General features: G+C 75.1%; 228 protein-coding genes, 6 tRNA genes, 1 other RNA gene and 5 pseudogenes (2 of these 240 only partly in view). 101 read left to right on the plus strand and 139 right to left on the minus strand.

All coding sequences use genetic code 11. The features are described 5' to 3' along the window. The 11 genes from JD79_RS03975 to JD79_RS04025 all read left to right on the plus strand — a co-directional run. Nucleotides 1-614, plus strand: the final stretch of a protein-coding gene (locus JD79_RS03975; RefSeq protein WP_110004476.1) for a putative cobaltochelatase. It extends 1,471 nt beyond the left edge of the window; only the last 614 of its 2,085 coding nucleotides appear in the window; its start codon lies beyond the left edge, outside the window; the stop codon is at nt 612-614. 2 nt (nt 615-616) lie between these two features. Further along, the gene (gene cobO / locus JD79_RS03980; protein ID WP_110004477.1) at nt 617-1,231 is read left to right on the plus strand and encodes a cob(I)yrinic acid a,c-diamide adenosyltransferase; all 615 of its coding nucleotides are present in this window, start codon (nt 617-619) and stop codon (nt 1,229-1,231) included. Between the two features lie 103 nt (nt 1,232-1,334). Continuing rightward, entirely contained in the window at nt 1,335-2,723 is a 1,389-nt protein-coding gene (locus JD79_RS03985) for a cobyrinic acid a,c-diamide synthase CobB (RefSeq protein WP_211307855.1), read from the plus strand. Then, nucleotides 2,710-3,396 (plus strand): energy-coupling factor ABC transporter permease, encoded by a 687-nt coding sequence (locus tag JD79_RS03990; protein ID WP_110004479.1) that lies wholly within the window; start codon nt 2,710-2,712, stop codon nt 3,394-3,396. The genes JD79_RS03985 and JD79_RS03990 overlap by 14 nt, the downstream gene beginning before the upstream one ends. Beyond that, a complete protein-coding gene (locus JD79_RS03995; protein WP_110004480.1) occupies nt 3,393-3,707 on the plus strand; it encodes an energy-coupling factor ABC transporter substrate-binding protein in 315 nt (104 codons plus the stop codon). Before JD79_RS03990 ends, JD79_RS03995 begins: the two co-directional genes overlap by 4 nt. Then, nucleotides 3,704-4,441 carry a cobalt ECF transporter T component CbiQ gene (gene cbiQ / locus JD79_RS04000; protein ID WP_110004481.1) on the plus strand — a complete coding sequence of 246 codons (738 nt, stop codon included), beginning with the start codon at nt 3,704-3,706 and terminating at the stop codon, nt 4,439-4,441. Before JD79_RS03995 ends, cbiQ begins: the two co-directional genes overlap by 4 nt. After that, complete coding sequence (locus JD79_RS04005) at nt 4,438-5,289, plus strand: energy-coupling factor ABC transporter ATP-binding protein (protein WP_110004482.1); 852 nt, start codon at nt 4,438-4,440, stop codon at nt 5,287-5,289. Before cbiQ ends, JD79_RS04005 begins: the two co-directional genes overlap by 4 nt. Next, a complete protein-coding gene (locus tag JD79_RS04010) occupies nt 5,280-5,627 on the plus strand; it encodes a cobalamin biosynthesis protein (RefSeq protein ID WP_245899649.1) in 348 nt (115 codons plus the stop codon). The genes JD79_RS04005 and JD79_RS04010 overlap by 10 nt, the downstream gene beginning before the upstream one ends. After that, the gene (cobC, locus tag JD79_RS04015; RefSeq protein ID WP_110004483.1) at nt 5,624-6,697 is read left to right on the plus strand and encodes an Rv2231c family histidinol phosphate aminotransferase CobC; all 1,074 of its coding nucleotides are present in this window, start codon (nt 5,624-5,626) and stop codon (nt 6,695-6,697) included. Before JD79_RS04010 ends, cobC begins: the two co-directional genes overlap by 4 nt. A gap of 47 nt (nt 6,698-6,744) precedes the next feature. Next, entirely contained in the window at nt 6,745-7,947 is a 1,203-nt protein-coding gene (cobA, locus tag JD79_RS04020) for a uroporphyrinogen-III C-methyltransferase (protein ID WP_281270340.1), read from the plus strand. Further along, complete coding sequence (locus JD79_RS04025) at nt 7,944-8,651, plus strand: SGNH/GDSL hydrolase family protein (protein ID WP_110004484.1); 708 nt, start codon at nt 7,944-7,946, stop codon at nt 8,649-8,651. The genes cobA and JD79_RS04025 overlap by 4 nt, the downstream gene beginning before the upstream one ends. 101 nt (nt 8,652-8,752) lie before the next feature. On the opposite strand, the gene JD79_RS04030 is transcribed toward JD79_RS04025, so the two are convergent. The 4 genes from JD79_RS04030 to soxR all read right to left on the minus strand — a co-directional run bounded on the left by JD79_RS04030 (nt 8,753) and on the right by soxR (nt 11,850). Beyond that, the gene (locus tag JD79_RS04030) at nt 8,753-9,433 is read right to left on the minus strand and encodes a class F sortase (RefSeq protein ID WP_110004485.1); all 681 of its coding nucleotides are present in this window, start codon (nt 9,431-9,433) and stop codon (nt 8,753-8,755) included. Continuing rightward, entirely contained in the window at nt 9,417-10,202 is a 786-nt protein-coding gene (locus tag JD79_RS04035; RefSeq protein WP_110004486.1) for a hypothetical protein, read from the minus strand. The genes JD79_RS04030 and JD79_RS04035 overlap by 17 nt, the downstream gene beginning before the upstream one ends. Nucleotides 10,203-10,455: 253 nt before the next feature. After that, nucleotides 10,456-11,307 (minus strand): 4,5-DOPA-extradiol-dioxygenase, encoded by an 852-nt coding sequence (gene ygiD / locus JD79_RS04040; protein ID WP_211307856.1) that lies wholly within the window; start codon nt 11,305-11,307, stop codon nt 10,456-10,458. A 75-nt stretch (nt 11,308-11,382) separates the two neighbouring features. Beyond that, the gene (gene soxR / locus JD79_RS04045; RefSeq protein ID WP_110004487.1) at nt 11,383-11,850 is read right to left on the minus strand and encodes a redox-sensitive transcriptional activator SoxR; all 468 of its coding nucleotides are present in this window, start codon (nt 11,848-11,850) and stop codon (nt 11,383-11,385) included. Nucleotides 11,851-11,896: 46 nt separating this feature from the next. Here soxR and JD79_RS04050 point away from each other — a divergent pair, with 46 nt between their 5' ends. The 3 genes from JD79_RS04050 (at nt 11,897) to hflX (ending at nt 14,865) form a co-directional block, all read left to right on the plus strand. Next, nucleotides 11,897-12,586, plus strand: a complete 690-nt coding sequence (locus JD79_RS04050; RefSeq protein ID WP_110004488.1) for an SDR family NAD(P)-dependent oxidoreductase — start codon at nt 11,897-11,899, stop codon at nt 12,584-12,586. Then, on the plus strand, nt 12,583-13,617 hold the full coding sequence (locus JD79_RS04055; protein ID WP_245899653.1) for an S-adenosylmethionine:tRNA ribosyltransferase-isomerase: 1,035 nt from the start codon (nt 12,583-12,585) through the stop codon (nt 13,615-13,617). Before JD79_RS04050 ends, JD79_RS04055 begins: the two co-directional genes overlap by 4 nt. Before the next feature lie 93 nt (nt 13,618-13,710). Next, nucleotides 13,711-14,865 carry a GTPase HflX gene (hflX, locus tag JD79_RS04060; protein WP_110004490.1) on the plus strand — a complete coding sequence of 385 codons (1,155 nt, stop codon included), beginning with the start codon at nt 13,711-13,713 and terminating at the stop codon, nt 14,863-14,865. Nucleotide 14,866: 1 nt separating this feature from the next. On the opposite strand, the gene JD79_RS04065 is transcribed toward hflX, so the two are convergent. Next, on the minus strand, nt 14,867-15,574 hold the full coding sequence (locus JD79_RS04065; RefSeq protein ID WP_110004491.1) for a (2Fe-2S)-binding protein: 708 nt from the start codon (nt 15,572-15,574) through the stop codon (nt 14,867-14,869). Between the two features lie 121 nt (nt 15,575-15,695). Here JD79_RS04065 and acs point away from each other — a divergent pair, with 121 nt between their 5' ends. From acs to JD79_RS04080, 3 genes are all read left to right on the plus strand, one after another. Beyond that, nucleotides 15,696-17,648: an acetate--CoA ligase gene (gene acs / locus JD79_RS04070; protein WP_245899655.1), complete on the plus strand. Its 1,953-nt coding sequence runs from the start codon at nt 15,696-15,698 to the stop codon at nt 17,646-17,648. Nucleotides 17,649-17,778: 130 nt separating this feature from the next. After that, nucleotides 17,779-18,282 carry a phage holin family protein gene (locus JD79_RS04075; RefSeq protein WP_110004493.1) on the plus strand — a complete coding sequence of 168 codons (504 nt, stop codon included), beginning with the start codon at nt 17,779-17,781 and terminating at the stop codon, nt 18,280-18,282. 146 nt (nt 18,283-18,428) lie between these two features. Beyond that, nucleotides 18,429-19,223: an alpha/beta fold hydrolase gene (locus JD79_RS04080; RefSeq protein ID WP_281270341.1), complete on the plus strand. Its 795-nt coding sequence runs from the start codon at nt 18,429-18,431 to the stop codon at nt 19,221-19,223. 91 nt (nt 19,224-19,314) lie between these two features. On the opposite strand, the gene JD79_RS04085 is transcribed toward JD79_RS04080, so the two are convergent. From JD79_RS04085 to nth, 5 genes are read right to left on the minus strand one after another with little or no spacing between them, the layout of a single operon-like run. After that, on the minus strand, nt 19,315-20,496 hold the full coding sequence (locus JD79_RS04085) for a MarP family serine protease (protein ID WP_110004494.1): 1,182 nt from the start codon (nt 20,494-20,496) through the stop codon (nt 19,315-19,317). Between the two features lie 3 nt (nt 20,497-20,499). Further along, a complete protein-coding gene (locus tag JD79_RS04090) occupies nt 20,500-20,955 on the minus strand; it encodes a cupredoxin domain-containing protein (protein WP_110004495.1) in 456 nt (151 codons plus the stop codon). After that, complete coding sequence (locus JD79_RS04095; protein WP_245899657.1) at nt 20,952-21,722, minus strand: NUDIX hydrolase; 771 nt, start codon at nt 21,720-21,722, stop codon at nt 20,952-20,954. Before JD79_RS04095 ends, JD79_RS04090 begins: the two co-directional genes overlap by 4 nt. Continuing rightward, complete coding sequence (locus JD79_RS04100; RefSeq protein WP_110004496.1) at nt 21,719-22,300, minus strand: TlpA family protein disulfide reductase; 582 nt, start codon at nt 22,298-22,300, stop codon at nt 21,719-21,721. The genes JD79_RS04095 and JD79_RS04100 overlap by 4 nt, the downstream gene beginning before the upstream one ends. Then, complete coding sequence (nth, locus tag JD79_RS04105) at nt 22,297-23,076, minus strand: endonuclease III (RefSeq protein WP_245899659.1); 780 nt, start codon at nt 23,074-23,076, stop codon at nt 22,297-22,299. Before nth ends, JD79_RS04100 begins: the two co-directional genes overlap by 4 nt. 92 nt (nt 23,077-23,168) lie before the next feature. Between nth and JD79_RS04110 the strand changes: the two genes are divergently transcribed. After that, a complete protein-coding gene (locus JD79_RS04110; RefSeq protein WP_110007410.1) occupies nt 23,169-23,408 on the plus strand; it encodes a hypothetical protein in 240 nt (79 codons plus the stop codon). Nucleotides 23,409-23,582: 174 nt separating this feature from the next. After that, the gene (locus JD79_RS04115; RefSeq protein ID WP_110004498.1) at nt 23,583-24,257 is read left to right on the plus strand and encodes a Crp/Fnr family transcriptional regulator; all 675 of its coding nucleotides are present in this window, start codon (nt 23,583-23,585) and stop codon (nt 24,255-24,257) included. Between the two features lie 244 nt (nt 24,258-24,501). Here the strand turns inward: JD79_RS04115 and JD79_RS04120 are convergent, their stop codons facing one another. The 3 genes from JD79_RS04120 to sp36 all read right to left on the minus strand — a co-directional run bounded on the left by JD79_RS04120 (nt 24,502) and on the right by sp36 (nt 26,087). Continuing rightward, nucleotides 24,502-25,296 (minus strand): NUDIX hydrolase, encoded by a 795-nt coding sequence (locus JD79_RS04120; protein ID WP_110004499.1) that lies wholly within the window; start codon nt 25,294-25,296, stop codon nt 24,502-24,504. Between the two features lie 130 nt (nt 25,297-25,426). Further along, nucleotides 25,427-25,903 (minus strand): RidA family protein, encoded by a 477-nt coding sequence (locus tag JD79_RS04125; RefSeq protein WP_110004500.1) that lies wholly within the window; start codon nt 25,901-25,903, stop codon nt 25,427-25,429. Between the two features lie 10 nt (nt 25,904-25,913). Further along, nucleotides 25,914-26,087 (minus strand): Sp36 family protein, encoded by a 174-nt coding sequence (sp36, locus tag JD79_RS04130; protein ID WP_093577674.1) that lies wholly within the window; start codon nt 26,085-26,087, stop codon nt 25,914-25,916. A gap of 108 nt (nt 26,088-26,195) precedes the next feature. Here sp36 and bagA point away from each other — a divergent pair, with 108 nt between their 5' ends. From bagA to JD79_RS04145, 3 genes are read left to right on the plus strand one after another with little or no spacing between them, the layout of a single operon-like run. Then, entirely contained in the window at nt 26,196-27,185 is a 990-nt protein-coding gene (bagA, locus tag JD79_RS04135) for an ATPase BagA (RefSeq protein WP_110004501.1), read from the plus strand. After that, entirely contained in the window at nt 27,182-28,438 is a 1,257-nt protein-coding gene (gene bagB, locus JD79_RS04140) for an ATPase BagB (protein WP_245899661.1), read from the plus strand. The genes bagA and bagB overlap by 4 nt, the downstream gene beginning before the upstream one ends. A gap of 42 nt (nt 28,439-28,480) precedes the next feature. Next, nucleotides 28,481-30,679, plus strand: a complete 2,199-nt coding sequence (locus tag JD79_RS04145) for a transglycosylase domain-containing protein (protein ID WP_110004502.1) — start codon at nt 28,481-28,483, stop codon at nt 30,677-30,679. Nucleotides 30,680-30,750: 71 nt separating this feature from the next. On the opposite strand, the gene JD79_RS04150 is transcribed toward JD79_RS04145, so the two are convergent. Beyond that, nucleotides 30,751-31,203, minus strand: a complete 453-nt coding sequence (locus JD79_RS04150) for a GatB/YqeY domain-containing protein (protein WP_110007412.1) — start codon at nt 31,201-31,203, stop codon at nt 30,751-30,753. Between the two features lie 70 nt (nt 31,204-31,273). On the opposite strand from JD79_RS04150, the gene JD79_RS04155 reads away from it, so the two are divergent. The 5 genes from JD79_RS04155 (at nt 31,274) to JD79_RS23360 (ending at nt 36,684) form a co-directional block, all read left to right on the plus strand. Further along, nucleotides 31,274-32,185: a metallophosphoesterase gene (locus JD79_RS04155; RefSeq protein WP_211307857.1), complete on the plus strand. Its 912-nt coding sequence runs from the start codon at nt 31,274-31,276 to the stop codon at nt 32,183-32,185. 73 nt (nt 32,186-32,258) lie between these two features. Then, nucleotides 32,259-32,332: transfer RNA gene (locus JD79_RS04160), tRNA-Pro, on the plus strand. 102 nt (nt 32,333-32,434) lie between these two features. Further along, nucleotides 32,435-33,781 (plus strand): hemolysin family protein, encoded by a 1,347-nt coding sequence (locus JD79_RS04165; RefSeq protein ID WP_110004503.1) that lies wholly within the window; start codon nt 32,435-32,437, stop codon nt 33,779-33,781. Continuing rightward, nucleotides 33,778-34,899 carry a hemolysin family protein gene (locus JD79_RS04170; protein WP_110004504.1) on the plus strand — a complete coding sequence of 374 codons (1,122 nt, stop codon included), beginning with the start codon at nt 33,778-33,780 and terminating at the stop codon, nt 34,897-34,899. Before JD79_RS04165 ends, JD79_RS04170 begins: the two co-directional genes overlap by 4 nt. Nucleotides 34,900-36,018: 1,119 nt before the next feature. After that, nucleotides 36,019-36,684 (plus strand): prolyl oligopeptidase family serine peptidase, encoded by a 666-nt coding sequence (locus JD79_RS23360; RefSeq protein WP_245899663.1) that lies wholly within the window; start codon nt 36,019-36,021, stop codon nt 36,682-36,684. Here JD79_RS23360 and JD79_RS04180 read toward each other — a convergent pair. Genes JD79_RS04180 through JD79_RS04190 form a run of 3 tightly spaced genes read right to left on the minus strand, consistent with a single transcriptional unit; the run spans nt 36,617 to nt 40,208 of the window. Next, nucleotides 36,617-37,876 carry a glycosyltransferase 87 family protein gene (locus tag JD79_RS04180; RefSeq protein WP_211307858.1) on the minus strand — a complete coding sequence of 420 codons (1,260 nt, stop codon included), beginning with the start codon at nt 37,874-37,876 and terminating at the stop codon, nt 36,617-36,619. The genes JD79_RS23360 and JD79_RS04180 overlap by 68 nt on opposite strands. Nucleotides 37,877-37,881: 5 nt before the next feature. Continuing rightward, complete coding sequence (locus tag JD79_RS04185) at nt 37,882-38,943, minus strand: aspartate-semialdehyde dehydrogenase (RefSeq protein WP_110004506.1); 1,062 nt, start codon at nt 38,941-38,943, stop codon at nt 37,882-37,884. Next, on the minus strand, nt 38,940-40,208 hold the full coding sequence (locus JD79_RS04190) for an aspartate kinase (RefSeq protein WP_110007414.1): 1,269 nt from the start codon (nt 40,206-40,208) through the stop codon (nt 38,940-38,942). The genes JD79_RS04185 and JD79_RS04190 overlap by 4 nt, the downstream gene beginning before the upstream one ends. 94 nt (nt 40,209-40,302) lie before the next feature. Between JD79_RS04190 and JD79_RS23365 the strand changes: the two genes are divergently transcribed. From JD79_RS23365 to leuA, 4 genes are all read left to right on the plus strand, one after another. Further along, a complete protein-coding gene (locus tag JD79_RS23365) occupies nt 40,303-41,181 on the plus strand; it encodes a phospholipase D-like domain-containing protein (RefSeq protein WP_245899664.1) in 879 nt (292 codons plus the stop codon). Next, a complete protein-coding gene (locus JD79_RS23370; RefSeq protein ID WP_245899666.1) occupies nt 41,136-41,894 on the plus strand; it encodes a phospholipase D-like domain-containing protein in 759 nt (252 codons plus the stop codon). Before JD79_RS23365 ends, JD79_RS23370 begins: the two co-directional genes overlap by 46 nt. 210 nt (nt 41,895-42,104) lie before the next feature. Continuing rightward, nucleotides 42,105-42,761: a helix-turn-helix domain-containing protein gene (locus JD79_RS04200; protein WP_110004507.1), complete on the plus strand. Its 657-nt coding sequence runs from the start codon at nt 42,105-42,107 to the stop codon at nt 42,759-42,761. 174 nt (nt 42,762-42,935) lie between these two features. Continuing rightward, nucleotides 42,936-44,672 (plus strand): 2-isopropylmalate synthase, encoded by a 1,737-nt coding sequence (gene leuA / locus JD79_RS04205; RefSeq protein WP_245899668.1) that lies wholly within the window; start codon nt 42,936-42,938, stop codon nt 44,670-44,672. Nucleotides 44,673-44,720: 48 nt separating this feature from the next. On the opposite strand, the gene mnhG is transcribed toward leuA, so the two are convergent. The 8 genes from mnhG to JD79_RS04245 form a co-directional block, all read right to left on the minus strand. Next, nucleotides 44,721-45,128: a monovalent cation/H(+) antiporter subunit G gene (gene mnhG, locus JD79_RS04210; protein WP_110004508.1), complete on the minus strand. Its 408-nt coding sequence runs from the start codon at nt 45,126-45,128 to the stop codon at nt 44,721-44,723. Beyond that, nucleotides 45,125-45,454, minus strand: a complete 330-nt coding sequence (locus tag JD79_RS04215) for an MrpF/PhaF family protein (protein WP_110004509.1) — start codon at nt 45,452-45,454, stop codon at nt 45,125-45,127. The genes mnhG and JD79_RS04215 overlap by 4 nt, the downstream gene beginning before the upstream one ends. Then, nucleotides 45,451-46,014, minus strand: a complete 564-nt coding sequence (locus JD79_RS04220) for a Na+/H+ antiporter subunit E (protein ID WP_110004510.1) — start codon at nt 46,012-46,014, stop codon at nt 45,451-45,453. Before JD79_RS04220 ends, JD79_RS04215 begins: the two co-directional genes overlap by 4 nt. Further along, the gene (locus JD79_RS04225; protein WP_211307859.1) at nt 46,011-47,705 is read right to left on the minus strand and encodes a Na+/H+ antiporter subunit D; all 1,695 of its coding nucleotides are present in this window, start codon (nt 47,703-47,705) and stop codon (nt 46,011-46,013) included. The genes JD79_RS04220 and JD79_RS04225 overlap by 4 nt, the downstream gene beginning before the upstream one ends. After that, complete coding sequence (locus tag JD79_RS04230) at nt 47,702-48,193, minus strand: Na(+)/H(+) antiporter subunit C (RefSeq protein ID WP_110004511.1); 492 nt, start codon at nt 48,191-48,193, stop codon at nt 47,702-47,704. The genes JD79_RS04225 and JD79_RS04230 overlap by 4 nt, the downstream gene beginning before the upstream one ends. Continuing rightward, nucleotides 48,190-51,066, minus strand: a complete 2,877-nt coding sequence (locus JD79_RS04235; protein ID WP_110004512.1) for a Na+/H+ antiporter subunit A — start codon at nt 51,064-51,066, stop codon at nt 48,190-48,192. Before JD79_RS04235 ends, JD79_RS04230 begins: the two co-directional genes overlap by 4 nt. A gap of 75 nt (nt 51,067-51,141) precedes the next feature. Further along, nucleotides 51,142-51,801: a response regulator gene (locus tag JD79_RS04240; protein ID WP_110004513.1), complete on the minus strand. Its 660-nt coding sequence runs from the start codon at nt 51,799-51,801 to the stop codon at nt 51,142-51,144. Further along, the gene (locus JD79_RS04245; protein ID WP_146220382.1) at nt 51,798-52,970 is read right to left on the minus strand and encodes a sensor histidine kinase; all 1,173 of its coding nucleotides are present in this window, start codon (nt 52,968-52,970) and stop codon (nt 51,798-51,800) included. The genes JD79_RS04240 and JD79_RS04245 overlap by 4 nt, the downstream gene beginning before the upstream one ends. A 186-nt stretch (nt 52,971-53,156) precedes the next feature. Between JD79_RS04245 and JD79_RS04250 the strand changes: the two genes are divergently transcribed. After that, entirely contained in the window at nt 53,157-53,861 is a 705-nt protein-coding gene (locus JD79_RS04250; RefSeq protein ID WP_110004515.1) for a hypothetical protein, read from the plus strand. Nucleotides 53,862-53,944: 83 nt separating this feature from the next. Here the strand turns inward: JD79_RS04250 and JD79_RS04255 are convergent, their stop codons facing one another. Continuing rightward, nucleotides 53,945-55,759 (minus strand): ABC-F family ATP-binding cassette domain-containing protein, encoded by a 1,815-nt coding sequence (locus JD79_RS04255; protein WP_110004516.1) that lies wholly within the window; start codon nt 55,757-55,759, stop codon nt 53,945-53,947. Nucleotides 55,760-56,221: 462 nt separating this feature from the next. On the opposite strand from JD79_RS04255, the gene JD79_RS04260 reads away from it, so the two are divergent. The 6 genes and pseudogenes from JD79_RS04260 (at nt 56,222) to JD79_RS04280 (ending at nt 60,788) form a co-directional block, all read left to right on the plus strand. Then, on the plus strand, nt 56,222-56,701 hold the full coding sequence (locus JD79_RS04260; protein WP_110004517.1) for a hypothetical protein: 480 nt from the start codon (nt 56,222-56,224) through the stop codon (nt 56,699-56,701). 208 nt (nt 56,702-56,909) lie between these two features. After that, nucleotides 56,910-57,638 (plus strand): annotated as a pseudogene (locus tag JD79_RS23375) (Mur ligase family protein); the annotation flags it as partial. Nucleotides 57,639-57,808: 170 nt separating this feature from the next. After that, nucleotides 57,809-58,291 carry a glutamate ligase domain-containing protein gene (locus tag JD79_RS23380; RefSeq protein WP_245899670.1) on the plus strand — a complete coding sequence of 161 codons (483 nt, stop codon included), beginning with the start codon at nt 57,809-57,811 and terminating at the stop codon, nt 58,289-58,291. Between the two features lie 99 nt (nt 58,292-58,390). Beyond that, nucleotides 58,391-59,389, plus strand: coding sequence for a pirin family protein (locus JD79_RS04270; protein ID WP_110004518.1), 999 nt, complete (start codon nt 58,391-58,393; stop codon nt 59,387-59,389). A gap of 128 nt (nt 59,390-59,517) precedes the next feature. Continuing rightward, a complete protein-coding gene (locus tag JD79_RS04275) occupies nt 59,518-60,369 on the plus strand; it encodes a pirin family protein (RefSeq protein ID WP_245899672.1) in 852 nt (283 codons plus the stop codon). Then, nucleotides 60,366-60,788: a PPOX class F420-dependent oxidoreductase gene (locus tag JD79_RS04280; protein ID WP_110004519.1), complete on the plus strand. Its 423-nt coding sequence runs from the start codon at nt 60,366-60,368 to the stop codon at nt 60,786-60,788. Before JD79_RS04275 ends, JD79_RS04280 begins: the two co-directional genes overlap by 4 nt. A 22-nt stretch (nt 60,789-60,810) precedes the next feature. Here JD79_RS04280 and JD79_RS04285 read toward each other — a convergent pair whose 3' ends face one another. Then, entirely contained in the window at nt 60,811-61,572 is a 762-nt protein-coding gene (locus JD79_RS04285; RefSeq protein ID WP_110004520.1) for a VOC family protein, read from the minus strand. A gap of 74 nt (nt 61,573-61,646) precedes the next feature. Continuing rightward, nucleotides 61,647-63,764, minus strand: coding sequence for a TPM domain-containing protein (locus JD79_RS04290; RefSeq protein ID WP_211307860.1), 2,118 nt, complete (start codon nt 63,762-63,764; stop codon nt 61,647-61,649). A 99-nt stretch (nt 63,765-63,863) separates the two neighbouring features. Between JD79_RS04290 and JD79_RS04295 the strand changes: the two genes are divergently transcribed. Next, entirely contained in the window at nt 63,864-64,223 is a 360-nt protein-coding gene (locus JD79_RS04295) for a Rieske (2Fe-2S) protein (protein ID WP_110004521.1), read from the plus strand. A 98-nt stretch (nt 64,224-64,321) separates the two neighbouring features. Here JD79_RS04295 and JD79_RS04300 read toward each other — a convergent pair whose 3' ends face one another. The 11 genes from JD79_RS04300 to ffs all read right to left on the minus strand — a co-directional run bounded on the left by JD79_RS04300 (nt 64,322) and on the right by ffs (nt 74,466). Then, nucleotides 64,322-66,031: a dipeptide ABC transporter ATP-binding protein gene (locus JD79_RS04300; RefSeq protein ID WP_245899674.1), complete on the minus strand. Its 1,710-nt coding sequence runs from the start codon at nt 66,029-66,031 to the stop codon at nt 64,322-64,324. Further along, complete coding sequence (locus JD79_RS04305; RefSeq protein ID WP_110004522.1) at nt 66,028-67,077, minus strand: ABC transporter permease; 1,050 nt, start codon at nt 67,075-67,077, stop codon at nt 66,028-66,030. The genes JD79_RS04300 and JD79_RS04305 overlap by 4 nt, the downstream gene beginning before the upstream one ends. Next, on the minus strand, nt 67,077-68,048 hold the full coding sequence (locus JD79_RS04310) for an ABC transporter permease (protein ID WP_211307861.1): 972 nt from the start codon (nt 68,046-68,048) through the stop codon (nt 67,077-67,079). Before JD79_RS04310 ends, JD79_RS04305 begins: the two co-directional genes overlap by 1 nt. An 11-nt stretch (nt 68,049-68,059) precedes the next feature. Beyond that, nucleotides 68,060-68,182 carry a hypothetical protein gene (locus JD79_RS24150; protein WP_281270268.1) on the minus strand — a complete coding sequence of 41 codons (123 nt, stop codon included), beginning with the start codon at nt 68,180-68,182 and terminating at the stop codon, nt 68,060-68,062. A 143-nt stretch (nt 68,183-68,325) separates the two neighbouring features. Further along, nucleotides 68,326-69,972 carry an ABC transporter substrate-binding protein gene (locus JD79_RS04315; RefSeq protein WP_110004523.1) on the minus strand — a complete coding sequence of 549 codons (1,647 nt, stop codon included), beginning with the start codon at nt 69,970-69,972 and terminating at the stop codon, nt 68,326-68,328. A gap of 209 nt (nt 69,973-70,181) precedes the next feature. Next, a complete protein-coding gene (gene recR / locus JD79_RS04320; protein ID WP_110004524.1) occupies nt 70,182-70,781 on the minus strand; it encodes a recombination mediator RecR in 600 nt (199 codons plus the stop codon). 35 nt (nt 70,782-70,816) lie between these two features. Further along, nucleotides 70,817-71,158: a YbaB/EbfC family nucleoid-associated protein gene (locus JD79_RS04325; RefSeq protein WP_110007421.1), complete on the minus strand. Its 342-nt coding sequence runs from the start codon at nt 71,156-71,158 to the stop codon at nt 70,817-70,819. Between the two features lie 59 nt (nt 71,159-71,217). Continuing rightward, nucleotides 71,218-71,724, minus strand: a complete 507-nt coding sequence (locus JD79_RS23385; RefSeq protein WP_146220383.1) for a hypothetical protein — start codon at nt 71,722-71,724, stop codon at nt 71,218-71,220. Then, entirely contained in the window at nt 71,676-73,544 is a 1,869-nt protein-coding gene (locus tag JD79_RS04330; protein WP_110004525.1) for a DNA polymerase III subunit gamma and tau, read from the minus strand. Before JD79_RS04330 ends, JD79_RS23385 begins: the two co-directional genes overlap by 49 nt. A 56-nt stretch (nt 73,545-73,600) precedes the next feature. Further along, nucleotides 73,601-74,275 carry a YceI family protein gene (locus JD79_RS04335; protein ID WP_110004526.1) on the minus strand — a complete coding sequence of 225 codons (675 nt, stop codon included), beginning with the start codon at nt 74,273-74,275 and terminating at the stop codon, nt 73,601-73,603. A 95-nt stretch (nt 74,276-74,370) separates the two neighbouring features. Continuing rightward, nucleotides 74,371-74,466, minus strand: an RNA gene (ffs, locus tag JD79_RS04340) — signal recognition particle sRNA small type. Between the two features lie 188 nt (nt 74,467-74,654). Here ffs and JD79_RS04345 point away from each other — a divergent pair. Next, a complete protein-coding gene (locus JD79_RS04345; protein WP_110004527.1) occupies nt 74,655-75,581 on the plus strand; it encodes a DMT family transporter in 927 nt (308 codons plus the stop codon). A 48-nt stretch (nt 75,582-75,629) separates the two neighbouring features. On the opposite strand, the gene JD79_RS04350 is transcribed toward JD79_RS04345, so the two are convergent. After that, nucleotides 75,630-75,714 (minus strand) — tRNA-Ser (locus JD79_RS04350). A gap of 169 nt (nt 75,715-75,883) precedes the next feature. On the opposite strand from JD79_RS04350, the gene JD79_RS04355 reads away from it, so the two are divergent. Together JD79_RS04355 and JD79_RS22945 are read left to right on the plus strand one after the other, a co-directional pair. Then, nucleotides 75,884-76,231, plus strand: coding sequence for a hypothetical protein (locus tag JD79_RS04355; protein ID WP_110004528.1), 348 nt, complete (start codon nt 75,884-75,886; stop codon nt 76,229-76,231). Between the two features lie 43 nt (nt 76,232-76,274). Beyond that, the gene (locus JD79_RS22945; protein ID WP_211307862.1) at nt 76,275-78,005 is read left to right on the plus strand and encodes a serine/threonine-protein kinase; all 1,731 of its coding nucleotides are present in this window, start codon (nt 76,275-76,277) and stop codon (nt 78,003-78,005) included. A 103-nt stretch (nt 78,006-78,108) separates the two neighbouring features. Here the strand turns inward: JD79_RS22945 and JD79_RS24395 are convergent, their stop codons facing one another. Next, entirely contained in the window at nt 78,109-78,618 is a 510-nt protein-coding gene (locus JD79_RS24395) for an Ada metal-binding domain-containing protein (protein WP_342767647.1), read from the minus strand. 160 nt (nt 78,619-78,778) lie between these two features. Between JD79_RS24395 and JD79_RS04370 the strand changes: the two genes are divergently transcribed. From JD79_RS04370 to JD79_RS24155, 5 genes are all read left to right on the plus strand, one after another. After that, entirely contained in the window at nt 78,779-79,942 is a 1,164-nt protein-coding gene (locus JD79_RS04370) for a hypothetical protein (protein WP_110004530.1), read from the plus strand. 34 nt (nt 79,943-79,976) lie between these two features. Beyond that, nucleotides 79,977-80,123, plus strand: a complete 147-nt coding sequence (locus JD79_RS22420) for a hypothetical protein (RefSeq protein ID WP_170149103.1) — start codon at nt 79,977-79,979, stop codon at nt 80,121-80,123. Nucleotides 80,124-80,250: 127 nt separating this feature from the next. Next, the gene (locus JD79_RS04375) at nt 80,251-80,814 is read left to right on the plus strand and encodes an 8-oxoguanine DNA glycosylase OGG fold protein (protein ID WP_342767673.1); all 564 of its coding nucleotides are present in this window, start codon (nt 80,251-80,253) and stop codon (nt 80,812-80,814) included. Nucleotides 80,815-80,842: 28 nt separating this feature from the next. Continuing rightward, entirely contained in the window at nt 80,843-81,235 is a 393-nt protein-coding gene (locus tag JD79_RS04380) for a hypothetical protein (protein WP_110004532.1), read from the plus strand. 110 nt (nt 81,236-81,345) lie between these two features. Then, nucleotides 81,346-81,471, plus strand: a complete 126-nt coding sequence (locus tag JD79_RS24155; protein ID WP_281270269.1) for a hypothetical protein — start codon at nt 81,346-81,348, stop codon at nt 81,469-81,471. 32 nt (nt 81,472-81,503) lie between these two features. On the opposite strand, the gene JD79_RS04385 is transcribed toward JD79_RS24155, so the two are convergent. Next, the gene (locus tag JD79_RS04385) at nt 81,504-81,773 is read right to left on the minus strand and encodes a hypothetical protein (protein ID WP_110004533.1); all 270 of its coding nucleotides are present in this window, start codon (nt 81,771-81,773) and stop codon (nt 81,504-81,506) included. A 144-nt stretch (nt 81,774-81,917) separates the two neighbouring features. Here JD79_RS04385 and JD79_RS04390 point away from each other — a divergent pair, with 144 nt between their 5' ends. After that, nucleotides 81,918-82,679: a hypothetical protein gene (locus tag JD79_RS04390; RefSeq protein WP_110004534.1), complete on the plus strand. Its 762-nt coding sequence runs from the start codon at nt 81,918-81,920 to the stop codon at nt 82,677-82,679. 156 nt (nt 82,680-82,835) lie between these two features. Here JD79_RS04390 and JD79_RS04395 read toward each other — a convergent pair. The 5 genes from JD79_RS04395 to JD79_RS04415 all read right to left on the minus strand — a co-directional run bounded on the left by JD79_RS04395 (nt 82,836) and on the right by JD79_RS04415 (nt 85,219). Beyond that, nucleotides 82,836-82,923, minus strand: a tRNA-Ser gene (locus JD79_RS04395). Between the two features lie 10 nt (nt 82,924-82,933). After that, nucleotides 82,934-83,407, minus strand: a complete 474-nt coding sequence (gene tadA, locus JD79_RS04400) for a tRNA adenosine(34) deaminase TadA (protein WP_245899675.1) — start codon at nt 83,405-83,407, stop codon at nt 82,934-82,936. Beyond that, nucleotides 83,404-84,060: an HAD-IA family hydrolase gene (locus JD79_RS04405; protein ID WP_110004535.1), complete on the minus strand. Its 657-nt coding sequence runs from the start codon at nt 84,058-84,060 to the stop codon at nt 83,404-83,406. The genes tadA and JD79_RS04405 overlap by 4 nt, the downstream gene beginning before the upstream one ends. Then, nucleotides 84,057-84,560, minus strand: a complete 504-nt coding sequence (locus tag JD79_RS04410) for a tRNA adenosine deaminase-associated protein (protein WP_110004536.1) — start codon at nt 84,558-84,560, stop codon at nt 84,057-84,059. The genes JD79_RS04405 and JD79_RS04410 overlap by 4 nt, the downstream gene beginning before the upstream one ends. Then, nucleotides 84,557-85,219 carry an O-methyltransferase gene (locus tag JD79_RS04415; protein WP_110004537.1) on the minus strand — a complete coding sequence of 221 codons (663 nt, stop codon included), beginning with the start codon at nt 85,217-85,219 and terminating at the stop codon, nt 84,557-84,559. Before JD79_RS04415 ends, JD79_RS04410 begins: the two co-directional genes overlap by 4 nt. A 94-nt stretch (nt 85,220-85,313) precedes the next feature. On the opposite strand from JD79_RS04415, the gene JD79_RS04420 reads away from it, so the two are divergent. Genes JD79_RS04420 through JD79_RS04430 form a run of 3 tightly spaced genes read left to right on the plus strand, consistent with a single transcriptional unit; the run spans nt 85,314 to nt 86,947 of the window. After that, entirely contained in the window at nt 85,314-85,754 is a 441-nt protein-coding gene (locus JD79_RS04420; protein ID WP_110004538.1) for a PaaI family thioesterase, read from the plus strand. Then, a complete protein-coding gene (locus tag JD79_RS04425; RefSeq protein ID WP_110007423.1) occupies nt 85,751-86,677 on the plus strand; it encodes a prephenate dehydrogenase/arogenate dehydrogenase family protein in 927 nt (308 codons plus the stop codon). The genes JD79_RS04420 and JD79_RS04425 overlap by 4 nt, the downstream gene beginning before the upstream one ends. A 36-nt stretch (nt 86,678-86,713) precedes the next feature. Continuing rightward, on the plus strand, nt 86,714-86,947 hold the full coding sequence (locus tag JD79_RS04430) for a DUF2630 family protein (RefSeq protein WP_110004539.1): 234 nt from the start codon (nt 86,714-86,716) through the stop codon (nt 86,945-86,947). 92 nt (nt 86,948-87,039) lie between these two features. Here the strand turns inward: JD79_RS04430 and JD79_RS04435 are convergent, their stop codons facing one another. Then, nucleotides 87,040-88,275: a PucR family transcriptional regulator gene (locus JD79_RS04435; protein WP_245899677.1), complete on the minus strand. Its 1,236-nt coding sequence runs from the start codon at nt 88,273-88,275 to the stop codon at nt 87,040-87,042. 257 nt (nt 88,276-88,532) lie between these two features. On the opposite strand from JD79_RS04435, the gene JD79_RS04440 reads away from it, so the two are divergent. The 8 genes from JD79_RS04440 (at nt 88,533) to JD79_RS23395 (ending at nt 96,668) form a co-directional block, all read left to right on the plus strand. Next, nucleotides 88,533-89,333 (plus strand): ABC transporter ATP-binding protein, encoded by an 801-nt coding sequence (locus JD79_RS04440; protein ID WP_110007424.1) that lies wholly within the window; start codon nt 88,533-88,535, stop codon nt 89,331-89,333. After that, complete coding sequence (locus JD79_RS04445; RefSeq protein WP_245899679.1) at nt 89,326-90,156, plus strand: ABC transporter ATP-binding protein; 831 nt, start codon at nt 89,326-89,328, stop codon at nt 90,154-90,156. The genes JD79_RS04440 and JD79_RS04445 overlap by 8 nt, the downstream gene beginning before the upstream one ends. Before the next feature lie 42 nt (nt 90,157-90,198). Then, nucleotides 90,199-91,080 carry a branched-chain amino acid ABC transporter permease gene (locus tag JD79_RS04450; RefSeq protein ID WP_110004541.1) on the plus strand — a complete coding sequence of 294 codons (882 nt, stop codon included), beginning with the start codon at nt 90,199-90,201 and terminating at the stop codon, nt 91,078-91,080. A 4-nt stretch (nt 91,081-91,084) separates the two neighbouring features. Beyond that, nucleotides 91,085-92,248 (plus strand): branched-chain amino acid ABC transporter permease, encoded by a 1,164-nt coding sequence (locus JD79_RS04455; protein ID WP_110004542.1) that lies wholly within the window; start codon nt 91,085-91,087, stop codon nt 92,246-92,248. Nucleotides 92,249-92,363: 115 nt separating this feature from the next. After that, nucleotides 92,364-93,707, plus strand: a complete 1,344-nt coding sequence (locus JD79_RS04460) for an ABC transporter substrate-binding protein (protein WP_245899681.1) — start codon at nt 92,364-92,366, stop codon at nt 93,705-93,707. 220 nt (nt 93,708-93,927) lie between these two features. Continuing rightward, on the plus strand, nt 93,928-94,905 hold the full coding sequence (locus tag JD79_RS04465; protein ID WP_110004544.1) for a UDP-glucuronic acid decarboxylase family protein: 978 nt from the start codon (nt 93,928-93,930) through the stop codon (nt 94,903-94,905). Nucleotides 94,906-95,028: 123 nt separating this feature from the next. Beyond that, nucleotides 95,029-96,024 carry a hypothetical protein gene (locus JD79_RS23390; protein ID WP_245899683.1) on the plus strand — a complete coding sequence of 332 codons (996 nt, stop codon included), beginning with the start codon at nt 95,029-95,031 and terminating at the stop codon, nt 96,022-96,024. Further along, nucleotides 95,997-96,668: a VWA domain-containing protein gene (locus tag JD79_RS23395; RefSeq protein WP_245899685.1), complete on the plus strand. Its 672-nt coding sequence runs from the start codon at nt 95,997-95,999 to the stop codon at nt 96,666-96,668. Before JD79_RS23390 ends, JD79_RS23395 begins: the two co-directional genes overlap by 28 nt. Here the strand turns inward: JD79_RS23395 and JD79_RS04475 are convergent. From JD79_RS04475 to JD79_RS04515, 9 genes are all read right to left on the minus strand, one after another. Further along, entirely contained in the window at nt 96,665-97,576 is a 912-nt protein-coding gene (locus tag JD79_RS04475) for a glycosyltransferase family 9 protein (RefSeq protein ID WP_110004545.1), read from the minus strand. The two genes, JD79_RS23395 and JD79_RS04475, sit on opposite strands and share 4 nt — an antisense overlap. A 41-nt stretch (nt 97,577-97,617) precedes the next feature. Then, nucleotides 97,618-99,006, minus strand: coding sequence for a D-glycero-beta-D-manno-heptose 1-phosphate adenylyltransferase (gene rfaE2 / locus JD79_RS04480; RefSeq protein WP_110004546.1), 1,389 nt, complete (start codon nt 99,004-99,006; stop codon nt 97,618-97,620). Then, entirely contained in the window at nt 99,003-99,683 is a 681-nt protein-coding gene (locus tag JD79_RS04485) for a D-sedoheptulose-7-phosphate isomerase (RefSeq protein ID WP_110004547.1), read from the minus strand. The genes rfaE2 and JD79_RS04485 overlap by 4 nt, the downstream gene beginning before the upstream one ends. A gap of 20 nt (nt 99,684-99,703) precedes the next feature. Further along, nucleotides 99,704-100,948 (minus strand): glycosyltransferase, encoded by a 1,245-nt coding sequence (locus JD79_RS04490; RefSeq protein WP_110004548.1) that lies wholly within the window; start codon nt 100,946-100,948, stop codon nt 99,704-99,706. Continuing rightward, nucleotides 100,945-101,925, minus strand: a complete 981-nt coding sequence (locus tag JD79_RS04495) for a glycosyltransferase (protein WP_110004549.1) — start codon at nt 101,923-101,925, stop codon at nt 100,945-100,947. Before JD79_RS04495 ends, JD79_RS04490 begins: the two co-directional genes overlap by 4 nt. Next, a complete protein-coding gene (locus tag JD79_RS04500; RefSeq protein ID WP_110007426.1) occupies nt 101,922-102,944 on the minus strand; it encodes a glycosyltransferase family 9 protein in 1,023 nt (340 codons plus the stop codon). The genes JD79_RS04495 and JD79_RS04500 overlap by 4 nt, the downstream gene beginning before the upstream one ends. Then, a complete protein-coding gene (locus JD79_RS24160; protein ID WP_110007427.1) occupies nt 102,941-104,431 on the minus strand; it encodes an HAD-IIIA family hydrolase in 1,491 nt (496 codons plus the stop codon). Before JD79_RS24160 ends, JD79_RS04500 begins: the two co-directional genes overlap by 4 nt. A 126-nt stretch (nt 104,432-104,557) precedes the next feature. Further along, nucleotides 104,558-105,055, minus strand: coding sequence for a MarR family winged helix-turn-helix transcriptional regulator (locus tag JD79_RS04510; RefSeq protein ID WP_110004550.1), 498 nt, complete (start codon nt 105,053-105,055; stop codon nt 104,558-104,560). A 25-nt stretch (nt 105,056-105,080) separates the two neighbouring features. Next, entirely contained in the window at nt 105,081-105,989 is a 909-nt protein-coding gene (locus JD79_RS04515; protein WP_146220384.1) for a hypothetical protein, read from the minus strand. Between the two features lie 285 nt (nt 105,990-106,274). Here JD79_RS04515 and JD79_RS04520 point away from each other — a divergent pair, with 285 nt between their 5' ends. The 3 genes from JD79_RS04520 (at nt 106,275) to JD79_RS04530 (ending at nt 109,945) form a co-directional block, all read left to right on the plus strand. Continuing rightward, complete coding sequence (locus JD79_RS04520) at nt 106,275-107,591, plus strand: alpha-hydroxy-acid oxidizing protein (RefSeq protein WP_110004552.1); 1,317 nt, start codon at nt 106,275-106,277, stop codon at nt 107,589-107,591. Between the two features lie 87 nt (nt 107,592-107,678). Next, on the plus strand, nt 107,679-109,103 hold the full coding sequence (locus JD79_RS04525; RefSeq protein WP_110004553.1) for an amino acid permease: 1,425 nt from the start codon (nt 107,679-107,681) through the stop codon (nt 109,101-109,103). Then, nucleotides 109,100-109,945, plus strand: a complete 846-nt coding sequence (locus JD79_RS04530) for a universal stress protein (RefSeq protein WP_170149106.1) — start codon at nt 109,100-109,102, stop codon at nt 109,943-109,945. The genes JD79_RS04525 and JD79_RS04530 overlap by 4 nt, the downstream gene beginning before the upstream one ends. Nucleotides 109,946-110,119: 174 nt before the next feature. On the opposite strand, the gene JD79_RS04535 is transcribed toward JD79_RS04530, so the two are convergent. Then, nucleotides 110,120-110,824 (minus strand): MerR family transcriptional regulator, encoded by a 705-nt coding sequence (locus JD79_RS04535; protein WP_110004554.1) that lies wholly within the window; start codon nt 110,822-110,824, stop codon nt 110,120-110,122. 36 nt (nt 110,825-110,860) lie between these two features. Here JD79_RS04535 and JD79_RS23410 point away from each other — a divergent pair. Continuing rightward, nucleotides 110,861-111,354 (plus strand): annotated as a pseudogene (locus JD79_RS23410) (DUF6194 family protein). A gap of 61 nt (nt 111,355-111,415) precedes the next feature. Here the strand turns inward: JD79_RS23410 and JD79_RS04545 are convergent. The 5 genes from JD79_RS04545 to JD79_RS23425 all read right to left on the minus strand — a co-directional run bounded on the left by JD79_RS04545 (nt 111,416) and on the right by JD79_RS23425 (nt 112,851). Then, nucleotides 111,416-111,488 (minus strand) — tRNA-Arg (locus JD79_RS04545). Between the two features lie 21 nt (nt 111,489-111,509). Beyond that, a tRNA-Ser gene (locus tag JD79_RS04550) sits at nt 111,510-111,598 on the minus strand. A 94-nt stretch (nt 111,599-111,692) separates the two neighbouring features. Beyond that, nucleotides 111,693-111,995, minus strand: coding sequence for a hypothetical protein (locus JD79_RS23415; protein ID WP_245899686.1), 303 nt, complete (start codon nt 111,993-111,995; stop codon nt 111,693-111,695). Nucleotides 111,996-112,015: 20 nt separating this feature from the next. Then, the gene (locus JD79_RS23420) at nt 112,016-112,246 is read right to left on the minus strand and encodes a hypothetical protein (RefSeq protein WP_245899688.1); all 231 of its coding nucleotides are present in this window, start codon (nt 112,244-112,246) and stop codon (nt 112,016-112,018) included. After that, a complete protein-coding gene (locus JD79_RS23425; RefSeq protein WP_245899690.1) occupies nt 112,237-112,851 on the minus strand; it encodes an MFS transporter in 615 nt (204 codons plus the stop codon). The genes JD79_RS23420 and JD79_RS23425 overlap by 10 nt, the downstream gene beginning before the upstream one ends. Nucleotides 112,852-112,988: 137 nt before the next feature. On the opposite strand from JD79_RS23425, the gene JD79_RS04560 reads away from it, so the two are divergent. From JD79_RS04560 to JD79_RS04575, 4 genes are all read left to right on the plus strand, one after another. Further along, nucleotides 112,989-113,522: a CGNR zinc finger domain-containing protein gene (locus JD79_RS04560; protein WP_110004555.1), complete on the plus strand. Its 534-nt coding sequence runs from the start codon at nt 112,989-112,991 to the stop codon at nt 113,520-113,522. Nucleotides 113,523-113,597: 75 nt separating this feature from the next. Next, a complete protein-coding gene (locus JD79_RS04565) occupies nt 113,598-115,040 on the plus strand; it encodes a bifunctional phosphatase PAP2/diacylglycerol kinase family protein (protein ID WP_211307866.1) in 1,443 nt (480 codons plus the stop codon). A 141-nt stretch (nt 115,041-115,181) separates the two neighbouring features. Further along, complete coding sequence (locus JD79_RS04570) at nt 115,182-115,790, plus strand: DUF6318 family protein (RefSeq protein ID WP_146220385.1); 609 nt, start codon at nt 115,182-115,184, stop codon at nt 115,788-115,790. A 316-nt stretch (nt 115,791-116,106) separates the two neighbouring features. Continuing rightward, on the plus strand, nt 116,107-116,691 hold the full coding sequence (locus tag JD79_RS04575; protein WP_245899693.1) for a hypothetical protein: 585 nt from the start codon (nt 116,107-116,109) through the stop codon (nt 116,689-116,691). Here the strand turns inward: JD79_RS04575 and JD79_RS04580 are convergent. Then, nucleotides 116,672-117,313, minus strand: coding sequence for a hypothetical protein (locus JD79_RS04580; protein WP_110004558.1), 642 nt, complete (start codon nt 117,311-117,313; stop codon nt 116,672-116,674). The genes JD79_RS04575 and JD79_RS04580 overlap by 20 nt on opposite strands. A gap of 143 nt (nt 117,314-117,456) precedes the next feature. On the opposite strand from JD79_RS04580, the gene JD79_RS04585 reads away from it, so the two are divergent. Both JD79_RS04585 and JD79_RS04590 read left to right on the plus strand, forming a co-directional pair. Beyond that, nucleotides 117,457-118,002: a DoxX family protein gene (locus tag JD79_RS04585; RefSeq protein WP_110004559.1), complete on the plus strand. Its 546-nt coding sequence runs from the start codon at nt 117,457-117,459 to the stop codon at nt 118,000-118,002. Between the two features lie 8 nt (nt 118,003-118,010). After that, nucleotides 118,011-119,051 (plus strand): PHP domain-containing protein, encoded by a 1,041-nt coding sequence (locus tag JD79_RS04590; RefSeq protein ID WP_110007430.1) that lies wholly within the window; start codon nt 118,011-118,013, stop codon nt 119,049-119,051. A 64-nt stretch (nt 119,052-119,115) separates the two neighbouring features. Here JD79_RS04590 and JD79_RS04595 read toward each other — a convergent pair whose 3' ends face one another. Together JD79_RS04595 and JD79_RS04600 are read right to left on the minus strand one after the other, a co-directional pair. After that, the gene (locus tag JD79_RS04595) at nt 119,116-121,638 is read right to left on the minus strand and encodes an alpha/beta fold hydrolase (RefSeq protein WP_170149107.1); all 2,523 of its coding nucleotides are present in this window, start codon (nt 121,636-121,638) and stop codon (nt 119,116-119,118) included. A gap of 381 nt (nt 121,639-122,019) precedes the next feature. Further along, nucleotides 122,020-123,066, minus strand: coding sequence for an alpha-hydroxy acid oxidase (locus JD79_RS04600; protein WP_245899694.1), 1,047 nt, complete (start codon nt 123,064-123,066; stop codon nt 122,020-122,022). Between the two features lie 347 nt (nt 123,067-123,413). Here JD79_RS04600 and JD79_RS04605 point away from each other — a divergent pair, with 347 nt between their 5' ends. After that, nucleotides 123,414-124,229: an alpha/beta hydrolase family protein gene (locus JD79_RS04605; RefSeq protein ID WP_170149108.1), complete on the plus strand. Its 816-nt coding sequence runs from the start codon at nt 123,414-123,416 to the stop codon at nt 124,227-124,229. A gap of 68 nt (nt 124,230-124,297) precedes the next feature. On the opposite strand, the gene JD79_RS04610 is transcribed toward JD79_RS04605, so the two are convergent. Both JD79_RS04610 and JD79_RS04615 read right to left on the minus strand, forming a co-directional pair. Then, entirely contained in the window at nt 124,298-126,919 is a 2,622-nt protein-coding gene (locus JD79_RS04610) for an alpha/beta fold hydrolase (protein WP_110004562.1), read from the minus strand. 198 nt (nt 126,920-127,117) lie between these two features. Continuing rightward, the gene (locus tag JD79_RS04615) at nt 127,118-128,413 is read right to left on the minus strand and encodes a glycosyltransferase (RefSeq protein WP_170149109.1); all 1,296 of its coding nucleotides are present in this window, start codon (nt 128,411-128,413) and stop codon (nt 127,118-127,120) included. A gap of 189 nt (nt 128,414-128,602) precedes the next feature. Between JD79_RS04615 and JD79_RS04620 the strand changes: the two genes are divergently transcribed. Continuing rightward, nucleotides 128,603-129,733 carry a glycosyltransferase family 4 protein gene (locus JD79_RS04620; protein ID WP_110004564.1) on the plus strand — a complete coding sequence of 377 codons (1,131 nt, stop codon included), beginning with the start codon at nt 128,603-128,605 and terminating at the stop codon, nt 129,731-129,733. 1 nt (nt 129,734) lies between these two features. Here the strand turns inward: JD79_RS04620 and JD79_RS04625 are convergent, their stop codons facing one another. Further along, the gene (locus JD79_RS04625) at nt 129,735-131,270 is read right to left on the minus strand and encodes a lipopolysaccharide biosynthesis protein (protein WP_110004565.1); all 1,536 of its coding nucleotides are present in this window, start codon (nt 131,268-131,270) and stop codon (nt 129,735-129,737) included. A gap of 437 nt (nt 131,271-131,707) precedes the next feature. Between JD79_RS04625 and JD79_RS04630 the strand changes: the two genes are divergently transcribed. Beyond that, nucleotides 131,708-132,571 carry a glycosyltransferase family 2 protein gene (locus JD79_RS04630; protein WP_110004566.1) on the plus strand — a complete coding sequence of 288 codons (864 nt, stop codon included), beginning with the start codon at nt 131,708-131,710 and terminating at the stop codon, nt 132,569-132,571. 12 nt (nt 132,572-132,583) lie between these two features. Here JD79_RS04630 and JD79_RS04635 read toward each other — a convergent pair whose 3' ends face one another. The 12 genes and pseudogenes from JD79_RS04635 to JD79_RS24470 all read right to left on the minus strand — a co-directional run bounded on the left by JD79_RS04635 (nt 132,584) and on the right by JD79_RS24470 (nt 143,126). Beyond that, nucleotides 132,584-133,348: a hypothetical protein gene (locus JD79_RS04635; RefSeq protein WP_110004567.1), complete on the minus strand. Its 765-nt coding sequence runs from the start codon at nt 133,346-133,348 to the stop codon at nt 132,584-132,586. Between the two features lie 120 nt (nt 133,349-133,468). Then, a complete protein-coding gene (locus JD79_RS04640) occupies nt 133,469-134,605 on the minus strand; it encodes a GNAT family N-acetyltransferase (protein WP_110004568.1) in 1,137 nt (378 codons plus the stop codon). 198 nt (nt 134,606-134,803) lie between these two features. Then, on the minus strand, nt 134,804-135,988 hold the full coding sequence (locus JD79_RS04645; RefSeq protein ID WP_245899698.1) for a glycosyltransferase family 2 protein: 1,185 nt from the start codon (nt 135,986-135,988) through the stop codon (nt 134,804-134,806). Further along, on the minus strand, nt 135,985-136,887 hold the full coding sequence (locus JD79_RS23430) for a beta-1,6-N-acetylglucosaminyltransferase (RefSeq protein WP_110004570.1): 903 nt from the start codon (nt 136,885-136,887) through the stop codon (nt 135,985-135,987). Before JD79_RS23430 ends, JD79_RS04645 begins: the two co-directional genes overlap by 4 nt. After that, the gene (locus tag JD79_RS04655; RefSeq protein ID WP_146220386.1) at nt 136,871-138,892 is read right to left on the minus strand and encodes a hypothetical protein; all 2,022 of its coding nucleotides are present in this window, start codon (nt 138,890-138,892) and stop codon (nt 136,871-136,873) included. The genes JD79_RS23430 and JD79_RS04655 overlap by 17 nt, the downstream gene beginning before the upstream one ends. A gap of 302 nt (nt 138,893-139,194) precedes the next feature. Continuing rightward, nucleotides 139,195-140,007 (minus strand): glycoside hydrolase family 16 protein, encoded by an 813-nt coding sequence (locus JD79_RS04660; RefSeq protein ID WP_170149110.1) that lies wholly within the window; start codon nt 140,005-140,007, stop codon nt 139,195-139,197. Nucleotides 140,008-140,148: 141 nt separating this feature from the next. Beyond that, nucleotides 140,149-140,505 (minus strand): GNAT family N-acetyltransferase, encoded by a 357-nt coding sequence (locus tag JD79_RS04665; protein WP_110004573.1) that lies wholly within the window; start codon nt 140,503-140,505, stop codon nt 140,149-140,151. Continuing rightward, nucleotides 140,505-140,963, minus strand: coding sequence for a hypothetical protein (locus tag JD79_RS04670; RefSeq protein ID WP_110004574.1), 459 nt, complete (start codon nt 140,961-140,963; stop codon nt 140,505-140,507). The genes JD79_RS04665 and JD79_RS04670 overlap by 1 nt, the downstream gene beginning before the upstream one ends. Further along, the gene (locus tag JD79_RS24165; RefSeq protein WP_425454184.1) at nt 140,960-141,526 is read right to left on the minus strand and encodes a discoidin domain-containing protein; all 567 of its coding nucleotides are present in this window, start codon (nt 141,524-141,526) and stop codon (nt 140,960-140,962) included. The genes JD79_RS04670 and JD79_RS24165 overlap by 4 nt, the downstream gene beginning before the upstream one ends. A gap of 8 nt (nt 141,527-141,534) precedes the next feature. Then, nucleotides 141,535-141,702: pseudogene (locus tag JD79_RS24460) on the minus strand (DUF7402 domain-containing protein); the annotation flags it as partial. Then, nucleotides 141,645-142,075, minus strand: a pseudogene (locus tag JD79_RS24465) (DUF7402 domain-containing protein); the annotation flags it as partial. The pseudogenes JD79_RS24465 and JD79_RS24460, both read right to left, overlap by 58 nt. Then, the gene (locus tag JD79_RS24470) at nt 142,035-143,126 is read right to left on the minus strand and encodes a PIG-L family deacetylase (protein WP_110004576.1); all 1,092 of its coding nucleotides are present in this window, start codon (nt 143,124-143,126) and stop codon (nt 142,035-142,037) included. The pseudogene JD79_RS24465 and the gene JD79_RS24470, both read right to left, overlap by 41 nt. A 693-nt stretch (nt 143,127-143,819) precedes the next feature. On the opposite strand from JD79_RS24470, the gene JD79_RS04685 reads away from it, so the two are divergent. The 3 genes from JD79_RS04685 (at nt 143,820) to JD79_RS04695 (ending at nt 147,024) form a co-directional block, all read left to right on the plus strand. Continuing rightward, the gene (locus JD79_RS04685) at nt 143,820-144,701 is read left to right on the plus strand and encodes a glycosyltransferase family 2 protein (protein ID WP_110004577.1); all 882 of its coding nucleotides are present in this window, start codon (nt 143,820-143,822) and stop codon (nt 144,699-144,701) included. Between the two features lie 47 nt (nt 144,702-144,748). Next, the gene (locus JD79_RS04690) at nt 144,749-145,264 is read left to right on the plus strand and encodes a metal-dependent hydrolase (protein ID WP_211307868.1); all 516 of its coding nucleotides are present in this window, start codon (nt 144,749-144,751) and stop codon (nt 145,262-145,264) included. Nucleotides 145,265-146,010: 746 nt separating this feature from the next. Next, nucleotides 146,011-147,024, plus strand: coding sequence for a glycosyltransferase family 2 protein (locus JD79_RS04695; protein WP_110004579.1), 1,014 nt, complete (start codon nt 146,011-146,013; stop codon nt 147,022-147,024). Between the two features lie 232 nt (nt 147,025-147,256). Here the strand turns inward: JD79_RS04695 and JD79_RS22430 are convergent, their stop codons facing one another. Then, nucleotides 147,257-147,670: a hypothetical protein gene (locus JD79_RS22430; RefSeq protein ID WP_170149052.1), complete on the minus strand. Its 414-nt coding sequence runs from the start codon at nt 147,668-147,670 to the stop codon at nt 147,257-147,259. Between the two features lie 19 nt (nt 147,671-147,689). Between JD79_RS22430 and JD79_RS04705 the strand changes: the two genes are divergently transcribed. After that, a complete protein-coding gene (locus JD79_RS04705; RefSeq protein ID WP_170149113.1) occupies nt 147,690-148,307 on the plus strand; it encodes a glycoside hydrolase family 16 protein in 618 nt (205 codons plus the stop codon). Between the two features lie 16 nt (nt 148,308-148,323). Here JD79_RS04705 and JD79_RS04710 read toward each other — a convergent pair whose 3' ends face one another. Both JD79_RS04710 and JD79_RS04715 read right to left on the minus strand, forming a co-directional pair. Beyond that, entirely contained in the window at nt 148,324-149,052 is a 729-nt protein-coding gene (locus JD79_RS04710; protein ID WP_170149114.1) for a glycosyltransferase family 2 protein, read from the minus strand. Between the two features lie 265 nt (nt 149,053-149,317). Continuing rightward, nucleotides 149,318-150,439, minus strand: a complete 1,122-nt coding sequence (locus tag JD79_RS04715) for a hypothetical protein (protein ID WP_146220390.1) — start codon at nt 150,437-150,439, stop codon at nt 149,318-149,320. A 942-nt stretch (nt 150,440-151,381) separates the two neighbouring features. Here JD79_RS04715 and JD79_RS22435 point away from each other — a divergent pair. Further along, nucleotides 151,382-151,558 carry a hypothetical protein gene (locus JD79_RS22435; protein WP_170149115.1) on the plus strand — a complete coding sequence of 59 codons (177 nt, stop codon included), beginning with the start codon at nt 151,382-151,384 and terminating at the stop codon, nt 151,556-151,558. Nucleotides 151,559-151,575: 17 nt separating this feature from the next. On the opposite strand, the gene JD79_RS04725 is transcribed toward JD79_RS22435, so the two are convergent. After that, nucleotides 151,576-152,442, minus strand: a complete 867-nt coding sequence (locus JD79_RS04725) for a hypothetical protein (protein WP_110007432.1) — start codon at nt 152,440-152,442, stop codon at nt 151,576-151,578. 419 nt (nt 152,443-152,861) lie between these two features. Next, nucleotides 152,862-154,181 carry a UDP-glucose dehydrogenase family protein gene (locus tag JD79_RS04730; RefSeq protein WP_110004584.1) on the minus strand — a complete coding sequence of 440 codons (1,320 nt, stop codon included), beginning with the start codon at nt 154,179-154,181 and terminating at the stop codon, nt 152,862-152,864. A gap of 127 nt (nt 154,182-154,308) precedes the next feature. On the opposite strand from JD79_RS04730, the gene cysC reads away from it, so the two are divergent. After that, the gene (cysC, locus tag JD79_RS04735) at nt 154,309-155,343 is read left to right on the plus strand and encodes an adenylyl-sulfate kinase (RefSeq protein WP_211307869.1); all 1,035 of its coding nucleotides are present in this window, start codon (nt 154,309-154,311) and stop codon (nt 155,341-155,343) included. On the opposite strand, the gene JD79_RS04740 is transcribed toward cysC, so the two are convergent. Together JD79_RS04740 and rfbB are read right to left on the minus strand one after the other, a co-directional pair. After that, nucleotides 155,327-156,169 carry an SDR family oxidoreductase gene (locus tag JD79_RS04740; RefSeq protein ID WP_170149116.1) on the minus strand — a complete coding sequence of 281 codons (843 nt, stop codon included), beginning with the start codon at nt 156,167-156,169 and terminating at the stop codon, nt 155,327-155,329. The two genes, cysC and JD79_RS04740, sit on opposite strands and share 17 nt — an antisense overlap. Beyond that, nucleotides 156,166-157,173 (minus strand): dTDP-glucose 4,6-dehydratase, encoded by a 1,008-nt coding sequence (gene rfbB / locus JD79_RS04745; protein ID WP_245899706.1) that lies wholly within the window; start codon nt 157,171-157,173, stop codon nt 156,166-156,168. Before rfbB ends, JD79_RS04740 begins: the two co-directional genes overlap by 4 nt. A gap of 126 nt (nt 157,174-157,299) precedes the next feature. Between rfbB and JD79_RS04750 the strand changes: the two genes are divergently transcribed. Further along, a complete protein-coding gene (locus JD79_RS04750; protein WP_110004586.1) occupies nt 157,300-158,400 on the plus strand; it encodes an LCP family protein in 1,101 nt (366 codons plus the stop codon). A 67-nt stretch (nt 158,401-158,467) separates the two neighbouring features. On the opposite strand, the gene JD79_RS04755 is transcribed toward JD79_RS04750, so the two are convergent. Continuing rightward, the gene (locus tag JD79_RS04755; protein WP_110004587.1) at nt 158,468-159,439 is read right to left on the minus strand and encodes a GDP-L-fucose synthase family protein; all 972 of its coding nucleotides are present in this window, start codon (nt 159,437-159,439) and stop codon (nt 158,468-158,470) included. A gap of 92 nt (nt 159,440-159,531) precedes the next feature. On the opposite strand from JD79_RS04755, the gene gmd reads away from it, so the two are divergent. From gmd to JD79_RS24175, 3 genes are all read left to right on the plus strand, one after another. After that, nucleotides 159,532-160,545, plus strand: a complete 1,014-nt coding sequence (gmd, locus tag JD79_RS04760) for a GDP-mannose 4,6-dehydratase (protein ID WP_110004588.1) — start codon at nt 159,532-159,534, stop codon at nt 160,543-160,545. A 138-nt stretch (nt 160,546-160,683) separates the two neighbouring features. Further along, complete coding sequence (locus JD79_RS24170) at nt 160,684-160,818, plus strand: hypothetical protein (protein WP_281270271.1); 135 nt, start codon at nt 160,684-160,686, stop codon at nt 160,816-160,818. Nucleotides 160,819-160,843: 25 nt separating this feature from the next. Further along, nucleotides 160,844-160,969, plus strand: a complete 126-nt coding sequence (locus JD79_RS24175; RefSeq protein WP_281270272.1) for a hypothetical protein — start codon at nt 160,844-160,846, stop codon at nt 160,967-160,969. A gap of 3 nt (nt 160,970-160,972) precedes the next feature. Here JD79_RS24175 and JD79_RS04765 read toward each other — a convergent pair whose 3' ends face one another. The 4 genes from JD79_RS04765 to JD79_RS04780 form a co-directional block, all read right to left on the minus strand. Further along, a complete protein-coding gene (locus JD79_RS04765; protein WP_110004589.1) occupies nt 160,973-161,185 on the minus strand; it encodes a hypothetical protein in 213 nt (70 codons plus the stop codon). Between the two features lie 8 nt (nt 161,186-161,193). Further along, nucleotides 161,194-162,582, minus strand: a complete 1,389-nt coding sequence (locus JD79_RS04770) for a sugar transferase (protein ID WP_245899708.1) — start codon at nt 162,580-162,582, stop codon at nt 161,194-161,196. A 274-nt stretch (nt 162,583-162,856) separates the two neighbouring features. Then, a complete protein-coding gene (locus JD79_RS04775; RefSeq protein WP_281270273.1) occupies nt 162,857-164,368 on the minus strand; it encodes a sugar transferase in 1,512 nt (503 codons plus the stop codon). Between the two features lie 322 nt (nt 164,369-164,690). Beyond that, a complete protein-coding gene (locus tag JD79_RS04780; protein ID WP_211307870.1) occupies nt 164,691-165,362 on the minus strand; it encodes an arsenate reductase/protein-tyrosine-phosphatase family protein in 672 nt (223 codons plus the stop codon). A 294-nt stretch (nt 165,363-165,656) separates the two neighbouring features. Here JD79_RS04780 and JD79_RS04785 point away from each other — a divergent pair, with 294 nt between their 5' ends. From JD79_RS04785 to JD79_RS04795, 3 genes are all read left to right on the plus strand, one after another. Beyond that, a complete protein-coding gene (locus JD79_RS04785) occupies nt 165,657-167,240 on the plus strand; it encodes a NosD domain-containing protein (protein WP_110004591.1) in 1,584 nt (527 codons plus the stop codon). 315 nt (nt 167,241-167,555) lie between these two features. After that, nucleotides 167,556-168,551: a glycosyltransferase family 4 protein gene (locus tag JD79_RS04790; RefSeq protein WP_170149117.1), complete on the plus strand. Its 996-nt coding sequence runs from the start codon at nt 167,556-167,558 to the stop codon at nt 168,549-168,551. Continuing rightward, nucleotides 168,548-169,867, plus strand: a complete 1,320-nt coding sequence (locus JD79_RS04795; protein ID WP_110004593.1) for a hypothetical protein — start codon at nt 168,548-168,550, stop codon at nt 169,865-169,867. Before JD79_RS04790 ends, JD79_RS04795 begins: the two co-directional genes overlap by 4 nt. Here JD79_RS04795 and JD79_RS04800 read toward each other — a convergent pair. From JD79_RS04800 to JD79_RS04815, 4 genes are all read right to left on the minus strand, one after another. After that, the gene (locus JD79_RS04800; RefSeq protein WP_110007437.1) at nt 169,842-170,990 is read right to left on the minus strand and encodes a glycosyltransferase family 4 protein; all 1,149 of its coding nucleotides are present in this window, start codon (nt 170,988-170,990) and stop codon (nt 169,842-169,844) included. The two genes, JD79_RS04795 and JD79_RS04800, sit on opposite strands and share 26 nt — an antisense overlap. 48 nt (nt 170,991-171,038) lie before the next feature. Further along, complete coding sequence (locus JD79_RS04805; RefSeq protein WP_281270274.1) at nt 171,039-172,517, minus strand: tyrosine-protein kinase domain-containing protein; 1,479 nt, start codon at nt 172,515-172,517, stop codon at nt 171,039-171,041. A gap of 81 nt (nt 172,518-172,598) precedes the next feature. Continuing rightward, the gene (locus tag JD79_RS04810; protein ID WP_110004595.1) at nt 172,599-173,666 is read right to left on the minus strand and encodes a hypothetical protein; all 1,068 of its coding nucleotides are present in this window, start codon (nt 173,664-173,666) and stop codon (nt 172,599-172,601) included. Between the two features lie 148 nt (nt 173,667-173,814). Beyond that, on the minus strand, nt 173,815-174,528 hold the full coding sequence (locus tag JD79_RS04815) for a TVP38/TMEM64 family protein (RefSeq protein WP_110004596.1): 714 nt from the start codon (nt 174,526-174,528) through the stop codon (nt 173,815-173,817). Between the two features lie 92 nt (nt 174,529-174,620). Between JD79_RS04815 and JD79_RS04820 the strand changes: the two genes are divergently transcribed. From JD79_RS04820 to JD79_RS04830, 3 genes are all read left to right on the plus strand, one after another. After that, complete coding sequence (locus JD79_RS04820) at nt 174,621-175,823, plus strand: glycoside hydrolase family 3 N-terminal domain-containing protein (protein WP_110004597.1); 1,203 nt, start codon at nt 174,621-174,623, stop codon at nt 175,821-175,823. Between the two features lie 76 nt (nt 175,824-175,899). Then, nucleotides 175,900-176,469, plus strand: coding sequence for a hypothetical protein (locus JD79_RS04825; RefSeq protein WP_146220392.1), 570 nt, complete (start codon nt 175,900-175,902; stop codon nt 176,467-176,469). A 97-nt stretch (nt 176,470-176,566) separates the two neighbouring features. After that, a complete protein-coding gene (locus tag JD79_RS04830) occupies nt 176,567-177,487 on the plus strand; it encodes a hypothetical protein (protein WP_110004599.1) in 921 nt (306 codons plus the stop codon). Between the two features lie 21 nt (nt 177,488-177,508). Here the strand turns inward: JD79_RS04830 and JD79_RS22440 are convergent, their stop codons facing one another. Then, on the minus strand, nt 177,509-177,664 hold the full coding sequence (locus JD79_RS22440) for a hypothetical protein (protein ID WP_170149119.1): 156 nt from the start codon (nt 177,662-177,664) through the stop codon (nt 177,509-177,511). 106 nt (nt 177,665-177,770) lie between these two features. Next, nucleotides 177,771-177,938: a hypothetical protein gene (locus JD79_RS22445; protein ID WP_170149120.1), complete on the minus strand. Its 168-nt coding sequence runs from the start codon at nt 177,936-177,938 to the stop codon at nt 177,771-177,773. 200 nt (nt 177,939-178,138) lie between these two features. Between JD79_RS22445 and JD79_RS24180 the strand changes: the two genes are divergently transcribed. Next, on the plus strand, nt 178,139-180,256 hold the full coding sequence (locus JD79_RS24180; RefSeq protein ID WP_281270275.1) for a SpoIIE family protein phosphatase: 2,118 nt from the start codon (nt 178,139-178,141) through the stop codon (nt 180,254-180,256). Nucleotides 180,257-180,276: 20 nt separating this feature from the next. Then, nucleotides 180,277-181,113 carry an SDR family oxidoreductase gene (locus JD79_RS04845; RefSeq protein WP_110004601.1) on the plus strand — a complete coding sequence of 279 codons (837 nt, stop codon included), beginning with the start codon at nt 180,277-180,279 and terminating at the stop codon, nt 181,111-181,113. Nucleotides 181,114-181,131: 18 nt separating this feature from the next. Here the strand turns inward: JD79_RS04845 and nrfD are convergent, their stop codons facing one another. The 7 genes from nrfD to JD79_RS04880 form a co-directional block, all read right to left on the minus strand. Continuing rightward, nucleotides 181,132-182,184, minus strand: coding sequence for an NrfD/PsrC family molybdoenzyme membrane anchor subunit (gene nrfD / locus JD79_RS04850; protein WP_110004602.1), 1,053 nt, complete (start codon nt 182,182-182,184; stop codon nt 181,132-181,134). Further along, complete coding sequence (locus JD79_RS04855) at nt 182,181-183,248, minus strand: 4Fe-4S dicluster domain-containing protein (protein ID WP_110004603.1); 1,068 nt, start codon at nt 183,246-183,248, stop codon at nt 182,181-182,183. The genes nrfD and JD79_RS04855 overlap by 4 nt, the downstream gene beginning before the upstream one ends. Nucleotides 183,249-183,258: 10 nt before the next feature. Then, nucleotides 183,259-185,976, minus strand: coding sequence for a formate dehydrogenase (fdh, locus tag JD79_RS04860; RefSeq protein WP_110004604.1), 2,718 nt, complete (start codon nt 185,974-185,976; stop codon nt 183,259-183,261). 12 nt (nt 185,977-185,988) lie between these two features. Continuing rightward, entirely contained in the window at nt 185,989-186,549 is a 561-nt protein-coding gene (locus JD79_RS24625) for a dehydrogenase (RefSeq protein WP_110004605.1), read from the minus strand. A 99-nt stretch (nt 186,550-186,648) separates the two neighbouring features. Continuing rightward, nucleotides 186,649-187,152 carry a hypothetical protein gene (locus JD79_RS04870; protein WP_110004606.1) on the minus strand — a complete coding sequence of 168 codons (504 nt, stop codon included), beginning with the start codon at nt 187,150-187,152 and terminating at the stop codon, nt 186,649-186,651. A gap of 124 nt (nt 187,153-187,276) precedes the next feature. Then, complete coding sequence (locus JD79_RS04875) at nt 187,277-187,681, minus strand: MmcQ/YjbR family DNA-binding protein (RefSeq protein ID WP_110004607.1); 405 nt, start codon at nt 187,679-187,681, stop codon at nt 187,277-187,279. A 22-nt stretch (nt 187,682-187,703) separates the two neighbouring features. After that, complete coding sequence (locus JD79_RS04880; RefSeq protein WP_110004608.1) at nt 187,704-187,970, minus strand: hypothetical protein; 267 nt, start codon at nt 187,968-187,970, stop codon at nt 187,704-187,706. 118 nt (nt 187,971-188,088) lie between these two features. On the opposite strand from JD79_RS04880, the gene JD79_RS04885 reads away from it, so the two are divergent. From JD79_RS04885 to JD79_RS04900, 4 genes are all read left to right on the plus strand, one after another. Beyond that, the gene (locus tag JD79_RS04885; protein ID WP_110004609.1) at nt 188,089-188,898 is read left to right on the plus strand and encodes an MBL fold metallo-hydrolase; all 810 of its coding nucleotides are present in this window, start codon (nt 188,089-188,091) and stop codon (nt 188,896-188,898) included. Then, on the plus strand, nt 188,895-189,542 hold the full coding sequence (locus JD79_RS04890; protein WP_110004610.1) for a DedA family protein: 648 nt from the start codon (nt 188,895-188,897) through the stop codon (nt 189,540-189,542). Before JD79_RS04885 ends, JD79_RS04890 begins: the two co-directional genes overlap by 4 nt. Further along, on the plus strand, nt 189,539-191,689 hold the full coding sequence (locus tag JD79_RS04895; RefSeq protein WP_110007439.1) for a phage holin family protein: 2,151 nt from the start codon (nt 189,539-189,541) through the stop codon (nt 191,687-191,689). Before JD79_RS04890 ends, JD79_RS04895 begins: the two co-directional genes overlap by 4 nt. A 74-nt stretch (nt 191,690-191,763) precedes the next feature. Next, on the plus strand, nt 191,764-192,732 hold the full coding sequence (locus JD79_RS04900) for a glucosyl-3-phosphoglycerate synthase (protein WP_110004611.1): 969 nt from the start codon (nt 191,764-191,766) through the stop codon (nt 192,730-192,732). A 95-nt stretch (nt 192,733-192,827) separates the two neighbouring features. Here JD79_RS04900 and JD79_RS04905 read toward each other — a convergent pair whose 3' ends face one another. Both JD79_RS04905 and JD79_RS04910 read right to left on the minus strand, forming a co-directional pair. Next, nucleotides 192,828-193,493 (minus strand): HAD family hydrolase, encoded by a 666-nt coding sequence (locus JD79_RS04905; RefSeq protein ID WP_110004612.1) that lies wholly within the window; start codon nt 193,491-193,493, stop codon nt 192,828-192,830. Between the two features lie 36 nt (nt 193,494-193,529). Beyond that, on the minus strand, nt 193,530-194,642 hold the full coding sequence (locus JD79_RS04910; protein ID WP_110004613.1) for an NDMA-dependent alcohol dehydrogenase: 1,113 nt from the start codon (nt 194,640-194,642) through the stop codon (nt 193,530-193,532). 234 nt (nt 194,643-194,876) lie between these two features. Between JD79_RS04910 and JD79_RS23460 the strand changes: the two genes are divergently transcribed. Beyond that, nucleotides 194,877-195,563 carry a TetR/AcrR family transcriptional regulator gene (locus JD79_RS23460; RefSeq protein WP_170149121.1) on the plus strand — a complete coding sequence of 229 codons (687 nt, stop codon included), beginning with the start codon at nt 194,877-194,879 and terminating at the stop codon, nt 195,561-195,563. Between the two features lie 13 nt (nt 195,564-195,576). Here JD79_RS23460 and JD79_RS04920 read toward each other — a convergent pair whose 3' ends face one another. The 4 genes from JD79_RS04920 to JD79_RS04935 form a co-directional block, all read right to left on the minus strand. Next, a complete protein-coding gene (locus JD79_RS04920; protein WP_110004614.1) occupies nt 195,577-196,173 on the minus strand; it encodes a TetR-like C-terminal domain-containing protein in 597 nt (198 codons plus the stop codon). Between the two features lie 115 nt (nt 196,174-196,288). Next, nucleotides 196,289-196,621 (minus strand): hypothetical protein, encoded by a 333-nt coding sequence (locus JD79_RS04925; protein WP_110004615.1) that lies wholly within the window; start codon nt 196,619-196,621, stop codon nt 196,289-196,291. 13 nt (nt 196,622-196,634) lie between these two features. After that, nucleotides 196,635-197,522: a 1,4-dihydroxy-2-naphthoyl-CoA synthase gene (locus JD79_RS04930; protein WP_110004616.1), complete on the minus strand. Its 888-nt coding sequence runs from the start codon at nt 197,520-197,522 to the stop codon at nt 196,635-196,637. A gap of 34 nt (nt 197,523-197,556) precedes the next feature. After that, on the minus strand, nt 197,557-198,318 hold the full coding sequence (locus JD79_RS04935; RefSeq protein ID WP_146220394.1) for a hypothetical protein: 762 nt from the start codon (nt 198,316-198,318) through the stop codon (nt 197,557-197,559). A gap of 173 nt (nt 198,319-198,491) precedes the next feature. On the opposite strand from JD79_RS04935, the gene JD79_RS04940 reads away from it, so the two are divergent. Then, a complete protein-coding gene (locus JD79_RS04940) occupies nt 198,492-199,298 on the plus strand; it encodes an endonuclease/exonuclease/phosphatase family protein (protein WP_245899714.1) in 807 nt (268 codons plus the stop codon). Here JD79_RS04940 and JD79_RS04945 read toward each other — a convergent pair. Then, entirely contained in the window at nt 199,295-199,783 is a 489-nt protein-coding gene (locus JD79_RS04945; protein ID WP_245899716.1) for an NUDIX domain-containing protein, read from the minus strand. The two genes, JD79_RS04940 and JD79_RS04945, sit on opposite strands and share 4 nt — an antisense overlap. A gap of 78 nt (nt 199,784-199,861) precedes the next feature. Here JD79_RS04945 and JD79_RS04950 point away from each other — a divergent pair, with 78 nt between their 5' ends. From JD79_RS04950 to JD79_RS04960, 3 genes are all read left to right on the plus strand, one after another. Beyond that, nucleotides 199,862-200,320 (plus strand): MaoC family dehydratase, encoded by a 459-nt coding sequence (locus tag JD79_RS04950; RefSeq protein ID WP_110004618.1) that lies wholly within the window; start codon nt 199,862-199,864, stop codon nt 200,318-200,320. 29 nt (nt 200,321-200,349) lie between these two features. After that, on the plus strand, nt 200,350-200,919 hold the full coding sequence (locus JD79_RS04955) for an LOG family protein (protein ID WP_110004619.1): 570 nt from the start codon (nt 200,350-200,352) through the stop codon (nt 200,917-200,919). Nucleotides 200,920-201,060: 141 nt separating this feature from the next. Then, entirely contained in the window at nt 201,061-202,278 is a 1,218-nt protein-coding gene (locus JD79_RS04960; RefSeq protein ID WP_342767649.1) for an NAD(P)/FAD-dependent oxidoreductase, read from the plus strand. A 22-nt stretch (nt 202,279-202,300) separates the two neighbouring features. Here JD79_RS04960 and JD79_RS04965 read toward each other — a convergent pair whose 3' ends face one another. The 3 genes from JD79_RS04965 to JD79_RS04975 form a co-directional block, all read right to left on the minus strand. Beyond that, nucleotides 202,301-203,278 (minus strand): GGDEF domain-containing protein, encoded by a 978-nt coding sequence (locus JD79_RS04965; protein WP_110007443.1) that lies wholly within the window; start codon nt 203,276-203,278, stop codon nt 202,301-202,303. Between the two features lie 66 nt (nt 203,279-203,344). Then, entirely contained in the window at nt 203,345-203,845 is a 501-nt protein-coding gene (locus JD79_RS04970) for an arsenate reductase ArsC (RefSeq protein WP_110004621.1), read from the minus strand. Beyond that, entirely contained in the window at nt 203,842-204,183 is a 342-nt protein-coding gene (locus JD79_RS04975; protein WP_245899718.1) for an ArsR/SmtB family transcription factor, read from the minus strand. Before JD79_RS04975 ends, JD79_RS04970 begins: the two co-directional genes overlap by 4 nt. Before the next feature lie 115 nt (nt 204,184-204,298). Between JD79_RS04975 and JD79_RS04980 the strand changes: the two genes are divergently transcribed. Next, nucleotides 204,299-204,700: an ArsI/CadI family heavy metal resistance metalloenzyme gene (locus JD79_RS04980; RefSeq protein WP_110004623.1), complete on the plus strand. Its 402-nt coding sequence runs from the start codon at nt 204,299-204,301 to the stop codon at nt 204,698-204,700. Between the two features lie 59 nt (nt 204,701-204,759). Here JD79_RS04980 and JD79_RS04985 read toward each other — a convergent pair whose 3' ends face one another. The 6 genes from JD79_RS04985 to JD79_RS05010 all read right to left on the minus strand — a co-directional run bounded on the left by JD79_RS04985 (nt 204,760) and on the right by JD79_RS05010 (nt 208,794). Further along, the gene (locus JD79_RS04985) at nt 204,760-205,173 is read right to left on the minus strand and encodes a GlcG/HbpS family heme-binding protein (protein WP_110004624.1); all 414 of its coding nucleotides are present in this window, start codon (nt 205,171-205,173) and stop codon (nt 204,760-204,762) included. 9 nt (nt 205,174-205,182) lie between these two features. After that, on the minus strand, nt 205,183-206,178 hold the full coding sequence (dhaK, locus tag JD79_RS04990; RefSeq protein ID WP_110004625.1) for a dihydroxyacetone kinase subunit DhaK: 996 nt from the start codon (nt 206,176-206,178) through the stop codon (nt 205,183-205,185). Further along, nucleotides 206,175-206,822 carry a dihydroxyacetone kinase subunit DhaL gene (dhaL, locus tag JD79_RS04995; protein WP_110004626.1) on the minus strand — a complete coding sequence of 216 codons (648 nt, stop codon included), beginning with the start codon at nt 206,820-206,822 and terminating at the stop codon, nt 206,175-206,177. Before dhaL ends, dhaK begins: the two co-directional genes overlap by 4 nt. Before the next feature lie 3 nt (nt 206,823-206,825). Further along, on the minus strand, nt 206,826-207,686 hold the full coding sequence (locus JD79_RS05000) for an HAD-IA family hydrolase (protein ID WP_110004627.1): 861 nt from the start codon (nt 207,684-207,686) through the stop codon (nt 206,826-206,828). Further along, the gene (locus JD79_RS05005) at nt 207,683-208,543 is read right to left on the minus strand and encodes a class II fructose-bisphosphate aldolase (RefSeq protein WP_110004628.1); all 861 of its coding nucleotides are present in this window, start codon (nt 208,541-208,543) and stop codon (nt 207,683-207,685) included. Before JD79_RS05005 ends, JD79_RS05000 begins: the two co-directional genes overlap by 4 nt. A 164-nt stretch (nt 208,544-208,707) precedes the next feature. Further along, nucleotides 208,708-208,794, minus strand: a tRNA-Ser gene (locus JD79_RS05010). Nucleotides 208,795-209,006: 212 nt separating this feature from the next. Here JD79_RS05010 and JD79_RS05015 point away from each other — a divergent pair. Next, nucleotides 209,007-210,773, plus strand: coding sequence for a helicase-related protein (locus JD79_RS05015; RefSeq protein WP_245899720.1), 1,767 nt, complete (start codon nt 209,007-209,009; stop codon nt 210,771-210,773). 104 nt (nt 210,774-210,877) lie between these two features. Here JD79_RS05015 and JD79_RS05020 read toward each other — a convergent pair whose 3' ends face one another. The 17 genes and pseudogenes from JD79_RS05020 to JD79_RS05100 all read right to left on the minus strand — a co-directional run. Beyond that, nucleotides 210,878-211,966 carry an ABC transporter ATP-binding protein gene (locus JD79_RS05020; protein WP_245899722.1) on the minus strand — a complete coding sequence of 363 codons (1,089 nt, stop codon included), beginning with the start codon at nt 211,964-211,966 and terminating at the stop codon, nt 210,878-210,880. After that, nucleotides 211,963-213,009 carry an ABC transporter ATP-binding protein gene (locus tag JD79_RS05025; protein WP_211307873.1) on the minus strand — a complete coding sequence of 349 codons (1,047 nt, stop codon included), beginning with the start codon at nt 213,007-213,009 and terminating at the stop codon, nt 211,963-211,965. The genes JD79_RS05020 and JD79_RS05025 overlap by 4 nt, the downstream gene beginning before the upstream one ends. Beyond that, complete coding sequence (locus tag JD79_RS05030) at nt 213,006-213,944, minus strand: ABC transporter permease (RefSeq protein WP_110004630.1); 939 nt, start codon at nt 213,942-213,944, stop codon at nt 213,006-213,008. The genes JD79_RS05025 and JD79_RS05030 overlap by 4 nt, the downstream gene beginning before the upstream one ends. Beyond that, on the minus strand, nt 213,941-214,885 hold the full coding sequence (locus JD79_RS05035) for an ABC transporter permease (protein WP_110007446.1): 945 nt from the start codon (nt 214,883-214,885) through the stop codon (nt 213,941-213,943). The genes JD79_RS05030 and JD79_RS05035 overlap by 4 nt, the downstream gene beginning before the upstream one ends. Further along, complete coding sequence (locus tag JD79_RS05040) at nt 214,882-216,408, minus strand: ABC transporter substrate-binding protein (protein ID WP_110004631.1); 1,527 nt, start codon at nt 216,406-216,408, stop codon at nt 214,882-214,884. Before JD79_RS05040 ends, JD79_RS05035 begins: the two co-directional genes overlap by 4 nt. Nucleotides 216,409-216,513: 105 nt before the next feature. Then, nucleotides 216,514-218,289: a glycoside hydrolase family 2 protein gene (locus JD79_RS05045; protein ID WP_110004632.1), complete on the minus strand. Its 1,776-nt coding sequence runs from the start codon at nt 218,287-218,289 to the stop codon at nt 216,514-216,516. 191 nt (nt 218,290-218,480) lie between these two features. Beyond that, nucleotides 218,481-219,191 carry a hypothetical protein gene (locus JD79_RS05050; RefSeq protein WP_110004633.1) on the minus strand — a complete coding sequence of 237 codons (711 nt, stop codon included), beginning with the start codon at nt 219,189-219,191 and terminating at the stop codon, nt 218,481-218,483. After that, complete coding sequence (locus JD79_RS23465) at nt 219,184-219,882, minus strand: CpsD/CapB family tyrosine-protein kinase (RefSeq protein ID WP_110004634.1); 699 nt, start codon at nt 219,880-219,882, stop codon at nt 219,184-219,186. The genes JD79_RS05050 and JD79_RS23465 overlap by 8 nt, the downstream gene beginning before the upstream one ends. Before the next feature lie 136 nt (nt 219,883-220,018). Beyond that, nucleotides 220,019-220,624 (minus strand): annotated as a pseudogene (locus JD79_RS23470) (YveK family protein); the annotation flags it as partial. Continuing rightward, a complete protein-coding gene (locus JD79_RS05065) occupies nt 220,621-221,199 on the minus strand; it encodes a hypothetical protein (RefSeq protein WP_110004636.1) in 579 nt (192 codons plus the stop codon). The gene JD79_RS05065 and the pseudogene JD79_RS23470, both read right to left, overlap by 4 nt. After that, a complete protein-coding gene (locus tag JD79_RS05070; protein ID WP_110004637.1) occupies nt 221,181-222,065 on the minus strand; it encodes a hypothetical protein in 885 nt (294 codons plus the stop codon). The genes JD79_RS05065 and JD79_RS05070 overlap by 19 nt, the downstream gene beginning before the upstream one ends. Next, the gene (locus JD79_RS22450) at nt 222,062-223,309 is read right to left on the minus strand and encodes an MATE family efflux transporter (protein WP_211307874.1); all 1,248 of its coding nucleotides are present in this window, start codon (nt 223,307-223,309) and stop codon (nt 222,062-222,064) included. Before JD79_RS22450 ends, JD79_RS05070 begins: the two co-directional genes overlap by 4 nt. Further along, the gene (locus JD79_RS05080) at nt 223,306-223,983 is read right to left on the minus strand and encodes an acyltransferase (RefSeq protein WP_110004638.1); all 678 of its coding nucleotides are present in this window, start codon (nt 223,981-223,983) and stop codon (nt 223,306-223,308) included. Before JD79_RS05080 ends, JD79_RS22450 begins: the two co-directional genes overlap by 4 nt. Further along, nucleotides 223,980-224,753: a methyltransferase domain-containing protein gene (locus JD79_RS05085; protein ID WP_146220395.1), complete on the minus strand. Its 774-nt coding sequence runs from the start codon at nt 224,751-224,753 to the stop codon at nt 223,980-223,982. The genes JD79_RS05080 and JD79_RS05085 overlap by 4 nt, the downstream gene beginning before the upstream one ends. Then, nucleotides 224,753-225,910, minus strand: a complete 1,158-nt coding sequence (locus JD79_RS05090) for a glycosyltransferase family 4 protein (protein ID WP_110004640.1) — start codon at nt 225,908-225,910, stop codon at nt 224,753-224,755. The genes JD79_RS05085 and JD79_RS05090 overlap by 1 nt, the downstream gene beginning before the upstream one ends. Then, complete coding sequence (locus JD79_RS05095; protein ID WP_110004641.1) at nt 225,907-227,184, minus strand: glycosyltransferase family 4 protein; 1,278 nt, start codon at nt 227,182-227,184, stop codon at nt 225,907-225,909. Before JD79_RS05095 ends, JD79_RS05090 begins: the two co-directional genes overlap by 4 nt. Nucleotides 227,185-227,367: 183 nt before the next feature. Continuing rightward, nucleotides 227,368-227,846: the 3' portion of a MaoC family dehydratase gene (locus JD79_RS05100; protein WP_245899726.1), read on the minus strand. It continues 370 nt past the right edge of the window; 479 of the gene's 849 nt are visible here — the last part of the coding sequence; its start codon lies off the right edge, out of view; it ends in the stop codon at nt 227,368-227,370.

A 227,846-nucleotide genomic window follows, 5' to 3' on the forward strand; every position in this document is an offset into this window, starting at 1 on the left:
GGCTGCGGATCGCCCGCGAGGACCTGCGCCAGGCCATCCTCGAGGGCCGCGAGGGCAACCTCGTGCTCTTCGTCGTCGACGCCAGCGGCTCGATGGGCTCGCGGGCGCGGATGGGCGCGGTCAAGGGCGCGGTGCTGTCGCTGCTGCTCGACGCCTACCAGCGCCGCGACAAGGTCGGCCTGGTCACCTTCCGCGGCGGCGACGCCGAGTTGGCGCTGCCGCCCACCTGGTCGGTGGAGGCCGCCGCCGCCCGGCTGCGCGAGCTGCCCACCGGCGGCCGCACCCCCCTGGCCGCGGGACTGCTGCGGGCCGCGGAGACCCTGCGCGTGGAGCGGGTGCGCGATCCGCAGCGCCGGCCGCTGCTCGTCGTCGTCACCGACGGCCGGGCCACCGGCGCGCGCGGCTCCGACGCCCTGGGCGCGGCCCACGCGGCCGCCCGGCGGCTGGCGGCCGCGGGGACGGCGGCCGTCGTCGTCGACTGCGAGTCCGGGCCGGTGCGCCTCGGGCTGGCCGGCGTCCTCGGCACCGCGCTCGGGGCCACGACGCTCCGGCTCGAGGACCTGGCGGCGGAGTCGCTCGCCGCGACCGTGCGCAGCGTGCGAGAGGCGGCCTGACGATGCCCCAGGGACAGGTCGCCGTCGTCCCGCAGGACGGGCTGACGACGCGGCAGCGGCGCAACCGGCCGCTGCTCGTCGTGCACACCGGCGAGATGAAGGGCAAGTCCACCGCCGCGTTCGGCATGGCGATGCGCGCGTGGAACCAGGGCTGGTCCGTCGCGGTGTACCAGTTCGTCAAGAGCGCGAAGTGGAGGGTCGGCGAGGAGAGCGCGCTGACCGCGCTGGGCCGGCTGCACGCCGAGACCGGCGAGGGCGGCCCGGTGGTCTGGCACAAGATGGGCTCGGGCTGGAGCTGGTCGCGCCGCCAGGGCACCGAGGTCGACCACGCCGCCGACGCCGCCGAGGGCTGGGCCCAGATCAAGCGCGACCTCGCCGCCGAGGCGCACCGCTTCTACGTCCTCGACGAGTTCACCTACCCGCTGAAGTGGGGCTGGGTGGACGTCGACGACGTCGTCGAGACGCTGACGGACCGGCCGGGCACCCAGCACGTCGTCGTCACCGGCCGCGACGCCCCGCAGGCGCTGGTCGACGCCGCCGACCTGGTCGTGGAGATGACCAAGGTCAAGCACCCGATGGACGCCGGTCAGAAGGGCCAGCGGGGGATCGAGTGGTGAGCGTGCCGTCGGTCGTCCGCCCGGCGAGATCGGCGGTCTCGCACGCCTGCGCGCCTCGGACCGTGCGAGACCGCCGATCTCGCCGCGGTGGGGACCAGGCGTCGTGAGCACCGCCGTCCCGCGCGTGGTGGTCGCCGCCCCGTCGAGCAACGCGGGCAAGACGTCGCTCACCACCGGGCTGGTCGCGGCGCTCACCGCCCGCGGCCTGGCCGTCTCCCCGCACAAGGTCGGCCCCGACTACATCGACCCGGGCTACGCGGGCCTGGCCGCCGGGCGGCCGGGCCGCAACCTCGACCCCTGGCTGGCCGGCGAGGAGCGCATCGCGCCGCTGTTCCTGCACGGCGCGCGCGGGGCCGACGTCGCCGTCGTCGAGGGGGTCATGGGCCTGTTCGACGGCGCCACGCACCCCGAGGTCGAGCCCGGCTTCGCCTCGACGGCGCACGTCGCGCGGCTGCTGCGCGCGCCGGTCGTGCTGGTCGTCGACGCCTCCTCGCAGGCGCGCAGCGTCGCGGCGCTGGTGCACGGGTTCGCCACCTTCGACCCGTCGGTGCGGCTCGGCGGCGTGGTGCTCAACCGGGTCGGCAGCGACCGGCACGAGGCGATCCTGCGCGAGGCGCTCGACGCCGCCGGTGTGCCGGTGCTCGGGGCGGTCCGGCGGCTGGCCGAGCTGGGGACGCCCTCGCGGCACCTGGGGCTGGTGCCGGCCGCGGAGCGCTCCGCCGAGGCGGTGGCCACCGTGCGCCGGCTGGGCGAGGTGGTCGCCGGCGGCGTCGACCTCGACGCCGTGCTGCGGCTGGCCCGCACCGCACCCGACCTGGCTGCCGCGCCGTGGGACCCCGCCGCCGAGGTGACCCCCACGCCCGGGCGGCCGCGCGTCGCCGTCGCCGGCGGGCCGGCCTTCACCTTCGGCTACGCCGAGCACGCCGAGCTGCTCGCGGCCGCCGGCGCCGAGGTGGTGACCGTCGACCCGCTGCGGGACGAGGCGCTGCCCGAGGGCACCGCGGGCCTGGTCGTCGGCGGCGGCTTCCCCGAGGTCTACGCCGACCAGCTCTCGGCCAACACGACGCTGCGTGCCGACATCGCGGCACTGGCCGCCCGCGGCGCCCCGGTCGCCGCCGAGTGCGCCGGGCTGCTGTACCTGTCCCGCGAGCTGGACGGCTCGCCGATGTGCGGGGTCCTCGACGTCGCGACGGCGATGACGCCGCGGCTGACCCTCGGCTACCGCTCGGCGGTGGCGCTCACCGACAGCGTGCTGGCCCGCGCGGGCACCCGCGTGCGGGGCCACGAGTTCCACCGCACGCACGCCCTCCCCGCCGCCGGCCCCACCCCCGCCTGGCAGTGGTCGGCGTCGGCTCCGGAGGGCTTCGTGTCCGGCTCCGTGCACGCCTCCTACCTGCACCTGCACTGGGCCGGCTCCCCGGCACTGGCCGAACGGTTCGTGGCCGCCTGCGCGGCGGCCGTCCCGGAGGGAGCGCGCCATGCACATCGCTGAGGGCCTGCTGCCGGCACCGCACGCGCTCGGCTGGACCCTCGCCGCCGCCCCGTTCGTCGTGCACGGCGCCCGCGCCGTGGTCCGCGAGGTGCGCGAGCACCCGGAGTCGACGCTGCTGCTCGGCGCGGCCGGGGCGTTCACCTTCGTCCTGAGCGCGGTCAAGCTGCCCTCGGTCACCGGCAGCTCCAGCCACCCGACCGGCACCGGCGCGGGGGCGGTGCTGTTCCGCCCGCCGGTGATGGCGCTGCTCGGCACGGTCGTCCTGCTGTTCCAGGCGCTGCTGCTGGCCCACGGCGGGCTGACCACGCTCGGCGCCAACGCGTTCTCCATGGCGGTCGCCGGGCCGTGGGTCGGCTACGGCGCCTACCGGCTCACCCGGGCCCTGGGCGGCGGGCTGATGCCCGGCGTCTTCGTCGCGCTCGCGCTGGCCGACCTGGCCACCTACGTCACGACGGCGCTGCAGCTGGCCCTGGCCTTCCCCGACGCCGACGGCGGCTTCCCCGCCGCGGCCGGGAAGTTCCTCGGCATCTTCGCCGTCACCCAGGTGCCGCTGGCGATCGGCGAGGGACTGCTCGGCGTGCTGCTGTTCCGGGTGCTGGTGGTCAACGCCCGGCCCGAGCTCGAGCGCCTCGGCGTGCTGCGCCCCGCGGCCACCCCGGAGGAGGCCCGGTGACCCGCCGCCGCCTGGTCACCGCGCTGCTCGTGCTGGCGGTGGTGGCGCTGTTCGCCCTCCCGCTGGCGCTGGACGGCGGCGCCGCCGAGTACGCGGGCACCGACAGCCAGGCGGCCGAGGCCGTCGAGGACTCCGGCCACACGCCCTGGTTCGAGTCGGTGTTCAGCCCGTCGTCGAGCGAGGTGGAGTCGGGGCTGTTCGCAGTGCAGGCCGCGCTCGGCGGCGGGGTGCTCGGCTACGTGCTCGGCCGGCTGCGCGGACGCCGGCAGACCCCGCGGCAGGCCGAGCGGGCCGAGGACGCCGGACCGTGACCGGGCTGGCGGTCGACGACGCCGCCTGGGCCAGTGCCTGGCGCACCCGCTCACCACTGGACAAGCTGCTGCTCAGCGCGGGCCTGGTCGTCTGCGCGCTCGTCCTGCCGGTGTGGCCGGCCGGCGTCCTGGTCGGGCTCGCCGCCGTGGTGCTCGCCCTCGGGCCGGCCCGGGTGCCGGCGCGCACCTTCGGCCGCGCGGTGCGCTGGCCGCTGGCCTTCGTCGCCGTCGGCGCGCTGACCGCCGTCGTGTCGGTCGGCGACGGCGGGGTCGGCTGGGCGCCGGACGCCGCGGCCCGGGCCGGCGCGCTGGTCGGCCACTCCCTCGCCGGCGGCGCCGCGGTGCTGCTGCTGGCCACCACCACCCCGGTGACCGACCTGCTGGCCGCGCTGCGCCGGCTGGGCGTCCCCGCCGCCGTCGTCGAGGTGGCCGGGGTGACCTACCGGCTGCTGTTCGTCCTGCTGCAGAGCCTGACCACCATCCGCGAGGCGCAGACCGCCCGCGTGGGCCACTCCACCTGGCGCCGCTCCTACCGGTCGTCGGGGGCGCTGGCCGCGGCGGTGTTCACCCGGTCCTTCGACCGCGCCCGCCGCCTGCAGGAGGGCCTCGCCGGCCGCGGGATGGAGACCGGCCTGCGGGTGCTGCCCGAGTCCCTGCCCTCCTCCCGGGGTTTCCTCGCCGCCACCGCGGCCGGGCTGGCGGCCCTGGTCGCCGTCGGGGTGCTCGCCGCGTGAGCCACCGCAGCCTCACCGCCGAGGGCCTGGTCGTCGGCTACGAGCGCGGCCGCCGCGTCCTCGACGGCGCCTCGCTGACCGTCCCCGCCGGGCGCCGGCTGGCGCTGCTGGGCGCCAACGGCTCGGGCAAGACGACGCTGCTGCGCTGCCTGTCCGGCGCGCTGCGGCCCGACGCCGGCGGGGTCGCCGTCGACGGCGAGCTGCTGCACCACACCCGCCGGGGCCTGCGCGCGCACCGCCAGGAGGTCCAGCTGGTGCTGCAGGACCCCGACGACCAGCTGTTCAGCGCCTCGGTGGCCCAGGACGTCTCCTTCGGCCCGCTCAACCTCGGCCTGCCCGAGGAGGAGGTCCGCACGCGGGTGGCCGAGGCGCTCGCGCTGCTCGCCGTCGACGGGCTCGCCTCCCGCCCCACCCACCAGCTCTCCTACGGCGAGCGCAAGCGGGTGGCGATCGCCGGCGCGGTGGCGATGCGCCCCTGCGTCCTGCTGCTCGACGAGCCCACCGCCGGCCTCGACCCCTCCGCCGTCACCGAGGCGCTGGCCGCGCTCGACCGGCTGCAGCTGTCGGGCTCCACGGTGGTCATGAGCACCCACGACGTCGACCTGGCGCTGCGCTGGGCCGACGAGGTGGCCGTCGTCGTGGACCGGCGGGTGGTCCAGGGGGCTCCCGAGGACCTCCTCGCCGACGACGGCCTGCTCGCCCGTGCCCGCCTCGACCGGCCCTGGGCGCTGACCGTGGGCGCCCGGCTGCGCGACCTCGGCCTGCTGCCCGGCGGTCCCCTCCCCCGCGACGCCGCCGCGCTGCTGGCCGCCCTCCCCGACCGGCCCGGCGTCACCCCGTGGACGTGACGGTCGGCGTCGGCGCGGGAGCCGGGGTCTCGCCCGAGGAGGTGCTGGCCGCGGTCGACGCCGTCCTGCCCGCCGGGGCCCGGGTGACCGCGCTGGCCACCCTCGACGTGCGCGCCACCGAGCCGGGGCTGGCCGGTGCGGCGGCGGCGCGCGGCTGGCCGCTGACCGGCCACCCGGCCGGGGCCCTGGCCGCGGTCGCGGTGCCCTCGCCGTCGGCGCGGGTGGCCGCGGCCGTGGGGACGGCGTCGGTGGCCGAGGCCGCCGCGCTGCTCGGCGGCGGGCGGCTGGTGGTGGGCAAGACGGTGCACGGGCGCGTGACGGTGGCGGTCGCCGCGTGAACCCCCTGCACCACCACGGCGACGACGACCTCGCCACGGGGCTGACCGACCTCGCCGTCAACGTCCGCGCGGGGACGCCGCCACCGTGGCTGCGCGCCGTCCTGCGGACGGCGCTGGACGACGTCGCCGCCTATCCCGACGCCGGCCCGGCCCGCGCCGCGGTCGCCGCGGCGCACGGCCGCGACCCCGCCGAGGTGCTGCTCACCGCGGGCGCGGCGGAGGCGTTCGTGCTGGTCGCCCGCGCGCTCACCCCCCGGCGGGCCGTGGTCGTGCACCCCTCGTTCACCGAGCCGGAGGCGGCACTGCGCGCGGCCGGGCACCGGGTGGAGCGGCTGCTGCTCGAGCCCCCGCACTACCGCCTGCGGGAGGTGCCCGACGACGCCGACCTGGTGGTGCTGGGCAACCCGACCAACCCGACGTCGGTGCTGCACCCGCACCGCCACGTCGCCGCGCTGGCCCGCCCCGGCCGCGTGCTGCTGGTCGACGAGGCCTTCGCCGACACCGTGCCCGGGGAGCCCGCGTCGCTGGCCGGCCGCACCGACCTGCCCGGCCTGCTCGTGGTGCGCAGCCTGACCAAGACGTGGGGGCTGGCCGGCCTGCGCGTGGGCTACGCGCTCGGCCCGGCCGACCTGGTGGCCGCGCTGGCGGCCGCGCAGCCGCACTGGCCGCTGTCCACGCCGGCGCTGGCCGCCGCCGTCGCCTGCACGACCGCGGCCGCCCGCGCCGAGGCCGACGCCGCCGCACGCGAGCTGGCCGGGCACCGCGCCGCGCTGCTGGCCGCCCTGCCGCCCGGCGTCGCCGTCGTCGGGCAGCCGGCCTCGTCGTTCGTGCTGCTGCGGGTGCCCGGTGGCGCGCGGGTGCGCGCGGCGCTGCGCGACCGCGGGTGGGCGGTGCGCCGCGGCGACACCTTCCCCGGGCTGTCCGCCGACCACCTGCGGGTGGCCGTCCGGGATCCCGGCACCTCCCGTGCGTTCGCCGCGGACCTCGCTGCGATCCTGGGGACCGAGATCCCCGGTCCGGTGCCGACGACGACGTCGCAGCCGGCCGCCGTCCCGGAGGAGCACCGCTGAACGCCACGCCCGTCGACCCCGGATCCGGCGTCGTCTACCCCGTCGGCCTGCGCCTGCTCGACCGCCGCGTCGTCGTGGTCGGCGGCGGCCAGGTCGCCCACCGCCGCGTGGCCGGGCTGCTCGAGGCCCGCGCGCGGGTCACCGTGGTCAGCCCGGAGGTGACGCCGGCCCTGGAGGCACTGGTCGCCCCGGGCTCCCTCACGTGGGTGCGCCGCGGCTACCAGGACGGCGACCTCGACGGCGCCTGGTACGCCGTCGCCGCCACCGACGACCCCGCCGTCAACGCGGCCGTGGCCGGGGAGGCCGAGCGGCTGCGGGTCTTCTGCGCCCGCGCCGACGACCGGTCGGCCTCCAGCGTCTGGACGCCCGCCGTCGGCCGGCAGGGCGACCTCGTGGTCGGCGTGCACGGCGGCGGCGACCCGCAGCGGGCGGTCGGCGTGCGCGACGCCGTCGTCGCCGGGCTGTCCGACGGCAGCATCCGCGACCGCGCCGCCCGCGAGCCCTCGGGCGGCCGGGCCGGGAGCGTGGTCCTCGTCGGCGGCGGGCCGGGCGACCCCGGGCTGATCACCGTGCGCGGGCAGCAGGCGGTCGCGCAGGCCGACGTCGTGCTGGCCGACCACCTGGCGCCGCAGTCGCTGCTGGCCTCGCTGCCGCCGGAGGTCGAGGTCATCGACGCCTCGAAGCTGCCGCGCGGGCGGTCGATGGCGCAGGAGCAGATCAACGCGCTGCTGGTGGAGCACGCGCTGGCCGGCAGGCGGGTGGTGCGGCTCAAGGGCGGCGACCCGTTCGTCTTCGGCCGCGGCATGGAGGAACTCGAGGCGTGCGTCGCCGCGGGCGTGCCGGTCGAGGTGGTCCCGGGCGTGACCAGCGCGATCGCCGTCCCCGCGCTGGCCGGCATCCCCGTCACCCACCGCGGGCTGACCCACGAGTTCGTCGTCGTCTCCGGGCACGTGCCGCCGGGACACCCGCAGTCGCTGGTCGACTGGGCGGCCCTGGGGCGGCTGCGCGGCACCGTGGTGGTGCTCATGGGCGTGGACACCGCCGGGGCGATCGCCGCGGCGCTGGTCGAGCACGGGCGGGCGCCGGAGACGCCGGTCGCCGTCGTCGCCGACGGGTCGACGGCCACCCAGCGCGCCGTCCGGACGACGCTCGCGGGCCTGGCGCGGACGCTGACCGAGGAGGGCATCCGCCCGCCCGCGGTGTGGGTGGTCGGCGAGGTCGTCGCGCTGGGGGCGCGGAACGAGCCGTGAGCCCGCTGGCCCTCGCCCTGGCGCCGGTCCTGCTGGTGCAGGGCGCCGGGGTGCGCCGCCGCACGCCCGTGCTGCCGGAGGCCGCGGGCCCGCGCAGCGGCGTCGTCCCCGGGGGCGCACCGCCGCTGACCGTCGCGGTGCTCGGGGAGTCACCCGCCGCCGGGGTCGGGGTGGCCACCCAGGAGGACGCGCTGGCCGCCCGGTTCGCCGCCGCGCTGGCCGGCCGCGGCGGCCGGGAGGTGCGCTGGCGGCTGTCCGCCCGCACCGGGACGACGGCCGCGCAGGCCCTCGTGCGCCTGGTCCCCGGGCTGGCCGGCCCGCCCGCCGACGTCGTCCTCGTGGTCCTCGGCGTCAACGACACGCTGCGGCTGCGCGGCCGGGCCGCCTGGCGCCGCGACGTCCGCGCGCTGCTGGACGCGCTGGCCCCGCTCACCGCGGCGGGCGGCGTCGTGGTGCTCGCCGGGCTGCCGGACGTGGCCCGCTTCCCGACCCTGCCGCAGCCGCTGCGCGGGGTGCTCGGCCGGCAGGCCCGCGCCCTCGACGGCGAGCTGGAGCGCCTGGTCCGCCCGGGCGTCCGGCACGCGCCCGCTCCGCCGATGGACGGGCCGGGGCTGTTCGCCGACGACGGCTTCCACCCGAGCGCCGCCGCCTGCCGGGCCTGGGCCACCGCCCTGGCGGACACGGCACTTCCGATGTCGACGTAGCAGTCCTGCTGTCACGGCGTCCACCCTTCCCCGTGCACCGGATCGGCCCGGGCCTGCGGTCGGCCTTCCTGCCCGACGCTGAGCCGCAGCCGGAGCCCCCGTCAGACGACGCGGGCGAAGACGACCGTGTTGTCCTCGCTGGCCCCGGCCGCCTCGTCGAACTCCCCGCCGCAGGTGACCAGCGCGAGGTCGGCGTCCGCGGGGTGCCGGTTGAGCGTGTCGGCCAGCGCGGAGGTGGCCTTGTCCAATCCGGTCACCGGCTCGCCGAGGACCGCCAGCCGCAGGTAGGCGCCGCCGGCGTCGACCAGGAGCACCTCGTCGCCCGGGGAGAGCTCGGACAGCCGGTCGAACACCGCACCGCCGTCGGCCCCGGCGTGACCGAGCACGACCGCCATCTGCCCGGAGCCCGGGGCCGGCCCGTCGGACCACCAGGAGGTCGTGCGCATGGACCGCGGCACGTCGTAGCCGTCGACGGTCCGCCCGGTGAACGGGTTCTCGTACTGCACCGTGCCGCGCGACTCGACCGCGGTGTCGACGCCGATCGCGGGGACCACGATCCGCCCGGGCACGACCGGCCCGTCGGCCGGCGTCCCGGCGGCGGGGAGGGCGGGCACCTCCCCGGTCGCCGGCACCGCTCCCAGCGAGGTCGCGGGGGTCGGCGCGGCGGTGTCGGCCGCCGGGCGGGCGGTCCACACGAAGACGCCGGCCCCCGCGAGGAGGACGACGAGGAAGACCAGCAGCGGCAGCCGCTGGCCCGAGAGCTCCCTAGCGACCGACCGCACGGGACCGCGCCCGGGAGACGGCGGCACCGGTGCCGCCGGCGACCAGCAGACCCCCCAGGACGGCCAGCGGGACGGCGGTGCCGGGACCGTCTGTCTCGACGCCCTCGCCGCCGCCGGTGGGGGCGTAGCCGAGGTAGTGGGCCGGCTGCTCGGCGACCGGCGCGGCCACGGGCACCGCCTGCGGGACCTCGGGCGAGGGCTGCGGTGCGGGCGCGGGGGTCTCCGGCGCCGCGGGCAGCGCGGGGAGGCACGCCTGGAAGGCCGCGAGCAGCGCCTCCACGTCCGCGGCGACGTCGGCGGCGCCGGTCCCGAGGACGGCGGGGTCCAGCGCCGGCGGCTGACCGGAGGCGAGCCCGGTCAGGGCGCCCTCGAGGCCGCCGACGAGGTCGCCGAGCGCGACCTGCGGGTCCTGCGACAGGATCCCGTCCAGCAGGTCCTCGACCCCGTCGGCCACGCCCTGGACGCAGGTCTCCGGCACGCCCAGCGGGGTCAGCAGCGACTGCAGCGCCCCCAGCAGCTCCGGCGGAGCGGGCGGCAGCGGCCCCTCCTCGGCCGCCGTGGCCGGGGCGCCCTCCGGAGCCGGCGGCTGCGGGGCGCCGGGCACCGGGACGGGCGGGGAGGGGACCTCGCCCCCACCCTCGCCCCCGCCCTCGCCCCCGCCCCCGGTCGCCTGACCGAGCACGCTCCCCAGGGCCTCCTCCAGCGCGGCCCCCGGAGCGGGCTCCTCGGCCGAGGCGACACCGGGGCCGGCGACCACCGCGGCGAGCACGCCGGTGACGACGAGCGCCCGTCGGCCGCGCGGCCCGCGGGTCGGGGAACGGTGCGAGGACGGCGACAAGGGGACCCCCCGGGGATGTCAGGACTGGAGCGGCGTACCTGCCGGGGGGAACGACCGTGACATCGATCGGTGACGGACTCCCCCGTCCTGGCGGCTCGCCGTCACGCTCCGGAGTGAACGGACCACCGGCCCGCCGGGAGGACCCGCCGCACGCCTGCGGGCGGTGGGGCAGCGGAGCCCTGGCTCAGATGTTGGCGCCGTCCGGCGGAGGGCCGTCCGGGAGGGGCGCGGCCACGCCGCTGCCGGCGGCGTCGGGCGCCGGCATGCCGACCGTGTACGACGTCATCGACAGCGACCCGTAGGCGTAACCGTCGACGAGCACCTCCGCCGTCGTGCCCGTGGCGCCGGCCATGCCCGCCACGTAGAGCAGCGGCAGGAAGTGGTCGGGCGTGGGGACGGCGAGGTCGAAGTCGCGGTGGCCGTCGAGACGCCCGATCGCGCTCGGGTCGGTGAGCATGAGCTCCCGCGCGGCGGAGTCGAAGCGCTGCGCCCAGTCGAACCCGGCGTCGGGCAGGGCCCGGCTGACCCCGCCGAGGTTGTGCACCACGTTGCCGCTGCCGACCACCAGGACGCCGTCCTCCCGCAGCGGAGCGAGCGCGGCACCCATCTGCAGGTGGTAGTCGACCCCCTTGAGCGCGTTGATCGAGAGCTGGACGACCGGGATGTCGGCCTCGGGGAAGGCGTGCAGCAGGACCGACCACGCGCCGTGGTCGATCCCCCAGCTGTCGCGGTCGGCGCCCACCCAGGTCGGCGAGACGACGTCGGCGACCTGCTCGTGCAGCTCGGGGAGGCCCGGCGCGTCGTAGGAGACGTCGAAGAGCTCGGCGGGGAAGCCGAAGAAGTCGTGGATGGTGCGCGGGCGCGGCATCGCCGTCACCGCGGTGGCGTGCACGTACCAGTGCGCCGAGACGACGAGGATCGCCCGCGGCCGGGGCACCGCACGGCCGAAGGCCCGCCAGGCCTCGGTGTAGCGGTTGCGCTCGAGGGCGTTCATCGGGTTGCCGTGCCCGATGAAGGCGGCGGGCATGAGGGTCATGCGGCTCTCCTCCCGCGACGGCGATCCGGTCCCGTCCGGATCATGCCCGCCCCGCGGGGGCTCCGCGAGGTGCGCTCAGCCCGCGCGCCCGGCCGGGGGCAGTCGTCGCAGCTGCGGGGACAGCCGCCGCGCGCCGGGTCCCTCGGCGGCCGCGGCGTCGCCCGGGTTGGACAGCGCGCAGGCCGTCAGCGACAGGCAGCCGCAGCCGATGCACGAGGACAGGCCGTCGCGGAGCTGCTCGAGCGCGGCGATCTGCGCGTCGAGCCGGTCCCGCCACCCGGCCGACAGCCGCGCCCAGTCGCGGGCCGACGGCGTGCGCCCGTCGGGGAGCGTGGCCAGCGCCTGGCGGATCTCGGGCAGCGACAGGCCGACGTTCTGCGCGGCGCGCACGAACGCCAGCCGGCGCAGCACCGAGCGGGGGAAGCGCCGGGCGCCGCCGGGCGTGCGGCTGGCGGTGATGAGCCCCTCGGCCTCGTAGTGCCGCAGGGCCGACGGCGCCAGCCCCGACCGCGCGGCCACCTCCCCGATCGGCAGCAGCTCCACGGCGCCCCCTTGACCTCAAGTCGACTCGAGGTCCCACGGTAACCGCATGACCTCCACCGCAGTGATCACCGGGGCCTCGCGCGGCCTCGGTCTCGCCCTCGCCACCGAGCTGTCGCAGCGCGGCTGGCGGCTCGTCCTCGACGCCCGCGACCCCGCCCGGCTCGCCACCGCCGTCGCCGGGCTCCCCCGCCCCGACCTCGTCACCGCCCTCGCGGGCGACGTCGCCGACCCGGCCCACCGCGCCGTCCTGGCCGCCGCGGCCGGGGACTCGCTCGACCTGCTGGTCAACAACGCCTCGACCCTCGGCCCCACCCCGCTGCCGCGGCTGGCCGACCTCCCGCCGGCGGCGCTGGAGGACGTGCTGCGCACCAACACCGTCGCCCCGATGGCGCTGCTGCAGGCGGTGCTCCCCGCCCTCGAGCGCGCCGGCGGGACGGTGGTCTCGGTCAGCAGCGACGCCGCGGTCGAGCCCTACGCCGGCTGGGGCGGCTACGGCGCGAGCAAGGCCGCGCTGGACCTGCTGACCGCGGTGCTGGCCGTCGAGCACCCGGCGCTGCGCGTGGTCGCCGTCGACCCCGGCGACATGGCCACCGACCTGCACGCCGCCGCCGACCCGGGCGCCGACCCGGCCGACCTGGCCGCGCCCGCGGACGTCGCCCGCGCGCTCCTGCACGCACTCGACGGCGACCTGCCCGGCCCCCGCGTCCGCGTCGCGGACCTCGAGGGCGCGCGGTGACCGCCACCACGTCGCGGGGAGCCGTCCCCATGGGCGCGGAGGCCACCGAGCCGCCGGAGCGCCGCGGCACGACCCGCGACGGCGTCCGGCTGATGGCCGTCCGCCCGGGCAGCCTCACCCACGCCCGCTTCTCCGACCTGCCCGGCCTGCTCGATCCCGGTGACCTCGTCGTCGTCAACACCTCGGCGACGCTGCCGGCCCGCCTGACCGCCCGCCGGGCCGACGGCACGACCACGCCGGTGCACCTGTCGACGACGCTGGACGACGGCACCTGGGTGGTCGAGGTCCGCCGCCCGGGCGACGACGGCCCCGAGACCGGCCTGGAGCCCGGCGCCGCGCTCACCCTGCCCGGCGGCGTGCGGCTGGTGCTGCGTGCCGGCTTCCCGGACCCGGCCCGCCCGGGCCGGCTGTGGCGGGCGGCCGCGACCCCGGCCGTCGCCGTCCCCGCGTACCTGGCGCGGCACGGTGCGCCGGTCCGCTACCGCCACCTGCGCGGGCCGCTCGCCCTCGACGACGTCCAGAACGTCTACGCCACCGAGCCGGGCAGCGCCGAGAACGCCAGCGCCGGCCGGCCCTTCACCGACCGGCTGCTGGTCCGGCTCGTGGCCCGCGGCATCCCGGTGGTGCCCCTGGTCCTGCACGCGGGGGTGTCCAGCCCCGAGCTGCACGAGCCGCCGGCGCCCGAGCGCTACCGCGTCCCGGAGGTCACCGCCCGGCTGGTCACCGCCACACGGGCGGCCGGGCGGCGGGTGGTCGCCGTCGGCACCACGGTGACCCGGGCGCTGGAGACGGTCACCGGCACCGACGGCGTCACGCGGCCCGGTGAGGGCTGGACCGACCTGGTGCTCGGCCCCGGCCGGCCGGTGCGGGCGGTGACCGGGCTGGTCACCGGCCTGCACGAGCCCGAGGCCAGTCACCTGCTGCTGCTCGAGGCGGTCGCCGGGCGGGACCCGGTCGAGCGCGCCTACGCGGCCGCGGCCGGCACCTACCTGTGGCACGAGTTCGGCGACTCGATGCTCTTCCTGCCCTGACCGGTGGCGCCCGGCTCCCGTGGCGGCGACGCTGGAGGAGCCGGGACCGGGCAGGACGTCCCCCTCCCCCGGCGACGACGGCCGGAGGCCGGGATGCCAGGCGCGTGGCTGCTCGGAGCGGACCAGGACGGAACGGCGGGCGGGGACGGCGGGGACCCGCCCCGGGCGGTGCTGCTGGGGCTGCGCCCCGACACCGCGGCCGACGACGCGGCCGACCCGCTCGACGAGCTCGAGCGGCTGGCCGACACCGACGGCGTGACCGTCGTCGGGCGGATGGTGCAGCCCCGCGCGCACCCGGACCCCGCCACCTACCTCGGCTCGGGCAAGGTCGGGGAGCTGACCGAGCTGGTCCGCGACCGCGGTGCCGGGCTGGTCATCGCCGACGGCGACCTCTCCCCGGCGCAGGTGCGCAACCTCGAGGAGCGCGTGGGCGCGCGGGTGGTGGACCGCACGGCGCTGATCCTCGACGTCTTCGCCCAGCACGCGCGCAGCAGTGAGGGCCGCGCGCAGGTGGAGCTCGCCCAGCTGGCCTACCAGCTCCCGCGGCTGCGCGGGCAGGGGACCGAGCTGTCGCGGATCGGCGGCGGCCGCAGCGCGGGCGGCGCGGGCACCGGGGTGCGCGGACCGGGCGAGCAGCGGCTGGAGACCGAGCGCCGGCACCTGCGCCGGCGGATGACGCTGCTGCGGCGTCAGGTGCAGCAGACCGCCGCCCGCCGGCAGCGGACCCGCACCCGGCGCCGCGGCAACCGGGTGCCCTCGGTCGCGCTGACCGGCTACACCAACGCGGGCAAGTCCGCGCTGCTCAACCGGCTCACCGGCGCCGACGTCCTCGTGCAGGACGCGCTGTTCGCCACCCTCGACCCGACCGTCCGCCGGGCCCGCACCCCCGACGGCCGGCCCTTCACGCTCACCGACACCGTGGGCTTCGTGCGCCACCTGCCCCACCAGCTGGTGGACGCCTTCGGTGCCACGCTCGAGGAGGTGGTCGACGCCGACCTGGTGCTGCACGTCGTGGACGCCTCCGCCCCGGACGCCATGGGCCAGGTGACGGCGGTCCGCGGTGTCCTCTACGAGATCGGCGCGCGTGACCACCCCGAGCTGCTCGCGCTCAACAAGGCCGACGTCACCCCGCCGGAGTGGATGGCGGGACTGTGCGCCGCCTACCCCGGCGCGGTGCCGGTCTCGGCGGTGACCGGGGAGGGCGTGGAGGACCTGCGCGCCGCCGTCGCCCGGGCCCTGGCGCGGTGACTCACCAGAGGCCGGCGGCGTCCTCCAGGAGCACCTGCCGGTGCGCCGGAGGCCGGGCGGGGCAGGCGGTGCACGCGGCCTCGCCGGGCAGCCGGACCAGCAGGCAGCAGGAGACGCGGCGGACGAACCGGACGCCGCCGACGTCGGTGTAGCGCGGCGCGGGCATCGGGTCGCCGACGGCCGCGGCCACCGCCGCGGCCAGCGCGGTCACCGCGCCGACGTCGCCCAGCGCCCGGCCGACGGCGAGCAGCCGGCCGGCCAGCGAGTCGGTGGCCACCGCCCACAGCGGTCGCCGCCGCACCCCGCCGGCCGCGGCCACCGCCGCGATCGCCGAGCCGAGGGCCTCGCGCAGCTCCCCCGCCGGGTCCGGCCCGGCCGGCGCCCGGGAGACACCGGCCAGCACGGTGCCGCCGGCGATCTCGTACAGGGTGGTGTCGGCCAGCCGCGCCGACAGCGGCCGGCCGGTGGCCAGCCCGGCGGCGACCGGCGTGAGCAGCACCGCCGAGGCCGAGTACCACCACACCGTCGCGAGCACCCGCCGGTCGGCGCTGCGGTAGCGGCGGCCCAGCGCCGCCACCCGGTCCGCCGTCCACTCCGGGTCGGCCAGCAGCGCGGCGGGGAACGGGCGGGCCGACGGCGGCGCGAGCAGGCCGAGGCCGGCGGCGCCGGGCACCCGCGCCGCCACGACCGCCTGGGGCCCGCCGTCCACCGGGTCAGTGTGCTGCACCCCCGTCGCGGGCGGCTGCCCTCTGCCCGCACGGGCCCTACGGTGTGGGATGGGACACGCGGCCTGCGGCGGTCCGCGGGCCACCAGACGGAGGGAGCACCACGTGAGCGAGTCGACCGGGTCGGAGGGCCGCCGGTTCCCGGCGCCGGAGCAGCTGGCCGCGTCCGCGAACGTGGGCCCCGACGTGTACGCGCAGGCCGAGGCCGACCGGCTGGCGTTCTGGGAGACCGCCGCGCGCCGGCTCACCTGGTCGCAGGAGTGGGACGAGGTCCTCGACTGGAACGACCCGCCCTTCGCCAAGTGGTTCGTCGGCGGGAAGCTCAACGTCGCCTACAACTGCCTGGACCGGCACGTGGAGGCCGGCCACGGCGACCAGGTCGCCTACCACTGGGAGGGCGAGCCGGGCGACACCCGCACCATCACCTACGCCCAGCTCACCGAGGACGTCTGCCGCGCCGCCAACGCGCTGCTCGAGCTCGGCATCACCGCCGGCGACCGGGTGGCCGTCTACATGCCGATGATCCCCGAGACGATCGTCGCGATGCTCGCCTGCGCCCGCATCGGCGCGGTCCACATGGTCGTCTTCGGCGGCTTCTCCGCCGACGCCCTGGCCTCCCGCATCACCGACGCCGGCGCCGTCCTGGTGATCACCTCCGACGGCGGCTACCGCCGCGGCGCCCCGAGCGCGCTCAAGCCGGCCGTCGACGACGCCCTGACCCGCACCGAGGGCGTCCGCAACGTGCTGGTGGTCAAGCGGACCGAGCAGGAGGTCGAGTGGACCGAGGGCCGCGACCTGTGGTGGCACGACGTCGTGGACCGGCAGTCGCCGCAGCACACGCCCGAGGCCTTCGACGCCGAGCACCCGCTCTACATCATGTACACGTCGGGCACGACGGCGAAGCCGAAGGGCATCCTGCACACCTCCGGCGGCTACCTCACCCAGGTCGCGTACACGCACTGGGCGACGTTCGACCTCAAGCCCGACTCCGACGTCTACTGGACCGCCGCCGACGTCGGCTGGGTCACCGGCCACAGCTACATCGTCTACGGGCCGCTGGCCAACCGGACGACGTCGGTGGTGTACGAGGGCACGCCGGAGACGCCGCACCGCGGCCGCTGGTTCGAGCTGATCGAGAAGTACCGCGTCTCGATCCTCTACACCGCGCCCACGGTCATCCGGACGTTCATGAAGTGGGGCGAGGACATCCCGGCCGGCTTCGACCTCACCTCGCTGCGGGTGCTGGGGTCGGTGGGCGAGCCGATCAACCCCGAGGCCTGGCTCTGGTACCACCGCAACATCGGCGGCGAGCGCTGCCCGATCGTCGACACCTGGTGGCAGACGGAGACCGGCGCGCACATGATCACCCCGCTGCCGGGCGTGACCTCGCTGAAGCCGGGCTCGGCGCAGACGCCGTTCCCCGGCATCTCGGCCAAGGTCGTCGACGACGAGGGCAACGAGCTCGGCGACGACACCACCGGCCTGCTGGTGCTCACCACCCCGTGGCCGGCGATGCTCCGCACCATCTGGGGCGACGACGACCGCTACGTCGACACCTACTGGTCGCGCTTCGGCCGGGAGGTCTACTTCGCCGGCGACGGCGCCAAGAAGGACGCCGACGGCGACATCTGGCTGCTCGGCCGGGTCGACGACGTCATGAACGTCTCGGGGCACCGGATCTCCACCACCGAGGTGGAGTCCTCGCTGGTCGCCCACCCCGCCGTCGCCGAGGCCGCCGTCGTCGGGGCGTCCGACCCCACCACCGGCCAGGGCATCGTCGCCTTCGTCATCCTCCGCGGCTCGGCCACCGACTCCGGCGACGACCTGGTGCAGCAGCTGCGCACCCACGTCTCCAAGGACATCGGCCCGATCGCCAAGCCCCGGCAGATCATGGTCGTCCAGGAGCTGCCCAAGACCCGCTCGGGCAAGATCATGCGGCGGCTGCTGCGCGACGTCGCCGAGAACCGCGACCTGGGCGACGTCACCACGCTCACCGACTCCTCGGTGATGAACCTGATCAAGGACAAGCTCCCCGCGTCGTCCTCCTCGGAGGACTGAGCAGCCGGCCGCGCGTCCCGGCTCCTCGCGCACGACAGGGGGAGCCGGGACGCGCGCGCGGCGATCATGGGGGACGATCCTCGGCAGGCCGTCCGCGGCCGTCCGACTGTCCGACCAGGGAGGAGCCCCCGTGGCCCACAGCGCGTCGTCCACCCAGCCCGCCGCGCGGCATGCCGCCGACGCCGACCCCTCCGTGGGCGCGCTGGTGCAGAGCGCCATGGCCGACGTCTCCACGCTGATCCGCGCGGAGATCGAGCTCGCCAAGGCCGAGGTCAGCCGCTCGGCGAAGAAGGCCGGCATCAGCGTCGCGCTGTTCGCCGTCGCGGGGGTGCTGCTGGCCTTCGCCGGCATCTACCTGTTCGTCACGCTCGCCGAGTTCTTCACCTGGCTCGGCCTGGCCCGCTGGGTCTCCTACCTGATCGTCACCGTCGGCCTGCTGCTGGTCGCCGCGGTCGCGGGGTTCATCGGCCTGCGGATGCTCAAGAAGATCGACAAGCCGGAGCGGACCATGGAGTCGCTGCGCGAGCTGCCCGACGTCATGCACCGCGAGGAGCCGGGCCAGCGCCGCCGGGCGCTGCCCACGGTGAGCAACGGGCGCGTCGAGCGGCGCTCCCCCGACAGCTACCTGGTCTGAGCGCCGGCACGCCCGGGGGCGCCCCCGCGGACGAGCGGCCCGACGCCACCAGCGTCCTGCTGCCCGGGCCCTGGATCCACCGCGACGCCTCGGCCAACGGTGTCCGGCTGCACCTGGCCGAGGCCGGGGAGGGCCCGCTGGTCCTCCTGCTGCACGGGTTCCCGCAGTTCTGGTGGACCTGGCGGGCACAGCTGCCCGTCCTCGCCGCGGCCGGGTTCCGGGCGGTCGCGCCCGACCTGCGCGGCTACGGCGCCAGCGACAAGCCGCCGCGCGGCTACGACCTGCCGACGGCGGCCAGCGACGTCGCCGCGCTCGTCCGCGCCCTCGGCGAGCGCGACGCCGTCGTGGTCGGGCACGACTGGGGCGGGCTGGTCGCCTGGACGATGGCCGCGCTGCACCCGCGGGTCGTGCGCCGGCTGGTCGTCGTCTCGATGGCCCACCCGCGCCTGCTCCGGGGCGGCCTGCGCGACGCCGCGCAGCGCAGGGCGCTGCGCCACGTCCTGGGCTTCCAGGTGCCCCGGCTGCCCGAGCGGCGGCTGACCCGCACCGACGACGACCCGGTGGCCGAGTTCCTGCGCAACTGGGCCGGGCCGGCCTGGACGCAGACCGCCGACTTCGCCGAGGCGGTCGAGCGCTACCGGTCGGCCGCGCGGATCCCCCAGGCGGCCTACGGGTCGATGGAGTACTTCCGCTGGGCCGGGCGCTCGCAGCTGCGGCCCGACGGGCTGCGCTACGCCCGCCGGATGGCCGCCCCGGTCACCGCACCGACCCTCCAGCTGCACGGCGGCGCCGACCCGCTGGTGCTGCCGCGCACCGCCCGGGGCTCGGGCCGCTACGTGGCCGGCGCCTACGAGTGGCGCGAGCTCCCCGGCATCGGCCACTTCCCGCCCGAGGAGGCCGCGGCCGAGCTCGGCGCCGCCATCGCCGACATGGCCCGCTGAGAGGAGGCCCCCGCAGGGGTCCGGTGGCGGTGTGGCCACCCTTCAGGGGCCCGCGCCGAGCGTGCGAGGTGCGGGGGGAAGGGTGGTCCTTTCACTCGCAGGGGCCGGTGTCGACCTCGGCGGTCGCGGTGGCGCCGGCGCGGGCGGCCGGGGCGACCTGCTGGGCGGTGAGCGCGTAGCCGGTGGACGGGTCGTCGATCGCCGAGGCGAAGACCACGCCGAGGACCTGGCCGGCCGGGTCGAACAGCGGCCCGCCGGAGTTGCCGGCGCGCACCTCGCCGAACAGCGCGTAGACGTCGCGCTGCACCGTGCGGGTGTCGCGGAAGTCCGGTCCGCTGATCGGGCCCTGGTCGCGGACGCGGGCCGGGCCGATGAACAGCGCCCCGCCCCCGGGGTAGCCCATGATGATCGCGTCGTCGCCGGTGTCGGAGACCTCCGGGGCGAAGGCCAGCGCCACCTGCGGCAGGCCGGGCACCGCGAGCACCGCGATGTCGACCTCCTCGTCGACGTAGACCGTCGTCGCCTCGTACTCCCCGCCCTCGGCCTCGACCACGGGGTCGTCGACCCCGGCGAGGACGTGCGCGTTGGTCATCACCCGGCCGGGCGCGTAGACGAAGCCGGACCCGTCGATCTGCCGCGAGCACGACGGCGCGATGCCGCTGATCTTGACCACCGAGCCCTGCACCTGACCGACGACGGGGCTGCCCGCCAGCGCCGCGTCCGGTGCCTCGACCTCGCGGGCCTGGGTGGGGGTCAGCGGATCGAGGACGTCGGGCAGCCCGCGCCGGTCGATCGCCTCGCGCAGGGAGTCGTAGACCGCGCGGACGCTGTCGGGCACGGCCCGGTCGACCGCCTGCACCAGCGCCGACTTGCGCACCTGACCGGCCAGCCCGGGGAACGGGGCGCTGGCCAGCGGGGTGGCCACCATCCACGCCACCAGCAGCACCGCCACCGCCGACACCACCGCGCCGGCCACCGAGTCGAGCACCTCGGCCGGCTCCCAGGTGACCCGCCGGCGCACCGCCCGCCCGATCGCGCCGGCCAGCACCTGGCCGAGCAGCGCCCCCGCCAGGACGACGACGAGCGCGGCGAACACGCGGGTCACCGGCGACCCGTCGAGCCGGTCGGCGACCGGCCCGGACAGCTGGGCCCCGAGGACGGCGCCGCCGAGGAAGCCGAGGAAGGAGGTGGCCGACACCACCAGACCCTGGCGGAAGCCGGAGAAGGCGAAGCCGAGGGCGAGGGCGATGAGGGCGAGGTCGACCAGTGACATGGGTCAGCCGCGCACCGTCATGACGCCGGTCTGGCCGAGCTGGACGTGGAAGCTGCACTCGAAGGGGTGCTCGCCCGGCGCGGTGACCTCGAACTCGATGGTCTCGGTGTCCCCCGCAGCGAGCAGCGGGATCTCCTCGGGGATCTCCTCGACGCCGGCGCCGGGCGTGAAGCGGAAGTTGTGCGTGGCCTGCGTGGCGGTGCTCTGCACGGTCAGCCGCACCCGGCCGGGCGCCACGGTGAAGGTGTCGGGCACGAACACGTAGTCGTCCGGGGTCTGGATGGTGACCTCCTGGACGCCGTCCTCCCCCGTGGTCACCGTGCCCAGCGACGCGTCACTGCTGGACGGGGCCGCCCCCGGGTCGGCGCCGTCGCCGGAGCCGCAGCCGGCCAGCACACCGGCGGCCAGCACCGCACCGGCCAGCGCCGCCGGGAGGCGGCGCGTCCAGATTCCGCTCATCGGCGCGGAACCGTACGCGCCGCGGGGTCCCCGGGCCCGCCGTCGGCCACCGTCGGCGCGGCGGCGTCCTCCGCGCCGCCCTCCCCGAGCGACCCGGGCGCGGTCGCGGGGCGGCCGCCCGCCGCCTCCAGCGGGCGGACGTCGCGCTCGTCCCACGGCCGCGCCAGGCCGGCGGCCTCGAGGACCGCGTCGAGCAGGCCCGCGGTGAAGCCCCACACGACCATCCCGGCGACGCCGAAGGCCGGCCCGACGTAGCCCATCGGGTGGCGCACCCGGAACCGGTTCGCCGGGTCGGCGAGCTCGTCCAGCGGCACGCGAGCCACCCGGGCCACCTCCAGCGGGTCGCCGACGGCGACGTCGCGCGGGTCCTCCCACCAGGCGACGACCGGGACGACGAGGTTGTCCGAGGGTCCGAGGAACAGCTCCGGCAGCGTGGCGAGCGCCCGGACGCCGTCGGGGTCGACGCCGGCCTCCTCCTGGGCCTCCCGGAGCGCGGTGCCCACGGGGTAGTCCTCACCCGGGTCGGCGCCGCCGCCGGGGAAGGCCGGCTGCCCGGCGTGCGTGCGCAACCGCGCGGACTTCTCGATGAGCAGGACGTCGGCCCCGCGCGGGCCCTCGCCGAACAGGATGAGCACCGCCGACCGGCGCGCGGTGTCGGTGGCGCCCTGCATGCGGTGGCGCAGCGGCAGGTCCCCCGCCGCGGCCACCAGCCGCTGCAGGTAACCCGGCAGTCCGGTGGGGTCGACCCCGGGCAGCAGGCCGGTCACAGCTGCACGCCCAGGTGCTCGGCGACCAGGCCGCGCAGCTCGTCGAGGGACTCGACCGCCCCGGTGCGCACGAAGGCCACCGAGCCGTCGGCGGCGAGGAACACCGTGTGCGGCAGGCCGCGCAGCCCCAGCGCCGCGGCGACGTCGCCCCGCCCGTCGAAGGCGCCGGGGAGGGTGACGCCGGCGTCGTCGGCGAAGGAGGCCGCCTGCGGGACGCCGTCCTGGCTGATCACACCCACCACCCGGACACGGTCGCCGGCGAGGTCGGCGAGCTGCTGCACCAGCGGGAGCTCCTCCCGGCACGGGCCGCACCAGCTGGCCCAGAGGTTCAGCACGGTGGGCGCCCCGGGCGCGCGGCCGAGGTCGAGCGTCCCGCCGGTGAAGCACTCGATCGGCGCGACGCCCGACAGCTCGCCGGCCGCCGGTTCCTCGGGCTGCTCCGGGCAGGCCGTCAGCTCCGTCTGCGTGGCGGCGACGGTGGCGCGCCGCGGGGTCCCGGGCTCGTCGGCCTCGGCCGTGCAGGCCGACAGCGCCAGACCCAGGCCGAGCAGGAGCGCGGCGGTGCGGCGGGCGCTCACTCGGTGTCCGACGCCGCGGGCGTCTTCACCAGCTTCAGCGCCGCCTCGGGGTCGGTGGGACCGATGCCGTACGAGGGGCACCAGCGGGCCAGCCCGCACGCGCCGCAGGCGGCCTTCTTGGCGTGGCACACCCGCCGGCCGTGGAAGATCACGCGGTGGCTGAACATCGTCCAGTCGCGCTTCGGGACGAGCTCGGCGACCTCCGCCTCGACCTTGACCGGGTCCTCCTCGGCGGTCCAGCCGAAGCGGCGGACGAGCCGGCCGAAGTGGGTGTCGACGGTGAGCCCGGGGACGTCGAAGGCGTTGCCGAGGACGACGTTCGCCGTCTTGCGGCCCACACCGGGCAGCGTGACCAGGTCGGCCATCCGCCCGGGGACCTCGCCGTCGAACCGCTCCACCAGCGCCTGGGCGAGCCCGAGGACCGAGTTGGCCTTGGCGCGGAAGAAGCCGGTGGGCTTGAGGATCTCCTCGAGGTCGCCCCGGTCCGCGCCCGCCAGCGTCACCGGGTCCGGGTACTCCGCGAACAGCGCGGGCGTCACCCGGTTGACCGTCTTGTCCGTGGTCTGCGCGGACAGGACGGTGGCCACCAGCAGCTCGAAGGCGTTGGTGAAGTCGAGCTCGCAGTGGGCATCGGGGTGGATCACCGCCAGCTCGCGGGCCATCCGGCGGGCGCGGCGGGTGCGGGCCAGCGGCGTCTCGTCCGGGTCGAACGGCACGTCGGCCGGGCGGGCGGGTGCGCGGCGCGCTGCGGGGCGCGCGTAGGCCGGCGTGGACACGCGGTCGAGGGTATGCGTCATCGGCGACGGTCCCGGGCCCGTGTCATCATCGCCTCACAGGCCTGCTCCCAGCGACCGGACAGGAGGTGGACGTGGTCGCGCTCATCGTGATCCTCTTCCCGCCCATGGTCATCGCCTTCCTCCTGGTGATGGAACGGGTCGAGGAGCCGCTGCGCCGGCCGACGTCGCCGCGCGAGGTGGCCGAGTTCCTCGGCTCCGCGACGCAGGGCGAGGTCGACACCCTGGCCGCCTCGGGCATCCGCCGGGCGATGGCGCGCTGGCGCCGCCGCCGCCGCTCCCGGGTCCGCCAGAGCTCCGACTCGCTGGTCTGACCCGCCGGCCCGGACCGCGCACGGCGCGTCGCCGGCGGGTCCGTGCTCACCCCGCCGGGTCACCCGCGTGTCTCCGAACGGGTGACGGTGGGCACAGCCGCCTAGACTCCCCCTGGACGCGGGCGCTGCCGCCCCGCACGTCGAGCGAGAACGGTGGGGTGGAGAGGACACGTGGTGGACGAGGTGCTGGCCCAGTCGGGGCTCTTCCAGGGGCTCTCGGAGGAGGCCGTCGACCCGGTCGCCAGTCGTCTGGAGACGATCACCCTGCCGCGGGGCCGGGTCGTGTTCAACGAGGGCGAACCCGGCGACAGCCTCTACATCGTGCTGAGCGGCAAGATCAAGCTGTCCCGCCGCTCGCCCGACGGCCGCGAGAACGTGCTCGCCGTCATGGGTCCCTCCGACCAGTTCGGTGAGCTGTCGGTCTTCGACCCCGGCCCGCGCACCGCGACGGCCACCGCGGTGACCGACGTGAAGCTGGCCAAGATGCCGCAGTCGGTGCTCCGGCCGTGGATCGAGGCGCACCCCGAGGTCGGCGAGCGGCTGCTGCACGTGCTCGCCCGGCGGCTGCGGCGCACGAACGACTCGGTGGCCGACCTGATCTTCACCGACGTCCCCGGCCGCGTGGCCAAGGCGCTGCTGCAGATGGCCGACCGCTTCGGCAGCCGCGAGTCCGACGGCCTGCGGGTCAAGCACGACCTCACGCAGGAGGAGCTGGCCCAGCTGGTCGGCGCCTCCCGCGAGACGGTCAACAAGGCGCTGGCCGACTTCGTGCACCGCGGCTGGATCCAGCTGCAGGGCAAGTCGGTCGTCGTCCTCGACGAGGACCGACTCCGCCGCCGCGCGCGGTGACGTCGCGGTCCTCCCGGACCGCCCCGCGGCCAGGTGCCGTCCCGACCCGGACCGAGCCGTCCCCGCGCCCCTGCCGGGAGGCCCTCCGGCCCCCGTGACCGGTCCACACGCGTCAGAGGCCCGGAACCGACCCGGTTCCGGGCCTCTCGCGTGCGGTGCCCCCACCGGGCACCGCCCTGCGAGGTCGCGGGAGCGGCTCAGCGCCCCCGGGGGACGGCCGCTGGCCGCGGTGTGACCCGGAGGGTCACGAGGGGAGCGGCACCACGAGGCCGATCCGGGTGCCGTCGGGGAGCTCGGCGAAGCGCCCCTCGGGCGTGGTCCTCAGCTCCGGCATGATCGGGTGCAGGGGCTCCGGCGGGGAGCCGGCCAGCGCGGCGGCGACGTCCGCGAAGCCCGCCAGCTGGCTCAGCGTGTGGATGGTCGGCGGCAGCATCGGCCGGGTGCCCGCCCGCATCTGCGCCAGCGCGGCCTCCGGCGTCAGCCAGCTGGCCTCGTCGGCCTCACCGGAGACGTCGCGGGCCTCCTGGCCGACCGGCAGCGCGGCGGCGAAGAACCGGGTGTCGTAGCGCCGGGTCTCCTGCGGCGGCGTGATCCAGTGCGCGAACGGCCGGAGCAGGTCCGCGCGCAGCGCCAGCCCGCGGCTGGCCAGCAGCTCGGCCAGCGACAGCTCGCGGGTGAGCAGCGCCTGGCGCTGGGCCTCCCAGTCGTCCCCGGACACGTCCGGCACGACGTCGCTGCCGTCGGGCGACCCGGCCAGCAGCACGCCGGCCTCCTCGAACGTCTCCCGGACGGCGGCGCACACCAGCTCGCGCGCGGTCCGCGCGTCGCAGCCCAGCGCCTGCGCCCACTCGGCCGGTGCCGGGCCGGCCCAGGCGACGTCGGTGTCGCCGTCGCGCCGGTCCACCCCGCCGCCCGGGTAGGCGGTCATCCCGCCGGCGAACGGCATGCCGCGCGTGCGGCGCAGCAGGTGGACCTCCAGGCCCTCGGCGCCGTCGCGGAGCAGCAGGACCGTCGCCGCCGGGCGGATCTCGGTCGTCATCGCGCGCCGACGCAGGAGGCGGTGGAGCGGTCGCGGAGGGCCGGAGGACCTCCCGGCCGGGGCACGGGGAGCGGCTCCGCGCCCCAGGGGGACGGCACCGGGTCGCGGTGCCGTCCGGAGGACGGCGACGTCATCGCAGTTCGACGGTCAGCTCGATCTCCACCGGCGCGCCCAGCGGGAGCTCGGCGACGCCGACCGCGCTGCGGGCGTGGTGGCCGGCCTCGCCGAAGACCTTGCCCAGCAGCTCGCTGGCCCCGTTGACCACCCGGGGCTGGCCGCTGAAGCCCTCGGCGCTGGCCACGTAGCCGACGACGCGCACGATGCGCGCCACCGAGTCCAGGCCGACGAGGTCGTCGACGGCGGCCAGCGCGTTCAGGGCGCACAGCTTGGCGTCGGCGGCGGCGTCCTCCGGGTCGACCGAGCCGCCCACCTTGCCGGTGCGCCGCAGCCCGCCGTCGACGAAGGGCAGCTGGCCGGAGGTGAACACCAGCTGCCCGGAGCGCACCGCCGGCACGTACGAGGCGACCGGCGCGGCCACCGGTGGCAGCCGGATGCCCAGCTCGGCCAGGCGGGCGCGCCAGCTCGGCGCCTGCGTCCCCTGCGTCATCGCCGCCGCCTCAGGACAGCGGGCGCTTGAGGTAGGCGACCGGCTGCTCGGGGCCGGTCGGACCCGGCAGCACCGTCACCAGCTCCCAGCCGTCGACGCCCCACGAGTCGAGGATCGCCTTGGTGTTGTGGATCAGCAGCGGGATGGTGGCGTACTCCCACCTGCGGCGGGCCGGTTCGCTCATGGTGGACGACGCTAGCGCAGGCCACGGCACCGCTCAGCGGCCCCGCTGCAGGGGCCCGCGCCGAGCTCGCGAGGCGTGGGGGGCAGCGGGGTCCTTACCCTGGTCCGGGTGAGCCCCGACTTCCCCGTGCGCTGCCACGTCGTGACCGGCAAGGGCGGGACGGGCAAGACCACGGTCGCCGCCGCCCTGGCCCTGGCCCTGGCCTCCGAGGGCCGCACGGTCCTGCTGGTCGAGTGCGAGGGGCGGCAGGGCATCGCCCAGCTCTTCGACACCCCGCCGCTGCCCTACGAGGAGCGCCGGGTGGCGGTCACCCGGGGCGGGGGCGAGGTGCGGGCCCTGGCGATCGACGTCGAGGAGGCCCTGCTCGAGTACCTCGAGATGTTCTACAACCTCCGCCGGGCCGGCCGGGCGCTGCGCAAGATGGGCGCGGTCGACTTCGCCACGACGATCGCCCCGGGCCTGCGCGACGTGCTGATCACCGGGAAGGTCAAGGAGGCCGTCACCCGCCGCGAGGACGGCCGGCGGGTCTACGACGCGGTCGTGGTCGACGCGCCCCCGACCGGGCGGATCACCAAGTTCCTCAACGTCACCGGGGAGATGTCGGAGCTGACCCGCTCCGGCCCGATCAAGACCCAGAGCGACGGCGTCATGGCGGTGCTGCGCTCGCCGCAGACCGCGGTGCACCTGGTCACGCTGCTCGAGGACATGCCCGTGCAGGAGACCGCCGACGCCATCGCCGAGCTCACCGAGGCCCGCCTCCCCGTGGGGTCGGTGATCGTCAACATGGCCAGCGAGCCGGTGCTCCCGGAGGACGCCCTGGCCCGGGCCGTCGAGGGCGCCGTCACCGGCACCGACCTGGCGCCCGGCCTGGCCGCGGCCGGCCTGCCCGCCGATGCCGACCTCGCCGACGCGCTGGCCGCCGAGGCGGTCGAGCACGCGCAGCGGTGGGCCGCCCAGGACGCGCTGCGCGCCCGGGTGGAGTCGATGGGCCGCCCGCTGGCGGAACTGCCGCTGCTGCCCGGCCCGATGGACCTCGGGTGCCTGTTCGAGCTGGCCGGCCGGCTCGAGGACCACCTCGGTGCGGAGGTCGCCGCGTGAGCGCCGCCGAGGAGGCGGCGCCCCGCCCGGCCCGCACCGCCGCCCGCCCGGCGGCCGACCGGCAGGCGCCGCCCATGGACCTCGCCGCGCTCATCGAGGACGCCGACACCCGGATCGTCGTGTGCTGCGGCTCGGGCGGCGTCGGCAAGACCACGACGTCGGCCGCGCTGGCCCTGGCCGCCGCCGAGGCCGGCCGCCGGGTCGTCGTCCTCACCATCGACCCGGCCCGCCGGCTGGCGCAGTCGCTGGGCCTGGAGGAGCTGGACAACGAGCCGCGGCGGGTCGACGTCCCGGGGGCCACGGGCGAGCTGCACGCGATGATGCTGGACATGAAGCGGACGTTCGATGACATCGTCGTCGCGCACTCGACGCCCGAGCGGGCCGAGCAGATCCTGGCCAACCCCTTCTACCAGACCCTGTCGTCCTCGTTCTCCGGGACGCAGGAGTACATGGCGATGGAGAAGCTCGGCCAGTTGCGCGCGGCCGACACCTGGGACCTGATCATCGTCGACACGCCGCCGTCCCGGTCGGCGCTGGACTTCCTCGACGCGCCCAACCGGATGAGCCGCTTCCTCGACGGCACGATGATCCGGCTGCTCACCGCCCCCGCCCGGGCCGGCGGGCGGGCCGGGTTCAAGTTCGCCAGCGCCGGTTTCATGATCTTCACGCGGATCATCAGCAAGGTCCTCGGCGGCCAACTGCTGCGCGACATCTCCGCGTTCGTCAGCGCCCTCGACACGATGTTCGGCGGCTTCCGCGAGCGGGCCACCGCCACCTACGAGCTGCTGCGCCGGCCGGGGACGTGGTTCGTCGTCGTGGCGACGCCGGAGCCCGACGCCCTCCGCGAGGCCTCCTACTTCGTCGACCGGCTCTCCTCCGAGGGCATGCCCCTGGCCGGGCTGGTGCTCAACCGCACCCACCCGCCGGCGAGCACGCGGCTGTCGGCCACCCGGGCCGAGACCGCCGCCGAGACCGCCGCCGAGGCCGGGGACGACGACCCCGCCGCGGCCCTGGCCGCCGGCGCCCTGCGGGTGCACGCCGAGCGGATGCTCCTGGCCGCCCGCGAGCAGCGGCTGGCCGACCGGTTCACCAGCGCCCACCCCGAGGTGGGCATGCGGACCGTCCCGGCGGCCGCCGGGGACGTGCACGACCTCGACGGGCTGCGCACCATGGCCGAGGCACTCACCGGGCCCGACGGCGACACGCCGACGGGCGTCCCGCGGACCCGGGTGCTGCCCGCGCGCCGCGTCTGATCCCGGCCGGCCGCGTCGTCGCGCCCCGTACCCTTTCGGGTGATGTCTGCTGTCTCCCGCGCCCGGGTCCTGGGCAAGCTCGCCGCGTTCGTCGTGGTGGCCGGCGCACTCGTCGCCGGGATGCTGTTCCCCCTCGTCGGTGGCACCGGGCTGGCGGCACGCAACTCCGCGTCGCTGCTCGACGCGCTGCCGGTGGAGCTCACCGACGCCACCCCCGCGGGCAACTCCCGCGTGCTGGCCGCGGACGGTTCGCTGATCACGAACTTCTACGCGCACAACCGCACGGTGGTGGCCGCCGACCAGATCGCCGACGTCATGAAGCAGGCGCTGGTCGACATCGAGGACTCGCGTTTCTACGAGCACAACGGTCTCGACGTGCAGGGCACGCTGCGCGCCGCGGTGACCAACGTGGCCGCGGGCTCCGTGCAGGAGGGTGGCTCGACGATCACCCAGCAGCTGGTCAAGCAGACCCTGCTGGAGACCGCCGACAGCGCCGAGGAGCGGCAGGAGGCCATCGAGCAGGACGGCGTCGAGGGCCTGTCGCGCAAGCTGCGCGAGGCCCGGCTGGCCCTGGCGCTCGAGGAGACCTATCCCAAGGACGAGATCCTCACGCGGTACCTGAACATCGTGTACTTCGGGCAGGGCGCCTACGGCATCCAGGCCGCCGCCCAGCAGTACTTCAGCGTCAACGCCGCCGACCTGACCCTCCCCCAGGCCGCGATGCTGGCCGGGCTGGTGCAGAGCCCGACCAACGACGACCCGATCACCAACCCGGAGAACGGGCAGACCCGCCGCAACCAGGTGCTGCAGCGGATGTACGACCTCGGGCACCTCGAGGGCACGACCCCCGAGCAGCTCGCCGCCCTCATGGCCGAGCCGGTGCAGGTGGCGCCGGGCGTCAGCCCGCCCAACGGCTGCATCGACGCCGCCATCGGCGGCTTCTTCTGCGCCTTCATGCAGCAGTACCTGACCCAGACGCTCGGCATCAGCCAGGAGCTGCTGGACAACGGCGGCCTGACCATCCAGACGACCCTCGACCCGCAGCTGCAGACCCTCGGCGACCAGGCGGTGCTCAACACCCTGCCGATGGGCGACCAGCTCGCCGGCGTGTTCACCGCCCTCAAGCCGGGCACCGGCGACGTGCTGGCGATGAGCGTCAACCGGCGCTTCGGCTGCTCGGACCCCGAGTGCGAGTCCGTCGTCCTGCACACCGCGGCGAGCAAGGGCGCGGGCTCCACCTACAAGACGTTCACCGCCGCGGCGGCCCTCGAGGCCGGGATCCGCGCCAACACCGTGATCACCACCCCGGGCGACCGGTACACCTCCCGGGTGTTCCGGGGGCCGGCGTGCGGCGGCGACCGCGAGCAGTCCGACGGCATGTACTGCGTGGAGAACGTCGGCGACTACCCCGACACCCTCGACATGGTCGGGGCGCTGGTCCGCTCGTCGAACACCTACTTCGTCGCGCTGGAGGACCGCCTCGGCGGCGTGGAGGGCCCGGTGCGCATGGCCGAGCGGATGGGCCTGACCTTCGACCAGCCCACGCAGCACTCCGCCGAGGAGATCATCGACGGGAACTTCGGGTCGTTCACCCTCGGCGCCGAGGCCACCGCCCCGATGGACCTGGCCAACGCCTACGCCACCCTGGGCGCCCAGGGCACCCGGTGCACGCCGACCCCGGTCGTGCAGGTCCTCGACCGCAACGGCCAGCCCCTCACCGGCGACGACGGCCAGCCGCTGGTCCGGGACGACAACTGCACCCCGGAGTCCATCCCGGCGAACGTCGCCAACACGCTGGCCAACATCCTCGTCGGCGACACCGCCAGCAACGTGGGCACCGGCCAGCGGGCCAACATCCCCGGCCACGCCATCGCGGGCAAGACCGGCACCGCCCAGGGCCGCGACTCGGTCGCCTTCGTCGGCGTCATGCCCGAGTACGCCGCGAGCGTCATGGTGTTCAACCCGAAGGAGCAGCAGGACGTCGGCGGCTACGGCGGCAACATGCCCGCGACCATCTTCGCGGACACGTTCGCGCCCTACCTCGCCGACAAGCCGACCTCGGCCTTCCCGCCGGCCGACCCGGTGCTGATGGGCCAGGGCTCCCCGGCTCCGCAGCCGACGCAACCGACGCAGGGTGCGGAGCAGCCGGACCAGGGCCCGGCCGACCAGCCCGCCCCCGACCAGGGCACCGCGAACGGCTGGCCCGGCAACGGCGGCGGCTGGGGCGGTTTCGGCAACTAGCCGGTCGGTGGACGGCCGCCGACCACCGACGGGCCGGCGGCAGAGGTGGCCGTCCCTGCCGCCGGGGGTGCTCAGGCGAGCTGGCGGCGGACCTCCGCGGCCACCCGGGAGCCCTCGGCGCGGCCGGCGACCACCGCGTTGGCCGCGCCCATCACGCGGCCCATGTCCTTCATCCCGCTCGCGCCGGTGCGGGTGACCGCGTCGGCGACGATCGCGGCGAGGTCGGCGTCGTCGAGCTGGGCGGGCAGGTAGCCGGCGACCACCTCGCCCTCCGCCCGCTCCCGCGCGGACTGCTCCGTGCGGCCGGCGGACTCGAACGCCTCGGCGGCCTCGCGACGGCGCTTGGCCTCCCGGCGCAGCACGCCGAGCACCTCGTCGTCGGACAGCTCGCGGGCCTCCTTGCCGGCGACCTCCTCCGCGCTGACCGCCGCGAGCACCATCCGCAGCGTGGCGGTGCGCAGCTCGTCGCGGGACTTCATGGCGGTGGTCAGGTCGGCGCGCAGCTGGTCCTTGAGGTCAGGCACGTCTCCAGCCTGGCACGACGTCCCTGCCGGGCACCCGTCGGCGTCCGGCCCTCCCCGTAGGCTCCGGCCCGTGCGCTGGTACACCGCCCTCCCCACGGCCACCGTCGCGGCGAGCGCCTCCACGGCCGCCTACGCGTCGCTGGTCGAGCGCAACCGCTGGACGCTGCGCCGCTTCGACGTCCCCGTGCTCGCCCCCGGCTCCGCGCCGCTGACCGTGCTGCACCTGTCGGACCTGCACATGACCGCCGGACAGCGCTCCAAGCGGGACTGGGTGGCCGCCCTCGACGGCCTCGAGCCCGACCTCGTCGTCGACACCGGGGACAACCTGGCCGGGACGGACGCCGTCCCGACGGTGCTGCAGGCGCTGGACCCGCTGCTCGACCGGCCCGGCGCCTTCGTCACCTCGTCCAACGACTACTACGCGCCGCGGCCGAAGAACCCCCTCAGCTACCTCACGGAGCCCGACAAGCGTGTCCACGGCATCGACCTGCCGTGGCACGACCTGCGCGACGGGCTGACCGGCCGCGGCTGGCTGGACCTCACCAACGCCCGCGGCGAGCTTCCCGTCGACGGCCGCCGGATCGTGTTCGCCGGGTGCGACGACCCGCACATCGGGCGGGACCGCTACGACCTGGTCGAGGGCCCGGCCGACCCGACGGCGGACCTGCGCATCGGCGTCGTGCACTCCCCCGAGCCGCGGGTGCTCGACCGATTCGCCGCCGACGGCTACGACCTGCTGCTGTGCGGGCACACCCACGGGGGCCAGCTGCGGGTCCCGTTCTACGGCGCGCTGGTGACCAACTGCGGCATCGACCGGGAGCGGGTCCGCTGGCTGCACCGGTGGGCCGAGCCCGCGCCGGGGCGGCCGAACGGCACCTGGCTGCACGTCTCCGCGGGCCTGGGGACCAGCCCCTACGCGCCCGCCCGGTTCGCCTGCCCGCCCGAGGCGACACTGCTCACGCTGACCGCGCGCCCCGCCTGAGGAACGGCCCGACGACCGGCCCGACCCGCCGCCGGGCCGGTCGCGCGGCTCGGCTACAGTGGTCGAGGAACGCCGGGGTGTGGCGCAGCTTGGTAGCGCGCGTCGTTCGGGACGACGAGGCCGCAGGTTCAAATCCTGTCACCCCGACTCCAGCCGAGGGGCCGCCGGAAGGCGGCCCCTCGGCCGTTCCTGGTGTGTTCCGGGTCCGTTCCGGTTGAGCCGGGCGCGCAGCGGGCACCGTCGGACCTGATGACCGAGTGGCTGCTCCTCCTCGCCGCCGTGGTGCTCACGGCACTCACCGGCTTCTTCGTCGCCGCCGAGTTCTCCCTCACGACCGTCGACCGCGGCCGTGTCGAGGAGGCCGCCCGCGCGGGTGACGCGGGCGCAGGCGGTGTCGTGACGGCGCTGAAGTCGCTGTCCACCCAGCTCTCGGCGGCCCAGCTGGGCATCACGCTGACCACCCTGGTCGTCGGCTACCTCGCCGAGCCCGCGATCGGGCAGCTCCTGCACGGCCCGCTCGAGGCGCTGGGACTCTCCCAGGGAGCGGCCACCGGTGTCTCCTACGGCCTGGCGCTGGCACTGGCGACGACGCTGCAGATGCTGCTCGGCGAGCTCGGGCCCAAGAACCTCGCGATCGCCAACCCGCTCGGGGTCGCCCGCTGGGTCGCGCCGGGCATGCGGGCGTTCACCGCGGTCGCGGGCGTCGTCGTCAACGCGCTCCAGCGGCTGGCCAACGCGATCGTGCGCCGGCTCGGCTTCGAGCCGCGCGAGGAGCTCGACTCCGCCCGCGGCGCCGACGAACTGGCCGCGGTGGCCCGCCGGTCGGCCCAGGAGGGTGACCTCTCCCCCGTGGCCGCCCGGCTGCTCGAGCGCTCACTGGGCCTGCGCGCCAAGTACGCCACCGACGTCATGACACCGCGCACCCGGCTGTGGACGCTGCGCGCGAGCGCCACCGCCTCCGACGTCATCGCCGCGGCCACCGAGTCGGGCAACTCGCGCTTCCCGGTCTACGGCTCCGACCTCGACGAGGTCACCGGCGTGGTGCACGTCAAGCGCGCGGTCGCCGTCCCCGAGGCGGAGCGCTCCCGTCGCACCGCCGGTGAGCTGGCCGACCCGGTGCTCGCCGTGCCGTCGTCGCTGAAGCTGGAGCGGCTGCTCGACCTGCTGCGCGAGCAGGGCCTGCAGATCGCGCTCGTCGTCGACGAGTGGGGCGCCACGCACGGCGTCGTGACACTGGAGGACATCGTGGAGGAGCTGGTCGGCGAGATCACCGACGAGACCGACCGGCCGCTGCGGACCGCGCGCCGCGTCGACGACGTCCGGTGGGTGCTCTCCGGGCTGCTGCGCCCCGACGAGGTGCTCGACCGCACCGGGATCGCCGTCCCCGAGGGCCGCTACGAGACCCTGGCCGGCTTCCTCGCCGAGCGGCTGCAGAAGCTGCCCGACGTCGGCGACACCGTCGAGCTCGACGGCGCGCGGCTCACCGTGGAGACCCTCGACGGCCGCCGGATCGCGCGGGTCCGGGCCGAGCGCACGGTGGTGCTCCCACCCGGCGCCACGGCGTCGCGGGTGCGCGCGGAGCGGACGGCGGCATGAGCGACGTCGTCAGCCTGCTGATCCTCGTCGCCCTGCTGCTGGGCAACGCGTTCTTCGTGGCGGCCGAGTTCGCCCTGGTGTCCGCGCGCGTGGACCAGATCGAGCCACGGGCCGAGGCCGGCTCGGCGCGGGCGGCGAAGACGCTGGCCGCGATGCGCAACGTGTCGCAGATGATGGCCGGCGCGCAGCTGGGCATCACCCTGTGCTCGCTGGGCCTGGGCGCCGTCGGCGAGCCCGCCGTCGCCCACCTCATCGAGGCCCCGCTGCACGCCCTCGGCGTCCCGGAGGCGCTGCTGCACCCGATCGCGCTGGTCATCGCGCTGTCGATCGTCACCGTGCTGCACATGGTGCTCGGCGAGATGGTGCCGAAGAACATCACCATCGCCGGGCCCGACCGCGCCGCCATCGCGCTCGGGCCGCCGCTGGCCGCCTTCTCCCGCCTGCTCAAGCCGGTGATCTGGACGTTCAACACCACGGCCAACGCCTTCGTGCGGCTGTTCGGCGCCACGCCCACCGACGAGATCGCCGCCAGCTTCGACGAGACCGAGATCCGGTCGATGATCACCCAGTCGCGGCGCGAGGGGCTGCTGGGCAGCAAGGTCAGCGAGCTGGCCGCCGGCGCGCTCACCTTCGAGCAGCACGCCGTCGAGGACGTGGTGCTGCCGATGGACACCGTCGTCACGGTGCCGCGCTCGACCACTCCCCGGCAGCTGGAGGCCGTCGTCGCCGAGCACGGCTTCAGCCGCTACCCCGTGCAGGCCGACGACGGGTCGCTGGTCGGCTTCGTGCACGTCAAGGACGTGCTCGGGGTCGAGGCCGCCGACCGCGACCGGCCGATCCCCGAGGAGCTGGTCAACCGGCTGGTGCCGATCGCCCCCGGCACGGGGCTGCCCGAGGTGCTGTCGGAGATGCGGGCGCAGGGCGCCCACCTCGGCGGCGTGGTGGACGCCACCGGCGGGGCGCGGCGGACCGTGGGCCTGGTGGCCCTGGAGGACGTGCTGGAGCTGCTCATCGGCGACGTCCGCGACGCCGCGGCCACGCAGGAGCGGGTCATCGCCGACCGCGCCGCCCGCGGCCGGGCCGCCCGACCGGCCGGTGCGGGCGCCGGGGGAAGATGACCGGGTGAGCGCCCCCGTCCTGTCCCCGGAGGTCACCGCCCGCTGGCAGGCGCGCTTCCGCGCGCCCCGCGTCAGCCTGCCCGACTGGGCGCTGCACGCACCGCAGCGGTGCCTGTACGCCTCCGACGTCAGCGGCGTCGTCGAGCAGTACGCGTGGGACCGCACCACCGACGCGCACCGCCAGGCCACCGACCGGCCCAACGGCACCCTGATCGGCACGCTGTCCCCCGACGGCGAGACGATCTGGTGGTTCGCCGACACCGACGGCGACGAGTTCGGCGTCTGGATGGTGCAGCCCTTCGCCGGCGGGGAGGACCGGGTCGCCGTCCCCGAGGTGGGGCCCGCCTACCCCGCGGGCCTGGAGATCGGCGGCTCACTGGTCGCGATCGGCCGGTCCACCGACGACGGCAGCGAGCTGTGGGTGGCCCCGGTCGGCGGGACGCCGCGGGTGGTCTACCGGCACGAGGACCCCGCCTCGGTCGACGCCCTCACCCTCGACGACGACCTGCTGGTCGTCTCGCACTCCGAGCACGGCGACCCGCGCTACCCGGCGCTGCGCGTGCTGCGCACGGACGACGACTCGGTCGTCGCGGAGAAGTGGGACGGCGAGGGGCGCGGCCTGCACGCGCTGGAGTTCGCGCCCCTGCCCGGCGACCGGCGGCTGCTGGTGGGCCACGAGCGGCGCGGCCGCGAGGAGCTGCTGGTCTGGGACGTCGCGGCCGACAGCGAGGTCGAGATCGTGCTCGACCTCCCCGGCGACGTGACCGCCGGCTGGTACCCCGACGGGTCGGCGCTGCTGGTCGGGCACGACCACGCCGCCCGCAGCGAGCTCTACCGCTACGACCTCGGCAGCGGGGCGCTGGAGCGGCTGGACACCCCGCCCGGCGTCGTCCGGGGGCCACCGCCCGCCCCGACGGCACGGTGGAGCTGGCCTGGTCCTCCTCGGCCCTCCCGCCCGTCATCCGCCGCGCCGACGGCCCCGTGGTGCTGGCCGCTCCCGGCGAGGCGCCGCCCGCGGCCCACCCGGTCGAGGACCGCTGGGTGCCCGGCCCCGGCGGGGACGTGCACGCCCTCGTCGTCCGGCCGGCCGGGGAGGCGCCGTACGCGACGGCGTTCCTGGTGCACGGCGGCCCCGAGGCCGCCGACGACGACTCCTACCGCGCCCGCCGGGCCGCCTACGTCGACGCCGGCTACGCGGTCGTGCACGTCAACTACCGCGGCTCCACCGGCTACGGCAGCGCCTGGCGCGACGCGCTGACCGGCCGGCCGGGTCCCACCGAGCTCGAGGACGTCGCCGCCGTCTACGACGCGCTGGTCGCCGAGGGCTTCCTCGACCCGGCGCGGGCGGTGCTGACCGGGGGCTCGTGGGGTGGCTTCCTCACCCTGCTGGGCCTGGGCACCCAGCCCGAGCGGTGGGCCGCGGGCATCGCCGAGGTCCCGGTGGCCGACTACCTGGCCGCCTACGAGGACGAGATGGAGGGCCTGCGGGCCTACGACCGGGCGCTGTTCGGCGGCTCCCCCGAGGAGGTGCGGGAGCGCTACGTGCGGTCCTCGCCGATCACCCACGTCGAGCAGGTGCGCGCGCCGGTGCTCGTCGTCGCCGGCGCCAACGACCCGCGCTGCCCGATCCGCCAGATCGAGAACTACCTCGCCGAGCTCGACCGGCTCGGCAAGCCGCACGAGGTGTACCGCTTCGACGCCGGCCACGGCTCGCTGGTCACCGAGGAGACGATCCGGCAGGTCGAGACGGCGCTGTCGTTCGCGCTGCGGCACGTGCGGCCGTGAGCCGGCCGGGGAGCAGCGCGACGACGGCGAGGGTCGTCAGCAGGTAGAGGTCCTCGACCACGACCCCGAGCACGCCGGCGTCACGGTGGTGGCCGGGGTCGGCCTCGGCGAACCAGATCGAGGACGACGCCAGGACCAGCGCGGCGACGGCGGCCAGCGCCCCGGCGGACCGGCGGGACCGCGCCCAGGGCGTCGTCCCCGGGACCACCGGGCTCCCCGCGGCCACGTCGACGAGCACGACCAGCGCCGGTACCAGCCAGACCAGGTGGTGCGACCAGGTGATCGGGCTGACGAGGCACGCGGCCAGCCCGGTGAGCGTGACGCCGGCCAGGTCGTCGCCGGCCCGGGCGGCGCGCACGGCGCGGACCAGCACCAGCGCCAGCGCGGCGACGGCGAGGACCAGCCACACCGGCCGGGGCGGCTGCGCCGGGTCGGTGAGCCGCGCCAGCGCGCCCAGCAGCGACTGGTTGGAGGTCTTGTCCAGCCGGCCGACCCGGTCGGTCTGCCAGAGCGTGGCCGTGAAGAAGCGCCAGGAGGTGTCCGGGGCGACGGCGAACGCCAGGCCGGTCGCGACGGCCCCGGTGCCGGCCGCGACGCCCGCGGCCCGCCAGCGCCGCGTCAGCAGCAGGTACACCACGAACAGACCCGGCGTGATCTTCAAAGCCGCGGCCAGCCCGATGCCGACGCCGGCCCACCGCGACCCGCGGCGCAGCGCGGCGACGTCGGCCAGCACCAGCGCCAGCAGCACCAGGTTGACCTGGCCGAACCCGATCGTCTCCCGCACCGGCTCGAGGACGAAGAGCACCGGGACCGCGGCGGCGCAGGCGAACCCGACCGGCCGGCCGTGCCGGCGTGCCAGCGGGGCGACCAGCCACCAGGTGACGCCGGCGAGGACGAGCAGGTTGACCGTGGCGTGCACGGCCGCCACCGCCTCGATCGGCAGCAGCGTCATCGGCAGCATGAGCAGCGCCGCGAACGGCGGATAGGTGAAGCCGTACTGCGTGCGGCCGTAGGTGTAGTCGTAGAGCGGGCGGCCCGAGCGCCACCACTCGGCCGCGCCGTCGTAGACCCGCAGGTCGAACCAGTTGTGCCAGGGGTCGTTCGGCACCAGAACGGAGACCAGCGCGGCCACCGCCGCCAGCGCGAGGACCGCGGCGGCCTGCGCCGCGGCCCGCCGGCCGACGGGGGCCACCCCGGTCAGCGCCGGAGCAGCAGTTCGGCGATCTGCACGGTGTTGAGCGCCGCGCCCTTGCGCAGGTTGTCGTTGCTGACGAACAGCACCAGCCCGCGGTCGCCGTCAACGCTCTGGTCCTGCCGGATGCGTCCGACGTAGCTGGGGTCCTGCCCGGCGGCCTGCAGCGGCGTCGGGACGTCGGTGAGCTGCACGCCCGGCGCGTCGGCGAGCAGCTCGGTGGCCCGCGCGACGGTCAGCGGGCGGGCGAACTCGACGTTGAGCGACAGCGAGTGCCCGGTGAAGACCGGCACCCGCACGCAGGTGCCCGAGACGCGCAGGTCGGGGATGCCGAGGATCTTGCGGCTCTCGTTGCGGAGCTTCTGCTCCTCGTCGGTCTCGAACGAGCCGTCGTCGACCAGCGAGCCGGCCATCGGCAGCACGTTGAAGGCGATCGGGCGCACGTACTTCCGCGGCTCGGGGAAGGCCACCGCGGCGCCGTCGTGGGTCAGCTCGGTGGCCTTGTCCACGACCGCCCTGACCTGCCCGTCGAGCTCCTCGACGCCGGCCACGCCGCTGCCGGACACCGCCTGGTAGGTGCTGGCGACCAGCCGGACGAGCTGCGCCTCGTCGTGCAGCGGCCGCAGCACCGGCATCGCGGCCATGGTGGTGCAGTTCGGGTTGGCGACGATGCCCTTGGGGATGTCGGCCAGCGCGTGCGGGTTGACCTCGGCGACCACGAGCGGCACGTCGGGGTCGCGGCGGAACGCGGAGCTGTTGTCGACGACGGTCACGCCGGCCTCGGCGAACCGCGGCGCCTGCACCCGCGAGGTGCTCGCGCCCGCGGAGAACAGCGCGACGTCGAGACCGGTGGGGTCGGCGGTGGCGGCGTCCTCGACGGTGATCTCGCCGTCCCCCCACGGCAGCGTGCTGCCGGCGCTGCGGGCGCTGGCGAAGAAGCGCAGCTCGCTGACCGGGAAGCGGCGCTCGGCGAGGATCTGGCGCATGACGGCGCCGACCTGGCCGGTGGCGCCGACGATCCCGACCCGCAGGCCGTCGGTGCTGGAGCTGGTCCCCTGCGGTGTCATCGTCCGGTCCCTCCGTAGACGACGGCCTCGGCCTCGTCGGTGCCGAGGTCGAAGGCGTCGTGCACCGCGCGGACGGCGAGGTCGACGTCGGTGTCGCGGCAGACCACGGAGATGCGGATCTCCGAGGTGCTGATGAGCTCGAGGTTCACGCCGGCGTCGGCCAGGGCGCCGAAGAAGCGGGCCGAGACGCCGGGGTGGCTGCGCATGCCGGCGCCGACCAGGCTGACCTTGCCGATGTGCTGGTCGAAGCGGACGTCGCTGTAGCCGACGGTGTGCTTCACCTTCTCCAGCGCGGCGAGCGCGGCCGGGCCGTCGCTCTTGGGCAGCGTGAAGGAGATGTCGGCGAGCTTGCTGGCCTCGGCCGACACGTTCTGCACGATCATGTCGATGTTGATCTCGGCGTCGGCCAGCACGCGGAAGAGCTGCGCGGCCTCGCCCGGGCGGTCGGGGACGCCGTAGACGGTGATCTTGCCCTCGCTGCGGTCGTGCGCGACGCCGGTGATGATCGCCTGTTCCACGCTGAGGTCCTCCATCGAGCCGGCCACCACGGTGCCGGGGAGCTGTGAGTAGGAGCTGCGGACGTGCACCGGGATGCCGTAGCGGCGGGCGTACTCGACGCACCGGAGCATGAGCACCTTGGCGCCGGAGGCCGCGAGCTCGAGCATCTCCTCGTAGGTGACGGTCTCGAGCCGCCGGGCGTTCGGGACGATCCGCGGGTCGGCGGTGAAGACGCCGTCGACGTCGGTGTAGATCTCGCAGACGTCGGCCCGCAGCGCCGCGGCGACGGCGACCGCGGTGGTGTCCGAGCCGCCGCGGCCGAGCGTGGTGATGTCCTTGGTGTCCTGGCTGACGCCCTGGAACCCGGCGACGATGACGATCGAGCCCTCGTCGAGCGCGGAGCGCAGCCGGCCGGGCGTGACGTCGATGATCCGCGCCTTGCCGTGGCTGGAGGTCGTGATCACCCCGGCCTGCGAGCCGGTGAACGAGCGGGCCTCGTAGCCGTGCGTGTTGATCGCGATGGCCAGCAGCGCCATGGAGATGCGCTCGCCCGCGGTGAGCAGCATGTCCAGCTCGCGGCCGGGCGGGTCGTCGGTGATCTGCGCGGCCTGGTCGAGCAGTTCGTCGGTGGTGTCACCCATCGCCGAGACCACGACGACGACGTCGTTGCCGGCCGTCTTCTCCGCGACGATGCGCTCCGCGACACGCTTGATGTGGGCGGCGGAGGCCACGGAGGAGCCACCGTACTTCTGCACGACGAGGGCCACGGGTCCACAGGCTACCGATGCCCGCACCCGATCCCGGGATCCAGCCCGGCACCGTCCCATTGCGCCCCCCTGCGGCGCGCGATGTGATCACCGGGTGACCGCTCCCGAGGACTGGCTGCTCAGCGCCGAGGAACGGGGCAACGCGGCCACGGACCTGCCCGCCTGGACCGAGGGCAACCTCGCGGTGCCCCTGGTGCACGGCTCGGCGTACTTCGACGCGCTGGTCGACTGCGTCGAGGCGCTCGACGAGGACGACCACCTCTTCTTCACCGACTGGCGCGGCGACCCCGACGAGGAGCTGCGCCCCGGCGGGCCGACCGTCGCGCAGCTGTTCACCGAGGCGGTGCAGCGCGGCGTGACGGTGCGTGGGCTGGTGTGGCGGTCGCACGTCGACTGGCTGTCGTTCAGCTCCCGCGAGAACCGGGCCCTGGACCGGGAGGTGGAGGACGGCGGCGGGCTGGTCGTGCTCGACCAGCGGGTGCGCCGCGGCGGCAGCCACCACCAGAAGCTGGTCGTCTGCCGGCACGACCAGGACGCCACGGAGGACGCCGCGTTCGTGGGCGGCATCGACCTGTGCCACAGCCGCCGCGACGACGCCGACCACCGCGGCGACCCGCAGTCGCTGCCGATGGCGGCGGCCTACGGCCCGACGCCGCCGTGGCACGACGTGCAGCTCATGATCCGGGGGCCGGCGGTCGCGGCGCTGGACACGGTGTTCCGGGAGCGCTGGGACGACCCGATGGACCCCGACGAGGGCAACCCCATCGCCCACGTCGTCGACCGGCTGAGCAAGAGCCGGATGTTCGCCGACCGGCTGGCCCCGCAGCTGCCCCCTCCCCCGCCCATGGGGCCGCACCTGGTGCAGAACCTGCGCACCTATCCGGCGCTGCGGCGGGGTACCGGTTCGCCCCCGACGGCGAGCGCTCCGTGGCCCGCGGCTACTCCAAGGCCATCCGCCGCGCCCGCCGGCTGATCTACCTCGAGGACCAGTACATGTGGTCGGCCGAGGTGGCGCAGCTGTTCGCCGACGCGCTGCGCGAGAACCCCGAGCTCCACCTGGTCGTCGTCGTCCCGCGCGTCCCCGACCAGGACGGCGCGATCGCCAGGACCCCGCAGTACGTGGGCCGCTGGCAGGCGCTGCAGATGGTCCGGCGCGCCGGCCGCGACCGGGTGCACGTGTTCGACGTCGAGAACCACGAGGGGACGCCGGTCTACGTGCACGCCAAGGTGTGCGTGGTCGACGACGTGTGGGCCAGCGTCGGCAGCGACAACTTCAACCGCCGCTCGTGGACGCACGACAGCGAGCTGTCCAGCGCCGTCCTCGACACGACGCTCGACCCCCGTGAGCCGCGCGACCCCGCCGGGACCGGGGACGGCGCGCGCACCTTCGCCCGGGACCTGCGGCTGGTCCTGGCCCGCGAGCACACCGACCGCGCCGCCGACGGCAGCGAGGACGCCGACCTGCTCGACCCCGACGCCTTCGTGACCACGCTGGAGACCCAGGCCGACGAGCTCGACGCCTGGCACGCCGGCGGCCGCCGCGGCCTCCGCCCCCGCGGCCGGCTGCGCCACCACCGGCCCGAGCAGCTCTCGTTCCCCACCCGGCTCTGGGCCACGCCGCTGTACCGGCTCCTCGACGACCCCGACGGCCGCCCGCTCCGCCTCCGCCGCCGCGGCGAGTTCTGACCCCGGCGCGCCCGAGCGCCGCCCCACGGACCGACCTCTCCCGAGCCGACTCGTGCTCTGCCCCCTCCCGCGAGGCAGAGCTCGAAGGGACGGCGTCATCGCTACACCACGGGAGCTCGTGCTCTGCCCCGTGCCTGTGGGCAGAGCACGAGCTTCCACAGGAGGACGGTCGTGCCCTGTCCGGGACGGTGATCGGCCCACGCTCAGCGCATGGCGGACTTCGATCTCGCGGGTGTCGTGCGACGCGTCCGCAGGGCGGCTGACCTGTCCCAGCGCGAGCTCGCCGGAGCGGCCGGACTGTCCAAGTCGACCATCGCGGCCATCGAAGGGGGGCACCGTGGGCTGGACGCCCGGGCGCTGGCCCGGCTGGCCGCCGTCGCCGGGCTGCGGCTGGCGCTGCTGGACGCGCGGGGCGAGGAGGTGGCGCCCATGGACGGCGCCGCGGTCCGGGACGGGGGCGGCCGGTTCTTCCCCGCCCACCTCGACACCCGGCACGGCGACGACGGCTGGTGGCCCGGGCCGCACCGCCGCGACCGCACGCCCGTCACGTACACGTTCACGCGCGACCGGCCCTGGCGCGACCGGCTCCGGCAGGCGCGCGGCGGCACCCCGGACGACCACCAGCTCCCGCGCGCCGGCGACTCGCTCGCCCAGCGGGCCGCGACCCGGCGGGCGGCCGCGTGGAGGGCGCGCGCGGAGCAACGCGCCCGGCACCTGGAGGAGCGGCGGGAACAGCCGACGGACGACGGCTTCCGCTGCGAGTGCCCGCCGGCCTGCGACGACCTGCTGCTCGACGAGCGCCCGCCCACGCCGGGCCGTTCCGGACCGCACGCGCCCGACTGCGTGTGTCACTGCGACCTGAGCTGACCCGCTGCTACCGTGGGCGCGTGCGCGGCAGCCTCCTGCTTACCCGCCGCGGCGAGGCCCTCTCCTAGGTCGGCTCCCTCGCCGCGGGGATCCTGCCGTGGTCGAAGACGTCCCGGCGCCCGCTGACCGCCCCCGGAGCGACAGTCCAGCCCGCGCCAGAGGAGTCAGACCACCGTGAGCAGCCCGCAGCACCCGCACGCCCGCAACCCGCAGCGTCCCTCGGGGATGCCGATCTCCCGCTACGCCCCGTTCCAGCAGGTCGACCTGCCCGACCGCACCTGGCCCGACCGCGTCACCACCGTGGCGCCGCGCTGGTGCGCCGTCGACCTGCGCGACGGCAACCAGGCCCTGATCGACCCCATGTCCCCCGACCGCAAGCGCCGCATGTTCGAGCTGCTGGTGCGGATGGGCTACAAGGAGATCGAGGTCGGCTTCCCGGCGGCCAGCCAGACCGACTACGACTTCATCCGCCAGCTCGTCGAGGACGACCTGGTACCCGACGACGTCACGATCCAGGTCCTCACCCAGGCCCGTGACGAGCTGATCGAGCGCACCTTCGAGTCCCTGCGCGGCGCCCGGCAGGCGATCGTGCACCTCTACAACTCGACCAGCACCCTGCAGCGCCGCGTCGTCTTCAACAGCGACCGCGCCGGCATCGTCGACATCGCCGTCCACGGTGCCCAGCTGGTCCGCAAGCTGGCCGAGCAGGCCGGGGACACCGAGATCCGCTTCCAGTACAGCCCCGAGTCCTTCACCGGAACCGAGCTGGACTTCGCCGTCGAGATCTGCAACGCCGTCACCGACGTGTGGGAGCCGACCCCCGACCGGCCGACGATCCTCAACCTGCCGGCGACCGTCGAGATGGCCGAGCCGACCGTCTACGCCGACCAGGTCGAGTGGATGCACCGCAACCTCGGCCGCCGCGACGCCGTCGTCCTGAGCCTGCACCCGCACAACGACCGCGGCACCGCCGTCGCCGCGGCCGAGCTGGGCTACCGCGCCGGCGCCGACCGCATCGAGGGCTGCCTGTTCGGCAACGGCGAGCGCACCGGCAACGTCGACCTGGTCACCCTCGGCCTCAACCTGTTCAGCCAGGGCATCGACCCGCAGATCGACTTCTCCGACATCGACGACATCCGCCGCACCGTCGAGTACTGCAACCAGCTGGGCGTGCACGAGCGGCACCCCTACGGCGGCGACCTGGTCTACACCGCCTTCTCCGGCTCCCACCAGGACGCGATCAACAAGGGCTTCCGGGCGCTGGAGGCCGACGCGGCCGAGGCCGGCACGCCCGTCGACGAGATGCCGTGGGCGGTTCCGTACCTGCCCATCGACCCCAAGGACGTCGGCCGCAGCTACGAGGCGGTCATCCGGGTCAACAGCCAGTCGGGCAAGGGCGGCGTCGCCTACGTCATGAAGACCGAGAACCACCTCGACCTGCCGCGCCGGCTGCAGATCGAGTTCAGCGCGGTCGTGCAGCGGCACACCGACGACGAGGGCGGCGAGGTCACCGCCCAGCAGATGTGGGCCGCCTTCAGCAGCGAGTACCTGCCCGACCCCGACGCCCCGTGGGGCCGCTTCGCCCTCACCGGGCACCGGCACACCGCCCACGGTGACCAGCTCGACGAGATGGTCGTGGAGCTGACCGCCGACGGCGTCCCGGTCACCGTGGAGGGCCGCGGCAACGGCCCGATCGCCGCGTTCGTCGAGGCGCTGCGCACCCTCGACGTCGACGTCCGCGTCCTGGACTACGCCGAGCACGCGCTCAGCGCCGGTGGCGACGCCCGCGCCGCCGCCTACGTCGAGTGCGCCGTCGGCGAGCGGGTGCTGTGGGGCGTGGGCATCGACCCCAACATCGTCAGCGCCTCGCTGCGCGCCGTCGTCTCGGCGGTCAACCGCGCCCTGCGGTGAGGCGTCCCGGCCGGGACGGCGGGACACCCCGCCGCCCCGGCCGGGTCCTCAGCCGGCCGGCTGCGCCCCCGGACGCTCGGGCGGGGCGTCGCCGGGCTCGTCGCCCCGGTGGACGTCGTCCTGGTGACCGGTGCTGCCGAGCTCGTCGACGAGCAGCAGGTCGCGCCGGACGTGCCGGCGGCGGTAGGCCACCCGGCTGATCAGGTGCGCGCTCACCGGTGCGGTCAGCAGCTGGAACGCGGCCACGAGCAGCAGCATCCAGGCGTTGGCCCAGCCGTCGAGCCGGATCGCGGCCCCGACCATGACGAGCAGGACACCGAGCACCTGGGGTTTGGTGCCGGCGTGCATCCGGGACAGCACGTCCGGGAAGCGCACCAGCCCCAGGCCCGCGGTGAGGCAGAGGACGGCACCGGCGACCAGGCAGGTGGAGGCCACGACGTCGGCGAGCGGCGTCACGACCGTCCCTCCCTCTCCTCGGCGGCCACCGGCAGGCCGACGTCCCGGCCGTCCCCGGTGCGGGAGCGCAGGAGCATCCCGCCGACGTAGCGGGCGACCGAGACCGAGCCGACGAAGGCCAGCAGCGACACCACGACCAGGACGGGCACGAGCGTGGGGTCGCGCACCAGCGCGGCGTGCACCGCGAGGCCGGCCGAGATGATCACCAGCAGGGTGTCGGTGGCGACCACGCGGTCGAGCAGGGACGGGCCGCGCACGAGCCGGACGAGGGCGAGCAGCGCCCCGCCGCCGATCAGCGCGTACAGCACCGCGCCCACGACCGTCACGCTGCCGCCACCTCCTCGCGGTCGCGCTCCAGGGCGGCGACGTCCTCGGCCGAGCCGAACGCCCGGACCAGGCGCTCCTCGACCACCAGGACGTTGGCCCGCTTGCGCTCGACGTCGTCGCGGTCGCGGATGGGCAGCAGGTGCAGGGTCATCACCCGGTGCTCCCGGTCGAGGTCGAGCACCAGGGAGCCGGGGACCAGCGAGATCGCCTCGGCGACCATCGTCAGCAGCAGGTCGGAGTCGACGCGCAGCTGCACCTGGACGATCGCCGTGCGCCGCACCCCCTGCGGCCGCACGGTCTGCCAGGCCACCTCGGCCCCGGACACGAACAGGTCGGCGACGAAGTGTCCGAGGAACGCCAGCAGGGCGGCGGGGCGCACGCGCACGCCGCCGACCACGTGCGGCAGCGGCAGCAGGACCAGCACGGCCAGCGCGACGAGGAGGCCGGAGAGCAGGTTCGCCCACGACCAGCTGCCCCACAGCAGCATCCAGACCAGCACCAGCCACCCGGCGAGCGGGACCTGGTGGCGCAGCCGGGTGGCGGCGGGCTCGACGCTCACGGCCCCTCCTCCCCCAACACCGAGGAGACGTAGGGCGCCCGGTCGACCAGGTCCGTCGCGGCGCGGTCCGCGAGGCCGTACAGCGGCCCGGCCAGCCCGGTGAGGCCGACCGTGAGCGCCGCCAGCGCCGCGGTCGCCCCCACCATCGTCCGGGGCAGCGGGCGCAGCGCCCGGACCGCCCCGGCGGCGGGCGGCATCTCCGCCTCGGTCGCCGTCGCCACCGCGGTGTGCCGGCGCCAGGCGTCCTGCAGCGCGGTGCGCGGCCGGTCACCGGGCGGGCCGTCGGAGGACGCGGTGTCCTCCTCCAGGGGGCGCCGCCGCCCGCCGGCGTCGGCGGCCGCGGCCGCGGCGGTGTCCTCGGAGGGCGCCTGGTTCGGGGACCGCCAGAAGGCCCGGGTCCACACGCGGGCGACCGCGAGCAGCGTGAGCAGGCTGGTGACCACGCCGCCGGCGACCAGCGTGTAGGCCGCGGCGCTGCCCTGGGCGACGCCGGCCTCGAGCAGCCCGAGCTTGCCGATGAAGCCCGACAGCGGCGGGATCCCGGCCAGGTTCATGGCCGGCACGAAGAACAGCACCGCCAGCAGCGGGGAGCGCCGGGCCAGCCCCCCGAGCCGGTCGACGGCCGTCGTCCCGCCCTGGCGCTCGACCAGGCCGGCGACCAGGAACAGCGTGGTCTGGATGGCGATGTGGTGGGCGACGTAGAAGACCGCACCGGCCAGGCCCGCCGCCGTGCCGAGGGCGATGCCGAACACCATGTAGCCGATGTGGCTCACCAGCGTGAACGACAGCATCCGCCGCAGGTCGCTCTGCGCCACCGCGCCGAGGATGCCGATCAGCATGGTCGCCAGCGCCGCCCACATGAGCACGTCGTCGAGCGCACCGCCGGGGAACAGCAGCGTCTGGGTGCGGATGATCGCGTAGACGCCGACCTTGGTGAGCAGGCCGGCGAAGACGGCGGTGACCGGGGCGGGGGCGGTCGGGTAGCTGTCGGGCAGCCAGGCCGACAGCGGGAAGACCGCGGCCTTGATGCCGAACGCGATGAGCAGCACGGACTGCAGCAGGACCTGCGTGCCCTCGGGCAGCTCCCCGAGCCGCACCGCCAGCTGGGCCATGTTCACCGTGCCGGTCGCGGCGTAGACCAGCCCGATCGCGGCGAGGAACACCAGCGAGCTGGTCAGGCTCACCACGATGTAGGTGATGCCGCCGCGGATGCGCGCCGCCGTCCCGCCGAGGGTCAGCAGCACGTAGGACGCCATCAGCAGGATCTCGAAGCCGACGTAGAGGTTGAACAGGTCGCCGGCGAGGAAGGCGTTGCTCACGCCCGCGACCAGCACGAGGAACGTCGGGTGGAAGATCGACAGCGGCGTCTCCTCCGACCCGTCGGCCGCGCCCTGCCCGACGGCGAAGACGAGGACCCCCAGCGCGACGGTCGAGGCGACGACCAGCATCAGCGCCGACAGCCGGTCGACCACCAGGACGATGCCCAGCGGGACCGGCCACCCCCCGACGGAGACCGCGCCGGCCCCCTCGGCGTCCGCGACGAGCAGCAGGACCACCGACACGGCGAGCACCGCCGTGAGCACGACGGTGCTGAGGGTGCGCTGGAACGTCGGGTGCCGGGCGACCAGCAGCGCGCCGGCCGCCCCGAGCAGCGGGAGCAGCACCGGCAGCGGCGCGAGGACCTCGATCACGGGGCACCGCGCCCGGCCGGGAGGTCGACGTCGTCGGCGAGCTCCTCGAGGTCCGCGGGCAGCGAGTCGGCGTGCATGGCCGCGCGGTCCTCGGGAGCGAGGTCGTCGGGGTCGAGCTCGTCGGCGTCGGTGGCCCGGCGGGCGGCGACGCGGCGGTCCTCCTCGTCGGTGCCGACGACCTCGTTGCGGGCCAGCCGCCAGGAGCGGTGGATGATCGCCAGCAGGAACGCCGAGATGCCGAACGTGATCACGATGGCGGTCAGGACCAGCGCCTGCGGCAGCGGGTCGTTGATCTCCTCGGCGTCGGAGTAGCCGAGGATCGGCGCCAGTCCGGACGGGCCGCCGGTGGACAGCAGCAGCAGGTTGGTCGCGTTGCCCAGCAGCAGGAAGCCCAGCAGCACCCGGGTGAGACTGCGGTCGAGCAGCAGGTACACGCCGGCCGCGTACAGGCCGCCGATCATCACCGGCAGCACGATCGTGGGCGTCATCGCAGCACCACCTCCCCGGGGCTGAGCTCGATCGGGTCCTCCTGGTCCTCCTGGCGGTCGAGCTCGGCGCCGAGGCTGCGCAGCACGTCGAGGACCAGCCCGACGACGATCAGGTAGACACCGCAGTCGAAGAACAGCGAGGTCACGAGCTTGACGTCGCCGAGCACCGGCAGCGTCGTCTCGACGATCGCCGTCTGCAGGACCCCGCCGCCGAGCAGCGGGCCGGCGACGCCGGTGACGCCGGCGAACAGCAGCCCGCTGCCCAGCAAGAGGCCCGGGGCGACCGGTGCCGCCTCGCCGAGCTCGTAGCGCCCGCCGGCCAGGTAGCGCAGCACCAGCGCCAGGCCCGCGACGAGGCCGCCGGCGAACCCGCCGCCGGGCTCGTTGTGCCCGCTGAACAGCAGGTACAGCGAGAACACGGTGATGGTGTGGAACAGCAGCCGGGTGACGACCTCGAGGACGACCGAGCGCCGCGCCGGGTCGAGCGTCGCGGTGGCGGCCAGCCAGTGGTCCCGCGGCGCCCGGCGGCTGCGCTGCCTCGACCGGGACAGCTCCGCCCGGGTCACCCGGTCCACCCCGCCGGTGCGCCCGCGGAGGAACACCAGGCTGGCCACGCCGGTGGCGGCGACGACGAGCAGGGAGACCTCGCCGAGGGTGTCCCAGGCGCGGATGTCGACCAGCGTCACGTTGACGACGTTCTTGCCGCCGCCGAACTCGTAGGCCGGTCCGGGCCAGTCCGCCGACACCGGCGTCGCCGTGCGGGCGGACAGCGCCACCGCGCCCGCGGCCGCCATGAACGCGCCCACCGCGACGGCGATGACCCCGCGGACGGCGCGCTCCCGCGGCCGGTGCCGCTCGGAGATGTCCTTGGGCAGCTTGCGCAGCACCAGCACGAAGACGACGAGGGTGAGCGTCTCGACGAGGAACTGGGTGAGCGCGAGGTCGGGTGCCCCCTGCAGCGCGAAGACGACGGCGATGCCGTAGCCGGTGACGCCGACGACGAGCACCGCGGACAGCCGCTGGCGGATCCGCAGGGTGAGCGCGGCGGCGGTGACGACGACGACGCCGACGACCGCCTGCACCGGGGTGTCCCAGGCCCGCCACTCGCCGGGCCACGGCGCCCGCGTGAGCAGCAGCGTGCCCGGCAGCGCGAGGACGACGACGAGGATGGTGCCGAGGTAGGCCGGCAGCGAGCCGCGCTGGGTGGTGCCGGTGACCAGGACCGACAGCCGGTCGACGCCCTGGACGACGTTCCAGTAGCCCTCGTCGGCCGAGGCGCCGACGGCCACCCGGCCCTGCAGGCGCTGCACGGGCCCGCGGACGGCGAAGAGCACGGCACCGCCGAGCACGGTGAGCGCCGACAGCGCCAGCGCCGGCTGCCAGCCGTGCCACAGCGCGAGGTGCTCGGCCTCGGGCGCGTACCGGGGCAGCGTCTCGGCGTGGGCGGCGACCAGCGGGTCCAGCAGCGGGCTGGCCGGGCCGAGCACCAGCCCGGTGAGCGCGAGGACGGCGGGCGCGGCGAGGAAGAGCGCCTCCGGCGGGTGCACGAGCCCGGTGTCGTCGACGCCGGGCTTGCGGGCGAAGGCACCCCACACGAAGCGGGCGGTGTAGGCGGCGGTGAGCACCGACCCCGTGACCAGCCCGACGAGGACGACGAGGGCGGCGGTCCGGTCGGGCAGGCCGCCGTCGAGCAGGGCGGTGAACGCCGCCTCCTTGCCGACGAAGCCCAGCAGCGGCGGCAGCCCGGCCATGGAGGCCGCGGCGGCGGCGCCGATGGCGGCGAGGACCGGCAGCCGCCGCCCGAGTCCGGACAGCCGGCGCAGGTCGCGGGTGCCGGTCGCGTGGTCGACGACGCCGACGGTGAGGAAGAGCGTGGACTTGAACAGCCCGTGTGCCAGGGTCATGGCCAGCCCGGCCGCGGCGAGCTCGGCGCTGCCGGCACCCACCAGCGCCACGAGGAAGCCCAGCTGGCTGACGGTGCCGAAGGCCAGCAGCAGCTTGAGGTCCCTCTGCCGCAGCGCCCGGTAGCCGCCCACGAGCATCGTGGCCACGCCCAGGCCCAGCACGGCCGGCCGCCACCCCGGGACGTCGGCCAGGCCGGGAGCGAGCCGCGCGACGAGGTACACGCCGGCCTTCACCATGGCGGCGGCGTGCAGGTAGGCACTGACCGGCGTCGGCGCCTCCATGGCCGCGGGCAGCCAGAAGTGGAACGGCACCAGCGCCGACTTCGTGACCGCACCGGCGAGCACCAGGGCCGCCCCGACGGTCATCGCGGTGCCGCTGCCGGGGTCGGCCACGACCTCCGACAGCAGGCGGGAGCCGCTCGCCTGGCCGACGAGGATGACCCCGACCAGCATCGCCAGGCCGCCGGCGGTGGTCAGGACGAGTGCCTGCGACGCCGCCCGCCGCGCCGCCAGCCGCCGTCCCGAGCCGCCGATCAGCAGGAACGAGAAGACGGTGGTGAGCTCCCAGAAGACGTAGAGCAGGAGCATGTCGTCGGCGAGGACCAGGCCGAGCATCGAGCCGGCGAAGGCGGTGAGGCACCCGGCGAAGCGGCCGGTGCCCTCCTCGCCCGGGGAGAAGTAGCGCGCGCAGTAGACGAGCACCAGCGCCCCCACGCCGGTGACCAGCGCGGCGAAGGTGAGCGCCAGGGCGTCCAGACGCAGCGCGACGTCGAGGTCGAGGGCGGGGATCCACGTCACCGCCTCCCGCTGCTCCTCGCCGGCCAGGACCGGGCCCAGCCGGGACAGCACCCAGCCGAAGGCCGCGGCGGGCACCAGCGCCAGGGCGAGGAAGGCCTGCCGCCCCCACCACCGCACGAGTGCGGGCGCCAGCAGGCCGGCGAACAGGTGGAGGAGCAGGAGTACGAGCACGTGTCTCCGGGAGTCGATGGGCGGCTCGGGGACACCAGGATCGTCGGTCGGACGACGGCCGGCGGTGCCCCCAGCCTACCCGCCGGGCCGGACCAGCCCGCTCTCGTAGGCGAAGGCGACCGCCTGCACCCGGTCGCGCAGGCCGAGCTTGAGCAGCACCCGGCTGACGTGCGTCTTGACCGTCGCCTCACCGACGTACAGCCGGGCGGCGATCTCGGCGTTGGACAGCCCGGCCGCCACCAGGGCGAGGACGTCGGTCTCCCGCTCGGTCAGCTGCGCCAGCTCCGCGGCGCGGCCGGGGTCGGCCGCGGGGGCGGCGGCGAAGGACCGGATCACCCGCAGGGTGACGGCCGGGTCGAGCAGTCCCTGTCCGGCGGCCACGGTGCGCACCGCGGCGACCAGGTCCTCCGGCGGGGCCACCTTGAGCAGGAAGCCGCTGACCCCGGCCCGGAGCGCTGCGGTGACGTACTCGTCCTCGTCGAAGGTGGTGAGGACGACGACGCGGGTGGGCAGGCCGGCGTCGACGATCCGCCGCGCCGCCTCCAGGCCGTCCATCCCGGGCATCCGGACGTCGAGCAGCACCACGTCGGGCGCGAGCCCGGTGACCACGCGGAGCCCGCTCGCGCCGTCGCCGGCCTCGCCGACCACCTCGATGTCGGGCTCGGCGGCCAGGACCATCCGCAGGCCGGTGCGGATCATCGACTGGTCGTCGACCAGCACCACCCGGATGCTCACGCCCCCACCACCGCGGGCGCGCTGACCGGCGCCGGCACCGGGAAGCCGGCACGGACCCGGTAGCCGCCGCCGCGGACCGGCCCGACGCTCAGGTCTCCCCCGGCGACGGCGACCCGCTCGCGCATGTGCAGCTGCCCGTGCCCGCCGGGCGCCGCGGGTGGCTGGGGAACGCGGGAGCGGCCGTCGTCGGTGACGGTCACCGTCACCCGGCGCGGCGTCCAGGCGACCTCCACGCGGGTGGCCGCGGCGCCGGCGTGGCGGACGACGTTGCACAGCGCCTCCTGCACCACGCGCACGGCCGAGACGTCGACCAGCGGCGGCAGCTCCGCGGGCTCCCCGGTGACGACCAGCTCCACCGGCATCCCGCCGGCGCGCAGCTCGGCGACGACGGCGTCCAGGCGGGACAGCGACGGTGGCGGGGCGGTGTCGCCGTCGGCGCGGTCGCGGAGGATGCCGACCACGCGGCGCATCTCGTCGACCGACTCGCGGCCCAGGCGCTCGAGCCCGAGCAGCACCTCCTGCGCCTCGGGGTGGTCGGGCAGCAGCCGCCGCAGGCCGCCCATCTGCAGCACCATCACGCTCACCGCGTGCGCCACGGAGTCGTGCACCTCGCGGGCGATGCGCGCCCGCTCGGCCACCACCGCCGCCCCGGCCACCGCCTCCTGCTGCCCGGCCAGCCGGGCGGCCAGCGACTGCAGCTCCAGGGAGCGCTGGTGGGACTGCCGGACCAGCGCCCCGACGGCCCAGGCGGTGGCGGTGACGACGAGGTAGAAGACGCCCTCCCAGGTCGAGGGGCCGAACGCGATCCCGGCGGCCACCACGACCAGCGTGGCGACGGCGGCGGCACGCAGCCCGCGCCGAACCGGCAGCACCGCCGCGGCGTGTCCGACGAGCACCGCCATGCCGATCAGCTGGGCGCCGCCGGGACCGGGGGTGCCCAGCGCGTAGTTGCCCAGCACGCTCAGCGCGCCGGCGAGCGCGGCCGCCCCGGGCGCTCGCGTGCACAGCGCCACGACCGCCCCGACCGCGACGCCGGGCAGCGCCGTGACCAGCGGGAAGCGGAACGTCTCGTCGATCGCCGTCTCCACGACCGCGAGCACGGCCAGCAGCAGCCCGAGGGCCGGCCAGACGAGCCGGCGCGCGGACGGGGAGGAGGTCCAGCGGGGCACGGCGAGCACGGTAGGGGCCGCGGGGCCCCCCGGGGATCCCCCGCGCGGCCGATGGACGGGCGTCCCCGCCTCCTCCCCACGGCGGAGGACGGTCGGTCCGCCGGGACGGACGTGCGGGGTGCCCCACGGGCCCGAGAGTCCTCGCCGACGCACCGACCGATGCGGTGCCCGACCCGACGAGGACCGATGACCACCTCCCTGTCCCCCGCCCCTCCCGCTCCCGCCGCGACGCGGCCGGTCCGCAGCGCCGGCTCGCTGATGCTGCCGCTCGCCGGCGGTGCGCTGGTCGCGGGCTCCCTGCTCTACGTGGCCGGGCTGGCCACCTCCCCGCCGACGGAGTCGCTGGCCGACGCCGACTACATCGCCTCGCTCGCCGCGGACGAGGGGCAGACGGCGCTCTCGGCGCTGCTGCTGCACTACGGCAACATGGCGCTGGGCCTGGCCTGGCTGGCCGCCCCGGCGCTGGTCCGCGGCCGCCGCGGGCGCATCCCGACGATCGTCGGCGCGCTGCTGTCGGCGATCGGCCTGGTCACCGTGACCGGTCTGGTGCTCTACGACTTCTGGACCGGCGGCATCGGCCGCGAGCTGCCCGCCGACACGGCGCTGGCGCTGTTCGGGTCGGTGCAGGGCTCGGCCGGGGTGGCGGTCGTCGGCACCGTGACGCTGCTCGGGCTGCTGGGCCCGCTGGTCGGCTACGCGGGGCTGGCGCGGGCCGGCGTCATCAGCTGGTGGCTGCTGGTCCCGGCGGTCGCCTGCCTGGTCGCCTCGGCGGCGCTGACGTTCAGCCCGCTGCTCTACGCCGGCTTCGCACTGCTCGGGGCCGCGCCGGCCGTCGTCGTCGGGGTGCGGATGCTGCAGCGCTCCCGTGCCGAGGCGACCGTCGCCGGGTGAGGACGATCAGGCCACCTGATCGTGCCGCGTCCTGGCTCACCTCCGGCGGTGAGCCAGGACGCTCCGCCGTGAGCCAGGACCGGTCAGGCCTCCGCGAGCTCCGCGGCGGCCAGCCAGTCGGTCTCCACCCGGTCCTTCTCGGCCAGCAGGGTGCGCAGCCGGCCGTCGAGCTCCATGACCCGCGCGTGGTCGGTGGCCGCGGCCGCGAGCTCGGCGTGCAGCCGCTCCTCCTCGGCGGTGAGCTTCTCCAGCCGCCGCTCGAGCCGGGCGGCCTCCTTGCGGGCCGCGCGCACCTCCGCCGCCGACGGCCCGGCGGCGGCAGGCGCCGCCCCGGGGGCCGGGGCGGGAGCCGACGCCGCCGAGGACAGCGCGGCACCGCCGCCGGCGCGGATGGCCAGGTACTCCTCCACCCCGCCGGGCAGCGCGGCGATCGAGCCGTCGCCCATCAGCGCCACGACCGAGTCGCACACCCGGTCGACGAAGTACCGGTCGTGGCTCACCACCAGCACGGTGCCGGGGAAGGAGTCGAGCAGGTCCTCGAGCTGGTTGAGCGTGTCGATGTCGAGGTCGTTGGTCGGCTCGTCGAGCAGCAGCACGTTGGGCTCGGCCATGAGCAGGCGCAGCAGCTGCAGGCGCCGGCGCTCGCCGCCGGAGAGGTCGCCGACCGGCGTCCACTGCCGCGACGGCGGGAAGCCGAAGCGCTCGGCCAGCGACGACGCCGAGATGTCCTGCCCGCCGATGCGGGCGATGCGGGCCACCTCCTGCACCGCCTCGAGCACGCGCAGCTTCGCGGGCAGCTCGGTGACGTGCTGGGACAGGTACGCCGGCGCCACGGTCTGCCCGCGCACCACCGTTCCGCGGTCGGGCTCGGTCTCGCCCACCAGCAGCCGCAGCAGCGAGGTCTTGCCCGCCCCGTTCACCCCGACGACGCCGACCCGGTCGCCCGGCCCCACGTGCCAGGTCAGGTCGCGGAACAGGGGCCGCGGGCCGTCGTCGGAGGGGACGGAGTAGTCGACGTCCTCGACGTCGTAGACGGTCCTGCCGAGCCGGCGCGCGGCGAAGCCCTTGAGGGCCATCGTCTCGCGGGGCGGCGGCTCGTCGGCGATGAGCGCCTCGGCCGCCTCGATCCGGAACCGCGGCTTGCTGGTGCGCGCGGGCGGGCCGCGGCGGAGCCAGGCCAGCTCCTTGCGCACCAGGTTCAGCCGCCGCTCCTCGCTCACCGCGGCGATGCGGGCGCGCTCGGCGCGGGCCAGCGTGTAGGCGGCGTAGCCGCCCTCGTAGGCGTGCACCGAGCCGTCGGAGACCTCCCAGGTCTGCGTGCAGACCTCGTCGAGGAACCACCGGTCGTGGGTGACGACGACGAGCGCGCCCACCCGGTCCTTCACGAAGTCGGCGAGCCACGCGACGCCCTCGACGTCGAGGTGGTTGGTCGGCTCGTCGAGCACCAGCAGGTCCAACGGCCGGATCAGCTGCGCGGCCAGCGCCACCCGGCGCCGCTCCCCGCCGGACATCGGCGCCACCGGGCTGTCCAGACCCAGCCGGTCGAGCTCCAGGCCCGAGAGCACGCTGCGCACGGCCGGGTCGGCGGCCCACTCGTGCTCGGCGGCGAACAGCGAGGACGGGAGGACGACGTCGCGGACGGTCGCCCCCGGCGGCAGCGTCCCGGACTGGTCGAGGACGCCGACGGCGAGGTCGCCGCGGCGGGTGACCCGCCCCGAGTCGACGTCCTCCCGGCCGGTGAGGACGCCGAGCAGCGTGGACTTCCCGCTGCCGTTGCGCCCGACCACGCCGATCCGCTCGCCCGCCGCGACGCCGAGGGAGACGTCGTCGAGCAGCACGGTCGTGCCGTGGGCCTTCGACACCCGCTCGAGGTTGAGCAGGTTCAGCGGCGCGCTCACCGCGGGATCCGGGTCATGGGGTCCCCAGTATCCCCGGGACCCCGGGTGCTCCGGCAGGGCGGGCGCGGGGCGGGGGCCGCTTGCGGCGTCGCTAGTGGACCCCAAGGCACCCGCAAGCGACGTCCGGAGAGTCAGCGGCAGCACACCCCGGTCCCCCGGGGCGGACGAGCGGAGGAACTCCATGAGCATGACCGCAGCGGCCCACGACGCGGCGATCCCGGCCCCGGCGACCCCCCACCTGCGGGCGGTGCCCCCGCTGCCGGAGCCCGCTCCGGAGACGACGGCGCTGTGGTGGGCGCGGTTGCTGCGCCGCGGCCCCGGCCCGGTCGAGTACTCGCTCGTGGCCGTCAACTCCGACCGCTTCGCCGACGGCACCCCGGTCGACATGACCGCCGTCGACGCCCGGGCCGCCGGCCGGCCGGCTGGCAGGTCGACGTCCGCCACCGCGCCACCGACGGCCGGGTGGTCCGGATCGACGTCGCCGAGGAGCTGTCGGACACCTGCCCGCGGATGTGGTTCGCCGAGGTCACCCACGCCACCAGCGCGGTGCCCGCGGCCTCCCTGCTCGCCTTCCGCGGCACCGCCTTCCGGCCCGGCGCGGTCGTCCGCCCGCACGAGGTCGCCGCGGCCGGCGTGCGGATGACCGACCGGATCGCCGAGGTCCGCTGGTGGATCCGCTCGGGCCTGGTCGACACCGTCACCGTGGAGCCCGTCTACCGCGGCCGCGGGGTGGCCCGCACCCTGGTCACCGCCGCCGAGGGCCTGCGCTTCCTGCGCGGGTGGGCGCCGCTGCGCTCCGACGGCCGGCTCACCGACGCCGGTGCGGCGTGGCTGGAGTCCGCGCCCGCGGCGTGGCAGCCCCGGCTGGCCGCGCGCAGCGAGGTGCTCCCCGACGCCGACGCCGAGGAGGAGCTGACCGGCGTGGCCCGGCTGCTGCGCTGACCCCTCCGTCCCCGCCCTGCAGAAAGGTCGTGCCCCGCCTATCGTCCGAGTGGTGCCCCTGCCCCTGGTGACCTGGTCGGACGTCGAGCACCGGGCGGGAACCGTCCCGGGGGGCCCGGCCACCCGGCTCGGAGGCGACGACGACCTCACCGTGCGGGGCCTGGTCACCGACTCGCGACGGGTGGGCCCCGGGTCGCTGTTCGCCTGCGTGCGCGGTGCCGCGAGCGACGGGCACCGCTTCGCCGCGGTCGCCGCGCGCGCCGGGGCCGCGGCGCTGCTGGTCGACCGCCCGCTCGACGTCGACCTGCCGCAGCTGCGCGTCTCCTCGGTGCGCGCGCAGCTCGGCCCGCTCGGCGCGCTGCTGGCCGGCGACCCCGCCCGGCGGCTGCGCCTCGTCGGGGTCACCGGAAGCAACGGGAAGACGACGACCAGCACGCTGCTGCGCGGGGTGCTCGACGCGGCGGGCACCCGCGCCGGCGTCGTCGGCACGCTCGGCGCCCAGGTCGGGACCCGCTCGCGGGCGACGTCGCTGACCACGCCTGAGGCCCCGGAGCTGCACGAGCTCCTGGCCTGGATGGTCGAGGCCGGGGCGCAGCGGGCCGTGGTCGAGGCATCCTCGATCGCCCTCGACATGGGCCGCATCGACGGCCTGACCTTCGACGTCGCGGTGTTCACCGGCTTCGAGGAGGACCACCTCGACCACCACGGGACCATCGAGCACTACTGGGCCAGCAAGGCGCGGCTGTTCGAACGGGACCGGGCGGCGGCCGGCGTCGTCGTCGTCGACGACCCGTGGGGCCGGCGGCTGGCCGACCAGGCTCCGGTGCCGGTGACGCGGGTGGGCTCGGCCGAGGACGCCGACGTCCGGGTGCTCGGCTGGCGCACCGGCGCGGGCGGCACCGAGCTGCTGCTGTCCGACGACACCGGCGGGCACCGCGTGCACAGCCCGCTCGTGGGCCGGGTGCACGTCACCAACCTCGCCGCGGCGTGGGCGACCGGCCGGGTGCTCGGGATCCCGGCGGCGCGGATCGCCGACGGCCTGGCCACGGCCGCGCCCCGCGGGGCCGCAACACGGTCCTCGGGGGGGACGGGCGGCCGGTCGTCGTCGTGGACTATGCGCACACCCCGCGCGCGCTGGCCGCGGCCGTCACCACCGCGCACGACCTGTGCGGGCCCGGCGGGCGGGTGCACCTCGTCCTGGGCGCCCGCGGCCGGCGGGACCGCTACAAGCGGCAGGGCCTGGGCGAGGCCGCGCGCGCGGCCGACGTCGTCTGGCTGACCAACGAGGGCAGCCACGGCGAGGACCCGGCGGCGATCATGGCGGAGCTGCGGGTGGGCCTGATGGGAGCGGCCGCGGCGGTGCGCACGGTGCCCGACCGCCGGGCGGCGATCCTGGCCGCGGTGCGCGCCGCCGGCCCCGCCGACGTCGTCCTGCTGGTCGGCCGCGGCCACGAGACCCGGATGCTCGACACCACCGACCCGCTCGACGCCGTCCACCTCGACGACGCCGAGGTGGCCAACACCGCCCTCATCGCCGAGCACGGCCCGCCCGTCCCGGCCGTCGACGACCTGGCCGAGCGCGCCTCCTGACCCCGGGCGGCTCCGGCCGCCGGGCGCGAGAGGGAACAGGACGGGCCTCCGCAGTGCTACCGTCCCCACTGGTTGAGAGCTCAACAAGGGAGGCCGGCCATGCCCGCCGTCACCGTCGAGGACACCACCGCCCTGGCCCGCGTGCCGCTGCCGGCGCCCGGGACCGTCCGCCGCCGCACCCGCTCGGTCACCACCGCGCCGTCGGGCTTCGAGGGCGAGGGCTTCCCCGTCCGCCGCGCCTTCGCGGGCGTCGACCTGCGCGACCTCGACCCGTTCCTGCACATGGACCAGATGGGCGAGGTCGAGTACGCGCCCGGTGAGCCCCGGGGCACCTCGTGGCACCCGCACCGCGGCTTCGAGACCGTCACCTACATCATCGACGGCACCTTCGAGCACGCCGACTCCCACGGTGGCGGCGGCACCATCAGCGACGGCGACACGCAGTGGATGACCGCCGGCGGCGGCGTGCTGCACATCGAGCGGCCGCCGGAGCACCTGGTGGTCAGCGGCGGGCTCTTCCACGGCCTGCAGTTGTGGGTCAACCTGCCGCAGGCGCAGAAGTGGGTGCCGCCGCGCTACCAGGACCTGCGCGCCGACCGCTCGGTGCTGCTGGCCAGCCCCGACGCCGGGGCGTTCCTCCGGGTGATCGCCGGCGACGTCGCCGGGCACCGCGGGCCGGGGGCGACCCACACGCCGATGGCGATGGTGCACGCCACCGTCTCCCCCGGCGCGACGCTCGACCTGCCGTGGGACCCGTCGTTCAACGCGCTGGTCTACGTCCTCTCCGGCGCCGGCGCGGTGGGCATCGACGGGGCGCCGGTGCGCACCGGGCAACTGGCGGTGCTCGGCCCCGGTGACACCGTGACCGTGCGGGGCGCGGTGCGGCAGGAGTCGCGGACGCCGGCGCTCGACGTCGTCGTCCTCGGCGGCCGCCCGATCCGCGAGCCGATCGCCATGTACGGGCCGTTCGTCATGAACACCCGCCAGGAGGTGCTCGACGCCTTCACCGACTTCCAGGCCGGGCGGCTGGGCCGCATCCCCGCCGCGTACGGCGACACCCCGCACGGCGCGGTGCACGGTGAGACCGGACAGGAGTAGGAAGCCGGTCATGAGCGATCCCTCGCCCCGCCCGGCCGCCCGGGAGACGGGCGGTCTCGACGGCACGGCCGCCGGCCCGCCCTGGACCTGCTGCCCGCCAAGGAGGTCGTGCTCGGCGAGGGACGCCGGTGCGGCGACTGCTGCCGACGCTGGGCCGCCGGATGGTCGGCGCCTGGGCGTTCGTGGACCACTACGGTCCCGACGACGTCGCCGCGACGTCCGGGATGCAGGTCACGCCGCACCCGCACACCGGGCTGCAGACGGTCTCCTGGCTGCTGCAGGGCAGCGTGCACCACCGCGACTCCCTCGGCAGCGACGTCACCTTCGGCCCCGGCCAGCTCGCGCTGATGACCGCCGGCCACGGGATCTCCCACTCGGAGCAGTCGCCGGTGCCGCACCCGCGGTTCCTGCACGGCGCCCAGCTGTGGGTGGCCCTGCCCGACGCCGCCCGCGACACCGCACCCGCCTTCGAGCACCACACGACCCTGCCCGGCTTCACCTCCGACGGGCTGACCGCGACGGTGCTGATGGGCGGCTTCGGCGGCGCCGTCTCGCCGGGCACGGCGCACACCCCGATCGTCGGCGTCGACCTCGACCTGGCCGCCGGCGCGGACGTCGAGGTGCCGCTGGAGCCGGCCTTCGAGCACGCGCTGCTCGGCGCCTCCGGCGGGGCCGACGTCGAGGGCGCGCCGCTGGCCCACGGGGCGATGGTCTACCTGGGCACCGGCCGCCGGTCAGTGCGGATCCGGACCGAGGCGCCCGCCAAGCTGCTGCTCCTCGGCGGCGAGCCGTTCGAGGAGCGGCTGGTCATGTGGTGGAACTTCGTGGGCCGCTCCGGCGAGGAGGTCACCGAGTACGCCGAGCGGTGGAACGACGGCGACGCGCGCTTCGGCGTCGTCGCGGGGTTCTCCGAGGACCAGCGGCAGCTCGCGCCGCCGCTGCCGCCGGTGCCGCTCAAGGCGCGCGGGAGGGTCCGGTGAACGACCGCCACCTCGCCTTCCTGGCCGAGCGCCGCTGGGGCGTGCTGACCACCCTCAAGCGCGACGGCCGGCCGCAGCTGTCCAACGTCGGCTACGCCTACGACCCGCAGCAGCGGCTGTTCCGGATCTCGGTCACCGCCGACCGGGCCAAGACCCGCAACCTGCAGCGGGACCCGCGGGTCACCCTCCACGTGTCGTCGGACGACTTCTGGTCGTGGGTGGCCGTCGAGGGCACCGCCGAGCTGACCCCGGTCGCCGCCGACCCGCAGGACGCCACGGTCGAGGAGCTCGTGACCTACTACCGGGGCGTCTCCGGCGAGCACGAGGACTGGGACGACTACCGCAGGGCGATGGTGGCCGACCGGCGGCTGGTGGTCCGGTTCAGCCCCGAGCACACCTACGGCGAGGTCCGCGGCTGACCGGAGCAGCCCCGGCGCACCCTCAGTCCTCGGGCAGCTCCTGCATCACCGAGAACGAGGCTCCCCACGGGTCGGACACCACGGCGAAGCGGCCGAAGTCGGTGTCCTCCGGCGCCATCGTGACCTTGCCGCCCGCCGCCTCGACCGCGGCCACCGCGTCGTCGGTGGAGGTGACGGAGAAGCAGGTCGCCCAGCCCCTCGGGGCACCGGGGACGGCCCCGCCGAGGCCGCCGAGGGGACGCTCGGCGGTGGCGAAGGTGGCGTAGCCGCCCATGCCGTCGACCTCGTCGAACCGGAAGCCGAACACCGCGGCGTAGAACGCCTGCGCGGCGGCGGGGTCGTCGACGGCGGCCTCGTTCCAGGTCAGCGACCCCGGCTCGTTGAACACCTCGACGCCGGTGTGCGTGCCGGCCTGCCACAGGCCGAACGGGTTCCCCTGCGGGTCCCGGGCGATGACCATCGTGCCCATCGGCCCGACCTCCATCGGCTCGACGACGACGGTGCCGCCGGCCTCGCGGATGCGGTCACAGGTGGCCGCGGCGTCGCCGGTGGCGAAGTACGTCGTCCAGGCGGGCGAGTCGCCCGGGTCCGTCAGCGGGCCGAGCCCGGCGGCCTGCCGCCCGTCCTTGAGCGCGTTGACGTAGCCGCCGTACTCCGGGGAGTCCTCCGTCCACTCCCAGCCCAGCAGCGAGCCGTAGAACGACTTGGCCGCCTGCGGGTCCGCGGCGCCGTAGTCGATCCAGCAGGGCGTGCCGTCGGGCCAGGGGGTGTTCCGGATGGGCATGGCTCCTCCTCGGTGTCGGGGAGGACACCCTCCCACCGCGGGCCGACGGTTCCCGGCCCGCTCAGCGGCACGGGTCAGAAGCGGCCGCCACCCGAGCGGCCGCGGCTGCGCGAGCCCCCGAAGCTGCCACCGCGCGGCCGCCCGCCACCGCCGCCGCCGCCACCGAACCCACCGCCGAAGCCGCCGCCGAGCCCGCCGCCCCCGAGCCCGCCGCCGCCGTACCCGGCGCCGCGGCCGCCCCCGAAGCCGCCGGCCAGGATGCCGCCGAGCACCAGGCTGCCCAGGTCCACGCCCCCGCGCCCGCCCCCGTAGCCGCCGCCGTAGCCCGGACCGTAGCCCGGCCCGTAGCCGCCGCCGTGTCCCCCGCCGCCGTACCCCCCGCCGTAGCCGGACGACCACGTCGCGACGTCGGACTGCGCGAGCTGCAGCGCCGACTGGGCGAGCTGGTCGGCCAGCTGGGCCTCGCGCAGCGCGCCCTCCGGGTCGGTGCGCCCGGCACCGACCGCGGTGTCGAGGTGGCGCTGCGCCTCGGCGAGCCGGGTGCGCGCCTCCGGGCCGACCGCGCCGCGGCGGGTGGCGACGAAGTCGGCCGCGGCGGCGACCGCGGACCGGGCGCGCAGCAGCGTCTGGTCCAGCGCCGAGGCCGCCCGGCGGGCCCGGGTCTGCGCGTCCCGGGCGACGGCGAGCGCCTGCTCGAGCGCCAGGTCGGCCTCCTCCAGCCGGCGCAGCGCGGTGAGCGGGTCGGGCAGCGCACCGCCCTGCGGGGTCATCGCCTCGTCGGCGGCGCGCAGGCCGGCCTCGGCCCGGGCGATCTGCGGTCGCAGGCCCGCGGAGTCGCCGGAGGCGACCAGCGCCCGGGCCTCGGCGAGGTCCTCCTCGGTCTCGGCGCGGACGCCGGGGACCCGGGCGGTGGCCTCCTCGAGGTCGCGCTCCAGCCGGCCGACGGCGTCGAGCAGCGTGCCGACCTGCGCGACCGCGTCCTCGGCGGCGCGCAGGTCGCCCACCGCCTCGCCGGAGCGGCCGCCCTCGAGCGCGGCGCGCGCCTCGGCGGCCTCCTGCTCGGCGGCGGCCAGGCGCGCGCGGGCCTGCTCGAGGTTGTCGGCCACCGGCGTCAGCGCGGACGCCGCGTAGCGCCGCTGCAGCCGGGCCAGCCGCTCCTCGTCCTGCGGCAACCGGCCGTGCAGCGCGGTGATCCGCGGACCGAGCGCCTCCAGCACCTGCGGCGCGGTGCGCTCGAGGTCGCGCAGCTGGTCGAACGCCTGCGCCTGCTCGTCGAGCCGCGCGTCGGCCGTCGAGGTCAGCTGCAGCATCTCGGCCAGCACCGCCCGTCTGGTGGGCTCGTCCTCCGGCACCTCGTCGTCGAGCTGCTGGCGCAGCGTGAACGCGCGGGTGAGCTCCTGCCGCGACTGCGCCAGGGCCTCGGTGAACCCGGCGACGGCGGCCTCGCCGTACTGCAGCCGGGCGAAGTCCAGGTCGAGCTGCGAGGTCTTCACCGCCTCGTCGAGCTCCAGCAGCGCGGCGCTGGCCCGGCCCTGCAGCTCCTCGGTGGGGACGCCGGCGTTCGGGTCGGGCCGCTCGATCCGCGTCGTCGCCGGCCCGTCCGGCTGCCGGCGGCGCCGCGAGCGGGTCACCAGGTAGGCGCCACCCCCGACGACGGCGATCCCGCCGACCACCGCCGCGGTGAGCGCGCCCGACCCGGAGCCCGACCCGGAGCCCGACCCGGAGCCGGACCCCGCCCCGTCGCCGACCCCGCCGGCGAAGGCCACCGCCGCACCGGCCCAGTCGTCGCCGGCCAGCTCCGGCTCGACGTCCCGGGCGAGGAAGTCCTCGATCTCGGCGTCGGTCTGGGGGAACGCCTCGTCCACCCAGTAGCCGAAGCGCCGGTCACCGACGGCGACGGCGAACAGCACGTCGGTGCCGCCCAGCCCGGAGGCCTCCGCGGTGGCCTGCGCCCACGGGCCCTGCGCGACGCCGTCGAAGGAGTCGACGAAGACGACGAACACCTGGGTGCCGTCGTCGGCCTGCCGGTCGTCGACGGCCTGCTGCACCTCGGCCAGACCCCCGGAGCCGAGGACACCGGCGCGGTCGGTGACCTCGTCGGGGACGTCGAACGGCGGCTCGGCCAGCGCCGGACCGCCGCCTGCGAGCAGGACCGCTGCCGCGACCGCGAGGACCCCCATCAGCCGGCGCACGCGACCGACCCTAGGCGGACCGCCACGGACCGGCCGGGTAGGACGGGCGCAACCGGGTAGGGCCCCGTCAGCCCAGATCCGGCCCGAGGAGGACCACACGTGAGCGAGACCGACCGCATCCCCGCCGCCCAGCTCCCCCCCGGGACGGTGGGCCGGGCCGGGAGGTGGACCGTCGGCAACCGCGACGGCGAGTACTTCGCCGTCTCCCGTCGCTGCCGCCACCAGCTGGCCGACCTCTCCGAGGGCAGCCTCGACGCCGACGGCTGCCTGGTCTGCCCGTGGCACCAGGCCCGCTACGACGTCCGCACCGGTGACATGGTCGAGGGCCCGCGCGGCTTCCTCGGCTACCACGGGCCGACCCCGGGCTACACCCAGTTCGTCCGCGGCTACGCCCGGGTGCTGCGGCTGCGGGTCAGGCGCGCCCTGCGCCGTGGGGACGACGTCGTCGTGGAGGCATAGGAGGCTCTCCCCACGTCCCGGCGCCCGGGACGTGGGCGGCCCTCCTGCCGGGACCCGCCGCGAGCTCGCGAGTGGCGGGGGGCAGGAGGCTCCTTCAGCTATGCCTTCGCCACCTGCTCCCAGGTGGCGCGGCGGGCGGCCTGCTCGTCGGGGTCGGGCACGGGCAGCGAGGCCAGCAGCCGCTGCGTGTAGGGGTGCTGCGGCGCGCCCAGCACCTGCTCGCCCGTCCCCTCCTCCACCAGCCGGCCGCGGTAGAGCACGGCGATCCGGTCGGCCAGGAGGTCGACGACGGCGAGGTCGTGGCTGATGAACAGCGCCGCGAAGCCGAACTCGCGCTGGAGCTCGTCGAACAGCTCGAGCACCCGCGCCTGCACCGACACGTCGAGGGCCGACGTCGGCTCGTCGGCGATCAGCAGCTCCGGCCCCAGGGCCAGCGCCCGCGCGAGGCTGGCCCGCTGGCGCTGACCCCCGGAGAGCTCGTGCGGGAAGCGGTCGCCGAACGCGCGCGGCAACTGCACCGCCTCGAGCAGCTCGTCGACCCTGCCGCGCGCCTCGTGCGCGTCGCCGGCCCGGCGGTGGACCACCAGCGGCTCGGCGACCGCCTCGGCGATGGTGAGCAGCGGGTTGAAGCTCGACGCCGGGTCCTGGAAGACGAACCCGATCCGCTCGCGCACCGGCCGGAAGCGCTTCTCCCTGACCCCGTTCATCTCGGTGCCGAGCACCGACAGCGACCCACCGGTCACCTTCGTCAGGCCCGCGATGGCCCGGCCGATGGTCGTCTTGCCGCTGCCGCTCTCCCCGACGAGGCCGAGGACCTCGCCGGGCCGGATGGCGAAGTCGACGCCGTCGACGGCGACGAAGTCCGGCTGGCGCAGCCGGCCGGGGTAGACGATCCGCAGGTCGCGCGCCTCGACCACCGGCGTACCGGTCTCCCAGCCGGCCGGCCGGGCGGCCGCCCGCTCGGCGGTGCGCACCCGGCCGGTGCCCAGCCGCGGCACCGAGCCGAGCAGCTGGCGGGTGTAGTCCTCGCGCGGGTCGGAGAACAGCGTCCGGACGTCGGCCTGCTCGACCAGCCGGCCCTGGTACATCACCGCGACCCGGTCGGCGAGGTCGGCGACGACGCCCATGTTGTGCGTGATCAGCACGATCGCCGCGCCGAACTCGTCACGGCAGCGGCGCAGCAGGTCGAGGATCTCGGCCTGCACGGTCACGTCGAGCGCCGTCGTCGGCTCGTCGGCGATGATGACGCCGGGGTCGAGGACGAGCGCCTGGGCGATGACGATGCGCTGCTTCTGCCCGCCGGAGAACTGGTGCGGGTAGTGGTCGACCCGCTTCTCCGGCTCCGGGATCCCCACGCGACGCAGCACGTCGACCGCCCGGGCCCGGGCCTCCTTGCGGCTGAGCCGGCCGTGCGCGCGCAGCCCCTCGGCGATCTGCCAGCCGACCGGATACACCGGGTTGAGCACCGTGGACGGCTCCTGGAACACCATGGCCGCGTCCCGGCCCCGCACCTCACCGAGCCCGGCCCGGGACAGCGTGACGACGTCGTGCGCCGCACTGCCGTCCTTGCGGGTGAGCAGCACCGCGCCGCGGGTGGTGGCCGTCTCCGGCAGCAGCCCGAGGATGCTGCGGGCGGTCACGGTCTTGCCGCTCCCGCTCTCCCCCACGATCGCCAGCACCTCGCCGGCGGCCACCGACAGGCTCACGTCCTCGACCGCGGCGACCGTGCCGGCGTCGGTGGCGAAGGAGACCGAGAGGTCCTGGATGTCGACGACGGACTCGCCGGAGACGGACACCGACCTGCTCACCGGACCTCCTCGATGCCGGCGAGACCGCCGGGTCCTGCGCCGAGCGGACCACCCGGCACCACGGTGACCTCGCCGGTCTCCCCGGCCTCAGCGGCCCGGCGGCTGCGCAGCCGCGGGTCGGCCAGGTCGTTGAGGCTCTCGCCGACGAGGGTCAGGCCCAGCACCACCAGCACGATGGCCAGGCCGGGGAACACCGACGTCCACCAGATCCCGCTCGTCACGTCGGACAGCGCACGGTTGAGGTCGAAGCCCCACTCCGCGGCGGCGCTCTGCTCGATGCCGAAACCGAGGAAGCCCAGACCGGCGAGGGTGAGGATCGCCTCGGAGGCGTTGAGCGTGAGGATCAGCGGCAGCGTGCGCGTGGCGTTGCGGAGCACGTGGCGGCTCATGATCCGCCAGTTGCTCGCCCCGATCACCTTGGCCGACTCGACGTAGGCCTCGGCCTTGATCCGCACGACCTCGGCCCGGACCACGCGGAAGTACTGCGGGATGTAGATGACGGTGATCGAGATGGCCGCGGCCATGATGCCGCCCCACAGGCTGGACTCGCCGCCGCTGATGACGATGGCCACCACGATGGCCAGCAGGAGCGGCGGGAAGGCGTAGATGGCGTCGCAGACGACGACCAGCACGCGGTCCACCCAGCCGCCGAAGTAGCCCGACACCAGACCGAGCAGCACACCGGCGAAGATCGACAGCACGACCGCCACGATGATCACCAGCAGGGCCGTGCGGGTGCCGTGGACGACCCGGGAGAGGACGTCGTAACCGCCCACGGTCGTGCCCAGCGGGTGGTCGCCCGAGGGCGGCTGCTGCGCGCCGAAGGCCCCGCCGGCGTCGCGGAGCTGGGCGAAGCCGTAGGGGGCGAGCACGTCGGCGAGCAGCGCGGTCACCAGGAAGACGGCGGTCAGCACCAGTCCGGCGACGAGCATGCCGCGCTGCAGGCCGACGCTCTGCCGCAACTGGCGGACCAGCGGCAGGCCGCGCCGGCGCCGGGCGGGCGCCGTCCCGGGCGTCGTGCCCGACCCGGTGAGCGACGTGGCCATCAGTACCTCACCCGCGGGTCGATGAGCGCCGCGATCACGTCGACGACGAAGTTCGTCACCGCCACGATGACGGCGAGCAGCACGACCATGCCCTGGACGGCGACGAAGTCGCGGGCCTGCAGGTACTGGACCAGCTGGAAGCCCAGGCCCTTCCACTCGAACGTCGTCTCGGTGAGGACGGCGCCGCTGAGCAGCAGGGCGATCTGCAGGCCCATCACCGTGACGATCGGGATGAGCGCCGGCCGGTAGGCGTGCTTGCGCAGCAGCCGGCGCTCGCTGACCCCTCGCGAGCGGGCGGCCTCGACGTAGCCCATGCCCAGGGTGCCGATGACGTTGGTGCGCACCAGCCGCAGGAAGACGCCGGCCGTCAGCAGGCCGAGGGCGATCGCCGGCAGCACCGCGTGCTGGAGGACGTCGCTGATGACCTCGCCGTTGCCGGTGCGGACGGCGTCGACCAGGTAGATGTTCGTCGGGTTCTCGACGCTGGTCTGGATGAGGATCTCGCTGCGCGTGGAGGCGCGGCCGGCGACCGGCAGCCACCCCAGACCGCTGGCGAACACCAGCTTGAGCAGCATGCCGGCGAAGAAGACCGGCGTGGCGTAGCAGAAGATCGCGAACACCCGCAGGACGGCGTCGGGCCAGCGGTCGCGGGCGTAGGCGGCGAAGCGGCCGAGCGGGACGCCGACGACGAAGGCCACGATCAGCGCGTAGAAGGCGAGCTCGAGCGTCGCGGCGCCGAAGGTGGTGAGCACCTCGAGCACCGGGCGACGGTCGGACAGCGTCGTGCCGAAGTCGAGGCGGACGAGGTCGCCGAGGTACTCGGCGTACTGGACCAGCAGCGGCCGGTCGTAGCCGGCCTCGCGGACGCGCTCGGCCAGCTCGGCGGCGGGCAGGCGCCCGCCCAGCGCCGCGGTGATCGGGTCACCGGTCGAGCGCATGAGGAAGAAGACCGTCGTCACCAGGACGAACACGGTCGGGAAGATCAGCAGGAACCGGATGAGCAGGTAGCTCCCCAGTCCCCCACCCCCGCGTCGCCGGCGCTCGCCGGCGGGGCGGCGTCGGCCTCGGGGCCGGCGCCGGTCAGCTCGGTCGTCGTGGTGGTCATGTCTCCTGCTCGGTCGGGACCGGCGGCGGACGGGCGCCGGGTCACGGCGCCATGGTCCGCCTGCCGGGGTCCTGCACACGGGTCGGCCCCGGGTGGCCTCCGTTCGGGAGGTCACCCGGGGCCGGGGTCGGACGGGTCCTGCGTCAGCCGCGGGACAGGGCCCCGTAGCGGAACTTGAAGGACGCGTCGAGGGTGTCCTCCGCGCCGGTCACACCGGAGCGGACGACGGCCACCTGCGCGCCCTGCAGGTAGGGCACCGTCGACAGGTCGGCGGCGACCAACTGCTGGATCTGCTCGATGAGCGCCTGACGGGCCGCGGGGTCGGGAGTGCTGGTCTGCTGCGCGATCAGCTGGTCGACCTGCGGGTTGGCGTAGTGGTTGCCGAGGAAGTTCTCCGTGCGGAAGAACGGCGTCAGGTAGTTGTCGGCGTCGGAGTAGTCCGGGAACCAGCCGAGCTGGTAGGCCGGGTAGACGTCGGCGGTGCGCTGCTCGGAGTACTGCGTCCACTCGGTGGTCTGCAGGTCCACCTGGAACAGGCCGGTCGACTCGAGCTGGTCCTTGATCAGCGCGTACTCGTCACCCGAGCTCGGGCCGTAGTGGTCGTTCGAGTACTGCAGCGACAGCTGGACCGGGGTCTGCACGCCGGCCGCCTGCAGCGCCTGGGCCGCCTTGTCGGCGTCGGGGCCGCCCTGGCCGTCGCCGTACAGGTCCCGCAGCGGCGTGATGGCGCCCGTCAGGCCCTCCGGGACGTAGGAGTACAGCGGGGTGTAGGTCCCGCGGTAGACCTGGTCGGCGATCTCCTCCCGGTCGAGCAGGTGGGCCACCGCCTGGCGGACGGCGAGCGCCTTGGCCGGGTCGGCCTCGGGCGTCGTCGCGCCGTAGGGCTGGGTGTTGAAGTTGAACGTGATGTAGCGGATCTCGCCGCCGGGGCCGTCGACGACCTCGACGTCGTCGTTGCCGCGCAGGTCGTCGATGTCGGTCGCCGAGAGGCTGCGGAAGGCGACGTCGACCGCTCCCTCCTCGACGTCGAGCTTGAGGTTCGACGCCTCGGCGTAGTAGCGGACGTTGATCGAGTCGGTCTTGGGCGCGCCGTACAGCCCCTGGTAGTCGGGGTTGGCCTCGTAGGAGATGAGGTCGTTCTGCTCGTAGCTGGTGATGACGTACGGGCCGGCGAAGGCGTTGCCCTCGACGATGTCGGCGTCGGGGGTCAGCGCGTCGGCGGCGAAGACCTCCTCGTCGACGATCGGGCCGGCCGGGCTCGACAGCACCTGCGGGAAGGTCTGGTCGTCCGGCGAACCCAGGTTGAACACCACCGTGGTGTCGTCGGGGGTGTCGACACTCGTCAGGTTGCCGAGCAGCGCCGCCGGGCCGTTCGGGTCGTTGATGGCGACCATGCGGTCGAATGTGAACTTGACGTCCGACGAGGTCAGCTCGTGGCCGTTGGCGAAGGTCAGGCCGTCCTTCAGCGTGACGGTGTACTGGGTGGGCGCGGTGAACTCCGCCGACTCGGCGATGTCCGGCTCGACGTCCGGGCTGCCGTAGGGGGTGTTCATCAGGAACGGGTAGACCTGGTTCATGACGGCGAAGGAGCCGTTGTCGTAGGAACCGGCCGGGTCGATCGTCGTGATGACGTCGGTCGTGCCGATGATCAGCGCGTCGCCGCCACCGCCACCCCCACCCGATCCGCCGCCGTCGTCGCCGCCGCCGCAGGCGGTCAGCGCGAGCGCCGTCGCGGCGATGCCGGCGGTGGCCGCGCGCACGCGCCGGCCGGGGGTCCCTACGGGAGTCATGCGCTACCTCGTTCTCGGTGCGCGGCCGCTCGGCCCCTCGTGGGCGCCGTCGAGCGGCCGCCAGGGCCTGTGGCTGCACATGGGTAGCACACGTCCCTCAGCGCTCAGAGACCTCGCGAACGGGCGTTACCCGACCGTGACGACCCCCTCGGCGCCCTCGCGGGGTCCCGCCGCGAGCGGAGCGAGTGGTGGGGGCCAGGGGTCCGTGCTCAGGCGTCGATGCGGCGGCGGCCCTCGAACGCCCGGCCGAGGGTGATCTCGTCGGCGTACTCGAGGTCGCCGCCCACCGGGAGCCCGCTGGCCAGGCGGGAGACGGCGAGGCCGAGCGGGCCGACCAGCCGGGCCAGGTAGGCCGCGGTGGCCTCGCCCTCGAGGTTGGGGTCGGTGGCGATGATCAGCTCGGTGACGGTGCCGTCCATGAGCCGGGTCATCAGCTCCTTGACCCGCAGGTCGTCGGGGCCGACGCCCTCGATCGGGCTGATGGCGCCGCCGAGGACGTGGTAGCGGCCGCGGAACTCGCGGGTCCGCTCGATCGCGACGACGTCCTTGGGCTCCTCGACGACGCAGATGACGTCGTCGGAGCGGCGCGGGTCCCTGCAGATCCGGCACTGCTCGCCCTCGGCGACGTTGTAGCAGGTGACGCAGAAGCGGACCTCGGCCTGCACGCGCTGCAGGGCGGCGACCAGCCGGCCCACGTCGGCCGACTCGGCGGCCAGCAGGTGGAAGGCGATGCGCTGGGCGCTCTTGGGCCCGACGCCGGGCAGGCGCCCGAGCTCGTCGATGAGGTCCTGGACGGCACCCTCGTACACGGTTGTCCTCTGAGGTGAAGGGGGGCGGGCGCCGGTCAGGCGCCGGGCAGCCCGGGGAAGCCGCCGCCGAGCCCGCCGGCCAGCGGGCCCATGCGGTCGGCGGTCAGCTCGCTCGCCAGGCGGGAGGCGTCGCGGACCGCCGCGACGACGAGGTCCTGCAGCGTCTCCACGTCGTCGGGGTCGACGGCCGACGGCGCGATGGTGACCGCCTGCAGCTCGCCGTCGCCGGTCATCGTGGCCGTGACGAGGCCGCCGCCGGCCGAGCCGGTGACCTCCTCGGAGGCGAGCTGCTCCTGCGCGGCGGCGAGGGCCTGCTGCATCTGCTGGGCCTGCTGCAGGATCGCCGACAGGTCGGGCTGGCCACCACCGGGGAACATGCCACCGAGCGTATGCCGCCGGTCGGACATCCGGGGGACGACGAGCGGCACCGGCGCGGTCAGGACTCGACCGGCCGGGCCCCCAGCTGGGCGCGGAGCAGGGCCAGCGCCGCCTGCTCCGGGTCGACGGCGGGCTCCCGGTCGCGGGCGGGGTCGTCCGCCTCGGCCGCCCGCTGGGCCATGAGCTCGCGCGCCTCCGCGGCCTCCGCCGCCTGGGCTGCCTCCTGCGCCGCCTCGGGCGACGGCCCGCTCGCACCGCCCCCACGAGTCGCCCCCTCGACGACCGCCTCGACCTTCCAGCGCACCCCGAGCAGCTCGTTGAGCGCCTCGCGCAGCACGTCCTTGTTGAGGTCGTCGCCGATCCGGCGGGCCAGCGCCGGGGAGGAGGTCGACAGCGTGAGGACGCTGTTGCGCAGGTCGTGCACCTGGGCGTTCTTCAGCAGCGCCTCGGTGGTGCGCTTGTGCCGCTTGACGACGGCGAGCAGCTCGGGCCACACGCGGCGGACGTCGCCGGTGGTCAGCCCGCCCTCGCCGGCTCCCCCGGTGCCGGCCGGGTCGGCGGACACCAGCGGGGTCGGCTCGCCGCCGCGCGGGGCGGGCGTGGACTCGGCCGCGGCACGCGGGGGTGCGGCCGGCGGCCGCGGCTCGGCGACCCGGGCCGCGGCCGCGCGCGCGGCCGCGGGCTCGGCCGGGTGCGGCCAGTCCTCGTCGTCGGTCGGCTCGGGTGGCAGCGGGATGTCGGGCTCCCCGCTGACCACGCGCGCGCCGGTCCGCGCGGCGGCCGGTGCGGGCGCCGCACGCGGGGCGCGGAGCCGGGCTGCGCGGTCTCCGGCCAGTCGTCGGACGCGGCCGCGGCGGCCGGGGCCGGCGCCGGGCGGGACGGCCCCGCGCCGGGTTGCGCGGTCTCCGGCCAGTCGTCGGCGGCTGCCGGGGCCGGTGCCGGTGCCGGGGCCGCTGCCGGGGCGGCCGCGGCAGCCGGGGCGGCGGCCGGTGCGGCAGGGGGCACGGCTCCCGGAGCCGGCTGCGCGCCGCGCTGGGAGGGGCGGACGTACTCGCGCCGCGCCGCGCTCCCGCGCTCGGCGGCCGCGGGCACCTCGCGGGCGGGTCCGGGACGGGCCGGCTCGGGACGGGCGGGCTCCGCGCGGGGTGGCTCGGGACGGGCGGGCTCGCGCACCGGTGCCGCCGCGACGGCCGCGGGACCGGCGCCCGCCTCCGGGACCCCGCCGATCGCCAGGCGCCGCTCGAGGCGCTCCAGGCGCTGCAGCGCGCCCGTGCCGGCGTCGTCGGGAGCCGGCAACAGCATCCGCGCGCAGACCAGCTCCAGCAGCAGCCGCGGCGCGGTGGTCCCGCGCATGTCGGTCAGGCCGGCGTGCACCGTGTCGGCCAGCCGCGACAGCGTCGCCGACCCCAGCGCCCTGGCCTGCTGGACCATGAGGTCGAGCCGGTCGGGCGGGCAGTCGAGCAGGCCGTTGCCGCCGGCGTCGGGGACGGCGTCGAGCACGATGAGGTCGCGCAGCCGGTCGAGCAGGTCGGTGGCGAACCGCCGCGGGTCGTGGCCCGCCTCCACGACGCGGTCCACGGCGCGGAAGACCCCGGGGGCGTCGGTGGCGGCGAGCGCGTCGATGGCCTCGTCGAGCAGCGCGTCGTCGGTGACGCCGAGCAGCCCGACGGCGCTGGCGTAGGTGACGCCCTCGGGACCGGCGCCGGCCAGCAGCTGGTCGAGGATCGACAGCGAGTCGCGCACCGAACCGCCGCCGGCCCGCACCACGAGCGGGAAGACCGTGGGCTCCACCTGCACGCCCTCGGCGGCACAGGTCTTCTCCAGCAGGCCGCGCAGCGTCGTCGGCGGGACCAGGCGGAACGGGTAGTGGTGGGTGCGCGAGCGGATCGTCGGCAGCACCTTGTCCGGCTCGGTCGTCGCGAAGACGAAGACCAGGAACTCCGGCGGCTCCTCGACCACCTTGAGCAGGGCGTTGAAGCCCTGCGTGGTCACCATGTGCGCCTCGTCGACGATGTAGACCTTGTAACGGCTGCTCACCGGCGCGAAGAAGGCGCGCTCCCGCAGGTCACGGGCGTCGTCGACACCGCCGTGGCTGGCCGCGTCGATCTCGATGACGTCGAGCGAGCCGGGCCCGTCGGGCGCCAGCGCCACGCACGAGGCGCACGTGCCGCAGGGGGTCGACGTCGGCCCCTGCTCGCAGTTGAGCGAGCGGGCGAGGATCCGCGCCGACGACGTCTTGCCGCAGCCGCGCGGCCCGCTGAAGAGGTAGGCGTGGTTGATCCGGCCGCCGTCGACGGCGTTCACCAGCGGGGTGGTCACGTGCTCCTGGCCGACCACCTCGGCGAAGGTCGCCGGGCGGTACTTCCGGTAGAGCGCCAGAGCCACGCGGCGAGGTTACGTGGCAGGGACGACGTCCCGGCAGCACCGGGACGCCGTCCGTGTCACATCACCAGCTTGAGCAGGAACTCGACCTGGCCGCGGTCCTCGACCCGGACGAAGCCCAGGTTGGGCGCGGAGATGCCGAAGTCGCCGAAGACCACCGGGATGGCGCCGGAGACGTCGACGCCCTCGGCCGTGCGGACGACGGCGAGGTCGGTCTGCACCTGCCGCGTCTGGCCCCGCAGGGTGAGGTCGCCGGTGACCGGGACCGTGACCGGCGTGCCCGACAGCTCGGGGAGGTCGACCGGCCCGCGGATGGTGAACGTCGCCGTCGGGTGCGTGCCGACGTCCATGACGTTGCCCCGGAAGTAGCTGTCCCGCTGGCCGCTGTCGGTGCTGATGCTGGCGACGTCGACGGTGACCTCGCCGGTGCTCAGGTCCCCGCCGGCGATGACGACCGAGCCGCTGACCTGGCCGGTGGTCCCCGCCACGGTCACGTCCGCGCCGTTGAGCACCTCGTCGACGCGGTACCCGGCCGAGGACCCCGGCGCGACCGTCCACGTGCCGTCGGTGTCGTCGACCAGCGGGGCGTCGGAGGGCTGCGCCTGCACGGTCGGCGCCGCGGCCGCGTCCTCCTGCGTCGCGGCGTAGAGCAGCGGGCCGATGCCCAGACCGAGGGCGAGGACCGCGACGATCCCCCCGACGATCCACCAGAGACGACGACGCGGCCGGGCCATGGCGAGCTCCTCTCCTTGACGCTTCAAGGATGCTGACGCAGCAACCTGGCAGTCAGCTGTGAGACGCGCCACGGCTCCGTGACGTTCCGGAGACGAAAAGGGACCCCCCGCGCACCCGCCAGAGCCCGCTTATCCTTGCTGCCTTCCGGCCCTGGGGAGGTTCACAGGGTGACGCCACACGAGGGGTCTGGCACCACTGTAGAGGACGCCGGCCGCTAGCCTCCCCGTCCATGGCCTCCCGGCGCGCCCTCGTCCTGCCCCCGCCCCGCTCCTGACCCGGAGCACCGCGGGCCGACCCGCGGCCGGCACCCGCCCGGCCGCCGCTGCGCCGTGCTCCGGACCTGCGTCCTCCGTCCGGAAACCAGCGCCCAGGAGCATCGTGTCCACCCCCTCCTCCCCCGCGTCCAGCCGCGGGTTCCTCTTCGTCGTCCTCGCCTCGCTGTGCTGGGGCACCTCCGGCCTCTCCGGCCGCGTCATCGCCGACCGCAGCGACCTGTCCGCCCTCGACATCGCCTGGTACCGCCTGGCCATCGGCGCCGCGGCCCTCGCCGTCGCCTGGGTGGTGACCGCCCGGCGGCGGGGGCCCGCCGTCCGCGTGACCCGCCCGGTCGCCGTGCGGCTGGTCCTCGTGGGCGTCGGGCTGGCCGCCTACCAGCTCGCCTACTTCACCGCCGTCGAGCGGGCGGGCGTGAGCATCGCCACGCTGGTCGCCCTCGGCCTGGCGCCGCTGCTCATCGCCGTCGGCGCCACCCTGCTCGGCCCCGGCCGGCCGGACGCGGCGACCCTGGTCGCCCTCACCGTCGCGCTGGTCGGGCTCACCCTGCTCGTCGGCGTCTCCGCGGGCGCCGGCACCGGCACGGCGGTGCTGCTCGGCGCGCTCGTCGCCAGCGGGTCGGCCCTGGGCTACGCCGTCGTCACGCTGGCCGGCGGAGGCGTGCCGGCCGGGGTCCCGGTCACCCTGGCCGGGTTCGCCGGCGGCGCGCTGCTGCTCACCCCGGTGGTGCTGGCGGAGGGGACGTCGTTCCCCGCGGACGGCGGCGCGATCGCCGTGCTGCTCTACCTGGGCCTGGTGCCGAGCGCGCTGGCCTACGGCCTGTTCTTCACCGGCGTGCGGACGGTGCCGGGGGCGGTCGCCTCGATCGTCACGCTGCTCGAGCCGCTCACCGCGACCGCGCTGGCCACCGCGTTCCTCGGCGAGCGGCTGGCGCCCGCGGCCGTGGCCGGCGGCCTGCTGCTGCTCGCGGCCGTGGCCGGGCTGTACCTCCACCGGTCGCGGCGCTCCCCGGAGCCGGTGTCCGGGGCGTGAACGCGCGACGGGCCCCCGGCCGTCAGCCGGGGGCCCGTCGCGGTCCTGCGGAGGATGGGAGATTCGAACTCCCGAGGGGTTGCCCCCAACCCGCTTTCCAAGCGAGCGCCATAGGCCACTAGGCGAATCCTCCCGTGCCGACGATCGTACCGGGCACCGGGGCGCGGGTGGGCCGACGCCCCCGGGACCGCGTGCCGCCCCGGGTGGTCGGCACGGCCGGCACGGGGCAGGCTGGGTCGGTCGGGGAGCGCACGGGGGCACCGCGTCGGGGCACCGCTGCGGGGCACTGAGGAGGTAGGCGGATGAGCGAGCCGGTGCAGGTCCGACCGGAGGTCGTGGACGCCATCGCGGCCGTCCTGCGCGGAGCCGACCCGGCGGGGCTGCCGCCCTCGGCGACGGCGGAGGAGAAGGCGGCGGCCAAGGACCGCTACCTGTCGGAGTTCGCCGCCGAGCGGAGCAAGCGCGACCGGCAGACGCAGGCCTGGGAGCTGCTCCTGACCCGCAGCTACGACGAGCCGCCGACGTGGTCGCGGCTGTTCGACGACCTCGAGCCCGACGCGGTGCAGCAGCTCGGCGAGCTCTACGACGTCCTGCCCGAGGGCGCGCAGGAGGAGTACGCGCGCCGCTTCGGCGTCCCCAGCACGGTCTGAGCCTCCCCGTGCCGGGAGGTCCCGGATGGGGTAGGACACGCCGGTGACCTCGACCGTCCCGGGCCGCCTGGTGGCCGGCCGCTATCGCCTGCTGGAGCGCATCGGCGGCGGCGGCATGGGCGCGGTGTGGCTCGGGCGTGACGAACTCCTCGACCGGCGGGTGGCCGTCAAGCAGGTCCTGCTGGCGGCCGGCGCGGACCCCGAGACGACCGACCAGCAGCGCCTGCGGGCGCTGCGCGAGGGCCGGATCGCCGCGCGGCTGAGCCATCCGCACGCGATCTCGGTCTACGACGTCGCGCTGGAGCAGGGCGTGCCGTGGCTGGTGATGGAGTACCTGCCCTCCCGCAGCCTGGCCGCGGTGCTGGCCGAGGACGGGCCGCTGCGCACCGACCAGACGGCGCAGGTCGGTGCCCAGCTCGCCGACGCGCTGGCCGCGGTGCACGCGGCCGGCATCGTGCACCGGGACGTGAAGCCCGCCAACGTGCTCATCGGCCGCGGCGACCGCGTCGACGGCCTGGTCAAGATCACCGACTTCGGCATCTCGCACGCCAGCGGGGACGTCACGCTCACCCAGACCGGCCAGATCACCGGGACGCCGGCCTTCCTCGCCCCCGAGGTCGCGCAGGGCAGTGAGATGACGCCCGCCAGCGACGTCTTCTCCCTCGGCGCCACGCTCTACTCCTGCGTGGAGGGCGAGCCCCCGTTCGGCATGGACGACAACGCCCTGCGCCTGCTGCACCGGGTGGCCGGCGGCGAGATCCGGCCGCCCCGCCACGCCGGCTCGCTGGAGAAGCCGGTGCTGCGGATGCTCGCCCGCGACCCCGCCGAGCGGCCGGGGATGCCCGAGGTCCGCGACGTCCTCGTGAAGCTCGCCGCCGGCCGTGACGGCGACCCGACGACGGTGCTGCTGGCCCGCACCGACCTGCAGACCCCGCGCGGGCGGAACCGGACGACCCGCTTCGCCGCCGAGGCGCAGCGCACCGGCCCGCCGACCGCCGTCCAGCCCGTGGTCGCCCCGGCGGACGCTCCCCCGGACCCGCCGACCCTCACCGAGCCACCCGCACCCGCCGCCACCCCCGTCCCCGGACCCGCCTCGGCACCCGAGCCGTTCCCCGACCCGGAGCCCGAGCGGCCGGTGCCGCTCGTCGGTCCCCGGAGGCGCCGCCGCGGTCCGCTGCTGGTGGCCGCGCTGGTGCTCCTGGTCGTGCTGGCGGCCCTGGGCACGTGGCTGACCCTGCGCGACGGGGACGGCGGGAGCCCGTCGGCCGACCCGGCGGGGTCGGGGACGACCGGGGCGACCACGTCGGGGGGCGCGGACCCGACCACCGAGCCGGCGCCCTCGTCGGAGGGGAGCGGAGGGGAGGCGGCGGAGCAGCCCACCGGGGCGGCGCCGACGACGGAGGCCGAGGAGCGGTCGTCCGACCCCGCGCCCGACCCCGCACCCGACCCCGCACCCGACGCGGCCGCCGAGGTGCGGCAGACCCTCGAGCAGTACTACGAGTACCTGCCCGGCGACCCGCAGAGCGCCTACGCGATGACCGGGCCGAGCCTGCAGTCGCGGGCCAGCTACGGCTACTACCGCGACTACTTCGGCCGCTGGGACGAGGTGTCCCTGCTCGACGTGCGGGAGGTCGACGACCAGGGCGACCGCATCACCGCGACCAGCCAGGTGGAGTTCGTCCGCCCCGGGGAGCGCCTGGTGGAGACGCACGCGGTGACCTTCGTGCGCGACGAGGACGGCGGGCTGCTGGTCGACCTCGACGTCCTGGCCTGATCCCGGACACGACGACGGCGGCGCCCCGCAGTGGGACGCCGCCGTCGTGGACCGCTGGCGGGCTACCGACACAAGCCCTCGACCATGTCGTTTGTCGGTCGGCTCAGGCCCGTTCCCCGCCGCCCCAGTGATCATTCCCCGTCAGGGACTTCGCTCGGCCAGGGGCCGCAGGAGCGTGGGGCTGCGGCGTTGGCGTCCGCTCCCACTCCCGCTGCTTCTCCGGCATGCACCTAGAGCAAGGTTGATACCCGGCGGCGATGGCGGTGGCCTCATCGGCGAAGAAGACCCGGTGGTTGACGTAGTGGCCCTTAGCGATCCATCGGAGAGCGGACGGGCAGTCGAGGCGTCCGTAGATCTTCCCGGGCCGATAGCCGCCCAGCGTTCCGGGGACCGCGCTCATGTATGGACGACGATCGGCACCCAGCAGTTTGTACACGTCGGCATCATGAGGCCACGGTTGACTGACCTTCGACAACCGGTCTCCATACGGTGTGTCAAAGGGGCATGAGGCCTTTCCCGCAGTGACTGCGGGTGTATTGACTACGCCCGGGCGAGTCCGCGTCGCGACGACGGTTGCCGCCAGGCAACGGCGCACTTCGGGCACCACGCGCATGTCACTCCAGCGAGGGTGCGCCTTCGCCTTTCAGCGGTGTGCGGCGCAGGCTGCCGGCGCCCGTCGATGGTCGGCCAGCGTTGGCACCACAGCGCGAGTCGCTCGGCCTGAGCGTCACCGTCGGCGACTACGTTAACCACGCGACGGAAGGAGCGCGGCTGTGGAAGCGCCGTACACCAGCACCGGGCCCGGCCAGTCCGTGCGCCTCGTCTACCAGGTCATGGGTTCCAACGGGCCTATCCCGAACCCCCAGAAGATCCGCTACATCCCGGTGGGATCCGCTGATGCCGCGGGCCTGGGGCTGCCTAGCCCGATGGGCCCCCTGCCGTCGCTCCCGGACGCCTCCGCAGTGATGGGTGCGGTCCAACTCGCCAACCTCGGCGTCTCCGTGGTCAACCTCGCGATCTCCACGGCGGTCCTGTTCGAGGTCAAGAAGCAAACGCGCATGCTGCGCGAGATGCAGGTCGGACTGCAAGAGGTCCGGGCGGGCATTAGCGACCTCCTGACACGCACGGAGCGCATCGACGTCAACGTCGCAGAACTCAATCTCCGCGAGACCCTCAAGTACGCGCTCAAGTCTGCAGCCAAGGGCGATGAGGTTGATCTGGTCTTGCTCGCGCAGTTAGTCGCTAAGGCGCTCGACCGGTTCTTCGCGTCGATGAAGGGTTCCAATGAGCCCGGCATTAATCGGAGTTTCACGCTCGCCTCGGACGTGCGCGAGATGGCAGAGGCCGCCCTGCACATTCTTTGGGCCGCCCGCCTGACCGCCGTCCAGGCGCACAACCTCTCCTGCTCGGGTGACCCGCTCAAGGTGGTCGGCGACGACGGGCTGCGCCGCCACCTGGAACAAGCGACGGAGGCGACCACGCTTGTGGCGGCCATGGACACCACCATGGATGGCGCGAACGCCATGGCGGACAAGGTGGCCGACGGCCTGAAGAACACCTGGCTTTTCGTCGGCGACAGCGACATCAAGCGCAAGTTCATGCACCGTCAACTAGCCGGGCTTCAGAAGAAGAACCTGGACCGCCTGGCGCCCGTTCCGCCAGCCCGCCGCCTGCTCGCCGAACTGCAGGACCAGGAAGCGTGGAAGAGCGCCTGCGAGGAAGGCGGCGAGTCCATCAACGCCTTCCTGCGGGACTACCTGCTGGCCTGGAGCGCCCACACAGACGCAGGTCTGCTGTGGAGACTCCGGTACGAAACAGATCTGCAGGCCGACGAGACCTACTGGCAGACCCTGGACGGCTGGATGCAGCCGATGGTGAGCGACGCGGCAGAGCCGGTTCTGGGTGTCACTCGGCCGCACGAAGCAGCCGACGCCTGACGCGGGCGGCGTTGCGCTGTCACTGAACGGGGCCGTGACCAGCCCTGCGGGCGATCCGGAGCCCTATCCGGCGCTGCAGGTTCTGCCGCCGTCGACCGGCACGTTCGCCCAGCGGGTCGGCGGCCTGCCCACCGAGGCGCGGATCCTCGCGCACGGGTTCAACTTCCACCCCGACCGGTGAAAGCCCCGAATCGGCAACCCGGCTTGGACAAGGTTCTTCCACGCCCTACCGCCCGGAGCGCGCGACGGATACCGGCTGATCACCCGCCGGGATCTGTTGACTGGGCCCGACCGAACCCACGGCTGGAATAGCCCGGCGGAGTTGGTGCGCTTCTGGCCGGTGCTACGCCTGGGGCACCGGAGACCAACGATGGCTCGTGCCGCGCCGGGCGCTGATCTACACCCGGCCGGACCGGCTGCCGCATCCCCTCATCGAGGCCCGGCTCGCCGCCGCGGTGGACGCCATGCGCCGTGGCACGCCGGAGGACGGCTACCGGCTGCTGCTGCGCACCCGCGACAATCTCGGCGAGCAGAGTGGGGCGGTGAAGTACCTGGGGCCGTCGTTCTTCACCAAGGTGCTGCACAACGCCGACGCCGACCCGGCCACCGGCCGCCCGGGGCGGGCGCTCATCCTCGACCGGTTCGTGGTCATCGCCGTCAACCACCTAGAGGGCTGGGGCCAGCGGGAGACCGTGGCCTGGGCGCCGGAGACCTACACCCGGTGGCTCGCCTACGCCCGCGAACAGGCGGCGGTCCCGGACGGCCCGGGCAGTGCCCCGGTCCGGATCGACGCAGTCGAACGGGCCGTGTTCCGGCTCGGCCGCTTCCTGTACGAGCAGCGCCGCTCACCGCGACACCGCCGGCCTTCCTGATCCCAACCCTTAGGGGGTCCTCGCGACCGTGGCCGCCGCAGTCGCCGCCGCCAGTGCCATCGGCAAGGCGGCGCCCGCCGTAGCGGGCTCCGTCGCCTTCGTCGCGGCCATCGCCTCGGCCATCGTCACCTTCCTGAAGCCGCAGGACACCGAGCAGAAGTACCTCACGGCGGGACGCCGCCTTGGCGCGCTGCGGGTCAAGGTTGGACAGGCCCTCGCACTCGATCTGCACATCCTGTTTCACCGGATCAGCTCGGAGATGCAGACCCGGCTCGGCGTCCGCGACAACACCTGCCCAACTGATCCGCGCGAAGCGCTGCTGTTCGACCGTGCAGCCGAGGCGAGCGTGCGCCGGAGCTTGCATCCGATGCTCAACCAGGTCGACCCGTCCATCTATCCGAAGAACCGGCGCCGCCCGTGAACCGAACTGCACAACTTGGCTCGCACGCTCTCCGAGGAGGAGCAGCAGGGGATGCAGGCGCGACTGGACTGGGTGTGCAACCAGATGCTCCACATACTGCCTTCCAGGCGATGCCGCGCCGCATCCGCCGCCAGTACCGCGGTTCGGCCTGCATCGACGCCACCCCGCTCAAACGGCCCGCCACCGGCCTGGCGTCCGGCTCGCCGATCGCGTCCGCCGACCCTGATGGCGGCTGATACGTCCGCGATGGCGACCACCGTGACCCCAACTACTCCCCCGGCGGCACGCTGAGCGGCTTCACCCGCAAGCCCGCGAACAAGTCCTTGTGGCGCTGGACATCGGCCTGCTCGTCGCGGTGGACGACCGTCCAGGCGAGCGCCAGCACCTTCGCGCTCTGCCGCTGGCCATGACGACCGACCGTCCCGGCGTCGACCCCGCGGGTGCCGCCCACCGCCTGATGGCCTCCTTCGTCCAACGCGGTTAAATGCCCGGCTACCTGGCCGGGGACAACCTGTTCGTCCGCGGCCGAGGCGAACACCTTCCAGATCCCCGCCCGCGAGGTCGGCTCCGACCTCGTCCTTCCCTATCCCCGGCAGTACCTCGGCGACCAGGGCGGCCACACCTCCGGCATGCGCCTGATCGAGGGGCCTACCACTGTCCTGCCATTCCCGACGCACTCGTCGTGGCCACCAAGGACCTGCGCGAAGGCCGGCTCGACCTCAAGACGTACAAGGCCCGGATCCAGGAGCGCGTCGCCTATCGCATGCGGACCAAGCAGTTGCCCGTTGACGGTGTCGGAGAGCGCCTCACTTGCCCGGCCGCCGGACCCGCGCCGCTGGTCAAGTGCGCCAACAAGCCAGAGTCCGAGAAGCCCCGGCCCACCCGGCAGGCCGACGGGCATGTCACCGATGCCCGGCCGCGGATCCTGCCGCTCTCCGACATCAGCGTCGCGAACAAGCCGCGGGTCTGCGATCAGGAGTTGGTCGCGGTCAGCCCGGTCGACGGGGCGAAGTTCCGCCAGTCCCTGCCGTATGGCTCGGACCAGCACGCCGACCTGTTCAACACGCTGCATCAGTCCCAGGAAGGCTTGCACGGCTTCGCTAAGGACGAGGCGCACGAGGCCCTCGCCGCCACCGGCAAGCGCCGCGTCCGCGGCAAGGCCGCGCAGAGCGTGTTCGCCGCCTTCCTGCTCGCCGCCGCCAGCATCCGCAAGATCCGCACCTTCCTCGCCAACGCAATCGAGGACAGCGGCGGGGTCATCTACGTTCCCCGCAAGCAGCGGAAGGGCGACCACGCTCGCACCGGCCTACCACCGGGCGTCGGACCGCCCGAAACGGCCGCGGCCAAAATGATCAACCTCACAGCACACACCAGCCGGTCCCGACGGAGTGGCCCTTCGGCATGCCCGCAAACGGCCGGAGACGGCAGATTCAGCCTCCGATGACCCGCGGCAGCCGTCGATCAGCGCACGACAGCGGCTGACCCGCTCCGGACAGCAGCGAAGCCGCCCCCAGAGTCCCCGACCTGTCGGTTAGATGCTCCAGGGACGGCTTCGCCGTCACTTTCGTCGCTACTGCCGGAAACTTCCGTCGGTAGCCCTTGGCGGTGGCGGTGGGATTTGAACCCACGGAGGCTTGCACCTCACACGCTTTCGAGGCGTGCTCCTTCGGCCGCTCGGACACGCCACCGCCGAAGAGACTACAGGCCCCGCTTCCGGCGGAAGAACGCGCGTAGCAGCGTCGCGCTCTCCTCCGCCCGCACCCCGCCGGTGACCTGCGGGCGGTGGTTGAGCCGGCGGTCGCGGACGACGTCCCACAGCGACCCCGCGGCCCCGGCCTTCGGGTCGTCGGCGCCGAAGACGACTCGGTCGACCCGCGCCAGCACGCTCGCCCCGGCGCACATCGTGCAGGGCTCCAGCGTGACGACGAGCGTCGTCCCGGTCAGCCGCCAGCCGTCGCCGTGCACCCCGGCAGCCGCGCGCAGGGCCAGCACCTCGGCGTGCGCGGTGGGGTCACCGCGCCTCTCGCGCTCGTTGGCCGCCTCGGCCAGCACCGCGCCGTCGGGTCCGAGGACGACGGCGCCGATCGGGGTGTCGCCCCACTCCTGCGCGGCGGCGGCCAGCTCCAGCGCGCGGACCATCGCCGCGTCGACGACGTCGTCCGGCAGGGTCACGCGCGGGCGCCGGCCAGGGGGAAGCCGACCAGCGCGGACAGCTCGGCCAGCGCGTCGGCGGGGTCGGCCACCTTGATCGTGTGCATGCCCAGCGCCCGGGCCGGCTTGAGGTTGATGCCCAGGTCGTCGAGGTAGGCGCAGTCGGCGAAGTCGAGGTCCCGGCCGGTGGCCTCGTTGAGCCGCGCCAGCGCCCGCCGGTAGATCTCCGGCTCGGGCTTGCGGATCCCCTCCACCGAGGACTCCACGACGGCGTCGAACAGGTCGAGCAGCTCGGCCAGCCGCCCGGTGCGCTCCATCGGCGCGACGTTGTTCGACAGCATCCCCAGCGGCAGCCCCGCGGCCCGCAGGCTCCGCACCGCCTCCACCATCTGCGGGCGGATCTCCCCCGACAGCGCGGCCAGCACCCGGCGGGCGTCGACCCGGTGGCCGGCGGCCAGCGCCTCGGCCTCGAAGGTGTCGACGAACCCCTCCACGTCGAGCTCGTTGCGCTCGTAGCGCGCCCAGGCGTTGGTGTCGGGATCGGTGCTGTTGAGCCGCCGGATGAGGCCGTCGGGCAGCCCCGCCTCGGCCTCGTAGGCGGCGAAGGCCAGCATCGGGCTCTCGGTGATCACCCCGCCCAGGTCGAAGACGACGGCCGACACGGTGGCGCTCATGCGCCCACCGCCGCGGCCAGCTCGTCGGCGAACCCCAGCCGGGCGGCGATCCGCGCGACCATCTCGTCGGCCCACAGGTCGTCGGCGGTCACGATCGGCCGCAGGTCGTCCGCGGGCAGTCCGTCGTCGGCGAACACGTCCAGGTCCCCTCCCGGCCAGCCGGTCTCGTCGTCGTCGAAGGCGCCGTCCTCGTCGACGGCGATCCCGTACCGCTCGACCACCTCCGCGCCGAGCACCCACTCCTGCATGGTGGCGTCGGAGATCAGGGCCCGGACCATGCCACCGGGGCCGTGCCGCAGCACGACGAAGTACAGCCGCGAGTCGACGACGACCACGAACGGCGGCGGCCACCCCTCCGCGCCCGGCTCGCCCAGCGCCCGCTCGAGCACCGGCAGCTCGTCGGAGGCGTCGGCGGCCAGCAGCTGCACCCGCCAGCCGTCGCCGCGGCGGCTGACCCGGACCGCCCAGCTCGGCGGCGCCGCGGGACCGGGGGCGCTCACCGGACCCGCAGCACGGTCAGGCCGTCGGCCAGGGGCAGCAGCACCGTCTCGAACCGCGGGTCGGTGGCCAGCGCGGCGTTGAGCGCGACGAGCACGTGGTCCTCCTCCGAGACCGGCGCCAGCACCCGGCCGCTGCGCAGCGTGTTGTCCAGCAGGACCAGCCCGCCCGGCCGCATCCGCGGGTGCAGCTCCTCGACGTAGGCGGGGTAGCCGGCCTTGTCGGCGTCGACGAAGGCCAGGTCGAACACCGGCTCCGCCGGGACCGCGCGCAGCAGGTCCAGCGCCTCGCCCAGGCGGAGCTCGACCCGGTCGGCGACGCCGGCCCGCTCCCAGTACCGGCGGGCGACCGCCGTCCACTCCTCGCTGCGGTCGAGGCACAGCAGCCGGCCGCCGTCGGCCAGCCCGCGCGCGATGCACAGCGCCGAGAAGCCGGTGAACGTGCCGATCTCCACCGCCCGCCGGACGCCCAGCGCGCCGGTGAGCAGCTGCATGAGCACGCCCTGCTCGACCGCGACCTGGAAGGTGGCCGGGACCTCGCCCCGGGCGGCGAGCTGGGCGGTCTCGGCCACGAGCGCGGCGGCCACCTCGTCGAGCGGCTCGGAGCTGGCCCGCACGTAGTCGGAGACCTCCTGGCTGAGGAGGAAGGACCGCGGCGTCACGGGCTGTCCAGCGCGGGGGTCACGGCCGGCGGGGTCACGGCCTGCGAGGTCACGGCCGGCGAGGTCACGGCCTGCGAGGTCATAGCCTCCGATCATGGCCGATGCCGCACCCGCCGACGGAGCCGAGGTCGACCCCGCGCTGTTCGACCGCCTGGCGGCCGACCCGCTCGCCGAGCTGCTCGGCATCGCGCTGGAGCAGGTGCGGCCCGGTTACGCCCGTGCGGGCATGACCGTGGGCCCGCGCATGCTCAACGCCGTGGGGACCGCGCACGGCGGCGCGACGATGGCGCTGCTCGACGTCGTCCACGCCGCGGTGAGCAACAGCCACGGCACGGTGGCCGTCGCCCAGGACGTGCACACGGAGTTCCTCACCGCCGGCCGGCCCGGCGAGCGGCTGGTCGCCGAGGGCACCGAGCTGCACCGCGGCCGCCGCACCGCCGTCTACCGCATCGACGCCCGCGGCGAGGACGGCCGGCTGGTGGCCACCGCCCTGGCCCGCGTCTTCCGCACCGACCGGCCGTGGGGGCCGGCATGACCCCGCCCGCCCCGGCGATCCCGGTGCCCACCATGCCGAAGCCGCCGGTCGGGGTGGTGGGCCTGGGCCAGCTCGGCGGGTCGCTGGCCGCCGCGCTGCTCGCCGCCGGCCGGGAGGTGTCCGGGTGGGACGTCGACCCGGCCGCGCGCGAGGCGGCCGCGGCGCGCGGCGTGCGCGTCACCCGTGAGCTCGGCGGCGTCGTCGTCCTGGCCGTGCCGCTGCCGGTGATGGCCGGCGCGCTCGACGGTCTCGACGTCGACGCGGACGCGACCGTGACCGACCTCGGCTCGGTGAAGGCCCCCGTGCTGGCGTCCGTGGGTGCGCGGCTCGGCGACCGGTTCGTGGGCGGGCACCCGATGGCGGGGACCGAGCGGTCCGGCCACGGCGCCACCGACCCCGGCCTGTTCCGCGGCGCGCGGTGGGCGCTGTGCCTGGAGCCGGGCACCGACCTGCGGCGCTGGCTGCGGGCCGCGGAGGTGGCCCTCGACGCCGGTGCCGAGGTGGTGCCGGTGACCGCTGCGGAGCACGACGACGCCGTCGCCGCGGTCAGCCACGTGCCGCACCTGCTCGCCGCGGCGCTGGCCGCGGCGGCCGGTGAGGCGGGGCCGCTGGCCCTCGCGCTGGGGGCCGGCAGCTTCCGCGACGGCACGCGGGTGATCGGCAGCGACCCGGCGTTCGTCACCGCGATGGTCGAGGGCAACGCCGGGCCGACGGCCGCGGCGCTCGACCGCGTGCGCGCGCAGCTGGAGCGCCCCTGGCCCGACCTGGTCGCCGCCGGCCACGCCGTGCGGACCGCCGACCCCGGCCGGCGGGTGGTCCGGGTACCGCTGGACCGGGCGGCGCTGCTGGCGCTGGGCCGGACCGGCGGCGCGGTCACCCAGCGGCTGGCCGCCTTCGTCGAGGGCTGGGTGCCCGGCCGCTGACCGTTTCGCCTCCGCTGCGCCGGGCAGGGACCGCTCATGGACGACAGCGAGATCCGCAGCCGCATCGACGCGCTGGTCGAGGAGGAGCACCGGCTCCGCGACAGCGGGGAGCACACCGAGGAGCAGCGCGCCCGGCTCCGGCAGATCGAGGAGGACCGGGACCAGCTCTGGGACCTGCTCCGCCAGCGGGACGCCAAGCGGCAGTACGACGAGGACCCCGACAGCGCCGAGGTGCGCCCGAAGTCCGAGGTCGAGGGCTACCTGCAGTAGCCGGAGGACCCCGTGCCCCCACCGCTCGCAGGCCCGCGGCGGGCCCCGCGGGGGGCCACGGGAGCGGTCGCTCCGCGGCCCTCCTCCGGCGCTCAGGCGGAGTCGCGGACCGGCCGCCGGTGCCCGGCGTCGTGGTGACCGGTGCCCAGCAGGGCCAGCTGCCACAGCAGCCGGGCCCGGGGGTCGGTGAGCTTGCGGCCGGTCACGGACTCGATCCGCCGCAGCCGGTGCATCACCGTGTTGCGGTGGCAGTACAGGAGGTCGGCGGCGCGGGTGGGTGAGGCGTCGGCGTCGAGGAACGCCGACAGGGTCTCCAGCAGCACCTCGCGCTCGTCCGCGGGCAGCTCGAGCAGCCGGCCCAGGGTCTCGCCGACCAGCCGGGACAGGATCTCCGGCGAGTTGCTCAGCAGCGCCTCCGGCAGCCGGTCGTCGATGGTCACCACCCGCGCGACGCCGTCGGGCAGGGTGCGCGCCGCGGTCTCGGCCAGCCGGTAGGCGCCGGCCACGGCCGCGGCGCCCTCCACCACCGAGGACACCCCCACCGGACCGGAGGCCACCGCGCCCAGCCAGGCCAGCAGCTCCGGCAGCCGGCGGGTGCCCAGCCCGACCACGCCCACCGAGGCCTGCGAGCGGGTGCCCCACGCCGACCGGATGCCGCGCTTGAGCAGCGCGGCCGCCGGGTCCAGCGGCTCGTCCCCCTCGTCGCGCACCGGGGCGACGACGACGGCGAGCCGTCCCGCCAGGGGCACCGACAGCAGCTCGGCGGCGGTGCGGGCGAACGCGGGGTCGCCGCCGCGGCCGTCGAGCAACCCGTCGAGCAGCCGCTGCCGCTCGACGGCGTCGAGGCCCGAGCGGCGCCGCTCCTCGGCCCGGTAGCCCTCCGCGGCGGCGCTGCACCCGCGGTCGTTGGTGCGCCACAGGGAGCCGGCGACCTCCAGCAGCAGCCCGTCGTCGTGCCGGTCGCCCTGGCGGGAGAGCGCGACGAGCGCCTCCCAGGTGATCTGCCCGCCGAGCCGGTAGGCGCGCAGCACGGCCTCCAGCGGGATGCCCTGGGCGGCCCGGAGGCGGCCCACCGCGCGGGCGCCCTCGGCGTGGCTCTGGTGGTAGGCGGCGGGCACGTCGGACAGCAGCCCGCGGACGCCGACCTCGAGGTTGCGCCGCAGGGTGGCGCGCATCTGCGGGTCGCCTCCGGCCATGGCCTCGCGGTAGGCCGGCTCGGTCTCGACCAGGATCTCCACCATCCGGTCGGTCATCTCGTCGAGCCGGTCGAGCAGCGTCGGCACCAGTTCGGCCAGGCGCTCCTCGACCCCCCAGGGGGCAGTCCGCACGCGATCACCTCCGCTGTTCATCGCACAGAGCACAACACGTGGGTCCCATCACTGTGCGGTCAGCCCATTGTGACGGCCCTCACCGGCCAGCAGGCTCATACGGACGTAGCCGTGACCCAATCGACGCGCGAGTGCGCCCGGCGGGACCGTGGCGACCTCCCCGACGCAGAGGAGACGTGGGCACCTTGGCGCAGCCGCCGGACACCACAGGCAGCAGCACCCGGCACCAGGACCGATCGCCCACCGCCCGACTGGAGATGACGGGCATCAGCGTCACCTTCGGCGGCATCAAGGCCCTCACCGACGTGTCGCTGACCGTCGAGCCGGGCCAGGTGCACGGCCTCATCGGGCCCAACGGCGCCGGCAAGACGACGATGTTCAACGTGGCCTGCGGGCTGGTCCGCAACAGCGAGGGCACGATCACCTGGCGCGGCGAGGAGCTGCGGCGGCTGCGGCCGGCGCAGCTGGCCGGGCTCGGCATCGCCCGCACCCTGCAGGGGGTCGGGCTCTTCCCCGGCCTGACCGTGCTCGAGAACGTGATGGTCGGCGCGCACAAGCACGCGAAGGCGGGCTTCTTCTCCGCGCTGCTCGCCATCCCGACCGCCGACCGGGACGACGCCCGGCTGCGCGAGCGGGCCATGACGGCGCTGGCCGAGCTCGACGCCGACGACTACGCCGCCCGCTACCCCGGCAGCCTCCCCTACCCCGTGCAGAAGCGGGTCGCGCTGGCCCGCGCGCTGGTCTCCGAACCCGAGCTGCTGCTGCTCGACGAGCCGGCCTCCGGCCTCAGCGAGGACGAGATGCACGAGCTCGGCGAGCTCATCCAGCACCTGAGCGGCCGGATGAGCGTCCTGCTCGTCGAGCACCACATGGACCTGGTCATGCGCGTGTGCGACCAGATCACCGTCCTGGACTCCGGCAGGCAGATCGCCGCCGGCACACCGCAGCAGGTCCAGAACGACCCGGCGGTCACCGAGGCCTACCTCGGCGACGCCGTCGACGACACCACCGACGTCAGCGAGCTGGCGGGCACCGACGGGGGGACCCACCGTGGCTGAGGCGCACGGCAGCACCGCGGCGGGCGCCGCCGGCACCGGCCTGTCCAAGGGCGACCCGGGCCGGGGCGCCGCGACCGGGAGCAGCGTCATCGCCGGCGGCGGGACCGCCACCGCCGACGCCGTCCTGTCCGTCGAGGGGCTGTCGGCCGCCTACGGGCCGGTCAAGGCGCTCGACGGCGTGACGCTGCGCGCCGAGCAGGGCCGGATCACCGCGGTGCTCGGCGCCAACGGCGCCGGCAAGACGACGCTGCTGCGCACCATCAGCGGCCTGGTCCGCCCGACCGCCGGCCGGGTCGTCCTCAACGGCGAGGACGTCACCCGGTCCCCCGTGGAGGCGATGGTCACCAAGGGCATGTCGCACGTGCCGGAGGGCCGCGGCGTCATCGCCGAGCTGACCGTCGACGAGAACCTCCGGGTCGGCTCGCTGTTCCGCGGCAAGGTCGGGCAGGACGAGTTCGACCGGGTCTACGACCTCTTCCCGCGGATCAAGGAGCGCCGCACCTCCACGGCGCACACGCTCTCCGGCGGTGAGCGCCAGATGCTGGTCATCGGCCGCGCGCTGCTGGCCCGGCCGAAGCTGCTGCTGCTGGACGAGCCCTCGCTGGGCCTGGCCCCGCGGATCGTGGCGCAGATCTTCGCGCTGCTGCGCAAGCTCGTCGACACCGAGGGCCTGTCGGTGCTGCTGGTGGAGCAGAACGCCCGCAGCGCGCTGTCCGTCGCCGACACCGGGGTGGTCCTCAACCTCGGCCGCGTCGTGGTCACCGACGACGCCGCCCGGCTCGCCGGCGACGAGGACCTCCGCCACGCCTACCTGGGCTTCTAGCCCCTCCCCGCTCCTCCGCACCCCCAGGAAGGCAGCCCCCACGTGCAGCAGTTCGTCAACCTCACCCTCGGCGGGGTGATCACCGGCGCGGTCTACGCGGCCTTCGCCCTCGCCCTGGTGCTGATCTGGCGGTCCACCCGGATCGTCAACTTCGCGCAGGGCGCGATGGCCGCCCTGACGACGTTCATCGCCCTGTCGCTCATCGAGGGCGGCCAGTCCTACTGGGTCGGCCTGGCCGTCGCCCTGGTCGCCGGGCTGCTCATCGGTGCCGTCCTCGAGCGCGTGGTCATCCGGCCGGTCGAGGGCGGGCCCGAGCTCAACGCGGTCATCGTGACCCTCGGCCTGTTCATCGCCATCCAGGCGCTCATCTCGGTGCTGTTCGGGGTCAACCAGCGCGCGTTCGTCGCGCCGTTCTCCACGATCGGCTTCAAGGCCGGCGACTTCACGCTGGCGCTGAGCCCCAACACGGTGTTCACCCTCGGCGCGGTCCTGCTCGTGATGGTCGGGCTCATCGCCCTGTTCCGCTTCACCCGCGTCGGCCTGGCCATGCGCGCCTCGGCGTTCGGCCAGGAGGTCGCCCGGCTGCTCGGCGTCCGGGTCGGCCGGATGCTCACCCTCGGCTGGGCGCTGGCCGCCGTCGTGGGCTCGCTCGCGGGCATGCTGATCGCCGCCGAGGTCACCTTCGTGGCGCCCACGTTCATGGACGCGCTGATCGTCTTCGGCTTCGTCGCCGCGGTCCTCGGCGGCCTGGACTCCCCGATCGGCGCGGTCGTCGGCGGCCTGCTCCTCGGGCTGGCGCTCAGCTACGTGCGCGGCTACCTCGGGGACGAACTGGTCGGCCTCGCCGCGCTGGTGGTCCTCGTCGTGGTCCTGCTCGTGCGACCCGGCGGCCTGTTCTCGACGACCCAGACGCGGAGGGCATAGCACCGTGAGCGACCTGCAGACCCCCGCCTCCTCCCCGACCGCCGGGGCGGCCACCTCCGACGCGCCGTCCACGGCCACCGCCGCGAGCAACGCCAGCTCCGCACAGGCGGCCGGTGGCCGCACCTTCCTGCCACGGAACACGCTGCTGCGGCACCTGCTCGTGCTGGTCGTCTGCGCCGTCGCCGCGGTGATCCTGCTGGAGTCGACCGACCTCGGCTTCAACGCGCAGATCGGCTACGTCGCCTTCTACGCGATCGCCGCCGGCGGGCTGACCCTGCTGACCGGCCTCAACGGGCAGATCTCCCTCGGCCACGGCGCCCTCATGGCCGTCGGCGCGTACACGACGGCCCTGATGCTCGACGTCGACGAGCCGCTGCCGCTCATCGTGATCTTCCTGGCCGCGATCGTGCTGACCTCGCTCGTGGGGGCGGTCGTCGGCGTGGCCGCCGCGCGCCTGCACGGCCCCTACCTGGCCGGCGCCACGCTCGCCCTGGCGGTCGGCCTGCCGGGCCTGGCGCTGTACTTCCGGGACTTCCTCGGCGGCGAGCAGGGCCTCACGGTGTCCTCGCCCGAGCGCCCGGACTGGTTCGTCGAGGGCATCCGCACGCTGTCGGGCAACTCCGCCTCGGGCGTCAAGTGGATCGCCTACATCGCGGTCGCCTGCCTGCTGATCACCTACTTCCTGCTGGCCAACCTGATGCGCAGCCGGGTCGGGCGCACGTGGCGGGCGGTGCGCGACCAGGAGGTCGCCGCCGAGCTCGCCGGCATCAACCTCGGCACGTGGCGCGTGCTGGCCTTCCTGGTCAGCGCCGCCGCCGCGGGGCTCGCGGGAGCCGTGCTGGCGCTCGTCGTCCGCCTGACCGCCCCGACCGCCTTCACCATCGTCCTGTCCCTGTCCCTGCTGACCGCCATCGTCATCGGCGGTCTGGGCAGCCTCCTCGGGGCGCTCATCGGCTCGGCGCTGCTGGTGTTCCTGCCGCGCACGCTCCGGGACGCCGGGGAGTCGCTCAACATGGACGCCGCCCAGGCCGCCGAGATCTCCTACGTCGTCTACGGCGTGATCCTCGTGCTGGTCATGCTCTTCGCCCCGGCCGGTCTGGTCGGGTCGATCCGGCTGGCCTGGATGAAGCAGCGCGCCCGCCGGGCCGGCGCGCGCACCGGGGGGTGAGCAGCCGGGACCCCGTCGGCTGTCCCCCGATCCGGCCCTGCGGCCGGCTCAGCTCCACCCGCCCCAACCAGACCCCCCGGGCACAGACGCCCGGGTCCGCTCCAGAGGAGAACCGTTGACAAGATCCTCACGACGCCTCGTCAGCTTCGTGGCCGCGGCGACCGTCGCCACCACCCTGGCCGCCTGTGGCGGCGGCGACTCCGGTGGGGGTGGCGGTGGCGGCGACAGCGCGGAGAACGAGGCCTCCGACATCGGCATCACCGAGGACAGCATCAAGCTCGGCGCGCACTACCCGCTGACCGGCGTCGCGGCGCCCGGCTACAGCGAGATCCCGACCGGCGTCCAGGCGTACTTCGACTTCGTCAACGCCAACGGCGGGGTCAACGGGCGCCAGATCGAGTTCGTCTACCGGGACGACGCCTACAACCCGACCAACACCAGCCAGGTCGTCAACCAGCTCGTCCTCGAGGACGAGGTGTTCGCGATCATGTCGGGCCTCGGCACGCCGACCCACAACGCCGTCACCGACTTCCTCAACAGCGAGGGCGTGCCCGACCTGTTCGTGTCGTCGGGCTCGCGGCTGTGGGACGACCCGGAGGAGAAGCCGTACACCTTCGGCTGGCAGCCCGACTACGAGATCGAGGGCAAGATCATCGGCCAGTACGTGGCCGAGAACTTCCCCGACGCCAAGGTCGGCCTGTTCCTCCAGGGCGACGACTTCGGCGAGGACGGCTCGGCCGGCGCCCGTCAGTTCCTCGAGGACCAGATCGTCGCGGAGGAGACCTACGTCCCGGGCAACACCGACGTCCGTCCGCAGATCTCGGCCCTGCAGGCGGCCGGCGCGGACTTCGTCCTCGGCTTCAACGTCCCCAGCTACACGGCGCTGTCGCAGCTGACCGCGCTGCAGCTCGGCTACGACCCGCAGTGGTTCTACTCGAACGTCGGCTCGGACCCGGTGCTGGTCGGCTCGCTGCTGGCCCGCTTCTCCGAGGGCGCGATCAGTGACGCCAGCCTGCTCGACGGCGTGCTGACCACCGAGTACATCCCCGGCGTGGACAACCCGGACAACGAGTGGACCCAGCTGTGGCAGCGGGTGTGGGACGAGTCCGGCCAGGAGGGCGAGCTCAGCAACTACCGGGCCTACGGCATGTCGCAGGCCTACACGATGGTGCAGGCGCTGCAGGCCGCCGGCCAGAACCCGACGCGTGACGACCTGGTCGCCGCCGTCGAGCAGGCCGGTGGCGAGTGGGAGGGCCCGGGCTTCGCGCCCTTCCGCTACTCGGAGGACTCGCACGCCGGCTACAGCGGCATGCTCGTCAGCCGGCTGCTGGGCCAGGGCTCGGAGGAGCTGACGCCGGTGCTCGTCACCGACAACGGCGACGCCGAGATCACCGAGGCCGAGAACGAGCCGGCCAGCCCGCCGGAGAGCGGCATCCCGGACGAGGAGCCGATCAACTGAGGAAAGGTCCCCCTCGCAGGGCGAGGGGGACCGGCTCCGACGAGCCACACCGCACGACGAGCGGGCCGTCGGTTCCCTGCGGGGAGCCGGCGGCCCGTTCGCCGTCCCGGGTGGTCCCCGGACGACACTCAGCTACCGAAGTGTCGGGTGTTGATCTCCGGGTAGGGCCGGTCCAGGTCCTGCGCTCGGTGCGGGAACGGCGAGACGACGGGAGCAGGGCATGGTGCACGCGGCACGGACGATCCGGCGGGCGGTGGTGACCGGCGGGGCCGGCTTCCTCGGGTCCCACCTGTGCGAGCACCTGCTCGACCGCGGCGTCGAGGTGGTGTGCCTCGACAACTTCCTGACCGGGACGCCCGAGAACGTCGTCCACCTCCTGGAGCACCCCGGCTTCCGCCTGGTGCGCTGCGACGTCACCGACTTCGTGCACGTGCCCGGCCCGGTGGACCTCGTGCTGCACTTCGCCTCGCCGGCCAGCCCGCTGGACTACCTGCGGATGCCGATCGAGACGCTCAAGGTCGGCAGCCTCGGCACCCTGCACACCCTCGGCCTCGCGCACGAGAAGGGCGCCCGCTACGTCCTGGCCTCCACCTCGGAGGTCTACGGCGACCCGCTGGTGCACCCGCAGCCCGAGGAGTACTGGGGCAACGTCAACCCGGTCGGCCCGCGCGGCGTGTACGACGAGGCCAAGCGCTTCAGCGAGGCGATGACCACCGCCTACCGGACGTCGAAGGGCACCGACACCGCCATCGTGCGGATCTTCAACACCTACGGCCCCCGCATGCGCCCCGACGACGGCCGCGCCATCCCCGCGTTCGTGGGCCAGGCGCTGTCCGGGCGGCCGCTGACCGTCGCCGGCGACGGCTCGCAGACCCGCTCGATCTGCTACGTCGACGACACCGTCCGCGGCATCCTCGCCCTCGCGTGGTCCGACCAGCCGGGGCCGGTGAACATCGGCAACCCCGACGAGCTGTCGATGCTGCGGCTGGCCCGGTGGATCGTCGAGCTGACCGGGTCGTCGTCGGAGGTCTCCTTCATCGACCTGCCCGTCGACGACCCGAAGGTCCGCCGCCCCGACACCCGGCGGGCCGAGGAACTGCTCGGCTGGCGGCCCACGGTCCCCTCCGAGGAGGGGCTGCGCCGCACGGTGGCCTGGTTCGCCGAGCAGCGGGAGGCAGCCGCGCTGCGCGTCGGATGAGCCGGCCGGGGTGTCCTCGGCCACTGTCTGGCCGCCGCCCTGCTCCGTGTCCTGGTTCACGTTTACATTGGGACGGGCGGCTGTGGGCACGCCGAGGAACCGGACACTGACGGAGAGTCATTCATGGGCCGCCACGCGGACACCACCTCTGCGCGCCGCGTACAGCGACCCGCTCCCATCGCGCTGATCGTCGCCCTGCTCGTCGTGGCCCTCGTGGCCGGCGGCGTCGTGTGGTGGCTCGCCGGCTCGGGCAGCGGCGACGGCTGCGAGAACACCCGCACCGTCCGGGTCACCGTCGCCCCCGAGCTGGGGGACGTCGCCCGGGAACTCCTCGCCGAGCCGCAGGACCTCGGCGGCGGCGCCTGCGCGGCGGCCGAGGTGACCGCCCAGGAGCCGCTGCAGACCGTCGGCGACCTCGGCGCCCTCGAGGGGCCCGGGCTGCCGCAGGTGTGGGTGCCCGACAGCTCCCTGTGGGCCGTGCGCGCCGGCGACGCCCCGCTCGACGCGTCGGGCTCCATGGCGACCTCGCCGGTGGTCCTCGGCACCAGCAGCGCGGCCGCCGACGAGCTCGGCTGGAGCGCCACGCCGCCCCCCTGGAGCGAGGCGCTGTCCGGTGCCCGCCCGGTCGCCGTCCCGGACCTCGCGACCAGCGCCGAGGGCGTCTCGGCCCTGGCCGCCGTCCGCTCGTCCCTCGGGGGCGGGGACGCCGCGGACAACGCCGTCGTGCAGGCCGTGCTCGCCGCGCGCCGCGGCCCGTCGGTCACCCCCGCCGAGGCGCTCGGCGCCGCGCAGGCCGGTGACCCCGACGCGCCGCTGCTGCCGATGAGCGAGCAGGAGGTCATCAGCACCAACCGCGGCGCCGAGGACTCCTCGCTGGTCGCCGTCTACCCGGCCGAGGGCTCCCCCGAGCTGGACTACCCGGTGCTGCGGGTGGGCTCGGCCTCCGACGACGACCGCGCCGCCGTCGACGCCGTCGTCCGCCGGCTGACGTCGGAGGCCGCGGGCACCGCCGTCCTGGCCGCCGGGTTCCGTGACGCGGAGGGGACCGCCCCGACCGACCCCGGCCCGGCGTGCGCGAGGAGGCGCCCGAGGTGCTCGAGGTCGACGCCGAGCAGGTGACCGACCTGCTGGCCGAGCTCGCCCGGCTGGCCGCGCCCTCGCGGCTGCTGACGGTCTGGGACGTGTCGCAGTCGATGGAGGCCCCCGCCGGCGACGGCACTCGCGCCACCCTGATGCGCGACGCCGCCCTCAGTGCCCTGGAGCTCCTGCCGGGCAACGCGGCGGGCGGCGTCTGGGCGTTCGCCTACCAGTTGCAGGGCGAGCAGGACTGGATCGAGCTCGCGCCCGTCCGCGAGATGGACGCCGAGGTCGACGGCGGCACGCAGCGCGAGTTCCTGGCCCAGCAGTTCCAGTCCCTCCCCGACCGGCTCTCCCCCGGAGGCACGGGACTGTTCGACACCACCCTCGCCGCGGTGCGCGCCGCGCGGGACCAGTACGACCCGAACGCCGTGAACAGCGTCGTGCTCGTCACCGACGGCACGAACGAGGACTCCGCCGGCATCTCGCTGGACGAACTGCTGCAGACGCTGGAGTCCGAGGTCGACCCGCAGCGGCCGATCAAGGTCATCGGGGTCGCGCTCGGCCCGGACGCCGACATCGCGGCGCTGGAGGAGATCGCCTCGGCGACCGGCGGGGCCTCCTACTCCGCCGTCGACCCCAACGACCTGCAGGACGTCCTCTTCGACGCCCTCCGCCAGCGCTAGGCGAGCAGCCGGTCCAGCGCCGCGGTCACCTCACCGACGGGGATCCGCGCCAGCGCGGGGTCCAGCTCGGTGCCCCAGGGGTCGCCGGTGCCGTCGCCGTGCCAGAGGACGACGTGCTGCGGTCGCGCCGGCGGGCCCCACAGCGCCGGGGACACCGGGCCGAAGAGCACCACGGAGGGACGGCGGTAGGCGGTGGCCAGGTGTGCCACGCCGGTGTCGCCGCTGACCACGACGCGGGCGGCGGCCACCGTGGCGGCCAGCTCGAGCGTCGACGTCGTCCCGGCGAGCACCGCCTCCTCCCCCAGCCCGGCCCCGCGCGCGACGGCGCAGGCGAGGTCGCGCTCCGCCGGGCCGCCGGTGACGCGGACGTCGTGCCCGGCCTCCGCGAGGGAGCGCGCCACCGCGGCGAACCGCTCGGCGGGCCAACGCCGGCCGGGGAAGGCCGCTCCGGGGTGCACGAGCGCGGCCCCGGCCACCGGCGGGGGCACGGCCGGGACGGCGAGGTCGAGCGCGTCGGGGTCCGCCGCGACACCGAGGCCCTCGGACACCAGCCGGCACCAGCGCCGGACCTCGTGCTCGTCGGGGTACCAGGTCGGGCCGGGGTAGCCGGGGCTGGCGAAGGTCAGCAGCCGCGCCGGACGCAGGCCGGCGACGACGACGTGCGAGGCCGGCCCCTTGCCGTGCAGGTCCACGGCCAGCTCGGGGGGCGGCCCGTCCCAGTCCAGCGGCTCGAGCTCGCGGGCGGGCAGCACCTCGTCGACGGCGTCGACCAGCCCGGCCAGCGGCGCCAGGGCGGCCGTGGTCGCCAGGACCAGCCGGTGGTCCGGGACGGCGGCGCGCACCGCCCGGATCGCCGGGACGCCGGTGAGCAGGTCCCCGAGCCCGAGCGGCCGCAGCACGACCGCCACCGGCTGTGCAGCTTCGCGGAGTCGCACGGAGTCGGCGGAGCTCACACCCGGGAGCGCTCGACGAGGGCGGTGGTCGAGTGCCCGTCCAGGTAGGGCAGGACGACCGCCTGGCCGCCCCACCGGCGCAGCACCGCGGCCTCGGGCAGGTCGGCGCCGGCGTAGTCACCGCCCTTGGCCCAGACGTCGGGCCGCAGCCGGTCGAGCACCTCCGCCGGGGTGTCCTCGTCGAACACCACGACGGCGTCGACGAACTCCAGCGCCTCGAGCACCCGGGCGCGGTCCGGCGCGGTCACCAGCGGTCGCGAGGGCCCCTTGAGCCGGCGCACGGACTCGTCGGAGTTGATGCACACGACCAGGCAGTCGCCCAGCCCGCGGGCGGCGCGCAGCGTGGCCACGTGGCCGGCGTGCAGCAGGTCGAAGCAGCCGCCGGTGGCCACCACGGTGCCACCGGCCGCGCGCACGCGGTTCAGCAGCGCCGCGACCCCGTCCTCGGCCGCGACGTCCGGCTCGCGCACCGTCGAGGCGTCCCAGGCCGAGGCCCCGCCGGCGGCCACGAAGCGCCCGGCGAACGCGACCGCGGCGGCCACCGCCTCGCCGGTCACCGCGCCGTCGGCGAGCGCCAGCGCCGCGGCGGCGGCGAAGGAGTCGCCGGCGCCGCACGGGTCGCCGCCGGTCACGGGCACCGCCGGGACCACCATCGGGGCGCCCTCGCCGTAGGACAGCAGCGCGCCCCGGGCCCCCAGCGTGACCGCGACCGCGCCCACGCCCCAGTGCCGGATCAGCGCCTCGGCCCGCCCGCCCACGGCGGCCAGTCCGTCGCCGTCGGCGGGCACACCCGCGGCGGCGGCCACGCGGGCGGCCTCCGAGGCGTTGGGCGTCACGAGCCGGACGCTCGGCACCGGATCGGCACCGCGCGGGTGCGGGTCCCAGACCACCGGGCCGCCGGCCTCGCCCAGCGCCGCGCGGACGGCGGGGTCGGACGTCGTGCCGCGCCCGTAGTCGGCGACGAGCACGGCGGCGGCGTCGCGGATGGCCTCGCGCGCCTCGGCCGGGAGCTCGCCGAGGGTGACGGCGGGCGCGCCGCTGTCGAGGCGCACCACCGAGTGGTCGCCCACGCGCACCCGCTGCTTGACCGCGGTGCCACCCGTGGCCGGGACGGCGACCAGCCGCACCCGGCCGGCCAGCAGCGCCCGCAGCCGCGCGGCGCCCTCGTCGTCGGCGAGCGGGGCGACCAGCACGACCTCGCGGCCGGTGGCCTGCGCGGCGATGACGGCGGCCAGCGCCGCGCCGCCGGGGCGCTCGCGGGTCTCCAGGTCCTCGACCACGGGCACCGGCGCGTCCGGGGTCAGGCGGGACGCGGTGCCGACCAGGTCGACGTCGAGCAGCGCGTCGCCGACGACGACGACCGCTCCCCCACCTCCCCCGCTCACTGCGCGACCCCGAGGCGCGACCGGGGCACCCGCGCCGGCTCGGCCAGCACCGCGGCGTCGAAGGCCGCGCACAGCAGGTGCAGCGCGACCAGGTGGCACTCCTGCACGGTCGCCGTCCACGGGGAGTCGATGCAGACCGCCTCGTCCGACGCCGCGGCCAGCGGGTTGGGCGCCGGGCCGGTGATCGACAGGACGGTGATGCCGCACTCGCGGGCGCGGCGGGCGGCGGCGACGGCGTTCGGCGAGCGGCCCGAGGTCGACAGCAGCACCAGGACGTCGCCGGCGCGGCCGTGCGCCTCGACCTGCCGGGCGAAGAGCTCGTCGGCCGGGTAGTCGTTGGCGATCGCGGTGAGCGACGAGGTCTCGGCGGTCAGGCAGATCGCGGAGAACGGCGGCCGGTCGGCGCGGTAGCGGCCCACGAGCTCGGCGGTCAGGTGCTGCGCCTGCGCGGCGCTGCCCCCGTTGCCCGCCGCGAGCAGCCGCCCGCGGGACTCGCCGCACAGGACGTCGGCCAGCAGTCCGCCCCAGCGGTCGAGGGTGTCGACCGACCGGTCGAGGCTGCGCAGCGCCGACGTCAGCGAGGCCACGTGGTCGCGGCCGGTGAGGTGCGTGCAGGAGCCGGGCGAGGCGACCTCGCCGGCGGTGCTCTCGAAGGCGGAGTGGGGCGCGGTGCTCATCGGGAGGCCTCCAGGGGCGCTCATCGGACGGCCTCGACGGGACGCCGGGTGGACAGGACCTGCCGGTAGACGGCCTCGGTGTCGGCGGCCACGCGGGCCCACCGGTAGCGGGCGCGGGCCCGCCGGACCCCGGCCGCGCCGTAGGCGGCGCGGCGGGCGTCGTCGGCCAGCAGCGCGGCGAGCACCGCGCCGAGCCGGGCCGGGTCGCGGGGCGGCACGAGGTCACCGGTGACGCCGTCGGCGACGGAGTCCTGCAGCCCGCCGACGGCGGTGGCCACCACCGGGCGGCCGCAGGCCATGGCCTCCAGCGGGGTGATGCCGAACGGCTCGTACCAGGGCACCGCCAGGACGACGTCGGCCGAGCGGATCCACGAAGGGACGTCGGCCCGGCCCACCGAGCCGGTGAACACCAGCCGGTCGGCCACGCCCAGGGAGGCGGCGACGGCGCGCAGCCGGCGCACCTCCGGGTCGGCGTCGAGCGCGCCGGCCGGCGGCCCCCCGACGACGACGAGCTCGGCGTCCGGGACGGCGGCCAGCGCGCGGACGGCGTCCTCCTGGCCCTTGCGCTCCACCAGCCGGCCGAGCACCAGCAGCCGGGGCCGGTCCGAGCGCGGTGCCACCGGCCCGCGCGGCGTGAACGCGGTGGTGTCCACGCCGCAGGGGACGACGGACACGCGGTCGCGGGACAGGCCCAGGCGGCGCAGCTCGAACACCTCGTCGCTGCAGGTGGCCACCACGTGACCGACCGCCCGGCACAGGCTCCGCTCCAGCTCGACGCGCTGCGCCGGCGAGGTGTCGGCGTCGCCCTGGTGGCGGCGCTTGACCGAGCCGAGCGCGTGGAAGGTCTGCAGCACCGGCACGGGCGTGAGCAGGCTCCCGGCGGCCTCGACGGCGGCCAGCCCGCTCATCCAGAAGTGCGCGTGGACGACGTCGGGCGGCGTCACCGACCAGCGGGCCCGCAGCGCGGCGGCCATCGCCGGCACGTGCCCGAGCAGGTCGTCCTTGGGCAGCGCCCGGGCCGGGCCGGCGGTGAGGTGGCTGACCACGTAGCCGTCGGCGGTGGGGACCTCGTCGGGCAGGCCGGGGTCGTCGCGGCGGGTGTGCACGGTGACGTCGTGGCCGCGCGCGGCCAGGCCTGCGGCGAGCGCGGCGACGTGCACGTTCTGGCCGCCGGCGTCCACGCCGCCGATCGCGGCCAGCGGCGAGGCGTGCTCGCTGACCAGGTCGATGCGCAGGGGTGCGCCGGATACCCGGTGCGTCCTCATCGGGTGACCTCCTCGAGCAGGGTGTCCCAGTCGGAGAGGAACCGGGGAAGCCCGTACCGCTCCAGCGCGGCGGCGCGTGCCGCCTTGCCGGCCAGCCGGGCGGCGTCCTCGTCGTGCAGGTAGGTGCGCACCGCGTCCCACAGGACCTCGGGCCGGGTGGAGAGCACGCCGGCGCCCGCCGGCACCGCCTCGACGACCTCGGTGGCCGCCAGCGCGACCACCGGCATGCCGAGGTGCATGGCCTCGAGCAGCGAGAGCCCGAGCGAGGTCCAGCGGACCGGGTGCACGTAGACCCGGCGGCGGGCCAGCTCGGTGTGCATCACGGACTGCGGCGGGTCGTCGTACAGGGCGACCCGGCCGGGATCGAGGGCGTAGCGCTCGTGCAGCCCGGACAGGCCCATCCCGAAGACGTCGACCGGAGCGGCCTGCGCCAGCCCGGCCAGCAGGTCCGCGCCCACCGTGCGGCCCCGGCGCACCGGCTCGTTGGTGACGACGGCGGCGCGGGCCAGCTCGCCGGTCCAGCGCTCGCCGGGGTCGACGATGCCGTGCTCGATCACCGTCGTGGGCGCTCGGCCGTTGTCGTAGAAGAGCCGGTTGAAGTGGGTGACGTGCGCGATCGGGACGTCGTCGCGGTCGGCCAGCGGGTGCCGCGTGTACGGGACCGGCGCGGCGCCCTCCTCCAGGCCCGGCGCGTTGTGCTCGAGGAAGACCGCCGGCAGGTCACGGCCGGGCTCGCGGCCGAGCCACTCGCGGACCAGCTCGAGGTCGCGCACCCGCTGCAGCACGACGACGTCGACCTGCTCGTCGCCCAGCTGCTCCGGGGTCACCTCGCGGGCCGACGCCGGCCAGTCCCACGTGCGGGCGCGTCCCAGTCCGTCCGGGCCCCGGCCGGGGACCACGGGCAGCAGGTACTCGTGCGCGCCCTGGACGAACGCCGTCGTCCAGGAGCCGTGCACGTGCCAGACCAGGACCCTCACGCGGCCACCACCTTCTCCACCGCCGCGACGACGTCCGCCGCGGTCACCGACGTCAGACAGGGGTGGCCGGGCACCGGGCAGACGCGGGCCCGCGTGTCACGGCAGGGCGCGTCCTGGTCGCCGAGCAGCACGGTGGGGACGCCGTAGGGCGCCCACCGCGCGGCCGGCACCACCGGGCTGAACAGCGAGACCACCGGCGTCCCCACGGCGGCGGCCAGGTGCGCGGGTCCGGTGTTGCCGACGACCACGGCCGCGGCGCCGTCGAGCAGGGCGGCCATCTCCGGCAGGGTCGTGGCGCCCCCGAGGTCGACGCCGCGGGTGCCGGCCACGGCGGCGGTGAGCTCGCGCTCCCCCGGCCCGCCGGTGACCAGCACGCGGTGGCCGGCGTCGGCGAGGGCCTCGACCGCCGCGGCGCAGCGCTCGGCGGGCCAGGCGCGGGCGGGGACCGAGGCGCCCGGGTGCAGGACGACGTAGCCCGGCTGGTGCGGCGTCGCCGGCAGCGGGCGGCGGACCGCGAGCCGGCCGTCGTCGCCCTCGGGGAGGTCGAAGCCGGCCGCGCGGGCCAGCGACAGCGCCCGCTCGGGCTCGGGCAGGTCCACCTCGTCGTCCCGGCCGAGCCGGTGGCGGACGTCGAGCAGCGCGCCCGGGTAGTCGACGCTGATCGCGCTCAGCCGGGGCACGCCGGCCGCGCGCAGCAGCAGGGCTAGCGGCAGCGGCGACTGGTGGAACGACGTGCTGAGGACGGCCTCGTCGGGCGCCAGCGCCCGCACCCGGTCGGTGAGCGCGGCGAGGTCCGCGGCGTCCACCGGCGGCGGGTCGCCGAGGATCCAGGGGCAGGCCCACGTCCAGACCTCGTCGACGCCGGGGAGCAACGCGGCGGCCTCGGCGCCGGCCGGACCGGCGAGGAACACCACCCGCTCGGCACCGGCGGCCACAGCGCGGACCAGCGGCCCCTGCAGCAGGACGTCACCGGCGTTGTCGAGCCGGGCGACGAGGACGGTGCCCCTGCGGCGGCTCACCACCGGCCCGCCAGGACGTCACCGACCGCGGCGGTCAGCGTCTCCGCCCGGCGCGGTGCGGCGGCGACCTCCTGCTTCCGCGTCACCGGCGTCGGCACCATGACCCCGACGGCGCCGGCGGCCGCCGCGGCCTCGACGTCGGCGCCGATGTCACCGATCACCACGGTCCGCGCCGGGTCGACGTCGAGCTCCGCGCAGGCGGCCTCCACCATCCCGGGCGCCGGCTTGCGGCAGGTGCAGCCGTCCTCGGGGCCGTGCGGGCACACCTGGACCGTGTCGAACGGGCCGAGCAGCTCGTCGAGCCGCGCCATGCAGGCGTCGACCTGCTCGCGGGTGATGATCCCGCGGGCCACGCCGGACTGGTTGCTCACCACCCCGACCCGGACGCCGCGGGCACGCAGCGCGTCGACCGCCTCCCGCGCCCCCGGCACCGGCTTCACCAGCTCCGGGTCGCCGTTGTAGGGGTAGTCGCGCACGAGGGTGCCGTCGCGGTCGAACAGGACCAGGTCCGGCAGCCCGCGCCACGGCGTCACCCGGCGGTGCCGCACGGCGCCGCGCAGGAAGTGCCAGGTGGCCAGCGGTGGGATGGCCGCGCTGGTGAGCGCCATGGTGGTCACCTCGGCGCGGTCGCGGGGGCCGGGGGCGATGCGGGCCCGGGCGAACTCGGCGGTGCCCGCGGCCCAGGCCAGGGCGGCGGCGAGCGCGGCACGGGGACGCCGTGCGGCGGCCAGTCCGACGGCGGCCAGCGCCGCCGTCGTGACCGCCAGGTGCTGCGGCCGGCGGCCGACCGCGGCGTCGGCGCGCGCGCGCCAGGTGGGGCCGTGCAGCCGGCGCATGAGGACGTCGTCGGCGTTGCCGGCCTGCACGCGCACGCTGACCCACCGGTCGGTGGGCCGGACCGGGTGGGTGATCCAGCGCTCGCCGCGCACCAGCCGGCTGCCGGTGTCCATGACCCGCAGCGCGAGGTCGGAGTCCTCGCGGAAGGCGCGGGGGAAGCGCTCGTCGAACCCGCCGACGGCGGCCAGCGCGGCGCGGCGGTAGGCGAGGTCGGCGGTGATCCACGCGCTCGTGGCCAGGCCCGCGGTGCCGCGCTCCCAGTCGGTGGGCCGGCGGTCCTCCGGCAGCGGCACCCGCACCCGGCCCTGGCTGCCGGCGACGTCGTCGGGCAGCCCCGTCAGGTCCGCCGCCAGCCGCTCGTACCAGTCGGGATCGGGGACGACGTCGTCGTCGAGGAAGGCGATCCACGGGGTGCGGGCCACCCGCCAGCCGAGGTTGCGCGCGCGGGCGGGGCCGCCACCGCCGGTGCGGACCACGCGCACCGGCGGCAGGCCGGGCCGGTCCACCTCGAGCGGGGGGCCCTCCGGCCGGTCGTCGACGACGACCAGCTCGGCCGGGCGCGGCCCCGGTGCAGCGGCCAGGGCGTCGAGGAGCACGCCGAGCGACGGCCGGCCGATGGTCGGCACGACGACGGTGCACTCCGCGAGCATGATCGCGCCCTGCCCGGACGCGATCCCCCGCAAACACTACGGGCTTGAAGTTCCTCCGGACGCGTCCCGGCCCCCTGCGGGGGCCCGCCGCGAGCTCGCGAGTGGCGGGGGCAGGGCGGTCCTCCGTCAGCGGCGGATGCGGGTCGCGGCGGACACCCGCGCGAGCGCGTCGGTGACCACGGCGGCGTCGTCCCCCAGCAGGGCGAGCAGGTGCGCCACGAGCTCGTCGTGGGTGACCGCGGCGGCCCGGGCGCGCTCGCGGCCGGCCTCGGTGAGCCGCGCGTGCAGCAGCCGCCGGTCCCCCGGCCGCCGCTCCCGCACGACCAGGCCCTGCTCGACCAGCCGGCCGACCGTGCTGGTCACACCGGCGCGGGAGAGCCCGAGCGCCTCGGCGACCTCGCCCATCGTGGCCCGCTCGCCGGGCGCCTCGGCGATCCGCCGCAGGGCCTCGAAGCCGGTCAGGGACAGGTCGTGCTCGCGGTGCAGCGCGGAGTCGACGCGGTGGGTGATGCGGTCGTGCACCTGGACGATCCGCAGCCAGGTCTCCGCCGGCCGGGGGGCGGCTCCCGCGAGCGCCGCCGGGTCGGCCGGGACCCCGGTGGTTAGCACGTCGTCGGGGCGCATTCCCCCATCGTCGCCCAGGTCCGCCTCAGGCGCTCCCGGTCGCGTCGGCGGCCGACGGCCGGCGGGCCGCGACCAGGACCAGCCCGGTGGCCGCGCCCACGAGCGCGAGCCCGGCGGCGACCAGCGGCAGCGGGTCGGGGTCGACGGCGCTCGAGGCGGCGGCCACGCGCAGCAGCACCGCGGCCGTGACCGCGCTGTCGGCGCCGACCAGCTCGATCGTCGTCGTCCCGGGGGCACCGCCGTCGGGGACGTGCACCACGACCTCGACCGTGCCGTCCTCCCCCGCCGTGGCGGAGCCGAGGACGGTGCCGTCGGTGGCGGTGACGGTGACCTCCTCGCCGGCACCGAAGCCCGCCCCGGAGACCACCACCCGGCCGCCGGCCGCCACCTGGCCGACCGGGGCCGAGGCGACCACGTCACCGGCCGGCGGGCCGTCGGCCGGCGCGCCGGGCGCGGTCTGCGGCGCGGGCGGGCCGGGCACCGGGATCGGCACGGCCTCGGGGGCCACGCCGTCCGTCGGCGCGTCGGCCGAGGGGGGCACGACCGGGGCGTCGAGCTCGCCGGGCACCGCCGCGGTCGGGGGCGCGGAGATGGCGGCGCAGTCCTCCTCGGCCGGGCGGGTGAAGGAGAAGCCGTCGAGCTCGTCGACGTAGGCCGTGCCCGAGCCGTCGAGCGCGGCGTACTCCAGCCGGCTGTCGATCGTCTCGCCCCAGTCGACGTCACCGGTCCGCAGCACCACCGTCTGGCCCGGCTCGAGCTCGGCGGCGTCCTCCCCCTCGGGGGAGCGCGTGGTGGCCAGCGTGACGGCGTAGGCGACCGTCCCCGCCGTCACCTCGACGGCGACCCCGCCGGGGTGGCAGCTCGGCCCGTTCGTGACGCGGGCGTCGGGGCGGGCGGGGTCGTCGACGGCGAGCGCGGGCGCGGCGAGGAGCACCCCGCCACCCAGCAGGCCGACGGCGAACAGCAGAGCGAGCCCTGTCGACAGGACAGGGCGGGGGATGCCACACGGCACCGACCCGACCGGCACGTTTCCCCCTCGAGCGGTCGTGCACGCCGCGCCACCGGTGGTTCCGGCGACGGCGCGCACCCATGATGCGGTGCGTGAGCGGCCGTTGACGACGGGTCGGCGGCGCGTCGCGAGCAGGGCACGGCGTGTCGGTCGCCGGGCGTGTCGCGAGGCCCGGGCGAGGGTGGTGAGGCGGGTCACTACGGTGGCCGTGTGGACTCAGCCGCCGGGACCGGCCGCCGCCGTCAGAACGAGGTCTACCGCGCCGGGGTGTACGGGCGCAGGCCGCTCGTGCCCACCACCGCCGAGCCGCTGCAGCGCCGCGCCCGCGCGCGGCTGACCGCCCGGGCCTACGCCTACGTGGCCGGGGGCGCCGGCGAGGAGGCCACCCAGCGGGCCAACCGCACCGCGTTCGACCGGTGGGCCGTCGTCCCGCGGGTGCTGCGCGACGTCAGCGCCCGGGACACGTCCGTGGAGCTGTTCGGCCGCCGCATCCCCGCGCCGCTGCTGCTCGGCCCGGTCGGGGCGCTGGAGCTGGTGCACCGCGAGGCCGACCTGGCCGTCGCCCGTGCCGCGGCGTCGCTGGGCGTGCCGTTCGTCTTCTCCAACCAGGCGTCGGTGCCGATGGAGACCTGCGCGCAGGCCATGGGGGACGCGCCGCGCTGGTTCCAGCTGTACTGGTCCACCTCCGACGAGCTGGTGGAGAGCCTCGTCGGGCGGGCCGAGGCCTCCGGCGCCGAGGCGCTGGTGGTCACGCTCGACACCACGATGCTCGGCTGGCGCCCGCGCGACCTCGACCTCGGCCACCTGCCCTTCGCGCTCGGCAAGGGCATCGCGCAGTACACCTCCGACCCGGTGTTCCGGCGGCTGGTCGAGGAGCGGGTGGCCGCGGCCGGGGACGCCGCGCCCGCGCAGGCCGCCGAGGCCGCCGGGCGCGACCGCCAGCCGCGCCCGACGCTGGCCGCCGTGGTGGCGATGGTGGGCATGGCCCGCGCCTGGCCCGGCCCGCTCAGGGAGAACCTGCGCTCGCCGCTGCCGCGGGCCGCCGTCGAGACGTTCCAGGCCATCTACTCGCGGCCCTCGATCACCTGGGCCGACCTCGCCTGGCTGCGGTCGCGCACCCGGCTGCCCATCCTGCTCAAGGGCGTGCTGCACCCCGACGACGCCCGGCGCGCCCTGGACGAGGGCGTCGACGGCGTGGTCGTGAGCACGCACGGCGGCCGGCAGGTGGACCGCTCGATCTCCGCGCTGGACGCCCTGCCCGACGTCGTCACGGCGGTCGGCGACCGCGCGCCGGTGCTGCTCGACAGCGGCATCCGCAGCGGCGCCGACGTGCTGGTCGCGGTGGCCCTGGGCGCGCGGGCAGTGCTGCTCGGCCGGCCCTACGCGTGGGGGCTGGGCCTGGGCGGCGAGGCCGGCGTGCGGCAGGTCGTCTCCGACGTCCTCGGCGAGTTCGACCTCACGCTGGGCCTCACCGGCCACACCTCGGTCGCCGAGCTGACCCCGGAGGCCCTCCGCCGCGTGTGGTGACGTCGAGCGGCAGGAATGGCCGTTCCTGCCGCTCGGCGAGAGGGTGGGCGCCACCCGTCCGACGGCACCCCCGCCGAGGAGGCCCGCGTGAGTGCTCCGTCCGTGCGCGCCCAGCTGTTCCGGCGCAAGCCCGTGTCGGCCATGGTCGAGGAGACCGGCGCCACCGACGCCGACGGCGGGGTGCTGGCCCGCCGCATCGGGGTCGGCCAGCTCATGGCGCTGGGCATCGGCGCCACGATCGGCACCGGCATCTTCTTCGTGATGAGCACGGCGGTGCCCGAGGCGGGCCCGGCCGTCGTCGTCTCCTTCGTCCTGGCCGCCGTCACCGCCGGGTTCACCGCGCTCTGCTACGCCGAGCTGGCCTCCACCATCCCGGTCGCCGGCTCGTCGTACTCCTACGCCTACGCCACGCTCGGCGAGGTCGTCGCCTACGTCGTGGGCTGGTGCCTCGTGCTGGAGTACGCGGTCAGCTCGGCGGCGGTGTCGGTGGGCTGGAGCGAGTACCTCAACGAACTCCTCGACGACGTCATCGGCGTCCGCATCCCCGACGCGCTGTCCTTCGCGCCCGGCGCCGGCGGGGTCGTCAACCTGCCCGCGATCGTGCTGGTGACCCTGTGCGCGCTGCTGCTCGTGCGCGGGGCCAGCGAGTCGGCGCGCGCGAACGCGGTCATGGTCGTGCTGAAGGTCTGCGTGCTGCTGTTCTTCGTCGTCATCGCGTTCACCGCCTTCGACGCCGGCAACCTGTCGCCGTTCGCACCGCTCGGGGTGGCCGGGGTCAGCGCGGCGGCGTCGTCGATCTTCTTCAGCTTCATCGGCCTGGACGCCGTGTCGACCGCCGGAGAGGAGGTCCGCGACCCGCGCCGGACCCTGCCGCGGGCGATCATCGGCGCGCTGGTCGTGGTCACGGTGGTCTACCTGCTGGTCGCGCTCGCCGCGGTGGGCGCCCAGGCGGCCGGCGCCTTCGAGGGCCAGGAGGCGGGGCTGGCGGTGATCCTCGAGGACGTCGCGGGATCGCGGTGGCCGGCCGTCGTCCTGGCCGCCGGAGCGGTGGTCTCGATCTTCTCGGTGACGCTGGTGACCATGTACGGCCAGACGCGGATCCTGTTCGCGATGAGCCGGGACGGCATGATCCCGTCGCTGTTCGGCCGCGTCGACCGGCGCACGCTCACCCCCGTGCGCGGCACGGTCGCCGTCGCGCTGTTCGTCGGCGTGCTGGCGGGCTTCGTCCCGCTGGACTTCCTCATCGACCTGACCAGCATGGGCACGCTGGTCGCCTTCACCGTCGTGTCGATCGGCGTGATCGTGCTGCGCCGCACCCAGCCGGACCTCCCGCGCGGCTTCCGCGTGCCCGGCTACCCCGTCGTACCGGTGCTGTCGGTGGCCTTCTGCCTGTACCTCATCTACGGGCTGCCCGGGGTCACCTGGGCGCTGTTCGCCGGCTGGCTGGCCATCGCCGCCGTCGTGTACGCCACCTACGCCCGCACCCACTCGGCCCTGCGGGCGCCGCGGTGACCCTCGTCGTCGGTCACCCCGCCGACCTCGAGGAGCGCGGCGAGGCCCACCTGCGCCTGGCCGCGACGCTGGCCCGCACGAGCGGGGACGACGTCGTGGTGGCCACGGTGACCGCGCGCGGCTTCCCCGACCCGCGCGTGGACCGCGAGTACCGGCTCTGGGTCGCCGACCTGGTGCGGTCCCGCCAGGGCCGGGCGGCGCACGACCTGCGGGGCGCCGGGGTGGCCGAGGTGCGCACCGTCGCCGTCGAGGCGTCCTCGGTCCCGGCCGGGCTGGTGACCGTGGTGGAGCAGGTCGGCGGCACGCTGCTGGTGCTCGGCCGGGAGGGCGCGGTGCCCGAGCACCTGCTGCACTCCTCCCCCGTGCCGCTCGCGCTCGCCGCGCGGGCCGGCTCCCCCGGGGAGCGGGTGACCCGGCTGACCTGCACCTGGGCCGGGACCGAGCGCTCCCGCGCCGCGCTGGCCTGGGCGCGGCGCACCGCGGCGGCCTGGGACGTGCCGCTGCGGCTGGTCACCTTCGCGCCCGAGCGCGACCCGATGCTGCCGTCGGAGACCGGCCTGCACGTGGAGCGCGAGGTCAGCACGGCCTGGGCGCGGCAGGCGCAGGCCGAGCTGCAGCGGGTGGCCGCCGGCCTCCCCGGCCCGCCGGACACCCTGGTGGCACGGGGCTCGGGATGGGCCGGCGCGGTGTCGGCCGCGGGGTGGACCGACGGCGACGTGCTGGTGGTCGGGTCCTCACGGCTCGGTCCGCTGGCGCGGGTCTTCCTCGGGTCGACGGCGACCCGCATCGTGCGCGCCGCGCCGGTCCCGGTGGTCGTCGTCCCCCGGGGCACGGAGGGCTGAGGCGACACGCCCGCAGAGGGGCCGGCTTGACTCTCGCTGTGACGCGGCTCACAGTTGGGACGGGCGGGGGTAGCCGGGAAACGAGTGGCCACCGACAGCTCGGTGGACCGACCAACGCGGCCAGACCGCCAGGACCGGCCCCCCGCCCCTCTCCGGCCTCCGGGACCGCAGCCCTCAGCCCGCGAGCAGGGCGGCGAGCGCGGCCGTCCCCTCGAGGAGGGCCCGGGAGCGGGTGTCGACGTCCGCGTCCCGTGCCGCCAGCGCGGCGAGGACGTCGTCGCTCCGGCCCGCCTGGCGGAACTGCGGCAACAGCTCCCGCAGCGGGCCGATGCGGTACCCGGCGCGGCGGAGCTGGACGACGATCCGGGCGTCGCGGACGTCGGCCGGCGTGTACCGCCGCGCCTCGCCGGCGGCCCGCCGGGGGACGACGAGCCCCTCGGCGTCCCAGTGCCGCAGGGTCGACGGGCGCACGCCGAGGGCGGTCGCGAGCTCCGAGACGCCCATCGCGTCCGACGGCCGCACGTCCGCGATCGGCTCGGCGGCGATCAGGCCGGCGGCCTCCCGGGCGAGGGCCAGGTCCCGCCGCTCGGCGTCGAGTCGGGCGTGCGCGGCGTCGAGGAGACGGAGCAACCCGGACGCGGGGTCGCGGTGCGCGGCCCGCACCAGCTCCTTGGCCTGCACCGGCCCCACGGCGACGGCCAGCGAGCGGTAGGCCAGCGCGGCGCGGACGTGCGCGTCGGTGAAGGTGCGGTACCCCGACGCGGTCCGCTCCGCCGGGGGCAGGACGCCACCGGCCTCGAGGTCGCGGACCTGCTGGACCGAGTACCCGGCCCGCCGGGCGACGTCGACCGTCCGCAGGCCCGACTGGAGACTCCGCATCCCCACCTCCGCGCGCCGACCGGCAGAACCCTCCACATGGAGGTGAGTGCCACGCTCGAAGGCGTGGGCATCGACGAGATCATCGAGCACGTCACCGCTCTGGGGGGCGTCCTGGTGCTGCGGCCGGGGCCGGGCGACGGGTCGCCGGAGGCCGCCTGGGGCGACGTCTTCCTCTACCACGCGCCCGACGGCGCCGTCCCCCGGACCCAGCCGTTCGCGACGATCGGGACGAAGGACCAGCCGGGCGACCGGTCGTCGCGGCTGGACCGCCCCGGGACGTTCCGCGTGAACGTCGGCGTCGGGCGGGAGCAGTTCACCGCCCTCGTCGGCCGCGGCCCCGGGAGCCGGCTGCCGGCGGGGAGCCCGCCCCCGACGTCGCCGACACCGTGCTGGCGCACCCGGTGTACGGCGAGCTCGGGTGGGTCTGCGTGGTCGACCCCGGCCCCCGCACGGAGGGCACGGTGCGGGACCTGCTGCGCACGGCCCACGGGCTCGCCCGGGCGCGGCGGGAGCGCCGCGAGGAGGCCTGAGACACACAGCGGCCCCGCTCCTGTGGGGGGAGCGGGGCCGCGGTGCTGTCTCAACCGGACGTGCACCCGAAGGGATTCGAACCCCTAACCTTCTGATCCGTAGTCAGATGCTCTATCCGTTGAGCTACGGGTGCGGACTGTGCAGTTGTCGTGCGCGGAGGCTCCGGGATTTGAACCCGGGATGGGGATTAACCCAAACCGCATTAGCAGTGCGGCGCCATAGACCGGACTAGGCGAAGCCTCCCGGGGTCCGAGTCCCCCCGGAACCACCGCGGTAGAGACTACCAGCGGCCGCGGCGGCCCTCCCAGCCCGGGGGTCCGGGCCGGGAGGAGCACGGTCAGACGGCCATCCGCTCGCGGGCGACGGACGACGGACGGCGGCCGGGCACGAGCGTCACCAGCACCGCCACCGCGGCCCCGGCCACGGCGAGGACGAGGCTGCCGGTCACGCCGGACGACCCGTCGACGAGCGCGCCGCCCAGCGCCGCGCCGACCGCCGAGGCGCCGGTCGCCATCGTGGACAGCCAGGTGAAGGCCTCCGTGGTGGCGTGCGCCGGGGCGAGGGCGCCGACCAGCGAGTTCTGCACGGTCAGCGTGGGCGCGATCGCCGTGCCGCCCAGGAAGAGCAGGGCACCCAGCACCCACGGGCTCGACGCCGCGGTCAGCGGGCCAGGCCGATCGTCACGCCGAGCAGCAGCCACCGGTACTGCCGCGGCAGGGAGGCGCTGACCACGCGGGCGCCGAACCACAGCCCGCCGGCAACCGAGCCCAGCGACCACAGCGCGAGCAGCAGCCCCGACATGCCGGGCGAGCCGGCGTCGTCGGCGAAGGCCGGGACGGCGACCTCGAGCGCGCCGAAGCCGAGCATCAGCGCCGAGCCGCTCAGCAGCACCCGCGGCATGCCGGGGGCGAGCACGGTGGCGAACGGGCTGGTGCGCTCGGCGGACGGCACGGGCACCCAGCTGCGCATCGCGGTCGAGGCCGCGAGCCCCAGCGCGCCGGCGACCGCCAGCACCCCGCGACGCCCAGCGCCCACGCCGGGCCGGCGACGACGGCGAGCGTGGCCACCAGCGTCGGGCCGGCCACGAAGACCAGCTCGGTGGCGGTGGCGTCGAGGGCGAAGGCGGTGCCGCGGACGGCCGGGTCGACGCGCGACCACAGCGCGCGGACCGTCCCGGACACCAGCGGGGTGGCGGCACCGGCCGCGGCCGACGCGGCGACGACGACCGCCGTCGGCGCGCCCCCGAGGACGACGGCCACCAGCAGCGCCAGCAGCAGCGGATAGGCGGCGGCCTGGACCAGCAGCACCGGACGCGGGGTCCGGCGGTCGGCGAGCCGGCCGAGGACGGGCGCCATCGCGGCCATCGCCAGGCCGTAGGTGGCCGACGCGAGGCCGGCCACGGCGTAGGAACCGGTCTGCTGCTGCACCATGAGCAGCAGCGCCAGCGGGACCATCGCCGAGGGCAGCCGACCGGCGAAGCCGGCGAGCAGCAGCACGGGGGCGGACGGCAGACGCCAGACGGACAGGTACGAACGCACGACAGCACTCACTTCGGAACTTGCGCGGAAGAGGAACAGTAGGCGGTCAAACTCCGTTGACCCCCTACGACAGTAGCAGGGCGGTAGGGAGTCACATGGACTACGACACCTACGGGTCGAACGCCGTGGAGTTGGCCATCAGCCTGGCCAACGCCGACCGGGTGGCGGATCCGGACTGGGCCACGGCCTTCCTGAGCGCCCACGACGAGTGGTTCACGCCCGAGACGGCGCTGGACCTCTCCCCCGCCGAGACCCGCCGTGCCGCCGCGACCGCCGACCTCGTCCGCGCCGTCGCCGTCGCCGGGTCGCAGGACGACGTCATCGCCCGGCTCAACGAGCTGCTCGCCCTCGCCCAGCCGCACCCCTACGCCACCGACCACGACGGCGAGCTGCACCTGCACTACGCCCGCCCCGACGCCCCCGCCCTCGAGCAGCTGACGACGACGGTGGCGATGGGGCTGTCACAGGTGGTGGCCCAGCACGGGTGGCAGCGGCTCGGCGTCTGCTCGGCCGACGCCTGCGACGACGTCTACGTGGACACCTCGCGCAACGCCAGCCGCCGTTACTGCTCGAACACCTGCGCCAGCCGTTCGACGGTCGCCGCGTACCGCGCCCGCCGCAAGGCCTGAGGCCCCTGTGCAGGGTCCCGCCGCGAGCCCGCGAGCGGTGGGGGGCAGAGGGGTCCTTCCACTAGCGTCCCGCGGGTGACCCCGTTGCGGCTGCGCCACTGGGACGCGCGGCTGCACGCCGCCGTCGGCGCCCTGCCCGCGAGCCCGGCCGACCGCTGGCTGAGGTGGCTGTCGCGGGCGGCCGACCACGGGAAGCTCTGGTTCGCGATCGCGCTGGTCCTGGCGGTGCGGCGCGGGCCGCTCCGGCGGGGCGCGCTGCGCGGCGTCGGCTCGCTCGCGGTGGCCAGCTCCGTGGTCAACGCGATCCTCAAGCGGGTGTTCGGCCGGGTGCGGCCCGACCTCGCCAACCTGACCACCGAGCGGCAGCTGCGCCGGGCGCCGCACACGCTCTCCTTCCCGAGCGGCCACTCGTCGTCGGCGGCCGCCTTCGCCACCGGCGTCGCGATGGAGAGCCCGCTGGCCGGGGCCGCGCTCGGGCCCCTGGCGCTGGCCGTCGGGTACTCGCGGGTGCACGTGGGCGTGCACTACCCCGGCGACGTCGTCTCGGGGCTCGCGATCGGGGCCGGGGTGGCGCTGGCCGGACGGCGCTGGTGGCCGGTGCGGCCGACCGAGCCGGCGCGGGTGCGCCCCGCGCAGACGGCTCCGGCCCTGCCCGACGGCGAGGGCCTGGTGGTGGCGGTGAACCCGCGGTCGGGCCCGGAGGACTACGACCCCGCGGAGGAGATCCGGCGGCTGCTGCCGGCCGCCGAGGTGCTCACCACGTCGGCCGGGCAGAACATCACCGACGTGCTCGAGGACGCGGTGCGCTCGCGACGGCCGGCGGCGCTCGGGGTGGCCGGCGGCGACGGCAGCGTGGCGGCCGCCGCGGCGGTGGCGCTGGAGGCCGGCCTGCCGCTGGCCGTCGTCCCGGCGGGGACGCTGAACCACTTCGCCCGCGACCTCGGCGTCGAGACGATCGAGGAGGCGGCCGAGGCGGTGACGGCCGGGCAGGCGGTGTGCGTGGACGTCGCCGACGTCAACGGGGTCCCGTTCCTCAACACCGCGAGCATCGGCGTCTACCCGGAGCTGGTGCGCCGCCGGGACGCCCTCGAGGGCCGGCTGGGCCGGTGGACGGCGACGGCCGTGGCGGCGGCGCAGGTGCTGCGCCGCGGGACGCCGGTGTCGATCGTGCTCGACGGCCGGCCGGCGCAGGTGTGGATCCTGTTCGTCGGCAACTGCAGCTACACCCCGCGCGGGCTGGCGCCGGCCTGGCGGCCGCGGCTGGAGGACGGCCTGCTCGACGTGCAGTACCTGCGCGCCGACGTGCCGTTCAGCCGCACCCGCGCGGTGCTCGGCGCGCTGCTCGGGATCAGCGACCGCAGCTCGGGCTACGCGTCGTTCCAGACGGCGCAACTGCGGGTGCACCTGTGGTCGGGGCCGCAGCGGGTGGCCTACGACGGCGAGACGGGTGAGTCGTCCTCGACGTTCGTGTTCGGCAAGCGCTCCCCGCTGGCGGTGTACTGCAGCCGCACGTCCTGAGCCGCTCCGGGGGTGTTCCTGCGGTGTCCTCCCCGCTCCTGCGGTGCTGCACGACCGCAGGAGAAGCCGGAACACCGCAGGAGCAGTCCCTCCACAGGGGCACTGCGCGGAGGGTCGGTGTGTGGCTAGGGTCCCGGATCCGTGATCGCCGACGGGGGTGGACGACGCATGGGCAGGGCTGCACGGACGGCGGCGGCGCTGGTGGTGGCGACGGCGGCGCTGGCCGGGTGCTCCGAGGCCGAGCCCGCCAGCGAGACCCTGCCGAGCACGAGCGCACAGGCCGCTCCCACCACCGAGGCCCTGCCACCCCTCGGCCCCGCCGACTTCCCCATGCCCCCCGAGGCCCGTCAGAAGACCCCCGCTGGCGCGGTCGAGTTCACGCGTTACTACATGGCTCTCGGCAACCACATCGCCACTGGTCCGCTCGACCCCGAACCTCTGCTCGAACTGAGTAACGGCTGCAATACCTGCCAGATGGTCGTCGATAGCTACGCCGCCGACCGCACCGCCGGCTATATGTATGGGCCCAGCACATACACGTTCGCCGAGTCGGGCCCCGCCATGATCGAGGGGGATACCGCCGCCGTCGGCTTTATATACGCCGAGAGTGCGCTGACTGTTTATCGACCCAACGGGGAGGTTGTGCAGGAGCGCTCAGCCGCCGCTACAGGGACGCTTCAATCTGGGGCCCAACTGACGTGGGATGCGGAACGTGTCACTTGGCTCGTTCAGATTCTGACCGTCGGCTGAGATGCGGCGGACATTTGCACTCGGAGCGCTGGTCGCTGTGGCCGTCAGTGTATTCGCAGGTGGGTCGGCGAACGCCTGCCTGCGCTTTAGTTGCCCTGAGCCTGAGGTGTCTTTAGGTGCGGGCGTCCTGAATGCTGCCTATGTCGCATACACGGAGGGTGGGCTTGCCGCCAACAACGCCGCGCCAGCCGACCATCCGTGGACCTATCTGTTGTCGCCGCCTTGCGGATTGGCAGTGAGCAATGGCGACGTCTGCGGGGACAACGACGACCGTGTCTGCCCTGCTCCGCCAGGGCGCATCGCCCGGGACATGGTGGTGCAGCAGCGACGTCTCATGCTGTCGACGGGGACGACCATCGACGGGGTCTATGCGGTAGCGGGCTCACCGGCGGGCACGGCCGTGGGGATCTGGGAGGTCTTCGGTCGGACCTGCGTGGACATCACCGACCTCAACCCGCCGCCGTCGCCGGACGAGGTGTTCCGCTACTTCCAGACCCTCCCCCTGCCGACGCTGGCCACCCGCCAGCAGCCACCCGGCAACGCGCTGGTCGGCCTCCCCGTCGTCTTCTACGCCGACGGCCCGACCGGCCAGGACTTCACCCTCGACATCCGCGGCTTCACCGTCGAGATCACCGCGACCGCCGAGTCCTTCACCTGGCACACCGGCGACGGCACCGACCTCACCACCACCGACCCCGGCGCCCCGTACCCGCACCAGACGATCACCCACGACTACGCGGCCGGCACCTACACGGCGTCGCTGACCACCACGTGGAGCGGCACGTTCCGGGTCGACGGCAGCGCCGACGTCGCGGTGCCCGGGACGACGACGACCGAGGGCGCACCCGTCACCTTCGCCGTCGTCGAGGCCCGCGCGGTCCTCACCGACCCCTACGACTGACCCCGGACCGGACCACCGCCAGCACCGCCAGCGACGCCAGCGCCTCCCCCAGCTCCTCGACGAAGGTGGCCGACGACGCGGAGAGAACCCCGACGTCGTCCTGCACCGCCTCGACCAGGCCGGTGAGCGCGTCGAGGCCCAGTGCGGCCAGCGCGTAGCCGGCGAACGCGGCCACCACCCGGGTGCCCGCGGCGACTCCCCACGCCCGCCCCGCCGCGGCGAGCAGCGCGAGCGACGGCACCGCGACGGCGAGGCCGAGGACCAGCGTGGCCGCCGGGGAGGTCTCCGACTCCACCGCCGAGTGCGCGCTCTGCAGCTTCAGGGCCGCCAGCACCAGTGCCGCCCCGGCGACGCCCACCCACCACAGCCGCACGCGGCCCCGGGCGGACCGGCCACCGACCCCCGCCACGACGCCGGCCGCCGCGAGGACCCCGGTGGTGAACGACCGCGGCAGCCCGCCGACCGCGTCGAGGGAGAGCAGGTGGCGCACGGCCGGCGCCGAGCAGTGCCCGAGCCCGCAGCTCAGCCGCACGGCGAAGGCGGCCCCGAACAGGACGACCGCCGCCACGACGAGGAGCACCCACCAGGCGGTCCGCCGCTCGGGAGGGGCCGCCGGCTGCACCCGCTGATCATCTCCCGCCCCGGAGCCCGGCCGCACTGACCGAGCAGAGTGACGTGTCGATCACTAGGTTTCGACCAGGGTGTCCCGTACCGCAGCGCGGGCATGGGACACGCAGAAGGTCCCATCGACGGAAGAGGTCACCCATGTTGGTCCGCCGGATCGCCCGGCCCCTGCTCGCGTCGTCGTTCATCTACGGCGGCATCGACACCCTGCGCAACCCGCAGACCCGGGTCCCGGGGGCCAGGCCGGTGGTCGAGCAGATCACGAAGACGGCGGACGAGCAGCTGCCCGTGCAGGTGCCGCGCGACGTCGAGCAGTGGGTCCGGATCGACGCCGGGATCAAGGTCGGCGCCGGCTCGCTGTTCGCCCTCGGCAAGCTCCCCCGCCTGAGCGCCCTCGCGCTGGCCGCCAGCGTCGTCCCGACGACGCTGGCCGGGCACCGCTTCTGGGAGCACGAGGACCCCGAGGAGCGCTTCGGCCAGCTGTCGAACTTCCTCAAGAACGCCGGCCTGCTCGGCGGGCTGCTGATCGCGGCCGTCGACACCGAGGGCCGCCCGTCGGTGGGCTACCGCGCCAAGCGCGCCGCCAAGCGCGCCGCGGACTCGACGGAGAAGAGCTACGAGAAGGCGAGCAGGCGCGCGGCCAGGGCGCAGAAGAAGGCCGCCAGGAAGGCGAGGAAGGCCAGCTGAGCACGCCCCTGGGGCCCGCGGCCGCGCTCCGGAGGATCGCCTTCCTCCTGGAGCGCGCCCGCGAGCCCACGCACCGGGTGGCCGCGTTCCGCACCGCGGCCGCCGTCGTCGACGCGCTCCCCGAGGGCGAGCTCGACCGGCGGATCCGCACCCGGACGCTGACCGACCTGCGCGGCATCGGCCCCAAGACCGGCGCCGCGATCGTGCAGGCGCACGCCGGCGAGGTCCCCGAGTACCTCGCCCGGCTCGAGGAGGCCTACTCCGAGCTCGTGCCGCTCGCCGACGACGTCGCGGAGTTCCGCAGCGCCCTGCGCGGCGACCTGCACACGCACTCGGACTGGTCCGACGGCGGCAGCCCGATCCGCGAGATGGCCGAGGCGGCGATCGCGCTCGGCCACGAGTACATGGCGCTCACCGACCACTCGCCGCGGCTGACCGTCGCCAACGGGCTGACGGCGGAGCGGCTGGAGCGCCAGCTCGACGTCGTCGCCGAGCTCAACGAGGAGCTCAGCCCCTTCCGGATCCTCACCGGCATCGAGTGCGACATCCACCTCGACGGCAGCCTCGACCAGACGGACGAACTGCTCGGCCGGCTCGACGTCGTGGTGGCCAGCGTCCACTCCGACCTGCGCGCGGAGTCCGCCGCCATGACCGCCCGGATGCTGGCCGCCGTCGCCAACCCGCACACCGACGTCCTGGGGCACTGCACCGGGCGGTTGCTCATCCCGCGCGAGCAGCGGGAGGGACGGCGGCAGCGGCCGCGACCGGAGAGCGCCTTCGACGCCGAGGCCGTGTTCAGCGCCTGCGTCGAGCACGGCACCGCCGTCGAGATCAACTCGCGCCCGGAGCGGCTGGACCCGCCGCTGCGACTGCTCTCCCTCGCCGTGGAGCTGGGCTGCTCGTTCTCCATCGACACCGACGCGCACGCACCCGGCCAGCTCGACTGGCAGGACAACGGCTGCGAGCGCGCGGTCGAGACCGGCGTCGACGTCGACCGGGTGGTCAACACCTGGACCGCCGACGAGCTGCTGGACTGGACCGCCGGCTAGCGATCGTCGAGTCCGCGGAGGACCGGGCCGGCCGTCCGCGTGCTCGCCTCCTGGGCCGCGTGCCTTAGGGTCCCTCGCGGGCGTCGAGTTCCTCTCGCACCCCGGCAGCCACCTCGAGGACGTGCGGTGCACGCAGGAGGCCGAGGTGGTCGGTGCTGATCCGACGGACGTCGAGGTCCCCGGTGAGCAGTGCCGACCACCACGCCGGGTCGTCGGTGTTCTCGTCCGAGAGGTAGACCAGCGCCGGTCCGGCCCAGGGCGCCGGCCGGTGGAACCGGGCCACCCGGGCGCCCTGCTGGTGGAAGACCTCGGTCCGCACGGCGGGCTCGTACCGGAGGATCCCCGCCCCGAGGATCCGGAGCCGGGTCCCCCACAACTCGCGCCGGGCGACGGGCCCAGCGTCAGGACCCATGGTGCGGGGCGCGTCGTCCGGCTTGGCGGCCGGTGGCAGGAACGTGTCGAGCAGGGTCAGCAGCGACACCGGCCGTCCCCGCTCGCCGAGCAACTGGGCCACCCGCAGGGCCACGAGACCCCCCAGCGAGTGCCCGACCAGGGCCACCGGCCCCTGGGGCGCCGCCTGCTCGACGATCCGCAGCGCCCGGCGAGCTGCCCGGCCGACGGTCCAGTCCGGCAGGCCCCGCTCCTCGAAGCCGTGCGACTGGATGGCGCTGACCCCGCGGTCCGGGCCCAGGCCCGCGGCGAAGGACTCGAAGAACGCCGCCGCGCCACCGGCGCCGGCGAAGCAGAACACCGGCGCGCGGCACCCCGGCGGTCGCAGCCGCACCAGGCCGTCGGAGCGGGGCAGCCGTCCCTCGGCCGCGGCCCGGTCCACCAGTGCGGCGAACTGCTCCAAGTTGGGGTTCTCCGCGAGGTTGGCGGTGGTCAACCGCCGGCCGAGGTCGCCGTGCGCCCGTTCGAGCATCTCCTCGACGCTCAGCGAGTCCCCGCCCAGGGCGGTGAAGCTCTCATCCCGCCCGACGCGGTCGAGCCGGAGGATCTCCGCCCAGATCCGCTCCAGCCGCCGCTCCGTCGGGGTGACCGGCGGGATCGGCTCGGGGCGCGGCGGCGGCGCGGGCAGCGCGCGGACGTCGACCTTGCCGCGCTCGTTGCGCGGGAGCTCGGCCACGAGCACGATGTCGCGCGGGACCATGTAGTCCGGCAGCGACCGGCCGGTGTCGGCCCGCAGGGCCGCCGGGGACGGCGTCCGGCGAGTCGGCACCGGCACCACCCAGGCCACCAGCCGCTGCTCGCCGGTGTCCTCGGGGACCGCGCGGACGACGACGTCGAGCACGTCGGGGAGCACGCGCATCGCGGTCTCGACGTCCGCGGGCTCGACGAGGTAACCGCGGATCTTGGCCGCGTCGTCGACCCGTCCCCGGAGGACCAGCGTGCCCTCGGCGTCGATCTGCGCGCGGTCGCCGGAGCGGTACCGCGTGCGCCCGTCCGGCAGCGGGGTGAAGCGGTCGACCAGGGCGGCCGGCTCCCGCCAGTAACCACCCGGCAGGTACGCCGACGTGACGACCATCGTGCCCACCGTGCCGGCGGGGACCTCGGCGCCGTCCTCATCGACGACCGCCACCTCCCGGGTGGGCACCGGGAGGCCGGCCGGGAGGGGACCGTCGGGGACGGCCTGACCGGGGAGGACCTCGTAGGTCGCCAGCATCCCGGTCTCCGAGGAGCCCAGCCAGTTCAGGAAGCGCCCGTGCACGTGCCGCAGCGCGGCGGTGGCGTCGGACCCGAAGACCTTCTCACCGCACGTGGTCACCAGGCGCACGCCCGGCAGCACCTCCTCCGGCCCGAGCGCGCCCACGACGGCCCGCAGGAGTGACGGCGTCGCGTGCAGCGTGGTGATCCGCCTGTGCAGCAGCCAGTCGGCTAGCTCGCGGCGACCCATCGACCGCGGGTCCTGCACGCAGAGCGTGGCGCCGTTGAGCAGAGCCATGACGACCAGTTCCTGCCCGGCGGCGAAGGCCTGTGGCAGGATCAGCGACACCCGGTCGCTGGGGCCGATACCGAACCTCACCCGGCCGATGAGGGCCGTCGACAGCATCGTGGCGTGCCGGAGCACCACGCCCTTTGGCTCCCCGGTGCTGCCGGAGGTGAAGACGATGGTGGCGGGGTCGTCGAGGGTAACGGCCGGCCGGGAAGCCGGCTCGGCGCCCGTGCCGGGCCGGAGGGAGCGCAGCGGGCAGACGTCGGACAGCACCCCGGCGTCCCGGCGCTCGTCGTCGGCCAGCACGAGGCGCAGCCCCGCCCGGGACGCCACCTGCGCGAGCCGGCCCTCGGGCTGCCACACGTCCAGGACGACGCAGGGCCGCCCCGCCATGACGACGCCGAGCATGGCGACGACGCTGTCCACGCCCTGCTCGGCGAGCACGCCGACCGGACCGGCCGACCCCAGACCGGCGAGGTCACCGGCTACGTGGCGGACGGCGGTCATCAGGTCGCGGTAGGTCAGGGAGCCGTGCCCGGACTCGATCGCGACGGCATCCCCCAGGACGGCAGCGACCTCCTCCAGCCGGTCGACGATTCCGAGGTGTGGGCCGGGGAGCTCGAGTTCCGGCAGCCCGGGCACCAGTTCAGCCATCAACTCGCCTTCCTCGACGGACAGGCCCACTGCCCCCGGGTGCAGGCAGGCCGAGCCACCAGGGTCCGGTGGAGCTCCGGACATCGAAGGTAGCCGAGTGCAACAGACCGGCATCCCGGCGATCGCCCCACCGGGTCACGCACACCCGTTACCCGGGCCGTCGGCGTCGGGTGCGGCTGCGCACCACCTCCAGCGCGTGCCCCGCGCGTCCCGCTCGGGCACCTCGCCATCGGTGACCGCTGCGGCCGGAGCTGCAACGCATCGCCGACCTGCACGGGAGCGGGGACAGCCGCTGTCCGACCCGCGGTGCACCGGGCGGGGTACTCGGCGGCTCCTGCCGTCGAGGGTCCGCCGCCCGCGACCGCGGTCAGCGACTGCCGGCTAACGACCGACGACGGCGCCCGGGTCGAGGTCGGCCGGCGAGGTCGCGCCGGTGAGCGCCAGTACGTGCCGCAGGTGCGCGGCCAGCGCCTCCAGTGTGGCGGTGACCCCCGCCGCTCCCCCGGCGGCCAGCGCCCAGAGGACCGGCCGGCCGACGAGGACGGCGTCGGCTCCCAGCGCCAGCGCCACGAGGGCGTCGGTGCCGCTGCGGATCCCGCCGTCGACCAGCACCGGCACGCGGCCGCCCACGCCGTCCAGCACGTCCGGCAGCGCGTGCGCACTGGGCACCACCCGGTCCAACTGCCGCCCGCCGTGGGTGGAGACGACGACGCCGGTCGCGCCGGCCTCGACGCAGCGGGCGGCCTCGTCGCCGCGGAGCACGCCCTTGACCACGACCGGCAGGCCGGAGACCGCGGCCAGCCGGCCGATGGTGTCCGGCGTCATCGAGGGGTCCTGCTCGGCGGCCTCGCGGGCCACCGCGCCGGGCACCAGGTGCTGCGCGAGGTTGATCAGGTACTCGTCGTCGGGGACGGCGATGCGGACGCCGGCCACCCGTCCCTTGCGGCCGACGTAGGGGGTGTCGACGGTGAGCACGACCGCGCGCGCACCGGCCGCCGCGGCCCGTGCGACGAGCGCCTCGGTCAGCCCGCGGTCGCGCATCAGGTAGGCCTGGAACCACCACGGGCCGGTCGCGGCGGCGCCGACCTCCTCCAGGGTCCGCGACGCGCGGGTGGAGACGACGGTCAGGCACCCGGCGTCTCCGGCGCCCCGCACGGTCGCGCACTCGCCGTCGGGGTGGGCCAGCGCGTGGAACGCCATGGGCGCGACGACGAACGGGGAGGCGGCCGGCGTGCCGAGCAGCCGGGTGGCCAGGTCGACGCGGGACACGTCGTGCAGCACCCGCGGCCGCAGCCGGAAGTCCCGCCAGGCCGCCTCCGCCTCGCCGAGGGTCACCTCGTCGCCGGAGCCGGCCTCGTAGTAGTCCCAGATCTCGGGCGGCAGCACCGCGCGCGCCCGCTCGCGGGAGTCGGCCAGCTCCGTCAGCACGCCGCCTCCCCTCGTCCCGGGCCGGAGCTCCCCGGCGCGGCAGGACAGCGTAGCGACGCCCCGGCCGCCGGTCGACGCCCGAGCGCACGTCGGTGACCCCAGCACCAGCAGGGGCCGGGACGCCCAGCCGGACCTCGTTGCCAGGGGACGCGGACGGGGTCACGGGGACCATGGGCGCCCGGACAGGGCAGGGAGGCCGTACCGTCCGGACCGGACGACGGAGAGGCCACGGGGAGACCATGCCGCGCACTGCACGACCACTGCCGTATCTCACCGCGGGGCTCGTCGTCTTCGCACTGGCCGTGACCGGCTGCACCGGTACCGCCGCGACGTCCCCTCCCTACCCCGTGAGCACCCGTGTGCTGGACCTGAGCGATCCCTCGCGCTCGACCGATCCGACGCCGGAGCAGCGCGGGCTCGATGCCCGTCCCGGTCGCGACCTGCCGACCACCCTCTGGTACCCGAGGACCGGCGAGGGCCCGTTCCCGCTGGTCGTCTTCAGCCACGGCACGGACGCCTCGCCCGAGGGCTACGAGGAGCTGCTGGAGGCCTGGGCGGCTGCGGGGTTCGTGGTCGCCGCTCCGACCTTCCCGCTCACGTCCGCGGGGACCGCGGTCATCGAGGAGGACATCGCGAACCAACCGGCCGACGTCTCCTTCGTGCTGACCGAGGTGCTCGCGCTCGGCACGACCGACGGAGACCCCCTGGAGAGGCGGATCGACCGCCGGCACGTCGCCGCGGCCGGCCACTCCGCCGGCGCGGCCACCACCTCGGCACTGCTCTTCTCCTGCTGCCTCGACGAGCGCGTCACGGCCGAGGTCGTCCTCGCCGGGGGGACCGGCGGTTACCCCACCGACTTCGCCGATGTCGACGTCCCCACGCTGTACGTGCACGGCACCGACGACGAGGGCATGAGCATCGACGACGCCCGCGCCCTGTACGAGGCGCAGCCCGGCCGCAAGGCCTTCGTCGAGCTCCCGGGCGGCAGTCACACCGACCCCTACTCGCGGACGTCCGACCCGTACGCCGCCGCGGTCCGCGCCGTCACCACCGACTTCCTGCGCTGGACCCTCGACGGCGACCGCGCCGCCCTGGCCGAGTTCGTGATCGACGCCGGCCGTCCCGGCGTGGCCGAGCTGAGGCAGAACGCGCTCTCCGGCTGACCTCGGGCGTCGGCCCCCTCACCCGGACACCGGCGAGCTGCCCGGCCGGGCTACCGACCCAGGGTGCGTCAGTCCGAGGCGCGCTCGGCCACCGACTCGACGACACGGGCGAGCTGCTGCACGAACGGCGGGCGCAGCAGCCCGAAGTGGTCGGTGCGCACGTGCTCGACCGTCAGCTCGCCCGGGAACAGGCGCGGCCACCAGCGGGGGTCGTCGTCGTTCTCCTCGGAGACCACCAGGAGCGTACGGCCCGGCCACGGCTCGGGACGGTGGAAGCGCGCCACCCGGGCACCCAGCTCGAAGAAGACCTGCCCCTGCGTGCCCGGGTCGTAGGGCCGCACCCCGGCGGCGAGCAGGCGGGCGCGGGTCTGCCACAGCTCGCGCCGGCTCCCGGCCGCCTGACTCGGCCCCACCTGCATCTGACGTCGGGCCTGCAGCACGCCGAGGGGTGTGGGGAGCCCGTCGTGTCCGCCGTCGGCCGGCTGCTTGGCGGCGGGAGGGAGATAGGTGTCGAGGATCGTCAGCAGGGGCACGCGGCGGCCACGCCGGTTGAGCAGCTGCGCGACCTTGAGCGCGTACAGGCCGCCGAGGGAGTGCCCGACGAGCAGGACCGGTCCCGTCGGGACGGCCTCCTCCAGCACCCGCACGTACCGGCGCGCGGCGGCCGCGACGGTCCAGTCCGGCACCCCGCGGTTCTCCAGCCCCTGCATCTGGAACGCGTACACCGGCCGGTCGTCGAGGGCCCGGGCGAGCGGCTCGAAGACGGCGCCCACAGCGCCGGCACCGGCGAAGCAGAACACCGGCGTCCGGGTGCCCGTGCTGCGCAGCCTCACGAGGGTGCCGTGACGGTCAGGAGTCGCCGGGCTCGTCCGTGCACGGTCGAGTGCAGCGGCGAAGTCGGCGAGGGTCGGGTGTTCTGCCAGGTCAGCCGTCCGCAGGGACAGCCCGGTCTGCGCGGCGACGGCGGCGAGCATCTCCTCGACGGCGAGCGAGTCCCCGCCGAGCGCCGTGAAGCTCTCGTCCCGGCCGACGCGGTCCAGGTGCAGGATCGGCGCCCAGATCCCGGCCAGCACGGCCTCGGTCCCGGTGATCGGCGTCACCGGCTCCCCCCGTTCCGGCACGGGTGGCAGCCGGGTGACGTCGATCTTGCCGCGCTCCGTGCGCGGCATCGTCTCCATGAGGACGACGTCCCGCGGCACCATCCAGTCCGGGAGCGCCCGGCTCAGCGCTGCCCGCAGCCCCGCGGGCGAGGGGATGGTCCCCGACGCGTCCGGCACGACCCAGGCGACGAGGCGCTCCGCCCCGCGTTCGGTGGCCCGGGCGCGGACGACGGCGTCCACGACCTCGGGTAGGGCCAGCAGCGCCGCCTCGACCTCCCCCGGCTCGACCAGGTAGCCGCGGATCTTGACCGAGTCGTCGGACCGCCCGAGGAGGTGCAGGCAACCGTCCTCGTCGAGCCGGGCCTTGTCGCCGGTCTGGAACCGCCGGCGGCCGTCCGGGAGGTCCTCGAACCTCGCCGCCGTCCGCTCCGGGTCCCCCCAGTAGTAGCCGCTGTGGTGGGCGGAGGTGACGGCCAGCAGGCCGATGGTGCCCGGCGGCACGGGGCGGCCGTCGTCGTCCAGGACCTCGATGGTCTGGTGCGGATAGGGCCAGCCGAGCGGAACGATCCCGTCCGGGACGCGGTCCGAGGGACGGATCTCGAAGCTGGCGAAGGCGAGCGCCTCGGTCGCGCCCACCCCGTTGGCGTAGCAGGCCTCCGGCCCCAGGTGCGGCAGGAACGCGGCGACGTCCCGGCCGTAGGACTTCTCCCCACCGGTCATGAACCGCCGCAGCGCCGGGATGAGCTCGCCGGGCCGGAGGACCGCGGTGATCGCCCGCATCAGGGCCGGCGAGCACAGCGTCACGGTGATGCGCCCGTCGCGCAGCAGGCCCACCAGCTCGTCCAGGCCACGGACCCGTGGGTCGAGGACCACCAGGGTCGCCCCCTGCAGCAAGGTGGGGAACAAGATCATGTCGGCGGCAGCGAAGGCGTAGGGGAGCACCAGCGCGACCCGGTCGGACCCCGTCAACCCCATGGCCCGGATGCCGGCGTCGGCACTGGTGACGGCGGACCGGTGTGTGTAGACGAAGCCCTTGGGGACGCCCGTGCTGCCCGAAGTGAACACCAGCACCGCTGCGTCGTCCGGGTCGAGCTCAGGGAGGGTGGCGTCGTCCGGACCGGGCTTCCCCGTGGCCACCGGGAGGTCCTCGAGCGCGAGGACCGTCTCGATCCCCGGCAGGCCCACCGACGCCGGGCGGTGGGCCCGGTCGGCGACGAGCACCCGCACACCGGCCTGTGCGGCGATCTGCGCCACCCTGGCCTCGGGCAGCAGCACGTCCAGGACGACGCAGGGGTGCCCGGCGGCGATCACCGCGAGGAATGCGGCGACGCTGGTGGTGTTCTGCTCCGCGTACAGGGCGATCGGCGTCCGGTCCTCCGGATCACCGACGGCGCGCACCAGCTCGCCGGCCGTCGCCCGCACGCGCCGATCCAGCTCGGCGTAGGTGAGAGCACCGTCCCAGGAGTCCAGCGCCACCCGGTCCGGCAGGCACCGGGCGACCTCCGCCAGGCGCTCGACGACGTTCGCCGGACCGGGCACCTCCAGCGGCGTCAACGCCGTGGCCGTCCGCTCGCGTCCTTCGTCGTCCACCGAGAACCCCCGCGGGTCTAATGGTCCGGACCTGGCCGGACGGTGTCGAGCGGCGCACCGGGGGAACGCTGCACCGCCTGTCTGGCGGCAAGCTAACAGCTGATCGCTCCCGGCGGGATCGGGGCCGGAGGACTGTCACCCGCCCCCGACACGGCGGCGGACCGGACGGGCCACCCACCGTCGCCGGCGACCCGCCGGTCAGGACCGGTGGCCCCGGGCGGCCCGCAGGCTGCGCACGTAGGCCCCGGGCCCGCGGCGTCCGCCCGCGCGCTCCAGCCGGGCGAGGTCGGCCGGCGGCACCGGGCCGAGGGGCGGCGGACCGGCCGGCTCGGACGTGGTGGCCCATCGGCTGCGCACCGCCGCCGGGACCTTCGCCGCCAGACCCAGCACGTGCCGCGGGTCCCGCAGGACGAGTGAGGTCAGCATGGCCGTGAAGCCGAGCCCGTAGTCGTGCAGCTGCGCGCGGAGCTCGTCCTCACCGGCGCGGTGGGTGTGGAAGACCACTGCCGCGGGCTCGTAGCCGATCGCACCGCCGAGCCACAGGAGCCGGATGAACATCGCCAGGTCCTCGCCGCCCTTTGACGGCGTCCCGGTGCCCAGGGCGACGTCGAAGTCGCCCAGCCGCGCCAGGGCCGTCCGGCGGAAGGCCATGTTCGCGCCGGCACCGACGGCACCGGCGCCGTAGACGGCGAACCGCCGCAGCTCGCGCTGCCCGGCGTCGAGGACGCGCACCTCGGCCCGGCGCGCAATCCCCGCGCCACTGGTCCCACGGTAGGTCATCGGGGCGAACACCCGCGTTCCGCCGAAGCCGCCGTAGTGCCGCTCGAACCACAGCTGCGCGGGGGTCTCCAGCTCGCCCGGCAGGATCAGCCCGGTGACGGCGTCCTCGTCGGGGTGCCGGGCGAACCGCTCACCGAGTGCACGCAGCCAGCGTGGGTCCACGCGGACGTCGTCGTCGGTGAAGGCGACCACCTCCCCCCGAGCGGCCCGGACGCCCGCGTTGCGTGCGGCGGAGATGCCGGGCACCGCCTCCCGGACCGCCCGCACGCGCGAGAGTCCGGCCACGACGTCGGCGGCGCCCACCGCGGGGGTCCCCCGGGAGTTGTCGACGAGGACCACCTCGGCGTCCGGATAGTCCAGCCGGTCCAGTGCCTCCAGTCCCGCCCGCAGCTGCTCGGGGCGCGCGAGGTTGGTCGGCACGACCACGGTCGCGCTGGGGAGCTCCGCATCCGGGACGGGCTCCGGCCAGTGGGGTTCCCGGCCCTCGAGCAGGCGCGACGCCAGCCGGCGGACCTCGTCGGCCGGTACCTCGTCCCGGCCGTCGAAGGGCACCTCCACGATGCCCGCCGGCGCACCGCCCGAGCACACCACGAGCCAGGCCCCACCCCACCGCGCGCCATCGTCCCGGCGGGCGCTCAGCCCCTCACCGGGGGCCTCCGCGTCGATGACGACGATGCGGATCGGGGCGTACCCGGAGGTCTCCGCGCTGCTCACCGGGAGAACGTAACCGGGCACCGCTGCCCACGACGTCGCCTCCTCACCCCTTCCGGCGGCCCGCGCCGCGCCGACTCACCCCAGGGGTGGGCCACGGCCCGGACCCGCTGGGCTCACAGCTCCCCGCAACACGGGACACGTACGTTGCCCTCGACGCACTCCACCGACCCACCCGGGAGCCGACCTCCGATGAGGATCCTCACCCAGCTGCTGACCCTCGAGCGGGTCGGGGGGATCGAGGTGTGCACCTTGGAGCTCACCCGGGCCCTGGTCGCCCGCGGGCACGAGGTGCACATCGTCCACGGTCCGCCATTCGGGCTGCTCGACGTCGAGGACATGACCGCCGACCTCGAGGCGGCCGGTGCGGTGCTGCACGGCCCCTACCCGCTGGCCACCTCGCTGCGCGGCGCCCCGGCGGCGGTCCCCCGGTTCCTGCCGGCCGCCCGGCTCGCCCGGCGGCTGCACCCCGACGTGCTGTGGCTGCACCGCCTGGAGCACGTGGTGTGGGGGCAGACGGTGGGGCGCTGGTCGGGCACCCCGCTGGTGCTGCACCTGCACCAGGTGCCGAACTACCGGCGGGCGTTGCCGGTCCTCACCCGCGGTGTGCGGCGGTTCGTGGCCGTGTCGGAGTTCATGCGCGAGCGGTGGGTCGAGGCGGGTGTGGACCCCGGGCTCGTCGACGTCGTCTACAACGCCCTGCCGCCAGAGTCCTACCCGGCCGGTGACCTCGCCGCACGTGACCGCGCCCGGGTGGCCCTCGGCCTGCCACCCGACGTCCCGGTGGTGCTCTTCTACGGCCGGCTGGAGCCGGAGAAGGGCATCGAGGTCGCGCTGGACGCGTGGCACCAGCTCGCTCCGGCCCACCACGAGGCGCACCTGCTCCTGTTGGGCAACGTCCCGCCATACACCGACCCGCGGCTGCGCAGCCGCATCGACGAGCTCGTGCGGTGCGGGACGGGCACCCTCGCCCCGGGCCTTGGTGACGTCGTCCCGGCGCTGCACGCCGCAGAGGTGGTGCTGTTCCCGACCCTGCTGGAGGAGGCCTTCGGCCGGGTGGCCCTGGAGGCGTTGATCACCGGACGGCCCGTGCTGGCTTCTCGCATCGGCGCGTTGCCGGAGATCCTCACCGGCTCCCTTCAGCAGCACCTCGTCCCCCCGGGGGACGCCGCGGCGCTGGCCGCGGGCATGAAGGCGCTGCTGTCGTGGCGCCGCGACGAGCCGGGCCTCGGCGCGGCCGCACGGGCGCACGCTCGCGCCGCGTTCGACTTCGACACCCAGGTGGCCCACCTGGAGGCGGTGCTGGCCGGGGCCCGGCGGTAGGTCAGGTCGGACGGCGGAGCAGCCCGGGCTTGCCCTGGGCGATGCGCAGCCGGTGCAGGAACCACGGCAGGCACACGACGGCGAGGGCGAAGCGGCCGAGGTCCCACTCCGTCGACTGCGGCAGCAGGAGCGTGGCGGCGCAGACCGCCACAGCCAGTGTCGGCGGGAGCAGCACGGCAAGCGGTGTGCGGGGCCAGACGATGCCGGCCGGGAGCCAGGCGCGGTGCAGCACGGCCTGGATGGTGAACGCGACCAGCGTGGCGAGAGCCGCACCGCTGAGGTCCAGGTGCGGCACCAGCAGGATGTTGAGCCCGACGTTCACGACAGCGGCGATGACGGCGCTCCAGGCGAGAGGGCCGGTGCGCTCGAGCGTCACCAGCGCCCGTCCGGTACCGCTGCCGGCGAGCACCGGGAACCCCGCGAGCGCGACGAGGAACACCACGGGCAGCAGCGCGCCCGGTCGGTAGCTCTCCGGTGCGACGAGGGTGAGCACGAGTGGGGCGGCGAGCGTGATGCCGGTGATGGCCGGCGCCATCAGGGCGATCAGTCCGTCCCGGGAGTGCCCGATGAGCGCCCACCGGCGGTCCTCGTCGGCGATGGCGGCGATCCGCGGAGCCCACGCGGCGCTGACCATGGACAGCAGCAGGACCGCGACGTTGCCCACGGTGTAGGCGATCTGGTAGCGGCCGGCCTCCTCAGGGCCCAGCAGACGCTGCACGACGAGGCGGTCACCAGCGTTGAGGACGTAGATCGCCAGCCCGGACACCATGAGTGGGATGCCGAGGGCCAGCGCGCGACGCGCCACGTCCGGTCCGATGCGCCGGCTCCAGCGTGGTCGGACCAGCACCAGGCCGAGCACCAGCACCAGCGCCAGGCTGCCGAGGCCACCGAGCGCGTAGGCGTTCGCCGTCCGGTAGCCGCCGCCGATGAGGATGACCAGGCCGCTGAACTGCCCCCCGACGGCCGACAGGATGTTCAGGAGGCTGAACGCACCCAGCCGGTCCTGGCTGAGCAGCAGCGCCGAGACGACCAGGGTGGCTGACGCGGGCACGGTCCAGCCGATGACCGTGACGAGTATGGGGCTCGACGGCGCGAAGCCGAGCTCGTGCCCCCACCACGGCACGGTGAGCGCCGCCACCGCTGTGAGCGCGCAGGCCAGTACGAGCGCGAGCAGGACCAGCGCGCGGGCGGGACGGTCGTCGTCGGAGGTGGCGCGGATCTGCACCAGCGCCTGGTCGATCCCGGCCACCGCCAGGACGACGAGCACCTGGTGGACCGCGATCGCCGATGCCAGCTCGCCGAACTCTCTCGGGGGCAGCAGGTGGGCGAGGATGGGCGAGACGAGGACGGAGCTGACCATCTGCGCGGCGAGCACCGCGACGTAGAGCATCCCCCGTCCGAACAGCGTCGAGGCGACGTCCTCGACCGATGGCGCGGTGGGGGGCGCCAGTCCGGCGACGCTCGAGGCGACGGAGAGTTCGTCGGGGACGGGGTGCGCGGCGTCGTCCGGCGTCGTGCTGGGCCTGTCCGAACTCACTGCCACCCTTCCCTGCTGCCGGTCTGCGCGTCGCTATCGTGCGGGCCCGGTACCCGGGCGCCTGACGACGGTACGGCGTGCCCGCTCGCCCCGGGGAGCCCTGGGGATCGGTGGGCCAGGGCCGCACGAACGCCTCCTCTCGAAATGACGCCCAGTGACCTCGGCGGCACCCGACCGGCGACCGCCGCTAGGTCCTCGCTGCTCTCGCTGTACAGGACATCCTGGATGGGGTAGACATGGACCGGTCCCGGCACGGAGAGTCACCGCCTGGACTGCGAACCGGCTCCTGGTCGGGGAGCGCACGGGGGCAAAGGCGCTTCCAACCGACGACAGCAGAACACGGGTGAGCGTTGACCCGCCGGACATCCCTGGTCGCCATGGTCCGGCGGTGAGCAGAGGCGAAACCGGACCCGTCTTCGATCGAGGAGACCACCGGTATGCACCAGCACGAGCGCGTCCGTCCTGCCACGGTCCTTCCGCTTCCGCGTCGCGCGCCGCGGGTCAGCGTGGTGATCCCCACCTACAACGAGGCCAAGAACCTGCCCTACGTCTTCGCGGCCATCCCCGAGGACGTCCACGAGGTCATCGTGGTCGACGGGCACAGTGTGGACGGCACCGTGGAGGTCGCCCAGGCGCTCCGGCCGGACGTGCGGATCGTCCTGCAGAACCGCCGCGGCAAGGGCAATGCCATGGCCTGTGGTTTCGCCGCTGCGACCGGCGACGTGCTCGTGATGCTCGACGCCGACGGCTCGGCCGACCCGCAGGAGATCCCCCGGTTCGTCGACGCGCTGACCGCCGGAGCCGACTTCGCCAAGGGCACCCGCTTCGCCAACGGCGGCGGCAGCGCCGACATCACCCGAGTGCGCGCCTGGGGCAACGGCTGGCTCAACCGGATCGCCAACCTGCTGTTCGGCACCCGGTACACCGACCTGTGCTACGGCTACAACGCCTTCTGGACCCACTGCCTCGACGTGCTCGAGCTCGACGCGAGCGACCGGGGCCGGACGGACCGGCTGTGGGGTGACGGGTTCGAGATCGAGACGATCATCAACACCCGGGTGGCCAAGGCCCGCCTGCGCATCGTCGAGGTCCCCAGCTTCGAGGCCGAGCGGCAGTTCGGGCAGAGCAACCTCAACACCTGGCGCGACGGCATCCGCGTGCTGCGCGCCCTGGCGGTGGAACGGGTCAACCGCGTCGGCCGCCGCCGACCGGTCCGCCGGCCCGGGGTCGTCCAGCCGGCACCGTCCGCAGTGGCCTTCGCCGGGGCCGCAGGGGACGGCGAGCAGATCCGCTCGGCCTGACCGACCCGCGCCTCAGCGGGGGCCGCGGACGGGAGACCTGACGGCCGCCTCCAGCCAGGTGCCGAGTTCCTCCGCCTCCGGCGGGAGCGCGCCGTTGACCGGCGGCCGCTCGAAGACCAGCCGGATACGCACCACACCGGGCAGGTCGGCGGCGCGGTCACGCCAGTTGGTCCGGCGGATGAGTCCCGTCTTCACCGTGTCGACGACAGCGAAGGGCGCGTAACCGGCCTTCCCCGCCCCGCGGATGCTCGCGTCGTTGCCGTCCCGGATGACGGTGATCAGCGTGTCGGCGAGTCCGGTGCGCACGTAGTGGTCGCGGATGCCGTCGGAGGCGCTGGCCAGCAGTCCCCGGCCCCGGTGGTCCGGGTGCGTGACGGAGTCCTCCTGGTTGACCACTCCGTCGGGCAGGGGCATCCAGCCGGTCGAGGTCATGTCGGTCGGTGCCGAGCCCCGGAAGACCCACGCGGAGAACGCGACGTCGTCACCGCGGCGGACCAGCCACAGGTGGTGCCCGGCGGCCAGGAAGGCACGGGCCCGGGGGAAGTCCGCCCCCGTCTGGCGCAGCAGCGGGAGGTCCTGCTCGCCGGCCAGGACCAGCTCGAACCCCTCAGGCAGCGGCTTGCTGCGCCGCTCGGCGGTGGCGGGCACCCAGAACCAGTGGTAACGGCGCCGCTCGGAGAACGAGACGGGCAGCCGGGCACCGACCCGCTCCAGGAGGCCGGGCGTCCCGCGTGGGGGCACCGGAGGGGTGCGCGGGTTCGCCGCGGTGTCGGTCATAGTCGATCGTCCGCCGTCCTGGCGTCGGGCAGGGGTGCCGTTCGACACCTGGACGCCGCGGCGATCGTAGGGCCGGGCGCTGCTCCGTCAGGCCTCCTGGCGCACGGTGGAGCAGGCCTCTCAGTGCCGGTGTGCCTTGCGGGCCTCGCGGTAGGCGGCGACGACGCCGCGGGTCTCGGCCGCCAGGTACAGCATCTGCGACCGGCGGGTGGGGGCGACGAGCGAGAACCGCGGCATGGTGCGCACCTCGTCGGTCCAGCGGAGCTTGGCCTGGTTGGGACCGAGCGAGAGGTTGAACTCCCGGTGTCCAGCCTTCTGGGCGTCGGCCACCGCCTGCGACTGGAGGTAGGTGACCGCCGAGTAGTCCCAGGCCCGGTCGGTGAGCCCTGACACCGAGCTGTAGCTGGCCGTGGCCGTGTGCAGGACGAGCTGGGTGGCGACGACCTCCTCGTCGATGAGCAGCTCGTAGAGGCTGACGGCATCGCGCGCGGCCATCCGGCCGACGACGTCGCCGAGGTAGTCGCGGACACGGCCGTCGGCGAACACGTCGGCGTGCACCGGCTTGCCATCCCCCAGCGTGGCGCGGTCGCCGTGGAGCGCCACGAGCCGGGAGAACGCCCCGCCGACCTCACTCTGGTCGGTGACCCGCCGGACCCGCCAGCCGTCGGCGCCGAAGTCCCGGGTCAGCCGGTTGCGGGCGCGCCGGAAGGACTCCTTGAGGTTGCGCCGCCCCGCGTACACGTTGCGCTCGGCGCTCAGGTCGAGGACGGCGTTGGCGAGCACGCGACGCACGGAGACGGTGAACGAGAAGTCCGGCAGCCACTCCGGGACCAGCCACGGGACCGCGGTACCGAGGGCGAGGTCGGCCCAGTCCCACTCCGCGGAGAGCCCGCACACCGCGCCGACGACCACACGGGCGGCCTCCCGGCCGACCCGGGGGTCGACCAGCAACGCACTCAGCTCGTAGGGGCCGATCCAGGGTGCACCGGTGCCGACGGGCTGGACGACGTGCGCCCGTCCGCCCAGCACGGCCTGCCGGCACAGCGGAGACACGCCCACCAGGCGCTCGCCCTCCCGCACCTCCAGCACGAGGGGCGTGTACGGGGCCTCGACGCCGAACCGCTCCAGCCACGGCAGCGCCCAGTCGGGCCCGCTGAACGGGTTGACGTCCCCCGAGGCGTCGTGGAGGGCCTGCCACTCCCCCGCCAGCGCGGCGACCGACGAGAGGTCGCGGTGCACAGCCACCGTCAGGTCCATCGTCTCCGGTCCCCGTTCGGTCCTCCTCGGCGCCGTACTCCGCACGGGCGCGGTGTCCTGCCGGCCTCGTACCGGCACACCGAACCGTGATCATGGCACAGGCGGTCGGACATGGGCTGGTCCGTCACGGGCGACCCACCTCGCGGCGGGCGCGCAGGTACAGCAGCGGCCCGGCCAGCAGGCCCATCGCTTCGCGGCTCATCGCGCCGCGGGGACGGGGGCGGCTTCGGCGCGCCCCACCTCCAGTCGCGCACTCGTGTCGGCGCGCAGGCCCCCCAGCCGGCGCAGCCCGGCAGGGACGCGGCGCAGCACGTCCCTCCGTGTGCCCGGGTCGAGCAGGCACTTGGTGGCGAAGGCGGTGAGCCCGGAGCCGTAGCCGTACATCTGGCGGCGCAGCCCGGCGAGGTCCGCCCGGTGGTGGTGCCAGACGAGCGCGGAGGGCTCGTAGGCGATGCTGCTGCCGGCGCGCAGCACGCGGACGAAGGCGTCGATGTCCTCGCCCCCGCGGGTGCGGGTGCCCGCGCCGAGTGCCTCGTCGAAGCCGCTTAGCCGCTGCAGCAGGGCGCGGTCGAAGGCCAGGTTGGCGCCGGTGCCGAACAGGCTGGGCCGGTACGGGTGGAGCGGATCGGAGCCGTCGCCGTCCGGTGTGAGCACAGCAGGCGCGGTGCGGGTGGACCATGCCGCTGCCCGGGCGTCGAAGTACTCCTCGGCGGCGCCGCTGATCCCGGCGGTGGCCACCAGCCCAGTGACGCACCCGATGTCGTCGGCCCGGCGGGACCCGCGCAGCAGCCCGTCGACCCAGCCGGGGTCGACCGCGACGTCGTCGTCGGTGTAGGCCAGCCACCGGCCCCGGGCCTCGGTCAGGCCGCGGTTGCGGGCCCGCGACAGTCCCGGTCGTGGCTCGCACACGTAGCGGAACCGTGCATCCTGCGCGGCCCGCCCCTCGACCAGGGCCCGCGTGCGCTCGTCGGAGGGCGCGTTGTCGACGACGACGACCTCGACGTGCGGGTAGCGCAGGCCGGCGAGGCGGTCCAGGCAGGCGGCGAGGATCTCCGGGCGGTCGCGGGTGCAGACGACCACGCTGACCAGTTCGTCGCCGGCGACCGGCCTCGTGGGGCAGCCCGGCCCCGGCTCGGTGGCCGGCGCCACGATGCCCTCGGCGGCGAGGTGGGCGGCGATCTCCGTGGCGAAGCGGTCGGCGGCCTCGGCCGCCAGCGCGGGCACGTCCGGACCGCCAGCAGGGACGGGGGCGGTCAGGTAGCCGAGCGGCTCCCCGTGCAGCCTGACGAGCACACGGGCGCGGGGCTGGCCGGCGAAGGGCAGTGGCGCGTCCAGCGCCGGCTCACCGGCCAACTCGAGCGCGGCGCACCACAGGGCGGTCACGCGGGCTCCCCGGCGGGTTGACGGAAAGCTCGGTCGATGTGGTCGAGGACGTCGGGGTCGACATCGCTGGAGAACTTGCGGGCGAACAGCTTCGGGACGCCGTCCTCCGGCTCGTCGCGCTCCCTGCGCAGCACCGGCAGGTCCGCGCTGGTCAGCCACGGTGGGCTCTTGCGCGGGGACCCGTCCCATCTGATCACCCAGGCCGGACCGCGCAGCGACCGCTCCTCGTACCCGGGCACCATGGAGGGGGTGTGCAGCAGCGAGTGCACGAAGGTCTCGTCGGGCGCCCAGGTGGAGCGCCATCGGCGGACGAGGTCGGGCCGGGCGTCGACCGCGGCGAGCAGCGCGGCGGCGTGCTCCCGGGCCAGCACCTTCAGCGGTGAGCCACCGGCGAGGACGACGCCGTGCGGCAGCCGCCGCGGTACGGGCAGCCACAGCAGGTGCTTGCGCCAGGCGGAGAAGCGGAAACGCACCCGCCAGGAGCCACCCCCGTGGCCCCACTCCGGGATCGGCAGCCGGCGGGACCAGACGATCGACCGGCCGGCCAACCCGCTCAGCACGTCGCTGATCCCGGCCGTGGACCGCAGCGGGTAGTCCGACCCGGTGAGCAGGGCGACGTGCGAGGCGTCGGTCGCGGCCAGGGCGGCCCGGTAGCCGTCGAGCTCAGCGGAGACCGCACCCCAGCGGGCCCACGGTGTGGGCCTGCGCGGCAGCAGGGTGACCCGGTCGGGCAGGCCCGTGGTCATCGCGTCGAACGCAGCGGGAGACGTGCGCGAGTCGACGTGCAAGAACACCGGGAACGGGTCGAGCGCGTCGACCAGCCGCCGCAACTGCGGCGGGTCGGCGTGGGCGAGCACGACGCAGGCGAGGCCCCGGGGGGCGTCAGCGGACGAGCTCATAGATCGTCGCCGTAGGTCCGGTGGAGAAGGCGCGCCAGCCGTCGCTGCCGGCGAAGGCCCGGGCGTAGCGGTCGAAGTCAGCAGCGCGCTGGATGCCGTACAGGTCGGTGTACCCGGACTCCGCCGTGGAGACGTCGACGTAGACCGGCCCGTCGATGGTGTCCTGCAGCACGTCGGCCAGCTGGCCCACCACGGCGTCGGCCTCGGCCTGGTCCTCCGGCGCAGCCGGGAGCTCCGCCGTCGGCCCGTGATAGGTCAGGACGCCGAACTGGATGCGGAAGTAGTCCTCGGTGAGCCGGTACGGGGTGGCCGCTCCCGTGCCGAGGGAGAACAGCACGGCCCCGTCGGGCGCGCTGCGCTCGAGCTGCGCCAGCTGCGCGGCCTCGTCGGCGCGCATCACGCGGGCGTAGTCCATCCCGGTCATGCCGTAGGTGTGCACCGCGACGAGGACGACGGCGCCGAGGGCGAGGCCGACGGGCGCGGAGCGGCGGGGCAGTCGCAACAGGGCGACGGCGATCGCCAGCCAGGGCAGCGCGAACAGCGCGACCCGGAAGACCACCTCCTGGCCGTAGTCGGAACCGAAGGCGAGCAACCCGGGGCTGGCCGCTGTGACGAGCAGCGCCCACGACCGCCGGTCGCGCCGGCGCCACCAGGAGACGACGGCCAGCAATCCGATCAAGACGAGCAGCAGGGCCGGGAGGCCGTAGGTCAGCCGGGCGGTGAGGGACTCGGAGAAGTCGTTGTACGACAGCGACGGGGGGCGCACGTTCGCCACGACGTTGCCGACCGCCGACGGCGAGAAGTAGCTGCTGACCTGCTCGAAGTTGACCGCCGCCCAGGCCAGCGCCGGGACCAGTACCACGACCGGCAGCCACCAGGAGCGGACCACCCGGAACGCGAACAGCGCCACGAGAGCGGCGACCGTGAGGTACGGCGAGATCTGGTGGGTGACGGCAATGGCGCAGGAGACGACGGCGACGAGCAGCCCTAGCCCGGCCCGCGCCCGACCGGACGCGGTCGCGGCACGCACGCTGAACGCCACGACGGTCATCGCGAGGAGGAACGCCAGGGACTGGGGGGCGAAGAAGACGGCGCTGAGCGTGCTGCCCAGGCCGAAGACCGCCCCTGCCCACCACGCACGCGCCCGGGACAGTCCGAGGTGCCCGGCGAGGACGCGCACGGCGAGGACGGCTCCGGCCTGGAGCATGATCGGTGCGAAGGCGGCCACCGTGACCAACGGGTCGCCGATGCGCCCGACCGCGGTCAGCCACGCCGAGCCGGCGAACATCCCGGACCAGGCCTGGTAGATGTCCGCGGAGGGCTCCAGCGAACCGTTCGCGAGGACGTACTCCAGGACCCCGACGTGCCGGGCGGCGACCATGACCGCCGGCGCCTGGTAGACGATGGCCTGCGCGGTGACCACCGGCAGGACGAGCAGCAGCACGGCAAGGGCGGGGCTGCGCCGCGCCCAGGTGGCGACCAGCGCGGCGGCGAGGGTGAGCACGACGCCGATGAACCAGATCGGGCCGAGCACACCGAGCAGGCCCCCGGGCGTCGGCTCCTCACCGGCGTGGTGGACGGCGCCGGTGGTGGTCAGTGCCAGCCCTACGAACGCGAGCACCCAGGCCGGCCGGTGGACCTCCTGCAGCGCCTGGCGCGCACCGGCGACGGCGGCGCTCCGCAGACGCAGCGCCCGCATCAGGTGGGCCAGCAGCCAGGCGGCGCTGATGCCACCGGCGACGACGAAGGCGGCGGCCGGGTGCCAGGCGCCGGTCCAGGCCATACCGAGGCCGACCAGCACCGTGACGGAGCAACTGATCGCCCCCGAGGCGAGCAGCAGCGTCGCCGTACCGGCCGTGCGCAGGTGCAACGCGGGCGCGACGCCCATCCCGGCGACGCAGACGGCGACGACACCGGCGGCCAGCAGGTCGTCCGCCCCCAGAGCGGCGGCGACCCCGACGAGGACCAGGGCGGCCAGCGCGGCCGCCGGGAGGAGGAGGCGCACGTGTGGGCCGGCCGGCCGTATGGCGGCCGGCAGCGGCTCCAGCCGGCGCCACCGGGCCAGTCGTCCGGGCCGAGCGACGACACGCGGTGCGGGCTCGTCCGGGCCGCTGTGGCGGCCCTCGTCGACGACGCTCGTCGTCACCGGCTCGGCGTCACGAGACGCTCGGACATCCGGATTCCCCCGTCCTGGTGCTGTGCTCCGCTCCCCCCGTGGGAGACGCGGTCCCGTGCCGTCCTCAACGGACGACGGCTGCGGTTCGGTCCCTCCGCGGCCGACCTCCACCCGTCGGGGTGATTGCCAGTTCACAGCTCGTAGGCGTCGATGTGGACCCAATCGACCTGGACGACGCCGCTCGAGGTCGCCGGCGGGGTGTCTCGTCCGTTGGTCCCGACCTGCATGACCCAGTGCATCGGCTCGTTCGGGATGCCGGTGGTGGAGCGCCCGATGACCTCGCCGTCCAGGACGAAGGTGACGGCCGTCGGCGTCCACTCCACGACCGTGGTGTGCCAGTCGCTGAGGAGCGCGTCCGTGCCGAATTGCTCCTTGCTGCCGGACGGGTCGGCGTGGTGCGCCGTCGCGGTCACGGTGCCGTCGAGGTCGCCCTCGGGGAAGTCGATCTCGCCGTCGTCGGGCCAACTGTTGGAGTCCGGCCAGAGCAGGAAGGCCAGCCCGTAGCCGGCGGCGGGATCGGCCCGCCAGCGGACTGCGAAGCGGCCGTACACCTGGCCGTAGGTCGGCAGCGCGACGACCGCCGCACCGAGGTACTCGTCACCGTCCTTGCCGACCGCGATCTGCAGCGACCCGTCGGCGACCGACAGGGTGCGCGACGGCGCGTAGGTGCCGACGCCGGAGGTGTCCCCCCAGCCGTCGGGATAGGGCTCCCACCGGTCCTCGTACGTGGCGCTGGGGAAGGCACCCACCTCCACGGGGCTGTCGAAGTCCTCGTGGAGGACCGACCGCCACGGCTCCTCGCGACCGTTGGCCACGACCAGCGTGACGACCAGGCCGAGCACGACGACGCCGGTGACGGCCGCCAGCCACCCGGCCCGCCGGCGTGGGCGCGTCCCCGGGTCGAGGGCCGCCGACGGCGGCACACGGTCACTGACCAGGCTCACGCGTCGCACTCCTCCCTCGGGACGTCCTCGACCCGCGCGCGGGTCGGGGTGTCGTCTCATCACGCTACCTGCGGTCTCGCGGCAGGCGGGAGGCGTCGTCGCTCGAACGGGCCGGTGTGCCCCGTCACTGACGACGCGGGGTCACGGTGCATCCGCACCGGCGGGCAGGGCCTGCTCCAGGTCTCGGAGGAGCTCCCGGTCCCCCGATCGAGCCCTGTCGGGGTGCGGGGCGGGATCCACCCGGAGCCAGGTCACGGCGAAACGGTCCTGCTCCCGGTTGCGCCAGTCGACCTTCCGGCGCAGCAGCCCGACCTTCGTCACGCCGGTGACCGCGATGGTGCGATAGCCCACCTTGGCGGCCACGCGCCGGCTGGCCGCCTTGCCGTCCGGGGCTGCGCCGACCACTCGCGTGACCCGCCCGCCCTCCAGCAGCCGATCGAGCACGACGGTGCCGACGACGGTGCCCAGGCCGTTGCCGCGGTACTCCGGCAGGGTCATCACGTCCTCCGGGTTGACCGTGCCCGCTCCGGGTTGACCGTGCCCGGCGGCAGCTGCAACCACCCGTGCCGGGCCGCAGCCGTGGGCGCCCGGCCGACGAAGACCCAGCAGGAGGAGACCACCCGGTTCCCGTCGCGCACCATCCACAGCTCGTGTACGGCGTCCAGCCACTCCTCCGCCCGCTCGAAGGACGCGTCGAGGCCCTCGACTTCCGGGAGGTCGTCCGGGCCGGCCAGGAAGAGGCTGAACTTCGTGGGGAGCGGGGACGGAGGCGGGACGTCGGCCGCGTCGATCACGTACCAGTGGTACCGCTCGCGGACGACGAGACGGACGGGCAGGCGCGACGCCGCCCTCCGCACCGCCTCCCCCAGGCCGCCCCGGCCGACCTCCCGAACCTCGATCGAGGCCCGTGCCCGCACTCCGGCGGGGCTGTCCAGGGCCGTGGCTTCGCTGGTCACCTGTTCCAGACGTCGAGCTCGGCCGGGCCGACGTTCACCGTGGTCGAGCTGACCCCGGTGACGGTGAGCCGCACGCTCGTCGTCGCACGAGGAGTGAACCTGACCGTCACTGCACTGCCGGTGTCGGCCAGGGCCGGCACGGTCACCGTCGAGCCGTCGGAGAACGTGAGCGTCGTCGAGGTGATCCGGTCGGACGTGTTCGGGCGGTCGTGGAGCACCACGCGCCCGACCGTGACCGCCCCAGGCCAGGTCAATTGCAGCCAGCTATCCGTCCGTCCCCCGACCGCCGCCCACTCGGCGGTGGCCGTACCGGGGTAGCCGTCGACCACCTCGTCGCAGGCCTTGGCGGCGGTCTGCCCGGTGCCGGTGTCCTGCGACGACGCGGTCGGGCTCGCGGTGCGGCCAGGTTGACCGGCGCTGTCGGTGTCGTGGTGGTCGGCGGAGTCGTGGTGGTCGGCGGAGTCGTGGTGGTCGGCGGAGTCGTGGTGGTCGGCGGAGTCATGGTCGTGGGGTCCGGCGTGGTCGTGGCAGGCGGCGTGCCGGTGGTGGCCCCGGTCGTCCAGGCCTGGAGCTCGGCCAGCCCGACGTTGAGCGTGCTGGCGCTCACCGTCGTGACCGTCAGACGCAGGCTCGTCGTCGCCCGGCTCGGGAACGAGACGGTGGTGGCCGCGCCGGAGTCGGTCAGGGCCGGCACCGCCACCGTGGAGCCGTCGGAGAAGGTGAGCGTTCCCCCGGTGACGCGGTCGGCGGCGGCGTGCCACCGCCGCTGGAGCCCGCCGTGCGCGCCTGGATCTCGGCCAGGCCCACGTTGCGCGTGGCGCTGCTGACCGAGGTCGCGGTGAACCGCACACTGGTGACCGACCGGGCCGTGAACGACACCCTCACCGGTCCGCCGGCGTCGTCCAGTGCGGGGACCGCGACGGTGGTGCCGTCGGAGAAGGTGAGCGTCCCGGCAGTGACCTGGTCGTCGGGGTTGGGCCGGTCGTAGAGCACGACGGAGCTGAGTCCGACGGGCTCCAGCCAGTTCAGCTGTAGCCAGCTGCCGGCGCGACCGCCGACTCCTTCGTGTGGTCACCGGGGTAGCCGTCGGCGACGCCGTTGATGGCCTTGGCGGCGGTCTCGCCGTCGGTCGTGTTCTGCGACGAGGCGGTCGCCGTCGCCGAGAGGGCGGCGTTCCCCTCGTCCGGAAGCTGGGACGGGTAGCGCTCGGTGGCCAGGTGCTGTCTCGGCAGCCAGGTGCCCTCGGGCCGTGAGCTGCAGTCCGACATCGTCTGGCACATCTGGGTGTCGTAGGGCGCATACGCGAGGAAGGCGTTCTGCTTGCCGGCCAGGTCGGTCCCGGTGACGTTGGCGGCCAGTTCCGCGCTGGGGTAGCCGAGGTACCCGGTGAGGGACGCCGAGAGGAGCGCCGGAGTTGCGCGCCTCGGCCGCGAGCCGGGCGATCACGTAGTGGTCGCTGTGGTCGCCGTCGTCGAAGCCACCGCGGTTGTCCAGGATCCGCACCGAGGTGACCCCCACCGCACTGATCAGCCCGCTCAGCATCGCCACCAGCGAGGAGCGGGTGCACGTGACCTGCGGCGTGTCGGCGGTCGTCAGGGAGGGGATGGGCACCGGCGTGGAGCGCCTCGAGGCTGCTGTAGCCGGTGCGCGGGAACCCGCTGCCGTCGATGTTCCCGTCGGACCGGCGCAGGAAGAACAGTCGGATGCGCGGCGTGCGCTCAGCGTCCCGGTCGTGACGCGGTTCCCGGCCACGGTCGTGGTCGACGTGGTCCACGTGTTGGCCACCCCGGCCATCTGCGCGTAGGCGGCCCGGATGCCGCTCTCCCGGTTCCGGGCATAGGTGGAGCCCAGCCCGCCGTCGCCGGAGGTGGCATAGACGCTGCTGACGCAGGCTCCTGTCTTCACCGCTCGCAGCACATCGGGGTTGAGGAAGAACAGGTCGTCGTCGGAGTGCGCGACGACGTCCACCGAACTGCCGGCCGTGCAGTCGGTGGCCCCGGCTGCCGGACCGGCGCTCACGAGGCCGACGGCGAACGCGGCGGCGACCACTGACAGGAGCGCCAGGGCGGACGCTCCGCGCACCGCTCCCATACTGCGGGCGTACCAGACGGCCGGCCTACGACGACGGGCCGGCGCCGGTCCGACGGTGGAGCGCGCGGGCATCCGACCTCCCAGTCCCCTCCGGGTCCACCGAGCCTCAAGTCGGTTCGGGGGCCGCGCACGGTAGGTCCCCTGTGCGGGCTGCACAGCCGGCCGCGCCACACGCCGTCCGCCGATGACACTTCCGGCGGAACACCGGCGCGCTTCTCACTGACCGTGATCAAGAATGTGCGGAATGATTGCACCGGCAACCCCCTGCCTCATGCGGATCGGCGGCGCGCCCTGTCTGTTCTTCTGTTGTTCGCCTGATCCGGCACGCACCTCGCCGCCATGGCGTTCGTCACCACCTCCGCAGGTCCCAGGCGCACGGACCGGGCCAAAGGTCCCTGCCCTAGAACCAAACTAGGCCCATTCCTAACGACGGGAACTTGCCTGATCACACTGTGTAGAACCGGACCTGGTGAGGCCTCGTCGGCGCTTGTGCCAGAGGACTTTGACCCGCTTTACAGCCACGCGGCGTTCCGGTAGGAATGCACCCGGCCGGGGGACACGCAGAGTGACGAGCCCCGGGAGCGACCGCAACCGGTCGTGATGAGTGCGGGCGGGGCAACGGGGCCTCCTCAGCCACGCACCCACAGGAAACGCACAGAGACAACGGGCAAGCAGTGACCCGCCGGACGTCCTATTGGTCGCCATGGTCCGGCGGTGAGCAGAGGCGAAACCGGGCCCGTCTCGCAACTTGAGGAGACCTCCGGCATGAGCCGCGACAACGTGACCCCGATCTCGCGACGGCAGGGCTTCGCGGATCCGCGCGTCACCGTCGTCATCCCGACCTACAACGAGGCCAAGAACCTGCCCTACGTCTTCGCGGCCATCCCCGAGGACGTCCACGAGGTCATCGTGGTCGACGGGCACAGTGTGGACGGCACCGTGGAGGTCGCCCAGGCGCTCCGGCCGGACGTGCGGATCGTCCTGCAGAACCGCCGCGGCAAGGGCAATGCCATGGCCTGTGGTTTCGCCGCTGCGACCGGCGACGTGCTCGTGATGCTCGACGCCGACGGCTCGGCCGACCCGCAGGAGATCCCCCGGTTCGTCGACGCGCTGACCGCCGGAGCCGACTTCGCCAAGGGCACCCGCTTCGCCAACGGCGGCGGCAGCGCCGACATCACCCGAGTGCGCGCCTGGGGCAACGGCTGGCTCAACCGGATCGCCAACCTGCTGTTCGGCACCCGGTACACCGACCTGTGCTACGGCTACAACGCCTTCTGGACCCACTGCCTCGACGTGCTCGAGCTCGACGCGAGCGACCGGGGCCGGACGGACCGGCTGTGGGGTGACGGGTTCGAGATCGAGACGATCATCAACACCCGGGTGGCCAAGGCCCGCCTGCGCATCGTCGAGGTCCCCAGCTTCGAGGCCGAGCGGCAGTTCGGGCAGAGCAACCTCAACACCTGGCGCGACGGCATCCGCGTGCTCCGTGCACTGGTCGTTGAGCGGTTCAACGGCCGCGGCAAGCCCGTCGTCACGAGCCGCCGAGCCCGGCTCGCTCCGATCGCGCGACAGACGTCGGCCGATGTCGTCCGCGGCCTGCCGACGCAGCGCACCACCGAGCCGGCCCCGGAGATCTGGTCCGCCTGAGCCGGAGGCTCCTGGCCGGGAGCGCGCCGGCCCTGGCCCTCGCGCTGGTGCTCGGCGTCGATGCGCTGAGCGCGGGCCCGGGCGCAGGGTGGCCCCTGCCGCTCCGAGGAGTGCTCGACGAGGCAGCTCACCTGGCGACGGCGTGGCTGGTGCTGGCAGCGGCCGGGCTCCGCACGCGCCAGCCGCTCGTGGCGTGGGCGCTGCTGGCCGTGGTGACCATCGACGTCGACCACGTGCCGCTGTACCTCGGGGTCCCGCTGGCCACCATGCCTGGTGGGCGACCTGTCACGCACTCCCTTGCGCTCGCCGCGGTGCTCGTCGCAGCAGCCTTGCTCGCCCGCCGCCGCCGAACGGCCCTGCTGGGACTCTCGCTCGGTGTCCTGCTGCACCTGGCCCGGGACCTGTTCAGCGGGTGGGGGGCTCCCCTGCTGTGGCCCCTGCTACCGGTGAACGTGCGCCTGCCGCTCGCCGCTCATGCGGTGGCGCTGGCACTCCTGACCGGCGTCGCGGTGGCGGTACGGACAGCGCGGCCGGTCAGCGGCGCAGTCGCAGACGCGCCATGAGCGGCCGGTCGTAGCGGTCGCACGAGCAGAGTGAGCAGTCGGTGCCCGCCCGGTAGTGGCTGTGGGCGACCTTGCCGTGGCCGCACGTGCACGGCTTGCCTGCGGGTGCCGTCCGGCCGGCCTCGGCGACACGCTGTCCGATGAACCTCATGGAGGAGGACGGCGCGCAGTGCCGCGACGGTCGGGGCTGCAGTCCCTCGATCGGGCTGGCGAAGGCGGGAAGAGCGAGGATCGGGCCTCGCATCCCCCCGGTTGACGGCCTGCGCAGGCCGGCGAGCAGGTCCATGCTTCCTCCCAGATCCCCCGTGACGCAACCTGCCGACCAGACCGTCGCGCGCAGGGTACGCCGGTACTGACGTCATGTCGGCCGCCGCGGCCGGCGCGTCGACCCAATCGACCGGAGCTCGTCAGCCGGCCGTGCGCAGCCACAGCCACCTGGGCGAGCGCCGGTACTGCGCACAGAAACACGCGCCGCAATCGGATCCCCTCCGGTGGTGGTCGTGCAGCACGCGCTCGTGACCGCAGCTGCACGACGGTCCCGGGTCACGCAGCGGAGGGCGTCCCACCGGCGTCGAGTCACGGCCGGACTGCGAGGACGGCACCAGGACGAGGTGACGCGCAGACCCGGTGCGTGCCTGCGCCGGCAAGCGGTGCCTCATCATGCCTCCTCGAACCACATTCGGCGTGGCGTCTCACTGTAGTCATGGCCTGACCACATACCGCAATGTTGCAGGCCCTCAAACCCCATGGGTCACGCAGGGCTCGGCGACCTCACCCGTGCGGAGGATCCTCCCGGCGACCGGCGTCGTTACCCTTGGCTCGTGGCGCGCCCCTCGACCTTGAGTGTCGTCATCTGCGCCTACACGCTCGAGCGCTGGCACGACATCGAGAACGCCGTCGCCAGCCTGCGCGGCCAGTCCCGTCCTGCGGACCAGGTCGTCCTCGTGGCCGACCACAACGACGCTCTCCTCGACAAGGCGCGCGGCGCGTTCCCCGACGTCACCTGTTTGCCGAACACCGGCCCGCAGGGACTCTCCGGTGCGCGCAACACCGGCGTCGCCGCCACGACCGGCGACGTCGTGGCCTTCCTCGACGACGACGCCGCCGCCGACCCTGCCTGGGCGGAGCGGCTGATGGCCGCCTACGACCCCGGGGACGTCCTCGGGGTGGGCGGTTGGGTGGAGCCGGCCTGGCAGGCGCCCCGACCCTCGTGGTTCCCGGAGGAGTTCCTCTGGGTCCTGGGCTGCAGTTACCGAGGGTTGCCGCGGACGCCGACGGAGATCCGCAATCCCATCGGCGCCAACATGAGCTTCCACAGGGACGTCTTCGCCGCCGCCGGCGGGTTCGACCCGGACATGGGCCGCTTCGGCGCCGACGCCGCCGGCTGCGAGGAGACCGAGTTCTCGATCCGCGCCCGCCGGACCGCCGGCAACGGCCGGATCGTGCTGGAGCCGCGCGCCACCTGCCGGCACAACGTTACACCCGACCGCGTCGAGCGGGCCTACTTCCGGCGGCGGTGCCGCGCTGAGGGTCGGTCGAAGGCGGTGGTGAGCCGACTCGCCGGCAGCGGCTCGGCCTTGGAGTCCGAGCGCAGATACGTCACCCGCACATTGCCGCGTGGCGTGCTGCGGGGTCTCGGAGACGTGCTGCACGGCGATCGGTCGGGCGGCGCTCGCGCCTGGGCGATCGTCGAGGGTGTGGTGTTGACCGCAACCAGCTACGGATGGGCACGCCTCCGCCAGGCCCGCTGGCCGACGTGACCCCAGCCTGACCAGGTGTTCTCGTCGAGCACACTCCGTCGAACCGTCGGACGCCGACACGCTCGCGACGTGTGACGACACGCTGGATATGAATTCGTGGTGTGTCTACACACCTACTCACAGCTATGTTGTTCGCCGTGTTCCTGAAGCTTGCCCTCGCCCGCCGGTTGATCAGTCTGTTCGCGGCCGCCGGGATGGTCGGCGGCGGCGCCGCCCTGACCCGCGAGGCCGTCTACTCGAGCCCTGCGCCGGCCGTGACCGCCTCTGCCGCACCGACGTCGCTCTCGGGCTGGGGTCGCCAGGCCACCACGCCTCGCGCGACGACTCCGTCCTCGGCGACGCCGTCCACGCCGTCCTCGGGGACGCCGTCCTCGGGGACGCCGTCCTCGGCGATGCCGTCCACCCCGTCCACCCCGTCCACGCCGTCGTCGACCACGCCGCCGGCCGTGGCCCCGAGTACCGGCACGCCGAGCACCACCGCCCCGAGCTCTGCTGCGCCCAGCGCCGGTACGACGGCCCAGAACGGTCCTCCCCGCGGCACGAACGCCACGTCGGCGTCCATCCAGACGCCATCGGCGCCGGCCACGACCCCGGCATCCCCGCCTGCGGCGGGTGCGGCCGGCGGCTTCACGGGGCTGTCGGCCACGCCGGCAGGGTGGCAGCAGGTGTACGCGGACGACTTCACCACCACCGCCTCGTCCAGCCAGGTCGCCCGGAGCTACCCCCGGCTGACGCCCTATCCGGACGGCTCCGGCGGAGGCAAGTACCAGACCGAGCTCATCAACGTCTCCGGCGGCAACCTCCAGATCGGCGTCCAGGGATCAGGCGGCCAGGCGCAGGGCGCCGCGCTGACCATCACCAACCCGACGACGCAGTGGGGCCAGACCTACGGCCGCTACAGCATCCGGTTCCGGGCCGACCGCACCTCCGATTCCGGCGCCGCGATGATGCTCTGGCCGGATTCCGACGTCTGGGCCGACGGCGAGACCGACTGCGTCGAAGGCGACTTCGACGGCACGATCCACTCGTTCAACCACCGGGTCGGGTCCAACCCCGAGCAGAACAGCCTCGCGGTCGACACCGGCGCGAACTGGCAGGAGTGGCACGTCAGCACGGTCGAGTGGACTCCGACCGCCGTCCGCTTCTACCTCGACGGCCAGCTCGTGGGTACCGACACCTCCGCCGTCTCCCGCGCCTCGCGGCACTGGGTGATCCAGACCGGCGGCACCGGCAGCGGTTCCCTGCAGATCGACTGGGTCGCGATGTACCAGTACACCGGCTGAGCTGGCGCTCCGGTCCTCACGTGGCCGGTCGCAAGGCTGTCTCCTCATGCTCCGCACGGACGCCGCCCCGGGCTCCGGCGCACCGCTCGACGAGCACCGCGCCCACCACCCGGGCGGCGTCCCGCCACGTGAGCTGCCGGACGGCGCGCCCCTCCGGGACCGGGACTTCGACGACCCGACGCCGGTTCCTGACCATCCGGACCTGCAGGACCGCGTCGACCTCGGGCCCGTCCCCCCACTGTCGGCGCGCGCCGGCCGAGCCGGGCCCGAGCCGCAGCGACGGCACGGCGCCTGCCCAGAAGGCGGCGAAGCCGTACCCGACGTCGGTGCACGGTGCACCCGACAGCGCAGCAGCTGCGCGACTCCCCCACCGGTGGACCGGGGCCGGGGCCGCATCACCGAGCGCCTGGCTGGAGGGGAACCGCGTGGCGGTGACGCAGTCGGCACCGGTCTGGAGCGCGGAGAGCAGCCTGGGGATCTCCTGCGGGTCCGCCGAACCGTCGGCGTCCATCGTGACGATCACATCGCCGGAGGCGACGGCGAGCCCACAGGCGACCGCATTGCCCTTGCCGCGACGGTTCTGCCGCACGACGAGGACATCGGGACGTACCGCGCGGGCGACCTCGGGGCTGCCGTCGACGCTGTGCCCGTCGACCAGCACCACCTCGTCCACGACGGTCGGGAGGGCGAGCAGGAGGGCCGGCAGGTTCCTCGCCTCGTTGCAGCAGGGGATCACCACGCTCACGCGAGGCGTCGGGACGCGTCCGGCGCCCGGTGCGGGGAAGTCCGCGGTGGAGGGGACCAGATCGACTGCGGTTCTCCGTGACGTCATGACTCTCACCTCTTGCTTGCTCGGTCTGGCGGGATGGGGACGGCGGGGGCCCGTGGTCGGGCAGGGGGACGCGGCAGGGGTGTCCCCGGGCAGGAGCGGATGTGGGCGCGTCAGCGCCCCGCGGACCAGCACGGTGCCTGCACCGGAGGAGGAGGCCGCCTAGGCAGGCCTCCGGCGATCAGTCCGGTGAGCAGCCCGGAGCGACGGTGCGCTCGACGACGGGCTCGCCGCCCGTCATCCGGACCTGGAGGGGGTCACCGAGCGATGGCAACAAGAGCTCCGAGCCGAGCACCGCGTGCAGGGCCTTGGTGACGTCGTGCTGGCCGCTCCCGGAGGCTGAGGAGCCGCCGCCACCGGCGACGGGTGACGGCGCAACGGGCGGGGGCGACGGGGTTGGAGCGGGAGCCGGCACCGGCCCACCCTGTCCCGGGGCGGGGGGATCGTCGGCCAGCACGCTCGCCGGGCCAGATGAGGGATCGTCCGGCGGGGTCGCGGCCGCGGTGGGGTGGACAGCCGCGCTCGACGACACGGTGGTCCCGCGGATGCGGGCGAGGTCGCCCGACGGGGGTCCGACCGCGGAGGAAACCGTCGGTCCGGCGCCCCCACAGGTCACGGGCGACTCGGAAGCCGTCACGTCGCCGGCGGACGCCGCGGCGTCGACCACCGGCTCGGACGCGCTGTCGTCAGCGTCCGCGGGCTCCAGGACCGAGGCGTCCGGAGGGGGCGCCGGCAGGCCGGCGTCGGACGCGCCCGCCGGGGCGGCGTCCGCGCCGGTGCTCGTAGCCGGAGTCGTGGCCGGGGTTCCGGCCGTCGTCGGGTCCGTGGTCGTGACCGGGTCCCCGGTCGTGGGGTCCCCGGTCGTGGGCACCACGACCGGGACCTCGAGAGGTGTACCGGGCAGCACCTCGGGCGGCGCGGATAGGCCGGGCGATGGGACCGGCAGATCCGGTGCGGTCGTCGGAGGACCCGACTCCTCGGCCGAGTCCGGGCTCGGCTCCGCCTGGGGTGTCCCGGGGTCGTCCTCGACCGTCTCCGGCGGGACAGGTCCCGGATCGGCCGACGGCGGCCCCGGGTCCGTCGGCGACTCCTGGTCGAGGTCGCTCCACGATTCGGGGATGGTCGGCACAGCCGATTGACCGGAGGGGCCGGGCCCCTCATGAGCCGATTCGTCGAGCGGGCCGACCGCCTCCGACGCCGACGGGTGGCCGATCTCCGCGGTGCCGTCCGACCCGCCGACCTCGGCCCTCGCGGAGTCGGCGAGCGCGATCGACAGCAGGCACACACCGGCGACGGCCGCCACCACGAGGAGCAGGAGGCGGAGCAGCCGGACCGGCGCGGGGAGCGCCACGGCGTGCCGCACCGGCACCGCCCTGACCTCTCCTGGCACCGCTACTCCTCGCTGGTGGGCCCAACTCACCGGGCGCGGCATCGCCGCGTCACCCCGACGACCCTGACCAGAGCCGTTCCGCGAGGCAACCGTCGGCGCCAGAACCCGCCCGCCCCGCCGAGAAGTCCTACGCTGCGTGTGCGACCCTCAACAAGCCGTAGTGCGGGAGTACGGAGGGCGCCGGCACGTCAGTCCGTTCGCCGTGAGCGCCAGTTCGATCGCCGTGGGGCCCGGCGGTAGCGGGGGCACTCACAGAGGCTGCAGTCGAGCCCCGCCCGGTAGTGCTCGTGCGCCGTCCGCCCGTGGCCGCAGGTGCACGGCGACCCCATCGGCACGGGTGGCTGCTCGACGGAGCGTTCCCGCGGCCGCGTCTCGGGTGGGGGGTCGTCAGGCCGGACCACGCGCAGACTCGGCAGCTGTTCCCCGTCCGGAGCATGCACCGCGAGCCCTTCCGACGCCCACCGGCAGCGATGGTGTCCTGCGCGACACAGGATGTACGGCTGGGAACGGCCTGCGCAACCCGCCGGCGTCCGAAGTCAGCCGGCTGTGAGCGCGGGGCTCACGACGGCCATGCAAGCAGGCGCGACCTGCACAGACAATCGGCCCACCGACGACGCCGGGAGCGCACCGGCAGGATCAGCGGCGTGCTGATCCTGCCGGTCCCTGGTGGTCCTCCCCCGCTCCGGGGCCTCCATCCGAGGCGGCTGTCCGGCCGGCTGCCGGCACGAGTGGTACGTCGCGTGTCTCGCCGACCCCCGCCATGCGGACGGCCGTGTTTGGCACCGCTGCAGGTGGGGAAGCCAGTATGCCGGGTCAGAGCGGCCCGGAGGACCGAGCGGTCCTGAGGGAGTGACCGTGCTCATCGCCGTCATCTGCGCCGCGTGGCTTGCCCTGGGCCTGCCGTTTGCCCTCGCGCTCGGCCGCGCACTGCGTCACGCGGACGCCGCCGACCGCGCTCGGCTCCCCGCCCTCGAGGTCCGATTTCGCGAGCTGCGGTCGGTGGCCGGGGCCGGGGCCGGCGCGGCGCGCTGATCTGCGGGAGCGCCCGCTTAGTCCTGCTTCAGGGGTAGGCGCTGCGCCGACGCGTCGAGCGACAGCGCGTCGCCGCGGCGGCGCAGCCAGGACGCCGGCAGGACCAAGCGCGGCGCCACACCCACGAGGACGGCGACCAGCACGGCGACGCCGGACAGCGCCTCGCCGGACTCCTCGACGAAGGTCGCCATCGCCGACCACTGCGACCCGACCGAGGCCGACCCGACCGAGGCCGACACGGCCGACAGGCCGACCGCGGCCAGCGCGAACAGACCCAATGTGCACAGCACCCGGCGCCGGTCGCGCCGCTCGGTCCGGCTGGCGAAGGCCAGGACACCCAGGACGGCGACCGCGACGAGCGCGCTGACCAGCGTGGCCCCGGCCGGGGAGACCACGGATGCGAGAGCCTGCATCGCCGTGACGTGCACGGTGCCGCCTGCCTTGACCACGGAGATCCCCGCGGTTACCACGCCGACGGCGAGCCACCAGGTCCGCCGGCCCGCGTTGCGCGCAGCGCCGGCGACCGCGGCCATCGCGGCGGCGCCGAAGAGCGCGGCCACGTACAGCCGCGGCAGGGAGCCGGGCGCGTCCATCGACAGCAGGTGCGCCACCTGACCGGTCGTCCCGCGCAAGCGCATTGCGTAGCCGGCCGCCTCGAGCGCCACGGCGAGGAAGGCGAGCCCCACTCCGACGGGAGGCAGCGGCACCCGCCGGCGGGCAGGGCGCGCGACGGCGGGGGCACCGCCGAGCGCGGCGGTGGTCAGCGGGCGGTCGACACCGGTCCCGGGCGAGTAGCGGTCGGCGAGACGGATGCCCCGTCCCAGGACGACGCCGAGCGCCACGGCGACGACCACCCAGACGGCGAGCCCGCCGACGATCCACATCCACACGGGAACAGCATCGGCGGATCGGACCGCGGACGTGACAGTCCCGTCACACTGCGGTGGTGTCTGTGACGGATGAGCCAATGCTGACGGATGAGACATCGTTTCGCCCGAAGTCTGCATGTCGGTTCTGCTCAGAGCTGGAGCGGAACCTCAACAAGCGCGAGCGCCGACAGGTCATCGCCATACCGCGCGAACTGCGGGCGGCCGTGTTGGCCCGCCATGGACGTCATCGGGGGTCGCTGCTCAAGGGGCCATCGAGGACGACCTCCGCCTCGCGGCCTCCCGCATGGCGAGAGTGACGTATCCGCCGACCCAGCGAGCGTCCCTGAACATGAGGCCGCCACCCCCGAACCGATGCGGTGCTCCCGTCCGTCACACCCCTCAGCTCGCTGAGCGTGGTGACGGGGGTCGTTCGCTCAGCCGGCGCGGCGACCCAGGGCCCGGTAGGTCCAGCCGGCGGCGGTCCAGGCCTCGCGGTCGAGCGCGTTGCGCCCGTCGAGGACCCGCTTCTGCCGGACCAGCTCCCCGAACGCAGCCGGGTCGAGCTCGCGGTACTGGCGCCACTCGGTGAGCACCAGGACGGCGTCGGCGTCGGCCGCGGCCTCCTCCGGGGTGGCGGCGTAGTCCAGGTGCGGCCACTCGCGACGGCTGTTCTCCACGGCGGCGGGGTCGGTCACGCAGACCACCGCGCCCTGCAGCTGCAGCTGGGCGGCGACGTTGAGCGCCGGGGAGTCGCGGATGTCGTCGGAGTCGGGCTTGAACGCCGCGCCGAGGACCGCCACCCGCTTGCCCAGCAGCGACCCGTCGAGCACCTCGCGCGCCAGCTCCACCATGCGGATCCTGCGGCGCATGTTGATGTTGTCGACCTCGCGCAGGAACGTCAGCGCCTGGTCGGCACCCAGCTCGCCGGCACGGGCCATGAACGCGCGGATGTCCTTGGGCAGGCAGCCGCCGCCGAACCCGAGCCCGGCGTTGAGGAACTTCCGCCCGATTCGGTCGTCGTAGCCGATGGCGTCGGCCAGCAGCTTGACGTCGGCACCGGTGGCCTCGCACAGCTCGGCCATCGCGTTGATGAAGGAGATCTTCGTGGCGAGGAAGGAGTTGGCCGCCGTCTTCACCATCTCGGCGGTGGCGTGGTCGGTGGTGACCTTGGGGGTCCCCCGGGCGACGATCGGGGCGTAGACCTCGTCGAGCAGCCGCTCGGCGGTCACGCCGTCTCCGTCGGGAGGCAGGCCGTAGACGAGCCGGTCCGGGTGCAGGGTGTCGCGGACGGCGAACCCCTCGCGCAGGAACTCCGGGTTCCAGGCCAGGAGGGCGCCCGGCACCTTCTCGCCGAACATGGCGGCGAGCTCCGCCGCCGTCCCGACGGGGACCGTCGACTTGCCCACCACGAGGTCACCGGGCGCGAGTACCTGCAGCAGCGACTCCGCGGCGGCCTGCACGAACCGGAGGTCGGCGGCGTACTCACCGTGCTTCTGCGGGGTCCCGACGCACAGGAAGTGCACCTGCGCGCCTGCTGCGTCCGTGACGTCCGTGCTGAAGCTCAGCCGTCCGGCCTCGAGTGCGCGCGCCAGGAGCTGCTCGAAGTCGGGCTCGTAGAAGGGCGCCCGACCCGCGCACAGCGCCGTGATCTTCCGCTGGTCGACGTCGATGCCGACCACCTCGTGGCCGATCTCGGCCATCGAGGCCGCGTGCACGGCGCCGAGATAGCCGCAGCCGATGACCGAGATGCGCACCGCCGCCTCCTCGCGCCGCCAACACTTAGCGTCCGAAGTGCATCATGCAGGCGCTGTCCGCGCCCGTTGTAGCAGGAGCGCCCTCCGTCTGGGGGACCGTCGCTCGCGCCTCGGCAGGATGGTGCCCATGCCCGACACTCGCGCCCGGCTCGACGACGCCCAGGTGGCCGCGGTGGCCCGCTTCCGCGCAGGCCTCGGGCCGCTGCCCGACCTCCCGCCCGCCGGCGAGTACGAGGACGCCCAGGGCGTGCTCGTCGCGACGGCGGCCGACGGGGACCTGGCCGTCGTCGAGGTGCCCCGCTGGGAACCGCCCTCGACGGTGGCCGAGCAGCTGCGCGACCGCGGGTGGACCGAGGTCGCGGCGTGGGTCGGCCCGCCGCCCGACGACGTCGCGGAGCTGCCGCGGCGGCTGCTGGTGCTGCTGCCGGCGGCCGGGCTGGCGCCGGACTCCGCGGCGCTGGCGGGTGCGGCTGCTGCCTGGGCGGCGGTGCGCGACGGCGGCCGCGACGTCGTCGTCGTGCCCGTGCCCGTCACCCCGGCCGCACCGGAGGCCGGGCCGGCGGAGCTGGCCGCCGCGCACGGCGCGGCGCTGGCCGGCAGCCGGCCCTGGTCCGGCACGGCGCGCACCGGCGGCACCGTGGTGCTGTGCACCGGCCTGTCCGGCGCGGGGAAGTCCACGATCGCCGCGCGGCTGGTGGAGCTGCTCATCGAGGCCGGGCGGACGGTCACCCTGCTCGACGGCGACGAGGTCCGGCACTCCCTGTCCGCGGGGCTCGGGTTCTCCAAGGCCGACCGGGACACCAACGTCCGCCGGATCGGCTGGGTGGCCGCGCAGATCGCCAAGCACGGCGGCACCGCCGTCTGCGCCCCGATCGCGCCCTACGCCGAGGTGCGCGCCGACGTCCGGCGCGAGGTGGAGGCCCAGGCCGGGCCCGGCAGCTTCGTGCTGGTCCACGTGGCGACGTCGCTGGCCGACTGCGAGGCCCGCGACCGCAAGGGTCTTTACGCCCGGGCGCGCGCCGGGGAGATCCCCGCCTTCACCGGGATCAGCGACCCCTACGAGACGCCCACCGACGCCGAGGTCACCGTGGAGACCGCGGGACGGAGCGTCGACGAGTGCGCCCGGCAGGTGCTGGACGCGGTGCTCAGCCGACCGTCGTGAGGGAGTCCTGCACGGCCGTGCGCCAGTCGCGCGGGCGGAAGCCGGTCCCCTGCAGCTTCGCCAGGTCCAGCACGCTGTTGAGCGGCCGCGGTGCGAGGCCGGGCTTGTCGGCGGTGTACTCGGCGGTGCTGACCCGCCGGACGGCGCGCGGGTCGCGGCCGCGGGCGGCGAAGACGACCTCCGCGACGTCGGCCCACGACGCCGGCTCCCCGCCGCACGTGACGTTGTAGGTCCCCGAGAGCCCGGCGTCGGCGAGGTGGGCGACGGCGTCGGCGAGGTCGTCGGCGAGCGTGGGCCGGCCGACCTGGTCGGCGACGACCGAGGGGCTGACGCCGCGGTCGGCGAGGCCGGCCATCGTGCGGACGAAGTTGCGGCCCTCCCCCACGACCCAGGTGGTGCGCAGCAGCAGGTGCCGGTCGAGCGCGGTGACCAGCGCGTCGCCGTCGGCCTTGCTCCGCCCGTAGACGCTCAGCGGGTGCACCGGGGCGTCCTCGGGGATCGGCCCGGGGTGGGTGCCGTCGAAGACGTACTCGGTGGAGAAGTGCACGAGGAGGAAGCCGTGCACGCGGGCCGCGTCGGCCAGGGCGCCGACGCCGTCGACGTTGACCGCCCGCACGGCGGCGCGGTTGGCCGGGTCCTCCGCGGCGTCGACGGCCGTCCAGGCGGCGGCGTTGACCACCAGGTCGACGCCGGACCAGTCGTGCGCCGCGACCGCGGCCGGGTCCCCGACGTCGAGGCCGGCCCGGGTCAGCGCGACGGCGTGGGGGAACCGGCGGGTCAGCGCGCGGCCGACCTGCCCGCCGGCGCCGAGGACGACCGCCGTCACTGGCCGCGGGCGGCGTAGGCCGCCTCCACGCGCTCCTTCTGCGGGCGCCACCAGTCCTCGTGGTCGCGGTACCACGCGATCGTCGCCGCCAGGCCGTCGCGGAACTCGGTGTAGCGGGGCCGCCAGCCGAGCTCCTCGCGCAGCTTGGTGGCGTCGATGGCGTAGCGCAGGTCGTGCCCGGCGCGGTCGGTGACCGAGTCGAAGGCGTCGGCCGGCTGGCCCATCAGCTCGAGGATCGTGGCGAGCACCGTGCGGTTGTCGACCTCGCCGTCGGCGCCGATGAGGTAGGTGTGCCCGGCGCGGCCGCGCTCGAGGACCTCGTGGACGGCGGCGTTGTGGTCGTCGACGTGGATCCAGTCGCGCACGTTCTGGCCGGCGCCGTAGAGTCGCGGCCGGAGCCCGGCGAGCACGTTGGTGACCTGCCGCGGGATGAACTTCTCGACGTGCTGGTAGGGCCCGTAGTTGTTCGAGCAGTTGGAGATCGTCGCCTGCACGCCGTAGGAGCGCACCCACGCGCGCACCAGCAGGTCGGAGGCCGCCTTGGTCGAGGAGTACGGGCTCGACGGGTTGTACGGCGTCTCGGGCGTGAACTTGCGCGGGTCGTCGAGCTCCAGGTCGCCGTAGACCTCGTCGGTGGAGACGTGGTGGAAGCGCACGCCGTGCCGGCGCACCGCCTCCAGCAGCGTGAAGGTGCCGACGACGTTGGTCTGCAGGAACGGCGCGGGGTCGGCCAGGGAGTTGTCGTTGTGGCTCTCGGCCGCGAAGTGGACGACGGCGTCGCTGGCGCCGACCAGCTCCTCGACCAGCGCGGCGTCGGTGATCGACCCGTGCACGAAGGTGATCGCGTCCTTCACGCCGGCCAGCGAGGCCTCGTTGCCCGCGTAGGTCAGCGCGTCGAGCACCGTCACCTCGTACTGCGGGAAGCGCTCGACGGTCTGGTGGACGAAGTTGGCGCCGATGAAACCGGCTCCACCGGTCACCAGCAGACGACGGATCTGGCTCACGGCCGACAGGGTCTCAGAACTGCGGCCCGATCCCGGTGCGCCGCTCACCCCGCGGGATGAGGTCGCCTGGCGCGCGGGGGCGCCGTCCCTAGATTGGGATCGACACCGCAGGTGGACGGGGGCGCCATGAGCAGGGACGACGTCGGGCTGGACAGCCCGCCGGACGAGGTGGCCGGCGCGGACGAGGCGCCCGCCGAGCGGCGCCGACCGGCCTCGCGCCGTCGCCGCGTCCTCCGCCGCGCCCTCGTGGCCGTCGGCGTCCTGGCGCTGGTGCTGGCGCTGCTGGTGGGCGGCGGGCTGTGGTTCCTGACCGACCGCTACGGCGGCAACATCGACCGGGTCGCCGACGTCTTCAGCGACCTCGACGAGGACGCGCGCCCGGCACCGGCCACGCCGGCCGAGGCGGCGTCCGCCCAGCCGGTCACCTTCCTGCTGGTGGGCAGCGACAGCCGTGGCACCGCCGACGAGGGCATCGCCGAGGGGGGCCGGTCGGACGCGATCATGATCGCCCGCTTCTCCGGTGACCGGCAGCACGCCCAGCTGGTGTCCATCCCCCGCGACTCGTGGGTCGACGTCCCCGGGTACGGGACGAACAAGATCAACGCGGCCTACGCGTTCGGCGGGCCGACGCTGCTCGTGCAGACCGTCGAGCAGCTCACGGGCGTCCGCATCGACCACTACGTGGCCATCGACTTCGAGGGCATCGTCCAGGTCACCGACGACCTGGGCGGGGTCGATGTCGTCGTCGCCGAGACCACCAGCAACGGGCCGTACACGTTCCCGGCCGGGGTCAACCACCTCGACGGCGACCGGGCGCGCTGGTACCTCGGGCAGCGCTACGGCCTCGAGGGCGGCGACTTCGACCGGGTGCGCCGCCAGCAGCAGTTCATCGAGGCGGTGTTCACGCAGCTGTTCAGCTCCGGGACGCTGAGCGATCCCGGCCGGCTCGACGCCGCGCTGCTCGCCGTCACCAGCGCGGTCGCCGTCGACGACACCCTGGGCAACGGCGACCTGCTGTCGCTGGCCTACTCCCTGCGCGACCTGCGCCCGGAGGCCGTCGACTCCTTCACCGCCCCGGTGCTCGGGACCGGGACGGAGGGCTCGGCGAGCGTCGTCTACCTCGACGAGGTCACCGGCGACCGCATGTGGGGCTACCTGCGCAACGACTCGCTGTCGCAGAACGCCGCGGAGTTCGACGCGGAGGCGCTGCCCGACGTGCCGCGCTGACGCACCGCTCCTCCCCCGACCGACCGCGGCCGGGCGACCCGCTCAGGGGTCGCCCGGCCGCGTCCGTTCAGGCGGGGGTGGGGATCCCGCGGGCCGCGCCCTCGGCCAGTGAGGCCCGGAACCAGCGGTACGTCTCCTCGATCCCCTCGCGCAGCGGGATCCGCGCCTCCCAGCCCAGGGCGTGCAGGCGGGAGACGTCGAGCAGCTTGCGCGGCGTCCCGTCGGGCTTGGAGCGGTCGAACTCGATGGCGCCCTGGTAACCCACGACGTCGGCCACCAGCCGCGCGAGCTCGGCGATCGAGACGTCGGTGCCCACGCCGACGTTGACCGGCTCCGGGGCGTCGTAGTGCTCGAGGAGGTGCAGGCAGGCGCGGGCGAGGTCGTCGACGTGCAGGAACTCGCGCCGGGGCGTGCCGCTCCCCCAGACGACGACGGACGGTGCGCCGTCGCGGGCGGCCTCGGAGAAGCGCCGCATCAGGCCGGGCAGCACGTGCGAGCCGACGGGGTCGAAGTTGTCGCCCGGCCCGTAGAGGTTGGTCGGCATCGCCGAGACGTAGGGCAGGCCGTACTGCCGCCGCAGCGCCTGGACGTGCAGGACGCCGGCGATCTTGGCGATGGCGTAGGCGTCGTTGGTGGGCTCCAGCGCACCGGTGAGCAGCGCGTCCTCGCGGATCGGCTGCTCGGCGTACTTGGGGTAGATGCAGCTCGACCCGAGGAACAGCAGCCGCTCGACGCCCACCCGCGCGGCGGCGTCGAGGACGTTGACCTGGATCCGCAGGTTGTCGGACAGGAACTCCGCCGGGCGGGTGCTGTTGGCGAGGATGCCGCCCACCCTGGCCGCGGCGAGGACGACGACGGCCGGGCGCTCGCTGTCGAAGAAGCGGTCGACCGCCTCGCGGTCGCGCAGGTCGAGCTCGCGCGAGGTCCGGGTGACGAGGTCGGTGAACCCCTCGGACCGCAGGTGGCGGAGGACCGCCCCGCCGACCAGACCGTTGTGGCCGGCGACGTACGTGCGGGCCGCCCTATCGAGTGATGCCATTTACCGTGCCCGATCTCTCCGCTGTTCCGTCGACCTAATGTAATTCCCCGAGCGACGCAGGCGGGCTGCGTTCACCCTTTGGCAGGACGGCGATGGCGAAATCCGCATTGATCACCGGTATCACCGGGCAGGACGGCTCCTATCTCGCCGAACTGCTGCTCGACAAGGGGTACGAGGTGCACGGGATGGTGCGCCGGTCGTCCTCCTTCAACACCGAGCGGCTCGACGGCGTCTACCAGGACCCGCACACCCCGAACCGGCGGCTCCACCTGCACCACGGCGACCTGAACGACGGGGTCACGCTGGTCAACCTGCTGCGTGAGATCAACCCGGACGAGGTCTACAACCTGGGCGCGCAGTCGCACGTGCGGGTCTCGTTCGACCAGCCGGTGTTCACCGGCGACGTCACCGGGGTGGCCGCGATGCGCCTGCTCGAGGCCGTCCGGGTGGCCCGGGTGCGGACGAAGGTCTACCAGGCGTCGTCGTCGGAGATGTTCGGCGCCACTCCCCCGCCGCAGGACGAGCGGACGCCATTCCACCCGCGTTCTCCCTATGGCGTCGCGAAACTGTACGCGTACTGGGCGACGCGCAACTACCGCGAGGCCTACGACCTGTTCGCGGTGAACGGCATCCTGTTCAACCACGAGTCGCCGCGGCGCGGTGAGACATTCGTGACGCGCAAGGTGACCCGGGCGGTCGCGCGCATCCGGGCGGGCCTGCAGGACACGCTCTGGATGGGCAACCTCGACGCCGTCCGCGACTGGGGCTACGCGCCGGAGTACGTCGAGGGCATGTGGCGGATGCTGCAGCACCCGGTGCCGCAGGACTACGTGCTGGCCACCAACACCTCCTACACCGTGCGGGACTTCGTGCGGATGGCGTTCGAGCACGTCGGCCTCGACTGGCAGGAGCACGTCGAGTACGACCCGCGCTACGAGCGCCCCAGCGAGGTCGACGCCCTGGTGGGCGACTACTCCCGGGCGCGCGAGGACCTCGGCTGGGAGCCGAAGGTGCTCACCCCCGAGCTGGTGCAGATCATGGTCGACGCCGACGTGCGCCTGCTCGAGGACGAGCTGGCCGGCCGACTGGTCCGCATCGACCGCTGATCCGCGGGACACGACACGAGGGGCCGGCGACGTCGTCGCCGGCTCCTCGTCGCGTCCGTCGGGACCCCCTGGTCCCGCTCGTCACGGACACCCCTCGCGTTCACGACCACGCCGGTCGGCGGCCCGCAGGATGCGGGCGTGGCATTCCTCCTCGGGTCGACCTGGCTGGCGCTGCACGTGTGGGTCGCCGAGCACGGGCAGGTGCTGGTGGCCGCGGCGCTGTGCGGCGTCGCGCCCGCGCGGGCGATGGCGCGCCGGCCCGCCTCCGTCTGAGCCCGCCGGCTGCCACACTGGCGGCGTGACGCGCCGCCGCGCACGGACGTGGTCCTGGCACCTGCACCGCTACCGCTGGGTCCGGGACGACCCGTTCAGCGGGTCGTCCCTCTACGCCTGCCGCTGCGGCGTCGTGCGTCCCGGGCTCTGACGCTCAGCGGCGCCGCAGCAGCACGAGCCCCAGGAGCGAGAGCACCCCGGCCGCCCAGCCGGTGAGCACGAAGACGTCGCCCTGGTGCACGCCCTGGTCCTCGGCGACGCGGAGCAGCACCGGCCCCTCGTTGTAGTACTCCCCCGTGACGAGCAGGACCGCGAAGGCGGTCAGCATCGCGGCCGCGACGAGCGCGAAGAGCCAACGGAGGGTCACGTCGGCGGTCAGCCGCCCTGGCGCCGGAGCACCTGCCCCACGGTCTTCAGGACGATCTTCATGTCGAGCCACGGTGACCAGTTCTCGATGTAGTAGTTGTCGAAGCGGGCCCGGTCCTCGATCGAGGTGTCCCCGCGCAGGCCGTGCGACTGCGCCCAACCGGTCAACCCCGCCGGCACCCGGTGCCGGGCGGTGTAGCGGGGGATGTGCGCGGAGAACTGGTCGACGAAGTGCGGCCGCTCCGGACGCGGCCCGACGAGGCTCATGTCCCCGCGGAAGATGTTCCACAGCTGCGGCAGCTCGTCGAGCGAGCTCGCCCGCAGGAACCGGCCCACGGGTCCCAGCCGGTCGTCGTGCTTGATGTTCCAGTTCGTCTGCGACTCGGTCTCGTCCACCGGCTTGAGGGAGCGGAACTTCAGCACCTCGAACGGACGGCCGTCGAGCCCGACGCGGGTCTGGCGGAAGATGATCCCCGGGCCGCCCTCCAGCCGGACGGCGACCGCGCAGGCGGTCAGCACCGGGAGGAGCACCAGCAGCGACACCGCGGACACGACGACGTCGACCAGCCGCTTCGTCCGCCACCACGGGCTGCGGTAGACCGAGCGCCGGCGCCGGACCAGCGGGATGCCCCAGATCTCGTCGGTGTAGCGGTTCGTGTGGTGCAGCTCGAACAGCCGGGGGACGACGAAGACGTCGACGTCGAGCCGGTCGCAGGTGCGCAGGATGTCGACGAGCTCGTCCTCGTCGGTCCCGCCGTAGGCGACGATGACGTCTCGGACGGCCTGCTCGCGGATGACCTGCGCGAGCCGGTCGTACCTGCCGAGCAGTGGGATCGGGAGGAGGGCCGTGGCCTCGTCGTGCTCCCCCGCGTCGAGGAAGCCGATCGGGTCGAGGCCGTAGTTGCGGCGCTCGAGCAGGGTGGCGGCCACGCGGACGCCCATCTGCCCGGCTCCCACGACGAGGGTCCGGTGCCGGACGAGGCCGCGGCACCGGGCGGTGCGCACCACGTGGTAGGCGACGAGGCGCGCGACCAGGATCGCGGCGAGGAGCACCACGAAGTGCGTGACCTGACGCACCGGCGGGTCGACCCCGGGCAGGACGGAGAAGAGGGCCACCTTGAAGGTCCAGGCGACGACGACCGCAGCCAGGGTGTAAGGCAGGTCGTCCAGCAGCGAGAGGTTCAGCCGTGAGCGGTACAGGCCGGCACGCCAGAACACCAGCAGCAGGAAGGCCAGCGCGAGGGCGTGCGCCAGCGCTGACCCCGGCAGCGTGATGAGGGTCGCGACGGCGAAGGCGACGACGTCGACGAGCACCAGGTAGGGCCCGACACCGCGCCGGACCCACCACTTCTCCTTGGCAGGCGTCTCTGCGGTCGGCCAGGTCCTGACCGTGCGCACCTTCTCCTCGCGCGACGCCGTGGCCATCGAGACGCGACTGATCTGTCGCGCTGCCTGTCCCGATGTGGCGTCGCCCCCCGTGGCGTCGACCAATGACCCTCCCCGTTGACCGCGTCGACTATTCGACGCGGTCAGGAGATGGTGCCACCACGGGCACGGATCCGCCATTCCTGAGCTCATTCGGAGGACCTTCGAATGACGGTCGTAATGAGCGGTCATACCGGTGCTCACCCCGCGAATCGAAATGGTGACGGCCCGTCATGCCGCAAGCGCGTCAGTACGCGCCGGAACCGCGGAGCACGGCCCCCACCGTCTTCCAGAGGATCATGAAGTCGAAGGCCAGCGACCAGTTCTCCACGTAGCGGACGTCGAGCCGCACGGCGTCGTCCCAGGACAGGTCCGACCGGCCGCTGACCTGCCACAGGCCGGTGATGCCCGGCTTGACGAGCAGCCGGCGGCGCATGTCGAAGCCGTACTGCTCGACCTCGCGGGTGACGTGCGGGCGCGGCCCGACCAGGCTCATGCTGCCGCCGAGGACGTTGAACAGCTGCGGCAGCTCGTCGAGCGAGTAGCGCCGCATGACCGCACCGATCCCGGTGACCCGCGGGTCACGGCGCATCTTGAACTGCACCGCGTTGCCCTGGTTCTGCTCGTGCAGGTCCAGCTCGACCTTGTCCGCGTCGACCACCATGCTGCGGAACTTCAGGACCTGGAACGGCCGGCCGTCGCGGCCGATCCGCTCGTGCGTGAAGAAGACCGGGCCCCGGCTGGTGGCCTTGACGAGGACGGCGAGGGTGACCAGCACCGGCAGGAGGACGAGGACGCCGAGCCCGGCAGCCGTGCGGTCGACGACCTCCTTGGCGATGCGGCGGACGCCGGTGAACTCGGGGCGCTCGACGTGCACGAGCGGCAGCCCGGCGACCGGGCGCACGTGCACCCGCGGGCCGGCGACCTCGGTGACCGCCGGGGCGAGCAGGAGCTCGGCCTCGGTGTCCTCGAGGTCCCAGCCGAGCTTGCGCAGCCGCGCGCCGTCGAGCTCCGGGGAGGGCAGGACCGCGACCGTGTCGATCTCGTAGCGGCGGACGACGTCGGCGACCTCGTCGAGGCCGCCGAGGACCGGCAGGCCGTCGAAGACGTCGCGGTCGCCGGCCGACAGTGGCAGGCAGCAGCCGATGACGCGGTAGCCGTGCCGGGCCTCGCGCTCCATCTGCGCGTTCAGGGCGGCGACACCGCTGCGGTGCCCGACGAGCACCGCCGTCTGCACGTGCCGGCCCCGGGCGCGCCGGGAGTGCAGCCGCAGGCGGAGGGCGACGCGGACGGCGAGCGTCAGCAGCGTGGCCAGCGGGAGGGCGACGACGACGAAGCTGCGGGCCACCTCGAGCTCGAAGGCCCAGGAGACGGTGCCGACCGTGGCGAGCAGGAGGGCGGCGGCGGAGAAGACCCGGCGGAACTCCTCGGGACCGACCCAGAGGAAGCGCTCCTCGTAGGTGCGGGCGACGAGCATGGCCCCGAGCCACACGACGGGGAGGGCGACGACGAGCGCGGTGCTCGCCGCGGCGCTCATCAGCGGGCCGTCCTCGGGGACGAGCGACCCCACGATGGCGGCCATCAGCGCCGCGACGGCGTCGAGGAGGACGAGGCGGCGGACGTACGAGGCGCGCCACGCCCGGCGGGCGGCGGTCCCCTCGCCCCGGAGGCGAGGTGTCAGCCAGTACCAACGGCGACCGACAGACTGCGCTTCGCCAGGGACCGCGCCGTCGACGGTTTCGAGCAGGGACAAGTACACCAACCCCCGTGCAGCGCCCAGCGCATCAGCACCCGGCGCAGTGATCCCCCATGACTGCCGGGGACTCCATCGTCCGACCGGCGAGAGGATCGTAACGACGTCCAGGTCGTAGCAGAAGTAATTGCACACAAGCAGGTGGCGCACAAAGTGTCGTCACCCCTGTCGCCCGGACGATCCGAGTGCGCACCGTGACGGCGCGCGCCTCTTCCGCGCGTCGCCCCTGGTGGAGGGCACGAGCCGCCCGTCCACGAGCGGATCGGTCCCCTGCTCACCTGCTGTGGCCGGAGTCGTCGCCGCGAGCGCTCGACGCGATGGGACGCCGTCAGCCAGTCTGCGTGGGGTCCCATCGACGGGCGGCACGTGGCGGAGCGGGGTCGACTCCTCCAGTCACCGATCCCCACGAGACGAGGCGTCCCAGCACCGTGAGCAACGCCTCGCTGATCGAGTCCCCGACTTCCTGGTGGACCTCCGCGGGCTGACCGATGGGGTCGCGGATGTCGTCATCCGGTCCGCTCCGTCGCAGAGGCCTGCGAGCCGCCATCCTCTCCACGAGATCGCGTGCCCTGTCGACACTGCTCGCACCTCCGAGCGAGACGTTGTCGCCGACGAGCCCCAGGAGGTCCGCGGCTTCCCGCAGGGTGTAGGTCCGCGAGAGCGCACGAGGCGCGACGGCGAGCACGTCCCGACGGTGCTCTCTCGTCATCGTCAACGTGAGGTCCGCAGCATCGGCGATCGGCCCGGTCAACTGCCGGGCCAGGAAGCCGGAAGGATCTCCGCCCAGCCCCTGCAACACCAGAGCCGAGTGGGGGTGCATGCCCGCGCCGACGACCGCCCGGGTACCCGCGCTGCCCAGGTCGACCCACCGGGAACTCCCCGGCGAGGCGGCCTCCAGATACGCCCGCCCCAGGCGTTCGGCGAGGGGCGAGCGGCACACGTTCCCCGTGCACACCAGCAGTACGCCGAAGACCGGCGTGGAGGGCCACAGGCGAGGCACACCACCAGTCTGGTGTCGAGTCCTCGGCCCGAACGACCGGAGGTGGACCGCGTCGCTCCCGCTGGTGAGCTCCAGGGAGGCCGAGGACCGCCCTGGCGGATGACGCCTCACCCGTCGATGCTGGCAGCCGTGCGGGGTCACCGCCGCCCACCGCGGCTGAGCAGGAGGCAGGAGGTCAGCGTCGTGTGCTCGGCTCCCGAGTCAGAGCCTCCACGTGCGCCCGGCGACAGGACGCTGGAGACCGAGGTCCTGTGACCGAGCCGGCCCAGGGTGAGGGGACGCCCCGTGGATGACATGAGCCGGAGACGATTCGTCGCTGCGGTCACCGCAGGGGGAACGCTCGCCGGCGCCGCCGTCGTCGGCGTGGTCACGAAGCAGACCCCGGGAGGTCGTCTGTCTGCGAGCGACGTCCTCAACCCACTCGACCACGGAGCCGCCGGCGACGGCACGACGGACGACAGAGCCGCCATCCAGGCCCTGCTGGACTCGGCCCCGCCGGGCGCCACGGTCCTCATCCCCGGCGGTCGCACCTTCGCGCTGAGCGGCGGGCTGGTCTGCGAGCAGACGGTGAACCTCTGCGGTGGCGGGACGATCGCCGTCGTGGGTGGGCTCGACGAGGACGGGATGCCGGCGGGCCTGACCCTCCGGGGACAGGGCTCCACGGTCCAGGGGGTCGTCCTGTCCAACCCCGGTGAACTGACCGGACGGCCTGGGCTGACCACCGGTGGCTACAACGTCGGGATCCTCATCGAGGCGCACGACGTGCTCGTCTCGGAGTGCACGATCGACAGGTTCCAGGGCGGGATCGTCGTCGCGGCCGACGGCGAGTGGCAGCGGATCCGCATCCTGGGCAATCGCATCGAGGACGTGCTCGGTCGCGGCCTCGGGCCGACGGATGTGACCTCACCCGACGGCGAGGACGGCGGGGACGGCATCTGCGTCTGGGGATCGCAGGCGACCGTGACGGGCAACGTCGTGAACGCCAAGGCAGGTCGCGACGCCCGGATCGGCATCCACTTCGAGGCCCTCCCCGATCGGCAGCGCAAGGTTCCGGCCACCGGCCATGCGGACGAGCAGATCAGCGTGTGCGGGAACGTGGTCTACGGGCAGTTCCGTCGGGGGATCGTGGTCGAGCAGGCGACGGGGGCCACCGTGAACGGCAACTGCGTCGCCGACGCGACGTGGTGGTCCATCGCCCTCATCAACACCCGGAACTGCACCGTGAGCGCCAACGCCATCGCCTGGACCCGGACGGCCGAGGACAACCAGGGTGAGAGTTGGAGTCCGCGCCGAGCGGCGTTGACCTGCTACGGCGAAGTGTCGGACTGCGTGCTCAGTGACAACACGGTGCACGCCACGGCCACCAGCGCCGCGAGGTGCTTCGTCAACATCCAGTCGGACGACGGCGTCCCGTCCGACCTCCTCATCAGCGGCAACGTCTTCGGCGGCGACCCCTCCGCCGCCATCCAGGACGCCCTCCTCACCGGACCCCGGACCTTGCGGCCACGCATCCTCGGCAACAGGTTCTCGGTGTTCACCGAGCGGGGCCTCAACCTCTACGGCGCCGATCGTTTCGAGGTGGCGAACAACAGCATCGACGGCAACGACGGATCCCCCGGACGGGGGATCGAGGCCGACGGCGCCGGAGCCGGACTCATCAGCAACAACGTCGTCAGCAACGTGACGCAGGCGATCGTGGTGTCCAACTCCTCCGGAGTCCTCGTCGTGGGGAACCTCGTGACCGACTGTCAGGACGGCTTCGACGGGTATGCCTCCGCCGGCCTACTGGTCTCCAGCAACGCGTTCCGGGTCCTCGGCGCCAAGACGCTCAACATCGACGACGGGGCCAACGGCAACGTCGTCGCCTCGAACGGATGAAGTGGCTCGCCCACCGCTGCTCGCTGCAGGGCATGCCCCCTCCGCGTGCGCAGCGTTCGTCAACGCAAGCGAAGCGAGATCCTCACCGTCCGCTGTACAGGGACGAGCGCGTCCAGGTCCGCCGTGTCATCGTCTGCCAGGACAGGCCAGCAGTCGTCGTCGCGCGACCCGCCCGTCCAGTGATCGCAGCGTCGGCAGCAGTAAGGTTCAGCCCCCGCCGATCAGCCGTCCCGTCGTCGCACGATCGTGGAGGGAAGCGTGAGGATGCCCCGCTCCGGGGTCGTGCACCTGACCCACCGCTTGAGCAGCGGTGGAGTGGAGACCGCCATCCGCGTCTTCCTCGAGTCAGGTAGACGCCGCGACTACACGGTGATGACGCTGACCACCGATGACGGCGGACATCCAGAGGCAGTTCTCCCTGGCCGTGGCCTCAACAATCCGCTCACCTACCTGTCTCAGCTCGCGCGACTCGTCCGGAGACCACCCGCGGTCCTCGTCGTCTCCCTGTGGCGGGCCGCTCTGCTCGGCGCGGTCGTCAAGGTCCTGCGACCGAGGGTGCAACTGGTCGTTTTCCTGCACAACGTCCGGTACAAGAACCGGCCGGACCGGTGGTGCCACCGTGCAGCGCTCGCTGTGTCCGACGTCGTCTTCGTCGATTCCGAGGCCGCACGGGAGGCGCTCGTCCCGGACACGCGTCAACCGGTCCGTCGCATCACGTTCAAGCTCAGGACCGATGTCGCGGCGGTGCGGCCCACCTTCGAGGCACCGTGGTACCTGGCCTATTGGGGTCGGCTGTCGCCTCAGAAGCGGATCGACCGAGCCCTGCAACTGTTGGCGACGATGCGCCACCGGGAGGACTGCCGGCTGCTCTGCATCGGCACCGACGATGGCGACGGCGACCGGCTGAGGAAGATGGCAGCCGAGCTCGGTGTCGAGGAGTACGTGGAGTGGTTGCCCGAGATGCCCTTCCCCTCGATCGAGGCGCAGGTGTCCCGGGCCTCCTTCTTCGTACAGCTCAGTGACTTCGAGGGCATGGCGATGTCCGTCGTCGAGGCGATGCAGATGGGGCTGGTACCCGTCGTCTCACCGGTGGGTGAGATCCGGAACTACGCCGACGACGGGATCAACGCGCTGGTCTTCCGGGGTGACGTCGAGGAACTGGCCGGCCGGGTCCTCGACGTCATCGGTGATCCGCAGCGGTGGCGCACGCTGCACGAAGCTGCGATGGCGACCTGGCGGGAGACGCCCGGCTACACGGAGTCCTTCTCCGAGGCGATCGACGAGCTCCTGACGTCCGCGAGGAGGCCGTGAGCCTGATCAAACGCCTGTCGGCACCAGTCCTCGCGCTGATGGGTTCCCATCAGCAGTCTCTGGCGCCGCAGCGAGGTGCTGGCAGCGAGACGGCCCGGAACCTCTCTGACGGATCGACCGGAAGGCGGCTCAGGCGCCACCTGGTGACGATCGGCCCCGGCTTCCTGGGCCAGGTGCTGGCACTCGGCGCCATGCTCGCCCCTGTCCTCGCCCGTCGGACGGACCAGGTACAGCTGATCGTCTTCTGCTCGTCAGCCGCCGTCCTGCTCCTCGGTCCCGCCACCCTCGGCATCCAACTGACGCTTCCCGCCTTGCGGGGGAAGATGACGCCGGCCATCGGGCTGGCATGCAGCATGCTGAGCCTCACGACGGTGTGTTCGGCCATGCTCGCGGCCCTCCTCGTCGTCCCCAGCGAGCACGTGGAGCTGGTGCTCTGCTCCGCACTCCTCCTCTACGCACAGGGCCTGTACGTCGTGACCACGACGCTGCTGATCCGAGCTGGAGACGCTGCCCGGATCGCACGGATGCGGCTCCATTACGGCCTGACGCTCCTCAGCGCCACCTGTGTCGCCGTCGTGCTCCCGGGCAGCTACCCCCTCGTCCTGGCGACTGTGCTCGCCTACGTCGTGATCGTCGTGGTTCACGCTCGCACGGCAGTTCGGCCGGTCTGGCACGGCATCCACCGACTCCGCCGGTCCTCCCGACTCTTCCGGCCGTACATGCGGCATGCCCTGGCTCCGACCTTGTCCGAGCTCGCGACAGGCACCGTCGGCCCCCTCGCGGGCGTGGCGGTGGTCGGGACAGGTGCCTTCGGCGGGCCGTGGGCTGTCGTCAACCGCATCGCAGGTGGATTCATCACTCTGCTACAGCAGGTCCTCATGCCCCCTGTCGAGGTCGATCTGAGCCGCTCCGTACGAGAGCGGGACAGGCTGGGGTTCTCCTCGTCCTCCCGTCGAGCTCTCCTCCTGGGAGCAGCCGTCGCGATGCTGGGCTGCATCGGCGCGCTGGGGCTGGCGGTCTACGCGGCACCGGACGCGCTCGACGTCAACGGTTGGCTGCTGATGGCGGGGATCACCGTCCTGTTCTGGGGTCCTACGCTCCTCCTCACTCCCCTCAGCCGCGTCTTGAACTTCCTGGGCCACAACCGGCTCAAGCTCTGGCTCGACCTCTTCCGCGCAGGCGGGCTCGTGCTGGCCTTCTTCCTGCTGCCCGGGCCTGCCAAACTGGTGGGCATGGCGGTCGTCGCGGCCGTCGCCTCGGGTGCGATCTATGTCGCGACCCGGCGCCAGATCAGGAGGTTCCGGGCCGGTCGGTGACGGCTCCCGGACCCTGAGCCAGCGGCTCAGCAGTACGCAGCACCTCGTCATAGACCGCCAGCACCCGCTTGCCGCTGATCGTCAACCCGTACCGGCTGCCGACGTGTCGGCGACCGTGGGCCCCCTCGCGGTCGGCGCCCTCCAGGTCCAGGAGCCGCTCGGACACCGCTGCCGCCAGAGCGTCGACGTCCTCGACCGGGACGACGGCTCCGGCGGACGGCGGGATGACCTCCCGTGCTCCCGCCACGTCGCTCATGACGACGCTGCGACCACTCGCTGCCGCCTCCAGGCTGACCAGCGCCATCCCCTCCCACCGTGACGGGGCCACCACGACCGTCGCGGCTGCATACCAGTCCCGCGGGTCGCTGCTGCCCACGAAGAGGACGCCCTCGCCCGCGGCCTTCTCCAGCCGCTGACGCTCGGGCCCCTCACCGACGAGCGCGAGTCGTGCGCCCGGTGCCACGTCTCGGATGGCCGGCCACGCGTCCAGGAGGACGTCCTGCCCCTTCTGCCGGCTCAGGCGGCCGACACAGACGGCGAGCGGGGCATCGCCCAGCCCGAGACGCTCCCGTGCCGCCCTGCGGTCGCGCGGGGAGAAGCGTTCGGTGTCGACCCCGTTGGGGACGACACGGGACTTGCCCTCCAGCCGCACGCCCAACTCGACCGCGTCTCGACACTCGGCCTCGCTGACGCAGACCACACGGTGTGCCCACCTCACGGCCCAGCGTTCGTAGGCCAGCGTGAGCCGGCGCATGAGGCCCTCCACCGCCAGGAAGGACCACGCGTGCGGCTGGTAGACGGTCGGGATGGAGGACCGGATGGCCAGGCGGCCGGCCAGGCCGGCCTTGGCGCTGTGCAGGTGCACCACATCCGGCCGGAGCCCACGCAGGGCTCGGCGGAGGCGGGCGGTCTCGACCGCAGTCGCCAGTCCGGGACTACGGCCGGCGGCCCAGGACACGTGGGCAGCGCCGGCTGCGACGGCCTCCGCCGGAAGCCAACCCTCGTCGGGACAGACGACGGTGACCCGGAGCCCACACGACACCTGGTGACGAGCGAGCTGCACGACGCACCGGGCGACGCCCTCCGTCGTGGGCTGTGCGACATGGACGACGTGGACGGTCATGTCCACCGACCGGACGGCGCAGAATCCGACATGGCTACATCCTGCTGATCACGCCCGTCCGGGGCGACCGCGACGACCCTCCGGGTCGGTGACTGGTGTGAGGGCCTGGGATCGGGCCGCCGACCTGCTGCTGGACCGGTGCGGGTCAGCCCGCTTCCGTGTCCGCGGTTGAGCATCCTGCACGTAGTCGGTGCCGTAGCCGTAGGCCTGCGCTGCTCGAGCACTCAACGGGACGATGTTGAGGACGACGCCGAGGATGCGAGCCCCGACCCGTTCCAGCGTCGCCGTCGCCTGCTGCAGCTGGTCCTTGCGGGTGTGTCCGTGACGCACGGACACCAGGACGCCATCGGCGAGGACCCCCAGTCCCGCCGCGTCGGCCACGGGGAGCACCGGTGGTGCGTCGATGAGCACGAAGTCGTTGGACTCCCGCAGTTGGTCCACGAGGGAGAACATCTGCCGGGAGGACAGCAGCTCGTTGGGGTTCGGCGGGGTCGGACCGGCACCGATGACCTTCAGTCCCTCGGTCCCGAAGACCTGTTCGACCTCAGCAGCCTCCGCGCTGCCGGCCAAGACGTTGGTCAGCCCCACTCCGCCGACCAGGCCGAGGTAGCCGGCCACCCGCGGGCGACGGAGGTCGGCGTCGAGGAGCGTGACCTGCCGTCCCGACTCCGCCAGGGCGACGGCCAGGTTGATGGCGACCGTCGTCTTGCCCTCGGTGGGCATCGCGCTGGTCACCATGATCACCCGCGGTGGGTTGTCGACGCTGAGGAACTGGAGGGCGGTGCGCAACTGGCGGTAGTCCTCGGCAGCGCGGTTGGGACTCCGCTGGTCGTAGACGTGGCGCAGGCCCAGGGTCGTGTCTCGTAGCACGGTGCCGACCACCGGGGCCCCGCCGAGACCCGACGCAGTGTCGGCGCTCTTGACCGTCCGGTCCAGCTGGCGACGGAGGACCGCAGCCGCCGCGCCGAGGACGAGACAGCCCAGGGTGGCGATGGCGACGATGCGCGGGATGTCGGGCCAGCTCGGCGACGTGGGCTCCTTCGGGTCCTCCGTCACCGTGGCCTTGACCGGCGCCTGCCCTCCACCGTTGGGGGTCTCCAGGTCCGTCACCAACACGGTGAACTCGTCACCCACCGCCTCGGCGATCTGCCGCGCCTGTTGAGGAGAGGGATCGTCGACGATCACGTTGATGAGCACCGTGTCGGCCACGGGGATGGCCGTGATGCGAGCGGCCAGTTCCTCGACGTCCTCGTCGAGGCCCAGCCGGTCGTTCACCCGTCCGGCCAGTTCCTCACCCGACAGCAGTTGTGCATAGGACGCCACCCGCTGCTGCGAGAACTGGCCGCCCTGGAACGCCTCCGAACTGGTCGACGTCTCCGTGCTGGCGATGAAGAACTGGGTCTCGGCCGAGTAGACCGGGGTCGTCGTCAGGCAGTACGCGACTGAGGCGCAGGCCCCGAGAAGGGCTCCGACGAGCGGCATCCACCAATTGGTGCGCAAGGCCGCGAACACGTCCTTCAGTTCCAACGAAGCCCTCGCCCCTCGGTCAGTCGCTCACCGGTGCAGGACAGTACCCGGACGAGCCAGGCGCGGATCCCGAGAGCAGGATCATGCGACCTTCGGGTGACGGACGGCTGCCGACTCCTGGCTTGGCCCCCGGTCCCCGGCAGGTCGCCCGGCCACGTATATGGCGACCGGGAGGATCGGCGAGAGGTGGCGCAGATAGGACCCGTAGTCCGGCTCGAAGAAGCTCTGCACCAGGACGAAGGACACCACGAGCGAGAAGCACCTCACCCACCTGATGTCGCCCTGGGCGCCTGATCCGTCACGCAGCCGCGATCGGATGCCCCGTCCGACCAGGACCCACATGGTGACGATCAGGACGAAGAACGCCGCGTGCAGCGGATTGCCCGTGAGGAGCAGGGGGACCGGCAGGAGCAGCGTCACCAGCACCAGGAGGCACGACAGGGCCGACCCCACGAGGCCGCCCCCCACGGACACCGCGATGGCCGTCTCGGCGTCGGCGGACCCGCGGTCCTCGTTCACGACCCCGCGGAAGTGATCCAGTTCCACCCCCTGCCCGACGAGGAAGGCGACCGCACAGACCGCCGTCACGACCACGAGGAACACCAGCACGGTCCGTGGCCGGAACGGCCCCCGGAACACCCGCCGGGCCGCGATGTACGCAGCGGCGACGAGGAACCAGTACTCGCGGACGACGTAGGCGTATCCGAGCATGGCGCCGACGATCAGCACCTCGCCGGCGAGGCCGCGCGGTGCCGTGAGCAGCACGGCCACCAGCAGCAGCACGAAGACGTCCTTGGAGTAGGAGGACAGGTAGACCGCGGCGAACAGCAGGTACAGGCACGCGAGGACGAACTGGGCTCTGGTGACGTAGCGGGTGTCCCGCCAGGCCAGGACCACGACCCCGTAGCAGAGCAGCATGGACAGGACGGCGACGGCGGCCGGACTGCTCTCGAGGCCGAGCCAGCGGTACAGCCCGCCGGTGACCGTGAAGGCGCGGTCCTCCTCGTACCTGGCGATGCCGGCAGCGACCTGCTGGATCTTCAGGCTGTCGTAGAAGTACTTGGGTGGCAGGGCGGACCGGATGAGCGGCATCGCGAGGACGAGGACCGCTGCGACGAGGACCAGCAACCACTTGTCGACGCGAGCCACAGCCCCTTGCGGCGACGCTGCCCGGTCAACGGACACGACGGCTCCACGCCTCCAGCACGTGGTGAGTCTCGCACCCGCGAGCCGGCCCAGCGGCAGTCGATCACCCTCACGAGACCTCTCGCGCCGGGTCCGCCGCGTCAGGTGAGCGTCACTCCTCGGGCCCGACGGAGGGCGACGTGCCGTGGACGGGACCGGCCCGGCAGGCCCCCACCGCGCCAGTCCCGCGCCGCCGCAGCCGGACGACCGCGGCAGCAGTGACCGACACGGCAGTGACGACGGCGAGCATCAGCGGCGACCCGGCGCGCGCGGCCCACGCCGTCAGCTCCGGCACCGACGCGCCCACGCCCACCTGCAGCACCGTCCCCGGCACGAGGCCGAGCGCCGTCCCCGCCGCGTAGGCCCCGAGCGGCACGGCCGACAGCCCCGCCGCGTGGCTCAGCGCGCTGAACGGCACCACCGGCAGCAGCCGCCCGACGAGGACGGCCACGAACCCGCGGCCGGCCACCGCCCGGTCCACCGCCGCCAGCCGCGGACCGGCCAGCCGGACCACGGTCTCCCTCCCGAGCCACCGGGACAGGCCGAAGGCGGCCAGCGCGCCCAGCATGCCGCCGGCGAGGGACACGGCGAGCCCCGTCCAGAACCCCAGGACGACGCCCAGCAGCACGCACAGCGCCATCCGCGGGACCGGCCCGACGAGCAGGGCACCCGTGGCGAGGGCGAGCAGCACCAGCCCCGGCGCGCCGGCGCCGGCCACCCAGCGGCGCACGGCGTCGACGTCGGGGAGCTCGACGGTCAGCGCGACGACGGTCCCGGCGGCGAGCACGGCGAGCAGCGCGCCCGCCCGCAGCCACGACGTCCGCACCGGCCCATGGTGCCGTGCGGAGGACGTCGTCCCGGTCTGCACACTGGGGATCCCGCCGTCGACGCCGCCTCCCCGCGGCACCGAGGAGCTCGATGCGCCCGCCCGTCCGGACCCGCCCGGCCGCCCTGTTGGCGCTCGCCTGCCTGGTCCTGTCCGCCTGCTCCGGGTCGGCGGAGGACCCGCCGGTGACCACCTCCCCGGCGACGGCGAGCAGCACCCGCTCGGAGGTCACGGTGCCGGAGGCGGCCGACCCCGTCGACGCCGCCCTCGCCGGGATGGACCGCCGGGCGCAGGTCGCGCAGCTGTTCGTCGTCGGCGTGCAGCTCGACGACCTCTCCCCCGGAGACGACCTGGTCGCCGACGGCGTGGGCGGCGTCTTCCTCGCCGGCCGCTCGCGGGCCCCGGCGGCCGAGCTGGCCGCCGTCACCGGCCGCTGGGCCTCCGGTGCGCCCGGTCCGCGCCCGTGGGTCGCGGTCGACCAGGAGGGCGGCCAGGTCCAGGCGCTGCAGGGTCCCGGCTTCGACCGGCTCCCCGCCGCCGACGAGCAGGGGCAGCTGCCCCCCGACCGGCTCGCCGCGCTCGCCGGCACGCTCGGCGCCCAGCTCGCCTCGGCCGGGGTCACCCTCGACCTGGCGCCGGTCGCCGACGTCGTCCCGGCCGGCACCGAGGAGGGCAACGACCCGATCGGCGCCTTCGGCCGGCAGTACGGCAGCACCGCGGCCGACGTCGTCCCCGACGTGCGCGCGGTCGTCGACGGGCTGGCCGCCCACGGCGTCACCGCGACGCTCAAGCACTTCCCCGGCCTCGGGCTGGTCGACGCCACCACCGACGAGGTCGCCGGTGTCACCGACCCGGTCACCACCGCCGTCAGCGAGCAGGTGACCGCCTTCGGCGAGCTCGCCCGCTCCGACGCCGAACCGTTCGTGATGGTCTCCTCGGCCACCTACCCGCGGCTGGACCCGGACGCTCCCGCCACGTTCTCTCGGCGGGTCGTCACCACCCTGCTGCGTGGCTTCCTCCGCTTCGACGGCGTGGTGATCACCGACGACGTCGGCGCGGCCGTCGCCTTCGAGGACGTGCCGCCCGGCGACCGGGCGGTCCGCTTCCTCGGGGCCGGCGGCACGCTCGTGCTCACCGTGGACGCCGAGATCTACCCGGAGATGCTCGACGCCGTCCTCGCCCGCGCCGAGGCCGATCCCGCGTTCTCCGCCACGGTCGACGCCGCCGTGCGCACCGCGCTCGCCGCCAAGGCCCGGGCGGGCCTGCTCCAGCAGGTCCGCGCCCCGGCCCGTTGACCGCCCGGGGGTCGGCGTCGATCCTCTGCGACCGGACGGCGGCGGACGCCGTCGCCGCGAGCAGGAGGAGCGCACCGTGGACCACCCGGCGACGACAGCCCGCCCCCGTGCCGTGGTCGCCGCGGTCATGCTGGCGTTCCTCCAGGCCGGCCTCTACCTGGGCGGCGTGGTCTGGCAGAGCGTGGACGTGGCCACCTCGGACACCGGGCTCGAGGACCTCGGCCCCGCGGTGGTGGCCGTCCTCGGGATCAGCGCGCTGGGCACGCTGCAGGTGCTCGGCGGGCTCGCCCTGCTGCGCCACTCCCGCAGGAGGCTCCTGGTGGCCGCCTCCTGCGTCGACGCCGCCGCCTGCGGCGTCCTGCTCCTGGTCGTGGGCCTCGATGCGTTCGGGGGCGCCCTGTCGACCGCTGACCTCCTCGCGCTCGGGCTGGGGCTGGCCCTGCTGACCGGTCCGGTCCTGCGACTGGTGCTGCTCGGCCGCCCGCGGGTGGCCGCCTGGGCCGGCACCCGGCGCACCGCGACAGGCACCCGCGTCGTCCTGGCCGTCGTCCTCGCCGCCGGCGTGCTGGCCCTCGCCTCGACCGTCCTGCTGGTGCTCGCCGCACAGCAGGACCTCGTCGGCGCCCCCGTGGTCCCGCCCGGGTGAGGCCCGCGCGTGGTGCGTTGACCGCCCGTCCGGCGCAACCGATCCTGACGGCCGGACGACGGGACGGCTCCGTCGCGCGAGGACGGGACCGGCGCCCATGAGCGACCAGTACGGCTGGCAGGCGGCCCGGTGGCCGGCACCGGCGCCGACGACGCCCGCACCGGTGGGCGCCCGCCCGGGCCAGGCGACGGCCGCCGCGGTCCTCGCCTTCGTGCAGGCCGGGCTGTTCCTGCTGCTGGTCCTGGTGGTCACGATCGCCTCGGTGGTCGGCGACGGCCCCGGGAGCGAGGTCGGCATCGCCGTCCTGGTCACGCTGGCGGCCTGTGCGCTGGCCGGGTTCGACCTCCTCGGTGGCACCTGGCTGCTGCGCGGGACCGGCCGCACGATGCTGCTGGTCACCTCGTGCGTGGAGGCCGGCCTGCTCGGCCTGCTGTTCCTGGTCGCGCTGGTCGACGTCTCGACCGGCAACCCCGTCGACCCCGGAGGTGACGCCCTCGGTCTGGTGGTCGTGCTGCTCCTGCTCGCCGTCCCGGTGGTGCGGCTGGTGCTGGTCCTCCAGCCCCGGGTCGCCGCCTGGGTCGCCGGCCGGCAGCGGACGCGCACCGGCCCGCCCGTGTGGGCACCGCACCTCGGGCAGTGGGTCCCCGGGCCCGCACCCGCGGCCACCTCGACCGCCGCCGCGGTGGCCACCCTCGTGCCGGTGGGCGTGCTCGCCCTGGTGGCCACCGTGGCGCTCGCCGTGTCGGGCTCCTCCACCGTGGTCGTCGACGACTTCGGCACCGGCTACACCGGCTCCGGGGTCCCGTCCGACCCGCCGTCGCCGGGTGACGCCGACTTCGACGTCCGGTTCGACGGCGACGCCCGGGACTGTCACGACGGCGACATGGCCGCCTGCGACGACCTCTACGTCGAGACGCCGGTCGGTGACCCGTACGAGGAGTACGGCTCCACCTGCGGCGGCCGGCTGGACGACGAGACCTACGGCGACTGCGTCAGGATCTTCGGCCCGACCGACTGACCGGTCCCACCCCGAGGGCGGTCACGCGACGTCCCAGTCGGTGCCGTCGACGTCCTCCCCGGCGCGTGACCGGCCTCTCTCGCGCCGCTCCGCCATCCGGATCACCCTGCCGAGGACGACGGCCACGCCCAACGCCAGCACCGGCCACACGAGCACCAGCCACACCCACCACGTCACGAGGCCTCCCGCCGTTCCCCCGGCGCCCGTGGTGACGCCTCGGCACGGTCAGGCTACGGAGCGTCGGGGATCCGCGCAGGCCGGTACCGCCGGGACGCGGCCGGTCTCACGAGGCCCGGCGACCCTCGGGCGGCGCCTTCTCCTCGTCGGCACGAGCGGGCCGCTGGCCCCTGAGCTCACGCCGGTCGGCCGCCTCGACCACCTTGCCCACGCTCACCGCCAACGCGGTCCCGAGGACCACCCACAGCACGATCACCCACACCCACCACGGCACGTGGTCCCCCAGCCGACGGACGGCCCCCGTGGTCTGCGGGTGGGTTACCCGGAGGAGGGCACGGCGAGACATGGGGAGGACGTGTGATCCGCACCTGATGGATTGCCCACAACGGACCGGCCGGGTACACATGACGGGACCGCGTCTCCAGCCACCGGGACGGGATCACCCGCGCAGGCTGCGCGACCGGGAAGGGCACCGTGGGGGACGCAGGACAGACCGGGCCGCTCGGGAGCGCCCCGGCCCGCCAGCACGTCGACGAGATGGCCGCGTCGCTGCGCGGCGAGCTGGCGATGCAGGCCGCCGGCATCGGGACCTTCGACTGGGACCTCGTCACCGGCGTGCTCGACTGGGACGAGCGGCTCGTGGCGCTGTTCGGCTACGACGACGCGACCTTCGAGCGCACGATCGACGGCTTCACCGCCCGGCTGCACCCCGACGACCGCGACGAGGTCGTCGCGGCGCTGCAGACCGCCGTCGACGAGTCCGGTGAGTTCAGCGCGCTCTACCGCATCTGCCTGCCCGGCGCCGTCACCCGCTGGATCTCGGCCCAGGGCCGGGCGCTCGCCGACGTCCACGGGGTGGCCACCCGGCTGCTCGGCGTGGCCTACGACGTCACCGACCAGCGTGGCGAGGCCCTCGGCGTGGCCGAGGTCCTGGAGGCGATGCCGGCCGGCTTCTACTCGCTGAGCCCCGACTGGCGCTTCACGCACCTCAACGCCGAGGCCGAGCGGCTGCTGGGCCGCCGGCGCGAGGACCTGCTCGGCGAGGTCATCTGGGACGCCTTCCCCGCCGCGGTGAGCTCCCTGTTCGAGGAGAGCTACCGCCGCGCCGTGCTGACCCGCGAGCCGGTGTCCTTCGAGGCGTACTACCCCGCACCGCTGGACGGCTGGTACGAGCTGCGCGCCTGGCCGACGACGGACGGCCTGTCGGTCTACTTCCTCGAGGTCACCGACCGCGTCCGCGCCCAGGAGGAGCTGCGCCGCACCGCCGAGCGGACGCTCACCGTGGCGCGCATCAGCACCGAGCTGGCCGGGTCGATGGACGCCGACGTCGCCACCGGCCAGGTGCCGCGGATGGTCGTCCCCGCCCTCGCCGACGCCTGCATCGTCAGCGTCCTCGACGAGCACGGCCACACCCGGACCGTGAGCAGCTGGCACGCCGACGAGGGCTCCCGTGACCTGCTGCAGCGCTACGCCCGGTCCCGCGCGGCCGCCCTCGCCGGCATCCCCGCGGTGGCCCGGATGCTCACCACCGGCGAGCCCCTGCAGCTCGACGGCGAGCAGACGCTGGCCACCACGCCGGCCGGCGAGCCACGCGAGCTGCTGGCCCGGCTGGCTCCCCACGCGGCGCTCGCCCTGCCGCTGCGCGGGCGCAGCCACACCCTGGGCCTGGTCTCGCTGCTCTACCTCGACGGCCGCTCCCCGACCGCCGACGAGGTCGCCACCCTCCGCGACGTCGCCGACCGCCTCGGCATGGCCCTCGACAACGCCCGCCTCTACGGCGCCCAGCGCCAGCTGGCCCTGCAGCTGCAGCACTCGATGCTCACCGCGCCGCCGGAGCCCGACCACGCCGAGATCGTCGTCCGCTACTTCCCCGCCGCCGAGGCGGCCGCCGTCGGCGGCGACTGGTACGACGCCTTCCTGCAGGCCGACGGCGCGACGACGCTGGTCATCGGCGACGTCGCCGGACACGACTCGGCCGCCGCCGCGACGATGGGCCAGCTGCGCAGCCTCGTCCGCGGCATCGCGCTGAGCACCGGCGCCGGGCCCGCCGCGGTGCTGAGCGACCTCGACCGCGCGATGGAGCTGCTGCGCTTCCGCACCCTCGCCACCGCCGCGGTCGCCCGCTTCGAGCAGACGCCGGGCGAGATCGACCGGGGCACCACCCGGATGCGGTGGTCCAACGCCGGGCACACCCCGCCGATCCTGCTCACGTCCGGCGGCGACGTCCGCGTCCTCGCCACCGAGCGCGCCGACATGCTGCTCGGTGTCGACCCGGAGGCGCCCCGGCGCGAGTGGGTCGTCGAGCTCGAGCGTGGCGCCACCGTGCTGCTCTACACCGACGGCCTGGTCGAGCGCCGCGACGCCGACCTCGACGCCGGCACCGCCCGGCTCGTCTCGGCGCTGGCCGACCTCGGCGACCGGCCGCTGCAGGAGCTCTGCGACCTGCTCGTCCAGCACATGGTCGACGGCCACCCCGACGACGACGTCGCGCTGGTCGCCGTCCGCCTGCACCCCCAGGACCGGCCCCGGCCGCGCGCCGCCGGGCCGGTCGACGTCCCCGGCTCGGTGCCGGCGGACCCCGCGGCCTCCTGAGCCGGGCCTGGGGTCGGCCCGTGATCGTCGTGACCGCCGCGGGCGGACCCACCGGCACCGCCGTCGTCGGGGCGCTGCGGGCGCGCGGCGAGCGGGTGCGCGCCGTCGTCGCCACCCCCGGGCCGCGGCCGGAGCTCGAGGCGCTGGGCGCCGAGGTCGTCGCCGCCGACCTCACCGGCGACCTCACCCCCGTGCTGGCCGGCGCCGGCGCCCTGTACCTGGTCTGGCCGAACTTCGACCCGCGCGAGGAGACCGGCGCCCCCGCCGTCCTGCGGGCCGCCGCGCGCGCCGGGGTGGGGCGGCTGGTCTACCACTCGGTGCTGCGGCCGCAGCTGCGGTCGATGCCGCACCACGCCGCCAAGGACCGCGTGGAGGAGGCGCTCGACGACGCCGTCGCCGGCACCGCCGCCCGCTGGCGGGTGCTGCAGCCGTGCGCCTACGCCGACAACCTCGACGCGCAGGTCGCCGCCGCCTCCGACAGCGGCCGGCTGCCCAGCTCGTGGGGGCTGGAGCGCGCGCAGTCGTTCGTCGACCTGCGCGACGTCGCCGAGGCCGCGGCCGTGCTGCTCACCGAGGACGGTCTGGACAGTGGCACCTTCGAGGCGGCCGGGCCGCACGAGCTCACCGCGCCCGACGTCGCCCGGCTCGCCGGCGCGCACCTGGGCCGGGAGGTGACCGCCGTCGACGCCGACCCTCCGGCCGACGACGGCTCCTACGCCCGCCGGTGCCTGCGCGCGATGTTCGCCTCCTACCGCGCGCACGGGTTCACCGGCAGCCCGCGGGTGCTCACCGCGCTGCTCGGCCGCCCGCCCCGCACGTTCGCCGAGCACCTCGCCGGCCGGCCCGGGAGCCACTAGCGCTACAGGGGGCCGCCCTCAGCGGGTGACGGTCGGGGCGTGCCCGTTCTCCCGCGCGAGCTCCCGTGCGGCCAGGCGCTCCCGCTGGGGGACGACGGTGTACTTCGGGTCCCTGGCCGAGACCAGCCCGGCCTCGAAGACGCCGAAGCGGGTGAGCAGCGACCCGGCCGCCAGCAGCACCCCGGCCACCACCGCACCGGCCCGCTTCCGCCCGGCGACGACGGTCAGCGCGGCGCCCGCGGCGGTGCAGCCCCTGGCGATCCGCAGCAGCGTCCCGGGGCGGCCCTCGTGGTACGGCTCGCTGACGATGCCGTGCCCGCTCTCCACCCGGTGCATCACCGCGAGCTCGATCGCCGCACCGGCCACCGCGGTCCGCCGCGAGGGTCCGGCCTCGGCCACCGGCGTGAAGATCATGGTCACGCCCCCGCCGGCCGCCATCGCCGAGCCGCCGAAGACGAACGGCAGCTCGTCGTGGGCGGCGTGCCACGAGGGCACCGCGGTGTTGGCCAGCAGCACGGCCGTGTAGGTGGCCAGCGGCCCGCCGAACAGCGCCGAGACCACGCCGCCGAAGCGCTTGAGCCGCGGGAACCAGCCCAGCAGCTCCACGGCCGCCGTCGCCCCGGCCGCCGCCCCGAACGGCGCCAGGATGTAGGAGCCGACCGACAGCGGCGAGGTCGGCTTGAACACCCGCAGCATGTGCAGGAAGCGCTCGGGCCGGCCGAGGTCGTGGATGAGGAAGACCACCGAGGCGATCGCCCCGCCGCCGGCGGTGTACCGGGCGGTGCGGGTGAGCGAGGGCCGGCCCGTCACGTCGGCCACCGCGGCGATGATCGACGACGACCCGGCCATCCCGCCGAGGAACAGGTACAGCGGGACGTCCGGTGACTTCCACACCGGCGGCTTGATGATCGGCCGGCCGTAGTACGACGTGAACTGGGCGTCCTCGACCATCGGCACCTCGCCGCCACCGCCGCGCCGCCCTCCCCGGCGCCGCCGCTTGCCGCGGGCCTCCGCGGCGGGGCCGTCGGCCCGCCGCCAGCCGGCCCCGGGCGTGGCCAGTCCCTCGGTCACCGCGGCCGCCGTCCGACGAAGGCCGAGAGCACGACGCCGGCGATCATGACGGCGCCGGCCGCGGCCGACCGCCACATCGAGGGCAGGTCGCGGGTGGTGACCACCGGGTCCGGCGGCAGGCCGTAGACCTCCGGCTCGTCGAGCAGCAGGAAGAACGCCCCGGCCCCGCCGACGCCGTCGTCCTCGTCGCGGCCGTAGAGCCGCGCGGTCTCCACGCCCTGGCCCTTCAGCGTGGCCAGCCGCGCGTCGGCACGGGCCTGCAGCTCGTCGAGGTTGCCGAACTGGATCGACTGCGTGGGGCAGGCGGTGGCGCAGGCCGGCTGCAGCCCGTCGGTCAGCCGGTCGTAGCACATCGTGCACTTGAAGACCCGGCCGTCGTCCTTGCGCTGGTCGATGACCCCGTACGGGCAGGAGGGCACGCAGTAGCCGCAGCCGTTGCAGATGTCACCCTGCACGACGACGGTGCCGAACTCGGTGCGGAACAGGGCACCGGTCGGGCAGACGTCGAGGCAGCCGGCGTGCGTGCAGTGCTTGCAGACGTCGGAGCTCATCAGCCAGCGGATCTGCTTGTCCGACCCGGTCTGCCCCGTCTGCGGGTCGAACTCGCTCAGCGCCTCGGCGTTGAGGACGCCGGACTGCTGCGCCCTCGCCAGGCTCTCGTCGTTCTGGCCCTCGGCGACCGACGGCCCGGAGCCCCCGCGGTCGTCCCCGGGCCGCCCGAAGGTCGGCGTCGGCAGGTCCACGGTGCGGCTCTGCTCGATGAAGGCCACGTGCCGCCAGGAGTTGGCGCCCAGCTGGCCGGTGTTGTCGTAGGACATCCCGGACAGCCCGATGACGTCGCGCACGCCGTGCGCGTCGTCCATCGGCAGGGTGTTCCACTCCTTGCACGCCACCTCGCAGGCCTTGCAGCCGATGCACACCGAGGTGTCGGTGAAGAAGCCCACGCGCGCCGGGTGGTCGGTGTCGTAGCCGGCCTGCCCGGTCACGTCCGGCACCGGCCCGTAGAGCCGGTTCTCCGGGTCGTGCCCGGTGAAGGCCGCGCTCGCCGAGCTGATCGAGGTCATGCCGGACTCCTCACTGCTGGGATCCCTCGCCGGCCTCGGCGGCGACCGGGTCGCGGCCGTTCACCCCGACCCGTCCGGAGTCGACGCCGGCCCGCCGGCGGTAGGACTCCACGAACTCGATCAGCGCCGGGCCCCGCGGGCGCCGTCCCGGCCGGATGTCGGCGGTGCTGACCTTGTCCTCCTGGATGTGGGTGTTCGGGTCGAGCACGATCCCGAGCAGGTCGTTGGCCGAGTCGCCGGTCGAGATGCCGCTGTAGGACCAGTGGTAGGGCATGCCGATCTGGTGCACGACCTGGCCGCTGCGCAGCCGGATCGGCCGCATCCGCTCGGTGACCAGCACCTTCGCCTCGATCGCGGTCCGCGTGCTGACCAGCGTGGCGTACTCCCCGTTGGTCAGGCCGCGCAGCGCGGCGAGCTCCGGGCTCACCTCGACGAAGAACTCCGGCTGGAGCTCGGACAGGTAGGGCAGCGTGCGGCTCATCCCGCCGGCGGTGTGGTGCTCGGTGAGCCGGTAGGTGGTGACCTGGAACGGGAAGACCGGGCTCAGCGAGGGGTTCTCGCGGTTCCACGGCCCCTCGATGTGCTCGATCGTCGGGTTGGCCTGCTGCTTGTACAGGGCGTTCTCGACGACGGACTCCGCCGGCTCGTAGTGCGTCGGCAGCGGGCCGTCGACCACGCCGGCGGGCGCGTACAGCCAGGCCTTCCCGTCCCCCTGCATGATGAACGGGTCGGCGCCGCCGATCGCGTCCTGCGCCCGGGCCCCGTCCGGCGGCACGTAGTCCGGCCGCTTGGTCGCCTCGAAGTCCGGGTTGTCGGCGCCGGTCCAGCGACCGGCCTCGGAGTCCCAGTACACGTACTTCTTGCGCTCGCTCCACGGCTTGCCGTCGGGGTCGGCCGAGGCGCGGTTGTAGAGGATGCGCCGGTTGTACGGCCAGGCCCAGCCCCACTCGGAGGCGACCTGGCCCTGCTCGCGGCCCGGCTTGCGGCGGGCGGCCTGGTTGACCTCGTCGGCGTAGACGCCGGAGTAGATCCAGCAGCCGCACGTCGTCGAGCCGTCGTCCTTGAGGTCCATGTAGCCCGACACCGCGTGCCCGTCGGGGCCCACGCCGTTGATCTCACGGAGGACGGCGTCGGCGCTGGGCTCCCGGTCGGGTCCGTGGGTGGGGTAGTCCCAGGTCAGGTCCAGCAGCGGGCGGTCCCGCGGATCGGTGGAGTCCGCCAGTCGCTCGCGCAGGATGCGGCCGAGGTGGAAGTAGAACCACAGGTCGCTCGTGGCGTCACCCGGCGGCTCGACGGCCTTGTGCCGCCACTGCAGCAGCCGCTGCGTCTGGGTGAAGGTCCCCTCCTTCTCCGCGTGCGACGCCGCGGGCACGAAGAAGACCTCGGTCGCGATCGTCTCGGGCGCCAGCTCGCCGGTCTCGATCTCCGGCGACTCCTTCCAGAAGGTCGCCGACTCGATCATCTGCAGGTCGCGCACGACCAGCCAGTCCAGGTTGGCCAGCCCGAACCGGTTCATCCGGCCGTTGGGGTGCCCGACCGTGGGGTTCTCACCGACCAGGAAGTAGCCGGAGACCTTCCCCTCGATCATGTCCTTGATCGTCCGGTAGGAGCTGTGGTCGCCGTCGATCTTCGGGATGTAGTCGAAGCAGAAGTCGTTCTCCGCGGTGGCGGCGTCGCCCCACCAGGCCTTGAGCAGACTGACCGTGTAGGCCCGCTTGTTGCCCCAGAACCCGGCCTTGCCGGCCGCGTCCGCGCAGTACTCGTCGAGCGACCCGTGCTGCAGGGCGTGCGGCATCGGCAGGTAGCCCGGCAGCAGGTTGTACAGCGTCGGGACGTCGGTCGAGCCCTGGATGCTGGCGTGCCCGCGCAGCGCGAGGATGCCGCCGCCGGGACGGCCGATGTTGCCCAGCAGGGTCTGCAGGATCGAGCAGGTGCGGATGTACTGCGCGCCGACGCTGTGCTGCGTCCAGCCCACCGAGTAGACCCACGCCGTCGTCCGGTCCCGCTTGCTGTTCTCGGTCACCCAGCGGGCGACCTGCAGGAACACCTCCGGCTCGATGCCGCAGACCTCGGCCACCATCTCCGGGGTGTAGCGGGCGAAGTGCCGCTTGAGGACCTGGAAGACCGTGCGCGGGTGCTGCAGCGTCTCGTCCCGCTTCGGCTTGGCCGCGATCGGCGGGCCGCCGCTGCCGGCCGCCTGCGCCTTGTCGGTCTTCTTGACCTCGGGGTGCTGCTCCCTGCGGTCCTGCTCCGCGGCCCCTGCCGGGTCGTCGGAGCCCGAGTGCGGCGGCTCCTCCGGCTCGTACTGCCAGCTCGCCTCGTCGTACTGGTTGTTCTCCGGGTCGAAGCCCGAGAACAGGCCACCGAGGTCCTCGGCGTCGACGAAGTCCTCGCCCACCAGCGCCGCGGCGTTGGTGTAGGCGACCACGTACTCCTTGAAGTAGAGCTCGTTGTCGAGCACGTACCGGATCAGGCCGCCGAGGAAGGCGATGTCGGTGCCCATGCGCAGCGGCACGTGCAGGTCGGCGATCGCGCTGGTGCGGGTGAACCGCGGGTCGACGTGGATCACCTTGGCGCCGCGCGCCTTGGCCTCCGCCACCCACTGGAATCCCACCGGGTGGCACTCGGCCATGTTCGAACCCTCGATGACGATGCAGTCGGAGTTCGCGAGGTCTTCCTGGGAGTTCGTGGCACCGCCACGACCGAACGAGGCACCCAGACCGGGCACCGTGGCGGAGTGCTATATGCGCGCCTGGTTCTCGATCTGGATCGCGCCCAGGGCGCTGTAGAGCTTCTTCATGAGGTAGTTCTCCTCGTTGTCGAGGGTCGCTCCTCCGAGGCTCGCCATCCCCATGGTGCGGTTCACGCGCTTGCCGTCGTTCTCGTCCTGCCAGCCCTTGCGCCGGGCCTCCAGGACGCGGTCGGCGATCATCTCCATCGCCGTGTCGAGCTCGAGGTCCTCCCACTCCGTCCCGTAGGGACGGCGGTACTTGACCGTCGTCACGCGGGTCGGGCTGGTGACCAGCGACTTGCTGGCGCTGCCCTTGGGGCACAGCCGGCCGCGGCTGATCGGCGAGTCCGGATCGCCCTCGATCTGGACGATCTTCTCGTCCTGCACGAAGATCCGCTGCCCGCAACCCACCGCGCAGTAGGGGCACACGCTCTGCACGACGCGGTCGGCGGTGGCCGTGCGGCTCACCACGTTCTCCGTCGCCTTGCTGCGCGCCGCCGCGCCGCGTCCGAGCGGGTCGGGGCCGGTCAGCTGCCGGAACACCGGCCAGGCGTCGAGCCAGGTCTTCACCGTGTGGACTCTGCCACTCCCGGCGCGATCCGGCGCGCGGACCGGACGCGGCGGTGCCGGACGTCCCCGTCCGGCACCGCCCGCCCGCCCGCCCGCGCGTCAGCGCACGTGCACGAACTCGCTGTGGCTCAGCAGCAGGCCCTCGGGCCCCGCGGCGTCCGGGTCGGTGAGGCAGAACTGCACGTAGGCCTCGCCCTTGGCCAGCGGGCCCTGCGCGGGCCGCGCCTGGCCCGGGACGTACCAGGGCTCGGTCTGGTCGACGGTGAAGGTGCCCAGGTGGGTGCGCCCGTCGCAGGTGAAGGCGTTGCGGTGGCTGTCGCTCCACGCCGCGGAGATGCCGCTGCTGCCCTCCCCCTCCAGCCGGGGGTCGGCCGTGCGGTCGGGGGTCTGCTTGACCGAGACCCACAGGCCCAGCTCCTCGCCGGGGGCGCACCGGTAGCGCACCTGGACCTGCGCCACGGTCCGGTCGCCGCGGTCGACCTGCACGACGCCGACGACGTCGGCCTCGTAGACGGGCTTCGGCGCGGCCGCGGCGGGGCCGGCGAGGGTGAGGACGGACGTCGCGGCGAGGGCGGTGCCGGCGACGAGGGAACGCAGACGCACGGGAACTCCTGTGATCACGGGAACGGGACGGCGGCGGAAGATGCCAGAGCCCGTCGCGCCCGGCCAGGGGTTCGCGCGCGGTACCGGGACGACCCGGTACCGGGAGTCCGTCCGGGTGCCGACCCTAGGTCGCGGGACCGGTCCGCTCCGCCGCGAGGTGCTCCTGCGCCAGCCGCTTCGGCGCCTTGGCCAGCCACGCCTCGGTGACCAGCTCGGCCAGCTCGCCGACGTCGATGGCGTCGAGCCGCACGAGCACGGCGGCGTACCCGTCGAAGTGCGGCGTCGTCAGGTAGACGGCGGGGTCGTCGGCGACCAGCGCCCGCTTGACGCCCTCGTCGGCGACGGCGACGCCGAGGACCGAGCCGTCGGGAGCGGCGTCGCCGAGGTGCTCGAGGTCGGCGCGGCGCAGCGGGCGCTCCCACACGAAGGCCCGGTCGCGCACCTTCCACGCCCGCCAGCCGTAGGAGGTGCCCTCGGCGGTCCCGGGCAGGGCGAGCGCCAGGCGTCGCACGTCCGCCCAGGTGGCCACGGGGAACCCAGCGCCGTCCGGGTCAGGCCGGGCTCACGCCCGGCGTCCGCCGTCCGCGGGGCGGCAGGGCCAGCCCGCACGCGGCCAGCCGCTCGCGCAGCCGGGCCGCCTCCTGGCGCCGCTGCTCGGCGCGCCGGCGCAGGACGGTCCCCTGCAGCGGGTCGGCGGTGCGCTGCGCCCGCGACTCCAGCACCGCCGCGGTCTCCAGGTGCAGCGCCATGCGCCGCAGCTCACCGGACAGCTCCGCCGTCCGCAGACCCGACCCCGGGTCCCCCTCCGCTGAGGTCATGGGAGGCATGGTGGAACGCATCCGTCCCGGCCGCACCCGGAGCGACGCGCCGGGGCGAGGACGCCGGGCGGGGGACGACGGCCCTGGAGCCGTCGGTGCCCGGGTCGATACTGGCCGGGTGGATGGTCCCGGGCTGCACTGGATCGGCCACTCGACCGTCCGCGTCGAGCTGGCCGGCAGCACCGTGCTGACCGATCCGGTGCTCACCCGCGTCGTCGGCCCGCTGCGCCGCGTCGTCCCCCTCCCGCCCGCGGCCACCTGGGCCGGCGTCGACCTCGTGCTGGTCAGCCACCTGCACGAGGACCACCTGCACCTGCCCAGCCTGCGGCTGCTCGACGACGACGTCCGCGTGGTCGTGCCCCGCGGCGCCGGGGCGTGGCTGCGCTCGCGCGGCGTGCGCTGGGTCGACGAGCTGGGCCCCGGCGAGTCGCTGGTGCACCGCGACCTGCGGATCACCGCCGTCCCCGCGTTGCACAGCGGCCACCGCTGGGGCCCGCGGCTGACCCACGGCCCCGACACCACCGCCGTCGGTCACCTGGTCGAGGGAGCCGGCGCCACCGTCTACGCCTGCGGGGACACCGACCTGTTCGACGGGATGCACCGCATCGGCGACCGCGGGATCGACGTCGCGCTGGTGCCCGTGTGGGGCTGGGGCCCGACGCTCGGCCCGGGCCACCTCGACCCCGGGCGGGCGGCCGACGCGATGGCGCGGGTGCGCCCGCGGGTCGCCGTCCCGGTGCACTGGGGGACGCTCACCGTGGCCGGCGGCACGGTCGTGCCCGGCCTGGCGCGGCGGTACCGGCGGGTGCTGGCCACCCCGCCGCGCGACTTCGCCGCGGCGGTCGCCGCCCGCGGGCTGTCCACCACCGTCGTCGTCCCGGAGCCGGGCGGGGCCGTCGAGCTCCCCACCGCGGCGGGTGCGCCGTGAGCGCGGCCGCCCTCGCCTCCGGCTGGACCGACGGGTCCTCGATCGGCTACCCCGTGCTCTTCGGCGGCGTGCTGCTCGGCTCGATCGTGCCGGTGGTGCCCACGGGGGCGGTGGTCGGCGCGGCGGCCGCCTTCGCGATCACCGCGCACGAGCTGAACCTGGTCGCGGTGCTCGTGGTGGCCACCCTCGCCGCCTGGCTCGGCGACGTCGTCACCTTCGCCGTCTGCCGCTCGGGCGGGCCGGCCGCGGTGCGCTGGGTGGCCCGCGGGCAGCACGCCGACCGCATCGAGGAGGTCCGCGAGCAGTTCCGCCGGCACGGCTGGCAGATCGTCGTCGCCGGACGGCTGCTGCCCGCGGGCCGCATCCCCGTGCTGCTGGCCGCCGGCGCGCTGGCCTACCCCTGGCGGCGCCTGCTGCCGGCCTCGCTGCTCGCCGCCGGCCTGTGGGCGGTCGCCTACGCGCTGCTCGGGGTGGCCAGCGGCGGCATCTTCGACAGCCCGCTCGTCGCGACGCTGGTGGCCACGCTGCTGGTCCTCGTCGTCGGCGCGGTGCTCAACCTGGCCGGGTCGCGCCGCAGGCGGCAGCCCCAGCCGGAGGAGCACCCCGCCGACGAGAGCAGCCCGACCCCGTGCCGGCCGGCGTGACGCGGTCGGACTCCCCGCGCGGGCGGGTGCTCGGCCGCGGCCGGGCGCCGGCGCGGGTGCTGCTCACCTGGGTGCTGGCCACGCTGGCCCTCGTCGTCCTCGACCGGTGGCTCGACGGCTTCGAGATGTCGGCCTGGTGGCAGCCGCCGCTGGCCGCGCTGCTGCTGGGACTGCTCGCGGGGGTGGTCTGGCCGCTGGTGATGCGGGTGGCGCTGCCCCTGGCGCTGTTCACGCTGGGCCTGGGCAGCTTCCTGCTGCTCGGCGCCGCGGTGCTGGCCATCTCCTTCGCCATCCCGGGCGTGCGGGTGGCCGACCTCGGCACCGCGGTGCTCGTCGTCGTGGCGATGGCGGCGGTGACGGCGGTGGTGAGCAGCGCGCTGGCCATCGACGAGGACGAGGTGTTCTTCCGCCGCGCCCGGCGCCGGGCCCTCCGCGCCTCCTCCGCCGGCCCCTGCCCGCCCGGCGTGCTGTTCCTGCAGATCGACGGGCTGGGCGCCGACACGGCCCGGCGCGCCGTCCGCGACGGGTCGATGCCCACCCTGGCCGCCTGGCTGCGGTCGGGCAGCCACGCGCTCACGTCCTGGCACACCGACTGGAGCTCCCAGACCGGCGCCGCCGTGTGCGGCATCCTGCACGGCTCCAACCACGACATCCCGGGGTTCCGGTACTACGAGAAGGACCGCGACCACGTCGTCGCGGTCTCCCACCCGGCCGACGCCGCGGAGGTCGAGCGGCGGCACTCCGACGGCCGCGGACTGCTCGCCGGCGGCGGCGCCAGCCGCGGGAACCTGTTCAGCGGCGACGCCCCGCACGTCAGCCTCACGATGAGCGCGCTGCCGCTGGTGACGGCGCGGCGCAGCATCCGGCGCCGGGAGCGGGTGGGTGCCGGCTACTACGCCTACTTCGCCAACCCGGTGAACGCGCTGCGCACCCTGGGCGTCTCGATCGTCGACGTCTACCGCGAGCTGGCCGCCGCGGCCCGGCAGCGCCGCGCCGACGTGCGGCCGCGGGTGAGCCGCGGCGGCATCTACCCGCTGGCCCGGCCGGGGACGACGGTCATCGCCCGCGACGTCGTCGTCGCGGCGATCCTCGAGGACATGCTCGCCGGCCGGCCGGCGGTCTACGCCGACTTCCTCGGCTACGACGAGGTGGCCCACCACAGCGGCGTCGAGCGCTTCGACACCCTCGAGGTGCTGCGCAGCATCGACCAGCAGATCGGCCGGCTGGCCCGCGCCGCCGAGCTGGCGCCGCGGCACTACCACCTGGTCCTGCTCTCCGACCACGGCCAGACCCAGGGCGAGGCGTTCGCGCAGCGCTTCGGCGAGACGATCGAGTCCTTCGTCGGCCGGCACTGCGGCGGCTCGCCGGCTCCCGGGCAGCGCGGCCCCGAACCCCGCGACAGCCGCCGTCCGGCCGAGGGCTGGCAGGTCGCCTCCGCCCTCGCCGAGGCGGCGTCGGGGCCGGGCGTCATCGCCCGCCGGCTGCGCGAGCGGGTCGAGTCCGCCGGCGCCGGTGAGCACACGCACCGGACGCCGTCCGGGCAGCCGGGCCGGGTCGCGCGGGTGGCGCCAGGCGTGGTGGCCGTCGTCTCCGGGCACACCGCCGGCGTCTCCTTCGCCGACCTGCCCGGCCGGGTGCCGCTGGAGGAGATCGAGCACCACTGGCCCGACCTGCTGCCCGCGCTGGTCGACCACGACGGCGTGGGGTTCGCGCTGGTGCACTCCGAGGAGCACGGGCCGGTCGTGCTCGGCCGCGACGGCCTGCACCGGCTCGCCTCCGGCGTGGTGATCGGCGAGGACCCGCTGGCGCCCTACGGCGAGCACGCGCCCGCGCTGGTCGCCCGGGTGTCGTCGTTCCCGCACTGCCCGGACGTGATGGTCAACAGCCGGTACGACCCCGACACCGACGAGGCCTCGCCGTTCGAGCCGCACGTCGGGTCGCACGGCGGCCTCGGCGGCCCGCAGCAGCGCGGCTTCCTCGCCCACCCGCGGCTGCTGTCCGCACCCGGGGAGGTCGTCGGCGCGGAGCACCTGCACCGCGTGCTCCGCGGCTGGCTGACCGAGCTGGGCCATCCCGAGCCCGACGGCCGCGGCGCCCTGGTGGGACCCGACAGCCCGGCCGCGCTGCGGGACCACAGCCGCGTCTGACCGGCAGGCCACGGCTGCGTGAACAGCCGCCCGGCACCGTGGCATCGGCGCCGGGCCTCCACGACAGTGGGCGGATGCGACCCGACGCCCGCGCCTGGTTCTCCGGCCGCACGACCTCCGCCCGCTCCCTCGCCGACCTCGACGTCGCCGCGCTGCTGCGCGCCAAGCGCCGCGGCGGGCACCGGGTGAGCGTGGTCCTGCCCGCGCGTGACGAGGAGGCCACCGTCGGCCGGCTGGCCGGCGAGGTGGTCGACCGGTGGGTGCGGCGGGTGCCGCTGGTCGACGAGGTGCTCGTCGTCGACTCCGACTCCACCGACCGCACCGCCGACGTCGCCCGCGCCGCCGGGGCCGACGTCGTCGCCGCGGCCGACGTGCTGCCCGCCCACGGCACCCGCCCCGGCAAGGGCGAGGCGCTGTGGAAGTCGCTGGCGGCCACCACCGGCGACCTGCTCGTCTTCCTCGACGCCGACCTGCTCGGCGACGTCACCCACTACGTGCCCGGCCTCCTCGCGCCGCTGCTCACCGATCCGCAGGTCGGCTACGTGAAGGGCTGCTACACCCGGCCGCTGGAGGTCGGCGGCCGCGTCACGCCCGCCGGCGGCGGCCGGGTCACCGAGCTCACCGCGCGGCCGCTGCTCAACGCGCTGTGGCCGGAGCTGGCCGGGGTCGTCCAGCCGCTGGGCGGCGAGTACGCGGGACGGCGCGCGGCGCTCGAGCGCGTGCCGTTCCTCTCCGGCTACGGCGTGGAGGTGGGCCTGCTGGTCGACCTTCTCGGCCTGCTGGGGCTGGGCGGGCTCGCGCAGGTCGACCTGGGGGTGCGCCGGCACACCTCCCAGGACACCGACGCGCTCGGCCGCATGGCCGGGCAGGTGGTCTCCGCGGTGCTCGCCCGCAGCGGCGCCGCGGGCACCGCCGGGTTGCTCACCCAGTTCCGCGCCGGGGACGGCGGTTTCGACCCGGTCAGCACGCCCGTGGCCGTCGACGAGCGGCCGCCGATGTCCACCGTCGCCGAGTACCGGGCCGCCCGGGCCGGGGCGGTCTGACCCCTCCTCCGCTCGCTCGTGCTCTGCCCACGATGGGGGGCAGAGCACGAGCGAGCCCGGGACACCTCTCCCTCCCGCCGTCGCGGACGGCGGGCTCAGCCCAGCGGCGTGTCGCCCAGCCCGGCGAGCAGGTCGCCCGGGGTGTCGAACACCGCGAGCGCGCCGGCCTCGCGCAGCTCGTCGTCGCCGAAGCCGCCCGAGCGGACCGACACCGCGGGCATCCCCGCCTTCTTCGCCGCCTCCACGTCCCACACCGAGTCACCGACCACCACGCTGGCGGCGTCCTCGGGCTCGCCGAGCTTCTGCAGCGCCACCTGCAGCAGGTCCGGCGCGGGCTTCGTCGACTCCACGTCCTCGCTGGTGGTCCACGCCTCGGCGACCTCGCGCGCGTCGAGCAGGTCGAGGTACCGGTCCACGTGGTGCGGCTTGCCCGAGCTGGCCAGCACCACCCGGTGGCCGCGCTCGCGCAGCCCCACCAGGAGGTCGCGGGCGCCGGGCAGCGGGGCGACCTCGGTCAGCAGCGGGTCGACCTGCTCGACCCAGCGCTCGCGCGCCTCGTCGCCGATCCGCTGGTCGAGGGCGTCCCCGCCGATCGCCGCGACCAGCTGGTCGCCGCCCATCCCGATGAGCCGGTGGATCCGCCAGACGGGGAACGTCTCGCCCAGCGACCGGAGCGCCCGGTACCAGGCCAGCGCGTGCTGGTAGTTGGTGTCGACCAGCGTGCCGTCGACGTCGAGGACGGCGACCAGGGGTGCGCTCATCCCCGGGCACTGCCCACCCCTGCCCCGGGCAACCGCTCAGCCGTGGACGAGCAGCCCCCGGACCGTCTCGCCGGCCGCCTGGTCGCGGTAGCCCTGGGTCAGCTCGTCGAGGGAGTACCGGCGGGTGACCAGGCGGTCGAGCTCCAGCCGGCCCTCCTCGGCCATCCGCGCCAGCATCGGGATGTCGCGGAAGGGGTTGCACGAGCCGAACAGCGAGCCCTGCACGCGGTGCTCGAACACCGTGGTCATCTGCCCGTTGAGGTCGACGTGGCCCTCCCGCGGGTGGTCGGCCAGGGCGGTGAGCACCAGCGTGCCGCCCTTGCCCACGCACGCCGACGCCCCGGCCATGACCTCGGCCGACATCTTGCCGACGGTCACGACCACCACGTCGGCCCCGGTGCCCCGCGACAGCTCCCGGGCCAGCGAGGCGGCCTCGCGGGCGTCGGCGACGGTGTGGGTCGCGCCCAGGGACTGCGCGAACTCCCGCTTCATGGCCACCGGGTCGACACCGATGACGTACACCGCGCCGGCGTGCACCGCGCCCTGGACGGCGTTGACGCCCACGCCACCCAGCCCGACCACCACGGCGACGTCGCCCGGGCGCGTGCCGCCGGAGTAGACCGCCGAGCCCCACCCGGTGGGGACGCTGCAGGCCAGCAGTGCCGCGGTGTCCAGCGGCAGGTGCGCGTCGATGCGCACGCAGGAGAACTCGCTGAGCACGGCGTGACGGGCGAAGGCGCCGACGATGCAGAACCCGCCGAGGGGCTCGCCGTCGAGCCGGAAGGGATAGGTACCGGTGGGCAGCTGCCCGATCGCGATCGTGGCGCCCTTGTCGCAGATGTTGGACCGGCCGCCGGCGCAGTACCGGCAGTGCCCGCACGCGGGCAGGAAGCTGGTGACGACGTGGTCGCCGGGCGCGACGGACGTGACGCCGGGGCCGACGGCCAGGACGACGCCGGAGCCCTCGTGACCGCCGACGATCGGGTAGCGGCCGCCGGGGTTGGAGTGCCGCAGGTGCTCGTCGGAGTGGCACAGGCCCGCGTAGGCCATCTCGACCAGGACCTCACCGGGCCCGGGGTCCACCACCTCCAGGTCGACGATCTCGTACTCGGTGCCCGCCCCGCGCAGCACCGCTCCCCTGGTCTCCACCCGTCCGGTCCTCCTCCTGGCCCGGCGCCGCCCCGCGGACGCCGTCGTCTGCGCCGTCCAGCCAACCCCACGACCTGCCGGCGCCCGACGCCGGGTGGCACCGGGTGCCAGCGGACGGGGTCCCGGACGAGCGTGCAGGTGGACGGGGGGATCGGACACGGGCACACGGCCCGACCGGCTGGCGTCGTTCCGTATCGACGACTCCGGCAACGCAGCGTTGCTAGAGTTCCCACCGTGAGTGATCAGTCCCGCCGGGCCGTGAAGAAGGCCCAGACCCGCGCGCACGTGCGGGACACGGCGCAGCGGCTGTTCTCCGAGCGCGGCTTCGACGCCGTCCCCATCGCCGACGTCGCGGCGGCCGCCGGTGTCGCGGTGCAGACGGTGTTCAACCACTTCGCCACCAAGGAGGAGCTCTACTGGGCCGACCGGACGCCGTGGGTGGACGGCCCGGCGGCCGCGGTGCGGGAGCGTCCCGCCGGCGTGCCGGCGCTGACCGCCCTGCGCGAGCACCTCGTCGCGTCCGTGGAGCGCTTCGTGCTGCGGCTGGCCGACCCGACCGGCCGCTGCACCATCGCCGACCTCGAGCGTTCCCCGGCGCTGCAGGCCGCCGAGCGCGAACTCCACCACACGGCCGAGGCCCGGCTGCGTGACGCGCTGGTCGAGGCCTGGACCGGCCCCGACGCCGTCGGATGGGTGCCGGCCGACCCGCGGACCGCGGCGGGGATCGTCGCCGCCACCTGGCTGGCGGTCACCCGTTCCCTGGTGACACAGCCCCGCTGCCCGCTGCCGGCGCCCGAGGAGGCGGCCGGCATCGCCGCGGCGACGCGCACCCTGGCCGAGCGGCTGCTCGGGCACTTCGAGACCGAGCTCAGGACGTCCGCCCTGGCCGACGGCACCGTCCGGGTGCTGCGCGCGGTCTGACCGCTCGCGCGGCTCAGCGCCGGGCGGGCTCCGCGGCCACGGCCACGATCGGCAGCAGCACGTCGTCGACCACCCGCTCGACGTGCTCGGCGACCATGCCGCCGTCGCCGGCCGCGGTGAGTCGCTGCCACCAGAACGCCTCGAGCACCGAGCGCAGCAGCGCGAGCCGCTCGGTCGGCACGTCGTCGCCCCGGTCGGCCCAGCGCCGTCCCAGCTGCTCGACGCTCTCGGTCAGCGGGTGCACCAGCGCGGCGTCGAGCCCGGCGCGCAGGTCCTCGTCGTGGCGGGCGGCGCCGACGAGGCTGGCCACCGCGCGCTCCTCGCGCGACAGCGGGCGGCGCCACGAGCCCACCAGCGCGACGAGGTCGGCACGGACCGAACCCTCGTCCTCGGGCGGGTGCACGAGGACGAAGCGGCTGACCGCCGAGCGCGCCAGCGCGGCCATGGAGGGCCAGCGCCGGTAGATGCCGGCCTTGCCCGCCCGGGCCCGCGCGGCGACGCGGTCGCTGTTGAGCCGCCCCCAGCCCTCCTCGGCGAGGATGTCGACCGCGACGGCTACCAGCTGCTCGGACAGCTCCGCGCTCAGCGGCCGGCCCGGGGTGCCACTCACGAGCGCACTCGTTCGTACGGCATCAGGTTGCACACAGCCCCATCTTGGCCCATCAATGGAGTGACCACAACGACCGGATCCGTACCGTCACTCGACCGGACCCTGTCCCTCCGTGTCAGCCGCTCGCCGCGGACTCGATGTGCACGCGGAGAGTAGCGCCGTCGTCGCTGGTCCAGCCGCCGCTGCGGGCGGACTCCACCATCCGGTCCCAACGCTCGGCCCAGTCGGCGACGTCGGCGTCCGGCTCGGCGGCGGCCCGCAGCGCGGCGGCGTCGAGGAGGCCGGTGCCGTCGTCCTGGAGCTGCCCCAGACCGGCCTCGCGCAGCGCCTCGTCGGCCTCCTCGTCGGTCACCTGACCCAGGGCCAGGTGCAGCCGCGAGAGGTCGTCGGTGTCGACGACCCGGACCTGGGGACGCTCCTCGGCGCCCGTCACCACCTCGACGATCACTGGTCCTCCTCGGTCACACGTGCCAGGGGAAGCGGGAGAAGTCGGGGTCCCGCTTCTCCAGGAAGGCGTCGCGGCCCTCCACGGCCTCCTCGGCCGCATAGGCCAGCCGGGTCGTCTCCCCGGCGAAGAGCTGCTGTCCGACGAGACCGTCGTCGATCAGGTTGAACGAGTACTTGAGCATCCGCTGGGCGGTGGGGCTCTTGGCCACGATCCGCCGGCCCCAGTCCAGCGCGGTGCGCTCGAGCTCGGCGTGCGGGACGACCCGGTTCACCATGCCCATGTGGTGGGCGTCCTCGGCGGAGTACTCCTCGCCGAGGAAGAAGACCTCGCGGGCGAACTTCTGCCCCACCTGGCGGGCGAGGTAGGCCGAGCCGAAGCCGCCGTCGAAGCTGCCGACGTCGGCATCGGTCTGCTTGAAGCGCGCGTGCTCGGCGCTGGCCAGGGTCAGGTCGGAGACCACGTGCAGGCTGTGCCCGCCGCCGGCCGCCCACCCGGGGACGACGCAGACGACGACCTTCGGCATGAACCGGATCAGCCGCTGCGCCTCGAGCACGTGCAGCCGGCCGCTGCTGGTCTCGGAGTGCTGGTAGCCGTGGCGCCCGCGCACGCGCTGGTCGCCGCCGGAGCAGAACGCCCAGCCGCCGTCCTTCGGGCTGGGGCCGTTGCCGGTGAGGAGCACGCAGCCGACGTCGGTGGACAGCCGGGCGTGCTCGAGCGCGGTGATGAGCTCGTCGACGGTCTGCGGCCGGAAGGCGTTGCGCACCTCCGGCCGGTCGAAGGCGATCCGCACGACGCCGGCGTCGACCGCGCGGTGGTAGGTGACGTCCCCGAAGTCGAACCCGTCGACGGGCTGCCACGCCGCGCTGTCGAAGATCTCCGAGACGTCGTCGCGGGCGCTCATGCCCCGAACCTATCCGGGCGACCGCACCCCTGCCTCACCCGCCGAGCAGGCCGCCGAGCCCGCCGGTGACGCCGCCGACCACACCGCCCGCCGCGTCGGTCGTACCGCCGACCACGCCACCCACCGCGTCGGTGGCACCGCCGACCACGCCACCCACCGCGTCGGTGGCACCGCCCGCGACGCCGCCCAGCGGCTCGGGCAGGGACGGCACCGGGGCCGGGGCCGCGGGCGTCGGCGTGGGGGTGACGGGTGCCGGGGCGGGTCCCGCCGGGGCCGCGGGCGCGCCGGGCCCGGTCGAGCCGGGGCCGCCGGGGGACGCGGAACCGGCCGGGGCGCTGCTCCCCGCACCGGCGGCCGGTGCCGGAGCGGCGGGCGCGGGCGCCGCCGGAGCGGCGGGCGGGGCGGCGGAGACGGGGGCGGCCGCGCCGGTCGAGGCTGCCGCGACCGCGCCGGCCAGGCCGGTCAGGCCGGTCGGGGACGCGGACCCGCCGGCGCGCTGCACCGAGGACGCGGGCGTCCCGAAGCCGGGGAAGAGGACGCCGTCCGGCGTGCCGGGGACGCCGAAGGACGGCGTCAGCCGGGCGTAGGTCGAGGGCTGCGCGGTCGCGGAGTCGTCGGAGTAGACGCCCGTGCCGGTCCCGGCGGCCGCGGCGTCGGGCGTGTCCGTCCCGGCCGTGGCCATGAGCGGTGCGACGACCAGGCCGGTGACGGCGAAGGACATCAGCACGCGCCAGCACAGGCGCTGCCCGGCGCTCTCCTCGGCGGGGAGTGCGTCCGCCGCTGGCTCGGCTGCCACGACGTCGTGCGTTGCGCGGTGCCGCGCGCCCATGGGTCGACCTCTTCCCCGTCTCATCGGTGAGACTGCCCTCACACCCTCGGTACAACGACGTACCGACGCAACAGTTGCGCCCGTGACCAGCGCGAACGGGCGACAGGCGGCGACCCCGCCGCGCGGCTAGCGTCGGCCGGGTGCCCGACGGCGCCGCCCTGCGCGTGGGCACCCTGAACCTGGCCTCCGGTCGCGGCCCCGACGGCCGGGTCCTCGCGGCGCCCGCACTGGCGGCCGCGGTGGCCGGGTTCGACGTCGACGTGCTCGCCGTCCAGGAGGTGGACGCCGGCCAGGGCCGCTCCGGCGGTACCGACCAGACGGCGGTGCTGGCAGGCGCGCTGGGCGCCGTCGACTGGCGGCACGCGGCCACGCTCGACGGCACGCCGAGCCCGTTCCGCGGCACCTGGCGCGCCGCCGAGCCGGCCCTGCGCGGACCGGACGGTGCGGCGGCCGGTCCCTCCTACGGCGTCGCGCTGCTGTCCCGGCGTCCCGTGCGCGCGTGGTCGGTGCTCGGGCTGGGCTCGGGCCGCGCCCGGCTGCCGGTGCGGGCGCCGGACCCCGCCACCGGCCGGCCGCGACTGTGGTGGGTGCCCGACGAGCCGCGCGTCGCCGTCGCCGCCTGCCTCGACGGGCTGACCGTGGTGGCCACCCACCTGTCGTTCTCGCCGCCCACGGCGGTGCGCCAGCTGCGGCGGCTGCGCCGGTGGGCGGCGTCGCTGGCCGGCCCGGTGGTGGTCGCCGGCGACCTCAACCTGCCCGGGGGCGTCCCGGCGCGGCTGCTGGGCGCGACCCCGCTGGTGCGGGCGGCGAGCTTCCCGGCGTCGGAGCCGCGCCTGCAGCTCGACCACCTGCTGGCGCTGGGTGCGGTGGCGGCCCGCGACGGGACCGCGGGGGCGCTGCCGGTCGGCGACCACCGGGCGCTGACGGTGACGGTCACGCCGGCCTAGGCCGCGGCGGACTCCAGCAGCGGGCGCAGCCGGTCCATCGAGCCGGCCAGCCCGGGGTGCAGCACCACCTGGTGCAGCCCGGCCAGCGGCACCCAGGCCACGCCGGTGCTCTCGCCGTCGAGCCGCAGCCGGGCCGGGTCGAGGTCGCCGACCGGGCGGGCCAGGACGGTCGTGTAGGCCCAGCCGCCGTGGTCGTCGACCGAGCGGGCGCCGAGCACCAGGTCGCGGGCCGGCAGCCCGAACTCCTCCTCCACCTCGCGCAGCGCGCCCTGCTCCGGCGTCTCGTCCACGTGCAGCGCGCCGCCGGGCGTCCCCCACGTGCCGCCGTGGTGCGACCACAGGGCGCGGTGCTGCAGCAGCAGCTCCGGTCCGTCGTCGCCGTCGCGGTGGACCAGCAGGCCGGCGGCGCCGGCCCGGCCCCAGTGCCGGTGGCCGAGCGAGCAGGTGGTCCAGCCGTCGGTGACGGTCAGCCGGATGGTCCCCACGGGTCCAGTGAACCGCACTGGCAGGATCCGGCAACGACGAGAGCACGACGACGGCAGCGACGACGGCGGGAGCGCCCCATGACGACCACGACGACGATGGCCGAGGTCTCCGGCCTGGTGGGCCAGGAGCTCGGCACCAGCGACTGGTTCGAGGTGACCCAGGACCGGGTGGACACCTTCGCCGACGCCACCGGCGACCACCAGTGGATCCACGTCGACGTCGAGCGCGCGGAGGCCGAGAGCCCCTTCGGCGGCCCGATCGCCCACGGCTACCTCACGCTCTCGCTGCTGGTGCCGCTGATCGCGCAGGTGTTCGTGGTCACCGACACCGCGATGGGCGTCAACTACGGCCTCAACAAGGTGCGCTTCCCCTCGCCGGTGCCGGTCGGCTCGCGGGTGCGGCTGACCGCCACGCTCAAGGACGCCGAGCAGGTCACCGGCGGGCTGCAGCTGACCCTCGCCGTCGTCGTCGAGCGCGAGGGCAGCGAGAAGCCGGCGTGCATCGCCGAGCCGGTGTACCGCTACTACGGCTCCTGAGCGAGGACCCGGACGAAGGGCGCCCCACCGTGCGGATCGCCGTCTTCACCGGCAGCCGGCCCGGGCCGGAGTCGCACCGCCGGGCGGCGGCGGACCTGGCCACCGGGCTGGCGGAGGCCGGCGTCGGGGTCGTCTACGGCGGCGGGCACGTCGGGCTGATGGGCGTCGTCGCCGACGCCGCCCTGGCCGCCGGCGGCGAGGTGGTCGGGGTGATCCCGCAGCACCTGGTCGACGACGAGCTGGCCCACCCGGGGCTGCCGCGGCTCGACGTCGTGGGCTCGATGCACGAGCGCAAGGCGCGGATGGCCGAGCTGGCCGACGCCTTCGTCGCGCTGCCCGGCGCCGCCGGCACCCTCGAGGAGCTCTTCGAGGCCTGGACCTGGGGGATGCTCGGCCTGCACGCCAAGCCGGTGGTGCTGCTCGACGTCGACGGGTTCTGGGAGCCGCTGCTGGCCCAGCTGCAGCGCATGGCCGACGACGGCTACCTGGAGCAGCGCCGGCTCGACGCGCTGGGCGTGGTCCCCGACGCGGCCGGGTTGCTCGCCTTCGTCGAGGGCTACGAGCACCCGCCGCGCAAGTGGGCGGCGTCCGGCCGCTGACCACGCCCGGCGCGGGCTCGGGGCGGCGGTGCCCTGCGCCCCGGCCTCCAGCTGCCGGGCGCCTCCGCCGTCGACGGACTCGCGGACTACGTCGGCGTGCCGCCTGCTCCTCGACCCGGTGCAGCAGCCCGAGCTCGTCGGGTGCGGACCCGGGAGCCGTCCTGCGCCGGGAGGACGAGGGCGGTACAGGGCGGCACCGGCGTCCGGCCCGGCTGGCCGCCGGCCGCGGCGCTGCCTAGCGTCGCTGCCGTGGAGCGCCGGGACGTCGTCGTGGTCGGGGGCGGCCCGGCGGGCGCGGCGGCGGCGCTGGCCGCGCGGCGCACCGGCGCCTCGGTGCTCGTGCTCGACCGGGCGGACTTCCCGCGGGACAAGGTCTGCGGCGACGGCATCGCCCCCGAGGCGCTCGACGTCCTGGCCGGGCTCGGCGTCGACGCCGGCGCGCTGACCGCCGGCTACGCGCCCGCCCCGCGGCTGTCGCTGCGCTCGCCCGGCGGCGCCGCGGTGGAGCGGGTCACGCACCGGCCGTCGTCGGTGGTGCCGCGGGAGGTCTTCGACGCCCGCCTGCTGGCCGCGGCGCGCGACGCCGGGGCGGAGTTCCGCCGGCACGCCGTCCGGACGGTGACGCCGGGGCCGGACGGCGTCGTCGTCGACGGGGTGCTGACCGCCGGGGTGCTCGTCGGCGCCGACGGCGCGGAGTCGGTGGTCCGGCGTGCGCTGGGCCTGGCGCGCAACCCCGACGACCGGATGGCGGTGGCGCTGCGCGGCTACGCCCCCGAGCCGCCCGGGCAGGCCGGCACCCAGGTGCTCGTGACCACCGAGCAACGCTGGCCGGCCTACGCGTGGTCCTTCCCGCTCGGCGACGGGCGGGCCAACGTGGGCTACGGCGAGCTGGTGAGCGGGGGCGCCACCCGGGCGGCGCTGGTCGAGGGGCTGCACCGCCTGCTGCCCGGCGTCGAGCCGGAGGGGCTGAGGGCACACCGGCTGCCGCTGTCGACCGGTCGGCCGCGCCAGCCCGACGGCCGGGTGCTGCTCGCCGGCGACGCGGCGTCGTTGGTCAACCCGATGACCGGCGAGGGGATCTTCTACGCGGTGCTGTCCGGGGCGCTGGCCGGATCCGCGGCGGCGGCCGGGGCGGGCGCGGGCGCGGTGCACCGCCGGGCGCTGCGGCGGCGGCTGGGCCTGCACCACCGGTCGGCGTCGGCGGCGTCGTGGATCAGCCGCTGGCCGGTGGTCATGGACGCGGCCTTCCGCGCGGCGGCGGCCGACCAGCGGGTGTTCGACGACGTCGTGGCGCTCGGCCTGGCCGACGGCCGGCTCACCGCGCGCACCCTCTCGGCGGCGGCCCGCCACCTCCGCTGAGGGCCCGTGCAGCGCTGCCGGCTCACGCGGGGGCGACCTCGACGCGGCCGCGGCCGGCGCGCTTGGCGCGGTAGAGGGCGCGGTCGGCGGCGGCGTAGAACTCGCGCATCCCCAGCGCGCCGGCGGTGCGGTGGGCCACGCCGACGCTGACCGACATCGCCAGCAGGCTGCCGTCGGGGAGTGAGAGCGGCGTCGAGAGCACCGTCTCGAGCACCGACTCGGCGCGGGCGACGGCGACGTCGGCGGTGCAGCCGGGGAGCAGCACGGCCAGCTCGTCGCCGCCGAGGCGCGACAGGACGGCGTCGCCGGCGCGGATCTGCCGCCGGATGATGCCGGCGAGGTGGACCAGGGCGTCGTCGCCGACCGGGTGGCCGTGCTGGTCGTTGATCTGCTTGAAGGAGTCGACGTCGAGCAGCAGCAGGGCGGTGCCGTCGTCGGGGACGGGGCCGGTGAGGGCGACGGCGAGGGCGTCGTCGAAGACCCGGCGGTTGACCAGCCCGGTGAGGGTGTCGACGGTGGCCTGCTGCTCGAGCGCCTCGACCAGCCGCTCCTGCACGCTCATGGCGCGCTCGAGCATCGCGGCCACGACGGTGAGCACGACCCCGGTCAGGAGGACGTCGCTGATCGCGACGTCGAGCGGGACCAGCACCGGCACGACGACCGCGTTGGCGACGACCGCCGCAGCGGTGACGACGACGACCGCGGTGCGGCGCAGGTGCGAGGCCGCCCACAGCACCGGGAAGGCGAGGAACGCCTGCGCCCCGGCCGAGGAGTCCTCGGTGACCAGGTTGAGCCCGCACGCCAGCAGTGCCCCCAGCACCCCCACCGCGACATGGACCCCGGCGCGGTCGAGCCGCTCGGGGTCGGCGAACCGGATGGCCAGCGCCAGGACGACGAGGAACCCGACGACGACCCAGGTCGACACCACGGTGACCGTGCTCGCGGCGTTGGCGCCGAAGAAGCTGACCCCGGCCAGGACGACGGCGGAGACGCCCGTCATCGCCACGAGGGACCGCGCCGCGGCAGACGGCTGCCGGGCTCTCAGTCCCCGGGGGATGGCCACGCCTCATCTTCGGCGGTCGGGCGCTCCCGGATGAGCCGACCCACCCGACGGGGTGAGCGCGGTCCCGCGTGTCAGCGGGGACGCGCGGGGACGCGCGGGGACGCCGAGATCGGACAGCAGCGCGCGCACGTGGCGCTCGATCTCGTCCCGGACGGGCCGGACCTCCGCCAGCCCCTTGCCGGCGGGGTCCTCGAGGGCCCAGTCGAGGTAGCGGGTGCCGGAGAACACCGGGCAGGCGTCGCCGCACCCCATGGTGACGACGACGTCGGAGGACGCGACGGCGTCCGGGTCGAGCAGCCGCGGCCGGTGCCCGGCGATGTCGATGCCCACCTCGGCCATCGCCTCGACGGCGGCCGGGTTGACGCGGTCGGCGGGGAGGGAGCCGGCGGAGCGGACCTCGACGGCGTCCCCCGCGAGCGCGCGCAGCCAGCCGGCAGCCATCTGCGAGCGGCCGGCGTTGTGCACGCAGACGAAGAGGACCGCGGGCACCGCCGCGTCGCTCACGCCGGCACCGCCGCGGGCTCGAACAGGCCCGCGACCGCGGCGAGCGCCTCCCGCCGGACGGCGTACCAGACCCAGACACCGCGCTTCTCGCGGTCGAGCAGGCCCGCCGAGTGCAGCACCTTGAGGTGGTGGCTGATGGTGGCCTGGGTCAGGTCGAAGGCGGCGTTGAGGTCGCAGACGCAGGCCTCCCCCGCCTCGCTGGCGGCGATGAGACTGACCAGCCGCAGCCGGACCGGGTCGGCGAGCGCCCTGAGCAGCGCGGCCGCCTCCTCCGCCCGCTCAGGGGACAGCGCCGTGCCGGTCAGCGGTGCGCAGCAGGCGGTGCCGGGGTCGCTCACGGGTCCTCCGTCGCTCGGTTCCTTCGACGAGCGTCGTATTGACATCCGTCTATGTCAAGGGCGCACGGTGAGGAGGACATCGACGGACGTCGATGTCTTTGCCCCAGGAGGCCCCGTGTCCCGCATCCAGCTCGCCCTCCGCGTCGCCGACCTCGACGCCGCTGTCGACTTCTACAGCCGCCTGCTCGCCACCGCTCCGGCCAAGCGGCGGCCGGGTTACGCCAACTTCGCCGTCGCCGAGCCGCCGCTCAAGCTCGTGCTGCTCGAGGGCGAGGAGGGGGAGGCGACGCGCCTGGACCACCTCGGCGTCGAGGTCGGCTCGACCGCGGAGGTCACCGCAGCCACCGGCCGGCTCGCCGACGCGGGCCTGGCCACCCGCACCGAGGAGCAGACGACGTGCTGCTACGCGGTGCAGGACAAGGTGTGGGTGACCGCGCCGGGCGGAGAGCCGTGGGAGGTCTACACCGTCACCGCCGACGCCCGCCCCGACCTCGAGGGCGCGACGGTGTGCTGCTGACGGCGCGGTCGCGCGCCGGCCACCGGTCGGTGGCCGGAGCGCGACCGCGGGGCTGCCGGTCAGCCGGCGAAGGCCTTGCGACCTGCCTCGGCGACCTGGTGGTCCTCCTCCACGCTGCCGGCGCTGACGCCCACGCCGCCGGCCACCTGCCCGTCCGGCGTGCGCAGGAGCACCCCACCGCCGAAGACGACGAGCCTGCCCTCGCTCGTGGACTCGATGCCGTACAGCGGCGCGCCGGGTTGCACCAGCGGCACGAGGTCGCGGGTGTCCATCTGGAACAGGACCGCGGTGAGCGCCTTGCGCTGCGAGATGCTCTCCCCGATCAGCTTGGTGTCGTCCATGGCGGCGAAGGCGACGAGGTTCCCGCCGTCGTCGACCACCGCGATGTTCATCGGCTGTCCGATCGAGGCCGCCTCCGCCTTGCACGCCTCGATGACCGCCTCGGCCTGGGCCAGCGTGACGTTGCGTGCCACGACGCCCCCTCAGAAGACCCGGACGGCGGCCTCGGCCGGCGCAGCGAGCAGCCGCTCGATCTCGTCGTCCAGCCGGACGAGGGTCAGCGAGGCGCCGGCCATGTCCAGCGAGGTGCAGTACTCGTTGACGTAGCTGCGCCCCACGCTGATGCCGCGCTCCTCCAGCCGCTGGTGGGCGCGCCGGAAGAGGATGTACAGCTCGCTGATCGGCGTGCCGCCCAGCCCGTTGACCATGAGCGCGACCCGGTCGCCCGAGTCGTACGGCAGGTCCGAGGCCACGGCGTCCAGCATCTCGTCGACGATGTTGTCGGCGCTGTCGAGCTTGCGCCGTTCGCGCCCGGGCTCGCCGTGGATGCCGACGCCGAACTCGATCTCGTCGGGGCCGAGCTCGAACAGCGGCGAGCCCTTCGCCGGCGGGGTGCAAGCGGTGAGCGCGACGCCCATGGTGCGGGTGACCGAGTTGACCTTCTGCCCGATCCGCACCAGCTCGTCGAGGTCGGCGCCCTCCTCCGAGGCGGCGCCGACCGCCTTCATGACGAAGAAGTTCCCGGCCACCCCGCGCCGGCCCACGGTGTAGAGGGAGTCCTTGACCGCGACGTCGTCGTCGATGGTGAGCACCTGCACCTTGACGCCCTCGGACTCGGCCATCTCCCGGCCCATGTCGCAGGCCATCCGGTCGCCGGTGTAGTTGTTGACCAGCAGCAGGACACCCTTGGGGGAGGCCAGCAGCTTGGTGGTCTCGTAGACGTAGTCCATCGGCGGGGCGGCGAAGACGTCGCCCGGGCACGCTCCGTCGAGCATGCCGCGCCCGACCACCATGACGTGTGCCGGCTCGTGTCCGGAGCCCGAGCCCTGGACGATCGAGACCTTGTCCTCGCGCGGGGCGTCGGCCCGCATGATCAGGTTGTACTCGGGGACGTACCTGAGCGTGTCGGGGTTGGCCCGGGCGATGCCCTCGAGCATCTCGGGGACGAAGTTCTTGGGGTCGTTGACGAACTTCTTCATGACGACGCTCCTCCTGTCTGCCAGGCCCTGCTGACCCGGTCGGTGATCACGGCCACCGCCATCGCCCCGGCGTCGACCGATCCCCTGCTGCGCTCGCCGGTGTACGACGCGCGCCCTCGCTTGGCGACCATGTCCTTCGTGGCCTCGGCGGCCTCGCGGGCGGCCTCGGCGGCCCCGGCCAGTGCGGCGGCGCCGTCCGACCCGTCGCGCACCTCCTGCTCGAGCCGGTCGGTGAGGGGGACGAGGGCGTCGAGCAGCGTCTTGTCCCCGACGTCGGACTGGCCGCGGGCCTTGATGCCCTCGATCGCCGCCCGCAGCATGGCGACGGCCTGCTCCCCGGAGAGCTCCTGCGCGTTCCCGGCGGCCATCCCGGCACGCATGAACCCGGTTCCCCAGATCGGCCCGGAGGTGCCGCCGATGCGGGAGGTGACGACCATCCCGGCCTTCTTGAGGAAGGTCCCGGGGTCGCTGCGGTCGACGTCGTCCCAGCCCTCGAGCAGCTTCTCGAAGCCGCGGGCCAGGGAGTAGCCGAAGTCACCGTCGCCGACGACGGCGTCGAGGTCCCCGAAGTACCTCTCGTTCTCGATCGCGGTCTCGGCGATCGTCCGGACGACCAGTTCGACCCGTTGCTGCGCTGTGCTCACGCGTCACCTCGATGTGTCGGGTGTGTCCGCCGGACCCTCGACCGGGTCCTGCACCTCTCCGGGGGGCGCCCCGTGGTCCCGGCCCGCCGGCCCGGCGGCCAGGCAGGCCCGCACGTCGTCGAGCGTGACCATGGGCCCCGGCCGGCCGGCCGACCGGTTGAGCAGCACCTCGATCGGCGGCCGGCCGGGGTCGCCGAGTTCCGAGACCACGAGCACGGCCTCGGAGAAGTCCTCGTCGCGGGTGTAGCCGTTGACCGTGACCAGGCAGCGCAGGCCGGCGCCGGTGGCGGCCAGCAGGCCGTTGCGGGAGTCCTCGACGACGAGGGTGTCGGCCGGGTCGAGGGAGAGCCGGTCGACGGCGAGCAGGTAGATGGCCGGGTCGGGCTTCTTGGCCGGGACGACGTCGCCGGCGAACACGGGGATGCGCGCGGCCGTCTCCTCCCCGACGGCGTTGGCCAGCACCGCCCGCACCGACTCCTCGGCCGAGGTGGAGGCGACCGCGACCGTCCAGCCGGCGTCCAGCGCTCCCCGGACCACCCGGGTGATGCCCGGCCGCGGGGGCAGGGCCCCCTCGGCGACGAGCTGCTTGAACCGCGCCGTCTTCGTCCTGTGCCAGCGGGCCAGCAGGTCCGCGCGCTGTCCCTCGTCGTCGGGGATGCCGGCGGCCCGGACGAACCCCGGGTCGCGGAAGAGGCTGGCCATCCGCTCCTTGCCGCCGCCGATGCGCAGCTTCTCGGCGTAGTCCTCCTCGCTCCAGCGGACCGGCAGGCCGAACTGCTCGAACGTGGCGTTGAACGCCGGGAGGTGGCCGTGGCGCTCGGTGTCGGCCAGGACGCCGTCGCAGTCGAAGACGAGCGCGGTCACCAGGCCCGCCCCGAGCTCCCGAACAGCCGGATGTGGCGGCGGGCCATGTCCACGACCGCGGCCCGCTGGTGGCGGAAGAGGGTGGGCGGGTCCCACTTGTCCCTGGCCCGGGCCTCCTCGAGGTGCTCGAGGCCGGACCTCATGAACGCCTCCTTGAGCGCCGTGGAGATGTTGACCTTGGCGCAGCCGCGGGCGATGAGGTCGGTGAACTGCTCGTCGGACAGCCCGGTGCCACCGTGCAGCGCCATCGGCACGCCGGTGGCCTCCACGAGGTCGCTGACCCGCTGGTGGTCCAGCGTCGGGGTGCCCTTGTACTGGCCGTGCGCGTTGCCGATGGCCGGCGCGAAGCAGTCCACCTCGGTGCGCTCGATGAAGTCGACGGCCACCTCGAGGCTCTGCAGCACCGAGGCCTCGTCGGAGCCGACGTCGTCCTCGACGCCCTGGATCCCCTCGATCTCGCCCTCGACGTGCGCGCCCACCCGGCGCGCCTCGGCGACCACCTCCTGCGTCTGGCGCAGGTTCTCCGCGACGTCGAGCTCGTGGGCGTCGAAGAGCACCGAGTTCCACCCGCCGGCCAGGCAGTCGCTGATGACCGCGCGGTCGGGGCAGTGGTCCAGGTGGAGGGTGACCGGGACCGGGACGTCGCGCACCAGCGCGGAGAAGATGCCGAAGAGCTGGTCGCGGCCGTACTGCCGGACGGTCTTCACCGAGGTCTGCAGGATGACCGGGGCGTTCTCCTCGGTCGCGGCGGCCAGCACGGCCTCGGTGCTCAGGTCGTTCAGGACGTTGAACGCCGCCACCCCGTACCGGTCGGCCAGGGCGCGCTGCAGCATCTCCTTCATCGGGACGACGGGCACCCGCGTCTCCAGGTTCGCTCAGGAGGTCGGGCGCACGCGACCCGGCCTCGTCTCGGCCGTGATGAACGGTGCAGGCAGGCACCGTATGACACAGATCACACTCGTGCACCTGCAGACGGCCCGGGTCCCGCGGGCGGGACGTCGCACGACGACGTCCGGGGGAGCGGAGGGCGTGGGATTCGAACCCACGATGGGTTTGACCCCATAGCGGTTTTCAAGACCGCCGCCATCGGCCACTAGGCGAGCCCTCCTGGCCGGTCGAGGCTAACCCCGGCCGCGCGGGGTCCACCCCTCGACCGGCCCGGCGGGCATGATCCTGGCGTCCCCGGTGTTGCTCCGGGGTCAGGCCGCGCCCCGCGCCGACTCCCGTACGCCGATCCGAGGACCCCTCCTGCCCGAGACCGCTCCCCAGCCCTCCGTCTCCCGCCGCCGCGTGCGCCCACCCGCCGGGCAGCGCGCACCCGTGCGGACGACGGCCGACCGCACCGACCCCCGCGACACCGCCCGTGACGAGGCCCGCGAGGCCGCCCGTCTGGCCGCCCGCGAGGAGCGCCGCGCCCAGCAGGCCTGGGTCGAGGACGCCGCGCCGGAGCTGCCCGTCCGCGAGACGCCGCCGCGGTCCGTCGTCTTCCACCTCGGCCCCACCAACTCCGGCAAGACGTACGAGTCGCTGCAGGCGCTGGCTGCGACCGGCTCGGGCGTCTACGCCGCGCCGCTGCGCCAGCTCGCGCAGGAGGCCTACCTCAAGCTGGCCGCGCAGCTGCCGCCCGGCGCCGTCGGCCTGTCCACCGGCGAGGAGGAGGTCGACCCCTTCGCGCCGATCGTCTGCTGCACGGTGGAGAAGGCCCCGATGCGCGGCGAGCTGCTCGTCCTCGACGAGTCGCACTGGGTCGCCGACCCCGACCGCGGCCACCACTGGGCGCGGCTGCTGCTCACCGGCGAGTACCGCGAGATGCACGTCATCTCCGCCGCCGAGGCGCACCCCACCCTCGCCCCCCTGGTGGCCGACGCCGGGCAGGTCGACGTCGTCCACCACCGGCGGCTGTCCCGGCTCGACGTCCTGCACGCGCCGGTCCGCGCCCGGAGCGTCCGCCCGCAGACGCTGGTGGTCGCGTTCTCCCGCAAGGCCGTCTACGCCGTCGCCGCCGAGCTCGACCGGCACCGGCCCGGGAGGGTCGGCGTCCTCTACGGCGCGCTGCCCCCGGCCACCCGGCGCGAGGTCATCGACCGCTTCTCCACCGGCGAGCTCGACGTCCTGGTCACCACCGACGTCATCGGCCACGGCATCAACGTCCCGGCCACGACCGTGCTCTTCGCCGAGACGATGAAGTACGACGGCACCCGGATGCGGCCGCTGCGCAGCTGGGAGGCCGCCCAGATCGCCGGGCGGGCCGGCCGCTACGGCCTGACCGGGCACGGCACGGCCGGCGTCCTCGCCGGTGTCGCGGGCCTGTCGCCGTCGCTCGCGCTGGTGTCCGCCGGTGCCGAGGTGGCCCGCGGCGACCGGCCCAGCGACCTGCCCGACCGCCTGCCGCGGCTGCGCCCGGAGCTCGAGGACCTCGGCGCCGTCGAGGCGGCCGAGCTGCCCGAGGCGCTGGTCCGCTGGCAGGCGTGGGCCCGCGCGGCCACCCGCGGCCAGTCGGTGACCCCCGACGACGTGAGCGAGCTGGTGCTGCGGGTCGAGGCGCTGCTGCCGCTGCTGCGAGGCCCGCTGGGTGCGGTCGGCGACCTGCAGACCGTCTGGCGGCTGGTCAGCCTGCCCATCGACTACGACCCGCCGCGGCGCACCCGCTGGCTGGTGCTGGCCCGTGCGGCGCTGCGGCACGCCGCCGGCCTGCCGGTGCGGCCGGAGCTCGTGCTGCCCGACGTCCCGGTCGACGGCGGCGTCGAGGACTTCGAGCAGGCCGCCGCGGCCGCGCGCGACGCCCAGGCGCTGCTGCGGCAGTTCCCCGGCGTCGCCGACCTCGACGGCGACGACGCGGCCTGGGTCGAGGAGGAGTGCGCCGAGGCCATCAGCGAGCTGCTCCCCCACGCCATCGCGCTCAGCGGGTCGGGCACGTGCTCCTCGTGCGGCACGTCGATCGCGCCCTGGGTCAGCACCTGCCGCCCGTGCAGCGCGCCCCGCGGGCGCGGTCCCGGGCGGGGCGGGGGACAGCGGGACGGCGGGCGGCGGGGCTCGCGCTCCGGAGCACGGCAGGGCCGGCGCCCGTCCCGCAGCGGCCGGGGCTGAGCCCTCCGGGCGGCGCGCAGGGGACGAGTGCGGGGAAGTCGTCGCCTGGGCGCCGCCGAGGACAGCGCCTCCCCCGCAGTCGCGGGCCGGCGCGCGTTCCCCGGTCAGGCGGCGGGGTCGCCCGCGCTCACCGGTGCGCCGGGCTGCTCCCGCTGCACCGGCGTCCCGACGACGCCGTGCAGGTGGCAGGCGGCGACGTGCCCGGGTGCCGACCCGACCGGCTGCAGCGCCGGGTCGACGTCGGGACAGGGCTCGAAGACGTCGGGGCAGCGGGTGCGGAACCGGCAGCCGCTCGGGACGCGCGCCGGTGAGGGGACGTCGCCGCGCAGCACGATCCGCTGCCGGGACCGCTCGAGCTCCGGGTGCGGCAGGGGCACCGCCGACAGCAGCGCCCGCGTGTAGGGCATCTGCGGCTCGGCGGCGACGGCGGCCGCGGGTCCGACCTCGACCACCCGGCCCAGGTACATGACCGCGATCCGGTCGGAGACGTGCCGCACCGCGGACAGGTCGTGGGAGATGAACAGCAGCGTGAGCCCGAGCTGCCGCTGCAGCCGGCGCAGCAGGTTGAGCACCTGGGCCTGCACGCTGACGTCGAGGGAGGCGATCGCCTCGTCGCAGACCAGGAAGTCCGGCTCGCCGGCGAGCGCGCGGGCGATGCCCACCCGCTGCCGCTGACCGCCGGAGAACTCGTGCGGGTAGCGGGCGGCGACGGCCGGGTCGAGACCCACCAGCTCCAGCAGCTCCCGCACGCGGGCCGCTCGGGCCTGCCGGCCGGGGTGCAGCCCGTGCACCTCCAGCGGCTCGGACACCGTCTGCGCGACGGTGCGCCGCGGGTCGAGCGAGGCGAACGGGTCCTGGAACACCATCCCGGCCCGCCGGCGCAGCTCGCGCAGCTGCGTGCGTCCCATGCCGGTGACGTCGAGGCCGTCGAAGGTCACCGTCCCCCCGGTCGGCGGGACCAGCCGCAGCAGCGCGTTGCCGAGCGTGGACTTGCCGCAGCCGGACTCGCCCACCAGGCCGAGCGTCTCGCCGCGGTACACGTCGAGGTCCACGCCGTCGACGGCGCGCAGCGCACCGGTCGTGCGGCGCAGCAGCCCGCCGGAGCGGATCGGGAAGTGCACCTCCAGGCCGCGGGCGGAGACGAGCACCTCCTGGGCCGGGACCCCCGGCGTCCCCTTCGTCAGCGACGTCACGACGCCTCCCCCTCCGCGCACCAGGTCGCCGCCCGGTGCGGCAGCCCGGAGGAGCCGATGGCGCGACGAGGGCTCCCCACCACGGCCAGGGGTGGCTGCTCGGTCTCGCAGCGGGCGTCCCCGCGCACCGGGCAGCGCGGCCAGAAGACGCAGCCGGCGGGCAGGTCCGTGGGCGGCGGCGGGGTGCCGGCGATGGTGGCCAGGTCGGCGTCGTCGGCCGCGGCCAGGTCGGGGAGCGCGCCGAGCAGGCCGCGCGTGTAGGGGTGCGCCGGCCGCTCGAGGACGTCGTCGACCGTGCCGTCCTCCACGCAGCGCCCGCCGTACATGACCAGCACCCGGTCGGCGATGCCGGCGACGACGCCGAGGTCGTGGGTGATCCAGATGACGCCGGTGCCGTGCTCGGTCTGCAACCGCTCGACCAGGTCGAGGATCTGCGCCTGCACCGTCACGTCCAGGGCCGTCGTCGCCTCGTCGGCGATGAGCAGCGCCGGGGAGTTGGCCAGCGCCATCGCGATGACCACCCGCTGGCGCATCCCGCCGGAGAGCTCGTGCGGATAGCGGCCGATCGCGCGCCCGGGGTCGGGCAGGCCCACCTCGCCGAGCAGCTCGACCGCCCGCGCGCGGGCCGCTGCCTTGGACACCGACCCGTGCGCGCGCAGGCCCTCGGTGAGCTGCCGGCCCACGGTCAGCACCGGGTTGAGCGAGGTCATCGGGTCCTGGAACACCATGCCGGCGCCGGGGCCGCGGACCTGCCGCAGCCGCTCGGGCGCCATGGTCAGCAGGTCCTCGCCCTGCAGCAGCGCGCGGCCGGTCACCGTCGCCGTGCGCGCCGGGAGCAGGCCGAGCAGGGCGAGCACGGAGACGCTCTTGCCGCTGCCGGACTCCCCGACGACGGCGACGGTCTCCCCCGGGCCCACGGTGTAGCTGAGCCCGTTGACCACGTGGGCCGTCCCGCGCGGGGTGCGCAGGTCCACCCGCAGGTCCTCGACCTCGAGCACCGGCGCGGTCGCCCTCGCCGGCTTCTCGAACGACGGGGCGCTCACCGCCCACCCCCGGCCATGAGGGTGCGCTGGCGCGGGTCGAGGACGTCGCGCAGCCCGTCGCCGAGCAGGTTGAAGCACAGCACCGTGACGACGATCGCCAGGCCGGGGAAGACCGCGTACCACCAGGCCTGCTCGATGAACCCGCGGCCGTCGGCCAGCATCAGCCCCCACGACGGGTTGGGCCGGCGCGGGCCCAGGCCGAGGAAGGACAGCGCCGCCTCGGCGAGCACCGCGAACGCCAGGCTGACCGAGGTCTGGACGATGATCGGCGGCGCGGCGTTGGGCAGCACGTGCCGGGTGATCAGCCGCCAGTCCGAGGCGCCGACCGACCGCGAGGCCCGCACGTACACCTCCTCGCGCACGCCGAGCACGCTGGCGCGGGTGACCCGGGCGAAGATCGGCACGTAGACGATGCCGATCGCGAGGATCGCGTTGGCCGGGCCGGCGCCGCGGATGGCCACGATGGCGATGGCCAGCAGCACTGCGGGGAAGGCGAAGAGCACGTCCATCAGCCGCATGAGGACGTCGTCGACCCACCTGCCGTAGAAGCCGGCGAGCAGGCCGATGAGCGTCCCCACCACCAGCGCGAACGCGACGGACAGGAAGCCGACCCGCAGCGACGTCGCCGCGCCCAGGACCACCCGGCTGAGGATGTCGCGGCCGAACTCGTCGGTGCCGAACGGGTGGTCCCAGCTCGGCGGCTGCAGCTGCAGCGAGGGGTCCTGCTCGTTGGGGCCGTCGGGTGCGAGCGTCTCGTCGAACACCGCGACCAGCACGATCAGGACCAGCACGGCGGCGGAGACGGCGGCCGTGGGGTTGCGGGCGAGCAGCCCGAGCGTCTCCCGCCACCGCGGGCGGGCCGGCGCCGCCGTCGGCAGGGGCTCCGCGGGCGGGGGTGCGGCCGGGGTGGCCCCCGGCGTCGGCAGCTGCGTCATCGGCGGGCGATCCTCGGGTCGATGCGGCCGTAGAGCAGGTCCACCAGCAGGTTGATCACGAGGAAGACCAGGGCGAAGAGCAGGACGGCGCCCTGCAGCACCGGGAAGTCGCGGTCGCGCACGGCCTGGTAGGCCAGCTGCCCGAGCCCCGGCCAGGAGAAGACGATCTCCACGACCACGACGCCGGAGAGCAGGTAGGCCAGCTGCACGCCGGTGACGGTGACCAGCGGCAGCAGCGCGTTGCGCAGCACGTGCCAGGTGAGCACCTGCCGGGTCGGGACGCCCTTGGCCTGCGCCGTGCGCACGTGGTCGGAGCCCAGCGCCTCGAGCATGCTCGACCGGACGAAGCGGGTGATCACCGAGCCGGAGACGACGCCGGTGGCCACCGCGGGCAGCACCAGCCGCTCCAGCCAGCCCAGCGGGTCCTCACCGATCGGGACGTAGCCGCCCGAGGGCAGCCAGCCGAGGACCCCGGCGAACAGCAGGATCAGCATGATCGACAGCCAGAAGTCCGGCACCGAGATGCCGAACTGGCTGACCACGGTGGCCACCCGGTCGACCAGCGACCGCGGGTGCAGCGCCGAGAGCATCCCCAGGGGCAGCGCGATGACCAGCGCGACCACCAGCGCGGCCACCGCGAGGGTCAGGGTGGCCGGCAGCCGCTCGCCGATGAGCGAGGTGACGGTGTCCCCGCTGCGGAAGCTGACCCCCAGGTCGCCGGTGACCGCCCGCCCGGCCCACGTGAAGTACTGCTGGACCAGCGGCAGGTCCAGCCCGCTGCGCTCCCGCAGGGCGTCGTAGGTCTCCTGGGAGAACCGCGTGCCGAGGGCCAGCCGGATCGGGTCGCCCCGCACGAGGTGGATCAGGCTGAAGACCAGGACGCTCACACCGGCCAGGACGACGACGGCCTGGCCGGCCCGCCGGAGCAGGTACCCGGTCAGGGCAGCTCCACGTTCTCGAAGTCGATCGCCGAGTCCGCCCGCACCTGGTAGCCGGTGAGCCCCGGCGCCCAGGCCTGCACCTCGTCGGGGTTGTAGAGGTACAGGTAGCTGACGTCGTCGACGATGACCTGCGCGGCCTGGTCGTAGAGGGCCTTGCGGGCGGCCTGGTCGGGCTCGGTGGCGGCGCGGGTGAGCAGGTCGTCGACCTGCGGGTTGCTGTAGCCCTGGTAGTTGCTGCCGCCGGTGGACAGGTGCTGGTTCTCGTAGAAGTCCGCCGGGTCGATGTTGCCGATCCAGCTGAGCATGAAGGCGTCGAAGTCGCCCTCGGACTGCCGGTCGAGCCAGGTGGCGAAGTCCTCCTCCTGGATCTCCACGTCGATCCCGATCGGCTCGAGCTGGCTGGCGATCACCTGGGCGGCGGCCACCGTCTCCGGGTACTCGTCGGTGACCATCAGGCCCATCGTGATCGGCGTCTGCACCCCGGCCTGCTCGAGCAGCCGGCGGGCGGCGTCCTGGTCGGGGGTGAACGGCGCGTACTCCAGGTACCAGGGGCTGCCCTCGGGGATCGCCGTCTCGTTGGGCTGCGCGGCGCCGAACCGGGCGGCCTGGGTGACCTCCTCGCGGTCGACGGCGGTGGCGATGGCGCGGCGCACGTCGCGGTTGTCGAACGGCGGGACCGCGTAGTTCATGGACATGTAGAAGTACTCGACGCTGGTGACCGAGCCGAGCTCCACCTCCTCGTCGCCCTCGAGGTCGGCGACGTTCTGCGGCGGGACGTTGTCGGTCCACTGGATCTCGCCGTTGCGCAGCGCCGTCAGCGCCGCCGTCGGCTCGGTGATGTAGCGGAACTCGACGCCGTCGATGCTCGGCGCCCCGCCCCAGTAGTCGCCGAACGTGGTGAGCACGGTGGCGTTGGCGTCGGAGCTCTCCAGGGTGAACGGGCCGGTGCCGTTGGCCTCGCTCTGCAGGTCGAACTCCTCGGCGGCGTTCTCCGACACGATCGCCATGCCCTTGAACGAGCCGATCAGCTCGAGCAGGTTCGGCGTGGGCCGGGTCAGCGTGACGACGACGGTCCGCGGGTCGGGGGCGGTGACGTCGGAGACGGTGGCGAACCGGTAGGCGTTCGACAGCTCCTCGTCGATGATCCGCTTGTAGCTGTAGACGACGTCGGCGGAGTCGAACTCGCTGCCGTCGTGGAAGGTGACGCCGTCGCGCAGCGTGAACGTCCAGCTCAGGCCGTCGGGGCTGGTCGTCCACGACTCGGCCAGGCTCGGCTGCATCGTGAGGTCCTCGGCGCTGGGGACGACCAGGGTGTCGTAGACGTTCTCCAGCACCTGGAAGCTCGCGTAGGCGTTGGTGACGTGCGGGTCGAACTGGTCGGGCTCGGCGCTGACCGCCGCGATGAGCACGTTGTCTCCGCCGCCGCCCCCTCCCCCGGTGTCGACGCTCTCCCCGCCGCCACCGCAGGCGGTGAGGAGCAGGGCCGTGGCCGCGGCGAGGGGCAGGAGCCGGTTGGTGCGCACGGGGACCTCCGGAGCTCGACAGGCGTCGTCGCTCCCGACACTGGCCCGGCCGGAGCCGCTCCGCAGGTCGAGGCGGTGATCGTTGCGCGGCCGTGATCCACCCGGTCACGCCTCGCCGACGGTGGCCCGCCGGAACGCCGCGACGTCGCACTTGGGCACCCGGCCGGCGGTCAGCAGCCCGTTGACCTCCTGGTAGGTGTCGGTGAGCTGCGTCCAGCAGGCGCCGGCCAGCGCGCTGCTCGCGTGGACCGCCGCCCACTGGGAGCGGTAGCGCTCGAGCAGGTCCTCCGGCGAGCGGGCGTCGGCGTAGCCCCAGGGCTCGGTGCGGTCGGCGTCGGAGCGACCGGCGCCCAGCGCGATCCCGCCGAACTCCGACAGGACGACGGCCCGCCCGGCGACGCCCGCGCGGTCGAGGTCGGTGAGGTGACCGTCGGGGCGGCGCCCGGTGGCCAGGCGCTCGAGGTCCGCGGCGGTGGCGTAGCGGGCGGCCAGCACGGCCGGGTCCTGCTCGTAGTCGTGGACGCCGAGGACCTGCCCGCCGAGGGCCTCCCAGCCGTCGTTCGCCGAGACCGGGCGGGTGCCGTCCAGCGCGTCGGCGGTGGCGGCCAGCGCGGTGACCAGGCCCCGCTGGGCGCGGTCGGTGGCCGCCTCCTGCACGCCCCACGACTCGTTGAGCGGCACCCAGGCGACCACGCTCGGGTGCCCGCGGTGAGCCACCACGACGTCGGCCCACTCGCGCAGCAGCCGGGCGCTCGCGGTGGGGCCGGGCCGGTAGGCCGAGGGCATCTCCGCCCAGACCAGCACCCCCATCCGGTCGGCGAGCGCGAGGTAGCGCGGGTCCTCGGTCTTCTGGTGCTTGCGGACGCCGGTGAAGCCCAGCGCGCGGGTCAGCTCCAGGTCGCGGCGCAGCGCAGCGACGTCGGGCGGGGTGGCGCCGGTGGCGGGCCAGTAGCCCTGGTCGAGCACCAGGCGCAGCGGCACCGGGCGGCCGTTGACCAGCAGGTGCCCGTCGTCGACCTCGACCGAGCGCAGCGCGGTGTAGCTCGCCACCTCGTCGAGCACCTCGCCGTCGTCGCGGACCAGCGCCACCTCGGCGTCGAGCAGCACCGGGGACGGGCCCGGCTCCCAGGTCAGGTGCCAGCGGTCGTCGGTGCCGCCGTCGCCGACCCGCAGGGTGCGCTCGACCACCGCGCCGTCGACCCGGACGGCGTCGTCGGCGAGGAGCCGGTCGCCGTGCCGCAGGCGCAGGTGCAGCCGGGCGCCGGTGACCGGGACCGACAGCTCCACGCGGACGTCGACGCGCATCGTGCGGGGATCGCCGCGCCAGACGACGTCGGTGACGTGCGCGCGCGCCACGGACTCCAGCCACGGCGTCCGCCAGATGCCGGTGGTGCGCGGGTAGAAGATCTCGTGCGGCTCGTCGCGCCAGTCCTGCTTGCCGCGCGGCGCCTCGAGGTCGCGGGGGTCGTCGTCGGCCCGGACGACGAGGTCGGCCCCGCCGTCCCCGAGGGAGTCGGTGACGTCGACGCGGAACGGCGTGTAGCCGCCCTCGTGGTGCGCGACGTGCGCGCCGCCCACCCAGACGTCGCACACCCGGTCGACGGCGCCGAGGTGCAGCACGGTGCGGCGGTCCCCCTGCCGGCCGGGCAGCGGGCGGCGGTACCAGGCGCGGTGCAGCGGGCCGCTCCAGGACACGCCGCTGGCCGGGGTCTCCGGGGCGTAGGGGACGCGGATGGTGCGGTCGAAGCGCACCCCGCCGGGCCGGCCGGTGAGGTCGGGGTCCGCGGCGAACCGCCACTCGCCGTCGAGGGAGTGCCAGGGCCGGCGCAGCAGCGGACGGGGGTGGGCGGTCGGGTCCAGGGCGTCGGCGCGGCGGTCCACGGCCCCACCTCACCGGAACCCGCGCCCGACGGCACGGCGTGGAGCGCCGGCCCGAGGCGCTGTCGGGCGGCCAGCGGCAGCGGGTGGCCGGGGCCGCCGGGGTGCTCGACCTCACCGGGTACCTCTCCCACATCCCGTGTCACGGGGGTGGCTGCTCCGTGACCGGCGGTGACGGGCGTACGACCCGCCGGTCAGCCGGCCCAGGTCTCGTGGAAGCGCGCCTCCGCCGACGACGGCGTGTCCTTGTAGAACTCCCAGCACGCGACCCGGCCGTCGGTCCGGCCGAAGCGGGCGTCGCGGAGGGTGTGCCGGACGCCGTCGGGCGTCTGCACGTACGCCGTGGTGCCGTCGAAGCGGACGTCCACGCTCACCGGGCGCCCGTCCTGCGGCACCGGCGACTCGTGGTACCGCGTGTCGATCTCGACGACGCCGCCGTCGGCCACGACCCCGGCGATCCAGCGGTCGGGCGTGAAGACCATGTGGCAGTGCGCCGACAGGTCGGTGGCCGAGGCGAAGGCGACCAGCGCCACCGAGCCGGAGGTCGCCCCCGGGCCGAAGCCCATCCGGGCGCCGATCCGCTGCACACGGCGCCCGAGGTCCTGCAGCACGTACACGGCGCCCGCGCTGCCGGCCGGGATGCCGCTGACCAGCGTCCCGCCGCGCACCACCGGCGGCTCCGTGGTGCCCGAGAGGCTCAGCGCGAAGGGCACCCCCTCGTCACCGGCGTCCGGCAGCGGCCCGTCCGGCCGGCCCTCCCACCGCGTGGACAGCGTGACGGGGACGTCGGGCGGCGGTGCGGCCGTCCGCTCGGTGCCCGGGCGGCCCGCGCACGCGGCCAGCGCGGCGGCGGCACCGCCGAGCAGCACCGCCCGCCGCGACCAGGCCGGTGCGCGGTCAGGCACGGTGCGCCCCGGCGGGGGCGGCCTCCTCGTCCGGGAGGCCCACCGGCTCCTCCTCGGGCGCCGCGACGGCGGTGCGGACGGACCCGGTCGCACCGCGGGCCGCGGACCGGCGCCGCCGCCGGCGGGCCGGGACCATGGTGAGGACGCCGCCGATCACGCGGGCGCCGACCGCGGTCAGCTCCGAGACCGTCGCGGCGACCTCCTCGCGCGCGGTGGCACCGGCCCGGCACAGGACGACCGCGCCGTCGCAGCGCCGGGCGAGCAGGGCGGCGTCGACCGACGACCCGAGCGGCGGCGTGTCCACGAGGACGACGTCGTGGGTGGCCCGCAGCCGGTCGAGGACCTCACCCACGCGCGCGGTGGCGAGCAGGTCCCCGGGGTCGCGCGTGGCCGTCCCGGCGGGCAGGACCGTGACGCCGTCGCCCCAGGTGGTGAGTGCCTCGGCCAGGTCGGCACGGCCCTCGAGGACCTCACCGAGCCCGGCCGTCTCGTCGAGCCCGAGCCGCCGGGCGAGCACCGGGTCCCGCAGGTCGGCCTCCACGACGGCGACGCGGCTGCCCGGCGCCAGCACGCCGGCCAGGCCGGTGACCAGCGTGCTCACGCCCTCGCCCGGCTCGGACGCGGTGACCGCGACCAGGGCCGGCGCCTCCCCGGTCCCGGCCAGGAACAGCGTCGCCCGCAGCCGGCGCACCGCCTCGCCGTGGGCACCGGTGAGCGGCCCCGCGGCGCGCCCGCCGGTCCGCCGGGAGGGCGCCGAGGACCGGGGCGGCGAGGACCCCGCCGAGCTCCTCCGGGGTCCGCAGCGAGCGGTCGGTGGCGGCGCGCAGGACCGCGGCGGTGACGCCGAGCAGCAGGCCCAGCAGCAGCCCGAGCACCAGGTCGAGGGTGACGCGCGGGCTCACCGGGTCGTCGCCGGCCCGGGCCCGGTCCACCACCTCCACGTCGACGGCGCTCGTGGTCTCGTCGGCCTCGGAGGTCTCCAGCTGGCCGACCACCTCGATGAAGCTGTCGGTGATCGCGTTGGCGAGGTCCGCGGCGCGCTGCGGGTCGGCGTCGGACACGGTGACCCGCACCAGGGTGCTCGCGCCGTCGGTGGTGACCTCCACCCGGTCGGCGAAGTCGCCGACGGACCCGCCGAGGCCGAACTCCTCGACGACGGGGAGCAGCACGCGGTCGGACCCGAGGATCTCCGCGTAGGACCCGACCTTCTGCTGTGCCAGCAGCAGCCCCTGGTAGGCGTCGCTGAGCGCGCCGGGCGAGCCCTGCTGCGGATCGGCGCCGCTGGGCGCGGTCACGTACACCGACGCGGAGGCCGCGTACGTGCGGGGGCTGAGGTGCACGAAGGCGGCCGCGGCGAGGACGCCGACGAGCACGCCGGCCAGCAGCAGGCGCCACTGCCGGCGGAGGGCGGCGAGCAGGGCGGTCGAGGTCATGGTGCGGCTCCGGGAGCGGGAGGGACGGGGGCGGGAACGGATCGGGTGGGCGGCGGGACCGCCGCCGCGGTGGCCGCGCGCAGGCCGGCGACCAGCGCCGGCGGCACGTGGAGGTAGAGGTCGGTGAGCTGGTTCTCGACGACGCCGACGAGCAGCCACACGGCGGTGCAGACGAGCAGGACCAGCGGGAGCGCACCGAGCCGGCGGGCGAGCGAGCGGGCGTCGACGGCGGCGGCCGTCACGGTGGCGGCGAAGCCGAGGAACAGCAGCGCGCCGCCCGCGGCCAGGAGCTGCAGGTAGATGCTGTGGCCGTCGGCGACGACCGGGAGCCCGATGCCGCGCACCGGGGAGTGGGCGAAGTCCAGCAGCGCCTGGTCCGCCACGCCGGCCCGGACCGAGTCGCTCGCCGCCGCGCTGTCCTCGCCGGTGAGGCGCAGCGCCGAGGCGATCCGGTCCACGAGGGAGGGCACCAGGGCCCAGACCACCGCGGCGGCCGCCGTGGCCGCCACGAGCAGCGGGACCACGAGCCGGCGGCCCGCCTCGAGCACCAGCAGGGTCAGCCCGGCGCCGGCCACGGCCCGACCGCACCGCCCCGCGACCCGGAGGCCACGAGCCCGGCCGCGAGCAGGCCGCCGGCGAGCACCCAGCCGGCCCGCGCCGTTCCCGACCGCGCGGTCAGCAGCCGCCAGGTGACGACGGGGACGGTCAGCGCGACGGCGACCGCGAGGTGGTTGGGCTGCGCGCCGAGGCCCGCCTGGCGCCCGCCGACGTCGACCAGCGGGAGCAGCGCGGCGCTGATCCGGGTCAGGCCGAGCTCGTCGGTGACGGCCACCGTCGCGTTGACGACCGCGCCCAGCGCCCAGGCGTCGGCGAGCGCCCCGGCCAGCCGGGGGCGGGACGGCACGGCGAGGCACACCGCGACCGGGAGCACCGCCGCGGCGGCGACCCACCCGACGACGGCGAGGACGTTGGCCACCGCGAACGGCGGCAGCGTGTCGGCGACGACGGCGGCGAGGTCGACCTGCGCCCGCTGCGCGAGGTACCCCTCGCCGGTCGGCCAGACCGCCGCGGCGGCGCCGACGAGGAGCACCGCGCCGGGCAGCACCCACACCCACGGCGGCACCACGATCTGGCGCCGCCGCCCGACCGCCGTCGCCAGGAGCAGCGCCCCGGCCGCCGCGAGGCTCGCGTGGGCCACCTGCAGCCCGGACACGCTCAGCCCGTTCCAGGTCGCGGTGCCGACGGCGACGACGAGCAGCCCGACGGCGAGGTCCTCGACTCCCCGGAGCGCCAGCACCACGAGCACGGCCGCGGCCACGGCGACGGCCGGCACGGTCAGCGTCAACGGCGCCCACCCGCGCCCGTCCGCGGTCAGCACGCCGACCACGACGGCGGCCACGGCGACCAGCGCGGCCGGGGCGCCGCTCCTCTTCGCGGTCACGTCGCCGCCACCCGGTCGGGCAGCGCGGCGTCCGCGAGCGGGCCGGTCCCGGCCTGCCGGGCGGCCAGCGCCATCGACACGAGGGCCACGACGGTCGCCGCTGCGGTGCCCCACGCCAGGCCGGGCAGCCCGCCGGCGGCGAGCCCGGTGGCCGCGCCGCCGAGGAGGGTGACCAGCTGGACGACCTGCTGGACGAACAGCGACCGGCCCCGCCGCGCGCCGCGCAGCTGGGCCTGGAAGGGGACGGTCAGCGCGGCGACGGCCGTCTGCACCGCCACCGGCGCCACGATCCCGGCGTAGCCGGTGTACTGCGGGAACACCGCACCGAGCAGCACGTCGCGCAGCGGCACGGCGAGCAGGACGACCGCCCCGAGCGCCGCCATCGCCGTGAGGGCGGTGCGGCGGGCGCGGTGCAGCGCGGCGAGGTCGCCGGCTGCCGAGGCGCGCGCCATGGGCGGTGTCAGGAGCACGAGGACGGCGGCCATCAGCGTGATCGCGGGCTGGAGGACCAGCAGCTGCACCGCCCGCAGGCCCGCGGTGTCGACGGCCGCGAGCACCGCGCCGGCCAGGACGAGCACCAGGTAGACCTGCACCTGGCCGAGCACCGACGTGAGCGTGAACCAGCCCGACAGGTAGCGGCTCTCCGCCCACCAGGTCCCCGGCGGGCGCAGCCCCTGCCGCGTGCAGACGGCGGCGACGACGACCGCGGCGAGCGCGCCGACACCCCACGCGGCCGCGAGGGAGCCGACGCTCCACGAGCCCACCGCCCAGACGACGGCGAGCGCGGACAGCTGCACGAGCGCCCAGGTGAGGTCGACCAGCAGGGCGCGGACGGTGTCGCCGCGGGCGAGCAGGACGAAGCGCGCCGCGTCGGCGAGCAGCACGCCGGGCACCCAGGCCGCGAAGGCGAGCACCCCCGCGAGCAGGCCGGGACCGGCGAGGCCGAGCACGACGCAACCGGCGGCCGCGACGACGCCGAGGACGGCTGCCGCCCCGAGCGCCGCCGACGACAGGTCCCGCCGGTGCGCGGCGGCGACCGTCGGCAGGTGCGCCAGCAGGGGCTCGCCCACCACCGCCCGCGCGCCGGCCACCAGCACGGTCACCACCGCGTAGGCCAGCACGAAGCCGGCGAACTCGCGCGGCGCGAGCACGAGCGAGGCGAGGAGCGCGGTCAGGTAGTTGCTGCCCGAGCTGACCACCTGGTCCGCGACGCCCGCGGCCGTGCGCCGGAGGGTCGGACTCACCAGAGCTGCGAGGTCTCGCGGACGAAGAACGCCTGCTCCGGGTCCAGGTCGCGCACCGGCTTGGCCGGCACACCGGCGAACAGGTGGTGCCCCTCGAGGGCACGCCCGACCACGGCGCCGGCGGCGACGACCGCCCGGTCGGGCACCACGGCGCCGGGCAGCAGCAGCACGCGGCTGGCCACCAGCGAGTGGTCGCCGATCCGGATGGGCGCGGTCGCCTGGCGCATGCGCTCGATGTCGACGGCGTGGGTCTGCACGATCGAGCCGAAGCCGGCGATGGCGGCGTAGTCGGCGAGCTCCACGAGGTCGCAGGCGTCGATGAAGTGCATCACCGTGATCAGCGACTTCTCGCCCATCACCAGGGCGGGACGGCGGGGCTGGCCGGTGAAGTAGCCCTTGTCGGCCCGCACCGAGTTCACCCACACGAGCATCGCGATGACCGCCCCGGCGCCGAGGCGGACCTCCTCGCAGCCGCGGACGAGCACGAGGTGGCCGATGCGCGCCCCCTCCCCCATCACGAGGTGGTCGACGTCGACGACCGACCGGCCGATGCTCGCCGTCGGGTGCAGGTCGTGGCCGAGCAGGCGGACGTGCACGAACCGCCGCAGGCCGCCGGGCAGCAGCACGCAGGAGGCGGCGAGCAGGGTGCGCACCGAGCGCGAGCGGACCCTCACGACGCCACCTCCGCGAGGGGCGCGGCGGCGGGCGCGACCGGGATCCACGGCTGGCGCCGGGCGAGGTCGCGGCGGATGACGAAGCCGAAGATGTTGCCCTGCCGGCGGACCAGCCCGTTGAGCGTGCCGTTGAGGCCGCGGACGAGCGCCTGCCGCCCGCCGACCAGGCCGCGCATGGACGGCGTCAGCGCGCGGTCGGCGCCGATGAGCCACTCGGCGTGGAACTCGACCGGCACGTCGTGCGCCGGATCCAGGGACCGCACCGTCTTCACGACCTCGCGGCGGGTCCAGCGGTAGACGTGGTTGGGCGTGCCGGTGCCGTCGACCCCGCCGGTGGAGCCGCCGCCGTCGCGCACCGCGTCGTGCTCGTAGACGCCCGCGAGCCCGAGCCGGCAGGCCAGCCGCATGAGCGGCGAGTCCTGGTTCTCGACGGCCACCACGGTCCTGCGCGCCAGCCGGTACATCTCGGCCAGCGCCTGGTGCGGGCGCGAGCAGTGGTGCAGGCCGGCGTGCCCGATGACGTGGTCGAAGCTCGCGTCGGGCAGGTCCATCGCGTGCGCGTCGCCCGCCCGGCCGCCGTGCAGCCGGCTCGACGGCGAGTCCGGCGCGAGGTTGTTGAACGTGCAGTTCTCCAGCCCCAGCTCCGCGGCGACGGCCTGGTCGAACTCACCGGCGAACTGGACGAGCACCGTGTCCGTCCGCCCGATGACCCCGGAGGCGATCAGCCGCCCCAGGATCGTCGCGTACGCACCGCTGCCGGCCTCGGCCATCACTTACCCCCTGCGTCACGCCGGGCGTCGGTGTAGACGCCCAGCAGGTCGTCGATCCAGGTGCCGGTCGAGAACCGCGTCTCGTACGCGGCCCGGCAGCGCGCCGCGAGCCGGTCGCGGTCGCGGTACACCCCGTCCAGCGCCGCGGCGAGCGCGGCCGTCGTCGGGGCGCGGTCCACCACGGCCCCGGTCCCCTGCGCCGCGACGTCGTCGGCGGCGCCGTTGCCGGCCCAGGCGACGGCCGGCACGCCGGCCGCGAGGGCCTCCACGTAGGTCAGGGGCGGCCCGGCCTCGGCCCAGAGGCTCGGCACGACCAGCCCGGTGTAGCGGCCGAGCAGCGCCCGGACCTCGGCGTTCGTCCGCCCGCCCAGCAGGCGCACGGTCGGCGGCAGGGCGCGGGCCCGCAGGTCGGCGGCGAGCTCGCCGTCGCCCACGACGTCGAGGTCCACGCCGTCGGGCCACACGTCGAGCAGCTCGCGGACGCCCTTCTCCGCGGACAGCCGGCCGACGAACAGCCAGCGCGGCCGGGCCGGCGGCACCGACGCGGCGGGCGCGACGTCGGGCACCGCGTTGGGGACGACGGCGAAGCGGGCGCGGTCCACCCCGGCCGCGACGTACTCGTCGACGACCCGGTGCGAGATGGCCACCAGCCGGTCGGCGCGCCGGACCACCGGGTGCGCGGCCGCGCCGCGGCGCCCGGCGACGGCCAGCGGCAGGGTGGCGACGCGGGACTGCTGGAAGCAGGCGTGCCGCACGCCCGCCCACGGGTCGGTGCGGCAGTCGGTGCAGCGCCGGCCGTCGCGCAGCAGGGTCCCGGCGGCGCACAGCGGCCGCAGGTTGTGCAGCGTGGCGACGAGCGGTCCCGGCCAGCGCCCGAGCCAGCGGGTGCCGAAGTTGGGGAACAGGTTGTGCACGTGGACCACGTCGGGCCGCACCCTCCGCAGCTCGGCGGTCGGGTCGGGGCCGATGCCGGTGACGGTCGTGGCGGCGGCCTCGAGCCGGTAGCCGGGCCGCCGTCCCCGCTCGTCGTTGGACTGGGCGACGAGGGTGACCTCGTGCCCGGCGGCGCGCAGGGCGTCGACCTGCGCCCGGACGACGACGTTCTCCCCACTGGGCACGTGCTCGTGGTGGAAGCTGTGGACGAGGGCGACCCTCATGCCGGTTCCCCCACGGCCGCCGGCTCGGCCGCCCGCGGGCGCACCGGCTGCGGGGGCCGCCCGGCCAGCCGCTCCACCCAGTCCACGTAGGCCGCGCGCGCGGCCCGCTCGTGCAGGACGTCGCGGGCGAAGGCCTGCCCCCGCAGCCCCGACGCCGACGCCACGGCCCGGTCCCCGGAGATGTCGAGCACCGCCTGCAGGAGGACGGCCGGGTCCCCCGGCGCCACCTGCACGCCGGCGCCGGAGGCGGCGACCTCCGCGCTCCCGGCGCTGTGCGGCGAGCTGGCGGCCACGACCGGCCGGCCGGCGGCGAAGTAGGAGGTGAGCTTGCTGGGGACACACATCTCGGCGATCCCGGGCCGCTCGTTGAGGACGAGGACGTCGGCGGCCTGCAGGGCCGTCTCGAACTCGCCGTCGGGCAGCGGCGCGAGGAACTGCAGGGTGGGCAGGTCGCCGGCCAGCGCGGCGAGGGCAGGGCGCTGGTGGCCGTCGCCGAGGAGGACGAAGCGGACCGGCAGCCTGCGGGCGTGGGCGAGCCGCGCCGCCTCGACGACGTTCTCGAGGCCCTGCTTGGCGCCCATGTTGCCGGCGTGCAGGGCGACCACCTCGTCCGCGCGCCAGCCGTGGGCCCGGCGGAGCGCGGCCGGGTCTCCGGTGGCCCGCCCGACGTGGGTCCAGTTGCGGATGGTGGTGATGCGGCCGGCGTCGACGCCGAGCCGGACCAGGGAGGAGCGGAAGGTCTCGTGGATGGCCGCGACGCCGTCGGCACCGCGCAGCAGCCGCCGCTCCAGTGCCGCGGTGGCGCGGGCCTCTCGGCCGCTGAGCAGCCCGGCCTCGACGACGGCGCGGCTGTAGAGGTCCTGCACGACGACGCCGACGGCGGTCCGGCCCGGTGCGCGCCACCGCAGCGCCGCGGCGACACCGAGCAGCGCCGGGCTGACGGCCAGCACGACGTCCGGGCGCCGGACGCGGGTCACCGCCGCGCGCGCCGCGAAGACCGCCTCCATGGCGATCCGGCTGCGGCCCGAGGGGCGGCGGGGCACGGGGTGTGGCACGCGGGTGAGGCGGACCGCTCCGTCGCGGCCGGAGCTGCGCCGACGGGGGTGCCCCTCGGCCACCTCCCACTGCGGGTAGTGGGGCAGGCCCGTGACGACGTGGACGTCGTGGCCGGCGTCGGCGAGGAAGCGCGCCGTGCCGGTGGTGTAGGGCGCGATGCCGGTGGACTCGGGTGCGTAGTTCAACCCGAGGACCAGGACCTGCAGCGGCCCGGTCACCGGACGGCCCTCTCGGCCGGCCGGCGGCCGGCCGTGGACGGGGCACAGACGCCCATCGTGGATCCCCCCCTCGGTCGGGAGGACGCGGGTCCTCCCGCAGGGGTCATCCGACGACCACCTGCACCGGGTCAGGAGTCCAACACGGGGGCCTGACCTGGGGCATCACCCGAACGGGCAGGGTGCTCAGAGGGGTCGGACGGTCCCCAGGAGGTGGTCGACGCCGGTCGTGGAGGCCCGCACCGCGAGGTCCCGGCCACCACCGGCCGGCGCCGTCGCGAGGACGACGGTCGAGGGCAGCAGCAGCGGCCTGCGGAAGCCGACGTCGACGGTCACGGCGTCGGGCAGCCGGCCCGACAGCGCGGCCAGCGCCCGCGCCTCGACCCACATCCCGTGCGCGATCGCCCGCGGGAAGCCGAACGCCCGCGCGGTGACCGCGGAGAGGTGGACGGGGTTCACGTCGCCGGAGACGCGGGCGTAGCGGCGGCCGGCGTCGCCGGGCACCCGCCAGCGGATCGTGCCGGACGGCAGGTCGCCGACGGCGACCTCGACGTCGGAGGCCGGCGCCCCCTCCGGCGCCCGCGCCCCGCGCGCCAGGTAGGTCGAGCGGCCGCGCCACACCTCGGCACCGCCGGCCGACACCGACGCGCACAGGTCGACCGTCG

The organism is Geodermatophilus normandii (genome assembly GCF_003182485.1).
Taxonomy (GTDB): domain Bacteria; phylum Actinomycetota; class Actinomycetes; order Mycobacteriales; family Geodermatophilaceae; genus Geodermatophilus; species Geodermatophilus normandii.

Coding starts and splice junctions, on each gene's coding strand:
- JD79_RS04900 (WP_110004611.1), top strand. CDS start 191,764: ATGCGACCCGACGCCCGCGCCTGGTTCTCCGGCCGCACGACCTCCGCC.
- JD79_RS04750 (WP_110004586.1), top strand. CDS start 157,300: ATGAGCAGGGACGACGTCGGGCTGGACAGCCCGCCGGACGAGGTGGCC.
- JD79_RS04430 (WP_110004539.1), top strand. CDS start 86,714: ATGGACGACAGCGAGATCCGCAGCCGCATCGACGCGCTGGTCGAGGAG.
- JD79_RS04560 (WP_110004555.1), top strand. CDS start 112,989: ATGGACTACGACACCTACGGGTCGAACGCCGTGGAGTTGGCCATCAGC.
- JD79_RS04120 (WP_110004499.1), bottom strand. CDS start 25,296: ATGACGACCGAGATCCGCCCGGCGGCGACGGTCCTGCTGCTCCGCGAC.
- JD79_RS04510 (WP_110004550.1), bottom strand. CDS start 105,055: ATGCGCCCCGACGACGTGCTAACCACCGGGGTCCCGGCCGACCCGGCG.
- JD79_RS04630 (WP_110004566.1), top strand. CDS start 131,708: ATGCACCAGCACGAGCGCGTCCGTCCTGCCACGGTCCTTCCGCTTCCG.
- JD79_RS04085 (WP_110004494.1), bottom strand. CDS start 20,496: ATGTCACTGGTCGACCTCGCCCTCATCGCCCTCGCCCTCGGCTTCGCC.
- JD79_RS04930 (WP_110004616.1), bottom strand. CDS start 197,522: ATGAGCGCCCGCGACGACGTCTCGGAGATCTTCGACAGCGCGGCGTGG.
- JD79_RS04535 (WP_110004554.1), bottom strand. CDS start 110,824: ATGCGGAGTCTCCAGTCGGGCCTGCGGACGGTCGACGTCGCCCGGCGG.
- JD79_RS05030 (WP_110004630.1), bottom strand. CDS start 213,944: ATGACGCAGCTGCCGACGCCGGGGGCCACCCCGGCCGCACCCCCGCCC.
- JD79_RS23390 (WP_245899683.1), top strand. CDS start 95,029: ATGGGCCGCCACGCGGACACCACCTCTGCGCGCCGCGTACAGCGACCC.
- JD79_RS04145 (WP_110004502.1), top strand. CDS start 28,481: ATGTCTGCTGTCTCCCGCGCCCGGGTCCTGGGCAAGCTCGCCGCGTTC.
- JD79_RS04905 (WP_110004612.1), bottom strand. CDS start 193,493: ATGAGCGCACCCCTGGTCGCCGTCCTCGACGTCGACGGCACGCTGGTC.
- JD79_RS04090 (WP_110004495.1), bottom strand. CDS start 20,955: ATGAGCGGAATCTGGACGCGCCGCCTCCCGGCGGCGCTGGCCGGTGCG.
- JD79_RS04230 (WP_110004511.1), bottom strand. CDS start 48,193: ATGACGCCCACGATCGTGCTGCCGGTGATGATCGGCGGCCTGTACGCG.
- JD79_RS04200 (WP_110004507.1), top strand. CDS start 42,105: ATGGCGGACTTCGATCTCGCGGGTGTCGTGCGACGCGTCCGCAGGGCG.
- JD79_RS04270 (WP_110004518.1), top strand. CDS start 58,391: ATGCCCGCCGTCACCGTCGAGGACACCACCGCCCTGGCCCGCGTGCCG.
- JD79_RS04050 (WP_110004488.1), top strand. CDS start 11,897: ATGACCTCCACCGCAGTGATCACCGGGGCCTCGCGCGGCCTCGGTCTC.
- JD79_RS04485 (WP_110004547.1), bottom strand. CDS start 99,683: ATGAGCACCGCGCCCCACTCCGCCTTCGAGAGCACCGCCGGCGAGGTC.
- JD79_RS04170 (WP_110004504.1), top strand. CDS start 33,778: ATGAGCGACGTCGTCAGCCTGCTGATCCTCGTCGCCCTGCTGCTGGGC.
- ygiD (WP_211307856.1), bottom strand. CDS start 11,307: ATGACCCTCATGCCCGCCGCCTTCATCGGGCACGGCAACCCGATGAAC.
- JD79_RS04640 (WP_110004568.1), bottom strand. CDS start 134,605: ATGGACCTGACGGTGGCTGTGCACCGCGACCTCTCGTCGGTCGCCGCG.
- JD79_RS04325 (WP_110007421.1), bottom strand. CDS start 71,158: ATGTTCCCCGGTGGTGGCCAGCCCGACCTGTCGGCGATCCTGCAGCAG.
- JD79_RS04820 (WP_110004597.1), top strand. CDS start 174,621: ATGCGCCCGCCCGTCCGGACCCGCCCGGCCGCCCTGTTGGCGCTCGCC.
- JD79_RS05085 (WP_146220395.1), bottom strand. CDS start 224,753: ATGGCCGAGGCCGGCAGCGGTGCGTACGCGACGATCCTGGGGCGGCTG.
- JD79_RS04965 (WP_110007443.1), bottom strand. CDS start 203,278: ATGACGGGCGTCTCCGCCGTCGTCCTGGCCGGGGTCAGCTTCTTCGGC.
- JD79_RS04405 (WP_110004535.1), bottom strand. CDS start 84,060: ATGAGCGCCACCGTGTCGGCCGTCGTCTTCGACCTGGGCGGGGTGATC.
- JD79_RS24155 (WP_281270269.1), top strand. CDS start 81,346: ATGCCGCGCCGCATCCGCCGCCAGTACCGCGGTTCGGCCTGCATCGAC.
- JD79_RS04855 (WP_110004603.1), bottom strand. CDS start 183,248: ATGACCTCGATCAGCTCGGCGAGCGCGGCCTTCACCGGGCACGACCCG.
- JD79_RS24395 (WP_342767647.1), bottom strand. CDS start 78,618: ATGCGCGTGGTGCCCGAAGTGCGCCGTTGCCTGGCGGCAACCGTCGTC.
- dhaK (WP_110004625.1), bottom strand. CDS start 206,178: ATGAAGAAGTTCGTCAACGACCCCAAGAACTTCGTCCCCGAGATGCTC.
- JD79_RS05090 (WP_110004640.1), bottom strand. CDS start 225,910: ATGAGGGTCGCCCTCGTCCACAGCTTCCACCACGAGCACGTGCCCAGT.
- cobO (WP_110004477.1), top strand. CDS start 617: ATGCCCCAGGGACAGGTCGCCGTCGTCCCGCAGGACGGGCTGACGACG.
- JD79_RS04315 (WP_110004523.1), bottom strand. CDS start 69,972: ATGACTCCCGTAGGGACCCCCGGCCGGCGCGTGCGCGCGGCCACCGCC.
- JD79_RS04125 (WP_110004500.1), bottom strand. CDS start 25,903: ATGACGCAGGGGACGCAGGCGCCGAGCTGGCGCGCCCGCCTGGCCGAG.
- JD79_RS04725 (WP_110007432.1), bottom strand. CDS start 152,442: ATGTGGATCGTCGGCGGGCTCGCCGTCTGGGTGGTCGTCGCCGTGGCG.
- sp36 (WP_093577674.1), bottom strand. CDS start 26,087: ATGAGCGAACCGGCCCGCCGCAGGTGGGAGTACGCCACCATCCCGCTG.
- JD79_RS04785 (WP_110004591.1), top strand. CDS start 165,657: ATGAGCCGGAGACGATTCGTCGCTGCGGTCACCGCAGGGGGAACGCTC.
- JD79_RS04285 (WP_110004520.1), bottom strand. CDS start 61,572: ATGCCCATCCGGAACACCCCCTGGCCCGACGGCACGCCCTGCTGGATC.
- JD79_RS04595 (WP_170149107.1), bottom strand. CDS start 121,638: ATGGCTGAACTGGTGCCCGGGCTGCCGGAACTCGAGCTCCCCGGCCCA.
- JD79_RS04685 (WP_110004577.1), top strand. CDS start 143,820: ATGAGCCGCGACAACGTGACCCCGATCTCGCGACGGCAGGGCTTCGCG.
- JD79_RS04880 (WP_110004608.1), bottom strand. CDS start 187,970: ATGACCTCAGCGGAGGGGGACCCGGGGTCGGGTCTGCGGACGGCGGAG.
- JD79_RS04355 (WP_110004528.1), top strand. CDS start 75,884: ATGAGCGAGCCGGTGCAGGTCCGACCGGAGGTCGTGGACGCCATCGCG.
- JD79_RS04465 (WP_110004544.1), top strand. CDS start 93,928: ATGGTGCACGCGGCACGGACGATCCGGCGGGCGGTGGTGACCGGCGGG.
- JD79_RS04165 (WP_110004503.1), top strand. CDS start 32,435: ATGACCGAGTGGCTGCTCCTCCTCGCCGCCGTGGTGCTCACGGCACTC.
- JD79_RS23430 (WP_110004570.1), bottom strand. CDS start 136,887: ATGAGCTCGTCCGCTGACGCCCCCCGGGGCCTCGCCTGCGTCGTGCTC.
- JD79_RS24160 (WP_110007427.1), bottom strand. CDS start 104,431: ATGCTCGCGGAGTGCACCGTCGTCGTGCCGACCATCGGCCGGCCGTCG.
- hflX (WP_110004490.1), top strand. CDS start 13,711: ATGCCAGGCGCGTGGCTGCTCGGAGCGGACCAGGACGGAACGGCGGGC.
- JD79_RS04585 (WP_110004559.1), top strand. CDS start 117,457: ATGTTGGTCCGCCGGATCGCCCGGCCCCTGCTCGCGTCGTCGTTCATC.
- JD79_RS03990 (WP_110004479.1), top strand. CDS start 2,710: ATGCACATCGCTGAGGGCCTGCTGCCGGCACCGCACGCGCTCGGCTGG.
- JD79_RS04800 (WP_110007437.1), bottom strand. CDS start 170,990: ATGACCGTCCACGTCGTCCATGTCGCACAGCCCACGACGGAGGGCGTC.
- JD79_RS24470 (WP_110004576.1), bottom strand. CDS start 143,126: ATGCCCGCGCGCTCCACCGTCGGACCGGCGCCGGCCCGTCGTCGTAGG.
- cysC (WP_211307869.1), top strand. CDS start 154,309: ATGCCCGACACTCGCGCCCGGCTCGACGACGCCCAGGTGGCCGCGGTG.
- gmd (WP_110004588.1), top strand. CDS start 159,532: ATGGCGAAATCCGCATTGATCACCGGTATCACCGGGCAGGACGGCTCC.
- JD79_RS04755 (WP_110004587.1), bottom strand. CDS start 159,439: ATGGCATCACTCGATAGGGCGGCCCGCACGTACGTCGCCGGCCACAAC.
- JD79_RS04695 (WP_110004579.1), top strand. CDS start 146,011: ATGGGTCACGCAGGGCTCGGCGACCTCACCCGTGCGGAGGATCCTCCC.
- JD79_RS04490 (WP_110004548.1), bottom strand. CDS start 100,948: ATGAGGACGCACCGGGTATCCGGCGCACCCCTGCGCATCGACCTGGTC.
- JD79_RS04440 (WP_110007424.1), top strand. CDS start 88,533: ATGACGGGCATCAGCGTCACCTTCGGCGGCATCAAGGCCCTCACCGAC.
- JD79_RS04250 (WP_110004515.1), top strand. CDS start 53,157: ATGACCACCTCCCTGTCCCCCGCCCCTCCCGCTCCCGCCGCGACGCGG.
- JD79_RS04425 (WP_110007423.1), top strand. CDS start 85,751: ATGACCCCGCCCGCCCCGGCGATCCCGGTGCCCACCATGCCGAAGCCG.
- JD79_RS04620 (WP_110004564.1), top strand. CDS start 128,603: ATGAGGATCCTCACCCAGCTGCTGACCCTCGAGCGGGTCGGGGGGATC.
- JD79_RS04420 (WP_110004538.1), top strand. CDS start 85,314: ATGGCCGATGCCGCACCCGCCGACGGAGCCGAGGTCGACCCCGCGCTG.
- JD79_RS04305 (WP_110004522.1), bottom strand. CDS start 67,077: ATGGCCACGTCGCTCACCGGGTCGGGCACGACGCCCGGGACGGCGCCC.
- JD79_RS04830 (WP_110004599.1), top strand. CDS start 176,567: ATGAGCGACCAGTACGGCTGGCAGGCGGCCCGGTGGCCGGCACCGGCG.
- JD79_RS04950 (WP_110004618.1), top strand. CDS start 199,862: ATGACGACCACGACGACGATGGCCGAGGTCTCCGGCCTGGTGGGCCAG.
- JD79_RS04635 (WP_110004567.1), bottom strand. CDS start 133,348: ATGACCGACACCGCGGCGAACCCGCGCACCCCTCCGGTGCCCCCACGC.
- JD79_RS24150 (WP_281270268.1), bottom strand. CDS start 68,182: ATGACCACCACGACGACCGAGCTGACCGGCGCCGGCCCCGAGGCCGAC.
- JD79_RS04185 (WP_110004506.1), bottom strand. CDS start 38,943: ATGACACCGCAGGGGACCAGCTCCAGCACCGACGGCCTGCGGGTCGGG.
- JD79_RS04335 (WP_110004526.1), bottom strand. CDS start 74,275: ATGGCCCGGCCGCGTCGTCGTCTCTGGTGGATCGTCGGGGGGATCGTC.
- JD79_RS04665 (WP_110004573.1), bottom strand. CDS start 140,505: ATGACCCTGCCGGAGTACCGCGGCAACGGCCTGGGCACCGTCGTCGGC.